We start from the raw sequence: 186,271 nt of genomic DNA, 5'->3' as shown, positions 1-186,271 counted from the left end.
GGGTTAGCTTTAGGTTGTATCGAAAAACAGTGAAAAAGCGAGTATTACGGAGAAATGATTAATTTATTGAGGGAGGTAATACCTATGGGTGCATGCGGGTGCGGCACAGGCGGAGGCTATATTGGAAATAGCATTGTTGCCTTGGCGATCTTGATTATAATTATCGCTATTCTCGGCACCGGGTTCGGAATGGGCTTTGGTGCGTACTAAGTAACAATTTTTATTTAAGCGTGTGGCGGTGGAAACTGCCCACGCTTTATCTCTTTGATGGAGGTTATATTATGGCTAGAATCAAAAGAGGCCGTCGACTTGTGGGAATTGGAAAGTGGCGACTATGGAAATACTTCGCAAAAAACGTAAAAATACGCCCACATCTCCCTGATACCTGCCTTCTATCTGAGAAAACTTTTCTATCATTTCTTTATAAGTATGAGAGCATATTCTTAAAGCCGTGGGATGGATACGGTGGGGAAGGCATCTATAAAGTATGGAGGGAAAATCAAAATTATTTTTTTGTGAAAGAACGAGGAGAACCTGAAATTTTTTCCGAAATCGGACAATTGTACACTAGTTTAAAAAATAAAATTGGTGAAAAACGTCAATATATTATTCAACAAGCTGTTGATCTTGCCGTTATAGCAGATAGGCCATTTGATATTCGAATCATGTTTCTGAGATATAAAGGAAAATGGAAATATGTAGGTATGGTAGCAAAAGTGGCAGGTAAAGACAGTGTTATTACCAACGTTAAAAGAGGTAAAGGATATACCGTTAACGTTGATAGAGCCTTACAGCAATCATTTAACTTGGATGACAATAAAATCAAGAAAAGAAAAAAAGAAATGATACTTCTTGGATACCGTACATGTTACCATTTTGACCAGTATAAACGTTACTTTAGAATGGGACTTGATATCGCCCTCGATAAGGAAGGGAGACTGTGGATGTTTGACCAAAATACAGTCCCAGCCCTATTTCTGTTTAGAAAAGATAAAAGAGCATATAAAAAAATACAGTCTATTTTACGCAATCAAAGAAATAGAAAACAACAAAGAGTTCCAAAGTAGGCCTAACCGTTAAAAATCCATTTAATTAGCCAAAGTTTATGATAATGGGCATATATTTTTACTTCTTCTATCGCTATTTATGGAGCAGTTGGGATATGCTCTCGTACCTCACCCGATCAGAAGTGGGTCCGGACGTTTTCTTGGGTACTTAGGTCCATTATTCAATCCCGTATTCCCCTTCGAGTTCGACCCGTTTTCTTTTTTCGGATATATACAAGTTACCGGAGGTATCAAGACCCGCGTAAAAAACCTCCGACGGGTTGTTTATTCCAAACCTATTTAGTTCACGGTTTAACCAGCCTTTATCTAGATTAGCTTGCTCTAAATTTTCCCACATAACCTCGCCATCAATGATTATATCTTTTGTTAAACCTTGATATTTCGTAGGGATTTGTAAATCTAAAGGTGTAAGTGGTTGTTTTTGAGACTTAAGTTGGACCGAAATCTCACCGTCATTCTCAAGAAGTGCAAACTCAACATCACCGACATTAAATACGTTTTTTTGCCGTAGGATCGAGTTCATCTCATTTAACGTTACTCTTGTCTTGCTTAAATTCTGTTCGATTATTTTTCCGTTTTCGATTAACACTATCGGTTCCGAATCAAATAGTTTTCTTGCGGTAAAGCTCTTAATATGTGTAAAATCAGCTATTATCGCCAAACTACCAAAAACAACTAAGGCTACTAAGGCGGAAACGCTTCGTTGCCCCTCGATGGCCAGAAGAGCAGTCATTTCACCCAGTATTATTGCACTAATGAAGTCGGAAATGGTCATATGGGATAACGCTTTGCGTCCTAAAAGGCGGGTTAATAATAACACGAAGAAATAGGCAAAAATTGTACGTATTAGAGTCATTAAACTCTCTTCCATAAAGAACCCCTCCCGGACTTATGACTATTTTCTCCATAAATTTCTTCATTAATTCCGTTAATTAAAAAGTAAAAAGCGTCCGGCATTGGAGGGACCGGACGCTTTTTGATAACAAAAATTGCAGGAATAAGCTTAAATAAAGCGTGTGGCGATAGAAACTGCCCACGCTTTTTATCTAAACGGTTTACATATTTTCGCATAACCTAATATTGAAAGAGTTTAGAAAGAAGGGATAGTCTTGGGTAAAAAAACATCTTCTTCAGCTTCTTCGGAACTAACAGGATTACGTTTTATGCAAGCACTAGGCCAACTACTCGTTGCTACGGGCGCTAGCCTCGCCTTTTATTCGCTAGTACGGCAAATTCCGTTATTGGAACAACAAGGAGACATAATTAAAAAATTATCTCGGCTGGTAAAATATATAGCCGCTTCCTCCCCCTCAGCTTAACGCTGGTCTTACCCAGAATATCCCGTCCAATTCATTTATTTATTGGAATACAGTAATACCTTTTTTGGCATTTTAAGATAACAAAGGGTATTAGGGGGAACAGATTTTTTGATTATTACAGTATTCGTTCTGCTAGCGTCTGCCCTGCTAATCTTCTTTAGCTGTGAACTTTTCGTAAATAGCGTGGAATGGTTCGGAAAACGGTTTAATGTGGCAAAGAGTGCTGTCGGTTCAATATTAGCTGCGTTTGGGACTGCACTGCCGGAAAGCGTGGTTACTCTTACAGCCGTTGTCTTTGGTACGAATACCGACCAAAAAGACATTGGTGTCGGTGCGGCGATCGGAGGTCCTCTAGTTCTTAGCACAGTTGCTTATGCGGTTGTTGGCTTATCCATTTTCTTCTATCACAAACGACGGGCACAAGGAACAGATCTGCTCATTGATAGTCGAAAACTTACTCGCGATCAGTTGTGGTTCATGTCTATATTCGTATTAAGTTTCCTTTTAGGATATACATCCTACCCGGGAAAACAATGGATTGGATTGCTTTTGTTCGCTTCTTATGGGTTGTATTTCTTTCTGGAAATGAGGGCTACAGATAATGAGCAGCATGAAGATAAAGAGGAACTTGAGCCGTTAAGGTTCCGCCCCAACTCGAGCAACCCAGAGTCTTTATGGATAATAATCCAAACTCTAACCTCGCTTACTCTAATTTTTATTGGGTCTCACTATTTTGTGGGCCGATTGGAAACTATCAGCTTATCTTTAGGACTTTCACCTCATGTGGTTGCACTACTGCTTAGCCCTTTGGCAACAGAACTACCGGAAGTCGTCAATGTACTCATATGGGTTCGCCAAGGGAAAGAAGAATTGTCTTTGGCTAATATTAGCGGGGCCATGATGATTCAGACCACTATCCCTAGTGGTCTAGGTATCCTATTCACTCCTTGGCTTTTTGATAATTATCTGAAACTAGCCGCTGTAATGACGATTTTTTCAATTGGCTTTATATGGTTTATGTTGCGAAACAATCGACTTTCCTCTGGACGGTTAACATTTGCCGTTACCTTTTACCTCATTTTTGCAATCGGTTTCGTTATTGGAAACGGTAGATTAAACTCATAATACTGATACGGCTTGAGAAATAATTTATTAATTTCTAAGTGATAATCAACAAAAGACCTACAGCTTGAACAGGTGTTGCGCTTAGTAAAAACAAGCTTTGACGATAGGCCGCTGAAAGGTTCCCCCGTTTATGGAGACCAAGAGAACATCACTATTAACTTTGTAAAATACGTTATTTTTAAGCCGTTATGATATGTCCAATTGAAAGCAAACATCCGAGCAAAACCATAGAAACGTGGATTCGTCGCGTAATGCCGGGTCTCTGTAACCTGATCATTTGGGCAATACCCCCCAGAGCACCTACGAACATAACAACACTCGCTATAATCCCAAGAATAAATTTATCTTCAAAATGTCCCTCTCCAATATACATAGCTATTCCATGTGATAGGATAGAGGCGATTGCAACGAGTCCAATAACTTTATGGATACGGCCAAGGAATCGGGTAGCTTTCTGAGTCATACCTCTAGAAATGTTAACTTGACTACCTGGAGAGGCTGTTTTTTTAGTGTCTGGGCTATGTGGCTGAAGAGTCGTAGATGTTAAGGAAGTTGACTCCCTTGCTTCATTCGATGTCGCAGCAGAGACAGTTGCATTCAGACGTGTTAATCGTCGCAAGGGATAAAGTACTGCCGCACCTGCTGTTAGCCATGCTGCTAAAACACCTAGCCCTTCGCCGAGTTCCTTTGTCGGATTATCATCTTCACGCTCTCCACCTCTTTCTTTTCGCTCAGTAGTATAGTGATTTTTAGATTTCAAGTCATCCGCAAGAGCATAGTTGGGGATAGCGGAGAAAACGAATAATCCGTAAATCAATAAAAGACCACAGAGTATACTTTTGGCATTTCGCACAAGCTGGACCTCCCGTTGATTTAATATTAACATGTTTTTAATTTAATGGTTGTAAATGAAAATTGGCTGAATAAAAGGAGGGAAAACCTATGGTGCTTTTTGGCAAAAAACTTATACTTTGGTTTACCAACGCACTTCGCTGATACCGCTTAAATACCAGTCTCCCCAGTAGGCAAACAGGTGAATTTGGCTGACAACGCCGGAGGTCAGTTTTCTCTTACGACCAACAGCGAAGTCTGCCCTTCCATCACTGAGGATATGTCCGGCCACTTATCAAGCGAGGGTTCTTCAATCCCACAACTGTCACTTTTTAGCGTGGTTTTATTCATTTTTAAAGTGCGTTTTGGCATTGCCACCGTTCTTGAAAAAACAGAGCAGTCCGGCCACAATGGGCAGAACTGCCTGTCTATTCGATAGGAGGGCTGTGGAGTGAGGGGGACAATGTGTTAATTATGGTGCCCTCTGATATTCGTATTCTTTGGATGGTTGAATACGCAACCCAGGACGACGAATTTTTACGGAAACATGCACATCGACTTGTGCACGAGAAAATTCGTCTCTCCAATTGAGATCCTCTAAATCTTGAATTGTAGCCATATGCATTCGAACAAAACGCGAGAGAAAAAAGGGATCGATCTTCTTCTCTTGAGCTTTAGCAATAAGTCGCCGAACTTCTTTTTCGATTAGAGTTGCTGCGTGATTCTCCAATAGGGCAATTCCTTGGGAATCTACATATGGTTCGAGCGATTGGACGCTGCGTAGATCGCCATCCAACGAAAGCTGTATGGCGATATGGGGGGTGCCGCCCTCCCAGTCAATATTCGCCTCAGGAGATCTCGCTCTCTCGAGTTCCATAGAGTACACAAAGTGGCCACTAGGATCGTCAAAGGTCCACATCGAACGCTGATACGTATCCCGTAGAAGGTTATAGCTATTCGTCTCCCACCCGGACCATTTATCGATCAACTTTCCTTGATGAAAAATTCCGAGTCCAATAAACTCCGATGGATTTCCCCCAGAACGGGGGAGGCTCTCCGTCGTCTTACCACCGGGTTCCGTTTTCCCTGCTTCTCGGCGTTTATATTTCACCTCGGGCATCGGCTTTACTTTAGAGTCCACTTTTTCCGATTGAACCATGGGATTATTCTTGACCATGGGGAGTACCGGATCGAGATGATAGGTCTCCATCGCGGTGACAAATTCATGCAACGTTACCGGAGTTCCAAAACCTTGCTCGCGCATGTTTTGCATAATCCCGTCAATATAGCGGGCAACACTTCGTTCTAACACTGGTCTCGTAGACAAAAAAACTTCTCTCGCAGGCCCCTCTGTTAACAGTAAATAGGTGGTGCGTCGAAATTCAGGGTTTCTCTCTAGGGCATCCAGTTGATGATAAAGCAGCTCATCGCGAGCCAATTCTTCACCGAAAAGAACTGTCCGTAAGTGACGAAAATCTAGTTTCCTCTCTACATTTGTGCTTGCTAGGCTGATGCCTTCTGAAATAGATCGGGCATTGACGGTAATTATTTTTGTTGTTTCTTGTAACGTTGACGTTTCTCCCCCGGCTCGTATATCCATACTTCTTGGAATGGCCACTCGAAATATTAAATCTAGATTCCCATTTACGCCCTTATCGATCCCCATCGTTAATACGAACGCAGTCCGTTCCAACTCCCGCCCGGATGAACAACCGGAAGTTACTAAAATTAGTAACAAACTTATCAAACACAAAGAAATCGTTCTCATTTCAATTCCTCCGAGCTACGATGGAAAATCATAACCCAAATCCAAGTGATTACGGGGAGACCGTAAAAAAGAATGGGTAAAAGCATCATCAAGTACGTATATGTATGAACGGCCTCAATGCTACTTTCCGGGAAAAAAGCCACAACCACCGTAAGAAGGGTAAGCGGAATTAAAAAAGGACGGAAATCCGGTGCTCGACTGCCTTGTGTAGCGGCGATAGCGCTTGCATATAGACCCACAGCTAAACCAACCGCGGTTACCGTAGACCAGGCAAAGACCATAAACGGCTCTACCCGTTGAACGACAAACTGAAGATTGATTAACCTCGCCAGTTGGTACAGCGGGAATCCAATCTCCCGTGCGCCGGGAAAGTCGAAATTAAGATGAAGAACAATTTGAACTAACGTAAAGATAAGCCCTGTAAAGAGCAACGAAGCAACACCGACCTGACGGAAGGTTTTTTGGTTTCGAAACAACGGCGCAATAAGCATCAAAATCATAATCTCTTTAAAAAGACCTACAAAACGGAATCCCGTTTCAATGATGGCGATTCCCCCATATCCCAACCAGGGAGACAAGTAATAGATGTGTCCCTGGGAACCGGCTAAAAAGAGGGAGAGTATAAATACCGTGATGGCTAACGGGAATAGCAACCACGCTGATCTCGATAAATTTTCTAAACCGTTGAACGCGAGAAACAGGCCCAGCAAAGCGATCGAAATAATCACAACCGAAATCGGGGTGTTCGGTAATAGGGTCGTAATCGTGAATTCAGCAAAAATTCGCATCTGATAGGCCGTATGAATGACTAACATAACGGTTAATAACAACCCTAAAAACCATTGCACATAGCGACCCCACAATAAGCCAGCGATACTAAGCAAAGAAGCACGGCCAAAGCGGTTGGCGAGTCGTTCGATGCACAAAAACACAGGTACAACGCCGACGAGGGCAATCAGTGGCACCATCCACGAGGCGGTTCCGGCCGCCCAAGATAGTTCTCGGGGAATATGAAGAAAAAGTTTTACTGCGATAAACATGCTTACGAGAACAAATGCCTCGATGCCACCCAAGTGCCCTTCTTGCGATGATTGTCTCATGCCTGTTTATCCCCTTTGGCGGGTGAACTTACATCTTTAGTGATGAGCAATAGCTCCGGAGGTACCCTCGGGTCCCAAGGGCGATTCAGGGGTCGCTGCTTGAATTTATCGAGAGGACGAGTATAGAAAGGACGCCTTTCCACAGAGAAGGCCGCTGTGCGTACGAAGGTATCCCCGGAAGGGCCGTGAAGCGGGCTAAAGGGAGATAAAAAGGGAACACCTAATGACTTTAATCCACTCAAATGATGGACTAAAACAACAAGCCCGAGGAGAACACCATAAAATCCAAGAACACTTGCTAGGAACAGTAAAATCAACCGAACAATCCGAAGGCTGTTGACCAGTGAATAATGTGGAATCGAAAAACCCGCGATACCCGTTAATGCGGAAACAATGATCACCACAGGAGATACAATACCGGCTTCCACCACAGCTTGTCCGATGATGATTGCACCGACGATACCGACCGTCGGCCCGATGATTTTGGGTACACGAAGGGCGGACTCACGAATAAAATCAAAAGCTACCTCCAGAAACAGTAACGAAAATGCAGTGGAAAAAGGGACATGCTCTCTAGCCGCCGCTAGAGACAGCATCAAGTCGGTCGGTAACATCTCCGGGTGGAATACAACCATCGCCGTGTATAAGGCAGGTAAAAAAATTGTGATTAATGTACCAATGATCCGGATAAACCGTGCAAATGTACTGATCGGCCAGCGATAATAAATATCTTCTGGAGAATGAACTTGGGACCATAACGTTACCGGTGCCACGAGCGCCTGCGGACTTCCGTGGAGTAACACTGCAACCGATCCTTGAAGCAGAAAGGATAGGGTGCGATCCGGTCTTTCTGTCGTAATCATTTGAGAAAAAAGAGAAAAGGGACGATCTTCGATAAACTGTTCAAGCTGTCCTACGTTATATAACATGTCTACATCAACCGATTCGAGACGAAGGCGCATTTCCCGGATCAATTTCGGATTCGTAAGCCCATTGATATATAACAAATAAAACGCTCCCGATGCCCGTAACCCCACCGGAATGTCCTCGGCGATAAAATCAGGGGTAGCGAGACGGGAACGCAGCAGATACAGGTTGGTACTTACGTCCTCCGTAAAACCATCATAGGGGCCTTGAACGACGGTTTCCGTATGGGGTTCGCTAACCTCTCGTCCTCGATCCCCTTGAAAGTCAAGCGCCAACCCCCATTCAAAACCGTCGATATGGACAAATGTCATTCCCCGGATTATGCTTTGAACCGTATCTTCGCATGAAAAAGCAGCATTAACGATATGGCAGTATGTCAAATGGTCTTGCAAGTCATTTAAACATAACGGCCGACCTGTAGGTGGCAAAAACTCTACTAACGGCCCGATGAGAAACTCTTGAATCTTATTTGCGTCTGTAAGACTACGGTAGAAAGCGATAGTAATCTGGCCCCAAGAAGTCTGTAGAGATCGAATAATGAAATCTGGATTTTGCCGGGAACAGAATTTTCGGCCTAAGAATTCTTGGAACTCGTCTCGCGAAATGGGTAGTGGTGATAAGTTTTGCGTTTTTGATGGTTTCGTTCGACGCAAAAGAATGGCATTCTGCCCTTTCGTTCTGGAAGGACTGAGAGAAAAGGTTTTTCTTCGTACTGGTTCATAGGTAAACAATGAAAGAATTTTCTTTATCCAGCGATTTTGCATTCCGTCGGTTCCCCTTAAAACACACTAGCACCACAAAAATCCGCGTATAGTATTCGCCAGAATTACAGTGATTAGTCACAAACATCCCTTGTCCTTACAGGGCCGACGCAAAGAACTCCTCCTGCTCTTTTGGTGGGTCGATCAACTCCCGCCCGGCTAATTTTACAAGTTCAGACCTTGCTTTAATCGTGCTATCAAGGGTATTCTAAAGCTTCGGAAAGTCCCACAGTAGCTCCCCCTAACGTTGCCTCCTTTAACATCTCTAACGATCAAAAAAAGCTCGCCGAAGTCGGCGAGCTTTTTTGATGCACTTAATGGATGTTTGTCTCCTACACAGTAATACCGTTATATTAGCCTAGACGTAATAACTTCCCCCAACCGCTGAATGCCCTGCCGGGTCATATCCTCATTCGTACAAGAGAAGTTCAGCCGTAATGTATTGACTCCCTTTTTGTTGATATAAAAGGGATCGCCGGGAACAAAGGCCACCTTCCTCGCGATGGCTTCGTTAAACACTTGGACCGCCGAGACGCCTTCGGGAAGCGTGACCCAGAGGAACATTCCCCCTTCCGGTTTGGTGTATTGAATATCTTTGGGGAAATATGCTTCGATGGCTTCCACCATGACGTCCCGTTGGCTTCCATAAGCTTTCCGGATCGTTTCGATATGATCATCGATCGAGTAATCTGTTAGCAGTTGATGAATGATCCGCTGACCAAAATAGTTTGTGTGCAAATCAGAAGCCTGCTTCGCGATGATCAGCTTCTCCATGACCTCTTTCCGCGCCACGATCCATCCGATCCGGAAGGAGGGGACTACGATCTTCGAAAAGGATCCGAGCAATACGGTGTTTTCCGGGATGATTTTGTAAAAAGAGGGTTGTTCGCTGCCTAAGAAACGCAATTCGCCATAAGGATCGTCTTCGATGATGATGGTATTCGTACCTCTGACAATGTCGGCGATTGCTTTGCGCTTTTCCAATGTGTAGCTAATGCCGGCAGGGTTATGGAAGTTGGGGACGCAGTAAAACAGTTTTATGTTGTGGTTTCGGACGGCTTTTTCAAACTTTTTAATGTCGACGCCGTCATTCTCTAAAGGGATTGGATGAAATGTTGGCTTATATAAGGAGAAGGCTTGAATCGCCCCTAAGTAACCGGGCTCTTCAATCACCACATCGTCGCCATCATTGAGAATCGTCTTACCTAATAAGTCCAACCCCTGCTGGGACCCGGCTGTGATGAGGATATCATCAGGGTCTACATCGATGTTCTTTTTCGTCTTGTACCGCTTTGCGATCCACTCTCTCAGTCCCAGAAAGCCCTCCGATGAACTGTACTGCAAGACATCAGAGCCGAATAAATCAAGGACTTTGTTGGTAGCAGTTTTGATTTCGTTTACGGGGAAAAGGTCTCGATTAGGCAGACCACCGGCAAATGAAATAATAGATTCATCGACGGTAACCTTTAAGATTTCTCGAATGAAAGATCTTGGTACGTCGGTGATTCTATCAGAGAAAATCCCGTGCACAACTTACACTTCCTTATTCAATGTTTCTTATTAAGTATACGCCTATTCTTCCATCGTTTTCAAATGAATCACGTTTTTTTTGGAATCTTTGCGATAAGATTCAGGAACCTCTATCTGAATTATGTGTAAAAATAATCAATCCAAATACCATAATTCGACAAGATTCACTCGATTCATAGTGCATAATGAAGAAAAAACAGTATGTGCTGGGTGATATTATTGTCACATATCCTTAATAAACCAAAGCTTAAAACAGACTTTAACGTACTTTATCTTTTCCCCATCGTCTTAGCGTCCACTATTTTAACTTCCACTGCCTTCGAACCTTTTTGGAACGTTCATTACCACTTAGCACACAGCTTGGTTGAAGGTATCTGCATCTACCTGGCATTCACTGGTTTTATCATTGCTTTGACTTTATTTAGTCATGTACCCAACGAAATACAGTTGCTCGGTGTCGGTTTTTTATCGGCAGCGGTATTTGATCTCGCTCACATCTTATCTTCCGTTGGAGTTATTACCAGTTCATTGGCTAGCTTTGATTTAGCCGGTCGGTATTGGGTCGCAGGCCGGTTGGTGGAAGCGATCGTACTATTTTTGACGACAAGAGGGGTTTCTTTTCGGTATAATCCATGGTTTTGCTTTACTATCACACTTACTGTGATGTTGCTAGTTTCCTTCGCCTTTTGGCGTTTTCCCAACTTACTTCCTCCTCTATATCAGGTAGGCGTAGGAGCTACCTTGACGAAAGCCTTTATTGAATATATCATTGTGGCCATTTTTTCGTTAAGTTTGCTACATATTTATCGAACCTATTCAGGGGAATGTTTTTTTAATAAACGTCATGTCGTCCTGGCGATTCTCATTGCGATTCCGGCAGAACTCATATTCGCCGTCTTTCCTTCCACGACTTCCTTTCAAAGTGCCTGGGGACATTTGCTGAAAATCTGTTACTATTATTACCTGTTTAAGGGTATCTTCGTAAACACCATTATTTATCCTTATCAGCAGATGGAGCAATCTTTCGAACGATTCATGATATCTTTTCATTCCAGTCCGGTGATGAAGGTGATCATTTCTCTAAATGATTATAGCTATATTGACGTCAATCAAGCCTACTTAAACAATACTGGATTTACGCGAGATGACATCATCGGTAAGTCACAACGAGAAGTTAGTTCTCTTTCCCTTGACACTCACCAATTCATTGCGAACGGCCCTGTGAGTAACCTCCAAATAAAGTACAACACCAAGGAAGGTAATGTAAGAGAGGCTATTTTAAACACGGAAGTCATCATCCTCAACAGCAACCGGTTCCTTTACTATGAGTTTATCGATATCACAGAGAAGAACAGATATGAGAGGGAGTTAACCCGGTTAGACCGTCTAAATATCGTCGGACAAATGGCAGCGGGAATCGGCCATGAGGTGAGAAATCCCCTTACCACCGTTCGGGGATTTCTGCAGATATTCTCCAAAAATGAAGAGTTGAAAAAATATGAAGACTATCTTCATTTGATGATCAGTGAACTTGACCGGGCTAACGCGATCATCACGGAGTTTCTTTCGCTGACCCGGACGAAGTCCGTTCATCAAAGCGAGCATAGTTTGAATGATATCATCAATCATCTTATGCCTTTATTGCAAGCAAAAGCCTGGAAGGAAGATAAATCGATTACCCCGGACTTACATCCCATTCCCAAGATACTTCTTAATGAAGATGAAATCCGTCAATTGTTATTGAACTTGATCAACAACGGTCTGGACGCATCCGAAGCAAAAGGCGCAGTAACGATAAGCACCTATGGAGAAGACGAAGCTATCATCCTTGCGATCAAAGACGAAGGTGCAGGAATTCCAAAAGAAGCACAAGATAAGATTGGACTTCCCTTCTATACAACAAAAGCGAGTGGGACTGGCCTAGGGTTGGCCACTTGTTTCAAAATCGCCGAGCGGCATAACGCAAAAATAGATTTTGTCACAGGCTCGGAAGGCACTACATTCTTTGTAAAATTTCAACCGGTTCGTTACGAAATAGAAAATACAACAAACAGCTTATCCATATCTGCTTAGTAAAAAAGCGTGATCCACTTCGGTCACGCTTTTCTATCCGTCCATATCGTTTATTTTTGGAAGGTGATTATGATGTTGATTCGCCATCGCGGCTATGAGCCGAAGGTGGAACGGACTACCTACATGGCCCCGACGTCAACGTTGGTGGGCAAGGTGACTGTAGGTCCTCATGGGAGGATCATGTTCGGAGCGGTTTTGAACGCTGAGTCCTCGGAGATCACCATCGGCGAGTATGCCATCATCAGTGAAAATGCAGTACTTCGCGGGAACAGGTCATCTACGGCACTGCCCGTACATATTAGAGATCATGTGTTTATCGGTCCCCATGCTACGCTTTTAGGCTGTTCCGTGGATTCTTGCACATACATAGCGACAGGGGCCACCATTCTCCAAGGAGCGAAAATCGGCTCCGGTGCAGTAATTGCTGTCGGTGCCCTGGTCCACGCAATGACGGTTATCCCCGAAGGCTTTTTTGTGCCGCCCTTTTCTATCGCCATCGGCGATCCCGTTACGATCTACAGCCCTGATCAACTAGAAGCCGTTGGTGAGGCAATTCGAAAGGTCGGCTTTGCCAAAGCTGCATTTGGCATCGAAGAAACCTTTGCAGAGCGAAAAGATCTATACAAGATGACGACAACGATCCGCGCCGATGAGTATAGGGCTCACTTTCAGGATGTAGTTTTAGATCCCCTGGATTAACCGTTCCGCTTTACCTGCTCCAGATTAGTTTAATATCTCTTCTATCGGTTCCTACTAAGTACATTTTAGTCACATCGTCTAACCCTTCTGGTATTTTAATTTCGAAATTCCCTGTCGGATGTATGCTACTCACAAGACTATAACGCAATTGCAAATAAAGGCTGTTCTTTTCAACCATGCAGTTATAGCCGCTAAATCCTAAGGAGCTGCTCATTATGTCCCCTTTAATATACAGAGAATTATCACTCTCCCCTTTGACTTGCTCGATGACTACAGAATCGGGATGAACCAATTTACCCTGTATGAAAAGGGAGAAGAATCCATAAATACTCACTACCATGACTAAGACAACCATCATCGCGATCATTCTTTTGGTTGAGAACAACATAGTCACCCCCGTATCCCTCTTCTGTCTAAAAAGCCCCTTGTTTTACGAGACCCAAAAACTTTACTCCGTTCTAGTCGCCCCCTCCGCCGCCGCCATCTCCCCCACTGGTGCCACTGTCGCCGCTACAGTCGCCGCCGCAATCACTACCACCGTTGTCGCAATCTCCACCGCCGTCACTACCCCAGAAATTCCAACCCCCGTCGCTGCTGTTGCAATCATCGTCAGAACCAAAGTCAACATCAACGCCGCCATGATCGTATCTTTGGCCACGGGCGAGTTTCATTACTATCGCTATAACCGCTATGACAGCTACCAACAGAAAAGAATCCATCTTGCCGCCTCCTTAACCGGTAGAATCGCTGATATCCTTCGTGGAAGATATCACAAAATCCTCCTCTTCTTAGGTGGATGACATGCCATTGATTGCAAATAAATCGCAACAAAAAAAACAACCCAGGTATGTTCCCAGGTTGTTAATAGGTCAAATCTTGTCTATCCGTTAAAACACCGACCAGATGACGACTACAGATAAGATGACGGTAACTATCCCTTCGATGCCATTAACAAAACTTTCTTGTTTTTCATGCTCGTAATCTAATGACTGTTTCATTATGACACCTCCGACGCATTTTAAATTTAGCTGTCCAATTGGGTGGACTGTAAAGTTTCTTCGCAACCTCATTATAAAGCAAACTTATTGATAATTACTACTAGTAATGAAAACTTAATAAACGTGCGTAAATGATTTCTTTGCCTTTCGTCGTTGCGAATAAATTAAGGGTTTACATCGTAACATTCTCATCGCCCCCTCTCCGAGCCCGCAACAAAAATAAAAGAGGCCCGATACAAAAAGTACCGAGCCTCCAGTCTTTCTGGTTAACTCTTCCGTAGAGATCATTGTCGTGCTTTAATTATATGCGAGAACTCACCATTTGTTCAACTCCTTAGTATTTATTACCCACGATTTATTTTATTTTCCACGATTCATTTTCCATAAGAGTGCATACTCCTGGAAATAATGGTAATCTTTTGCCGAATCCCGACATCAATTCTGCAGAAACTACATTTTACGAACGACGAAAAGGAGCGGAGATATGTTTCAAAAGATAGACCATGTCGCCATCACCGTAAAAGACCGAGTTGCGTCAATTCGCTTTTACGAAGAGCATCTTGGTTTTCAAAAATACTATGAGCACGATGTTCCCGCCCCGGGGATTGAAAAAATCGCCTATCTTCGTTTGGGAGATACAGTCCTCGAGCTGATTCACATGCCTGAAGGTCCGAAAAACAGCGGCTATCACTTTTGCCTGATCAGTGATGATTTTGACGGAGATTTTAACCGTCTTAAATCTGCTGGCATACCGATAGCCCAACTCCCTCATACTTCGGCGGCACGAACTCCCGAAGAAGAAGGCTGGAGACGAGTGGTCTTTCTCGGTCCTGATGAAGAGATGATCGAGTTTCGAGGATAGGATAGTATCTAGCGTTCTTTCATCGTCTACCACTTGTTTTCTCGATTCGGTGCATTCTCATGGCACAAATATATATCGCTTAAAATGCAAGTGGCTCATCGCTTTACCAAGCTTGAGCCACTTTTTCTTTGCGTTCCTTGGCTTCACCTTTGAAAGGTGGCTTCCTTTAATCGCCTTTCGGGTTTACGGTGTCTTTTTCGACCATAAGAATGACCGTTTTCTCGGGAGCTCTTGTGCGATGGACTACCCCTTTCGGTACTGTATAGCCTTGTTGGGGATATAATTCTATCGACTCATTTTCCAGATCGATGTACAACTTGCCGGACACAACATAAAAGAACTCATCTTCCTGTTCATGCTGGTGCCAGTGAATGAATTACGGTTTAGAATCCGTAGATAAGCGATATAACGATACGGTTCGCCCTTCGATGCTCGAAGGTGATTCACACATATACGTGGCTCCCAGCTTGTCATAGAAACCTCTCGCATAGGGATCGGAGAATATGAATAACTCGGCGATTCCTTTTTCCCGGCAAGTAACTTTGAGGAAAGAGATCAGTTTTGAGCCGATGCCTTTCTTTATGTACACAGGACGAATGAAAATATGCTCCAACCAGAATCCTTTCTGTACAAATACTTTTCCTGCCCAAAAGTCCTCTTTTACTTCCACTACAGACATATACCCGGCAATCTGCCCTTCAACCTCGGCCACGAAGACCAAGTTGTTCTCTATGTAAGCAGGGGTAATGGTCAACTCATTTTTCCAAACGACGAAGTACTCCTTTGGGTAGTTCCAATATTGTTTCGACGAAAAGGAAATCTCCGTTAAGGTATCGGTTTCTGCGACTCGCGCTTCTCTGATTTTCAGTTCCATAATTCCACCTCTTGACGTAAGCTCTTCAAGCTCATTTTCGAGCCAATACATTGATCCGGCGGAAAGTCTCAAAACATGTACCGTCCGGCTGTTCTGTCCTCTCTATCATCCGCTTGATAACCTCATCGACAAAGCCTCTCTTGCCGTCCTCCGGTAAATATTTTAAAAAGGGTACGACAGAGGGCTGTTCTATCCATCGAATCATTTCATCTTTGTTTTTGAAGTATCTGTCGGAGTTCTCCTCCCAAACTAAGACGTCTCGAAAGTTTGACCGTTCGACGAGTTCCCTGTAATCATCAACCTTTGGCATATACCAAGGCCATTCAAAATCATCAAAGAATTCCCTGTAGGATGATTCGGTCATTATCTGTTTAATGACGCTAAAAAAGTTTGAACAATTCCCGTCCCCGGCAAAGTTAAATCGAAGTGTCCCTTGGGGTTTAAGGGCCTGGTAGGTTCTCTGTAAGAGGTTATCGTGGTCTTTCACCCAATGCAAAGCGGCGTTGGAGAAAATCAGGTCGAATTGGTTTTCGAAGCGAATCTCGTTGATATCCATCCGTTGAAAAGACACGTTCCTTTGCTCGAGTTCTCGGGCGGCGTTGATCATCCCTACGGAAGCGTCGATACCTAGTACGGTTCCCTTTGGCGTGCGATCGGCTAACTCTTTCGTTAATACTCCGTCGCCACAACCGAGATCGAGGATATACTCGGTTCCACAGAGGTTTAACTCGGAAATAATTTTATTTCCCCATTCTTTCTGATGCCCGGAAGCCTTTTTGTACTTTTGACCGTCGAATTCATGAGTGTTCAAACTACTCAATTTACAAACCTCCGAATATGAACGCCGCAGTGTTCTGTGGACGTCGTTAAACTTTTTTCATCAGCTTGTTGATCATTGAGATGACTCGCTTCGAGTTGGCTTCTAGTTGTTTGAGCATTCTACGCGCTTCGTCGTGGTTACCTACCTGGTATGCTTGAGCTGCTTTCAAGGCATATTCGTGAACCTTCTGGTGCGGCTCATCGATAGCGATGAAGTCTTTATCGTCTTTGAAGGAGTTATTTCCGTCAAAATACCATTTGCCTAACGCACACTCGCGGTGAGTATTCACGTCCTCGGGACGCACCATCTCTGTTCCGTTGATCATGTTGACGATTCGAACCTTCCAGAGTAAGTGGTCTGATTTCGCTTTGATCAGATGTTCTTCGTTCGACCAATTTTTAGAGGATGAATCGACGTTAAATAACTCCACCAAATTTCTCAATTCTTGCGCCATGGCGCTCGATTCCTCAGCACTGGCGGCAATCGTTTCCACAGAAGCTGTCGTTTCCTCCGTCGATGCTGCCACCTGTTGGACATGAATCGCCAGGGAGTCGATGACGGTCGCGAGCGTGTTGATCAGGCTGACGATGCGGTCGGAACTGGCTACCTCGTCCTCGGTCAGTTTGACGATACCTTGGATGGCTTGCTCTGTTTCTTGAACCGCCAGAAGGATGTTATCCAAGGCTTTGCCAGCTTCCGAAACGACCCGAACGCCTTCCTCCACTTCTTTTCGGCTCTCGTTGGTCGCTTGTACCGTTGCCTGTGTGCTGGCGGAGATTTTTTGGACCAACGCCGACACTTCTGCCGCCCCTTGAGAGGATTGATCGGCTAGTTTGCGTACTTCTTCGGCAACTACGGCAAAGCCACGACCAGCTTCCCCGGCTCTCGCAGCTTCGATCGCTGCATTTAAGGCCAACAGGTTCGTTTGGTTCGCCAGATTGGTGATCGTCTCCGTGATGACCCCGATTTCCTGGGAAAACTGGACCAGTTGGTTCATGAGTTTGCCCGTCTCTTCTGCCTTTTGGTTGATATTTTCCATCCGGCGTACGGTCTGTTTCACCGTTTCTTTACCAATCTCGGCTGTATCCATGGTTGCGTGGGAGGTAGCTGAGGCTTGTTTGGCCTTCTCTTTCGCCATCTGAATGAGCGAGGAAAGCTCCAACAGCACTTCCGATGACTCCAATACAGCCTCAGTGCCTCGCTCCGACTTCTCGGCTACATTTTGCATGTTCTGGGCCACTTCCTGGACAGCCACCGATACTTCTGCTGCCGATGCAGCCGTTTCTTCAGACCCTGCGGCTAGTTCGTCGGCCGCTTTGCGTGCGTGCTCCACCATTGCCGCTTGGCTCTTGACCATTTTATTGAAAGAGGCAGTCAGGTCACCGATTTCATCCATACCCTGAACGTCACCGAAGACGGTCAGATCACCCGACCCAGCCTTGGCCATTAATCGCTCCATATCGACGACAGGTTTGGATATGAGCCGGGCCATCCATGCCCCTAGCCCGAAAGATACCACCGTCGATAATAAAATGGCTCCCAGCATGGTGTAGATCGACCGGGAAAAATCGGCCTCTACTCTTTGCTGGATCTGATTCGCCTGGGCTTCTCTGTATTTGCCCAATTCCCGGCGAAGGAGCGTATTCGTCACGGAGTTGTTTAAATTGGCCCTATAGGCGTCAATAGCACCCTGGCGATTTCCTTCCATCGCCAGCTGGATCGCATGGTCTCGGGCTTCGCGGTTTTTCGGAATAATGTCCACCAGTACCTTGACGATCGCTTGCTCTTGCTCCGATAATGTTTTTTCTTGGTATTGGGCAAACAGTTCGTTTGATTGCTTAACATTTTCATCGAGGCGCTGCTTGATCTCTTTTTGTTTGTTCAGATCCGGTTCGTTGATGATTTCTAGAAGGTATTTATCGTTCATCAAGTTCAGTGCACGCGTTTCGTTCAGCCACTGTATGGGAAGTAACTGATCATGATACAACCGCTGCGATGCCTTATCCATCTCTTTCATGAAATAGAGCCCGATTCCGCCGATAGTCAAACTGAATAAGACACCGACGAGAACGATAAGTATGATCTTTTTAGAGATTTTTATGTCATAAATCCAACTCACGAGTACGATCCCTCCCTTTTTTTAATCCACCGGGTTAGGACATTCGGTAAATGAGTCATCGTCATCTCCCCGATGAATCCGCTCCCGTGATTGCTTTCGAGTTTCCCATCGATGAGAGGTTTTTCTCGGGGTGCATGTACAACTTAAAAGCCTTTTCCTACTGACTTACTCCCGGCAGAACTGGTACAGTCGATCTTGTTCCATTCCCATTAAACGTTCCGGTGTCGCTTCAGAAATGAGAACATCGATTCTTGGTTTGAGCGTAAATTCTTCCGTTCCAACACCTCCACTATACCAATGGTACAATAACCCTATTCGTGACGAATAACCAGAGGTTATAACCTCACGAATGATTTTCATCCATTTTTCCGCTTCCTCAGCTTTTTCAGATGCTTCCTGTTCATCGACATCGGGGCGGCTTTCATTTTTCGGTATGATGCCACCCGCTTCAATAAACGCTTTGATCTCTCTTTCCATCTGTTCGTTTCTCCATATGGCATCTAAAACTGTTCTACAGTCACAATATCTTTTTGTCGCCCGGTATTAGCGATCGCCTTTTACCAACTGGTTGAGGATATATGTATTTTCGACGGTCGAAAAATCCATCTCATATTTGTCAAGTAGGGGTCGCAGCATCTCCATGTCGGCTTCTTCCGGTAATACGGCCGTAATGAATACACACATTAAAAGAGCCTCCTTGCTAGCTTATAAGGTCTTTTGTCTGTGAAGTATTTTGTTCTAACGATCCGATTAGCGATTATTTAAAATAAATAAATTGGTATTCTGGATATATTTATAATACCATGGTCTGATAAAGCGCTTCAATCTTTAGCCGAATATACGAAAAAACACTTTCCGACATTTATCTCTTAGAAAAGTGATCGATTGATAAATGACTCTGTTGACTTTGACGTTACGTCTTGGTTTATTCTAATCCACGAGGTGATGAGATGGTCTATCAAGTGAAAGACGTGGCCGAGACGGCCGGAGTGACCGTGCGCACCCTTCACCACTACGATCAGATCGGCCTGTTAAAGCCCGCATCCACCACTGATTCCGGCTATCGGCTTTATACCGACCAGGACCTCGAACGGTTGCAACAAATCATGTTTCTCAAAGAACTTGACTTCGGTCTGCAAGAAATCAAGGAAATCATGGACACCCCCGGCTTTGACCGAAAGCAAGCGTTATCCTCCCAGAAGAAATTACTGCTCGAAAAACGGAAACGGCTTGACGCGATTATCGACTTAGTGGACAAAACACTCTACACCATCGAAGGAGGAGACCTCATGGGGAAACAGGAAATGTTCGAAGCTTTCGATATGACCGAAATCGAACGGCATCAGCAGCAATAAGCAGAAGAAACACGCCAGAAATATAAGCGATCTTCTGCTTATCAAGAAAGCCAAAAGAAAACGGCTGGCTATTCGCAAGCTGACTGGGCGGTCATTCAGACAAAGGCAAATGAAATCTATCAAAACCTCGCTGATTTGATGGCTCATGAGCCATCTGTGCCTCAGGTACAAGAGGCTATCGGTCAATGGCGACAGCACATTACGGATCACTTTTACAATTGCACCTTAGAAATTTTTCGAGGCCTCGGCGATTTATATGTACAGGATGCGCGCTTTACGGCTAACATTGACGGCATAAAACCAGGTCTTGCCGCCTTTATGCGTGAAGCGATGCATTTCTATTGCGACCGGCACGCAGAATAACCTTCCCGGTTACCAAATGAGTCGATTACGATTACCAAATGGTAATACGTCCATATCTGATTCATCGTGAAAAAGCCGTCTCCGATGTAAAACCACATTGGAGACGGCTTTCTTTAATTCAGAAAGAAGGATACACCGTGAGGCTAGACTCCCATTTAGAGGTCCGGATTTAGGTTAAGCATCTTCGCTACGGCCACTGCCGCATCCGCACGAGTAACCTTTTGGTCAGGTAGAAATCGGCCTTCCTGAGACGGTACGATTCCAAGAGCATCGGCAATGACGACATAGCCGATTCCTTCAACCGGGACTGCATCGGCATCGCTGAAGGGAACTTTATAGATTTGACTTAGCCGGGCAGAACGTTCCAAACCACAATAGCGGACAATAATTTTCGCTAGGTTCAACCGATCTATTTTATCTTCTGCCTTCACATTGGCATCAATCCAATTGTTCTGGCGGGCGTAGCGCATCACATTTTCATCCCTCGAAAGGGGCCCATCCTGTTTTCCAAAATGAGTATCATAGATGGCCCGCAGCAGTGAAACTGTTGTGATTTCTTCATCGGGATGGAAGTCCTCCCCATATTCGCGGAACAGATTCATCTGAGCGAGAAGTTTAATCTCTTTTTCGCCTCGATGTCCACGGGTGTCTTGAAAGATATCCCTTATCGGTAGGGCGATAGCTTGTCCGTTCCAGTCAAGCGGCTGGCCTGTCCTCCCATCGATGCTGTTGTACCCGCTCATTCCTGGCTTTAAAACAGGTTTATAAACCAACTTTGGTGTTTTGGCATCAAGGGGGCTCAGCGCCGTCGTATAACATAAGGTCATTGGACTATAGGCAAGGTATTTATCGGCTGCTTGCTCTGGAGAAAGCACTCCAGCGAGGGTTGGAAAGGAGATCTCTTCACCCCACTCACTAGTAAAGCTGGCAATGCGTTTATTCACTGTATCGACATTGACCTCTAAATAGTTTTGCATAAAGGGCACGCCATTGACCATCTGCCGGTATCTGAACGTTTGATAGGGCATATTCTTTCCATCTGCACGAACGAAATTTCTCATGTCGTAGTTGTCCAGTTTTGTCTGAGAAAATTTCTTCGACTGCACCGTTTTAAGGAACTCCTCAGCGATCGGCTGTGCTTCCTGGCGGTTCATTTGACCCGGCTGATTCTCCGATGCCGTAAATGTTTCGAAGCGATATAGTTCTCCGGTCTTGGCACTGACTGCGGCACTCGCAACCATCTCATGACTTTTATTTGCTACCCAATAAAAAGACCAAACCGGGCCTTGTTTATCGTCGGGATTGTCCAGTAATTGGGCAGAATTTAAGATTGAATCAGGAGGCAGTGCCAACCACTTCATTACCGCTGCGAGAGCCGTCTCTTTTTTCACCAGATTGGTCGAAAGCTTTATGGCTGCTTGTTCCTGCGGTGTCCATTTGGCGTTTTCCGGGACGCCACTTCCCATTCCGCCCATACCGCCACCTACAAAACCATATCCTTCGTAAAACATAGGCGGTGGTGTGATAGGCTTGCCCGTAAACGCGTCAATATTCCCGTCGGCTCGGTTGTACATCCGGTAGACAATTCCGGCCTGCCTCTTCTCTTTGGGATTTGAATGTACGCCTTCCTGAAGTATGTATTGCAGTTCCAACATCGGCGTATTCTTAAACGTTTCTACCGCTTGCTGGACCGAAATCAAGTTTTGCGGAGAAGGCAATGACTCCTTAGTCCATGTAAAACTATAGTTGTTTACATGCCCGTCGCTGCCAGCCACAGAAACGGATACGCCGTCTCCCGGAAAGGGGATCCCGTTGGTTTTACGCCGCCATTCAAAATGGTAGTAGCCCTCCCTCTCCCAGGGAGACCATTGAACACCGTCGACGGAGTTATCGAGTAATTCCATTTCAGCGATCTGTTCGTCCCCGAGAGCTTTTTGCATGATAGCTTTGGCCTTGGCCAGAGCCCCTTGGCGGGAGATGTTTCGTGTTTTATAGGCGTCTGGACGCATACTGCCGCCGCCCCTCGATTCGAACATGTTCAAGATCAATCCTGTGTCGGCATCAATGCGAATATTGATACTTCCCTCTTCTCCTACCTTCTGACAACTCCAATTTAACGACCAGAAGTGATTTTTATCAGAGGTCTCGTAATTGGAGGTAAATTGGTCATAATCTGGAGGGATGTCAAAACAGGATCGGGCCAGTTGAATCGCTTCTGCCAGTGTAGAAGCACTTTTCTTCTTGGCTTGCTCGGAGGAGAGCACCTCCGCATTCGCCGTCGCTGAGATTTCAGCGTATCCCATTGGGACTGCCGAAGTCAGCAACAGGGCCGTCAAACTGGCGGCGAGAAGTTTGGGTACCGGTCTACTCATATGTACATTCTCTTCCTTTCTCCAATAGGATTAGGATGTTATGTATTTATTAGATGCTGTATATATGACGTTTTTTGGAATAGAAAGGTTCCCCTCTCTCAACTGGCAAAAGGTTTGTCCCTTTCCCTTTATTCAATTTTATTCACGCTTCTTTTCACGATTCCAACCAGCGTCGTACCTAAGCAGATGAGCAGGATTATTTCCCCTAAAATCATGACTGGAATGTAATAAACGGCAATAGCTAGATTAGCGGTGATGCATCCACCGATTAGCACGAACCCTAGACATCTTTTTATTTTTTCTGAAAACCAGACCTCATTCCACATTAGCCCTGTGAGAAGTACCAAGATCGAAAAACCAATCCCGTGAGCGTGTTGTGCGTTGATCCTATTCCACCGACTTGTCGCGTCCCAATACAAAGCTAAACTGTTGTCAGCAACAGCTTGCTTGATGAGAGCGTCGAATACTCCATGCTGGTATCCCAGGTAATAGCCATAAATACAGTAAACTAAAACCCCAAAGAGACCGAAGACCAGTAAAATCCGTCGCATGAGACGACCTCCTTTGTTCAAGCGTTACTTTTCATTTTTAATAGTAAATTTATGAGATTCTGCCACTTGTATGTCACCGGAGAGAGTATAATAAAAGACTGCCTTTAGATCGGGCAGTCTTTTTTATCAAGAGTTAATCTTCAATTGTACACTCACTTTACCATCCTATGAGATCGATTAGTAATGTTCCCCGTTCTCATAGTACTTTTCTTCTTTCAGTACGATGAAATAAACTTCCACCTGTTCATACCCGGCGTCACGGACAAACCGATCGATGACCTTCGCCGCCCGATCTTGAATCTCTTGTCCCCTGTCAAACCAGTTCACCTGAATGAAGGGATAGGCCTTGGCGATCTCCCCGTCAGCGATAAACGTCGAGTGGATTTGCTCGATAGTAAAATAATCTTGTGGGCAGCCGATGACCTCGCTGAGTTCATCGACGAGAGGCTTGCTGATCTTTTTGATGTCGTTTAGTTCCATGCCTCGGATCATGATTTGCGGCATACTCCATCTCCTCCACGGTTCACCTTCGTCTATTATGTACTTAGCACTAGAGTAGCGGCTACGAAATTACTTGATTAATGGAGACAGTTCCTTGAATACATCTGTTCCCGCTCGCTTGAGTAGGTCGAAAAATACAGTTTCCGTATTTGTTACGACGGCACCCATAGAGGCCATCAACTCGAGTCCGTTCCGGCGGTTATCATCATCTCTGGAGCAGACTGCGTCAGAGGCGACGAACACACGATATTTATCACGCAGTAAGTCTCGAACGGTTTGAAAGACGCAGACATGGGTCTCCATCCCGGCCACGATGATCTTTCTTCGCTTCAGTTGGATGAGGCAGGACATAACTTCTCCCGAACAGCCGGAAAAGGTGATTTTCTCAAAGTGATGGGCGTCCTTGAGATTGTCCGTTAGGCCGGAGACCGTTCTCCCCAACCCCTTCGGGTACATCTCTACATAAATGATAGGGACGCCGAGACGTTTGGCGGCAGCGATAAGGATGCCCGTCTTACGGACTACCTCATCGCCCCGCTCCATCACCGCACAGAGTCGCTCCTGAATATCGATGATCATCAGGACCGTACTCTTTGCATCGAGGTAATACTTATCCATAGCTTTTCTCCTTAAGAAAGGTTTTTATCCAGCTACAGTGATAAAAGTATGCAATAAAAACTTTTCTTCTTCACAACTCTCCAGCCCCCTCCTGTATTCTGGAAAATATTTTGATGTTAAGTATGTAAAGGCAGTTAAAAAGAGGTGGAATCATCGATAAGCTCATCATCTTCTCAGGTGAGTATTTACTAAAAAAGGGCTTGCCTCCAGTGAAAGGAGACAAACCCGTCTTTATCTTGACTCTTCAATGATTTTTTGTTGTTCCAGATAAGCTTGCAGCAGACGGACGACCTCATCGAGCCGCTCTAAGGCGTTGATCTCGGCTCGCAGTCGCGAGGCGCCTCGTATGCCTTTTAAGTACCAACTCAAGTGCCCCCGCATCTCACGGACGCCACGGTCTTCCCCCTTCATCTCTACCATGCGTTCCAGGTGAATGAGGGCTTGCTGGATCCTTTCTTCTGCAGTGGGAGGAGGAGGTAATTCACCCGTCTCGACCCAGCGGACCAGGCGAGAGAAGATCCAAGGATTCCCCATACTGCCACGGCCGATCATGACACCGGCACAGCCTGTCTCAGCAAGCATCCGCATGGCATCCTCGGGCTCCCAGATGTCTCCGTTGCCGATGACCGGAATCGAGACATTTTCCACTGTCGCACGAATGATAGACCAATCGGCTTTTCCGGAATAAAACATCTCCCGCGTCCGCCCGTGGACGGTGATAGCCTGAACGCCGACACTCTCCAGACGCCGGGCCAGTTCCGGAGCCACGATTTGGCCGACGGACCAGCCGGACCGCATCTTGACGGTGACAGGGACCTTGACGGCGTTGACGACAGCTTCGGCGATTTTTACGGCCAGATCCGGTGTCCTCAGGAGGCAGGAACCTTCCTGATTGCGGACGATTTTTGGTGCCGGGCAGCCCATGTTGATGTCGATGATCGAGGCGCCTTCCGCTTCCACCATCTGCGCCGCCTTAGCCATCACATCCGGTTCAGAACCAAAGATCTGCAGGGCGATAGGCCGCGGCTCCCCGGCGATATCCAACAGTTCTAAGGTGTTGCGATTGCCGTAGGTGAGCGCCTTGTCCGATATCATCTCTGTGTAGACTAAGGGACAGGAATGATCTTTGAGCACCGACCGGAAGGGTTTATCCGTAATTCCCGCCATAGGTGCTGCAAAAAAGGGCAGCGAGATGGTCCAGGGACCGATCCGTACCGGTTTTACCTGCTTCAAGCCCCTTTGGACCAGTTGCTGCCTCTCTTCTCCATGATCGCCTTCCCTATGCTGTTGCTGGGGCATAATTTTTTCGTCTCTATTCATGCTTCCATCCGTTTATCATTCATCACATATGTCAGATTTCAATGCCGCTGTATCACTATTTTACAGGGCTATTGTACCTCGTAAATACTAGATTTCGCAGATTTGAACCTCATAGAAGAATCTGGGGTGTAATGACAGAGTGAGCGTTTTGGGCAAAGTGGCGTTGTGAGCACAGGTTGCATAGCGGATAAGCGCGCCACGGTTCACATGCAGAAAAGCCCAGAGGTTTGGCGCGCCCGCTACGCAACTAAGCGAACAGCCACGGAGCCCTTTAGCGAACGGCGTCATTACACCCCGATTTACCACAATGTAAGAATAAGCTGTTGTCACCTTATCAATTTGCCCGTGATTTTTGATAAATAATCCGCAGCCCTTCCAGCGTAAGCCACTGGTCGACCAGATTGATCGTCTTTGTCTCTGATGCGATGAGCTCGGCCATTTCGCCGGTCGCGATCACCCGGGTTTCCTCGCCGAGTTCCTTCTTCATCTGTGTCACGATTCCGTCCACTTGTCCGGCAAAACCGTAGATAATCCCGGCCTGCATGCCTGTGACAGTGTTTTTTGCGATCACCCGCGGCGGTTTTACGAGTTCGATCCGGGGCAGTTTCGCCGCCCGGGCAAAAAGCGCTTCTGCCGATACGACTACGCCAGGGGCGATGGCGCCGCCGATGTACTCCCCTTTTGCAGAGATGGCCGAACAGGTCGTCGCCGTGCCGAAATCGACGATGATCAGCGGTCCGCCATAGCGTTCAAAAGCAGCGACAGCGTTCACGATCAGGTCGGCACCGATTTCTTTCGGGTTTTCCATGATCACCGGCATCCCCGTTTTCGTCCCGGGACCGATAATCATAGGGGTGAGTCCGAAATAAGCCCGGCTCATCCGCTCCAATGTGGGCATGAGCGGCGGCACGACCGAAGATATGACAATCGCTTTGACAGCCTTCGGATCGACGCCGTCAAAGCGAAAAAGGTTGCGGATCAAGATGGCATATTCGTCGGATGTGCGGTTGCGATCGGTCGATAGTTTCCAGTGAAACTTCAACTCTGGTTGCGGCTCCAGTTGAAAGACTCCCAACACGATGTCACTGTTCCCCACATCAACGGCCAAAATCATAACCGTGACCTCCTTCCGGCCGGAGGCTCACTTCGCCGCTGATCAGGCGTTGCAGTTCCCCATCTTCGTTGCGAACCAGCAGGGCACCGTCCGTGTCGATGCCTTCCGCCTGACCTAACCACTCCTGCTTTCCAGAGATGATCCGTACCGTCGTCCCTATGCCTGCCGCCCGGGCCAGCCACTCTTCCCGTAGCTGGCTGAAGCCCTTTTGCAGCCAGTGATCGTAGTCAGCTTCGAAGAAGCTGAGCAATGTAGTCAGGAATCGAATCCGGTCCACCGGTTCACCACCGGCGATGGCCGCCGATGTGGCGACGTTGGCCACGTCACCGGGGAAGTCGGCCGGCTGTTGGTTTAGGTTGATCCCGATGCCGACGACGAGATAATTGACGGCTTCCATCTCCGCGTTCAGTTCCGTTAAGATCCCGCAGAGTTTTTTTCCGTTCACGAGGATGTCATTGGGCCACTTGATCTGGGGCCGAACCGGTGTGACTGCCTCTAAGGCTTTACAGAGGGCCACCGAAGCGAGCAGCGTCACCTGGGGCGTCTGTCCTAAGGGAATGCGAGGACGCAAGATGAGGGACATGTAGATGCCTAGACCGGGCGGAGAATACCAACCGCGGCCCAAGCGTCCTCGACCAGCCGTCTGTTCCTCCGTCAGCACCACGGTCCCCTCCGGGGCGCCTTGCCGGGCCAGTTCCTTGGCGGTTATATTGCTCGAAGGCAGGCTCGTATGAAAATGATAGTTGCGGCCAAGGCGTTCCGTCTCCAGCCGCGGTTCCACTTCGGCAGGGATGAGAAAGGCGCTGGCCCGCTCCAGTTTGTACCCGAGCCGGGTATGCGCTTGGATCTCGTAGCCTTCCTGACGGAGAGCGACGATATGTTTCCAGACGGCCGATCGGCTCATCCCCAAGGTACGGCTTAAATCTTCTCCGGAGAGATAACCGTCCGCTTCTTTTAAGGCTGCCAATATGGCTTTACGTGGCATCGGCGCTCCCCCGCTTAATCTCTTCCACGTCTAGGCTGATATCCAAAGACTTGATGCTATGGGTCAGCGATCCCATGGAGATCAAGTGCACTCCCGTCTTCGCGATCTCCACCAGGCTTTCTTCCGATACGCCCCCTGAGGCTTCCACCAAGGCATTTCCGCCGATCATGCGTACCGCTTCTTTCATCACATCGGGCACCATGTTATCGAGCATGATGATGTCAGCCTTCGCTTCTAGGGCTTCGGCGACACCGGCTAAGTCTTCCACTTCCACTTCGATCTTGACGGTATGGGGAACGGCCTGCCGGGCTTGGCTGACCGCTTGGGTGATGCTTCCAGCCATCTTGATGTGGTTGTCTTTGATCAGCACGCCGTCAAAGAGGCCGAAGCGGTGATTTTTGCCGCCGCCGATGCGGACAGCATATTTTTCCACGGCGCGAAGGCCCGGTGTGGTTTTGCGAGTATCGACGATGCGAGCTTGATAATAGGCGACTTGCTCGACGCAACGAGCCGTTTTGGTCGCGATTCCGGACAAGCGCTGCAGAAAGTTTAAAGCGACTCGTTCGCCGATCAGCACCGAACGGGCGCTGCCGAAGACTTCGGCGATGACGGTCCCTTTTTCCACCTTGTCTCCCTCTTCGACCATGGCCTCAAAACGCAAGCTCGGATCGACGGTCTCAAAAACCCTTTGGGCTATCGGAAGTCCGGCGATCACACCGGCTTCTTTGGCATGGATGATCCCCCGCGTGTAGGCGTCAGCGGGAACCAGATTCATCGTCGTCAGGTCACCGTTGCCAATATCCTCCCGCAGCGCCCGGGTAACGAGTTCGCGAATTTCCGGATCGAACAGTTCCATCGTACCACCCTCTCTAACTGCGCTTGTTTATACGGACATGATGATGTGCCGCAGCCACTGCAAGCGGCTTTCCGGATAATCGACGCGGTAGTGGCCGCCACGGCTTTCGCTGCGCGTCTGTGCGGCTTTGGCTGTCAGTTGGGCCAGCAAGTGCATATTGGCCGCTTCCACGGCCCGAGTGACTGTGCTTTGCCGGGCAACGGTTCCGTCGATCCCATCGAGGGCTTCCAGGGCGGACCGTAAGCCGTCGGCAGAGCGCCAGAGACCGACTTTTTCCCACATGATCTGCTGAACTTTCGCCGCGACCAGATCGGCCTTTTCCGGTGCTTCCCCATCGGGAAGGCGGTCGTAGAGGTTGTTTTTGCCCCAGGGGCCGTGATAGATCTGCCGGTTTAAACGTTTGCCCAGCCAGTGCAGTCCTCCTTCCACGATGCGGGCACCGAAGACGAGCCCTTCGAGGAGGGAGTTCGAGGCGAGGCGGTTGGCGCCGTGAACACCGTTACAGGCGGCCTCACCGCAAGCATATAAGCGAGGGATATTCGTTTGGCCCCAGAGATCGGTGCGGATCCCGCCCATGAGGTAGTGGGCTGCCGGTGCTACGGGGATGCGTTCCTGAGGAACTTGAATGCCGTAGGAGAGGCAGGTCCTGGAGATCCAAGGAAAACGCTTGGCAAAGCTGTCTTCTTTCATGTGGCTCACGTCGAGAAAGACGGAAGGAGCGCCGGTCTCGGCCATCTCTTTCCAAATCGCCAGGGCGACCACATTCCGCGGGGCCAACTCAGCCAGTTGGTGGTAACGAGGCATGAACCGCTCGCCACGGCTGTTATATAGCTTGGCTCCTTCTCCGCGAACCGCTTCGGAGATGAGAAATGTCGGCCAGCCTGCTTTCGTAAGCGCCGTCGGGTGAAACTGGACAAATTCCAGATCCATGATTTCGGCACCGGCCCGGTAGGCCGCAGCGATGCCGTCGCCAGTCGTCACTTCCGGGTTAGTCGAGTATTTGTACAGTTGGCCGTTTCCACCGGTAGCCAGCACGGTCAACTTGCCCCGATAGATATGTAAGCCTTGGCTGGAGTTCCAGGCCAACAGGCCCATGCAGTGACGGTCTTGGTTCAGCAGGACATCGATGACATGGGTATCTTCATGGATTTCGATTTCCTGGTGTACCTGGCACTGCTCCCAGAGGCTGCGACGGATTTCTTCACCGGTTGCGTCGCCGCTGGCATGGAGGATACGGCGCCGTGAGTGTGCGCCTTCGCGGGTCAGGGCCAATTCCCCTTCGATGGTGTCAAACTGCGTACCCATTCGAATCAGTTCCTCGACCCGTGTCGGGCCTTCGCTGACGAGCACTTCCACGGCCATCACGTCGTTCAGTCCTGCGCCGGCTTCCAAGGTATCTTGCAAATGCAGCGATGGCGAGTCACTGCGGTCAATAGCAGCAGCAATCCCGCCTTGGGCCTGTCCCGTGTTAGAGTCTTCGATTTTACGCTTGGTCAACAAGGTGACCCGGCCGTATTCGACGGCTTTCAGCGCCGTATAGAGGCCGGCTATCCCACTGCCTACAATCAAAAAGTCGGTCTCGATCTCCGGCAGGCGGGTGATGTCGAAGGGGACTAGATAGCGCCGGAACACGGCAAATCCTCCTTAATGCGGAAACAGCCGCCGGCAGTACGCCGGTGGCTGCTCTCACTTCTGCGATTCTATAACGTTTCGTTGCGGAGGGCGCCTAGACGATCGCCAACATTCTCTCTAAGGACGCCAGCGCTTTTTCCCGGATGACCGGATCAACGGTGATGCGGGGGCGCATTTCCTGGAGGGACCAAACCACCTTTTCCAAGCTGGTCGCTTTCATGTTGGGGCAGATCAGTTGGCGCGTCGCCAAGTAGTAATTTTTCTGGGGCGCTTTTTTGCGAAGCGGATGCAGCACGCCTTCTTCCGTGCCGATGATGAAGGAGTCTTTCGGTGAATTGACAGCGTAATTGATGAGGCCCGTCGTCGAAGCGACAAAGTCGGCTTTCGCCACCACTTCCGGTTGACACTCCGGGTGAACGATCACTTCAGCTTCGGGGTGTTCCGCTTTGGCCTTGTCGATGTCGGCCGCGGTGAGACGATCATGGGTGTTGCAATAGCCCTCCCAGAGTATGATATCCTTGCGACCTGTTTGCTGAGCGACCCAGTGTCCCAGGTTCTTATCAGGGATAAAGAGGATGGGTCGGTCTTGCGGGAGCGATTGGACGACCTTGAGGGCATTGGAAGAGGTACAACATATATCGCATTCGGCCTTTACATCGGCCGAGGAGTTGACATAGGCGACGACTTGAACGCCGGGGATCTCCGCTTTGCGTTTGCGCAGCGCTTCTGCCGTCACCATGTCAGCCATGGGACAACCGGCGTTCTCTTCCGGAAGCAGGACGATTTTATCGGGCGATAAAATGGCTGCGCTTTCCGCCATAAAGTGAACACCGCAGAAGACGATCACGTCCGCGTCGGTTTTGGCGGCCTGCTGGGCTAGCTGCAATGAGTCGCCGACATAATCGGCCACTTCTTGAATTTCGGGCCGCTGGTACACGTGTCCTAATATTACTGCATTGCGTTCTTTTTTCAGTTTTGTCAGTGTATCGGATAAGGACGCGAACTTCTCCGGGTCCATCGGTCGAGGACTCAAGTGCCTACCCCTTTCCATTCCCCGGCCTGCCGAAAAAAATTTTGCGAGGCAGGCAAAAATATATGATTATTCTAGCCCAGGGAGCTTTTTATTGTCAAGAAAGGTCGGTCGGCCCCGTGGTCCGGGCTTTTTCTACGGTCGTCTGGTGGATGATCCGGTTGTCATCGCCGACGAAAACGACCGTCGGCTTGTGCCGGCGAGCTTCTTCATCGGTGTACATGCCATAAGTGATCAAGATGACCTTGTCGCCCGGTTGGACGAGCCGGGCCGCCGCACCGTTTAAGCAGATCATGCCGGATCCTCGTTTACCGGTGATGACGTACGTCTCAAAACGGGCGCCATTGTTATTATTCACGACCTGGATCTTTTCATTCTCCAGGATGTCGGCGGCATCCATCAGGTCTTCGTCGATGGTGATGGAACCGACATAATTCAAGTTGGCCTCCGTGACGGTGGCCCGGTGAATTTTCGATTTATGCATCATGCGAATCATTCGGTGACACCTCCATGACCAGGTTGTCGATGAGTCGAGTCTTGCCAAACCGCACGGCTAGGGCGATGAGACATTCGCCTTCGAGGCGCTCCACCGGCTGGATGAAACGGTTGTCCACGATTTGCACATAGTCGATATTGGCGAGCGGTTCCGCTTCGATGACTTTGATGATCTCCTGGCGGATCCGTTCCGCCTCTCCTTCGCCCTCTGCGATGAGCTCTTTCGCCTTTTTCAAGGACTGCGACAAGACGAGGGCGGCTTTGCGTTCCTCTGGGGAGAGGTATACGTTCCGTGAGGAGAGGGCCAGTCCGTCGGCTTCACGGACGATGGGGACGCCGACGATGGCGATGCCCATGTTCAGGTCTTCCACCATCCGCCGGATGATAGCGAGCTGTTGGGCGTCTTTTTGGCCGAAAAAGGCGATGTCAGGCCGAACGATGTTAAAGAGCTTCGAGACGACGGTCGTCACGCCGCGAAAGTGACCGGGACGAGCGGCGCCACAGAGGTGATCGCTGACCTGCTCCACTTCGACAAAGCTGGAGTAGCCTTTGGGGTACATATCTTTCACAGCTGGTGCGAAAATGACGTCCACTCCAGCGGAATCAGCCAATTGGCTGTCCCGGGTGAGATCGCGAGGGTATTCTTCATAGTCTTCCCCGGCACCGAACTGAAGAGGGTTGACAAAGATGCTCACAACGACTTTTTCGCAGTTTTCTTTGGCCCGACGCATGAGGGTCAGGTGCCCTTCATGGAGGTAGCCCATGGTGGGAACGAGACCAATGGTATGACCGACCCGGCGCTGTTCTTTTGCCCAGGCCATCATTTCGTTGACACTGCTGATAAGGCGCATATATGGGAAAACCTCCTTCTTCCGCCGTTTTTCCCTTGAGGAAACGGTGAGGAAGAAGGAGGTCGAGTCTATCGTCATCACAATCGACACTGAACTGCGATGCTGTCCATGCCGAATTTCTTAGACGTTGTTGACCTGCTTCCGATATTCCTTCCGTCTCGGTCCCAGGGGGCTCCAAGCGGTGAAATGGATAGCATTTTTGCTTTGCTGTCTTGAAAGTACCGCTTCCATCGAGATTGGAATACAGCCTTCCTACAAAATTCAGCACTTTATATTGTAACGGAGCTTTTCGGCACATGCAAGATCACATCGCTGGAATCGTTCAGACGGCTCACATGCTGGCGGGTGGTCATACCGTCTAAATGAACGTAGTCGGGAGCGATCTCTGCCAGCGGCAGGAGGACAAAGGCCCGCTCGTACATCCGTTCATGGGGCACGATCAAGTCATCCCTACGAACGACTTGGTCACCGTAAAGGAGCAAATCCAGATCTATCGTCCGCGGGCCCCAGCGCAAGGTCCGCTCCCGGCCCAGTTCCTTTTCCGTCTCCAGTAAAACTCGCAGCAGCTCCTGTGGCGTCAACCAGCTGAGGACACGGGCGACGCCATTCATGAAATCATCTTGATCCGTAAAGCCGACTGGTTTCGATAGGTACCAGGAGGAGTGCTCCACCACGGCGAGGCCGGGCACCTGGGCCAGCATCCGCAACGCCTGTGTGAGGTGATCGGCTTTATTGCCCATATTGCTGCCCAGTCCGATAAAACAAGGCGTCGGTGCCGGTCGAAACATTTCCACAGTCATGGAGCGGAAGATGCCAGGGACCGGGGCTTTCGGCTTTTGGACACGGACTCGGATGCCTTGCACCTTGGAAAAGCGCCCGTAGACGGCTTCGATGATACTGTTCGCCACAGCTTCAATCGAGGCTTTTGGCGGGCCCTCTAGGATTCGCTTGACTTCTTCATAGACCTCACCGTAGTGAACGGACTCCTCCACCTTGTCCCACTTGCCTGCCCGCGTGAGGTCCACATGGAGTTCTAGGTCGACCTGAAAGGGTTGCCCGAGCACCGTTTCCTCCGGCAGGGCGCCATGATAGCCGTAAAAGGTCATGCCTTCGAGCAGGATGCGATCAGCTGTCAACGGCAGTTCTTTGCACTCGTGCTCTTTCATCTTCTTTCGCCCCCTAACGTCTACTCCCTTTTCAAGGGTAAGCGGACCATCGCATCAGTCATCTTGGCTGTCCTCGCATTGGCTAAGACGTCGTGGACGCGGACGATATCGACACCCTTGGCGATGCCTAAGGCAGTCGTGGCGAGGGTGCCTTCAAGGCGCTCATCGACAGGCAGATTGAGCGTTTTAGCGATGATGGATTTTCTCGAAGTGCCCAGCAGGATCGGCTGGCCGAGCACTTTCAGTTCTCCGAGACGGTGCATCACTTCCAGGTTATGGTCGTAGGTCTTGCCAAAGCCAATTCCCGGATCGATGATGATCGCTTCTTGGGGCACACCGGCTTCTCTTGCCCGGTCGATGCTCCCTTGTAAAAAAGTAAGCATGTCCCCCATCAGATCGTTATAATCGGTCCCCTCTTGGTTATGCATCACGATGACAGGCGCACTATAGGCGGCAGCGACGGCAGCCATTTCAGGATCTCGTTGCAATCCCCAGATGTCGTTGAGGATGTGCGCCCCAGCTTCAAGGGCTTGCTTCGCTGTGGCGGCTTTATAGGTATCTACTGAAATGGGCACTGGGCAATGAGGGACGATTTCCCGCAAAAAGGGCAGCAGCCGTTCCATCTCTTCTTCGGCGGTCAGAGCCCTGTGGCCGGGACGAGTCGATTCGGCACCGATATCGATGATGTCGGCTCCTTCTTGGACCATTTCCTCCACTCGACGAAGGGCCTCCCGGACGGTCGGGTAGGAACCGCCGTCGGAAAAACTATCTGGTGTAAGGTTTAAGATACCCATGATCAAGGTACGTTCCCCGATGGGCAGCGATTTACCCCGGCAGTCGAGTCGGTACGATTGTCTTCGTTCTACCTTCTCCAGGGTGGCCAAAATCTCTTGGCCCAATTTTTTCAGGCCAAAGGGTTGGATTTGTAGTTTTCGGCAAAGATCTCCGTATTGGCGATCCGTCCCCATGAGGATCACATCAGTCTTGTCGATATCGAGGACGCAGGTCAAGCGGTGAACGGCGCAGTCTCCCCCCCGGGCGAGCATCTCCTGCTTCAACAGGTTGGCTCCTTTGGCGGATACACCAGTGACCCGCAAGACTCGGTAGGAGCCTTTTGCCGTCATGATCGCCGTTCCGGCCGGATCGCAGCCCGTAGCCGCGATATATGCTGCCAGTTCCTTTTTATCTTGAATCTCCAGCACCTGTACAGGTCCCATCCATGTCACCTACTTAGTAAATCAACGTTTCCTGCTTTTTCTTCCAGTTACATTCGCTCGTTTGTTCACAGCGGCAGCAGAGCCGGGAGTATCCGTCTGCTCGCGCGAGGATTTGTCCCAAAAAGGTGGGGCTCATTTTTCGTTCTTTTTTCCGGTGATGGCGAATGGCCTCGGCGATCAGGTCAATTTCCATGTCGTTGAATCCACAGTCTTTTAGTAGGGGTTTGCAGAGCTCTGCACCGACCTTGGCATGGTCTTCCCCGGTCTCATACTGTTTCCACTTGCCCATGTCATGGAGCAGGGCCGCGCTGTAGATCACTTCTTTGGTCTTTTCCTTGATCTGATCGTCGATCCTTATATTTGTATCTGCCTCTGCCTTTTCGTCGGTCACGGTTTCGCTGACTCCGAGATTCCCAGCATCGGCGGCGGCGTTCCTCCGATGCAAGGCCTGGGCGAACTGCCGATACTCATCAGGAGATTCCAAAGCGAGGATGTAGGCGATTCGGGCCACATCGAGCAGGTGGGTGAGATCGTGGCGGCAAAATAAGCGGTCCTTTTCGCAGGCTGCGTTTTGTTCCAGGCATTTCAGAAAGAGTGGTTGTTCCAAGATGCGTCGAACCCTGTTCAGCGTACACCCTCCCATGGATCTTTTTGTGGGAAAAATCGTTAAGTCCATTAGAAATCCCCGGACAGGGAAATTCCCATCCGGGGATTGTTCTGCCGCTTAAAACAAGCCGACGATTTTTCCGTTTTCGTCGATATCGATGGAACAAGCAGCGGGACGTTTCGGCAATCCCGGCATGGTCATGATGGCCCCGGTGATCGCCACGAGGAATCCGGCACCAGCAGAGAGGCGAACTTCCCTCACGGCTACGGTAAAGCCTGCGGGACGGCCGATTTTCGTCATATCATCGGAGAGGGAATACTGGGTTTTCGCCATACAGATCGGCAGATGTCCATAGCCGAGGTCGGTGAAGGTCTGAATATGTTTTTCTGCTTCCGCAGAAAAGGTGACATCATTGCCGCCATAGACTTCCCTCACGATGGTGGCGATTTTCTCTTTGATGGGGAGCTCCGTGTCGTAGAGGACCTGAAAGCGGGATGGCTTGTTTTCGATGGCGGCGACGACTTTTTCCGCTAGTTCAATACCGCCTTCTCCGCCTTTGGCCCAGACTTCCGATAGGGCCACGTCGACGCCCATTTCCCGACAGCGGGCGTAGACGTAGTCTAATTCCGCTGTCGTATCAGTCGGGAAAGCGTTGATGGCTACGACAGCCGGTACACCGAACTTGGCCACGTTTTCGATATGCTTTTCCAGGTTGCCAAAACCCTTGGCTAGGGCTTCGAGGTTTTCCTGGTTCAGTTCTGTTTTTGGAACGCCGCCATGGGACTTAAGTGCCCGGACGGTGGCGACGATGACCGTACAAGCCGGTTTGAGTCCGGCAAAACGGCATTTGAGGTTATAGAACTTTTCTGCGCCCAGGTCGGCGCCAAATCCGGCTTCGGTGACGCAGTAGTCGCCTAATTTCAAGGCCAATCGAGTGGCGATGACGGAGTTGCAACCATGGGCGATGTTGGCAAAGGGGCCACCGTGGACAAAGGCTGGCGTATGTTCCAGCGTCTGCACCAGGTTCGGCTTGATGGCATCCTTCATGAGGACGGCCATGGAACCTTGGGCTTCCAAGTCTGCCGCTGTGACCGGTCGTCCGTCGTAAGTATAGGCCACAACGATCTTGGCGCAGCGGGCTTTCAAATCCATGAGATTCTTGGATAAGCAGAGGATGGCCATGAGCTCCGAGGCGACGGTGATGTCGAAGCCCGACTGGCGCGGAACCCCGTCGGCCTTACCGCCTAGACCGATGATGGTGTTCCGGAGTGCCCGGTCATTGAGGTCGACGACTCGGCGGAAAACGACTTGACGAGGGTCTATGTTAAGGGGGTTGCCCTGCTGGATGCTGTTATCGAGCATTGCCGCCAGCAGGTTGTGGGCCGATGTGATGGCATGAAAATCACCGGTAAAGTGGAGGTTGATGTCTTCCATGGGAACGATCTGCGCGTATCCACCGCCGGCAGCACCGCCCTTTACGCCAAAGCTGGGACCGAGGGATGGCTCCCGTAAAGCGATGACCACCTTTTTCCCCAGCCGGTGTAAAGCATCGCCGAGACCCACGGTCGTCGTCGTCTTACCTTCCCCCGCCGGGGTGGGATTGATGGCTGTCACCAGAATCAGTTTTCCGTCCGCCTGTGCATCCAAGCGGTCAAAGGCTTTTAAGGAGATTTTAGCTTTGTATCGGCCGTACAATTCAATCTCATCATCAGGAATTCCCAGGGCATGGGCGATATCTGTGATAGGATCCATCGTGGCTTCTTGGGCGATTTGGATGTCCGTTTTCACCGGGTACCCTCCTCAGTATTCGGTCTGTTAGCTCTTCTGTTGGCTATTCTGTTGGCTTACTATTCGACTATCGCCCTTGTTTTCCCTTCCTTGCTAATTCTGCCGTTTTACTTCTTGCTTTTGGCAAAGTTCTTGGCCATAAACCGTTCCACTTGAATGATGTAGCGGTGATGTATGCCTTCGCCAATTTTTTCGACTTCGTCGTAGGCAGCGACTTTAAAGGTCAGTTTTTTTCCGTCCACCTCGATGAGTTCGGCTTCGGCCCTTATTTTCATGCCAACCGGTGTCGCCGCAATATGGCTCGACTGGATGGAAACGCCGACTGTCCCCATGCCTTCTGGCAGCAGGGGGTCGACGGCGGCAACGGCAGCCCCTTCCATGAGACCGATCATGGCTGGAGTCGCATAGACTTGAACTCCCCCAGAACCATACTTGACGGCGGTGTTTTGAACGGTAACCAGTTCTTCTTTGTGACCTTGTAGACCCACTTTCACCTTTTCCATGAGATCCACCTTCCCTTTCGCATTCTTTGGTGTATGTGATTCACCCTCTTTTTTATTCCAAGAAATCGAAGGTGAAACGGACGTGATGAATAATCCGTGCATAAGTTTGTGGATAAGTTGTGGATATGTGTGAGCGCGTCTTCTGTTTCAACCTCTATCCGGCACCGTTTTGTGTATAACTTGTGGGTATCCGTGGTTAGCATGTGCATAAAGGGTGTGCAGATGTGAGTAATCGTGGTTTAGCTGTGATTAAATTTTAGCTGTGACTAAATTCGAGTTACCCACGATTTGCTCACACTTCTCTGTAGGTAATGGTCATAACTCAAGTTACTTCTGAACCGCAACGGTTGAATATATCGCTCTGAGTGCTTCTTCCAGTCTCGCATACTTAAATGCGTAACCTAACTTTTCTAGATTTGCCGGAATCACTCGTTGCCCTTGTAAGAGCATTTCGTCGGCCATCTCGCCAAAGACGAGGCGAGCCGCCCATGACGGCATATTCGTCCAAGCCGGCTTGCGGATGGCTTCGGCTAAGACTCGAGTCATCTCCTGCATAGTTACAGGATTCGGACTGCACAGGTTATAGGGACCTTGCATCCTTTCGTCAGTGATCGCCCGCTCGATCACCTGGATCACATCATCTCGGTGCACCCATGAGATCCACTGGTTTCCTTCACCGACAACACCTCCGACACCCCATTGGAAAGGCTTTCCCATCTTCTGGAGCATCCCGCCGCCGGCAGCGAGCACTACGCCAAAACGCAGAATGACTACTCGGATTCCTTCATGGGTCCCCCTTCTAGCCTCATTCTCCCATTCTTTACATACCTCCGCCAGGAATCCTTCTCCCGGTCCGTCGGCTTCGGTAAATGTAGCTTGTTCATGAACACCGTAAAATCCTACAGCCGAAGCATTAATTAGCACCTTCGGATAGGATCTTTTCGCCTTTCGGTTGTGGCGGCAGCTTTCTATGATTTGTCCGGTTACTTGTAGTCGGCTGTCGATAATTCGCTTTTTTACATCGGCAGTCCATCGGCTTCCGCCGATATTTTCCCCGGCAAGATTTACGACTATATCGATGTTCTCTAAAAAGTCCTCTGGATACCGTTCATGCGAGGGTGGTATAGGGACCGACAAGATCGATTTTTTCGTCATTGCGGCCTCACCCTTATTCCGTGTCGTCACCCAGATCTGATGGCCTGCGTCGGCTAGCGACTCTACGAGAGCCTTGCCGATATATCCGGTTCCTCCGGTTACGAGGATATTCATTTTCATGCCCCCCTCTTATAGCAGTACACATCTCCACTTATTATGTCAAGAAAAATAAAAACGAGGAGTCGACTGCTCCTCGTTTTCGATAAAAAATAATATACAATTCCAATTCCCCGGTTAGCGACGATCTCGATCATATTGAGCGAAGAAGTGTAAAAAGGGAGGATAAAAACCAGCTTTTTTCGCTTTGCTTTGAAACTCCTTAAATGCTTCAATAGCTTCCCGCTTGGCCCGCAATCGCTCTTTGTCACCTTTGATGTTGATGGTAAATCCATCTTCCGTTTCTTTGAAAGAAAACTCCCAGGAACCACAGGATTTTTTGTGTTCCTGATCGCAGGTTTGTCCGTTCTGTTCATGAGCTTCCGTCATTGGCGCTCACCTCCTTTATTGCAAATTTTGATCAAAATGGGCCATTGCGGTGAAAAGGTTGGCTAGAATCCCGGGGGCGTTGGCGAGAATGCCATAAGAGAAGTATGGCCAGCAGTGCTGCGATCGAGGCAGCACCCTTGGCTTCCTGGATAAATTGCTGAGTGTAAAGGATCGTCCCGCAGATGATCGATGTCGCTAATAGGAGAGCTAATACTAAGCGATTCGCCAATCGCGACTGGAACATAATGGCTCGCGTGATGTCTCCTAAATTGTCGACCTTGACGTGCAAATCACCCAGGTCGGCTTTTTTTAGTGTGCGCGCCAGCAGCGTTGGCAATGACAGGACAGTACTGCCGAAGCTTTTCGCTCGTTTGAGCACCATGTTGGCAAGGCCGCCGTCAGTGTCATCCATCAGTTTTTTGATGTACGGCGCAGCCACTTGAGCATCCATTTGCGGGTCGAGTCCGAAGGCCACACCCGTTACTGTTAGTATGGCTCGGCCGAGAAAAATCAGATGGGCTGGAATCTGCATCGGTTGTTGATAGATAAATTCCCGAATCTCCGATCCCAGGGGACCGAGATTCTTCGTTCGCTCCATTTCCTTCATCTGCTCCGATGAGTGATGATCGAGGAAAAATTGCATCGCCCGACGAACGAGGTTGACATTGGCATGTGGACGGAGGAAGCCGAGGTTGCCCATCGCTTCGACCATCTTTTCACTATCCCGTTCTACCAGAGCGAAAAGGAGATTTTTGAGGTTTTCTTTCATCATAGGCCGGATTTCTCCGACCATTCCGAAATCAAGGAAGACCATGGTTCCATCGGCTTTCACATAGATGTTGCCTTGGTGAGGGTCTGCGTGAAAGAATCCGTCGTTTACCACTTGATGAAGATAGGACCGAATGAGCAGATGGCCTAATTCTTTGCGGTCAATGCCGTTTTCCTCGATGAACGCGTAGTCATCGACCTTGCGACCGTCGATAAACTCCATCGTTAAGATGCTTTTCGTGGAGTACTGCCGGTAGATGTTGGGGACATAGATCTTTTCAAATACGGCCAAGCTCTTTTTAAACCTCTCCGAATGGGCTGCCTCAAGACGATAATCCAATTCGTTCGAAAAGGTTTGCTGCATCTCCCGGAAGATCGCATCCATGTCCATTTGTTTCGGCAAATCGGTAAAGATTTTGGCCAAGAGCATGGTCAACTGAATCGCTTCAAAGTCAGCATGAATGATCTCATGGATATGGGGCCGAAGTACTTTGACGGCAACTTTCTCTCCGGTAGGTAAGGTGGCTTGGTGTACCTGTCCCAGCGAAGCCGCTGCCAAAGCCGTCCGTTCAAATGACGTAAATATGGCCTCCAGCGGTTGGGACAGTTCCTCGGCTATCGTTCGCTCGATATGGTCGAACGGTGCCGGGGGCACCGCATCTTGTAGTTGCGCTAGCTCTGAGGTGATTTCCGGCGGGAGGACGTCTACGCGAGTGGCAAAAAATTGCCCCGCTTTAATCAACAATCCACCCAGTTCAGTGGCTGTATTGCAAAAACGAGCGGCCATACGGTGATATAACTTTGACCACCGTTCCGCCATCGCTTCTTCGCCAACTCGCCTTTCCTGTTTTTTGTACCACCAAACTTGAACAAAGAACGCGACGAACATGCTGGTAATCCGCCAGATGCGATAGTATCTATTCATGTATTCGCTCCTTGATTTTCTGCGCATATATCTATGTTGGACGGCGACGACTATAGCCTGATTCGAACAGCGATGAAAAGGTCAATCTCTTGGGCAAACTAGTTAAATAAGTGGCATCTTAACATTAAGTATAGAACTCGTACGCAATTTGTAAAGGTTTTTCTCAGGTTTTTTGAAATAGACAGGCCCTCTATATTCATCATATGCACCGTATCTATTTCTTACGAATCTTTTCTACGTTTTCTCTACCAAATCCTTCTTTTTAATAGATTCCATTTGCTAAGCAAAAAGTCATCTTTAATAAGTTATAGTGTTCACTATTTCTATTCGTCTCGAAAATTTACCTGTATATAAAACGTAGTTATCGCTATATTTGTGCATAATATTATTTTTTCTTGCAAAAACCTGAGCCCATTTAATTATAAATGCTTTCCCCTACAAACTCCTGGCAGGAGAGCCTGCGATAGTCGGACTTCATTAAATCATAATGGAAAAGGACCCACGTAAGTGAGTCCTTTCAATATAGACGGATTGGCTTATTCGACGATCCAGGCTTGGACGCTCCGATCCCATTCTACGAATTCGCAGGAATCGAAATAGATGGCCAATTCCCGTTCAGCCGATTCGGGCGAATCAGAACCATGGATGACGTTCCGTCCAATGTCGACAGCGAAGGTTCCACGGATGGTTCCGGGCGCAGCTTTCGCCGGATTGGTCGCACCCATCATTTCGCGGGAGACAGTGACGACATCTTTCCCTTCCCAGCACATGGCCACAACCGGACCGGAGATGATGTATTCAACAAGGCCGGCAAAGAAGGGTTTTCCTACGTGTTCGGCATAGTGTTTTTCAGCCATTTCTTTGGTCAGTCGGAGGAACTTCATGGCGACCAGTTTGAAGCCTTTTTTCTCAAAACGGCTTACGATTTCGCCGATAAGGCCCCGCTGCACTGCGTCGGGTTTGATCATCAGATAAGTGCGTTCCATTCTGCTTGTTCCCCTTTTTCACAAGATTCTTGGAATTCCCTATTAAAAAACCAGGGGCATGAGCCGTATGGCCCCAGCCCCCGGTTATCGGGCTAGGATACCTTTTTCATGAGTTCCGTAAACTCCGATGCTTCGATGGTTTCTTTGTCCATCAGCGTCTGAGCGATGAGGTGCAGTTTATCTGCATTGGATTCGAGAATCTTTTTGGCTTTGCCGTAGCATTCTTCGATGATCCGGCGAGCTTCTTTGTCGATAGAGAAGGCGACCGCTTCGGAGTAGTTCCGATCACGGGCCAAATCCCGACCTAAGAAGACTTGTTCTTGCTTGTGTCCGAAGGTCAAGGGACCGAGTTCTTCAGACATGCCGTATTCGGTGATCATCTTACGGACCAGATCGGTCGCCCGTTCCAGGTCGTTCGAGGCGCCGGTAGAGATCTCTTTCAGCACAATCGCTTCTGCCACACGGCCGCCTAAAAGCATGGTGACCTGATCGAGCAGGTGGGACTTGGTCATGTAATGACGATCTTCCTCGGGAAGCAACAAGGTATATCCGCCGGCCCGACCTCGAGGAATGATCGAGATTTTGTGAACCGGATCGGTATGTTCCAACAAACCGCCTACCAGAGCGTGGCCAGCTTCGTGATAACTGACCAGTTTTTTCTCGAATTCGCTGATTACCCTTGCCTTTTTCTCAGGTCCGGCGATGACCCGTTCAATGGCATCTTCCATCTCGTGCATGCCTACTTTTTTCGTGCCTCGGCGAGCGGCCAGCAGTGCTGCTTCATTCACCATGTTGGCCAGGTCAGCACCTGTAAAGCCGGGGGTCCGGCGGGCCAATACGTCAAGGTCGATCGTTTCATCGAGGGGCTTGCCTTTGACGTGAACTCCGAGGATCTCTTTCCGTCCACGAATGTCCGGACGATCGACAACGATCTGCCGGTCAAATCGACCGGGACGCAACAGCGCTGGATCGAGGATGTCCGGGCGGTTGGTAGCTGCGATGATGATGATGCCCTCATTGGCGGAGAAGCCATCCATTTCAACGAGCAGTTGGTTTAGGGTCTGTTCGCGTTCATCGTGACCGCCGCCTAAGCCGGCGCCCCGTTGACGACCGACAGCGTCGATTTCATCGATAAAGACGATACAGGGGGAGTTCTTCTTCGCTTGTTCGAAGAGATCGCGAACCCGTGATGCGCCAACACCGACGAACATTTCCACAAAGTCAGAACCGGAGATGCTGAAGAAGGGAACTCCGGCTTCACCAGCGACGGCGCGAGCCAGCAAGGTTTTCCCGGTTCCGGGAGGCCCAAAGAGCAATACCCCTTTGGGGATCTTCGCTCCCAACTCCACAAATTTTTTCGGGTGTTTCAGAAAGTCAACGACTTCCTGAAGCTCTTCCTTCACTTCGTCCGCACCAGCCACGTCTTCGAAGGTGACCTTTTTCTTATCATCCGTATGCAGTTTCGCCCGGCTTTTACCGAACTGCATCACCCGCGAGCCGCCGCCCTGGGTCTGCTGCATCATGAAGAAGAAAAGTCCGACGAGTACCAGGATGGGGAGCAGTGTCGAGAATAATCCGGTCCACCAAGGTGGCTCAGGAGCAGGCTTTTGGGTAAAGGGAATCTGTTTGTCCAGCACAATATCGGTGATGCGTTTGATATCAACAGGTCCAATGGTGGTAAATCGATTTCCGTCTTTTTTCACGCCGGTAATCTCTGTGCGGTCCCGTTCGCTGATTGCGTTCAGTTCTTTAATCTGATCCGTCACCAGCAACTGATAAAACTGAGTGTACGAGATGGGTTCCTGCGCAGGTTCCGGTGTCTTGGTCACCCGTAATACGGAGATGGCCAAGAGAACGATGAGGATATATATTGCCAGGTTTTTGACAATCCGGCTCACGTGTAACCTCCTCCCACTGTTCCGGCACGCTCCGCAAAGTTCTAAGTTTTACGGGCGAACTGGCAGCGAGTTAATGGGAAATTTCAGCCATTCCTAGTCATTTTAGCATAGAATCGTTCAGCATATCAAATAGTTTTGCCATACCATTGAAACGTTATCACGTCTTGTCCCGGTTGATCGATGGTATCGTGACAACCGGTCCAGCAACCGATTACCCAAAGAACCTCCTCTCCTGATGTCAGTAAGGGAATTCGGTCACGGAGTTGCCTTGGGATTTTTTTGTCAATAAAGAACTCTTTGAGCTTCTTCCTTCCGGCTCGACCCGCCAAGGAAAGCCAATCGCCCGGCCTACGGTTGCGAATCGAGAGCGGACCCCGCTGGAGCACCTCCGCTTTTAATTGTAAGGCTGTCTTCATCGGCTTGGACGGCGGCCCCTCGTCATGCATCAGACTTACAGGCTTCTTTGTGCTGAGCGTTACTTCGAGACTGCCTTCCGCTTCCGGTACCTCCAACCGTACCGAATGATTCTTCTCCTTGGGGATAGCAATCGGATAAAAGAAGTCTTGGTTCTCCAGCCAGGGCAATTCTTCGTAACTCCGAAGAATACCGCCCTCATTGATTAAGTACTTTCCCCCAACCTGATCGACGATTTTGCTTCGGCCGAAGTTTTTTTGGAGTTGCTCCAGAATCGCATCGGTCTTTTCCGAACCCGGGTTTTCTGGTTCGAGGAATCGACGGAGGACCCGCCGTCGAAGGGCAAGGGGGAGGTCGACGAGCGCTTGAACTTTCAGGCCTTCCTCCTGCTGTACCTGACCGTAGACGAGTTCACACTCCCTGTCTAGGAATTCTGCATCAGCGCGTAGTAGATCGGCGTTCCGACAGAGTGTCTCTACCAACTTAGGATTAAAAGACAGCAACGCCGGCATGATCTGATGACGTATCCGATTTCGCGTATAGACATCAGAATCGTTGCTGCTGTCATGACGCCAATGTTGCCCTTCCGCCTTTAAGAACTCTTCTAGCTCTTTCCGTCGAAAAGGAAGCAGCGGGCGTACGAAGGGTCCCCGTTTCGCCGGTATTCCACTTAACCCCTTAATTCCACTGCCGCGAAGCATGTGAAATAGCACGGTCTCAGCCATATCGTCGGCATGGTGGGCGAGTGCAATCCACCGGGCTCCTGCCTGCTCGGCCGAGCGAGAGAGGAAGTCATAGCGCAGGCGGCGAGCCGCCTCCATCTTTGTTCCCGGTTCTTGTTGCCACCATTTTAACGGCGCCGTCTCTAAAAACAGCGGCACTTGCAGCCGGTTGGTAAGCTCAGCCACAAAGGCGGCGTCTTCATCAGACTCTTTTCCTCGCATGCCGTGGTTATAGTGGGCTGCAGCCAGTTCAATGCCAAATTGAGGGGATACTTTTTTGAACAACAGGAGCAAGCAGACTGAATCGGCTCCGCCCGATAGGGCGATTACGATTCTTTCTCTAGGCTTATTGATCCCAAGCCGGCAAAGGGATTGAGAAAATCGCTGTAGCAAATGGTTCACCCTGTCTCACCGCGAACTTTACGCTTAGCTTCATCATTTCTACATCAATCTTACCTTTCCCTGCCCGCCTTGGCGAATTTCACCTATCCCGTAGCTTCTCCTGAATTTGCCACCGTCAAACGGTTTTACCGCTTCCTTCGAAGGAGCCTCTTCGGCCCTGTAGGTCGATGACGACAACGGTGGCATCGTCTTTGGCTTTGCCGTCATTGTGCTGCAGGGCTTCTTGCAAAATCCGCTGGGCGAGTTCCTTGGCATCATCTAAGGTCAACTGTTCCAACAGCGGAATCAGCCAATCTTGTGAATTTAGCTCACGGCGAGCGTCAAAGATACCGTCGCTCACTAAAATCAGCCGATCTCCCGGCAACAGCGAAAGGTTGATCGATTCTACTTCTAGGTTCTTCAGTATACCCAGAGGCAACGAGGAGTTTTGTACAATTTGCACTCGCTGTCCTCGCTTTAAGTAACTGGGTGAAGCTCCGAGTTTGAAAATCTCCGCCTCGGCCGTGGATACATCAATGACGGCCATATCCACCGTCGCAAAAGATTCCTCTTCTGTAGCCAGAGCAACGAGCGAGTTTACTGAATGCAACGCTTCCCCCGGGAAGATGCCCACCCTACAGAGATGTTCCAGCATGGAGAGGGTGGAAGCGCTTTCTCTCGCTGCTCGCGGACCTACGCCGGAACCGTCGCTCAAGGCGACTACCTTTCGTCCTCCCGGTCCATCCCAATAGCCAGTGCTATCGCCAGCGACGGCACTGCCGTATCGGGGTGTCTGAGCGACAGCCACGTTTAAACGGTAGGGCTGTGCAGGAAATAAACCAAAATAGCAGGCAGCGGTCGAGTGGCAGTCGGTCTTTCCCACCATGATAGGCTTCCCTAGCATGTCTGCTACTATCGCCGCAGCGTACTCGGCGCAAGGCCAGCTGCCGGAACAGCCAGGACCTTCCACATCAAGTTGCCAATCTTCGTCTTCGTCAAAAATGTTCGCCTTGTTTAAGCGAAACCCGCGTTCCTGTAGCGCCTTGCTCAGATGTTCGATGATCTTTTCTGGTGACCGGGTCGACTCCAGTTCTCTGACTAAAGAAGCCATCCAACCGGCAAGCCCACGGAACTGAGCGCCTACAAGACCTCTTCCCTCCTGCAGGCGACGCCGCCAATACCGATCTATGGCGATGCTCTCCAACAAGCTGGAAATGGCTGCAGCAAGTTCCCCCAGGCGAGCACAGCGGCGAGCCAGTTGCGGCGTCAACTCTTTGGAAGAGACCATTCCTTTTTCCTCGATATGATTAAAGAGTTCCTCCAAGTACTGCCGTGTACGTTCGGCATCGCGCTCCCAACACAAGCCATAACTGGAACAGAGTTTGCATACCCGCTCTTCGATGGCTCCGTATAAGGGTTCTCGCATTTTTTCCGGATTCGGAGAAACCGGCTGCGATACTTCGTCAAAAGTAACCGCCAATTGTCCAAACATGCGGCCCATCTCTTCCAATTTTCCGGCCAACTTTTTTCGATTGTTTTCCAACTCTAACGCAGCGTTCGCCGCGGCGTCTCTCTTCGTTATCCGCCTGCGAAGCACCTGGAGCCATGATACAGGCCAGAAAAAGAGCACTGTTCCTGCTACAGTCGCTTCGAATAAGGCTTGGTGTACTTCCCGGCTGCCACCCATATAGATAGACAACAGCAGATGCCCTAAAAAGAAACCGCCAAGAACGCCCGGCTTGGCCCACGGTCGAAAGACTCCCGCTAACAAACCGGACAACGCAAAGAGCGCCATTGATGACGGAGCCCCGAATGAAGTCAAAGAAGGCAGCAAACCTACGGCAATGCCTCCGACGGCTCCGCCACCTGCTCCAAAGAGGTACGCGCTGAACAACAAAATGATATTCGCTGCAATCGTTTGAAGGGAAAGCCCATATATGGGTTCTAGTGGAATGCCTAAGAGGATCAACAGTCCCATCACGGTGATACAGGTCAGTTCTTCCTGATTTAGCCTATCGCCGGCCTTCCCTTGCATCGCTTTTTCCACCGTAGAGAAGATGATCGTCGCTACTGCCGCAAAGAGGCCTTCAAAGGCAACTAGAATGCCCCCGTAAAGGGACGGTGTCAACCAAGCCATCGTGAAACCTTCCACCGTCCATAGGGATGCTGCCGTCAGTCCCGCTAAGACTACTGGGGGCCACTGACGCTTGCGGATCAAAGCTACCGACCCCATAGCGGCGACCATCCATGCCGTCAGTTGGGCGATCGGATGAAGACCTAACGGATCATCCGGTATTCCTAAGGGATAGGACCAAGATGCCCGCAAACTAAGCCATCCGGCGAAGGCCGCTGACAAACTCCAGTTCAGACGCTCCGGCCTTCGTGCGGCGATCACTGCTAGAGCAGCCGGTGCGGCTACAGCCAATCCCCCAAGCAAGGTCCCTCGTGCCAATAAAAAGAAGACTATCCACCAAACCCACTGTGTCGGCTCTTTTAATTCTGCCAGAACTTTTTGTAATTGTTTATGTACGCCAAGAGTAACCCCTCCGACCCGGTGGTACACTTGTTGTACCGAACGTGCTAGCGACACCATAGCAGCAAAACTTCGGACCGCATTTCCTTGTGTTCTCCCCTTTGAGGAGCCTACCTTTTTCGTTTTGCGCTCTTGCTTACTCGCTTTTTTAGAATCGGGCACCCGTTCCCGGCGAAAGGGATACACAGTCGGCTCTTCCCACAAGCCCCATCCCCCGCTTTACAGCTAATCTACAATGTAATGGTATTTTTTACCATTATACATTTGCAGGGGGGCGAATCTTGTCGGGTATGCAAAGATATATCGCTAAATATTTCGAGAAAATCCTACAAACTGAGCGCATTGACCTGTTGATAATTCCCAAAGGTGATAAATTTTATTTTGCGCAATAAATTGTCGGTAATGTCTCGCTTTTCAAACTGATTTGTAATAATATTGAGGTGTTGTATTAATAATTGTTGCTTTGATTCCGTATGTACATAAAAACCGAAATGTCATTACCTGTTTAGTCTAAAGGCTGTGTTGCAAACTGTTGTTTATAAAAAAACGGTTGTGATGGGCGATCACAACCGTTGACGCGTTAAGTTTTATCTTATGGTTTAGATTTAGCGGGTCTTAGAATCAGTAACTGGCTGACAAGCCTGCCGTCATCATCTTCGGCTGCCAGCTTAAATTATGGTCTGCCAGCACTTGTTCCGAAACTAATTTCCCACAGACGAGAACGACCGGTACTCCTCCGCCGGGATGGACGCTCGCACCAGAGAAATAGAGATTGGGAACTTCTTTCGATTTGATGTGCGGACGAAAATAGCCTGACTGAAAAAGGGAAGGTGCGAGACCAAAAGCGGCTCCCTGGTACGTGTTGAAACGATTCTGGAAAGTTTCCGGCGTGTAAATACGCTCAAACTCGATATGTTTGCTCAGGTCGGTCACGCCTTGACGTTCCAGCTTCTTGATAACCAGTTCGCGATAGCGATGGGTCTCTTTTTTCCAGTCGATGCCGCTGGAGAGATTGGGGACCGGGACCAGTACATAGATGATATCTTTCCCCGGCGGGGCGACAGAATCATCATATTTTGTAGGCCGATAGACATACATGGCCGGATCTTGCGGGAGTTGTTGACGAGTAAACAACTCGTCCATGCTGTACTTGTAGTCCGGTGTGAAATAGATATTGTGTAAATGCAAATTGTCGTAGCGGCGATTTACACCTAAATAGAGCATAAAGGCACCGCAAGTGACTTCCATGCTGTTTAGTTTCTGGGGCGTATATTTCCCTCGATGAGACGCCGGAACGAGATTCTCCATGGTGTAGGGAAAATCGGCGTTCGAGATGACTACATCAGCCTTAAGCACTTCGCCATTCGCCAGACGGACGCCGACAGCACGACCCTGTTCGATGAGGATCTGCTCCACTTCGGCATTCACGCGCAAGGATCCGCCGAACTCACCCAAAAGCTTAACCAGCGCCTGGGTGATCGCGTTCATGCCACCCTTAGGATACCAGACACCACTCAGCCCGTGCTCTACGTAACCGATCAGTGTGTAGATGGAGGGAGCATCAAAGGGCGATACCCCCAGGTAGATCGCTTGAAAGGTCAGGGAGATGCGTAACCGTTCGTCCTTGATGAAGCGAGCGATGTCATCGTACATGTTGTTCAAGGTGCGTAGCTGCATCATGCCGATAAGTGTATCGATGTTGAAGAAATCGCTTGGTTTGGTAAAGGATTTTTCGATGAATTTTTCGCGGGCCACCTGGTAGCGCCGGTGAATCTGGGCTAAGTATCTCAGGTAACCGTCGACATCGTCAGGATTGAAGGACCGGATTTCGTCGAGCAATTCCTTTAGGTCAATGGACGGCTTCATACAGGTTCCGTCAGTAAAATGCAGGTGGTAGCAGGGGTTCACCCGGACGAGGTCCAGGTAGTCCTCAATGTTCCGGCCCAGATCCTTAAAGTATTGATGAAACACATCGTTCATCATCATAATGGTCGGGCCCACATCGATGCTATATCCTTCGGCCTGAATGGCACTCAAACGGCCGCCCGGGGTCGCTTCCTTTTCTAGAACAGTTACGTCCCAGCCTTGGTTTGCTAGGCGCACGGCGGCACTCATGCCGCCGGCACCCGATCCGACCACAATCACTTTACCCAGGTTTTTTGCTGTATGTTTCACGCCAATTACACCCCATATCAGTGCTTTTTTGTCGAAGATCTATGCTGCATTGGGGGCACTAGATTGCGGCTATTGGCAACCGGTCCCTTATGCCGGGACGCTGACCCCTTCGATTTCATCCTCTATATCCTGATAAATCTCCATGAGTTTTTCGAGCTTATCCGGATCGGCATCCCAGAACCCGCGGTTGTTCGCCTCAAGAAGGCGGCGCACAATGCCCCGTAAAGCGTGAGCATTCAGCTCTTTCAACCGGTTTCGCATGTTTTCGTCGGTGATATAAACTTCTGTGATTTCGTCATAGACCCAATTGTCGACGGCTTCGGTCGTGGCGCTCCAACCAAAGGTGTTGTCCACCCGAGACTGGATTTCGCGAACCCCTTCGTAGCCGTGCTTGAGCATACCTTCATACCATTTCGGGTTCAAGGTCTTGGTCCGGGTTTCAAAACGGACCATTTCTTCGATATTGCGAATCTGTACTTTCGGTGTCGTCGTGTCTGCAACGAGGACATTCGGTTTTTCGCCGCGAATGCTCTTGACCGCTGCGGACACACCGCCGAGGTACTCGTAATAATGGTCGATATCGACGATGCCCACTTCTGACGAGTCCACGTTTTGGAAGCTCGTGTCTACATTGGAGAGGGCTGAACGATAGATCTCATCGGCTACTTCTCCGCGAACTTGTTTTCCGTAGGCGAAGCCTTTGCGCTTGATGAAGGTGTCGGCCAACTCACCGGCTTCTTCCCAGGCGCTGTTTTCCACCATCTGGTTCACGTTGCCGCCGTAACTGCCGGGAGCGTTAGAGAAGACCCGCGTTGCCGCCTGCTCGATAGAAATATTCATTTCTTCAGCCTGCGCCAGGGTATGTTTGCGAATATAATTCATCTCTAGCGGTTCTTCGGCACGGGCCGCCATTTTGACGGCTTCGTCGAGAAGTTCCATCTGATTTTGGAACATATCCCGGAAGATACCGGAGACGGTGACGACGACATCAATCCGGGGCCGTCCCAGTTGTTCCAGGGGGATTAGACGGAGCCTTGTCATCCGGCCCAGATCGTCTGGCATCGGTTGTACCCCCATCAAAGCCATGGCCTGGGCAATGCCTTCCCCATAGGTCTTGATGTTGTCGGTACCCCAAAGAACGACGGCGATGGATTCCGGATAGTTGCCGCTGGATTCGTGAAGTTTCTTCAACATCATATCGGCAACCCGTTGACCGGCACGGATGGCCACCGAGGTGGGAATCGCCTGAGGATCGAGCGCGTGGATGTTGTGCCCTGTCGGAAGGGTTTTCGGGTTACGAACGGGATCTCCGCCCGGTCCGGGAATGGCGTAGTGGCCAGATAAGACCTTGCAGATTCCGTTCATCTCTTCCGCCGTGATGATGTCTTTTAACACGTTTTGCAGATATAAGAAGGACTTAGACGCTGAGGCAGTGTCCAGCTCAAAACCTTGATAGACTTTTGCTTTGAGTTGTTCCTGCATAGACTTCGCAGCGATGACTTCCGATTTGGTCCGTAAGAAGCGGAATCCTCCCCGTTCGTCTTTTTCCAGGAACTCGCTGATCATCCTCTGAATACCGAGATGCACCGTTTCCCGGACCAGTTCCAACTGTTCGATAGCGGTCTGATCACCCGATTCGGAGCGCCGTTCGATCTCGGCAAAGGAAGACCCAAGTGCAGTGGACACTAATCCAGCTAAGGATTGAACCCCTAGTTCAGGGCGATCGAAGTAGCTGATGGCCATCAGATAGTCACCCAGCGTCTGGGCGTGAGGCGCTTCGCCTAGGATATGTAAACCAGTCGGGATGAGGCGGTTTTCCAAATCGGTCAGATACACGTAGAGCTTGCCGATGAATTCCTGACCAGGTTCTTTAGGGATGGGCACATCCTTATCGAGATGTAGGGCAAGCACCTTTTCGATGATGGTCTCCAAGATGGACTGACCACGGGCATTGTGACGGTTTTCTCCCCACATGCTGATCAAGTCTTTGAGATCTCTCAAGTCTTTATAGAGACCGGCATTTTCCGCAGGCGGTGTCAGATAGGAGACCAAAGTGGCGGCGCTGCGCCGTTTGGCGATGGTCGCCTCGGAGGGGTTGTTGACGCTGTACAGATAGAAGTTGGGTACGGGGCCAAGGAGTCGATCAGGCCAACAGGCGTCAGTGAGGCCCACTTGATGTCCCGGCATGAACTCTAAGGCGCCGTGGGTACCGAAATGCAACAGCGCATCAGCTTTGTATACTTTATCGAGCCAGCGATAAAAGGCCATGAAACCGTGGTGCGGAGAAGCTGAACGGGTAAAGAGCAGTTTGATGGGATCGCTCTCATAGCCAAAAGAGGGTTGAACGCCGATAAAAACGTTGCCGAAGTGCCGGCCAAAGATGAGCAGATCCTGTCCATCCGTGTTTAGCTCTCCAGGAGGTTGCCCCCAGGTTTCGGCGATTTCCCGCCAATGGGGAGTCAGCTTTTCGTATTGTTCTACGGTGATCCGGTCAGCTACGTGTAGGTTAGCTGAGGGTAACTGTGACTCTTCATCTTCGATGATGGCTTTGATCAGCGCTTCGCGACTTTCTGGAATCTCGACGCTGTAGCCTTCATCTTTCAGCCGATGAAGCAGGTTGTAGATCGAATGAAATACATCCAGATAGGCTGCTGTACCCACGTTACCTTTATCAGGCGGAAAACTGAAGATCACGATGCCTAGTTTTTTATCGGTATTTGACTTATGGCGCAGTTGAACCATACGCCGCATCCGTTCAGTGAGCAATTCGATCCGATCGGGAATGGGAATCGCCTTAGCGCCGCCATGGATAGGGTAGCCGCTGTAGACGGTTGGAGCCACCAAGCCGTCCAGTTCGGGAATAGCTACGTTTAAGGCAACTTGTACCGGGTTTAACCCTGAGAGGTCCCGCTTCCACTCGTCGATCGTTTGGAATTCTAGCGGAATCGCTGAAAGGTACGGTACGTCCAATCCTTTGAGGACTTTGACGGCGCTTTCCGCATCGTTCGAAGCAGGACCACCGACCAAGCTAAAGGATGTCAGCGTGATAACACCGTCAACCTTTTTCTCGGTCCCCTTGCCCATGAAAAACTCTTCCACGACCTTGCGGTAGTCGAGACCCTTGGCGATACCGGGGACGACGCCTAAACCTTTGGCTTCTAAAGCACGAATGACCGCGTCATAATGGTCGTGGTTTTCGGCTAATAAGCTGGTGCGCAACACGATGAGACCGATACGCAGGTCTGAAGGAGCATGTTTTTTATACCAAGCCTCATATTCAGCCCGGGTTGGAAACCAGATATCCGAATCGGGATGGTAGATGCCTTCTTCGGCATACTCCACCGGGGCGTCAAACTGAATGTCTGCCTCCGGCGCAAAGTATTGCTTTGCCAGCATCAGCAGCATGTTGCCTAGGTTTTTGGGAGAACCGTTTAACCAGTAAAGGTAGCAGAGCATGTATGCCCGCAGGTCTTGCATCTTACCGGGTATGTACTTCAGCAGTTTCGGAACCGTCTTGACTAGGGTCATCATCACGTCCGTATTGATCGGCGGACCTGACTTCTTCCCTGTTCCTTCGTCACTATCGGTATTCTTTTTGAAACGCTTCAGGATGTTGGTATATTCTTTCGACTGATCGCTGCCCATTGCAAAGCCGCCCATCCGGGTCAGCTTCATCAGTTCCGGCATCGCGTTGACGCATACGACCGTCGGAACCTGCTTCCCTTCATTCCGAATGACGTCGGCGATAGTTCTAGCGATGTCATCGACAAAGACGTGCGCTACATAGAGTAAATCTGCCTGCAGTACTGCTTGCCGGAACTCATCGATCTTGACCTTTTCTTTCAGTTCATGCACGCAAAAGGAGGTGATTTGAATATCGATGGGTTGAGTTCGGTTGATAGTTTCAGCGGACCGGCTAAAAGCAGTGCAAATTTGCCGTTCCAGATAGACATGTACGAACCGCATGACCTTTTTCGACACCGGTTATCCCCCCTTATTTCCGCAGCGCGTGCACGCCGCTCTTCACGGTTTCGGCCAAGGATGCCGCCGTCATCTTGGGTAGGTAGTAGTACTGGGCAAAAGCAGCGTCGGCAATTTTTTTGGCAAAACCAGTTGATGTAAACTTGTTGGCCGTATCGATGACCAGCATAGAAAAGCCGTTTTCCGGAACCAGCCGGGAAAGGGCGAGAATTTCTTCATTTAACTGTTCTCGGTTCTTAGGACCCGCCTGTGGATCCATCGGCACGTTCCCGCGGCCGTCCGTGATCAGGGTGATGATCACTTGACCGACGTCGCTGCCGATGCTATTGACACCGACTTCGATCGCCTGCGCGATAGCTCCGGCAAGTGGCGAACCGCCGCCGACCGGTACTTGGTCAAAGCGTTTTTTCGCCAGTTCCACACTGCGTGTGGGCGGTACGAGCGTCTCTGCCTGTTGGCCTCGGAAGATGATCAAAGCGACCTTATCGCGGTTAACATAAGCTTCGTTTAACAATACAGAAACGGCGCCTTTGGCGCTGCTCATTCGGTTAAAGGCCATGCTGCCGCTGGCATCGACGACAAAGATAATCAATGCACCTGACTTGCGGACAAATTGCTTCGCCCGGATGTCCGAATTAGTGACAATGACTTGTCGATCGCCATACTGCCCTGATTCGCGGCGCTGCCGTTGATAGGGCGCAGCGGCCCGCAAGGTGGCATCCACAGCGACACGGCTGTTTTTGCCGGGCGGCGGTAACAGGGCACGAGCGTAACGACCCCGTTCAAGGCTTTTTTGCTTTCCGTGGGCTCCCCCGCGGGCTTGCCGCTGTACCTTGTTTTGCAAGGACAGCAACTCATCTTCCATAGGTACTTCTTCGGCATCGAAGAAGAATTCCTCGGGCAGCTGTAAGGTCTGCTCGTCTTTGGGAGCCTCGTCCGGCGGAGTCTCCGGGTCATCCGGCTTATCCGGTTCAGGTGGCGGTGGAGGCGGAGGTGGCGGTGGAGGCGGCTGCATTTGTTCTTCTTCGTCAGGTAAGTCCACTGTCTGACGTGGTTTGATGACGAACTCGACAGCTACGGCCAAATCGATCGGCTCCACGGCCGTTCTACCCTGCCATGCCGCATGGGCCTTCGCTAAGCGCACCGAAAACAGGTCGGCCCGATGACCAGGTACTCCCCGTTTTAAGGACTGTCCGATCAGATAAAGCGTCTGGGCTTCCGAAATGGTCACTTGCGGAAGCACAGTTCTCGCCTTTTCTATCCGTCGTAAGGTTTGTTCCTGTTCATCGTTATAGAGGTCAAAAAAGTCTTCCGGCGCCTCCGAAAAGAGTTCCTGGCGGCGCATGATTTCCAGTCTTTGTTCTAAATCTACGATCACACCGCTGCTGACATGCATAGCGATGCGATCGGCCAAGTGTCCTCTTAGTCCTCCCTCATCGGGATCATAAGTTCCGATGAGGACGAAGTTCGAGGGATATTGAACGGAAATCCCTTCCCGTTCCAATCGGCATGTGCCGCTCATGGCATCGAAGAGAGAATTGACCAACCCGTCATCGAGTAAGTTCAACTGATCGATATACAGGACACCCCGGTTGGCTTCACCGAGCAAACCGGGCTGCCAAGCACGTACACCGCCAGCCAGAGACTGTTCTACATCGATGGCGCCAAGGAGACGATCCTCCGTGGCCCCTAGGGGAACTTCGGAAAAAGGAGCATTCCGCTGAACCACCGGAACTTCTGAATCTGACAGTCCTGATTCTTCTGTAAACCGTTCGCGGCAGCGATTACACCAGCTATGAGGTTCTGCGGGGTTACAGTGACAAGGGCACCCTTCCAACTGGTCGATGGGAGGCAATAGATGTCTAAGTCCACGGGCCAGGACGGTCTTGCCCGTACCCCGTCGGCCCGCGATGGCCACCCCTTTAAGACCGGGGTCCACCGCGGCGAGGGTCAGCGCCAGTTTTACGGCCTCTTGACCGGTGATGGCCGCCAATGGCAGGGTGTTTACTTTCATGCTCCCGCCTTCTCAGCCCCGAGAATCTCCACGACCTTTTCCTGGACGCGACGTCCGTTGTCCATCGTGGCCAGGGGGTCTTTGCGCAGACGGTGCCGCAAGCCCAGTACTGCGATACGGCGAACGTCTTCGTCGATCACTTCCGTCCGTCCTTCAAAGGCCGCGAGCGCTTTAGCTGCTCGAGCCAACACCAGTTCACCGCGGTGACCGTCGATCTCCAGTTCAATGCACAACTGGGCAATCTTTAACAACACATCATCACTGATCGTCACATCGGTCAGTAATTCTTGCGCTTTAATAACTTTAGCCTGCAGTTCTTTCTGAGGCGCCTCAAACTTATCGATAAAAAGTTCTGGACTGTTGTCAAACTCACTGCGGCTGCGAATGATGTCCACTCGCTTTTGTGCGTCCCGAAGGGTGCGAATTTGAGCATGCAGACCAAAACGGTCTAACAACTGCGGACGCAGTTCGCCTTCTTCCGGGTTACCGGATCCGACCAGCACGAATCGAGCTGGGTGGCGGATACTGATCCCTTCCCGTTCCACCACGTTTACACCCGAAGCGGCGCTGTCGAGCAGCACATCGACGAGGTGGTCATCGAGTAAGTTGACTTCGTCCACATACAAAAACCCACGGTTTGCCTGGGCTAGCAAGCCTGGCTCAAAGGCTTTGACCCCTTCGGCCAAGGCCTTTTGGATGTCGATGGTACCACAAACCCGGTCTTCCGTCGCCCCTAGGGGAAGGTCGACCACTTTGGTGTTCCGGTATACCGTGGGCAGGTCTTCTCCAGCAGCCACCCGTTCTCGGCAGCTCGGGCACATTTCCGTTGTCTTATGGGGATTGCAGCCAAATGTACAGTCAGCGACGGAGGGCACTTCCGGAAGCAATTCCGCTAAAGCCCGTACCGTCGTCGATTTTCCGGTTCCACGATCGCCCATGATCATGACCCCGCCGATACGGGGGTCGATCACGTTCAGAATCAGGGCCAACTTCATTTCTTCTTGTCCAATGATGGCCGTAAACGGATAGGTCGGTACCTTAATTTGCTGCCGTTGCCGGTCCCGTTGATTGTTTTGCACTTCCGTCATCGGTTCCTTCCTCCCATTGGCAACTACCGTTCGCCTTGGTTTGACTTACTTTCAAAATAGGCCTTAGCGGCGTAGATCACTTCCAATGTGACTTCGCTGTATCCACGCTCCCGGGCATAGTTCTCTGTATTGCGTTGGACTTTTCCACGTACAAAGAAGGGAACTTGTTTCAATGCTTTTGTGGCCTCAGCGTCCCACTTCAGCTCGCCTTCCCCTGCGGTAGTTTTGTCGGGGGCTTTCGGCATATCGCTGGTGACTGCCACTTGTTCCTGAGCAGTATCTTCTTCGCCCATACCGGGGCTGTCTTCACCGAACATATTTACTAAGTGCTCTTCCAGGCCGAGCTTGATGGTCGAATTGATCGTATCGAGCATGCGCGTCATGCCCTGATAGCCCAACACCGGCGCCGGAAAGAGCGGAAAGTTTAAGATATGGGCTGGGCTGCTGATGACGATACAGGGAAAATTGAACCGGGCCGCGCTGTGCCGCTCCATCTGTGTGCCCAAAACAATATCTGGGTGCGTATCCCGGATTTTGTGGCTGATCTCCTGGAAATCGTCACAGACAAAAACTTCATCGGCCAAGCCGCCGATGGATGCTTGAAAAGCCTTCTCCATCGTCTTCATGTATGTACCTGCCCAGACGACACGGACACCGATCTCGCGGAGCAGATGGGTCATGCCGACGGCATGACTGTAATCTCCGAAAACAACGGCTCGCTTTCCAAAGAGAGCCGACAAGGAGTCAACAGACTTAGTAAACCGGGCAATTGTACCGGATGGAGCCAAGTTCTGGCGTATGTAAGACTCTACGGGAAGACCGGCACGCTCCCCGATGGCTTTGACAAATTGGCTGGTCAAACGAATGCCAATCGGGGTAGCGACGATATAATCGATGCCGAATTTCTCTTTCAGCAGTTCGCAGGCGCTCTGTCCATATTCATGATAAAGACAGATGTTGAGATGGGCTTTTGTCAATTCCTGAAGAGTCTTTATGGAGGCACCATAGGGGATCACAGCATTGACTGCAACGCCTAAGCTCTCGAGCATGCTGCGAATTTCCTGCATATCGTGCAATTGATGAAAGCCCAGATATGAGGGACCAATCAGGTTTACGGAAAATTGCTCCGTCTTCGGTTGTTCCGTCGCAAACTCTGCTACGATCTGAGTCAGAAAATCATCCATCGCCCGATGTTCTAGATCGCGGAAGGCGTTCACGTTCGGAACAATCAGTTTCGCTTTCGTTTGCTTACCTAAGGTACGGGCCACTGCGAGCAGGTCTTCTTGCAGCAGTGTCGATGAGCAGGTCGGTGTGATGACGATGACATCCGGTTGATGCTGGGCATCGACGCGACGAACCGTCTCGACTAGGCGAGCTCTCGATCCCTGTGCCATTTCTCGGCGTCCGATCGTAGACAGTGTGAACGGCGGGATGGTATGAAACCTCTCCAGCATGGAGTACATCACATTGACATACCCGTCGCCTTGAGGTCCGTGAATCACCGTATGTACCTTTTGCATGCTGCCGGCTACACGGGTGATCCCGGACAGCGCGGTGCCTTCATACATCCAGTAGGCTAGTTTCATTCCAGCCACCCCGCTTCCGCCCATCCGTGCTCCATCAGCGCTTGCCGCTTGAGCAACGGTTTGGTAAACAGTTTGATCAAGTCAATCGCATTGACAAAGCCGTGAATCTGCGCAAAGGTGAACTCAATCGACCATGCCGTCGTGAAACCCATCGCTTCGAGGGGGTTACAGATGCCTAGACCGGCAACGACAAGGTCTGGTTTATATTCTTGCATGCGTTGCAGCTGTTTCGTAAAGTCGGGGCTTTCGACGATGCGGACATCTCGTTCCTTCAACAGTTCCAATTCCTGTTGCAGATCTTTAGAGTGGATATAAGGGGTACCCGCCTCTACCACTTGAACATCACAGGATGTTAAAAACCGTGCCAACGGCAGTTCCAGCAGGTTGTCCCCCAGGAACATGATCTTCTTGCCTCTCAAGATTTGCAGTTGAGGCTCCAGATCTCGCCAAGCCTGAGCTTCCTTCTCTTTGATTCGACTCGTATCCAGTCCGAACTCAAGACAGATAGCTTCGAGGAATCGAGCCGTGCCGTCTGGTCCGATCGGAAACACGGTGGAAAGAACTTTGGCACGCCGTTCGCGGCGTATGGTCGCCAAGGTATCATTGAGGTACGGTTGCAAAGGCACCACGACGGTTTGTTCGTTGATGACGGGCATTTTACGAATGTCGCCGTCAGGAAAAACGTCTACCTTCGGCAGTCCGAGTTGTTTCAATTCCCATTGGAGTTGTTGTATCGTTGAATCAGTAACGGCACCGATGAGAACCAGGTTGCGAGCCGGTTCGGCTTTCTCTTTTTCGGACTCTTTGCCAAAGGAAAACCAGCGAGGCTTTTTCTCTTCCACCGGTTCAACTGCAGGCGCCTCTTTGGGAACAAAGGGAAGCAGCGCATGTAAAACTGCGTCTTCCCCTTGGGTAAAGGAGCGATCGATTCCTGATGTAGACGCTGGAAGCACAGGGAATCCGAAGCGAGTGCTCAGATCCTTACAGGAAACTTCCAGATCCATCTTTAAGATGTCCACACTGCAGGTGCTGAGGACGAAAATGACTTTCGGGTGCCATTCGTCGACCACTTGTTGGACCACCTTGCCCAACTCTTCTGTCGGCGAGGCAGAGACAAGGTCAGATTCTTCCAGCACAGCAAATCCGAACCGGGAGTGGGCGTAAACCATGACGTCCAGCGCTGTTTGGATAAAGTGTGCACAGGTATGCGTTCCGACGATTAAGAAAAAGGAGTCTTTAATCTTACGATGCAGCCAAGCGACACTGGCTATTGGGCAGAAGGTGTGGAAGCACCCGTTTTCCCGTTCGACCCTTTCCACGGCATGTCCTCCCCTTTAAAGAGTTCGAACATCTCCCGGGTCCCGACCGCATTCGGGATGACACCGTCCGGTTTGCTGAGAAGATAGCGAGCCATTTTCCGAAATTCGGCGGTCATGTCTTGGACCGGTTCGCCCATCTCTTCCAGTTCAAATAAGGTGTACCCTTTTACGCGGGACTGGCGAATCTCTTCTTTCCGGGGGACGACGCCCATCAAGGGCGTTTCAATACGCCGGGTAAAGGTCTCCAGCAAATCGACCTGATCGCAGCGATTGCCAATGACTCCGGCCATTTTTACATCGTAACCAGACATGTTTTTTTCAACGACGCTTTCGCAAATCCGGTTTGCGGCGAAGAGCGCATCAAAATCGTTCGAAGATACTACACAGGCGAGGTCGGCATATTGCAGCGGTGTAGCAAAGCCGCCGCAAACGACGTCACCGAGCACGTCGAAAAGAATGACATCATACCTAGCCATGACGTCCATCTTCTCTAAGAGTTTCACAGTCTCACCGACTACATAGCCGCCGCAACCGCTTCCGGCAGGAGGACCACCAGTCTCTACCACATCGACGCCGCCATAACCGGTAAAGATCAAGTCTCCCGGCTCAATGGACTCGTAGTGGTAGTTGAATTTATCGAGGATCTCCACCACCGTCGGGATCATTTTCCCGGCGATGGTGAAGGTGGAGTCGCTTTTGGGGTCGCAGCCGATCTGCAGGACCCGTTTGCCTTCTTTAGCAATGGCCACGGCCAAGTTGGATGTCGTTGTGGACTTGCCAACGCCGCCTTTTCCGTAGACCGCGATGATCATATTTTCATCATGCCTCTCGTTGCTGTGTTGTCATCTTGCTGGCTGTCCAGAGACGGTAAGTCCCGTGGGGCGCCGCAAGCGGAGATTTCGAGGTCTTTGGGGGCACCACAGGCAGAGACGTTGTTGAGGCTGACTTGTTTCGGAGCACCACAGGCAGAGATCGTGCCAAAATCCATATCAGCTTTCAAGTCGGGACGTGTCGTTTTGAGCTTTGCGATCTCTTCCTTGCTAACGATCTTGCTTTCGTCGAAGCCAAGGTCAACTTCCGTGCTGAGACCTTTCCGCTTAACCCGGCCGATGTCATAGAAGCGTTTCGAGGCTGTCATCTTCAAGAAGGCTTTTAAGCAGCCCATCATGTATTTCCGCTTCCAAGGATCTTTGATAAAAGGATAGTCGAGGAAGCTCTTGCGCATGTAGAAACGAGCGTAGCTTCTCAAGACACCTTTGAGTACGTCTTCGCGATCCATGTGGTCTGGCTGCATAATGGGTGTGACAAAGTTGTATTTTGAGTAATCGCGTACTTCAACCTTGTCGCCCAGTTCTTCAAAGAGTTCCGAGAAGGGCCAGGGAGTGTACATGTTCCAGTTGACCATGTCGGCATCCCAGTAGCGGGCCAATTGGAACGTTTCTTCAATCGTTTCAACGGTTTCATTCTCTAAGCCCATGATGAACTGGGCTTCGGCGACCATACCGTTGGCCTTGATCATATCGATGGCACGTTTGTTTTCTTCCATCGTCGTCTCTTTACGGAAGCGGTCTAGGTTCATCTGTGTGGCTGCTTCCGTACCGAGGGAGATATGTACGAGACCAGCTTTCCGATAGAAGGGAAGCAGGTGAGCATCGCGCAGGATGTCGGTCACGCGGGTGTTGATACCCCAGTGCACATCCAGTTTCCGGTCGATCAGCTCTTGGCACATGGCGACGAATTTGTCGCGGTTGATGGTCGGTTCTTCGTCGGCCAAAATGAAGAAGCCTACTTTATGATCTTTGACGAGGGTCTCGATTTCATCGACAAACTTTTTCGGGTTCCGTACGCGATAGGTCCGCCAGAACTTCCACTGCGAGCAGAAGCGGCAGGTAAAGGGACATCCACGGGCAAAGTTCGGCACGGCTACGCGCGTGTTAAGAGGAATATATATGTACTTATCCCAATCGAGGATGCTCCAGTCCGGTGTGAGGCTGTCCAAATCTTTAATCGGCGGATGGGCTGGTGTCGCCACCACTTTCCCGTCTTCCAAATAAGCAATCCCCAGGACATCTTTGCGGTCTTTAATGTCTGTTCCTGCGGCGATGACATTCATCAAATTGACGACGATCTCTTCCCCTTCGCCGCGAACAATATAATCAATCCAAGGTGCTTCAGACAGTATTTGACTGTACATAAAGGTCGGGTGAATACCGCCCAAGACGGTCTTACAGTTAGGGTTGCTTTCTTTAGCAACCCGCAATGTATCCTGGGCTTTATATATCATAGGCGTAATTGCACTCGCCAGGACTACATCAGGTTGATTTTTCCTGATGATTTCGGCCAGCACGTCATCTGGAAGATCCTCTGTCATGGCATCGATAAACTTGATGTTGGTGTACCCAGCCGCTTTTAATGTTCCACCAATATACGCTGCCCAGCTCGGCGGCCAATTGCCTGCTATCTCGGCGCCACCACAATGGTAATTCGGTTGGATCATCAGTATGCGCATGTCAAGCCTCCTAGTCATCTCTTCGGCTTAATTTCCAACAGCATCGAGTTATAAATGATGTTGGAAACTAGCTTCTCGCGAGTGATTTCATAGCCCAGTTCATTCAAGATTCTTTCGATATCCGTCATGGGATGTAGATAGGCACTAGTGGTCCGTGAACTTCCGGACATCCGCTCCCCAATCATCTTCAGGAAGCGAAACCACGCTGTCGATGGGGCAAAAGAAATGTAAGCTCTTTCTTTTGTTAAGGACAAAATGTGTCCTAACAGCTTAGGCATGTCCGATAAGGGGTAATGGATTACAACATCCATTGACACGAGTATATCATATTCTCCACAAGCAGAGAGAAGATCGCTCACTTCGAATTCGAGATTATCTCGTCCTTGGTTTCGATTTTGAGCCATTTGAATCATTTTCTGTGATATATCAATCCCTTTGACGATGGCTCCTTGATCGGCAAAGGTTTCAGACAATAATCCAGCGCCGCAACCGGCATCAATCAGTCGTTTTCCTTTGATCGGCCCGATCCAATCCAACAGGCAGCGGTGGATGGCTTGTCTTCCTTCAATCAGCTTTTGTTGTGCGAAGTTCTTGCTTTCACCTTTACTGATGGCTGCCCAACGTTGGAAGGCGTCACCGTCAAAATACTGCCGCACTTGTTCTTTTTGCGTCCCATAGGAATTTACTTCGTTTGCCATTGCCTCCACCTCCCAAAAAATATTCTAGAGGAAATATATGCCACATTGGCCTGGATCAGGCCGATTTTTTTCCCTTATTGAGAATAAAACCCCTGCGCCCCTCTCAGGGCGCAGGGGGTGTGAAGAACTATGCCATTGATGGCATTACACCATCGCGAGGCACCACATGCAGAGGACGGTCATCTTGAAGAACAGGAAGGTACCGATAGCTTTACCTTCTTTGAGGCTCAGCGCACGATTGTACACTTTACCAGCAAAGCCCAGACCAACTTGTTCGTGAGCCCATTTCAGAACCATAGCGCCCTCGTCGCGGGATCCGCGATATTGGAACAGCATGGAGAAAGTGAAGGCCCAGATGAAGTGAGCGCCCAGCAGGGCTTGAACCAGGTGACCATCGTAGTATTTGAACATACGAGTGGTTTGAGAGATGATGTAGCTGAAGTAACCTTCAGAAGTGAAGTTAGAAACAGCATGCAGGGAGAACCATGTGGGGTTAGCTTTGAAGAGCTCAGCAGCTTGTTTGTAGACTTCGCTGGAGGTAGCAACGAAGGAACCCATCCAGCAGCCATCCAGGTAGAACCAAGCCGGAGCGATAACTTGGAGGGAGAAGAAGATGGCCAGATAGAACTGGTCAACGAGGGAGATGGAGCAAGTACCGCCGTAAGCAGGTCCTAAGCAGGGGAACTCGCCGTCCCGCTTAGCTTTCATGCCAACTTTGGTGGTCCAGGGAGATACTTTGCTGAAGAACACCATACGCCACAGGGGAACCATGGTGAAGTGCAAGCCACCGGCGATAGCATGGGCAGCGACGAAGTCACTGACGGTGCCATGGGAGCCGAAGATCGCATCATGCAGCGGGGTTCCGATGTTGATGTAGGTCATGTTGGCAAACATGCCAGCTTTGGCCAGGTGATGGAGGTCAGCAATCGTGTTGTGGGTAGCGATACCGTAGGATACGAAGATGGGGAGGAAAGCGCCGAACATGATCAGAGCCAGGAATTTCTTCTGGAAGTCATGGTCGTAGCAGCGCTTCAGCATTTTGAAGTCTTTCAGAGCTTCAGCCAGCTTGGGATCGTTGGTAGCGCGCAGCATGAAGTGAGCGCCATGGAATACGCCGCCGATCCAGAACATGACACCGAAGACCAGGTGGCCCAGGATGACTTGTTTAATCAGGAAACCAGGGTTTTGAGAAGCGATTTCCCGAATTTCAGGAGCAGCGTAGTTGGACAGAGCATAGTCTTGCATGAAGTAGAAGCTGAGGATAGGCTGATCCGGACGGTTCCAGATGATCATGGCGAACACGACAGTAGCGAAGTGGAACGCCAGGACTTGAGCGGAGACGGACAGAACAGCTTCCCAATCTTTTTCAAAGAAAGCAAAGCGCTTCGTGTTGAAGCCAGCGAAATGGTGGAAAACACCACCGAGGAAGAGCAGCGCACCGAAAGCGACATGGTTGCCAGCCAGGGTAGCGCCGGTGATGGGTCCAAACATATCAAAGCTCAGGCCGGTGGGAACGATGCCGCCGTTAGCGCCACGAACACCGATATAAGCCATATGCATGCCCCAGAGAGTAGCAACGAGAGCGAGGAAGTGGAATTGAGCAACGAGGGTTTTACCGAAAGATACGTTTTTGAGGAATTCATCTTCCCGAGGAGTTTTGATGTGACCAATAATCCAGAAGATAATGGCGGCCAGCAAGTGCAGGCGAGCGACCATCAGAGCGTCGGCGCTACGAGCAGAAGCGTCGAGACCCAGTTGATACAAACGAGCATAAAAAATCGGAGTGGGAGCGAACAGAACTTGGTCGCTTAACCAGCTCAGGTGGTGAACAAGTACGAAGGAAACAAAACCGGCTACCATGCCCAGGTGGTTGATGTGGGCTTTCAGCACGGCGCCACGGGTGGCAGGAACTTTGTCTTTGAACCATTCAAAGACCTGCGCACGCGGGTTGAATGCCGCATCGGCAGTTGCCATAGGTACGACCTCCTTTACCGAATTGTGGTTAGGTTCTTTGCAGCCCCGCGTTATGGTTCCCGGGTCTGGCGTAGTAAAGATTGGTATTATGGCCGTATCCCATGTTTTTGGAACCTTCCGCGGTGCCCGAGTGGACCGCTAAATTGTCCTCCCACCTCCTATCGATTTCCTCAAGGAAACCTTGAGTTATTCCCCCGGCTACGTCCAGTGCTGTGATGTGGACTTCGATGGGTAGAAATTTATCTGAGAATATACGCCGCAACCATCATGGATAGAATAAAAAAACTGTTGGCTGTTGCGTTATACCAGGGGGCGTTGGCTTTGGGGTCTTGCTTCAGTTTCTTTTGAAAAGGTACTTGTGCAAGAAGCAAGCCGACTAACACAATGGAACCTATGTAATCGCCTAGATAAGCGACATAAGCAGCTACCATCAGTTGGGATGCCATGAGCATGCCAAGTGCGATTTTCAAGCCGCCTTGGACACCGTACATGACGACGATGGAACGAAGACCCCATTGCTTGTCGCCTTCGACGCTCTTGAAGTCATTCATGGTCATAAATCCGTGGGATCCGATGGCGTAAACAAAAGCGACTATGGTCTGTTCCGGTGTCAAACTGTGGAAAGCCAAGAGGCCTGCAATCCAAGGAAGGGTGACGTATGTAAGTGCACAGGATGCATTTCCAATCCATCCGTTCTGCTTAAATCGCAGCGGCGGCATGCTGTATCCAACAGCGATGAGTAGACCGGCAACAACCAGATAGAATATCTCAATCCGAAACGCTAGGTAAGCGATAGCCATCGCCGCCAAAGACAGGACAGCCACGTTCGTGAGCGCCAGCTTTTTGAACAGTTTCGGATATTTGGCACAGGGGCGGTCAGGTTCATTGATCGCATCCACATCGGCATCATAGTAATCGTTGATGGATTGTCCCATCCCGAGTACCAGCGGTCCGATAAGGAACATCAATAGGGCGCCGTATAAGATTGTCCAAAGGCTTAAATGGGCTTCAGATGCACCTAAGATACCACACCCGACAGACCATACTGGCCCGATCCAGGTAAGTGGTTTCGTGAGTTTAAGTCGTACCCGCCATATGGTAGCCGAATCAGGAATGGTAGCGTTTGTGTCGAGAGTCGCTGGACTCTCTCGATTGATGTTAACACTCATCTCGGCACCCACTCTTCTGTTATTGCTGAGGGAGCCCCACCGCGTCTCAGCCAATAGTACCGGAGCGGGCAACTGTGATTTCAGGGGCTTCCTGTGGTTCCTTTAATATGTATTTGTCTTAGTCAACGTTTATGCCAATCTTTATTTAGGAAATTGAATTTGATAAGTGCATGTCTTTGCCCCTAAGGCGATGCACTCTATTTCCCGAACTTGCGCTTTGGACACTATCAACGTTTGAATCAGCTTTTCAAAGGTTCCTTCGTAGAAACTGCATATCGGTTGTGACGAGTGCAATCCCCGACAGGACAAGCAATTTTCGATATAAATCTTTTTCTCATTTTCACTATCGTAAGAGAACGTACCAGTACCGACGAAGGTCCAAGCATTCTTACTGATCGCTGAGAGCAAGATTCGTAAGCCCTGTTTCGCCGGCAGAACCTTTAACAGCCATTGGATAGGCCCTGGTATCCGATGTTTTAAGAGGTACTTGGCCGTCAATTCTCCGGATCGGCGAAGTATGACCTTGGTTTCTGTATGTCCTACCGATGAAGCTAACATATGTACGAGTGAAATGAATTCCTTCTCATCGACCATTTCGCTGGGAAGGTTATCTATCAAATACCCTTTGCCGCCTTGACGGAGAATGACGTCCGCTTTTTCGTCTCCGTACTTTTCTTTTAACGCGGCAACTGTCTGAATAATCGAATTAGGTCCAATTTTACCATAATTTACATTGCCGATGTCGCTCACCCTCTGCTGGTGGAGCTGCCCGTTTTCCTCAGTTGGTTGAATTATACTGCATAATCCACCGTCGATCAACTCTTTGCATTGGCAAACTCCCCAAAAATCTTATACTTAGCTTGTTCAAGGAGCCTACGGATTCATTTGCCAAATATAATAGTTCAATATCGCTTCGTAACAAACCCGTAAAAAATAGGGCATCATCAAGACAGCCGCCAATTCGGACTGCTTATAAAAAGCGATTACAGTCGATAAAATTACTATTGCCAGCAAAATAATCTCGAAAAAAGCGTAAAAGGGAGCTTGTAACTCGAAAAAAACCCATGACCATAAGACATTTAGCAATAATTGCGCCGAAAACAAGGATAAGGCGATTTTTACTTCGCCTTGTTCAAGGTTTTTTCGCCACACCAAATACAGGGCGATTCCCATAAGTGTATATAGAACTATCCAAACAGGATAAAAGGCGTCATTCGTCGGGTTGAATGCAGGTTTGGCCAGTTGGGCATACCATATGATATTGGCCGGATGAATGGTGAACTTAGCGCCAATTAAACTCGCTACCTGGCAGATGATGATGCTCGCGATGAGTTTGAGGACATTGATTGCTACGTTCATTTTTGACCCCCATCGCTCCATCCCCGTCCCCGCCCCGCAACTCCGGTAGCGCTCTATGACGAGATAAGAGCTTTATAAAATCTCTACTGCACTATGCATCCCGAATTCGTCCTAACCGAAGATGCTCACATTATTCAAGCCATTTGACGTTCCTTTTGACGCGACCCGTTTTTTTATCATGGCGATAGACGAATCGCAAGAGACCATATCCGCCGATGACCAAGCCTGCAGGACCGATGATAGCCTGGGAGATACCCACAGATTCTCCATCGATCCACTTACGGACAATCGTCATCGTCAAATCCAGAAAAAAAGTCGCCATTAGAGAAAAAAATATGAGGAAGACCAAATGCCGCCATTGCCATAGTAGCGCTACGATCTTCCTCATGATTCATTCCTCCAGTAAGTCTTTCGTTGATGCTGCTTCTGTAGGTATAAGGGGGTTACTTCGCGGCCTTTTCTTCAGCCTTTTTCTTTTCCGCGTTTTCCTGAGCTACGTCTAAAGGAATCTGTTTGCTGCGCAGGAACGAAATCGTATTGCGCAGTTCCTGCGTATCGGGATAGGCCGGCATCGAGGTACCAGGGCGACCTGTCGTCACAGACTTGAGAATAAACTCGTCTGTAGCCGCATTGAGGAAGCCAGGATCGGTGATCGAAGATCCAATACCACCTTCACCGTTAGGTCCGTGACAGGCGGCGCAGACTTGTTTGTAATAAGCCTCACCTTTGACGGGATCGCCGACGATCCGCTCATTTTTCAGATCTTGCGGCTGAATATCTGGACGGAAGCTGCGAATGTTTTTGATGATCAACTGAGCCTTCTCATCAGGAATTTTCGTATGATCGAAGGCAGTCATGTTTTGGTTAAACCGTCCAGCACGCATGCTTTTGAGGATATAGTCGTCGCTGGCAATCTTCAAGAAGCCTTCATTGTTCAATGTGGCTGCCTTTACGCCTTTAACGCCTTTACCGTCCTCACCGTGACAGGAGGCACAGTTTGTCTTATATAATTCGTGGCCGCGAACGAGTTCTCCTTTGGCTTGCAGGCTCGGGGCCAACAAAATTCCAACCAGGAGTACAGCTGTCCCGCCAAACATAATCAGTTTACGGGTTCCCAATTCGTCTCCCCCTTGTCCTCAAAGTCTCGTAAGACTGTCCATCATCGACAGACGCTTAGCCGCCGATTTGGATCGTTGCGCCATAATAGGTCAGGGCGGCGACAACGAGCATCATAGCGGTGAACACGCCTACCGCGATAGGGCGTTTCGCCGGACGACGTTCTTTACTCCGTTCGAGCCAAGGAACGGCGAAAAGGGCGCCAACCATCACACCTGGAATCAGAATCCCCATGAGTTTGTTCGGTACCATTTCCAAAATGACATAGGCCCAGAGGTAATACCATTCCGGCTTTAAGCCGATCGGTGTCACCAGTTTATCGGCAGGTTCCATCATCTCTTTCGGCAAGACGCCGGCGAGGATGAACAAGACGCCGATGAAAATCATCGCAATAGCAGCTTCGGTGGTGATATGCACCGGCATGAAGGGTATTGTGAACCGCTTCTTTTCCACAGGATCAACCTCCTTACATGGGATCGGATATGCCCTGAACCCGAATCATGATAAAGTGAGCAACCAGGAAGCCGATCGTTACGAGCGGCAGAATCATCACGTGCAATACATAGAACCGGCTGAGCATTTCTGCGGTTACCTTGATGCCGCCCTGCATCATAATCTTCATAGTCGCGCCGACAACCGGCAAGGAACCGGCCGTTTCAGCACCGATGACCGATGCCCAGTAGGATAGTTGTTCATAAGGGAGCAGGTATCCGGTGAAGGCCAGACCGAGGCTTAACACGAGCAGGAAGCAACCGGCAAGCCAGTTCAGTTCCCGCGGCTTTTTGAAAGAACCTGTGTAGTAAACGCGCAGCATGTGCAGGAAGACCAGCAGGATCATCAGGTTGGCCGCCCAGTGGTGCAAGGAACGAATGGTGGCGCCGAAACGCACTTCGTTGGTGATCATCTGCACGCTGGCAAAGGCCGCTTCCGGAGTGGGCTTGTAGTATAATGCCAAAAACAAGCCGGTTACACACTGGACGAGAAAAGCGAGTAACGTGAGTCCACCGAGACAATAAAAGATGTTCAGCGTATGAGAGGGGACCGGGTGCTCAGCGATATCTTCCGCCACTTTCCCGATACCGGGCAAGCGTTCTTCCAACCAATTCATCTCTTACGCAACCCCCTCTTTAACGATGACATCGCCGTTTTCTACGGCTACTTGCAGTCGGACGAGCGGTTTCGGCGGCGGTCCGCCTACATTATTGCCTTCGGGATCGAATTGACCACCGTGACAGGGACAAACGAGTTTCTTTCCTTCCAGGCTGCCTTTCGGAACGTCGACAGTACAACCTAAATGAGTGCACTTGAGTTTGTAAGCGATCACTTCACCCTTGCCGGTTTTGATAGCCAAACAAGGAACATCATTGTAATCAAAGTGGAGCGCTTCCATCGGTTTCAAATCGGCCAACTTGGCGATTTTCTTCGGTTGCGGTGGCTGAAGCAGTCTATCGGGAGGATAGACAAATCCGCCAACAGCCGCTAAAGGCGCTGTGAGAACGGCCAACGTCGGAATCGCAATGACACCGCCCAGGAACTTCCTTCTGGATACGTTCTGATCCATTAGTCTTTGACCTCCTTATACCCTGTTCCATCCCATATGGCTACCCGGAAAGAATACAGGGCCACGCCAAAATCGATGAACAGGAACCCTATGTAAATCGCCGCCCCGTTAAAGTCTCCGTCAGCCAACTTTTTGAAGGCTACGGCGACCAACGCCAGGGCAATCAGGGTTAGTACAATTAGGTTGAGCATACCTGCCTTATAGTCCGGCGCTTTCATGACTACCCCCCCTTATAAATTAAAGTGACTCAGGCCATAGCGCTTAGATTAGGAAACGATTCTGAAATCTCACCGTGGCGGCACCCCTATGAATGCTCCTCCGATGTGTCATCTCATCGTTCCCTACCCCCTTCATCGCGCCACGTCGAAGTCACAAAATATACATGCTGTTTCTGGAGCCGGGACAAATTCGCTGTATTATTCCAAAATGGCATAACAGGATGCTTGGCAACCAAAGCATCGTTTTCCTGCTATGGTATAATAACACGTTCTTTTATCCTTGCATAGATCCTATACAAATGTACTACGTATTATGTTCAATTGCATAAAAAAGAGCCCCGTTGGGAGCTCTTTCTCGCTATGTACGTCCTCTGAATCGAGGAAGTCACGCTTACTTCTGGGAAGCCAGGAACTTAGCTACTTCTTTCTTCTCGTCGTCGCTCAGAGCGGCAGCGGGAGGCATGGTAGCTTGCAGACCTTCACCGGTCGGGTTAGCCAGGATCTTAGCGATTTTGTCAGCGTCATACTTGGCGCCAACTTTCTCGAGATCCGGACCGATGGCAGCAGTTCCTTCAGAGCCAATCTTATGGCAGGAATTGCAAGCACCTTTACCGTTGAAGAGTTCTTTGCCTTTGCCAGCGTCGGCAGTTTTGGTTTCGGTTTTAGCTTCGGTTTTAGTTTCAACCTTAGGAGCCGGAGCTGGAGCTTGTTCGGTTTTAACAGCAGGAGTCTCTTTCTTCTCAGCAGGAGCTTGGCTGCCACCGTTGCAAGCGGTCAGCGTCACGAGAGACAGGCCCAGAACCGCAGCAACACCGATGAGTTTGAAGTTTTTCATCTCTTCATGTCACCTCCAAATAAAATAAAGAACCGGACTTAAAGATAAAATGATTATTACATGACCAGTTGCACCGGACACGATGCCTCCAGTCAAAGCTCACTCGTTTTTCAGTTAATTTTCATTCAATCATTGTATACCATTTCATAAAACATTGATCAATAGACTTTTAACATGTATTCAAAAAAAATTTAACATAAGTCCGTTTTTTAGGCCCGGTTTTGCCGTTGCTCCACGGCAGGGTAATGTACAACGACGTGTTTTTGCCGTTGGCCGGGAACATCTAGGCAGAAAAGATTTTGTAGAATCTCCGAGTACAAATGTCCTTCCGGGGAAGCCGCATAGTGGCGCAGTTGCGTGATCGGATCATGCAGCAACTGGTTGACGATGGAGCTCGCCAAGGAACCGACAAGTTTCTTTTCCTTTTCAGACAAATGCTTTAACTTGCACAAAGCCCGGTCAAGCTCTTTTTCTTTGATTTGGTTGCCCTTGTTTTTCAGACCGACGATGGTCGGAATGACAAAAAGCGAGTTCAGCCAGCGCATGAATTGGTTGATCTCATGTTCGATGATGATCTCCGCTTCCGCTGCGCACTTACGCCGTTCCGCCAAATTGCGGTCAATCACGTGTTGCATAGCGTCAATGTCATAGAGGTGCGTACCGGGAACTTGCGCCACTTCCGGATCGATATCACGGGGTACAGCGATATCGAAGAAGAAGACAGGTTTTCCGCCACGCCTGTCCATCACTTGTTCAACCATGGATTTGCGAATGACATAATGAGTCGCCGCTGTACAGGAGATGAGGATGTCGGCTTCCTCCAAGCGATGATTCACATCCGCAAAAGAAATCGCTTCACCACCACAGCTTTTTGCCAGCTCTTCCGCTTTTTCGACGGAGCGGTTGGCGATGATGATCTTATCGACACCTTCTGCTACGAGGTGCTTCAAAGTGAGCACACTCATTTTCCCAGCCCCGAGTACCATGGCCGTTCGGCCTTTTAAGCCACCCAGGACTTGTTCGGCCAGTTCCACTGCCGTATAAGAGATGGATACGGGATGCTGATCAATACCGGTCTCTGTCCGCACCCGTTTACCCACCGTAATCGCTTGTTGAAACCAGGTATTAACGATTCCGTTGCTGCAATCTTCGTTACAGGAGCGCTGATAGGCCGTACGCACCTGCCCGAGAATTTGGGTTTCTCCAAGAACCATCGAGTCCAATCCCGAAGCGACACGAAAGAGATGCCGAATGGCATCGTACAACGTATGTACGTAGAAGTATTTAGAAAAGTCCTGTGGTTGGAGTTGCCCCCATTCAAGTACAAACCGTTTGACAGCGGTCATGCCCTTTTCCATATCGGTTGACGCACCGTATATCTCCGTCCGGTTGCACGTGGAAAGAATACAGCAACCTTCGATCCCAGCCATACCCTGTAGCTTGTGCAATGCCTCACTCAGCTGCGCTTCAGTAAAGGACAGTTTTTCGCGGACTTCCACTGGAGCCGATTTGTGGTTGAGTCCGACGACGAAGATAAACATGGCACCACCCTCTCTATCCTACGGAATTATCCGACCATCGATAAATAAAAGAATGATTCAACCGCGCGAGCACCTTGTCCTTCCCCATTTTACTAGATTCAAACCATTTGTGAAAGTCCCGATAAAAAAATGATGATGTTTTTTCTCGAGTTTGTTCTACCTAAAGGCAATGTTGTAAAAGGTTCATCTTCCCTTATCATATTCAGTTGGACAAAAACAAATAACCCCCACCAGTAAAATTTTGGTGAGGGAATTTTTCATTTTGGTGACCCGTAGGGGATTCGAACCCCTGTAACCGCCGTGAAAGGGCGGTGTCTTAGACCGCTTGACCAACGGGCCATGAATATTTGGTAGCGGTGGTAGGATTTGAACCTACGACACTACGGGTATGAACCGTATGCTCTAGACCAACTGAGCTACACCGCCAAATTTGGTTGCGGGAGCAGGACTCGAACCTGCGACCTTCGGGTTATGAGCCCGACGAGCTACCAACTGCTCCATCCCGCGTCAATCCTCATCGCCTCGGCACCTTCAAGTAAGCGCGCCCAATCGACTTTGATAGTATGCCACAAGAAAAAAGGTTTGTCAAGCTTTTATCAAATTAAAAAAACGCGTAAACTGTTGTGATGGTAATATACAATAGTAAATAGCCGAACTGAATAATCGGTTCGCCAATGCACGACTGCAACGGAGGTGCTCCCTGTTGTTATCGCCTCGTTTATTAGCCGGTTTGTGGATGGGCAAAACGGCGATCTGGCTAAACCGCCGTTTTGGCCACGGAGGAACGTCCTTCCCCGGAGGAATCGGTCGGCGTGTCGCTCCACAGATCCTGACCGCTCTCGCCAGACAATTAAAAAGGGGAGCCATGGTCGTTACAGGTACGAATGGCAAGACGACGACATCGAAAATGCTGGCTGCCATCGTGGAAAAGTCCTCTTTGACTCTGACGCATAACCGGGCCGGCGCTAACCTCGTTGGTGGGATCACGACCGCCTTCATCGACTCGGCCACCATCGGCGGAAGCATCACCAGCGATTTAGGTATCATCGAAGTGGATGAAGCGACGATCCCTCAACTCGTCCGGGAGGTTCAGCCGAAAGGCGTCGTCGTGACAAATTTTTTCCGGGACCAATTGGATCGTTTCGGCGAACTGGACAAAACGGTCAGCTTGGTCGGCGAAGCCCTTCGACTGCTGCCGGTGCAGTCGATCGCCGTGCTCAACGCTGATGACCCCCTAGTCGCTTCGCTCGGCAAAGATTTTCCGGGCCGAGTCCTTTATTTCGGCATCGATGATCGCTCTTACGGTGCCCGGGAGATGCTCCAATCGGCAGAGACCCGTTTCTGTCGCCTCTGCGGTCATCCCTTGACCTATGACTGGTTTTTCTTCGGCCAGCTCGGTCATTATCGGTGTTCTCACTGCGGATTTGAACGGCCCGAACCGAAAATCAAGGTGACCGGCATTCAGCTCAAAGGTGAAGAGGGCTCCGCTTTTACCGTCGAAACACCTCGCGGCACTTGGCAGTTGGAACTGTCGACACCAGGTTTCTACAACATATACAACGCTTTGGCAGCGATCGCTTCCGCTATCCGGCTCGATCTGCCTGAGAAAGCCATCCGTGCCGGATTACAGGGATACCGGACGAACTTCGGACGGATGGAACGGATCGAACTGGAGGACGGCCGCCGGGCCTTTTTGGCGCTGATTAAAAATCCGACCGGCTGCGACGAAGTGATCCGTACACTCGTTCAAAACAGAGGCCCCAAACGGCTGCTCGTCATCATCAATGACAATGCCGCCGACGGCCGGGACATCTCTTGGCTTTGGGATGCTGATTTTGAATCCTTAGAACCTGTCTACCCGGAACTGCGCAGCGTCTTCACGTCCGGATTGCGCGGTGAAGACATGGCCCTGCGGCTGAATTATACCGGCATCCCCGCTGAAAGCATTCGCTACGAAGCGAACGTGGAATCAGCCATCCGTTCCGCTCTTGAGATGACAGAGCCCGGTGAAACCTTGTACATTCTGCCCACCTACACGGCCCTTCTCGAGTCTAAAGCCGCTTTGACCCGGCTGGGGCACTCGCCTCACTATTGGGAGGAATAGCCCATGAGTAAAACATCGAACCGCACCTTGACCCTCATTCACCTCTACCCAGACCTGCTCAATCTCTACGGCGACCGCGGAAATATCATCACCCTCCGTCGCCGCTGTGAATGGCGCGGTATCACCTTACAGGTCCACTCCGCTTCCTTAGGTGAAAAAGCGGCCTTTGACGATGCCGATCTGGTCTTCATGGGCGGTGGTTCAGACCGGGAACAGACCTTGCTCTTTCAAGACTTTCAACAGCATAAAGGCCCGGCCCTCGTAGAAGCTGCCGAAGGTGGTCTCCCCCTCTTATCCGTCTGCGGAGGTTACCAACTGCTCGGCCTTTACTACCGCACCCACACCGGTGAAGAAATGCCCGGCCTCGGCCTTTTTGACGCCTGGACCGAAGCCGGTTCCACACGTCTCATCGGCAACGTGGTCGCCCAAGCCCCTTTGCTCGGCGAGCAGGCCACACTGGTCGGTTTCGAGAACCACTCGGGCCGCACTTTCCTCGGTTCCCGTGGCGGTATCCAGCCGCTCGCCCAGGTCACCGCCGGTTTCGGCAATAACGGCGATGATCAAGGGGAAGGCGCCGTCTACAAAAACGCTGTGGGCACATACCTGCACGGCCCCGTGCTGCCCAAAAACCCCGCTTTAGCAGACTGGCTGCTCAGCAAAGCCTTAGAACGCCGGTACGGCGGTGGAAGCTTGAGCACCCTTCAGGATACTTGGGAAAATCGGGCTCATCTTTCGGTAGCTCAGAGGTTTGGTAAAAAATAGCCGTCACGGCTTTTTAGCACAGTTGATAAAATCTTCTCCATCAAGCACGATTTGGGTGCATTGACGGAGTGAGCGCTTTGGGCGAAGTGGCGTAGCGAGCACAGGTTGCATAGCGGAAAGGCGCGCCACGGTTCACATGCAGAAAAACCCAGAGGTTTGGCGCGCCCGCGGAGCAACCAAGCGAACAGCCACGCAGCCCTTAGCGAACGGCGTCAATGCACCCCGATTTGCCGAAGTGTTCCATCATAAACTTTCCAACAAAGACATGTTGTTAAACCTATTTATCGTGCCAGTACAGCGGCTATTCGCCTCGCGGCGGCCACTCCCCCAAAGCGATTTGCTTCAATGCCGCGTGCAACAGATCGGTCTCACTGACGACGATCTCCTCAAATCCCCCGTCCTCCATAAAGGCCTCTAACACCGATAATCCTGCCGGAATGATGTCAGCCCGCTCAGGCTGCAGCCCGGCCACTTGTTTCCGCTCTTCCAAGTCCATGGCTCGCAACTCCCGGGCGATGGACTTTACTTTTTCCAGTGGAATCTCATAGCCGTGGACCTTGTCGGGAGCATAATCTCGCAACTGCAGCGCAATGGCCGCTACCGTTGTTATCGTCCCGCCGACTCCGATCAGTATCGGCCTGCCCATCCGTTGCAGAGAGCTCACTTTCTCCACCGCCGGTGCCCAGACCGAAGCAATATCCACCCTGCCCAAGGGCGATTCGGTCAGACGGACCGCGCCAAGGGGAAAGCTCTGCCGCCACCACCGGTCCTTATGGTGAAATACCACTTCGGCGCTGCCGCCGCCGATGTCTACGACAACAGGAATTCTCCCTGCTGCGAGTCCTTCCGGAAGCCCCTCCACAGCTCCCTGATAGCTCAAATGCCCCTCCGTCTCTCCGGACAGAAGGGCCACTTCCAACCGGAATCGTTCATATACTCGCCGGCAAAAATCCTGACCATTGAGGGCCTCTCGAACAGCACTTGTCGCGAAGGCGGCCACCTGCTGAACGGAGATACCATACTTTTGCATAGATTCTACGCCGTGGCCCAGGGCGGCCATCGTTCGCTCCACCGCATCGGGGTGGAGCGTCCCGGAACGGGTTACCTCCCGGCCTAACCTCGTCGTATCGAGGTGATGCCATAAGGGAGTCTGTTTCCCTGCTTCCTGACGGGCGGCGAGAAATCGCACCGAGTTGGAGCCGATGTCGATGGCCCCCCATGCTTGCCCTTTATCGATCATCTCTTCATAAACCTCCCGAATATAAAAAGCATTTCCGCCGGCAACAGGCGGAAATGCTTTTATCATCAGTCTCTGATTTGAATATTTCCATTGGCGTCTTTTTTCATGGGAACGCCGTTGCTTTGTTTTGCCCTGACTACGATCACTTCGCCAGGTCGAACAAGCCCCAGTTGTTGACGAGCGACCTGTTCCACGTAAGCGTCGGAGGAAAGCCATTCTTTTTCTTTTTGCATCTGCCCATGTTCCGTTCGCACCTGTTCCAGATCAGCAGACAGCCTGTCCGCCTCCTGGGCCAGTTCCCGGTGCTGAAGATAGGGGGGAACAGCTGCCAACGCCAATAGGCCGATCCCTGCCCCGATGAGCAGCATCTTCTTTTTTCGATTGGATCGCGCCTTGGCTCGTTTCACCGAAACCCCTCATCTCCAAAATACTTAAATTGGTACTTTCTGCAAGGCTCTTTCAAATTCCTGCAACTCAATAAAAAATATATAGATTTATTTAGGTTGTCAATTCTCATTTGGTGGAGGCCCTGGCGGGGGGCGGCGAAAACGCTGTCCGATGCGTCCTTTGATCTTTTTCCACCGGGAACTGAGACTGGATAAACGGACCCGAAGAAACTGTATCGCTCGTCGTAAAGGGATCCTTACCTTCTGGTGGATCCAACGTTTCAACTTGACCATGTTCCGGTAGAGATAGCTCATACAGTCTCGAAGGAGCCGGTAGGCAAAGACAAAAGGAAACGTAGCTAGATAAAGGATCATGCGAAGCACATGCAAGATCAGTTCTAGCATGCCTTCCCAAAAAGCCCGCACTTCCTCCGAAACAAAACGAAAGTAAAGGAAGAGTCCAAATGCAAGCCCCATAAAGACATAGACCCGCACTTCGCCCAGGTTGCCCCAGAGAAGCAGGAGAAAAAAGATGGCAGCGCCAAAAAGCCAAATTAAATAGTCGGCCACCGACGTCCACCATCGCCGGCGGCCCACCCTGACAAGGGTTCGATAGAGATCGAATCCGGCACCTAAAAGCAACCCGCCAATCGCTGATAAGGCAAAACCGTAGATTTGCTGGGCCAGTGGTGTCACCGAAATTCCTCCCCGCCCCTTGCTCCTACCGGAGCAGTCGACTCAATAAGTTCTTTCCCTTTTGCCGTATATTCTGCGGAGAGTTTTCCTCCAGGTACTGTACCGCCGTGATATATCCCTCCACCGACAGCACCTTTTCGTCTAAGTTCAACTGCATGATCTGCAAGCCTTCGCCACGGAGCAACAAGGGCCCCCGCACCGTCACCGTGTAGATTTCGTTTTCGTCAAAAGCGCCGACTTGGGTCACACCGCGAATCATAATGTTCTTACGGTCTTCCACGACAAAGCCGTGGCTTTTATCGTTATGAACATCCACGGAAGTTCCTCCTTTGTCCTCAATATCGACAAAATAAAAACGCCCCCCCATCATGCATATGTGGGCAGGCGTTTTTCCTAGAACAAAGGGGATTCCTCTCGGGCAAGGTTCTCTTCCCGTAGGATCCGGTATAGTTCCCGGGCTTCTTCCACCCGGGCGTTTTCCTTGATTTCCTGAATCTCTACTTCCAACGTTTTTTGAGGGAACTGCAGGATCAACCGATCTCCCGGTTGCACCTCCGTCCCCGCTTTGGCCGGACGTCCGTTTACAGTGACCCGTCCGCCCTCACAAACTTCTTTAGCGACGGTGCGCCGCTTGATGATGCGGGACACCTTCAGGAACTTATCAAGACGCACGATGATCCCCCCGAATGAAAATCAGGTTCCCTGCTGGAAACCTGACTTCAACTCTTTTGTACTTCCGGGATTAAGCTTCGACAGCATCTTTCAGTGCTTTACCTGCTTTGAAGGCCGGCACTTTCGAGGCTTCAATCGTAATCGTTTCCCCGGTCTGCGGATTGCGGCCTGTACGAGCTTTCCGTTCACGGATCTCAAAGGTGCCAAATCCGACGAGTTGAACTTTATCTCCCGCTTTCAGAGCTTCTTCTACAACAGTAAAAAACGCATTAACTGCCTTTTCGGCATCCTTCTTGGTCAGTTCGGCTTTTTCTGCGACGGCACTCACCAAATCTGTTTTGTTCACCCGTTACCCCTCCTAGTATTGGATTGCTGAGAAGGTATTCGCTATATACCCATTTATTCCTTCCGGCTTGTTAATATTTTCGACTTTTTAAGCCAAATTATTCCTATAGACCCTGTGCTTTTGCTTCATCCCAGTACTTGTCCATCTCTTCTAAAGAGCAATCGGTCATATTTTTTTGTTCCCGCCGACAGCATTCTTCTACATATCGAAAACGCCGGATGAACTTATCACTGGTGCGGTGAAGGGCTTCTTCCGGGTTAACCTGGAAAAATCTCGCCAGATTGACGACAGCAAAGAAAAGATCCCCTAGCTCATCGCGGATGTGTTGCTTATCGCCACTATCGATCGCCTCTACCAACTCGGCCAGCTCTTCCCGGACTTTTTCTCTCGGACCATGCCAGTCGACCCAATCAAAACCGATGCGAGCCGCCCGCTTCTGTAGTTTTTCCGCTCGCAACAGCGCAGGCAGAGCCGTCGTGACCTTATCGATGCCGCTGGGACTCTTCACCTTCTCGCCTTTTTCTTGCGCCTTGATCGCTTCCCAGTTGACGAGCACTTCTTTGGAATCGGCCACTTGAATATCGGCAAAAACATGGGGGTGCCGGCGAATCATTTTTTCCGTTATGGTTTGTACAATCTCACCGATCTGAAAGCGCCCCTCTTGCTGGGCGATAGCGCCGTGGAAGACGACCTGCAGGAGCACGTCGCCCAGTTCCTCTCGGATCTTGCTGTCATCTTTCAGATCGATCGCTTCTAAAACCTCATAAGCCTCTTCCAGGAGATAGGGTTTCAGGGATTCATGGGTTTGCTCGCGGTCCCAAGGGCAACCGTCCTCGCCCAACAGGCGAAACATGACGTCGACCAGGGGATCGAGAGGATATTCTCCGGACGAAAACCGGTACCCAGTTGACTGAACCCTTGATTCTTGTTCGAATTCTTCAGCAACCGATTCCTGCTCAGCCCTGTCACCGTCCCCCTTCGGCGGAACATATAGGCTCGTCAGGTGATCCACCCAGGACAGGCGGTCGAGTTGGTAAAGGGGGATCGTCTCCACGCGTTCCTCCCCCGAGACGCCAGCGGCCCGGACGACAGTCACCGGATACTCGTCGGGGTAGCTTTCCATCAGAGTCAGTTTCACTTCCGACGCGACCAGCGGCGAGTACATCTGGGTGATGATGATTCCTTGACGCCCCGCCAGATCATCGGCCCTCAAGTCCAACCCGTCCAACACCGTCAGCCCCCGGGAAGGATCTAACCCGATGGTCGTATAGATGGCTTCCAAAAAGCTGACGCCGGGAATGACATCTACCGTCAATCCCCGTCGTCCCGCCTCGGCTAAGAGGATTTCGACGGTCTTTTCCCCCACACGGGGATGACCGGGTACAGCAAAGGTCAAGGGACCTTTTTCCGACTCCTGAAGAATTTCTTCGGCGATGCGAGGATAGAGTTGATCGAAGGAATCGACCTGATCATAGAGGTAGTCAAAACTGCGATAAGTCAGGCCCGATTTCGTTAAATATTCCACAGTCGGGTGGACAGAGGTGCGAAGAAAAAGCGGACGCTGCGATTGAAGCGCTTGCCAGCCTGCCAGTGTAAGATGTCCTGCATCTCCCGCGCCTAACCCGACGATCGTAATGTTCGGTTCCATGATGCTCCTCCGATTCGTTCACAATGTAGAGAGGGCGCCAAAAACAGTTTTTAAGCGCCCCAAAACTGCCGGTGCCAACTGGCCAGCCGCGGGCCCACCCGGGGGATCATGGCCAAATCGACCGCTTGAATCCCACCGATGGCCAGCAAAGTGAGACCATAGATGATCGACGAAGTGATCATAGACAAGGCCAGCCCGCTCCAAGGTCCTACCATATTCGTCAAATAGGGGACACCGACAAGGGCGTAACCCGCCATCATTGTAGCAGCAACAAAAGGCTTGAGCAAGGCAGCCGACCAGGGAAAGGAAACACCGCTCTGTATTCGAATATACCAGAGAACGAGTATCGCCGCTACCAAAAAGCCCACATTCGAACCGACAGCCGCCCCTAACAGACCCCAGCGGGGCATCAGAACGATGTTGCTGCCCACTTTCAGCACCGTGCCAATGATGAGGGCGACGACGGGAAAGGCCGTCCTCCCCATGCCCTGGAGACCGGATGTGACCACTTGGTAGAGAGCCGAAGAGAGAATGGTTGGCGCCAGCCAGACCATCGGCAGGGCCGAACCAGGAGCATGAAAAAGCAGAGCCCCAATCGGCTCAGCTAATGCAACCAACCCTGCGGCAGCCGGCCAGGACAAAAGCGCCACGATCCGTACCGACGAGAGATACCGCTCCATGGCGAGAGGGCGATCTCCCCGGTTCCACAGGGCCGAAATGACGGGAACTAAACTGGCACCAACAGCTCCCGTCACGATCGACGGCAATCCCACCAGGGATGCGGCCATTCCGGAAAATTCTCCGAACAGCGAAGCTGCTTGTGACGCCGTATAACCGGCTAACTGTAACCCTCGAGGGATGAGAACAGCATCGACTGTTTGCATGATGGGCGTAACGAGTCCGCCTAAGGATATGGGGAGAGATAAGATGAGCAAGTCCTTCCAGAGGCCGAAAATACTCTTGCTGTGAACGACAGGCGGAGCGGCCTCAGCAGCTGCACTCTCGTCATCGAAAAGGTTTTTCCGGGGAATGCCGCCATGGGTTTGACGCTGCCAGTAGTAAAAGAATCCCCCCAAGACGACCAAACCGGCTATCCCGCCGGTCACCGCTCCAAAGGTAGCACCGGCTGCGGCCACATCGACGCCGTATCCCAGTAAGTATAGGCTGAGCCAAAGAATCGTTCCGACGCGGACGAGCTGTTCCGCCACCTGCGACAAGGCCGTCGGGATCATGTGCTGGTACCCTTGAAAATAGCCTCGGAACGCTGCCATCAGCGCCGTCAGCAGCACAGCCGGTGCAATGGCCCATAAAGAGAACATAGTCCGTTCGTCCTGAAGAACTCCTCTGGCCAAAAAGGGAGCATAGTGGACCATCAAATATGTAGCTCCACATCCGAGTCCAAAAAGCAGCCCAAAGGAGGCTAAAAAGACCCGATACGCGCCTCGATGGTCTCCATGGATCGCCCGCTGTGCGACCAGCACGGAGATGGCCACCGGGAGTCCCGCTGTGGCTAGACTTAAGGCCACCGTATAGATGGGGTACACCATCTGGTATAATCCGACACCTTCGGAACCTAAAATGCGAGCCAAAGGGATCCGGTAAAAGGCGCCCAGAAATTTGCTGACGATTCCCGCCCCGGTCAGCCATAGGGCACCCATGAGAAACCGCCGTCCTCCTGTCCCCTGCCAGGCCATCTATGCAATATACCCCCTAAACGCGGCAAAGCATAACCGGTCGGTTATGCTTTGGCACAAGTACTTTGCCCAATCCGGGTAAAGTCATTGTTCCATTTGTTTGGCGAGGAAACCGGCAGCCGTCTCAGCCAGTTTCATCTCCATCTCGCCCATCTTGACGTTCGGATCTTTCGATGCTAAAAGGACTGCGCCAATCGGGTCACCCTCCGCGATAATCGGAGCAATAACTTCAGCAGAAAATTTGCAATCGACCTCTTCTTCGGTAGAAGGGCAACCTTTGCAGTGGGCATGTTCACCTGGCTTCTGAATAAGAACAGCTTTCCGCTCCTCCATCACCCGTTCGACCGCAGGCCCGACCGGCTTGCCTAAAAACTCTTTTTTCGGGGCTCCTGCTACGGCGATGATGTTGTCCCGGTCAGCGATACATGCGATATGGCCCGTGGCCTCGCTCAAGGAGTCCGCATATTCTTTGGCAAAATCGCCTAACTCGCCAATCGGCGAATATTTCTTTAGGATGACCTCCCCTTCGCGATCCACAAAGATCTCCAGAGGGTCTCCTTCTCGGATACGTAAGGTTCTTCGGATCTCCTTGGGTATGACCACACGCCCGAGATCATCGATTCGCCGTACGATGCCCGTTGCTTTCATTCCTTCACCATCCCTCCTTTGTGGGCCGTGACTTGGGGTTCTTGGTTCAGTGATAGTATATATCCGACCCTTTGGGGTTATTCATTTTTTTCCATCCCGAAGGGTTCTGACATTCCCGTAAAAAAGAACCCGATAGCCGCTTTTGGACGGTTATCGGGCTCTTTGTCATTATTTAGACGGTTGTTGTCCTTCCGGGGCTGGTGCTGCGGGGGCTGGCGCTTGTTCAGGCTGCTGTGACGAGTTAGGCGTTCCTGTTCCGGTCTGCGGAGCCGCCGGTTGGGGAAGTTTCCGTTCGATTTTAGCAGCCGCTTTTACATCACCGTACCAGGTCTCGAATTTCTGTTGTTTCTGTTCTGCCGCCAGGTCGACTTTGATCTGATCTTTCACTTCGTCTAAGGTCAGTTGGCGCGCTTCTTTGATATCTTCGACTCGAATCACATGATAGCCGAAATTGGATTTGACAGGGGTTTTGCTGATCTCGCCTTTTTTCATCGAGAAGGCGGCGTCAGAAAACTCCTTGACCATCGCATCGCGGTCGAAGAAACCGAGTTCACCTTTGTTCTGGGCAGCCGTCGGGTCGGTGGACTTTTCCGCAGCCAACTGCTCAAAGTTAGCGCCTTTTTTCAGTTGATCGATCACCGCTTTGGCTTCTTCTTCCGTCTTTAAGAGAATGTGCGAAGCCTTGACTTGCTGGGTTTGCTTAAATTTATCGGGATTTTCTTTATAGTACTTCTGAATATCTTGGTCGCTCACTTGTACGTCCGGGCTGAGTGTATCATAAAGATTCGACATGATCAGGTTCGATCGGATCATCTCTTTCAGTTCCGGTTCTGTCAAGCCGTTCTGTTTCAGTGCGTTCTGATATTCCTCATCAGAGGGAAAATTCTGCTTCCCTTTCGTCAGCTCTTCATCGACCTGAGCATCAGTCACTTGGATATTCCGCTGTTTCGCTTCCTGCATGAGCAGCTTTTCGTCGATCAGCCGTTCCAATTCCTGCTGTTCCAGGCTGGCGAGGACCTCTTTTTGGTTCGGATCTCCCTCTAGGTTCTGTTTATAGCGGTTGACTCGCTTGTCCAGCTCCACTCGGGTAATTTTTTCGCCGTTGACGGTGGCCACCGTACTGCTGCTGCCGCAGCCTACCAGGGACAAGAGAAAAGTCCCTAACAAGGCTACAGCCAGCAATTTCGCTGATTTTCTCAAAATAAATTGTCCTCCTTATTGGTGTAGGAACGACTCGATTATACCACCAAGCTCTACGAAGCGACAAGCTGGTTGGTAAATATTGCTATGAATCTGTGAAACATTGGTCCTTATGGGCTGAAGTTGCGGTTGTTTGCCGAGAGAACTGCGGCCGTTACATCGGACCGAGGGTTCAATGGCGAATACTTGGCGGCCATTGGTTCCCACGGTTTCGACCTGTCGCCGATTCAGGAACCGCCTGAACTGCTCGCGGTTCCGGCTCCGGCATCGCCGAGGTTTTATCGGCTTCCCCATTCGCATCTTTGGCTTTGCTCGCTTTAGCCAGCAGGCCCATCGCTTTATCGACAATCAGCAGCGTCTCCTGCGGTTTTTGGCGGGTCGTTTTGATTCTCACTTCAAAACCACTCGAGGCAGAGAAGTTGACCTTCCGGCCTAAAAACTGCACCAGCGCCGAAATGGCCGACGCGTCCACCTTGGCATGAGGAAAAAAGCGGATACGAACCTCTTCTTTTTCCTGCTGCACCGCCGACACACCGAGAGCCTGTCCGTGAGCTTTGATCCGGCTGAGGCGGACTAAGTTTTGAACGGCTTCCGGCAAATTGCCAAAACGGTCTTCCATCTCCTCTTCCAATGTATCGACTTGATCGATCGTCTTGGCATCGAGGAGGCGCTTGTAAAAATGGACTTTGGAGGCCGAGTCGGCCATGTAGCCGTCCGGAATAAAGGCGTCCACCTTGATTTCCACGAGCACATCGGGCTTCTCTTCCGGTTTTGTTCCGCGCAGTTCTTGGATCGCCTCTTCAAGCAAGCGACAATAGAGGTCAAAACCGACGGAAGCCATCTGTCCATGTTGTTCCGGCCCGAGCAGATTGCCGACACCGCGAATCTCTAAGTCCCGCATGGCGATTTTAAAGCCCGATCCCAGTTCGGTAAACTCCCGGATCGCATGGAGCCGTTTTTCCGCTACTTCGGTGAGCACCTTGTCCTTGCGATAGGTGAAGTAGGCGTAGGCTAACCGGTTGGAGCGGCCCACCCGCCCCCGGAGTTGATACAACTGAGATAAGCCCATCAGGTCGGCCCCGTCGACGATCAACGTATTCACATTAGGAATATCGAGACCCGTCTCGATGATCGTCGTGCAGACGAGAATATCGTACTCGCCTTCTAAAAAGTCGAGCATGATCTGTTCTAGCTGGTCCTCCCGCATTTTACCGTGACCTACGGCGACGCGAACGTCTGGAATCATTGCCATCAAATCACGGGCGATGCGGTCTAGGTCTTCGACCCGGTTGCGAACATAATAGACTTGGCCGCCCCGGTTTAACTCCCGGCGGATGGCCTCCCGGATCAGCTCGGGGTTGTATTCCACCACATAGGTCTGCACGGGGTAGCGATCTTCCGGCGGCGTCTCGATGATCGACATGTCCCGCAAGCCCACCATGGACATGTGCAGGGTACGAGGGATCGGCGTGGCGGACAGGGTCAGCACATCCACGTTCTCCTTAAATTGTTTGATCTTCTCCTTATGGGCCACACCGAAGCGCTGCTCCTCGTCGATGATCAAGAGTCCAAGCTCTTTAAAGCATACATCATTCGAGACGAGCCGGTGAGTACCGATGACGATATCGACTTCGCCTGTCTTCAACCCTTCGATGGTGAGCTTCTGTTCCTTGGCCGTGCGGAAGCGAGAGAGCACCTCGACTCGGACGGGGTAGCCGCTGAAGCGCTCCCGGAAGGTATTATAGTGCTGCTGAGCTAAGATGGTCGTAGGGACCAGGACCGCCACTTGCTTGCTGTCCTGCACCGCTTTGAAGGCAGCCCGGATGGCCACCTCTGTCTTGCCATAGCCCACATCGCCGCAGAGCAAACGGTCCATCGGCTTGGGCCGTTCCATGTCGCTCTTCACTTCGATGATCGAGCGGTACTGATCAGGTGTCTCCTCATACGGAAAGGCCTCTTCAAATTCTTTCTGCCAAGGCGAGTCCGCCTGAAAGGCAAAGCCCGGCTGGCTTTCTCGAGCAGCATACAGTTTAAGCAGTTCACCGGCCATCTCCCGGACCGATTCCTTGACCCGTTGTTTGACCTTTTGCCAATCGTTTCCGCCTAAGCGGTATAGTTTCGGCGCTACCCCTTCGGTGCCGACGTATTTTTGGATCAGGTGAACCTGCTCCGTAGGAACGTAAAGACGGTCTTCCCCGGCGTACTTGATCACCAGGTAATCTTTTTGGATACCGCCTACGTCGAGCTTTTCGACGCCCATATACCGTCCTATCCCATGGTTGACATGGACGACGTAATCGCCGAGGGCTAGGTCGACAAAGGAATCGATCTTCTGCCCTTCCCGGGCTGCCTTTTTCGGTTTGCGGGGCTTTTTCTCCCGGCCAAAGATCTCATAGTCGGTGATGACGACCAACCGGGACGATACCATTTCAAAGCCTGCTTCGAGATGGCCCACGCCGACCGACACGGTTCCGGTGATGATTTCCGACTCGATACCAGCGACAGACCGGGCTTCTACGCCATAGTCGCGCAGCGCCTCCAAGATGCGGTCGCGGCGGGACGGTGTAGCCGCTAGGATCAGTACGGCCGCCTTCCTCTTCCGGTACTGTTTGAGTTCATCGGCCAACATATCTAACTTGCCTAAAAAGGGATGCATGTTCTTGGCCGTAAAATGAACCGTGTTTTCGTGGTTGACCCGATCTAGTTTTTTCGCGAGCAGGGCCAGATAGATGATCGGCTTTGCGCCCAACTCAGCACTCAAGTCGTTATAGTAGGTATAGACGTTCCTCTGCTCCGGCAGTACACCGCCAGACTCAAGCAAGTGCAGGAAGGTTTCGGTGATCTCCTGCTCCTTGGCCTCGGCCGTTTCCTTGATCCGCGTCGGCTCGTCCCAGAACAGGATCGTCTCCGGATGTAGATAGTCTGTAAGCAGCACCTGATCGGGATAGAAAAAGTTCTGAAACTGCTCCAAACCTTCCACCCAGATGCCTTCGGCCAATTGCTCCAGGTAACTGTCCACTTTTTCCTGTAACCGGGCAGCCGTCTCCTGCTGATCCGATTTGAGCAGCCGTTCTCGGGCAGCTTCCGCTTCTCGGGCCAGTCTCTCCCGGCCCTGTTCCATCGTCTCCGCCGTCAAAAGCATCTCCCGGGCAGGGCCGATCTCATAGGCATTTACTTTTTCGAGGGAACGCTGGCTTTCCACATCGATCAGCCGGATCGAGTCCACTTCGTCATCGAAGAACTCGATGCGCGCCGGCTGGGACTGTGTGAGCGGAAAGATATCCAAGATGCCGCCCCGGAGAGAAAATTGGCCGGCCCCTTCGATTTGGTTGGCCCGCTGGTAGCCTAAAAAATGCAGCGACTCGATCAGATGATTCAAGTCGACCCGTTCCCCTACGGAAATAGGAATAGCCCCCTGGGCCATGACGGCAGGGGGTACGATTTTTTTCATCAAAGCGTCGATAGTGGTGACTACGGTGACCGGTTCTTTGCGGGCTAATCGCAGCAGCGTCGTCAACCGGTGGGCCAACTGTTCATGGCTCGAAGACAGTACTTCATAGGGCATCACTTCCGTAGCGGGGAAGAACAAGATATCCTCATTGGGCAGGAGGGATTGCAAGTCCTCGACAATTTTTTTCGCTTGCTGTATCGAATGGGTGACCACCAAGAGGGGTTGCCCCGATCGACTGGCGAAGGTCGCCATCAAGGTTGTTCGCTGGCTCCCGGTCAAGCCAAAGGCAGCCTGGGCGCCGCGGCCTCGTTTCCAGTCGGTCCAGAGATGCTGAAATTCCGTAGTATCCGCTATATGATCAAAAAGATTGTTTGCTATCGCCTTTTCGGCCATACGCTCTCTCCTCTCGTCCTTGGCTCGACACCTTTTCGGGGCAGGAAAAATCGATCCCCCCGCCTCCCGGCACCGGAGTAGGACGGCCGAATTCGTTCTCATTATATTGTTACCCCACTTGTCCGGTCAAGAAAAGGATGTTTTGTTCCCCATGGGAATCGGTTACAATGAAGGAAACCACATTCCATGGAGGTGGCTTCCTGTGCCCGTTCCGGCGGACAAGTATCCTTTGCTTCTCGAAGAGACAGAACGACTTCTGAAGAAGCTGGAAGAACACGATCTTCCCAGTTTGATACATACACAAGACGTAGCGAAGGTGACGAAAGAGTTCATACGCTTTCTTCGCTTACCCCGTGAAACATCCATGCCGATCATCCTAGCCGCCTTGCTGCACGATATCGGCAAGCTGCGTGTGGCTTCCGGTATCCTACAAAAGCCTCATGGCATCGACGCCATCGAGCAGATCTTGATCCAGGTCCACTCCAACCATGGCGCTTCCATCATCCAGGAAGGGGGACTCTTTCCGCCGGAAGTGGCCGAGATGGTCGAGCAGCACCATGAACATTACGACGGTTCCGGCTATCCCGGACAGTTAACAGGCTCGTCCATCACACGAGGCGCCCAGATCATCGGTATCTGTGACGTTTTCGCCATGTTGCGTGAAGACCGGGTGACCCAGAAAGCACGCACATTAGCCGAAGCCAAAGAGTATCTGGCGAAAAACAAAGCCTGGTTTGCCCCCGATATCTACGAATCCTTTTTGCAGTATGTCGCCGAAAATTACGGTTGAAAAACTTCTTCTGCAAGGAATGTAGAGATATGCTGGAAACCATTGAAGGACGAAAGATTCTCCTGTCAGCCAGGGTCGGCTCCCCCAATTACAACCTCCATGACAGCACCTCAGATCAAGATTGGAAGTACCTCTTGTTGCCCACCTTTGACGATCTTTATGGGCAGAAGTTTTTTTCCTCTGCTCAGACTTCGCCGGAAGTGGACTATACCGTCCACGATATACGCCGTTTCGCCGAGTTGATCCTGAAGGGGAATCCCTATTTTCTCGAAATCCTCTTTAGCCAGGAAGTGGTCGTCCATCCCCAGCATGTTGAACTGGGTCAAAAGCTTCTATCTCGAAAAGAAGCACTCGCCCAGTTGAATCGGCCGGGACTTTTCCGCAACTGCATCGGCACGGTGAAGGAGAAACTGAAGAATCTTCGCAAAGGAACATCGACAACGGCCCATCTGGTCAGAGAATTCGGGTACGACACGAAGGAAGCTCTCCACGCCTACCGGCTCTTAGATCTGCTGCGGCGCTTTGTCGCCTACGGCTGGGACTTTCAGAAAGCCCTCTGGTATGAGGGCGAGACCCGCCGCCGGATGTTCGAGATCAAAAAGGGCATGGTTGCCCACGCCGATATCGATCAGGTGCTCCTGGTAAAGCTTCAAGCAGCAGAAGAATTATCATCGGTCTATGCTGCTTATCCGGTCGATCAGGTGACGTCACGCTGGTTGCGCCAGACTGTACGGGAACAAGTCCGCAAAGGGCTGTCCGAAGAGTTATTACCCTCCGCGAAAGATTAGGCTTTTTCCCCGCCGTTAAAGCGGTTCATCACCTCGATCATCCCCCGCTCCAACCAGAGCTCTACGGCGTCGCAAGCCAGATCGATCGCTTTCTGTATATCGGCTAGTTCTTCCGCCCGAAAGCTCTCTAAGACATAGCTGGCCGATGGCTGCCGGCTCGCCGGGCGGCCGATGCCCAGTTTCAAGCGAGGAAAGTTTTCACTGCCCAGACAAGCGATCAGCGATTTGATGCCGTTATGACCACCGCTGCTACCTTTTGTTCGACCCCGCAGTTTTCCTGGCGGAAGATCGAGGTCGTCATAGACGACGAGGATATCTTCTGGGGCCAATTTGTAAAAAGCGGCCATGGCACTGGCAGCCTGCCCGCTCAAATTCATGTAGGTCTGCGGTTTCAGCAAGAAAACCTTCTGCCCGCCAAGGCGAACTTCGCTAAAGCTCCCCTGAAACTTAGCTTTGAAGCCGTCATGGCCCCATCGTTCCGCTAACTGGTCAACGACCATAAAACCAATGTTATGCCTCGTTTTTTCATAATCACGGCCGGGATTGCCAAGACCGACGATCGCTTTCATCTATCTCTCCCCTTTGGGAAATATGTTCTAAAATGAGTCTCGATTATATAGAATACTCTCTTTTTAGGGAAGCGTAAAGCCACCTGTGGCTCACAGGTGGCTTTACGCTTCTTCGGCTTTGGCGCCGTTAGCCTTTTCCGCTTCTTTGGGATCTTCCGCTGTCGCCGGCTCCTCTGTCGTTTCCACCACGGCCCGCGGTACCACGATGGAAGCGATGACTTGATCGGGGTCAGAGACGATATCGATCCCCTTCGGAGGCGTCACATCGGCCACGGTCAGCTTATCGTGCAGGTCCAAGTGGCTCACATCGAGATCGATACGCGGCGGGAGGCCGGCCGGGAGTCCTTCCACTTCCAACGTGCGCAGCCCGTGTTGAATTACACCGCCCGCTTTGACACCGACCGGTGTACCGACGAGATGGATCGTCACTTCCGCCGAAATGACTTCGTTCATGTTGACCAGTTGAAAATCGACGTGGTTGAGCGTCCGGGCCACCGGATCCCGCTGCATCTCTCGGACCATCACTTTTTTCGGCTCTTCGCCGCCCTCAACGGCTACATCCAGGATAGCCGTCGCGCTCCCCTTGGCGTTGAGCAGCTTTTGCAATTCTTTGGCGTTGACCGATACGAGCAGATCAGGCGTATCCTTCCCGTAGATGACGGCCGGCAGCAGACCGCGGCGGCGCAGTTCCTTTACATAGGCTTGCGTCCCCTTTTCCCGTTTTGAAACCCGTAACTGATTCGCTTCCATGTTGAGAACCTCCGGTTCGATTCCTATTGCTTCCATCCCTAGTATGACCAGGAATGGTCAGGCTAAACCGTAGATCCGGTCATGTCCTCGCTCTGACGAGCATATCTTTTCTAAAGAAATCTTTAAAAAAGGGGGCTCCCACCGCATGCTCGGCAGTAAAAGTTTGCTTACCCGACCCATCGTCAGCCTGGACGAAGGGAAAAAGCTCGGTGCCGTTCGCGGGTTGATCGTTGATCCTGAGGCCTTGGAAGTGGTCGCATTGCAGGTGGACCAGAAGGGCCTCTTCCGTGAACAGAAGATCATCCCCTATTCGAAAGTGCACTCCATCGGTGAAGCAGCGATCGTCATTGACCGGGCGAGTCAGGTTCAGCGAGTCACCAACCTTCCTCATCTGTTTCAATTGATGAAAGATAAAATCGCGATCATCGGTTCCAAGGTGCTCACCACGGTTGGGCAAAAAGTCGGTATCGTCGAAGAGTACTATTTCGATGAGAAGACGGGAAAGCTGCTCACCTTGGAAATACGGGGTCATTTCGGTGAAGGCTGGTTCAACGGCAAAGCCGCCTTACCGGCCGCTGCTGTTCGCACTATCAGCCCGGAGATGGTGTTGGTCTATGAAGACGCTATCGAACGCTTGACCCCCATGCCCCACCCGGTGGAAGACTCCTTGAAGCGTTTGACCGAAACGACGATGAAATTCTGGGACTCTACCATCAGCACCAGCAAACAAGTCGGGGAGACGCTCAGCCGTTCCTTCGAAAAAATCAACCTCGGTAAGAATGACCTCTTTTCCGATAAGGAAGATGATGATGTTCGCCCTTGGAAGGCGCCCGATTCTTCCGATCCCTTCCAACAGGACGATGACTTATTTCCACGTCCCAATAAGGCAGCTATCGACACAGAGCCCCCTATTCCCTCGGCGTCAGATAAAGTCAGTAACGCCAACGTCCCATCTTCACCCTCAGCGATAGCCAGTCCAGGAGATACCCTAAAGGCTCCTTCTCCGGCTACGGCCGCTGACGAAGCGGATGGAGGGAAGCCGCAACCTCTATCCGCTTCCATTGCCGACGACGTCGATACGAACTCTACCCTCCTTTCGTCTGAAACGACTGTATCTACTCCCGCTGCCACCCTCTACTCGCCTGATGCTTCATCATCGGGTCTTTCCGTTCCCGAAGGAAACGCAGCAACCCATGCTTCTGCCCTTTCGTCACCCGGTGGTTCAACAGAGCAACCCGATCTGGTTGCAGAAAATAAACCGGATACCGCCGCCGAATCAGTGAATCCGGTCAGATGAACCCGCCTGCGGCTCCGCAGCATCACCGACAAAGGATAGTTGAAACGAATCACCTTATGACAAAGCACACCGCCGTGACGAGCAAAAAATATATCATCCTGCACCAAAAAACGCCTCCAAGGTGTTCTCGACCTCGGGGGCGCTTTTTTGATTTCCGCAATATATTAACAGGAAGCGGTTGAATGATCCTTAATCGAAAAGTTTGCTGACCGATAAATCTTCATGGATTCGGATGATCGCCTCACCGAGCAGCGGCGCTACCGAAAGGCTGCGGATTTTTTCGATCTGCTTTTCCGGTGCCAGCGGGATGGTGTTGGTGACGATCATTTCTTTGAGTTGCGAATTGGCGATGCGCTCAATGGCCGGTCCGGAGAGGACGGCATGGGTGGCACAAGCATACACTTCTTTGGCGCCCCGTTCCAGCAGCGCTTTCACAGCGTTCACTATCGTGCCGGCCGTATCGATAATATCGTCGGTGATCACTACAGTCTTCCCCTCGATATTGCCGATCACATTCATGACTTCTGATACGTTCGGCTCAGGCCGGCGTTTATCGATGATGGCCAAGGAAGCACCGATGCGTTCCGCCAGATCGCGAGCCCGGGTGACCCCGCCCAGATCGGGAGAAACGACGGCGATGTCCTGCAGCCCTTTGTTCAAGAAATACTCGGCCAAGATGGGCACCCCGGGGAGATGATCGACAGGGATATCAAAGAAGCCTTGAATCTGACCGGCATGGAGATCCATCGTAACGACACGGCGAGCACCGGCAGCCGTCAGGATGTTCGCCATCAGTTTTGCCGAAATGGGTGCGCGGGCACGCACCTTCCGGTCTTGCCGCGCGTATCCATAATAAGGAAGAACGGCAGTGATGCGGCGAGCTGAGGCGCGACGAAGTGCGTCGACCATGATGAGCAGTTCCATGATGTGTTCATTCACCGGTTGGCTCGTGGGCTGGACGACAAATACGTCGGCACCGCGCACGCTTTCGTCGATATCCACATGGATTTCGCCGTCGCTAAACCGCTTTACTTTGGCGGCTCCCACCGAAACGCCCAGGTATTCGGCGATCTCCTCCGCCAGGGCTGGGTTAGCGTTACCGGAAAAAATTTTCAACTTTTTATTAAAGAATGACATAGGGCACCTCCTAAACGGTATCGGTTGTTCCAATGTTAGTCCGATGATTTTTTCTGCTTATGCCCGCTGCGGTAACCTTCCTTCACCTTTAGGTGGGCCCGTTCTACGGCCAGCGCACCAGCCGGAACATCCTTGCTGATCGTCGAGCCAGCCCCGACGAGTGCACCGGCACCAACCACGACAGGAGCTACCAAATTGGTGTTTGAGCCGATAAAGGCGCCATCCTGAATCGTGGTGGAATGCTTTTTCTCACCGTCGTAGTTGCAGGTGATCGTTCCTGCACCGATATTTACACCGGTACCGACGGTAGCATCACCGACATAACTGAGGTGAGGCACCTTAGATCCTTGACCAATCACAGACTTTTTAATTTCTACGAAATCGCCCACTTTGACCTCATCGGACAGGACGGTTCCCGGACGCAGGTAAGCGAAAGGACCCACGCTGCAGTCGTTCCCCAGTTCACTCTCCAAGACAATCGAGTTCTGAACGACGCCGTTATTGCCGATGCGGCTGTCTCGCACCCGTGTATCCGGCCCAATGATGCATCCCTCTCCGATGACGGTATCCCCTTCTACGATCGTATTCGGATAGATGATGGTATCGGAGCCAATCTTCACCTCTGCGTTCAGCCAGACACTCGCCGGGTCGATCATCGTGACGCCAGCCTCCATCCACTTCCGCCGCAAACGATTTTGCAGAACCGCCTCGGCCTCAGCGAGCTGTTGACGGGAGTTGATACCGACGATTTCCTGATTGTCGTCAATTCTGTATGCGGAGACGAAGCCGCCTCGTTGACGAAAGATAGCCAGCACGTCCGTCAGATAGTACTCCCCTTGGGCGTTGGCTGGAGTAATTTCATCCAACGCGGAAAACAAAGCCGCACGATCAAAACAGTAGGTTCCTGAGTTGATCTCCCGAATCGCCTTTTGGGGCTCGGAAGCGTCTTTTTCCTCGACGATCGCTGCCACATTTCCGTTCTCATCCCGGATGATCCGGCCGTAGCCGGTCGGCTCATCCAAGAGAGCCGTCAGCACCGTAGCCATCGCACCTTTTTCTTCATGGGTCTGCCAAAGGGCAGCAAGGGTCGAACCGGTCAACAGGGGCGTATCCCCACAGACCACCATGACCGTTTGCACTTGTTCCGAAATCAAAGGCCGGGCCATCATGACCGCATGGCCGGTACCCAATTGTTCCTGCTGCCATGCATAAACCGCTCGATTTCCCAGGCAGGCCTGCACCTGGTCTCCGCCATGGCCGATGACCAATACCGGCTGTGTTACGTCGCAAGCGGCCAAGGCCTCCAGAACATGATGAACCATCGGTCGGCCGGCCACTTCATGAAGCACCTTAGGCCGCCGAGACTTCATCCGGGTCCCTTTTCCCGCGGCCAGGACGACAGCCGTCCGCATATGCATAGATTGCGCCTCCTGTAATGCCGTTGCTTTTATACTCTTTCCATAGTCTCGCAAAATTGCGTACTTTATGCAAGAGCCAAAGTCCTCGTCTACTATTCCACATAACTGTGTGGTTTCCTTTTTTCCGAGAAAATTTTGTCGACGAGGTGAACGCAGTGGAGTTGCTGGTCCTTCACCCCAACCGCCTGTCTGCCCGTCGCTTAGCCGCCGCTCTGGAATGTCCTCATGCTGTCACCAGTCCAGACCAACCTCCTGAAGTGCTCATCCGATTCGGAGCCGCCGGGGGTGAAGAAGGCAGCTTGTTCACGCTCAACCGACGGCAAGCCCAGCTCCGTCTCAAAGAAGCCTCTTTGTCTGCCTTCTATAAACTCCATCGACTCCCCTATAGCCTGACGAAAAAAAGCGGCCGTTCGCTGACGATTCACGTCGTTGACGGTAATGTCGTTGCCATGGAAACTCGGGAACGCCTCACCTCTACGGAACGGCAGAAATGTTTTGGTACGGCCATCCGAGCCCTCTATCTGGCCGGTATCGATTTCGGTTCTGTCCAGTTGTCCATTCATTCCCGAGGTATTCCTTGGGTCAACAAAGTCACCGCCGCCCCGATCCTCACCAAAGAATTGGCGGCAGCTTATGCTTCGGCCCTCGGTAAAACGATCGCTCTAAGAAAGGGGGATTCTGTTCCAACGAACTCTAACCCGATCCAACTTGGAGCCGACCCCGAATTCATGCTGAAAAGCATCCGCACAGGCAAGATGATCCCGGCCAATCGGTTTTTCGCCCCGAAAGGCACCATCGGTTGTGATCAACGCAAGGCGATCGGCGAATTGCGACCTCGCCCCAAATCAACTCCCCGAGAGTTGACGGAAGCCATCGGCTCCCTTTTAACGAAAGCCTCCGAGAAGATTCAGAAAAAACGGGTCGCCTTGATGGCCGGTTCCATGCCTTTTGCACAGTTTCCCATCGGCGGGCACATCCATTTTGGCAGGCTCTCTCTTAATTTTCGGCTACTGCAGGCATTAGACAATTATCTGCTCGTCCCTCTGTTCTGTATCGAACGGAAACGGACAGCGATCCGGCGCCGGAAGTATTACGGTTGTATTGGAGATATACGCCCCAAAGGTCCCGGTCGTTTTGAGTACCGTGCTCCATCGAGTTGGCTCGTCTCTCCGACCATCACCTTGGCCGCTTTAAGCCTGGCAAAGCTGGTCGCCGAACAGGCCCATCGTCTCCAGCGCAACTATTTTGCTGATTTGAACGCCGTTAGAGCATTCTATCAAGGCGATAAGGAGTACTTCCGCCTCCCCGTAAAGGAGCTTCGTCAGGATTTGACCTCTCTACCCGGTTACTCCGATTATGCTGCTGACCTAGAGCCCCTTTGGCAGATGATCGATGAGGAACAGGAATGGGATGAAGAGGCCGATTTATGTAGCACTTGGGAACTAGGGCAATGAAAAAAGAGATGCACTTGGCATCTCTTTTGCTTATGGAGCCATGCGTAATATATCAGTCAAACAATCATTAAGCGATCGCATTGGCAACAGCACTTTGGTAAGCATCTAATACGGCCTCGGAGATGAGCTCACGAGCCGTAGCCGAAATCGGATGCGCGATATCGCGGTACTCTCCCTCCGGAGTCCGTCGGCTGGGCATGGCTACAAACAGTCCTTTTTGCCCTTCAACAACTTTCACGTCATGGATGACAAAAGCATTGTCGATGGTGACCGAAACAATCGCTTTCATTTTTCCTTCCATGTTAACCTTCCTTACGCGGACATCGGTGATATTCACGCTCTCACCACCTTCCCAATGCTTATCCTGCTAGTCCTTTTTGTTATTCGACCAATGGCAGTCAATACCTTCTAACTATAATAACTTTTTTGAAATTTTTGTGACTATTTTGTTTAACATTTATCTTCATAGTATGGACAGAGGCATTTTATGCTTATACATCGATAATTCGGAAGCCTTTTGCTTCGAGCTGACGGCGTATCGTCTGAATATGTTCAGCGTCCCTCGTCTCCAGGGCTACGCTTACTTCTGCCTGGCTCAGGGACAAGCCGGGACGAAGCCGGTCATGGATGACGGAGATAATGTTGGCCCCCCCTAATGCCACTTCGGAGAGCAAGTTCTGAAGTGACCCTGGCTTGTCCGGCAAGATCGTGCGGAATTCCCAACGGCGTCCGCTTTCGACGAGTCCATGTTCGATGATCTGGGCGATAGCAGACACATCGATGTTTCCTCCCGACAGCAGTGCGACCCACCGTTCTCCCCGTTGACCCACTTTTCCTTCTATTAAAGCGGATAGGCCAATGGCACCGGATCCTTCGACGACCAGTTTCGAGCGCTCCAATAGCATCACCATGGTCTTGGCGATCGTTTCATCATCGATGGTGACGATCTGGTCCACAAAATCATTGACTAAGCGAAAAGTGAGGTCGCCTGGACAAGCCACGGCAATGCCGTCGGCGATCGTTGACCGGCAGGCGACTATCCTGTGGCTGTGATGTTCCAGCGATTGAGCCATAGCCGGCGCCGATTCGGCCTGTACACCGACAATGCGCACCTTGGGATAGAGGCTTTTTACGGCCATGGCCAACCCGCCGATCAGTCCCCCGCCGCCAACAGGTACGACGATACCCGCCAACTTGTCCATTTCGGGAAATTGCCGGATAATCTCAATCCCTATGGTTCCCTGTCCGGCGATCACTTTCGGATCATCGAAGGCATGGATAAAGGCAGCTCCGCTTTGTTCTCGCAGCGATTGGGCTTTTTGATAAGCTTCGTCGTAGTTGTTACCACTCAGAACCACATACGCACCGTAGTCCCGCGTGGCTTCTACTTTCGCCATCGGCGCGCCTGTCGGCATGACCACAGTCGATGCAACGCCGATCAAGGATGCGCCCAAGGCGACACCCTGAGCGTGGTTGCCTGCTGAGGCGGCGATGACTCCTCGCCTTTTTTCTTCCTCGGTCAGATGAAACATCCTGTTTAATGCACCTCGGATTTTAAAGGAGCCTGTGCGCTGAAGGTTCTCACACTTCAGCCAAATTTCACAGCCGCTTAGCCGGGAAAAGGTTTGTGAGTGCTCTAGGGGCGTCAGGTGCAGCTTTCCCGCTAACCGCTGAGCAGCCTTTTGAATATCTTCAGAAGAAATCTCCTTAAAATCCGTCACGACCTTGCCCCCTTGATAGTTTCTACGCATATTATCCTTCCAAGTTCCACCATTGGCTTATGCATCGCTCCGTTAAAAAAGACCTCTGCCGCAAGTCCGACTCAGCGGCAGAGGTCTAGCCTACTCTTGTGAACTTCCTAGGGTGTGATTGGTGACTAAGGATAATCGTCGCTTACCGCGCGTTAAGTCGGGGGGAACCAGGTTTTTTAATTGCCCCAACAAGCGGTTTTTGTGTTCCATCTCCTGTGCGGCCAGCTCTAAAAACAAGGCTTCCGCTTCGCTCAAGCCGTCTTTTTTGGCTTCTTCGGCAAACTTGCGGTAATTATAATAGGCTGCTTGTTCGTAGACAAGCGCTTTAAGTATGTTTTCCTTCGTTCTTCCCATGAACCTTTCCTGCCCCCTTTCATGGAATTGCGTCCTGCCTGATCAACATATCCTATTCGACCTCTCTACCTCCGGTTCCTGACAAAACAAAAAGCAGGGAAACTCCCTGCCTTGCAGATGTACAGTTATGAAAAGATGGGTTAAATCTTTTCGAGCATATCCAGTTCGCCGACGACGACCACATCGGTAAAGCGTGTCAGTTTGACGATCAAATCGGCAAAGACGAGAACATCGGCTGGGGTCCCGCGATTTCCTTGCTGACTGGTGCATTCGTCGTTTCTGTGCAGGATGACATCAAAGCGTACATTGCGGACCAGGACTTCGGCGTCTTCCACTTCTTCGGCCAGTTCTGCCGGAGTAAGGGACGGCGAGAATTCATGCAGCTGGATGATCTTGGTGAAGGTCCCGGGGATGACTCGGACGGCGCGATTGCCCGATGCGTCTTTCACGAGGAAGACCAGGTCAAATTTCAAGGTAATGGTCACATTGCCCGTTAGGTTGACGGTGACATCTTCCTTACGGTTAAAGTCGAAGATGATATTTTCGATGGCGACGATGGGGTCACTGTCGACGTTCTCCAGGCAGATCCGAAAGGGGATGACCCGATTCGGATTGACGGGATCGGTACAAAAGAAAATCGGTTCGTCCCGTTGAACGTTTTTCGCCACCACGACTTGAGCGAACAACTCGATGGTGCCGTTTTTGGTATCCATGCACATCCTCCTTTTACGATAGACCTCCAAATTTCGAAGCTTTCAGACCATACTGGCTCGCCACATATTATGATCGGGCCTATGAATCGGTGAACTGTGGCTTCTCTATCTCTCCGCCGGTTATGGTGTGTTGCCTACCCCATTGTATGAAACATGGGTCTATTTGGTGAGGATGGTTAACTCATCAAGCACCGGTACGGCCAAATACGCGGGAAAAGAACCTCTGCCCTCTCATCTGTTGCTCTTCCATCCGGCGTATAATATTCTGGTTCTCCTGTTTAAGCCGCTCTTGTTCGGCTCGCGTTTGTTGCAGTTCTGTCATCAGTTCGGCCACTTTCCGCTCTTTTTCCGCCATCTGTCGCTGTAGTTGGATCAGGCGATGCTCCCACTGCCTTTCGGCGGTAGCTGGCCCAGTCATACCCCAGAGGCTTTTGCCCATCGTTCTGCCGGGAGAATCGGCCGGTCGTCGAAGGCTTCCATCGGCTAGTGAAATTGACGGCACCGGAATCGCTCTCCGTTCGGCTTCCTCGAAGGGTCGCTGGGCTACCTTCATGACATCTGTCGGCAAAGCGGTCGTTGAAGATGCCGTTGCTTCATTTGCCCTTTGTTCGCTCTGTTCCCTTTTCCCTTTCAACAGCCTCTTCGCTACCTTTGTTCCTGGCAATGCTTGCACTTTAGGATTGGCCTTCACCCTTGGCGTTTCCGGCTGTGGTCGGTCCCCTTCTCCATAGCCCTCTGCTGATGATTTTGCCGAAACGTTTACATCTACATCGCACCATTCATAGAGACTGATTTTCATCGGTCCTCGCCCCAGCACCTCTAGGAGCAGTTGGCTCCCTTGCCTATGCCAATGGACGATCTCACAATGAATAGGGCCGACTTCCAGTTGGGCCGTCCAGCGCCCTGGATCGGTGATTTCCCTTCGCTCTGGCAACATTTCACCCCAGGTTCGGTGCCAATTGGCTCGGTAGTTTCTCTGCACCAGGGTAAATGTCCCCCTCGGGGACTTGAGGACGATGGACAGGGCGATCTCCATGTTGATCCGAACTTCTTCATTCCGAAAGGAACAATGAGCACCACGGTATTCGGCTATGACTGAATTGAGATGGACGGCTTCACCGCCTATTTTATCGAGTTCAAGCTGAAACCGTGCCGGCAACGGCGGTTTGTCCTCAGAAAAAGAAAAAACCAGCGGTTCTTCCAGCGTTGCATATTGTCCCATCAGGACTTGAATGCGTACTGGAACCACCCTGGTCTTTACAGAGCCTGTTGTGGGGAAATCGTTCATCAGCCAATTTCACCTCCGGTCCCTTATCCCATACCTATGGACAGGAAGGTGCAATTATGTTTTTGATAACCATCGACCGATCATTTCCAGATCGACAGGCTTATCAACGTCGATGGCCAGCTCGGGACAGGGAGAAACGATGCAGACCGCGCGGAATCCGAACATCGCCGACATGCGCTGTTGAGCCTGTTCAATACTGAGCCGTCGTAGGAGAAAGCGAATGACAAAGGGCCATCCCAGCAAGCGGCTGAGCGCAAGGGGCCGCTTGCGCAGACGGATGAACTGACGGGCTCTCTCCATGGCGCCGGCGATGACTCGACGATGGACGAGAAACAAGTTGCCGCCGGTAAACTCCCCCTCCTGCAGCCGGACGAAAGTGCGGCGAACACCGGGAAAGCGCTCTTCGCATATCTCCCGCCGGACCACGGGGTAGTATACATCCCCCTCGTTCTCCCGGCAACGGCCGAGAAAATCAGCGACCACTTGCCGGTTCAGCAGAGGCAGATCGCCAGTGGCGATTAAGAGATACCCATCGGTAGAAGGCAAGGCCCTTAGCCCTCGCCATAAGCTGTCTAGATGATCGTCGCCGCCAGAGACGACGGTGATACGCTGATCACCGGCATAGCGTGCAGCCAACTCTGTCGGTCCCACCACAACTACCTGCTCGATTTCCTGGCTGTCTACTAAAGCTTGTACCACATAATCTGTCATCGGCCGGCCACAAAGGGGGATCAAGGCTTCCATCGATGGGCCATGACAGGCTTTAAGTGGGCCGTCGTTCCTGCCTGCCGCCAGAATCAGGGCGTCCATCGAAAGCTCCCTCCCCTTCTAGCCTTTTATGACTGTAACTTCTCTTTGACAATTCCCATCGCTTCGAGCATGCTGTTTTCAGCGTTCTCGATATGCTCCCAAGCCAAGGTCTGTGCCAGGGACACATTTCGGTCGGCAATCGCTTCGACCATCTTACTGTGTTCTTCCCAAGCCTCCTTGATACGCCCAGGATGGCTGAGCGAGGTGGTGCGGAATCGGCGGAGCTGCTCCCGCAAGTTTCCGATGATCTGAACCAGCCGCTGGTTGCGGCTCGCCCGGTAGACCATATCGTGAAAATCGATATCCACTTCCACTAACTCATCGATCTTTTCTTCGTCAAAATAGGAGGCGGTCTTCACCAGCAGACGTTCCATCTGTTCGGTCTCTTCTTCAGTGATGCGCTGCGCCGCCAGTCCAGCGGCCAACGCTTCCAGGCTGGCCCGGAGCTCGAAGACATCAGTAATATCTTTAACCGAAATGCCCGCCACATAAGCACCCTTCCGGGGAACCATGACGACAAAACCTTCCAGTTCTAGCTTACGGATGGCTTCTCGCACAGGAGTTCGGCTAACCCCCATCTCCTCAGCCAATTGGATCTCCATGAGACGCTCACCAGGCTTTAATATGCCTGAAATAATCGCCTCCCTCAGGTTTTCGAAAACAATGTCCCGTAATGGCCGATAGTTATCCAGTTTTATCGGCAGCAATCGACGATCCATTCGTCGGCCTCCTCTCGTCCCAACGTCCGGGCTACCATCACCCGGTAATTCAGCGTTTCTGTCTCTTTGGCTATTTTTTCAGCGATCGATCTCGCTTTAGCTTCCTCATCGGTAAAGCCCAAGATGGTAGGACCGCTGCCCGACATCATCGCCCGGTCACAACCGAGGCAAACCAGCTTCTCTTTGAGAACCTTCAACTCAGGGAACCATTCAAGGGTCACTTTTTCTAAGTCATTCCCCATCGCATCCAGAACGGCTTGATAGGAACCGGTACGAAGAGCCTTCAGCATATTCGCTGAATAGCCCTCTTCAGGGATATTTTCCGGGGTCATCTCTTCGGGCCAAGGCAATGGTTCTGGAAGAGACTTCGCCTTTAAGGCCTTGTACACCTGTGGGGTAGAGGCACCAAAGGGTGGTTTAACCAGGATCACCCAAAAGGCGGGCGCAGCCGGAAGACTATGTAGGGCTTCTCCCCTTCCCGTCGCCAGGGCTGTGCCGCCGCGAACTAAAAAGGGGATATCAGACCCCAGCCGGGCCAGCAGGGATTCCATCTTTTTATCGTCCCAGCCCAACGAGAACAGATGGTTCAGCGCTTTCATCGTCGCCGCTGCGTCAGAACTGCCACCGGCGAGTCCCGCAGCCACGGGAATCTGTTTGTCCAATTCGATCTCGACTCCGTAGGGAAGTTGAGCCTGTTCTTGGACGAGCGCTGCCGTTCGGTAGACGAGATTGGTTTGGTCTGGCGGAGCTTCTTCCGATCCGCCCTGGAGAAGTATGGTTTGATGGTTCCGATTGACACTCACCGTCACCACATCAACCAAGTCCACCGTCTGCATAACCATAACGACTTGATGATACCCATCGGCCCGGCGTCCCAGGACATCGAGGGTAAGATTGATCTTGGCTGGCGCCTGCATACGCAGAATGGGGACCAACTCCTTTCCAAGCAATCTTTGCTTGTATATTCCGCAAATAGCCTCTAATTTCCTTTTTATTTGACAAAAACTCCATCCTTCCGTTCACTCCAGAAAAGAGCTCAGAAAAGATGGAGCCTTTTTTCACAAATTTCCGCAAGGCAGCTGACCTACCGGTACTTTCGCTTGGCCTTCGCGAACGGGCAAGGGCCGCCCCGCTTTTCTAATATATTCTCCACCTCATGAAGTATACATAGGAAGTATGATGTGCATCACGTTCTCCCAGCGCCGGCAAGCGTATACTGTAACCAGTATACTCGGCATAAGGATGGTGGACATGACCCATTTACCTCCGTTTACGATCACTGTCTGTCGTGGCGATAGCGGATGCCGCTATAAAGTTTTAGATACAGATCCCTTGGCAACGCCGTTGCAGGACCGATTGCAAAGCCAATGCCTGAACCGTCAGGCCAGCTCAGCCCACTCGGTTCTGCGATTAGCCCTGTCCGGCTGCCCCAATAGTTGCTCCCAACCGCAAATTCGTGACTTTGGGCTGCAGGGCCGCATGGAGCCCTCGATCACCGCTGAACCATGCCTATTCTGCCATGCTTGCGTCCAATCCTGCCCGGAGGGTTTCATCCAGTTGAATGACGAAGGCCCTGTGATCTCCGATGAGTGTCTCGCTTGCGGACGTTGTGTTCGCGCTTGTCCAAGCGGTACTCTCCGGCCTGGGAAAAAAGGCTGGACTTTGCTCGCCGGCGGTAAACTGGGGCGCACTCCCAAACTCGCTGTTCCAATAGGTCACTGGCTTAGCGACGATGAGGTGACCTGGGAAATCGCAACGATTCTGGAACGGTATCTGCAAGAAGCGGCACCGGGTGAGCGTTTGCGATCGTGGCTTGAACGGAGTTTATGGAAAGAAGAATCACCGGAAGCCTTGGGACCATTGCTTTACAAATTAAATCGGCCCGCTGACTAAGTGCAGCGGGCTTTTCTGGTTGTGAATTTCGTTTTGAACTTGAAGAAACCCTTTTAATATACCTGGTTCGCATCTCCCCAGCGAAAACAACCGCGTGTCTTGATGCCTCCAATCCCTTCGGGTCCAGTGATCGTATTGGCGATCGCTTCTTCCAGTTCCACATACTCATGAACGGGAGTATAGGCCAGCTTTTCAACGATCAAGACCGGATCTAAGGCGTGAATCATGACCCGTTCCGGTGAAGAGGCATAGTTGGCCCCTGCCGACAGGATCGCTTCAAAGTTGGATTGACAGGCCCCGGCGAAAATGACCAGTTCATCAGGACTAGGAATCAGCTTCCGTGCCGCCTCAACGGCTTGCACAAAATAGCGTGAGTTGCGGTAAGACTCGATCAGCTCCGGTTTTCCACCGCTCTTAAGCAGGCTGTCATGTCCTGTGATCACCAGGATATCGGCAGAATACTTCTCCAGGTACCGGCAAACCACGTTCGGAAACTCTTTTTCAGAATGATGAAACCCCTGGGCTTTGATGTTTAACTGGCGATAGGTATCCATACAAATTTCCAGATACTCTTCATTGCCATCAATATGCAATACTGAACCAGGTCGTTGACAGGCTAGTTTACGCTGCTGATCCCCGGCAGGATCATCGGCCAGCGGCAGTGTCCTCTTTTGTCGTCGGTCGACCAAGCGGCCAATCCGTTTATAGTTCTGCACCACGACCCGCTGCTTATAGCGAAATACCTCCAACAGGGGCGGTATCTCCAGGTCGCTCACCGGCGCATCTGCCTCCAGCCGCATATCCAGTCCTTGCAACCGAACCTCGGGTTCCTCATCCCCCGGCCATATCTCCATGATTCGAAAAAAAATATCATTGCCGTATGAGTTGCGGGTGACGATGGTCCCGATGCGCAAGTCCTCCATCCGCAGCATCTCCCCTATACGTAGCGCTCAATATACTTCACCTCGCTATTATGAGTATGAGAGCAAGGGGAGGGGGGTGCGTAAAAAGTCCAAGGCGAGGAGTTTAACCCTGCCTTGGACTTCTTGGGCTTGTTTTATTGCTTTAATTTCCTTTAGTGACCGTGCACCATTTCTTTGGCTGGTGATTTTGCAGCTGTAGGGCTTTCTACAAAGCTGAAGCTGGAGATTCCACCGTGGACGACGAAGTCCGGATACCCTTCTTCACCGTGTTGCGAAATGTCCAGACCGGTTTCTTCGTCTTCCGCACTCACACGGGCTTTGAAGATGGCGTTGACAATTTGATAGATGATGAAGGTACCGACAGCGGCAAAGGCGTAGGTCGCACCGGTGGCAATCAATTGCTTGGTGAGCAGGTCGCCGCCGTAGAGCAGGCCGTCAGCTCCAGCTGAGTTGACCGTAGTGGTCGCAAAGATACCGGTGGCGATAGCACCGAAGGTTCCGCCTACACCATGGATGCCAAATGCGTCCAGAGCGTCGTCATAACCCAAGCGGGGTTTCAATACGACAGCGATGTAACAGATGATACCTGCGAGAACACCCATGATGATGGAAGACATGGGAGTCACAAATCCAGCAGCCGGGGTAATCACGACCAGACCGGCAACAGCACCGGAGGCGGCACCGAGGACCGTCGGTTTTCCTTGGCGGATCCATTCGGCGAAGATCCAGGCCATCGCCGCTGCAGCCGCAGCCGTGTTGGTGGTGACAAAAGCGCTACCGGCCAGACCGTTAGCACCTAAGGCGCTGCCGGCGTTGAATCCAAACCAACCGAACCAGAGGAGACCTGCACCAAGAACGGTCATAGGAAGTTGATGCGGCGGCATCGGAGTCGTTCCGAGCCCACGACGTTTACCGAGCATGATGGCGAGGACAAGACCGGAGACACCAGAGCTGATGTGAACGACCGTACCGCCGGCGAAGTCAAGCGCACCCAGTGTACGCAACCAGCCGCCCACACCCCATACCCAGTGAGCTAGCGGGAAATAAATCAACGATACCCACAATGCAGAGAAGAGGAGAAAAGCCGAGAATTTCATCCGTTCCGCGAAGGCTCCGCTGATCAGAGCAACCGTAATAACTGCAAACATTAATTGAAACATAGCGAACACGTTATGAGGAAGAGTGGCCGCATAGTCGGGGTTAGGGTCGGCACCGACCGAGTTGAACCCTGCCCAGGAAAGAGAACCGATCAAACCATTGATGTCAGGGCCAAAAGCCAAGGAGTAACCGTAGAGAACCCAAAGCACAGAGACCAGGCCGATAGCGATGAAGCTATGCATGATGGTGCTGAGCACGTTTTTCTTACGAACCATACCACCGTAGAATAAAGCCAAGCCAGGAGTCATTAACATAACTAGAGCTGCGGACAAGATGATAAAGGCGGTATCACCGGTATCGACTTTCGGAGGTTCCGGAGCGGCAGTTTCGGCAGCCGCGTCTGTGGCAGCCGCTTCCGTAGCGGCTGCGGCTTCTGGGGCTGTTTCTTTGGCAGCCGTGTCAGTGGCTTTTGCATCTGTAGCTTTTGCATCGGATTTCGTTTCCGTAACAGCAGCTTTCGCATCCGCTTTCACCGGTTCATCGGCAAAGGCGGGCAACCCAAATAGGCAGGTAAAGAGCAGCAATAAGGCTGCAAGTAAGGCAAATCTTTTCATCGCCGTTCCTCCTCAACATTCCGTCATTTACTCTCAAAAAATACACAAGGCTCCCGAAGGAAGTTTTACCTCTTCCCTCGGGAGCCTCTATGCTCCCCTAGGTATACACGACATGGACTTTAACCTCTTATAGAGCGACGTCGCCGGTTTCACCGGTACGAATGCGAATCACATCTTCGACGGGGTAGACAAAGATTTTACCATCACCGATTTCACCGGTACGCACCTGTTGGGAAATGACATCTACCAGTTCGGCGACAACGGCATCGGACACGACCACTTCAATTTTCACTTTAGGCAGCAGGTCGATGGCATATTCAGAGCCGCGGTAGAATCCTTTCTTCCCTTTTTGCAGTCCGCAACCGGCCACTTGAGTGACCGTCATTCCGCGAACACCCACTTTGTTCAAGGCTTCTTTGACTTCATCCAACTTGGTTGGACGAATGATCGCTTCAATTTTTTTCATCTACTTCGCTCTCCCCCTACAAAATCCGTTTTGACATGGTGATGAATAAAAAAAAGAGACGGCTGATTAGTTCAATCAGACGTCTCTGTCTTGGTTTTATTGTAGCGGCATCAATTCTTTTTGGCAATCCCCTTTTTTAAGATTTTTCGTTTTTTCCCTCGACTTCTACATAGTTGTCATTAAAAGAGGATCCCTCGGCCAACAAGGTCCCCCGGCTGGTGGTAAGGTGGTTTACGTTCTTGCCGCCGGGCACCCGTGAATGCCACCGAACCCCCTCGACGACAACCACTCCCTTTGGTACCTGTTTTGTCACATGGGCGGCAAAGCAAGCTTCTCCGAGGTGGTTGAATACGTTGACCTGTTGCCCCTGTTCAATCTTCCTCACCGAGGCGTCCTGCTTACTGATTAGGATCCGCTGGGCACCTTCTAATCGCTCCGTATCTTCTCTTCCGCCAAAGGTGCTGTTCAAGAGGTGATGGCCCGGGTTGGCCAGCAGTCGCAGGGGATAGTCCTTCTCGGGCTCACTTTTCTCCCTAGGCCGGTACTCAGGTATGGTGGGATAGCTCTTAGCGGCTAAATCGGGGTTTTCAAAGAGCAATTTGCCTGAGGCCGTTTGGAACCGGCCGAATCGCAGCGGCGGATTATCGCCCACGTTCAGCCGGACTGCCTTCCCAGCCTCGAGATCGGCCCGGTCGATTCCTTCCAGCAGGGGCGTATTTTGTGAGAGCAGTTCCTCGATCAACTCTTCGGCATTCTTCGCAAAATGTTCGTCTTCGAACCCGAAAGCGCGAGCGAGTAGCCCAAAGACCTCCAGGTTGCTCTTCGCTTCACCGGGTGCGTCGACGACAGGTTGCGTCTTTTGAATGTAAAAGTGACCATAGGATCGGTACAGATCGGCATGTTCTGGAAAAGCGGACGCCGGCAGTACAAGATCGGCATAACGAGCCGTATCGGTCATCACCTGTTCATGGACGACGACAAAGAGGTCAGGCCGAGCCAGTCCTTTGAGGACCAGATCTGATTCGGGAGCCACCGCCGCAGGGTTGGCATGATAGACGAAGAGCGACTTCACAGGGCCTCCGTCCGGTTCCGTTAAGGCCTTGCCCAACTGGATCATGTTGATCTCCCGAACGGGCGACGCTAACAGATCTTCGCGGGTAACGACGCCAGTCGGCAGCGCTTGGCCCGTATTGGATGAACAGTGAATCCCGCCGCCTTTTTTCGTAAAGGCTCCGACCAGTCCCGGCAGGCAGGCCAACGTTCGGTAGATCATCGCACCATCCCACTGACGGCAAGGTCCGTTGCCTATACGGATATAGGGCGCCCGAGCCGAACCATAAGCTCGGGCCAGCTTTTCGAGGATTGAGACGGGCAGCCCTGTGATCTGGGCGACTCGCTCCGGCTCATATTCTCGAAGCACCTTCTCGGCGAGGGCTGAAAAACCGCTGGTCTGTTCCTGAATAAAGGCGTGATCCAGCAAGTCCTCCCGAATTAGGACATGCATCATCCCGAGGGCTAAGGCCGTATCTGTCCCCGGTGGAATCAGGATGACCTCATCGGCATACGGCGAAGTGCGGTTTTGATAACAATCGACCTGGATGACCCGGGCGCCGCAGGCCTTGGCTTCCTTAAGGAAAGGCAGAAAATGAACGTGTGTGGATGCCACATTCATCCCCCAAATGATGATCAGGTCGGAATGGATGATGCTTTCTACGTCGCTCCCCATGGTGCTGCCCAACGTCATCGTCCAGCCGAGGTCGGCTGTCGTGGAACAGATGGTCCGCTTCAGCCGGCTGGCACCAAGTCGATGAAAAAAGGCGTGACCGCTATTCCGCTGGACGAGACCCATCGTCCCTGCATAGGAATAAGGAAGGATCGCTTCCGCACCATATTCATCGATGATCCCTTGCCATCGCTTCTGAATGATCTCGATCGCTTCGTCCCAGGAAACCGGTTCAAAAGCGCCCGTTCCTTTCGGGCCGGTCCGGCGAAGGGGGACCTTCAGCCGCTGCGATGAGTTCAGGTATTCGGGATACTTTTTCATCTTGCCGCAGATAAAGCCTCTCGTGAAGGGGTGGTTTGGGTCTCCTTGACAAGAGCGGACTTGTCCCTCTTCGACGCCTAAAAGCAATCCACAGGTGTCGGGGCAGTCTAAGGGACATACGCTGGGGAAGTAATTCATAGGCTCATATCCCCCTTCTGACGAGATAAAAATTGAAGCCGGAATACCTTGCCAATTGACTGCTCCAAGGGATCCCCTAGAACAGTTCCAGCGACGAGGCATCCGGCTACTTGTGTAAGCCGTAACATATAGATTTGACTTCGACTTCGAAAAATCCTGCCGTCAGGCCCTGTCTCTACCGGTACAGCGCGTCAGTCACCCGAGCAAATTCGTCCAGGTTGAGTGTCTCTCCACGCCTTCCCGGATCTATACCAGCCTGTGCAAGCCGTTCCGACATTTCCGTTTTAGTCATCTCCAGGCCGAGCCCGCCCAAGGCGTTCAGCAGTGTTTTGCGGCGCTGGTTAAAGGCGGCCCGGACGACTCGAAAGAAAGCCTTTTCATCAAAGACATGGACAGGTGGTTGACGACGACGGTTCAATCGGACGACGGCGGAGCTCACCTTGGGCGGGGGAATAAAAGCCCCTGGAGGGACTTTGGTGACGAGCTTAACTTCACAATGATATTGCACCGCCACCGACAAGGCGCCGTAGTCTTTCGTTCCGGCTCGGGCGAGCATCCGATCGGCCACTTCTTTTTGCACCATGATGACCATGTGGGATAAGTTGAAGCGACCCTCCAGCAATCCCATCATGATCGGCGTCGTGATGTAATAGGGCAAATTAGCTACCAGGGTAAATGGCTTGTCTCCTCGATAGGGCGCCGTCACCGCATCATAGTCGACTTTCAGTGCATCCTGCCATAGGATCTCTACCTGTGGGTACTCTCGGCAAAGATCCATCAACAGGGGACGCAGGCTTTCGTCGACCTCGATGGCCAGCACCTTGCCTTCTGGACCTACCGCTTCCGCCAGATGGGGTGTCAATGTTGCCGGTCCCGGACCGATTTCTACAACCACATCGCCCGAGGAAAGTTCCGCCGCGTCGACGATGCGGTATACATATTCACTGTCAGAAAGAAAGTTTTGTCCGAGACCTTTCTTGGCCCGGATACCGTATTGGGCTATGCGTTGTCGCAGTTCTTTGGACATGGACCCTCACCTATTTCTTTTAGGGCTGCTTCGATTTCGCCCCGTCCTAATCCGAAGTGATTGATTCGCTGTAGGAACTGTTTGGCATTGACCCGGCCGATGCCCAGTCTTTCCCCGAGAGCTTCTCGCCGTTGACCGGCGCCGGGCACACCGTCGACTTTCCAGATGCGCAGGTCGTCGCGGTTAAAAGTCTCCCGCTTGGTAGCCGGCGAACGGACCTGGTTCAAGGCAACCCGGATATCTTGCGGACGGGCATGCTCGATGCCGACTTTCCCTTCTTTTTTCGCCACTGCTGCCGGCAAAAAGGCATGTTTGACACCAGGTACCGCTTCGGTGACCCACCGGCGGATTCGCTCTCCCGGCCCGTCCGGATCGGTAAACACGATGACACCGCATCGCTGTTGGGCTTCTTTGATGACCTGCAGCGTCTTAGGGCTGAGACCGAGGCCTTGGGTAATGATCACTTCGGCATCGACAGCACGTTTTACAGCGACCAAATCGTCCCGGCCTTCCACAACGATCACTTCGGCGATTCTTTCTTTTTCCAGACTTGTTCACCTCATCATCGAGATAGTTTTCCCGCCGGAAAGAAACCAAACCCGCCCCAAATAGGGCGGGCTCAATGGTTCACCATTGAATTTCTTATTCGTCCAGTACATAGACCTTCGTGTTCTTTTTACCCCATCGTCTCGCATCTTGCTCTGTTTCGACGAACACATCGATGTGGTCGCCGACGATGGACGATCCCCGGTCAGCGGCGCGGGCAAATCCGTATCCTTCCACGTAGAGCTTAGAACCCATGGGGATAGTGGAGGGATCCACGGCGACCATGCCCACTTCCGGGTATGCGCCAGAGGCTGTGTTTCTGCCCGTATGGGTGTAGGCAGTCGCTGTCATGTACAGTGCCTCTTTGATGCGGAAGCGCAGACCGCCCCGAGACACCTGATCAATCGTACCCATAGCCACCACTTGATTGACGGGCGGTTGAACGATTTCCTGCGAAATCAGCTCCCGCTTAACTTCTTGACCGTCTTCAAAGATCACCTTGGTCGCCTGGCGAACGATGCCGTTCTTGCCTCGAGAAACGATCTTTTGAAGGCCTTTTTCCAAGCTGTCGTCCGGTTTCGATTCTGTCCGAAACGGAATGGGTTCGTTTTCAACGATTTCTTTTTCCTGTACACGAACGATGCGAACCTGCCCAGGCTTGTCCACCAATGTTTCCAGAGACGGTTCAACCCGGTCCTTGGGCTGCAATTTTATCGATGTTTGTTCAACCAGATCTTTGACGAAGACAGGTGTTGTGACAATTTCTTTGCGCTGGCCATCTACGACCAGCGATACAGGAAAGGCTCGAATGATATGTACGGTAAGTCCGTCTGTCAGCGCTGTCTCTGGACTCGGTTCGACCTTGTCTTTCTCAGCCAAGGTGATTTCCTTTTCTTGCAACACTTCGGCGACGCTGTGGGAGAAGGTACCCACGACGACCTTTTGTCCATCAATGTCCAATGTGATGTCTTTTTGCAACCAATCGTATAAACCCCAGGTGACAAAGAGCAGACCGACAAGAAGGCCTAAAGCCAACTTCCATTGCCGCCCCGGCGGCTGAGAGCGAAACTGAGTGAGATCTTTGGCCACTGTTTGCAGTCTTTGGAGAAATGATAGCGGCTCGGTCGGGTTAGTGGTGGTGTCATCCGGCATGACGGGGCCCCCTTTCGACCAAGTCTAACCAATTTTAGGTTGTACTCATTTTACTTAAGGAACGGGGGCTTGTCAAAGCTAAGAATGTTGAAAAATGGGAAAAAGAGCCACTGATCCTTCGACGTGGTTTCCTCTTTTTCCCATTTAACTGTGCTTGTGCCGAAAGTTTTAAGCTATTCTTACTATTCCTCGACGATATGTACGGTTACCGGTTGTCTTCCCCAACGAATACATTCCGCTTCCGTGTCGAAAAAAACATCGATTTTATTCCCTTTAATGGCTCCGCCAGTGTCAGCCGCTGTCGCCATACCGTAATTTTCTACAAACAGTTTGGTCCCTAAGGGGATCACCCTTGGGTCCACTGCAACCACACCTACCGACGGCCAACGGCCTGTGGCGGTGCGGCTGCCCGTGTGCGTATAGGCGGTGGCACTCACCGTGAAGGAAGCGGCGATCTTGGATCCCTGGGGAAGACCATCGTCAATTCCTCCAGATTGCCCAAGGCGAGTGGAGCGCCCCCGTGATGCCATGGCCAATCTACTTCCGCCTCTGTCCGATCCCTCGCCGCGGATGACCACCTCATTCCGGGCTGGCTTTTGTACCTCTTCCTTCAGCCTCTCGGCCCCTACTTCGACCCCGTTTTCAAGAGTGACCACTTCGGTGATTTCCTTCAGGCCCTCTTCTCCTTGAACGACGACACGGCTTTGCCCTTTGGGCATCGTCCCGTCGGTCAATTCTTGGCGTTCAAAGGGGATGGGCTCTGTCCGATTCCGGCTCTGCTTTTCTACACGGACGATTCGCCATCGTGATACACCATCTTCCGCCACCGCCTCAAGGCGGTCCTCTTTACCGAAAGATATGCCCATTTCTTGAAGTTTCTCTTTCGAGAGACTGCCGGTAAGCTTAAAGTTCATCTTTCGTCCGTCCAGGGCCAATTCGTGCCATCGAGACTTCTCCATATGGATAACCATACCGTCGGTGACTGGCTCTTCTTCCATCGGAGTCAATCGATCGCCAATCTCATATGGAATCCCTTCGCTGGTGAGCACATCTTTTACGGTCTTCGCGCGGGAACGGACAATCCGCGTCTGCCCTTCCGAATCGATGGAAAGGGTCTTCCAACGAAAGGCATCACTCATCATCACAGTTGAAAGCATGCCGACAAGTGCGAAGAAAGCAGCTGTTCCCACAATCCAAGGAGACTTGAGGCGAGCCTTCCCTTTCGATTCTGTCACCACTGTGCTAGATCTATCCAATTAGAACCCTCCCCTTCTTTTCCCCATAAATCCCCATTACGGGGACAAGAACGGGCATGGTCCAATCTATTAGGAGCCAATAAAAAAAAGAACCCGAAGGGGTTCTTTTTGCTGGTTCCTAATTATGGAATTTAATTCGGTTCTGGAATTCGAAAGAGCCGGCATCCGTTGCGCAGCATCTGTTCGGCCAGTTCTTCGGGATCTTCCTCCCGCAGTTGTGCCACCTTTTGGGCAACCAAAGCTACATTCCCTGAGTGGTTGCGTTTACCGCGAAGGGGGTGCGGCGATAGGTAGGGGGAATCGGTCTCGACGAGCAGCCGATCGGCGGGGACTTTTTTTGCGATGTCCAAAAGCTGCCGGGCATTGGTATAGGTGACTGGGCCGGCTAAGGAAATGTAAAAACCAAGATCGAGGCAGAACTTGGCCATCTCCCAACTGCCGGAAAAGCAATGTAATACTCCCTCGAGCCCTTGAGCCTCGCAGCGCAGCGTATCCATGACGTCCCCGTGGGCATCCCGATCATGGATAATCACCGGTTTGCCAAGTTCCCGGGCGAGATGTAACTGCCGGACAAAGACTTCCTGCTGAACAGGCCGAGGCGACAAATCTCGATAATAATCAAGCCCAATCTCACCGATGGCGACCACCTTTCGTTGGGCCGCCATCGCGCGGAGTTGTTCATAAGTTTCCGTAGTTACACCTTCGGCATCGTGAGGATGGATGCCCACTGCCGCATAGATGAAGGGGTATTGGTCCGCTAAGGCGATCGATCGTTCTGATGAAGGGATATCGTAGCCGACATTGACGATCAATTCCACACCAGCCTCCCGGGCTTGCGCGAAGACCTCTTCCCGGTCGTCTCGAAAGGATTTGTCGTCCATGTGGGCATGGGTGTCGAAGAGGCGCATCTATTTCACCCGACTGCCGGCAGGAATGTCTTTCGTGACGGTCAACGCTTCCAGCACTCCATTGTTGGAGGCCGCCAGGATCATGCCTTGTGAGGTGATTCCCCGCAGTTTAGCCGGCTTTAAGTTGGCCACGAGGACGAGCTTTTTCCCGACGAGTTCTTCCGGCGTATAGTATTGGGCGATCCCAGAGACGACCGTCCGTGTTTCATCGCCTAGTTTGACTTTTAACTGCATCAGTTTCTCTGTCTTGGGGACTCTTTCTGCTTCTACCACCTCGATCACCCGCAGGTCCACTTTCGCAAAGTCATCGATGGTGATCTCCGGTAACAGAGGGTCCATAACTGGAAGATTTTCCGCGACAGCTTCCGTCGTTGGTGGTTGAGTGGCCTCTATGGCTGATTGCGCTGCGCCTTCTGGGACGACAGTTGTCGTTACTGTATCGTTTGCTTTCGTATCGGTCATTTTTTGCTCCGCTGCCTTTCCTTTTTTCTCTGTTTTGGCGACTTTTGGGCTGCTTGACTCGGCCTCGGCGTCTCCCTGCAAGGTCGCCGGATCGATCCGCGGGAACAGGGGTTCCCCTTTTTGCACGGTGACACCGTCAGGGAATTGTCCCCAAAGGGTCCCTTCCCAGCCTTGCAAATCTTCCCGGTCGACTATCCCCAACTGGGCAAAGATCTTTTGCGGGATATTGGGCATGACCGGCTTGAGCAAGATCGCGGCCAAGCGAAGGCTTTCCACCATATGATAGAGGACAGCTTCCAGTTCAGCCCGGGCCTCTGGCTTTTTGTTCAATGCCCAAGGTGCCCGTTCGTCGACATATTTGTTCATGCGTCCGACGAGCTTGAAGATGGCCCCATGGGCGCCGGACAGGTCATATTTATCCATCAGAGTGCTGTACTCATGGACGACTTTTTCCGCCAGCGCTTGGATCTCTTTTTCCAGCGGACCTTCTGCCTCGGGAGAAGCTTTCTTCACGACACCGCCGGAGAAGCGTTCCACCATCGATAAGGAGCGGTGGAGCAGGTTTCCGATATCGTTGGCCAGATCCGTATTGATCCGGCCGATGAGCGATTCCTCCGAGTAGTAGGCATCTTGGCCGGCGGTCATTTCCCGGGCGAAGTAGTACCGCATGGCATCGACACCGTATTTGTTCGCCAACTCTACCGGATCGACCACATTCCCCTTCGATTTGGACATCTTTCCGGAATCGAGCATGAACCAGCCGTGACCATAGACTTGTTTAGGCAAGGGTTCCCCTAAGGCCATGAGGATGATGGGCCAGATGACCGTGTGAAAACGGACGATATCTTTGCCGACGAGATGAACATCGGCCGGCCAGTACCGTTGGTACAATTCCTGGTCATCACTGCCATAGCCTAAGGCGGTGATGTAGTTGGACAAGGCGTCAAACCAGACGTAGATGACATGGTTTTCGTTGATCGGTACGGGGATCCCCCACTTGAAGGTCGTCCGGGAGACACAAAGATCTTCCAACCCCTGTTTGATGAAGCTGATCATCTCATTGCGCCGGCTCGTCGGCTGGATAAAATCGGGGTTTTCCTCGATGTGCTTGAGCAGTCGGTCCTGGTATTTGGACATACGGAAGAAATAGCTCTCTTCCTTCACCAGTTCGACGGGACGGTCGCAGTCCGGACAGAGCCGTTGGTTATCCACTTCTTTGAGCTGCCGTTCCACCCAGAAGGCTTCACAAGGCGTGCAGTACCAGCCTTCATATTCCGATTTATAGATGTCTCCGTTGTCCCAGATCTTTTGGAAGATGGTCTGGACAGCTTTTTTATGGCGTTCTTCGGTCGTGCGAATAAAGTCGTCATATTCAATTTGATACTGCTTCCAGACGGCTAAAAAAGTATCGGCCAGTTGGTTTAAGTACTGAATCGGTTCCATCTCTTTGGCTTTAGCGGAACGCTCTATCTTTTGACCGTGTTCATCAAGCCCGGTGAGGAAGCGTACGTCAAATCCCCGCAGGCGCTTGTAACGGGCGATCGTATCGGCCATGACCGTCGAATAGGCGTGGCCGATGTGCGGTTTTCCGCTGGGGTAATAGATGGGCGTCGTCAAATAAAAGGTGGGGCGGTTTTGATTCAATGCGGTAGCCTCCTGTACATCATCGTCTCTCTCTCGTATTCCCAAAAACCTGGCATTAACCCCAGAAAAGATGATTTTTATGGATTTTTGTCAATTTTTTAAAAGTAGGGGTTGACTGTTCCTGGAACGAATGGTACCATCAGGTTGTAGAACGTTGTCGAATTTTGGGGAACGAAGGGAGGCAATCTTTCATGAAATCTACGGGTATTGTGCGTAAAGTCGACGAACTGGGACGTGTCGTCATCCCCATTGAGCTGCGGCGAACCCTGGGTATCGATGAAAAAGACGCTTTGGAAATTTACGTTGATCACGAGAAGATTATTTTGAGGAAATACGAACCTGCCTGCGTTTTCTGTGGAAGCGCCGTCGATGTTCAAAATTTCCGTGGCAAAGTGGTCTGCCGTGAATGCGCCGTCAGCATGGCTCAAAACGCTGCAGGCTGATTGGCTACATAATACCATTATTTCCAACCGAAAAAAAGAAACGGGTTTTATTATGGCGAACAGGCCATAAAAACGGGACGGGGCAACCCCGTCCCGTTATTTTTCTATTTCATCGGAATCGCTTTTGCCTTCATGGAGAAGCTTCAAGCGGTACGCTTCTCGTCGCGGGAGACCCAATTCCTGGGCGGCTTTTTTCAGGGCGCTTTTGTGGTCGTCCCCTTCTGTTTCTAGAATCCGTATCCGTTCGGTCAGTCGTCGGGCCTTTTCGGTTTCACTTTCCTCATCGCCTTCGGATGGTTCCGTTTCACCGATCCCTTTCATTTGTCCCTGTTCATCATAACCGGCTACGACGAGGGTGCATTCCCCCCGCACTCCTGCTTGCAAAGATAGGGCGAGTTCGTCGAGGGTACCCCGGCGCACTTCTTCGTACTTCTTGGTCAGTTCTCGTATCAAAGCCGCTTTCCGCTCCCCACCGAAGGCGTCCCGGAAGTCTTTTACGGTATCTCTCACCCGGTAGGGCGACTCGTAGATGATCAGGGTGCGCTCCTCCCGGGCGAGCGCGGCGATCCGTTCCCGGTATTCTTTTTTCTGGCGCGGCAAGAAACCTTCGAAGACAAACCGGCCCGTAGGCAGCCCTGAGAGGACGAGTGCCGTCAGGGAGGCCGTCGGACCGGGCAGCACTTCCACCGGCAAGCCCCGTTCGACACACTGCCGCACCAGGTCTTCACCAGGATCAGAGATCCCCGGTAGTCCGGCGTCGGAAACGAGCGCCACCGCAGCGCCTGCGGCCACTTTATCGAGAATCTCCGGCCCTTTGCCAAAGCGGTTATGCTCATGGTACGACGTGAGCGGCACGTGGATATCATAGGCGCTTAAGAGCTTCCGGGTATGACGGGTATCTTCGGCGGCGATGAGATCAGCCGTCTTTAACGCTTGCAGCACCCGCAAGGTGATGTCTTCAAGATTGCCGATCGGTGTGGCGCAGACGATCAGTTTCCCCGTCCCAGAAGGGCTCTCTTCGGCTTGGTTCATGGTTCACCTACTCTTTTTCTAAAAAACTGACACAGAACAGACAATCGTCGCCGCTCCGCGGCTGGCCAAAGTGAACGTGACAGATGTGAAACCCTTCCCGGTAGAGCCGGTTCAGGTTCTCATGGCCTTGCCGTTCCAGAAGGCGCACATTGTCCTCGACCCGATCGACCGTCTCCGGTGTCACATTGGCCCGTTCTGCCCGCAGCCGTGCATTTTCTTCCTCTAACGTATAGACTTCCATTTTCAATGCTTCCACTTCCGACAGGAGTTCCCGCAGTTGCTCTTCCAGAGCGATCAGCTTGGAGGTTACCTTTTTCACCCGCTCCACCTCTCGTGGTTTGCGCTGTCCGCAACATCTCAAGTCAGAATGACATCGTTAGCCCTGTTCTGATTCGGGCATGTCCATGGGTTTTGGGTAAGGCCGGGGAGGTATGTCTTTTCGTTCATAACAGTCGTTTTCGAACTTTAAGCAGCACATGAGGCGGCCGCAGATTCCCGAGATTTTCGTAGGGTTTAAGGAAAGGTTCTGGTCTTTGGCCATACGGATCGAAACCGGTTCAAAATCCCCCAGGAAGGAGGAGCAGCAGAGCACCCTGCCGCAGCAACCGATGCCGCCAATCATCTTGGCCTCGTCACGAACACCGATCTGGCGCAGTTCGATGCGGGTCCGGAAAACGGCAGCTAAGTCCTTCACCAGCTCCCGGAAATCGACCCGTCCATCGGCGGTAAAGTAGAAGATGATCTTAGACGCGTCGAAGGTGTATTCCACATCGACCAATTTCATCGGCAACTGGTGAATGCTGATCTTCTTCTGACAGATCTCATAGGCGGCCGTTTCCTTCGCTCGGTTCTCTTCCACCTGCTGGGTGTCTTCTGCCGTGGCGACTCGCAACACCTTTTTCAATGGGTTGACGAGGCTGTCTTCCGGTACTTCCCGAGGAGGTATGACAATCTCTCCATACTCGATACCGCGGGCCGTCTCGACGATCACTCGATCCTGCCCCTGGATTTCCAGATCGCCGGGATCGAAATAATAAACTTTACCGGTCTTTTTAAACCGGACACCGACTATCTTGACCAACATGTTTCCTCCTGTCTCCCTCGGCCCATGTTTCTCTATGTTATTTCCGGGTCAGGTCCCGAAGCCGCAACAGCAGATCTTCCACCAGCAAGCGAGCGCTGGCGTTTGTCTCCAGCAGGCGTCGTGTTTTCATGACTCGTTCCAGCCCTGCCAGCAAAACCGGCAGTGACCAGTTGGTACTCCCGACAATATCGCGGTTGATGATCAGTTCTTCTGCCAGCTTGTCCCCTTGGTCCGGCGACTGTCCCGCCAGGAGCAGCCAGTCACGCAGCAAAAGGGATCCGTAGTCGACGAACTCCGCAATAGCTTCTTTGTTCTTGTCCCACTCTTCGGCCAATTGAAAGATCTGACTATCGTTCATTCTGGGCAACCGTTCCAAGATCTGTTGGGCCTTCTCCCGTCCCGGCGGCAGTCCTGCTTCGGCCAGTTGACCTGCCCGATCCCAACGTCCGTCAGACAACAGCACCAGTAAGGGGATATGCCGGGGATCAACGCCTTTTTGACGCAAGAAACGGCCGATCGCCTCGCCTGGGATGGGTTGAAAATGAACGGGCAGGCAGCGGGAAAGGATCGTCGGGAGAATTCCATGGCCTCGATCGGTAACGAGGATAAAGACCGTGGGCCCTGGCGGCTCCTCTAAAATCTTCAGCAGGGCATTCGCCGCCGGCCCCTGCATCGTTTCGGCTTGTTCGATGATCACGGCTTGATGGGCCGATACATATGGAAGGTAACGAATCCGCTTTTGCAGATTGCGTATTTGATCGATCTTTACGGAAGCCCCGTCAGGACGGATATGAAAAAAGTCGGGATGGTTCTCACCGGAAAACTGACGGCAAGAGGCACAGCTCTCACAAGCCTCACCCTCTCGAGGCTCCAGACAAAGAACCGCTTGGGCAAAGGCCCGGGCTGTTGTCCTTTTCCCGACACCCTGGGGACCTGAAAAAAGGTAGGCGTGGGCGACTCGTTCCCGAGATAATCCACGAATCAGTTGCTGGACGGCCCGCTCTTGGCCCTCAATCTGGGATAACCGCACGGCCATCTCCCCATACCATATTTTCTATCCCTCCTGAGAGCAGACCAATTCCGGCACTTTCTCACGGACTGCGTTGATAACCTGCCGGTGAACCTCGAAGATATCGCGGCCCGCTGGGATGACCCGGATACGGCTCGTCTCTTTCGCCGCCAGTTCCAGAAAACCATGGCGGACCTTTTGATGGAACGCAGCCGTCTCCATCTCCATGCGGTCAGCACCTTTTCGGCGAGCCCGGCTCAAGCCTTCGTCGCTGTCAATATCGAGAAGCAATGTCAAATCAGGCGCCAGCCCTTCTGTCGCCCAATGGTTGATGCTTTGCAGTCGGTCCATATCCAAACCACGGCCGTACCCTTGATAGGCCAGCGTCGAGTCGGTAAAGCGATCACAGATAACGACTGTACCGGCGGCTAAGGCTGGCAGGATCACTTCACGGATCAGTTGAGCTCGGGCGGCGGCGTACAGGAAGACTTCCGCCATCGGCGCCATCCCCGTCAAGGAGGGATCGAGCAACACCCGGCGGGCTGCCTCGCCCACCGGTGTTCCACCCGGTTCCCGTGTTTCCAGCACGGGGTATTGTAAAGCCCGAAAGGCCTGAGCCAGCAACGCCCCTTGGGTCGTCTTTCCGGCCCCGTCGGCTCCCTCGAGAGTGATAAACAGTCCAGGCATGATGGCACCTCGCCTTACCCTTTGCATAGTTACGCTCATTACTATATCATCGGCCAAAATGCCTGAATACTCAATAGCCCACAAGCTGAATCGGAACGTTTATTTATCGATCACGGTGATAAATGCCAGCCTTGGGTCAGCCGACCCTTGCCAGTGCACTCCGGCTTGTTGGAGTTCTTCGATCAGTTCCACCATTTCCAGCGTTATTTTTTCACCAGGCGCGACGAGGGGAATCCCGGGGGGATAGGGACAGATAAACTCTGCCGCAATTTGGTTACGGGCCTCAGACAGCGAAACGACGCGATGGGATGCGAAAAATGCTTCCCTCGGTGTCAGCACCATCTGGGGCCACTGCCGGTAGCTGTCTTTAAATAAATTTCCTGGTCCGATGCTCCCGGGCTGACGCCGCTCTACGGAGCTGGCGAGATGGCGGAAGGCCGCCAGCAACGCGGCATCGGCATCGGGTGCGTCAAAGGGAGAGATGAGAAACAGGATATGGGCCGAACCGGCCAGTTCGGCTTCAATGCCGTACTTTTCTCGCAGTTGCCGGCGCAGTTCATACCCGGTCATGGGCCAATCCCGGATGACCACGAGCAGCCGCGTCGAATCCCAGTCGGTGACACCGGGATAGGCCTTAATTTCTTCACCCCAACAGGAAATTCCTTTGAGGCGATTCAGTTCTTTTCGCAATCGCTGAGCTCGCTCGACAGCGCGCTCCCACAGAATCGTTCCCTCCTCTTCCATGCGGCTTCGAGCCAGATCAAGAGAAGCCAGCAATAGATAGGAGGGACTTGTCGTTTGCAGCACCGAGAGGGCTCGGCGGACCTTGTCCAACGCAAAGTTCAGTGGCGCAAATTCCCCTGAACCGATATGGAGCATGGCCGCCTGAGTGAGTACGGGAAGCGTTTTATGACTGCCATGGACGACCGCATGAGCTCCCAGTGTCAGCGCCGATTCCGGCAACCGATCGCTGAAGGGATAGGCGGCGCCATGAGCCTCATCGACCCACAGCGGGAGCCCTGCCTGCTGGGAACAATCGAGCCAGGGCGCCAAGTCTTCTGCCGTCCCGAAATAGCTCGGCCGAAGCATAAACAACGCTTTGGCGTCGATGGCACTTTCCTTCAGCCCAGAGGGATCGGAAGCTAACGGCAGCCCTGTCTCTGCCTCGCAAACCGCCGGGACATAGCGGGGCACAGCGCCGCTGAGCACAAGACCGCCGAAGAGCGACCGGTGACAGTGACGGGGAAGTACGACCTCATCGCCAGGCTGCAACCCCGACATGCAGAGAGCATGGATTCCCACCGTAGCCCCTTGAACCAAAAAAAAAGTGGCCTGAGCACCAAAGGCCCGAGCAGCAGCGGCTTGGGCCTCAGCAATGGCTTCCTCGGGAGCGTGGAGGTCATCGAGTCCGGGAACTTCGGTTACATCCAGGTCCGGCGTCAGTCCAAGCCCTTGGAAGGCCTGCCCTTGCCCATGACCGGGCATGTGAAACCCCTTGACGCCCTCCCGGCGGTACGCGAGCAAGGCCTCCCATAAGGGTTGTTCTGTCACCCTGTGACCTCCGATACGTTCATATTCTTAAATAGGCAAAAGCAGCAGCGATGATCGAAGGCCTTCGCCTATTCGTCTATTTGTTTATAATTGTTATTTTATCATGATTTGCCGCCGTACGCCAAATGCTGCCGCCACGCTGGATGGTGCCGCCATAACCCTGCCAAACTTTCCTTCAACAGGAGGTATGGACGCTCATTCTCCTGCCATTCGGAGAGATTTTTCAAGCAGTCCCCACAGAGAAAAAGGCCTTTGAGCCAGATCCCCCCGGTGAGCCCTTCGGGAGGTGTACACCGACATGCAGAACATACGGGCAATACATTACCTAAATTCATCGGATCACCTCATAATAATGCCTATTTCCTAGTATGGACATTGGATCCCGCTCCTGAAACCGCCGGACTGCATTCTATGCACCCCAAGAGGATCCGGCGCCCGTCCAAGAGAGATATATCATGAATCAGCGCGTGTAAAGAATGCCCAATGTGCCGCCGCTGTGAGGACGAACGCCACTTTTACATATTTTTGCATTTTTCCTCAGTTTCCACCCTTTACAGGCTCATCCCAATCGGGGTATAGTGAAACAGGAGGTGGATGACATGGTTGTTTCGGGAATTGAAGCGATTCGCCAGCAGGTGCAAGCGCAGTGTCCCAAAGGGGACTCCTTCGCCGATTTTGCCGCAACCTTGCAGGCCACGATCAAAGCTCAAGCCTTTGGAAGCTTTTCGCCTGCAACCCCGAACCGGCTGGACGTCGCCACGGCCTCGGATCTGCTATTGAACAGGAACATGGTGACTACTTCGTCCACGGCGGCTGTAAATTCCCAACAGGCTGGTAAAGCCTACGCTGCACAGAAAAACATTCCTGCCGGTCAGTACAGCGATTTGATTCGCAAGACCGCCCAAAAATATAATGTGGACCCCACACTGGTCTGGGGTGTGATCAAGGCTGAATCCAGCTTCAATCCGCGCGATGTATCGCCGACCGGCGCGGCAGGGCTCATGCAACTCATGCCCGGTACAGCCCGTTCACTCGGTGTTATCGATGCCTTCGATCCGGCCCAAAATATCGACGGCGGTGTCCGTTACCTGCGACAAATGCTGGATAAGTTTGGGGGCAACGTGGAATTGGCCCTCGCCGCCTACAATGCCGGTCCTGGCAACGTCTCCAAGTATGGAGGAATCCCGCCTTTTTCCGAAACACAAGCCTATGTTCCCCGGGTGTTACGGTATCAGCAAGAGGCCCAAACAGCCTTAGGATAAATATATACGCTCAGAGCCGCTCATTATCTTGAGAATGGGCGGCTCTTTTTATGGATAAAACCACCAAAGGATTATCGACAAGCATTTCGATAACATTTACAATGTTACTATAAAGAATATACAAACCTTTTCGCCGTCAGAATTTGTGTCGCGTAATGAAAGGCGGGAAACGTATGTCACTTGAGGAACGGACTCAGGAACTCGAAGTGCAGAGCGGAGAACTGCATCGACGTATGCAGGATATGGAGAAACGGACGGATGATCTGCAGAAACGAACGCGGGAACTTGTCCAACGCCTCGACGAAGCCATATCGATGAACAACCTTTTTCTGGCCTTCATCGAAAGCAACGGCTTGACCCAGGAATTTAAGACTTTTTCCGAACGGCTCACTTCACCGAACGGGAAATTTAACTAGTCCCTTTTAGGGGAAGGAATGACAGGTATAAAACCAGGAGAGCTGCTCTCCTTTTTTGTATCGCGAATTCAAACGGTCATCGAGCCGGCGTAAGACCACTTCAGCTCCGTCCCGTTGAGTGGCTGGCAGAATGATCACCACCGCTTGTTGGGACACATTGACCACCATATCGTCGGTACGGAGTGCCCCTTGGATCAGTTCCATCACCCGCTCATAGTCGTTCGATTCGTCGATGGCACGGTCTTCCCCGACGACAAAACTAAACATGAGCATGATGACGGAAAAGCTGTGGCTCACCAGCTTCGTTCTGCGGTCTTGGGCAAGGGCTCGCTGGATTTTGGTCAGCATCGTATCGGGGTTGATCGGTTTCGCGATCAGATCAGATACGCCGAGGGCTAAGGCGTTCTCGATGACCTGACGAGTCGCCCGTCCGGTGACAATGACGATAGGAACTGATTTATACATATCGTCAGCTTTCAACTGTCTCGTCAACTGAAAGCCATCCAATCCGGGCAGTATGTAATCCATCAAAATTAGATTCGGTTTTTTGGGAAGAAGATTATCCAGTTTGGCCATCATTTCGTTGCCTTCGGCTGCTTCCAGCAGTTCAAATCCGCTGGAAATCAAAACTTGCCGGATACTAGCTCGGAAAGTGGCGTTGTCATCGACGAGCAAAATCGTCTGTTGCATGCCTACTCCCTCTTCCTATCAAGCACTTTCCTGAAAAACTGCAACTCTATTGTAATGGTATTCTGAATTTAAATGCAATGTATCACTTTTGTTTATTTATTGATAAATCTCCCGCCTATCTAGGCGGGAGATTTTCTCTTTTTTATGGCAGCCTTCGCCGAGACGATACGACCGCCGCAGCGATGGCTGCCCCCACTTCCGACCCCGCCTTCGTTAAACGCACTTTTACTTCAACCGGGTGACTCCCCTGCGCTTCGGTCAAGGCTTCCTGTAAGGCCTTCCTGTAACCCGGCATTCTCTCATAGAGCGAACCGTCTACAGCGATGGTATGACTTGACTTTGCTTCAGGATCCCGATGATTCAGCACAGCGAGATAGGTTGCTGCGACGAGTCGGGCCGATCGCTGAACCACCATCTCGGCCAAAGATCGCAGCGTATAGCGTTCGTCAAACTTCGATGTATTGATCGAAGCCCGAAGGTGCAGCCACCGCTCGATTTCTTCGAGATCTGTGCTCCGGTCTGACAGCCAGAGAGATAAATCCTCCGCGCGAATGGCGAAAGGCCGGGCAAAGATCCCTTGTTCCGGTAAACCCAACCAGCCTTCCTTTTCCATCAGGTCAAGCAGCATACAACGCACCAGTTCGCCCACATAATGACCGCTCACCATCTTTTCCAGTCGCTGTTCCCCTGGCTTGTGACTGTACGAATCTAAAGCGTCGTCATAAGCCGTAAAGGGCAATCGATCAAAGTTCCCTGATTCCATGTTGATAATCATCGGCCCTTTGCCAAAAATAGGGTTTGTTTCCACGTAGCATGTGTTATGGCCGGTGCCGAGAATCGTACCAATATCAGCATCCTCGTCTCCATAGGCCGCCGTTAACAACGTTCCTACCGTGTCGTTGATGATCGCTACCGGTTCGACTCGTCCGTCTAAGCCCTTGCGAGCTAAGGCCTCGGTGAGGAGTTGCCCTACATCTTGTCCCTCTACACCGCTGGTGCAAAACTCTTTCGCCCAGTGAATCAGTTCCGCATGGCCGATGTCTTTCTGGCGGCTCGGAAACGAAAAGGTATGGCCCAATCGAATCGGCTCTCCGGTGTGCCCCTCGACGGCTTCGGCGATCAAGGAGGCTAAAAAGTTGAAGAGCTCTTCCGCCGTCACTTGTTTTTGCGTATAGTCATAATCGCCCTTCGGCCCTTTAATAGGTTTAGCGACGCGCCGCAAGACTCGGATTCGTCCATTTCCCCCCAGTTCCACTTGGGACACTCGAACATTCGTCCCGCCAAAGTCGAGGGCCAAGAACAGCCCCTGCTCCTGCCCTGTCGGTCGCGCCAGGTAGGAGGGAAGCATTTTCAGCGAACTCTTTTGGCTGGCTAGACCCGCTCCGATGGCGTTTTGAAATTTTTGAGCGACCTCTTGCATCATCTCAGGCGAAATGCAGAATTGCTCTTCCAATCGTTGCAGCACTGGTTTCCATCGATCCATCAACGGGTCCTCCCATTTCAATCATTGCAAAACCCGACATTTCAATATAATCCCAAATTCAGTGTAATATAGCCCCTTTTGCATTCACAAGCAAAAGATTCGCATCCGAGAAATTCCGATACACAAAAAAACCGGGAAGAACGCTTTTCCCGGCTCTCGATCAGTTCCCTATTCCCTCTAGGTCAAGTGAATGTCCCGATCTTTTTCAAAGTACTCGATCAAGGGATGCATGACTACACTCCATGTAAAGGCACAAAAGGCAACGATAAAACCAAACTGAATAAACTCCGCGAAGGAATAGAAGGGATAGTGGTTCCAAAGGTATACAAAGAGACCACACCAAAAGCCCTGGCAAAAAGGACAGCTGAGCAACTTTTTCAAGAGATAATGCAGGCTTTTCAGGCGTTCCCGGACCGGCTTGAATAAAATGAAATCAAACACAAAAAAACGGATGGCCAAAGCAAAAAGCAGATCGACCAGCATTAGAACATCCCCTCAATCTGCGGGAAGCGGTCGACTAAGATTTTCACCTGCTCCCGGGTCAGCGACACTTTTCCGCCATGGTCATCTTGGATTACGACCATCCCCTCGACGATTTCCACTGTCGGGCAGCAGCCGCTTGTGCACAGAGACAGCACGATCATATTTAATTCCTCCTTTCTAACCTCACCTCGTCAGTTTTTTCCCTTAAGCGCAATCATCCCCATTACCCCAGTAAAAAGACTTATTTATAGTCTATTCTATATGTTATGACCTTCCTTTCCGAGTCGTGTATGACCTTGAGAACAATCTCTCATTTATCAAGTCACCTATGGAGCTGCTCTGCGTACACACCCCGTTGGACGATCCACAAATGTGATTTAATCCTTTTTTTACATTCCCATAATTGCCTTTTAGTCTTGTGACAAGATACACTACTCATATGCCAAGCTATCGTTACCGACATGTTCAAACAGGAGGGAATGATGCATGAGCCACCGGAGTTATGACGATAGAGACCCGCTGCGAGTACGCTTGGCGGAGCAACTCGGCACCTTGTATAACGTCATCATCGAACAAGCTCAACAAGGTTGTTCCCGATTTCCGTATCATGCTCTAGATGCACAATACAGCTGTGACAACCTCCTCGCCTATTTATCTCTACGACGCCATGATATCTTTGATCTGCAACTTGCCCTCGCCGAGTATGGGCTTTCCTCACTCGGACGGCTAGAGGGAAGTGTGTTAGCCGCTTTAAACGGAGTTCTCCGCCACCTTGGATTGATCCCTTCGGAGGACAGATTGCTAAAACCAGACTCGATCAAAGCCCGCCAACTGCTTGCGGCGAGAAGCCAGCGACTCTTGGGACGACCGCGGGGCCACCGGGCCACCCGGATCATGGTCACCTTGGATTCCTCTTGCCTGCGGGTTCACGAACTCTTAGAAGAATTGCTCCTCAACGGCATGGATATGGCCCGGATTAATTGCGCCCATGAAAGCCCTTACGAATGGAAGCAGATCATCCAGGCCATTCGTAAGGCTGAAGAGCACCTCGAACAACGGGGCGAAGGAACCGGACGGAACTGCCGCATCATGATGGATTTAGGAGGGCCCAAGATTCGTACCGGTCCCCTTGAGAAGGAGATCTGTCCCCTAAAACTTGCTGTCCCTCGAGATCTCATGGGATTTCCGCACCGGTTATTGGAAGGTTATCTGGATGCTGAAGCTGCCCAAAGCCATTTGATCGACGACCGCGGAGACAACATCCGCTTTGTGATAGCCCTTCCGAATCAACCGGGGATAGACCGTCTACGGATTGGGAACAAACTGTCCTTTATGGATACTCGGGAACGGAAAAGAGTATTGCATGTTATCGAACGGATCAGTCCTTCACGGGTCAGGGTTGGTTTGGAACGAACTGCCTACGTACAGGAAGGGATCCTGCTCAACGGGGACAACGGCTTGACCTTTGTGATGGGGCCGGTTGTTCCTCAGCCTGTTCGAGTCGAAGTCACGGCTGGCGATATACTGCGCTTGTACAGCGACCCCAACCGGTGCGGTCATCCAGCTTCCACGGAAAAGCCGGCCGGGATCAGTTGCACACTACCTGAAGCGCTTCTCTATGTAGAACCAGATCAGCGGGTATTTATCGATGATGGGAAAATTGGAGCCATCGTCCAACGTACATTCGATGACCATCTGGAACTGAAGATTTTTTCACCGGAACATCGAAGAGGCCGCATCAAATCGGAGAAAGGTCTCAACTTCCCCGACTCGCTCCTCGAACTTCCCGCTTTGACCGAGCAGGATCGGCAGGATTTAAACTTTGTCATCGAACATGCCGACGCTGTGGGCCTTTCCTTTGTCCACCGACCGAAAGATCTGCTGGATTTGAAAACGGCCCTCACTGAACTCGGTCGACCTGATATCGGCGTCATCGCCAAAATCGAAACGAGCGAAGCGATCCACCGCCTTGCCCAACTTCTTTTGGCAGGTTTAGACTTTCCCAGTTTTGGCATCATGATCGCCCGAGGAGACCTCGCGGTTGAAGTAGGCTTTGAAAACCTCGCCCTCGTGCAGGAGGATATTTTGTGCCTTTGTGAAGCCGCCCATATTCCCGTCATCTGGGCAACGCAGGTTCTAGAAACCTTGGCGAAGACAGGTTTACCGGCGAGGGCGGAAATTACGGACGCCGCCATGTCGCACCGAGCCGACTGCGTCATGTTGAACAAAGGTCCTCATATTCTTGATGCGGTAAAAACTTTATCGACCCTACTCTGTGCAGAAGAACGACACCAGATCAAAAAGCGGCAGATCTTCAGGGAGTTCACCGAACAGCACGGGATTTTTGAAGAGGCCTAGCATCTCTGGACTTTTATTCGGATTTCAAAAGGAAACAAGGGCTGGGAATGGAATACTATCCATCGGAGGTGATTTGACGAATGATCCCTGTTACGTTCGTAACCCACGATGGAGAAATTTCTGTGCAAGCTGCTGAAGGAACCACTCTCCTGGAAGCAGGCCTGAAAAACGGCGTTGATATCGAATACAGTTGTAAAGACGGTCGCTGCGGCGTTTGCCAAGTCACCGTGTTAGAAGGCGAAGAGAACCTGAGTGAACCTGACATCGACGAGGTGGACGAGCTTTTTGACCGCATTGATGACGGTGTCCGGTTAGCCTGCAAGGCAGTCATTCTCGGCCCGGTGAAAATACGAGTTCGCTAAAAAAGAATACTGTCCTTAGACCATCCTCCGGAAATAACTAAGCCGATGAAGCAACCACACTTGTGCCTCTTCTCGGCTTTTTCTTTTTTGTTTTAATGGCCGAAAGCGTATTCGTAAGCTAAATGTTGAATATATGAGGAATATGAACTACATGCTCAAACTAGAGGATTGTATTTGGCAGGTAAACCTGGTATCTTATAGTTATTAGTAATTGTTACTATGTTTAATTAAAGGATGATGAGTTTTGTCAAATAAACAAAAAGCCATTATCGTCGGTGCAGGTGCAGGCGGTTTAAGTGCAGCCGTACGCCTCGCTCATCAAGGTTGGGACGTCACCGTATTGGAAAAAGAACCGGCTCCCGGCGGCCGGTTAGGCGCGATTGAAGAGCAGGGGTATACGATCGATATTGGACCTACCATTATGATGATGGATGATGTATTCCGCCAGTTTTTTCAAGAGATCGGTCGAAATATTGAAGATTATCTGGAACTGATCCGGCTAAACCCCTTATACCGGCTCAATTATCACGATGGTACGGTTCTCGCCCTCCCCAGCGATATGAAAGCACTGCTTGATGAGATTAAACGAGTCAACCCCGATGACGTGGACGGCTACTTGAAGTTTCTCTCTCAAATACATACCCGTTACGTAGCCGCCCGGGAAAAGTTCATTGAAAAACCGCTTAATAAGCTGGAAGAGTTTTTAACGATCGATACGCTGACGGGAATGTACCAACTAAAAACGCTGAACAATATGTATTCTGACATCAGCCGGTTCATCAAGGACGAACGACTGCGTATCGCGCTCACCTTCCAATCGATTTACCTGGGCATCTCCCCTTTTGACGCTCCCTCTATTTACACGATCATCGCCTATGTGGAGCACGGCGTCAGCGGTGTCTGGTATCCTAAAGGCGGCATGAATGCCATCGGCAAAGCGCTGGTCAAACTGCTCAGAGAATTCGGCGGTTCTTTACGGGTAAATAGTGAAGTCAAGGAAATCCTGATTGAATCCGGCATGGCTCGAGGGGTTCGATTGACCACCGGGGAAGAGCTTTATGCCGATGTGGTCATTTCCAATGTGGACTTCCCCACCTCTATGGAGAAGCTAATCCCTGCCGCTTCTCGCGGCAAATATACTCCGCAAAAGTTAGAAAGCATGACGAATTCCTGCGGTGCACTCATGTTCTATTTGGGCACCAATCGCCGGTACGATCATCTTGATGTCCATAACATTTACTTTACTCGCGACTACAAAGAAACCTTAGATCAGATCTTTGAACAGGGCCAATTGCCGGATGATCCCGCCATCTATCTCTACGCACCGACTCGGATCGACCCGTCTGTAGCCCCGGAAGATAAAGAAGTCGTCTATGTGCTTGTCCCCGTACCCAACCTCAGCAGCGACATCGACTGGAAAACCGCCTTGCCTCAGTTTCGTGAAAAAGTCATGGAGAAATTAGAAAAGGCCGGGCTGACCGACCTTCGCCAACATATCGAATTTGAACGCATCTACACGCCCCATACGTTCCAAGAGCGCTTCCATCTCTATCAGGGGGCTGCCTTCGGCTTGGCGCCGACGCTGCTTCAATCAGGCTATTTCCGTCCCCATATCTCATCGGAAAATGTGAAGAACCTCTACTTCGTCGGGGCCAGCGTACATCCCGGTGGAGGGGTTCCCGTCGTCATCACCTGCGGTAAATTGGCCGCCAACCTCATCCTCAAAGACCATCACTCCGATACGATCTCTTGGCCGAATCCAGAGATGGCGGGGTAAAAAAGGAGATGCCTTGTAGGCATCTCCTTTTTTTATCGATTACCGTAAGTCTATCCCATTTCGAGCCGCCAGCGCCTGCAAGGCGTATTCGCCGGTCGCCATCATCCCTTGTTGCATCATCCGGCCCAGTTCCGGCTTGGTGCAAGGAACGACCCGGCCTTGCGAGGCGAGCGGCTCGACGACGGCCGCCCGGCCTTGGTCGAGGCTGATACCTGCCGTCAAGCCGATAGTATAGTCCGACTTGTCCAGGAACAAGTCATAGCCCTTGATATTCCCTTCCAGCCCGGACAGCACGTCCTGGTTGATGCCCAGTTCTTTCGCAAGGCAGCGAGTGAGCCAGTTGGCAAAGCTGAATTTCAGCGTCCCTTCGATCCGGTCCGCATCAGACAACTCGTCACAGAGGGTTACGTCCAATTTGCCTCGTTGACCGAAAACAAGCTGTTCCCCTTGGGCCGATGGAACGGTAACCCAGGTATGCATCTTGATGTCCGTTAAGAAGGCGTTATAGCGGTTTACTTCGGTAGCCGTCTTCATCTTCAGCATATCGGGATCGCCCGCTTGCAGTTCCCGGAAGATCGACCGAAACACACGGTGGGTAAACTCGTCCGTCTCATACATCTGCAGTTCCAGGGCGTTGTGACCGGCTCTTCCCTTGGTCCCGTAAGGATTGATGTGCAGCACACCCCAGCGGCGGCGGTTTATGTACTCTCCATTCGCTTCTTCCAACCACTCCTGTGCCGCGAGGACCCGGTGTTTGTCAATCCGTTCCACCAAGTCATAAATACCCGAACGCATGGGGATGTCAGAGTAATAGTGAAAACCGTCAAAAGACTTGTCATGATGAAAGACAAAGTTGGGGTTTTTCGCCAACACAGCCGGTTTTAAGTCTTCTGGGAAGTCCACATAAAAATCCCGGTCCGAATGGGCGATCAGGATATCTCCCAATTCATAATGGGGGTCCGCATTGGTCAAGGTCGTCACATTCCATCGCTGTTCGTCCGCCTTTATCTTTCCCAGAAGGGAACCAGGCGCTGCCGACTTTCCTTCCGATTCGGCCTGTGCCGGTTTGGCACTGGCGCCGCCAAAGAGTTTATTAAAAAAACCCATATTGTTCGCCTCACCTCATCATTCATTATACTAAAGCCATACCGAATTTCCACTGGTATTCAACAAACCTCAAAGATATGGAAAATCACAGGGTTTCGCCTCGGCTCCAATGGCCTAAGGCTCGGCGCAGCTCTTCCAGTTTGACGGGTTTGCTGATGTAGTCATCCATACCGGCTTGCAAGCAGCGCTCCCGGTCCCCTTCCATAGCATGGGCTGTCAAAGCGATGATCGGTGTATATCGCCCCATGACGCCTTCGATTCGACGTATGGCTTTGGTCGCTTCAAATCCATCCATCACCGGCATCTGGCAATCCATCAAGATAACCCCATAAGGTTTTGCCGATGCCGCCTTGACTGCTTCCCGGCCATTGACACAGACATCCACATCGCCGAAGCCGATTTTATTCAACTGCATCACCGTCAGCTTGCGGTTGACAGGGCTATCCTCCACAAGCAGTATGGGGACCTTCATTGACTCGCTGACTTCGTCAGCAGCTATGCTATCAGATGCATCCTGAAGCTTAACTTTCGCTTTGATGTCGTCCCTTTCAACTTGCGATTCCTTTGTTGGCACCAAGGGAAGCGCTTCCTCCATCGTCTCGAAGGGAATTAAAAACCAAAATGTCGATCCTTTCCCGACTTCGCTCTGTACACCGACCGTTCCATTCATCAACTCGACAAGCCGCTTCGCAATAGACAACCCCAGCCCGGTTCCACCATAGCGACGGTTCATCGAACTGTCTGCCTGCTGAAACGGTTGAAAAAGATGCTTAATGACCTCTTTAGACATGCCGATTCCCGTATCAGATACTTGAAAGCGCACATAGACCTTCTCCGATTGGACGGCCATCCGTTGCGCTTGTAGCTCCACTTTTCCCTGCTCCGTAAACTTGATGGCATTGTCTAATAGGTTAAAGAGGATCTGCCGTAAACGGACAGGGTCGCCTCGCAGGATACGAGGGATTTGAGGCTCAAAGGATGTATGAAGCTGCAACCCCTTTTCACGGGCCTTGCCCGCTAATGTGGTGGAAGTATTCTGAATGACCCATTCCGCATCGAATTCAACCGTCTCAATAGGCATCTTGCCTGCTTCGATTTTGGAAAAATCCAAAATATCGTTGATGATGGTGAGCAGCAAATGGGCTGAGCTCTGAATCGTCAACGCAAATTCCTTCTGTTCGTCCGTTAACGATGTGTCGAGCATCAGATCGACCATGCCCAAGACACCGTTCATCGGCGTCCGGATTTCATGACTCATGACTGCCAAAAAGTTGCTCTTCGCCCGGTTCGCTTCCTCTGCCGATTCCTTGGCCTTTTTGAGCTCAATCCCGGCATAGACCCGATCCGTCACATCTTCATGGGCCACCACGACTCGCAAAGGTCCGTCCCAGGAAAGACGAGTCACTCGACCGACGAACCACCGCTGCTCCACTGGGGAGTGACAGGGGTATTCTTGGGCGTACTCCTCCAATTGACCTTTCATCACCGCTCGGATACCGGCTCCAAACCGTGCCGCGTCAGAAGCATCGTCCCCATCGGTGGCCTCGCAAACGGCTAAATAATTTAATCCAACACCACTGTCGTCGGGGTCAAATCCATTTTTGAGCGCGAAGTCTCGCCATGCCTGGTTGACAGCGATCACGACGCCAGTCTCGTCAAGGATAGCGATTTGGGTGGTCAGACTGTCTACAACCGAACGGGCGATTTTATCCAGTTCCGATTTCATATTCCCGTCCACGTTGTCAAAGCGTCTCCCCTGCATGGCGGACCCTCCCGTCCCTTTCCCATTTCGGTATTTCGTTAGATTCGACTTAAATCTTCCAAAATCCTCTGATAATGTTCACAAAGAAAAAGCGGCCGAAAAAAACGACCACTTTCCTTAGATACTTATTTGCTTGGTGAGCTATACAAATCCTTGTTGACCAGATTGGGGGGGCGCCGCCCTTCCAACACCGCCTTGATGTTCTCCGCCGCCATCATCCCCATCTTGGTACGCGTCTCAATCGTAGCACTTCCAATATGAGGAGCCACCACCACGTTGGACAACTCCAACAGCGGATCATCCGGTGAAATAGGTTCCTCTTTGAAGACGTCCAGCCCGGCTCCACCAATCGTTCCGTCCTGCAGCGCTGCTGTCAGCGCTTCCTGATCGACGACATTCCCTCGAGACGTGTTGATCAAGATGGCCGTCGGTTTCATCAATTGCAGTTCCTTCGCCCCAATCAGATGATGCGTCTCTGGCATCAGCGGGGTATGCAGGGAGACATAATCAGACTGCTGCAAAAGTTCTTCTAACGAGCAGTATTCCACGCCAAGTTCCGCTTCTGCGGCGGGATTGCGGTGCCTCGACGTATAGAGAATACGCATCCCAAAACCTCGTGCCCGTCGAGCCACAGCTTGTCCGATTCGACCTAAGCCCACGATGCCTAAGGTAGCTCCGCTAACATCATGACCTAGCAGCACCAGCGGATGCCAGGCAATCCAGAAACCATCCCGCGTAAAACGGTCGGCAGCGATCAGATTTCGTGCGGCCGCCATCAACAAGGTAAAAGCCATATCGGCCGTCGTCTCTGTCAGTACATCGGGGGTATTTGTCACAGCAATATTTCTTCTTGTCGCAGCTGCCACATCAATATTGTCGTAACCGACGGCATAGTTGGCGATGACGCGCAGTTTTTTCCCAGCCGCCATCACCTCTTCGTCGATAGGGTCACTGAGCATGCACAATAAGGCATCAGCCTGAGATACATGGTAGAGGAGCTCATGCTTTTCCGGCGCGGGAAAGGCCGGCCACAGATCGACATAAGCGAATTCCTTTAAGCGATCTATTGCCGGTTGGGGCATATCGCGAGTGACAAAGACTCTCGGGCGAACACTGTTGTTCATGAAAAAGCTCCTTTCATCATGGAGGAAAAAGCTAACAATATAGAGATCTTACTGTGAAGTACCGGCGATGTCCAGCCTTTAGAACTGATCCTTCATGAATTTCAAAATAGTAAAGCGGCCAATCCCCTTCGAAGTTTCATCTTCTACAGGGATTGGCCGCGGCTTTAGATATCCACTTGTCTCGATTCTTCAGGATTCACGCCGAATGTTTCTGTCGCGATACCTGCCGCATCATGAGCGTCTTTGATCCGTTTCTCTTGATGGCCCAAGACCACTTCTTTGTCGGCGGCGGAACGTCCAGGCCCCTTTGGCAAGCCTATCACCTCCGCCATTAGGATGCCCGAATTTATATCTATGGTTACAGAGCCGCCTGAGCCATTTCATTCAATTTCACAATGGTCTGTTCGATCCGATTGGCTGCATACTGAATTTCCTGTGACGCTCCTGCAAACTCCTGAGACACGGCCGTCAATTCAGACATCTGTTGTTGGATGGTTAGTACAGATACTTGTAAACTGCTTAGGACCGCTTTGACTTTATCTGTCGAGGACGTGCTAAAATCAGCCAAACGACCGATTTCTTTTGCCACTACGGCAAATCCCCGTCCTGCTTCCCCGGCCCGAGCCGCTTCAATCGATGCGTTGAAACCCAATAATTTTGTTTGACCGCCCACTTTGTTGACGTACTCGATTACTTCATCGGTCTGTTTGCACTGGTGTAAGGCTTGACAAGCCTGTTCGGATGCTCCCCCAACCGAGGCGGCCAATTCTTGCGAACTAGCGGACATGTTCTCCAACGAATCGGTAATGTGCTTCATTTGGACGACCAAGTTACGTGCAATCTCTTCGATCATCTTTTCCGTCTCGACAGGAATACTGACGCCGATAACACCAACCGTTTGACCGTCTGCATGCAACGGTATGGCATAAGCCAAATAAGGCACTCCGTATATTTCGGGGCCTACTTCAGTAACCTGTTCTATCCCCTCCTGGACAGCCCGGTAGGTCGCTGTGCCAGGACGCAACGGCACACCTATACTTACCGCTTTTATATCAATCTTCTTTCCAGGTATCTTGAGGATAAACTTTTCTTCGTCAGCTACAGTGATACATGCTTTACCAAAGGAGATCTTGTGCAGATACGGAGCCATTTGTAGCGCATACTGAACAATGCTATGCATCCGCATTCCTCCTGTAGGATAAATGATTAATATAATAATACATCACCCACTCGGTAAATGCGATGATTTTCACAAGCATATTTGGTACCTAGCTAGTCTTTTTTCATTTTGGAATTATCGTTCAAACCTAAAAAAAGATAAAAACGCCACTCTCGAAAATTGTGGCGTTTTTATGATCCTACTTTCCTTATTTTACCCTCCGCCGACCGGGGGGAAGAGTGAGACTGTATCCCCATCAGCCAATTCATGACCAATCTCTTTCGAATGGCCGTTGACCATGCAGATGGCCACCTCTTCTTCCGGAATGTGGATTGCCTGAAGGACTTCCCGAACAGTGCTTCTCACCGGGAACTCCATATGCCGAGTCATAAAGCGCTTGTCTCGAAAAGTGGCAAACAATTTGACGAAGACGGTAATATTCTGTTTCAGGGCCGCCTCATTCAACACAAACTGCTCCGATGTTCCATAGCCGTTCAGATGATCTCCCATAGGGTTTCCCCTCCTTTAGCAAAAGGGGAGGCTCTCATGCCTCCCCCGTGATCTTATTCCAATCCAAGTTCTTTTCGTTTTTCTGCCGTCGGCACTCCATCGGCATCCCAACCGCGGACTTCATAATACTTGGGAAGCAGTTCATCGAGCTTGTGGACCCATCCTTTCGAGGGGCCTTCCGGCAGGGGCTCTTCAAGCAAGCGCTTCGGCAAAGTGTCATCCGCTTTGGTCAGACCGGCCTTCAAGTTGAAGATGCGCTCCAAGTTATAAATGCGATCCCCAGCGGTCAGCACATCTTCCGCCGTCACTTCCACGCCCCAAGCTGCGCTCAGCAGGTCTGCATAGTCACCGGCCCCTAGCGCGAAGGAGGTGAAGAGACACATACCTGATGCATCGATGGAGGCGGTTAGATCTTGGAAGATCTTCGCCCAGAGCGGTTTGCCTTCCAGGGAGAACCGGTCCAGTTTTTCCGGCAGGCCTAAGATTTCCGGTGAAATCAGATAGCCGCGAACATGGCAACCGCCCCGGTTGGATGTGGCGTATTGGACGCCGTGTCCTTGAATGCCCCGTGGATCATAGGCAGGCAGTTCCTGCTTTTTCACGGTCATCGAATACTCGGGGACACCGTACGATTCAGCCAACCGGTAGGAACCTTGGGCTAGTTTGGCCCCGAAGCCTTCGCTGGTACCCATCCTTTTCGTCCACTCGATAATCGCTTCCGCATTGCCCCAAGTCAGTTCCGGACCATCGACTTCTTCTGGTTTGATATACCCCTTTTCAAAGAGCTCCATGGCGCAGGCAATGGTGGCGCCAGCGGTGATCGTATCCAGACCGTATTCGTTGCAGAGATGGTTCGCTTTGATGATCGCTTTCATGTCATTGATGCCGCAGTCGGAACCGTAGCACCAGATCGTTTCATACTCCGGCCCGCCGCCTTCCATCTCATCGGCCTTCGTGTAGCGACCGCAAGCGATGGGACAGCGGTAGCAGGGATCCTTCTTCACTAAGTACTCGGCAGACAAGGTCTCACCGGAAATCGCTTCGGCGTCGGCGAAGACACCTGTTTGGAAGTTGCGGGTAGGCAGCACTCCGCTTTCATTGATGATGTTGACGAGTACGGCCGTGCCATAGGTCGGCAGACCTTGACCGGTGACGCCGTTTTCACGAATCTTCTTCATGGCGTCTTTGACGAAAGCTTTCATCTTTTCTTCGTCGGCGATCTTCACCTTGCCAGAGCCACGAACGACGATAGCTTTCACATTTTTGGAACCGACAACGGCACCTACGCCGGATCGACCAGCGGCACGGTAGCGCTCATTCATGATTGCGGCCATGGGGGAGAGGTTTTCCCCGGCTGGACCGATACAGAGGACCCGAGCTTTGGGATCGCCAAATTCTTCAAGCAGGGTGTCTGTCGTCTCGTTGACTTTCATCCCCCAGAGATGAGCCGCATCCTTAATCTCCACTTGATCGTCTTTGATGCTGATATAGACCGGTTTTTCCGCCTTACCTTCCAGGACGACGATGTCATAGCCGGCGTTTTTCAGTTCCGGTCCCCAGAATCCGCCGGAGTTGGAGGAAGCGATCGTGCCGGTTAAAGGCGATTTGGTAATCACCATATAGCGGCCACCGGTAGGAACCGTTGTCCCGGTCAACGGACCTGTGGTGATGAAGACCTTGTTTTCCGGGCTTAAGGCATCGATTTCAGGGTCAATCTCTTGAGACAGCAGGTAACTGCCCAGCCCACGGCCGCCGATGTACTTTTTCGCCGTTTCTACATCCAGGGGCTCACATTTGACCGTGTTTTCCGTCAGATTGATCCGAAGGACTGTACCTACGTAGGCATTCATGAGAACTCCTCCTTAGAAATATGTACTAGGATGACGTCTTCAGCTTGTTGTTTGAAATCATTCTCACAAATAAGGCTATAGGGGCATGATTCTTAAAACGTTATTGATGGAAAAAGAAAATTCAATCCATTGGATCTTCCATTTAGAATGAGAGTGGATGAAGTTCATCAAGACGATTCCCTTTTGACCTTGAGAAGCAATAATTGAGATTGCACCTTCATTCACCCATATATGTAATTAGGCAAAAACATTAAAATCCCTGCTTCAATACACAAAAGATTATAAATTATCTTAATATATGTTTTTGTATTCATATTATCACTTTGCCTTTTAAACAGAAATAAGTCTTTTTCAGACTAAATATAATCTGAAAAAGACTTTTCTACTGCATGATGATGTTTATGTATATTTAAGAAAAGGCGGTTCGGAAACGATCGGCTGCCGACGCTTTTTTACAGCGCTCACAGCGGACAGTTCCATCGCCAGAGTACTCGATTGGATTCCCTTGCATCTGCTTGCGCAGGTATTCTGCCTGTTCCCGGGTTACGACTGGTTTCCCGCAATCGGGACAGATCAACAACTCGAAAGTCTTGTTCCAGATCTGCCGCGTCCCTGATTTATCCTGAACCTTGATGGCCCCGGTCGGGCAGATGGAGGCACAGGCAGCGCAACCGATACAGTCGGCGGCTGGATCGTCAAACGGTGTGGCAATCTTTTTGGTAACACCTCGGTGAACCGTCGAGATGGCTCCGGCGCCGATCTTCTCACAGGCACTGGCACATAAGCCGCAGAGAATACAGTCAGAGGAGTTTTCTTTTTTAAACCGGTCAGGCTTTTCGAGGCCGTACTCTTGCATCAGCTTTCCGATGGTCTCGTTTTCCGGCGCCCGAGCGGCCAACAGCATGATCAGGGTCTTGCGCATGCGGAGGATTTTCTCGGAAGCTGTGAACACCTCAATCTCGGCGGAGACCGGGTATACGCAGGAGGTGACAACCTTGTGCCAGCCTTTCTCCACCACTTCGACGATACAGAGACGGCAGCTGGCCAGCCCCGGCAGCGCATCATTGTGGCAGAGCGTGGGAATATGGATTCCTTCTCGCCGGGCCACCGTCAATAGATACTCGCCCCGTTCCGCCTCGCAAACTTTTCCGTCGATGACGATTTTCATGATACCACCTCCTAACGAACCTTGACGGCATTACGCTTGCAGCTATCGACACAGTTACCGCAGCGGATGCACTTCTCCTGGTCGATGACATGTCGTTGTTTCGTCGAGCCTGTGATGGCATCGGTGGGACAGTCCCGTCGACAAAGGCCGCAACCGTTACAGAGAGCACCGTCGATCTCAAAGGTGGTCAGTTCCCGGCATACGCCGGCTGGACAGCGCCGTTCCTGGATATGAGCCAAGTATTCCTCCCTAAAGTACCGGATGGTGGTACTCACCGGGTTGGGAGCACTCTTACCTAAGCCACATAAGGCTGCTTCTGCCATCGTCTCCCCGATGTTGAGTAGAAGGTCCAGATCCGATTCTTGCCCCCGTCCTTCACAGATGTCTTCTAGGATCTCTGCCATGCGGCGGATCCCTTCGCGGCAAGGCACACATTTTCCGCACGACTCGTCCGCTAGGAACTGAACGTAGTAGCGGGCGACGTCGACCATACAAGTGCGGTCATCCATGACAATCATCCCGCCCGATCCCATCATGGAACCGGCCTCAGTGAGGCTGTCAAAATCGACGGGCAAATCGAGCAACTCTTCAGGGATACACCCGCCGGAGGGGCCGCCTGTTTGGACAGCTTTGAATTTCCGCCCGCCTAAGATGCCGCCGCCGATATCAAAGATCAGCTCCCGCAAGCGGATGCCCATGGGTACTTCGACGAGTCCCGTATTTTTCACCTTGCCCACTAGAGAGAAGACCTTCGTCCCGGTGCTCTTCTCCGTCCCAATCTGGCGAAACTGGTCCCCGCCCTGTGTAAGGATCACAGGGATGTTGGCCCAGGTCTCGACGTTGTTGAGGACCGTCGGTTGACCCCAGAGGCCTTTTTCCACGGATCGTATGTACTTGGCCCGCGGTTCACCCACTTTTCCTTCGATCGAAGCCATGAGTGCCGTCGATTCGCCGCATACGAAGGCGCCGCCGCCTCGGACGATAGATAAGTCGAAAGAAAAGCTGCTGCCTAAAATATTGCGGCCGAGATAGCCCCGCTCCCGGGCTTGTTCTATCGCCTTCCGGATCGTCTCTACGGCCAGCGCATACTCATCGCGGATGTAGATAAACCCTTCGTTCGCACCGACGGCATAGGCGCCGATGATCATCCCTTCAATGACGCTGTGCGGATCCCCTTCCATGATGCTCCGGTCCATGAAAGCGCCCGGATCACCTTCATCGCCGTTACAGACGACATATTTCGGAGAGTTCTCATAGCTGGCGCATTGTTTCCACTTTCGCCCCGTGGGAAAGCCGGCGCCGCCGCGTCCACGCAGGCCGGAACGGTGCACTTCTTCGATGACAACATCAGGTGTCATTTCTTTTACGGTTTTTTCTAAAGCGCCGTAGCCGCCATGGTCGATATAGTCGTCGATCTGATGGGGATCAATCTCGCCGACATGGCGCAGTGCGATTTTGACTTGCGGGGTGTAGAATTCATTTTCCCGCAGCGTTAGGACCGGCTTGCCTGTTTTTGCGCTGATATGGAGCAGCTTCGGAATCACCTCTCCGCTGCGCAGCGTTTTCTCGACGATGGCTTCCACATCATTTAGGGATACCTTGTAATAGGCGATATCATCGGGAACGATGCGGATCATCGGTCCCTTTTCACAGAGTCCCTGACAGCCTGTCTCTTTGATGAGGGGATGGACCTTAACGTCGAGACCGGCCTCGTCAATTTTCGACCGCAATGCCTTGGCAATCGCCGGACTGTCGTTGGCCAAACAGCCGGGGCCGCAACAGACGAGCACCGTCCGGCAGTCTCTGCGAAGAGTTCCTTCGGACAAATGTGCCTCTCTCATCCTGATGTCTGCCTGGTTAGGGTTACTCATGGGCTACACCTCCTGAACGGTCGCTCTGACCAAAGGCATCGCCGTACTGAGCGATGATCTCCTGCAGTTTGGCCGGGGTGACCTTGCCATAAAAGGTCTCATCGATGACAATGACCGGTGCGATGGCGCAGGCACCGAGGCAGTTGACCATCTCGATGGAAAATTGCCCATCTTCCGTTGTTTCACCAGGCCGAATCTTCAGCAATGTGTATAATTCGTTCGCGAGCATCTGAGAAGAACGGATGTGGCAGGCCGTACCATCACAGATTTTGATGACATGCTTCCCTTTTGGTCGTAAGCTGAGGGCCTTATAAAAAGTGGCTAAGCTGTAGATTTTGCTCAAGGGGAGTTCTAAATAGTCGGCGATCAACTCCATCGACTCCCGAGGGATGAATTGAAATTCCTTTTGAATATCCTGCAGCATAGCCAAAGTGTAACGCTGTTCTTTAGGATAGCCTTCCAAAATCCTGCCGGTGACGGCCACCCGATCCGGTGACCTGTGCTGCATACCGGATGAAAGAGTCACAATGTTCACCTTCTGCTCTGAATTACTCCGTGAATGACCGTTAGCCTCCGGCCACTAACGGGAAGATGGAGATCTCGTCGTCGGGCTGCAGTCGCGCTTGCGGACCGCCCAGATGAGCGATATGGCGCCCATTGACGAGGATGATGACTTGATCGCTCACCGTCCCCTCTTTCAGCAGTTCTTTCTGCATCCGGCGGCCGCAGCGCTGACCGAGGAACAGGATCAGATCTTCCACAGTGGCACAATGATCGACCGTGAGTTCCTTCGCGTTGGCGTACTCACGAAAATAGGCGTAGAAGTTCACCTTCAATAGACTTCACCTTCATCTGATACATCCTGTCTAGCGCCCATAATGAAGAATCTGCAATCGGCCCGCTGGATACGAGCTGGCCGATTGCAGATCGATAGTTCCGACGTGATCCAAAGAGAGCGAGCCTACTCTGCCTTACCCTTCAATGGTGAGCGCCTTTGTTTTTTCCGCGGTCGGAATCCCATCGGCATTCCAACCGCGAAGGGCGTAGTATTCCTCCAGCATCGGTTCCAGTTCTACGACTTTTCCTTTCGCCGGACCATCGGGCAGGGGCTCTTCGAGGAGCCGTTTGGGCAGTGTGTCATCAGCTTTGCTGAATCCGGCTTTCAGGTTGAAGAGCTTTTCCAGGTTCCAGATACGTTCCCCCAATTCCAAAATCGCTTCATCGCTGCAATCCCAGCCTAAGGCGGTGCGAATCTGCGCGGCGATTTCAGGAAGCCCGATTCCTAAGGACGTGAAGAGACAGATACCTGCCGAGTCGATGACTGCCGTCAGGTCTTGAAAAATCTTCAACCAGAAGGCTTTGCCTTCCGTCGTCAGCGGATCGAGCTTTTCGGGGACACCAAGGATCTCCGGCGCGGTCAGATAGCCGCGAACATGGCATCCACCCCGGTTGGAAGTGGCATATTCGAGGCCCATACCTTGAACGCCACGAGGATCGTAGGCAGGGAGCTCCTGCTTTTTCACGGTCATCGATAACTCGGGGCAACCGTAGCTTTCGGCCAGGCGGTAGGAACCTTCGGCCAACTGATCGCCAAAGCCTACCCGCAGGCCCGTCTGACGGGTCAGCTCGACGATCGCGTCCGCGTCACCGAAGACTAGGTCCCGGCCAACCTGCTCCCGGCTCAAGATGCCTTTTTTTATCATCTCCATGGCACAGGCGATCGTCGCACCCATGGTGATCGGATCGAGCCCGAGTTCATTACAGATAAAGTTGGCCTTCGTGATGGCGGCCAAATCGTGGATACCGCAGTTGGCCCCGTAAGACCAGCCTGCTTCGTATTCGGGACCTTCGCCGAATCCTTGGTAAGGGCCGTCGCTGATGCGGGTGACCCGGGCACAGCCGATGGAACAGCCGAAACAGCCCTTGTTGCGGACCAGGTATTTTTCCCGCAGCGTTTCGCCGCCAGTCTCGTCAGCACGATCGAATTTGCCTGAGGCAAAGTTCTTCGTCGGCAGTGCGCCCGATTGGTTGAGCACGTTGACCAAGACTTCTGTGCCATATGTGGGCAGACCCACACCGGTGACTGGATGTGCTTTTAACTTGGTCCGTGCATCCATAGATGCCGCCAAAAAGGCGTCAGGCTGAGCAACAGCGACGGCGCCCGTTCCTCGGACGACGACAGCTTTTAAGTTTTTCGAACCCATGACGGCGCCTAAGCCGGAACGTCCGGCAGCCCGGTGCTTATCGTTCATGATGGTGGCGAACTTGACGAGCCGTTCCCCGGCAGGTCCGATGCAGGCCACCCGGGCGTCCTCTTCGGTTTCTGTGACGAGGAGGTCTGTCGTTTCGTGGACATCTTTTCCCCAGAGGTGAGCTGCGCTGCGTATTTCTACTTGATCGTCATTTATGTAAAGATATACGGGGCCGTCGGCCTTGCCTTCAAAAATGATCCCATCATAGCCAGCGAATTTGAGCTCAGGGCCGAAATGTCCCCCTGAGTTGGATGCACCGATCGTGCCTGTCAACGGGGCTTTCGTGACGACGACATACCGTCCGGAACAAGCGGCAAAGGTGCCTGTCAGCGGACCGGTCATGAAGATGACCTTGTTTTCGGGACTGAAGGGTTCCACCTTCGGGTCTACTTCGTCGATCACATACTTGGTTCCGAGCCCGCGAGCGCCGAGGTACAATTCGGCATCCTTCATGTTGAGTGGCTCTTTCTGAATCGTCTTTTCCGTCAGATTTACCCGCAACAGCGTGCCTTTCCAGCCAAACATTATACGCTCGCCTCCCCGAAGACTTCCTTGAATTTGTCGGCCACAGCCTTCTTCTTGCGCAGGTTGGCCACATTCGCCTCTTTAAACTCAATGGCCCCGGTAGGGCAGACCTTGGCGCAGTTGGAATCGCCGCCGCAAAGATCACACTTGATGATTTTTCGTTCCACAGGATGATAGTTGACATTGCCGAAGGGACAGGCGCTGATACAAAATTTGCAGCCGATACACTTGTTTTCGTCGACGACGACCGTACCTGATGCGTTTTTCGACAAGGCTTCGGACGGGCAGACTTTGCTGCATGCAGCCTCTTCACATTGCATGCACATGACCGGCACAGAAATGGCGGCTTCTTCAAAGGTCAGCACTGACAGGGCCGCTTGTTTGGGGTTAAAGGCACCTTCCCGGTGGAAGGAGCAGATGAGTTCACAGCTTCTGCAGCCCAAACATTTTTCCGGCGAAATCATTAGTACCTTGCTCATGGTAACCTCCTCAGGATTCATGGTTTTGGCACTTCCTGGTGTCCTAAACGCCGAGATTTGTGTATCTGTTTTCTATGTATATTATTTGAAATATTTATGCACAAAATAGAAAAACCCTTCTGTTGAGTTAAACATATTTATTGAATATTTGGCGTGTACGATGATTTGTTTCACCCCTTTTTCTTTCTTTATTTCACAAATAATATGTTTGTTTAAGCATATTTAATCCTGCTCAGATTGTGTTATATGCTTTTTTATGCATATTTATATGAATATAATGTGAGTTTAGTACCAGTTCGACAAAGCGAACAACGAGCACTCCAAACTTTTAACCCCCTACCCTCTGTGCGACACGTTTAAACATGAAGAAGCCCTGAACCTATGTCGATTCAGGACTTCTCAGTCTTACTCCCGTACATTCGGCATATTTCCTCGTGCACGGTAATGGGTATGCAACAATTTCTGAGCGACTTCACTGCCCGGATGTCCCAAGAATTCCTCATACATCCGCTGGATCGTCGGATTTTCATAGCTGTTGCGAAGGTGCTTATTATAGTCGATCTCATACAGGGCATCAGCCCGGTTGTGGCGGTAATCTAAGGAAAGCTTTTTATGATCCCTTCCGGACAGGATCGGTTGGCCACCACCGCCGACACAGCCGCCAGGGCAAGCCATGATTTCCACATAGTCAATCTTTTCGCCGCCCAAGATGGCGTCGAGAATGCGCCGGGCATTGCCGGTCCCATGGGCCACAGCCACATGGATATCCCGCCCGCCGAGCATCACATGGGTCAGCTTTAGGCCCGACTGTCCGCGAATCTCACGAAACTCGACGGTTTGCTCCCGAGTCCGCTTTTCCGGTGCATCGGCCATCTCTTTCCCGCCGTTCATCACCCACCAGGCGGTCCGCAGCGCCGCCTCCATCACACCGCCGGTGGCACCGAAGATCGTGCCTGCCCCTGTATAAGTACCGAGGGGTGCATCGAATTCGTCGTCGGGCAGGTTCGCAAAGTCGATTCCGGCCTGGCGGATCATCCGGGCCAATTCCCGGGTCGTAAGCACATAGTCTATGTCCGGCCGTTCCCCGTCGCCATGCTCGGGACGGGCCGCCTCATACTTCTTGGCAGTACAAGGCATGATGGCTACCGAGATCATCCGCTCCCTGGGAATGCCCCGCTCTTGATAGTGATAATGGCGGCAGAGGGCACCGAACATGGCCATGGGTGACTTACATGTGGATACATAGGGGATAAGTTGTGGATAAAAGTGCTCGCAGAACTTAATCCAGCCGGGGCAGCAGGACGTAAGAAAAGGAAGTTTGTTTTGTTCCAGACGCTCGACAAACTCGTAGGCCTCTTCCATGATGGTCAGGTCAGCCGCAAAGTCGGTGGCAAAGACCTGATCAAAGCCGAGCCGCCGCAAGGCCGTCACCATCTTTCCGGTTACTTTCGTCCCCACGGGCAGGCCAAACTCTTCCCCTAAGGTCACTTGAATGGTCGGAGCTGTCTGGACAACCACATGGTTTTGAGGATCCTCTAAGGCCATCCAAACGGGGTTGATGTTCTCTTTATCGGCGAGGGATGCCGTAGGGCAGGCGATGACACACTGTCCGCACATGATGCATGCCACATCACCCAGATCGCGCATGAACGGCGGCGCGATGACGGTGTCGAAGCCCCGTTTCTGGGCCGAGTAGACGTAACACTCTTGAATCTTGGAACAAATGCTTTCGCAACGGCGGCAGTGGATGCACTTGTTGTAGTCTCGCTGGATGGCTGGATTGTTGTGGTGGATCTCATAGCGCATCGTTTCACCGGTCGGTTCGATATTGCGGATGCCCAGATTGTCGGCCACGTTCTGAAGCTCACAGTTTAAGTTGCGGATGCAGGCGGTGCACTCCCGGTGATGGTTGGAAAGGAGCATCTCGACGATCTTTTTCCGGGCTTTTCGTACTCGTGACGTGTTCGTACGGACTTTCATGCCCTCTTCGACCGGATAGATACAGGCCGCAGGCAGTGACTTTCTCCCCTCCACCTCCACTAAGCAGACCCGACAGGCACCAATCTCATTGATATCTTTGAGATAACAGAGGGTGGGGATGTTGACGCCGATATTGCGGGCTGCCTCCAAAATAGTCGTCCCCTTCTCGATTTCTACCGGCTGCCCGTCGATTTCCAACTTGACTCGCTCGATCTGCTTTTCTGTGTGCTCCTGATCATTCATGGCGAGAATTGGATTTTTCTCATGGTTCTGCAATGTTCATCACCCCCTGGAAAGGGCCTTGTTTTTTCGAGCCATCTTCGGGCGGTGCATGACCTTGCAAACGCCTGCAGGGCAGCGTTTATCTTGAATATGGGCGAGAACCTCGTCCCGGAAATAGTTTAGCGTGCTGATGACCGGATTGGGCGCCGTCTGCCCTAGACCGCAGATGGCACCTTCTTTGATGTCCCGGCTCAATTCTTCGATAATCTCTAGATCCTCCATCTCGCCGCGCCCTTCGGTGATCGCGATGACCTTCTCCAAAAGCCGTTTCGTGCCGATCCGGCAGGGCACACACTTTCCGCAGGATTCATCGACAGAAAACTGCAGGTAAAACCGAGCCATATCGACCATGCAATCCTGCTCATCCATCACGATGATGCCGCCAGAGCCCATCATGGAACCGATTTCGTGGAGGCTGTCAAAATCGATGGGGGTGTCAAGATGCGCTTCTGGCAGAATGCCCCCGGTTGGCCCTCCCATTTGTACCGCCTTAAACTTGCGCCCCTGTGGAATGCCCCCGCCGATGTCATAGATGATCCTTCTCAAGGTAGTCCCCATGGGCACCTCAATCAGTCCTGTATTGTTCACCTTGCCGGCAATGGAAAAGACCTTCGTCCCTTTGCTGCGTTCCGTCCCCATGGTGGCAAACCACTCCGGTCCCCGCAAGATAATCTGGGGAATGTTGGCGTAGGTCTCCACGTTATTCAGAAGGGTCGGTCGATCCCACAGTCCTGACACGGCCGGGTAGGGCGGACGAGGACGAGGTTCGCCCCTCCGGCCTGTCACTGACCGAAGCAGGGCCGTTTCTTCGCCGCAGACGAAAGCACCAGCACCAAGGCGAAGTTCCAGATCAAAATCAAAGCCGCTGCCGAGGATGTTTTTGCCAAGCAACCCGGCAGCTTTGGCCTGGCCGATGGCGGTCTCGAGCCGGTGGACGGCCAGCGTATAATCGGCCCGCACATACAGATATCCTAAATGAGCAGCGACGGCATACCCGGCGATGACCATCGCCTCGATGATCCCGTGAGGATCCCCTTCCATGAGGCTTCGATCCATAAAGGCCCCCGGATCACCTTCATCGCCATTGCAGACGATATACTTTTTTTCGTCCTTCACTCCTGCCGTGAAGGACCACTTCTTTCCCGAGGGAAAGCCGGCGCCGCCTCGTCCTCGGATCTGAGAGGCCTCTACCGTCTCAACGACCTGCTGCGGGGACATGCTCATCAACGCTTTCGCCAAGGCAAAATACCCGTCATGAGCGATGTATTCATGGATATCTTCCGGGTCGATGAGGCCGCAATTGCGAAGAGCTACCCGAACCTGACCACGAAAAAAATCGTTTTCGTCCAACCTCTTAATGGGCTGTCCCGTAGAGGAGCTACGGTACAAAAGACGTTCGACCAGATTCCCTTGCTCGAGATGGTCGTCGCAAATCTCCGGGAGGTCCTCTGGCTTGACGCGGCAGTATAAGATCCCTTCGGGGTGAATGATGACGACGGGACCTAAATCGCAAAAGCCAAAACACCCTGTCATCCCCACATGGACCTGATCGCTCCAGCCTCGCCGTTCAATCTCTTTTTCGAACGCGGCTTGCAGTGTCTCACTGTGACCGGTCATACAGCTTGTCCCTCGGCAGAAGAGAATTTGGCGAGGGAACGATATGTTTTCGTCTGCCTTTTTGTCCGGAGTTTCATTTGTAAGGCGATGCGCGAGTACCGGGCGGTAGCGTTCTTTAATTTTCTCTAGGTCTTCGACGGACCGAATCGGCCCGATAGCGTTACGATTTACCATTAAGATTTTCCTCTTCTGCAGCCCTGTTTCTGTATTTCGCCAGGATAAAGGGGACATCTTCCGCTTTGACACGGCTGTATATTTCATCGTTTATCGCCATGACCGGCGCCATCCCGCAAGCACCGACACAGCGACTGCTCGTCAAAGAAAAAAGACCGTCTTTCGTCGTCTCCGTCACGTCGATGGACAGTTCTTTTTTCAGGGCCTTGACAATATCCTGTGCTCCTTTGACATAGCAGGTCGTACCTAAACAAACTCCGATGGTATACTTCCCTTTCGGACGGGTGGAGAAAGTACTGTAAAAACTGACCACCCCGGCAACCTCACTGATCGGGATGGACATGCGATCGGCCACGTAAACTTGAACTCCTTCCGGAATGTAATCGAAAATCTCCTGGGCTTTCTGCAGCACACGAACAAGTTGACCAGGCTTGTCCCGGAATTCTTCCAATGCCTGATCGAGCCTTGCTTTTTTGTCTTTGTCCTTGATGAGTTCTGCCGTATCGATATGGGGGGCGTCCCAACGGTCAGCGGCCATATATCGTTTTACCTTATCCATAGGGCCTCCCGGTATAGCAAGGTTCTTACACTGACAGATTCCAGCTTTTTTACCGCTAAACTTCTCATGGTAGGATACCCAAGATCTGTTTTTCTATGTCCCTACACCCTCTACGGTGACGGCTCATATGCAATAGAGTTGGATGAATTTCATGAGGGGGCCTGGGAAGATGAAGAGATGGACCCTGCCATTGGCTGCGCTGCTGACCGCTGCGATGCTTCTGTTCCTCGTCTCGCCTGTTTTCGCCAATACCATCAAGCTCATCGTTGACGGTACCTATGTTCAAAGCGATGTAGCACCGTTGTTGGTCAACAACCGTGCACTCGTCCCTATCCGGGTTGTCAGCGAGCGTCTAGGTGCCCATGTGGATTGGGACCCGAACACGTCTACAGCGACCATACAATCGGGCAACCGGGTCATCTACCTCACAGCCGGGAGCTCCACTGCCGACATTGATGGAAAAACAGTCTATCTCGATCCACCGCCGCAGCTCATGGAGGGACGCCTGATGGTTCCGCTCCGCTTTATTTCAGAATCTCTGGGCAAGAACGTCTACTATGATGCGACTTTTCTCGATGAACCGACCGTTTGGGTCTCTACAGAAAATCTATTATCTCTAGATGATGTGAACGTGAACGATGGCAATTACATCGAATACACGGAAGAGGCCAGCGGACTCCCCTATTATGTTATGAAATCAGAGGGCATGACGAAGCGCGGTATCCGCATCGGCGATCCGATTTCGACCGTCAAAGAACGCTACGGCATTCCCCAGCGTGATACTTTTGACTCCTCGACAAAAAAGAATATTGTCGAGTACACCACCTTGTTCTTGCCGCAATCCGGTTATAGCTACTGGTTAGTATTTGAGCATCAGAACGGTACCGTAGAGCGAGTCGTCGTCTATCCACCAAACTAATAAGTTGATGCAAAAGGGACATCACTGCGGCGATGTCCCTTTTGCTTGTTTTCGCTTAACAGTCTCCATAAAATGAGATACACTTATCCTGATAAATCGCCCCAACCGAAAACCGATGTACGATTTCGTCATAAAAAAGGAGTTTATCGCGTTTATGGACAATCAATCGCAACCGAACTGCCCTTCCTGGCACGATGATGTCCGCCGGGTGGCGCAAGGCATCCGCCGGCGCGTGCTGGAACACACCGTCAAAAACAACGGCGGCTATCTCAGCCAAGCCTGCTCGTCTGCTGAGATGCTCGCCACACTATATCTGAAAGTGATGAACGTAGGACCTGTCGAGCGTCCTCTTGTTCCACCGCCCTTTCCGGGCGTGCCCGGTCCGAACAACCCGAACAGTTTTACTGGTGCTATCTTCAACGGACCGAAAGCACCTCACTTGGATCGCTTCATCCTTTCACCGGCCCAGTATGCGCTCGTCGTTTATGCAGCCTTGATCGAACTGGGCCGCATGGATCCGGAAGGATTGAACCAGTTCAACAAAGATGGCAGCACCGTTGAGATGATCGGTGCCGAACACTCTCCGGGCATGGAAGTGATGACCGGTTCCCTCGGGCAAGGCTTAAGTCAAGCGGCAGGCATCGCCATGGCCCGCAAACTGCGCGGGGAAACCGGCCGGGTTTGGGTATTCATGTCGGATGGCGAACTCCAGTCGGGCCAAAACTGGGAAGCCCTGCAAGCCATGTCCCACCATAAACTCGACAACATGGGCATCTATGTCGATGTGAATAAGCAACAATGCGACGGACCTATCTGTTCCGTCATGAATATGGACCCCCTGGCTGAACGGCTAGCCTCTTTCGGGGCACGGGTGATTGAGGTCAACGGACACGACCTTGACGCTTTGGCAGCACCGGCCGAACTGGAGCGGGACGGCCGGCCCCTCGTCGTTCTCGCCGATACGGATCCCTGTGCCGGAATGCCGATTCTCCAATCGCGAATCCCGAAGCTCCATTATGTTCGTTTTGTCAACGAGGACGAACGAAACCGCTATCAAGCCTTCTTAGCGGATTTTTGCGGATAATCGCGTCGATATGTGAAGTTGATTTGTAAAGTACACGATGAGGAGTACCGAAATGGAGATATTGTCAAAAGTACACGCCAAAAACCTCGTCCAGTGGGCGAAAGATAAGCCGGAGGTGCTCGTCCTTTCGGCCGATCTGACGAGCTCCACCGAAATCGACCTGTTCCGGGATACCTACCCCGACCGGTTTCTCTCGATGGGCATCGCTGAACAGAACATGCTGAGCTTTGCCGGCGGCCTCGCTCGGGAGGGCTTTTTTCCCTTCATCCATACCTTTGCCGTCTTTATCTACCGGCGCGCCTTCGATCAGATCGCTATGTCTGTGGCCTACCCGAACGTACCTGTTCGGATGTTCGGCTTTCTGCCAGGCATCATGACTCCCGGCGGCGCCACCCATCAGGCGATTGAAGACATCGCCGTCATGCGCGCCCTGCCCAACATGACGATCTTTGAATGCGGTGATGCCACCGATGTGGAATCGGTACTTGACGTGGCCCATGCTGTCAACGGCCCCGTCTATGTGCGCATGCTCCGTGGAGAGATTCCCCGTCTGTTCCACCCTTCCGACAAAATGCAGTTCGGCAAGGCCCGGGTCATCCAAGAAGGCACCGATATCACCTTGCTCACGACAGGCATCTGTACCGAAGAAGCCATGCGGGCGGTGCAGGTCCTGCAAAAGCGAGGGCTCTCGATCCAGCATATGCATGTGACGACCTTAAAACCCTTCGATGACCCCTCGGTGCTGGAAGCAGCGGCAAAGGCAAAGTACGGTGTCATCACGATGGAAAACCACTCCATCATCGGTGGTCTCGGAACCATCGTCGCCGAGGTGATGGCCGAAGCCGGGTTAGGCAAAAAACTCGTCCGCATCGGCCTAAAAGACACCTTCGTCCACGGCGCCAGCAAGCCTTATCTGATGCGTGAATACGGCATCGACGCCATGGCGCTCATCGCTGAAGTGGAGCGCCTCGTCGATGACCGCTTTGGCATCGTAGAAAGCGAACTGGCCCAAACCTACCTCGCCCCGGTGCACAGCCTGGCCAAAGCGGAGGCGTTGTAATGATTTCTGGAGAACGTTTTTCCGTCATTTACCGCCTGGTAGGATCAGAAAAAGAGGCCATCAAAAAGGCACTCGATATTTGCCTCGAGCAGACTGTCGAATTCCCGGAAGAACTGGTGCCTCGCGGCATGATCCGGGACCATGTGGTGGGGCGTATTGAGTCGGTAACGCCTATTAGCCAAGCCTCCTGTCGGGTCACTATCAGTTATGCCGTGGAAACAGCCTCTGGAGAATTGACGCAGCTGCTTAACGTGATTTTCGGGAACATCAGTATTAAACCGGGTATTGTCGTCGAAGAGATTTACCTTCCCGAATCACTGCTGAAATCCTTTCGCGGCCCTCGCTTTGGACGGCAAGGCCTGCGAAAGTTGCTCGGTGTTCCTCACCGTCCACTCTTGTTTACGGCGCTGAAACCGATGGGTCTTTCCACCGCCGAGTTGGCTAAAATGGCATACGAGTGTGCCCTTGGTGGCATCGACATCATCAAAGATGATCACGGCCTGACGAACCAGGTCTTCGCCCCTTACGAAGAGCGGGTGCGCCTTTGTACCCAAGCGGTAGCCAAAGCCAATCAGGAGACTGGCTTTAAGGCCATCTACGTTCCCAACGTGACGGCTCCCTATAATCAGTTGTTCCAGCGAGCCCGCTTTGCCAAAGAGGTGGGCGCTCAAGGGCTCATGATCTCGCCGGCCTTGGCTGGCCTGGACACCATGCGGGAACTGGCCGATGATGACAGCTTAGCGCTGCCCATCTTCAGCCATCCGGCCTTCCAAGGCAGCTATGTTACCTCTGCCGAAAACGGCATTTCCCACTTCGCCCTCTTCGGTCAAATCACTCGCCTCGCCGGAGCCGATGGCGTCGTTTATCCCAACTTTGGCGGCCGCTTCTCCTTTAGCCGGGAGGAATGCCGGCGGATCGCCGAAGGAACCGAAACACCGATGGGACATATCCAACCGATCTTCCCCTGCCCTGGCGGCGGGATGAGCCTCGAAGCCATCCCGGACATGCTCCAAGTGTACGGACGAGATGTCACTTTCCTCATCGGCGGCGGCCTCTTCCGCCATGGTCCAGACCTGGTTGAGAACTGCCGTTATTTCCGAGAGATGGTTGAAAAGATGGTTTAATTGGAATGCCCCTGCAGTCTCCGAATAATTCGGTTACGTGCAGGGGCATTTTTTGTCATTAATTCTTACTCGCTGATCAGGTGTTTTGAATCAGGTGTGCTGTTGAGGCTCTAAATAATCGGATGAACTGAAAAGCTATGTAAGGACGATCGTTTTCCACTAGCCATGCGTCGAAGCGTATCCCCGAGCCGTCTCGCCCCCTCTTGAAGTACCTCCTCCGGGTGGGTCGTGAAACAAAGACGAAATTCCTTTTCTCCGACCGGGGTCGTATAAAAGACACCACCGGGGACGAAAGAAACGCCCGATTTGATCGCCTCGTGCAATAGATCCCGGGAATGGACGTCCCCTTCGATTTGACACCAGAGATAAAACCCGCCGTCAGGTACGTGGAAGGTCAACTGCTCCCCTGCATATCGCCGCAACGCTTTAGCCATCACGTCGCGGCGATGTTTATATTCTTTTCGCACCTTCACCAGATGACTCGGCAGTTCGTCGCTTTCTAAGTACAGATGCAACAGCCACTGGCTCACATTGCTCGTGTGCAGATCGATATACTGCTTTTCCAAAGCGAGCCGGCTGATCAGTGTCGGTGCAGCCGCTACATAACCCATACGGAGGCCCGGAAAGAGAATCTTCGAAAAGGTATTGAGATAGATTACCCCGCCGTAGCCGTCCCTCGCTTTCATCGATAAGGGCGGCTTTTCTCCAAAATGCAACTCGCCGTAGGCGTCGTCTTCCACGATCACCAGGCGATAGCGTGCCGCTAGTTCCAACAGGTCCACCCGTTCCTGTTCCGTCATGACCCGGCCGGTAGGGTTATGGAAGGTGGGATTGATATACAGAAACTTCGGTCGGTAGCGAATGAGGTAGTCCTCTAGCAGTGGCAGGGACATGACTTCACCAACGGGCAACGTCAAGATGCGAGCTCCGGCCCCTTGAAAGACCTGAATCGCACCGATAAAGGTGGGCGCTTCCACAACGACATAATCTCCCGGTTCCAGCATCACCCGGGCCAGCAGATAGAGCCCGTTTTGAGAACCGGCAAAGGTCATCACCTGATCGGCTGTCGCCTTAATCCCCTTTTCGGCCAGGTGTTTAACCAGGGAATGACGCAGGGGTTCGTATCCTTCCGTCGGGATGTGACCGAAATCGGACCTTTCCATCTGATCCATATGCTGTTCCATCAAAGACTTCATGCTCTCGATGGGAAACGTCGCCGGATCGGCCATACCGGCAGCCAACGAGATATTGTCCCGGTCCATTCGTGCCGACACTAAATCGCGTAAGATCGTGGACATGGCCGACGGCGGCGCGGCGGCAAAAAGTTCTGTCCAGGGTATATCGCTGGTCGCTCCTGAATTCGCCACGGCGTGTCGCTCCACATAGGTACCGCTCCCCACCCGGGTTTTTATCCATCCCTCTTGCTCTAGGCAGCGGTAGGCATTGATAGCGGTCGTGCGACTCACATCGAAAATATCGGCCAGTTCTCGCTCCGGCGGCAGTTTGGCACCGGGCGGCAGAACGTGATGGAGAATTTTCTGAATCACCATATCGGCAATCTGCCGGTACAGTGGCTTCCTCGAACAAGGATCCAATTTCACGTCAGCAAAACAATTGGATGCATCCATTTGCTCCGTTTACTCCTTTTAATATCCAATTTACTCGCTTCATCAGTGAATTGGATATTTACGATGATTTTCCTGCCCTCTACAATAAGGACCAATCAGAAATTTTCCAAGGAGGGGCAGCGCTAATGGAAGCGGGAAAAAGTTCAGCCGCAATCATTCCTACGCCATCAACGGAGGATTTTCGCATCGCTCTTCGAGACACTTCACCCATCCTATTAGGCATTGTCCCCTTCGGCATCACCTGCGGGGTCATGGGACTTACGGCCGGACTGACACCCTTAGAGACGATCATGATGTCGATCATGGTCTTCGCCGGTGCCTCTCAGTTCGTGGCCATATCCATGTTAGGTGCCGGAATTACCAGTTGGAGCGTTATCGTCTTTACCACGCTGCTGGTCAACTTACGCCATCTGCTGATGGGCGCTTCCCTGGCGCCATACATGTCGCAGCTGCCCAAACCGCTACAAGCGCTCTTAGCTTTCGTTCTTACGGACGAATCCTACGCCATCACGATCAGCCGGACCCACAATGGCCATTACAGCGGCGCCTATCAACTGGGTACCAGCGTACTTTTATACACGACTTGGGCCGTATCGACGGCAGTTGGCGCTTATTTGGGCAGCTATTTCCCGGATCCGCTGGCTTGGGGCCTCGATTTCGCCATGCCGGCCACCTTCATGGTCCTCTTGATCCCCCGTTTGATGGAGGACCGCATCCAACAAATCGTCTGCGCCATCGCCGCCGTGCTAGCCGTTGCAGGAGCGCTCCTGTTGCCGGGGAAATGGTACATCATCATCGCCTGTTTAGCGGCCAGCGCCGTCGGCGCCTATCTGGAAGGGGGAAAAGGCGGTGCGCAGTGACATTCTCTGGCTCATTCTCGGCATGACTGCCGTCACCTACATGACCCGAATCAGTTCTTTGGGGCTGATTCGCTTCATGCCTCCCTGGATGGAAAAATGGCTCAAATATGTACCTACATCCGTCTTGACCATCCTCATCGTGCCGGCCTTGCTGCTCCCCCAGAGCAGGCTGGACATTTCTCTACAAAATCACTATCTCTTGGCGGGGCTCGTCGCTGCCCTCGTCGCTTATAAAACACGCAATGTGACCGCCACTTTGGGGCTGGGCATGGCGGTGATGTTTTCACTTCGCTGGCTATCCATTTGAGAACGGAAGAACTGTCGTTGCTTTACATTCCCAACGTCGACGATTATTTGTCACCTTCCATATCGTCTTGCGAAAATACCCATTGTCTCATTTCAACTAGTATGGTATAGTAACAGCAATCATCCTCCTTGAAGGATGCGGAGACGGGCTGACAGAGGTCAGTTCGAGATGAGCAGAGTAGAGTATGAGTGAAAACTACATAAGAGAGGAGTTGAGCCGAGTTGAGCTGAGCCGAGAAGTTTCCGGCATTCTTCGGATTTTCGGATCTATATTTTATGTTGCCCACTCAAACCAGGCCAATTTCGGTCTGGTTTTTTAATTTTGCTGGGCAAATACATTTTTTGAACAGAGAAAACCTATGGAGGAGAAATTGAACATGAATAAAGATCATCAACCGATTTTGCTTCAAGAAGAGGCCCTCACTGCTGGACATCGTACCGCCGGCCGCAGCAAGCAGTTAGCTGTCGTAGCGATGTTGATCGCCATCGGCGCCGTGTTGCGCATGGTTTCACCGGCCATCTTCGGGATCACCCCGAACTTTGTGATCGCCATGTACTGCCTCGCCATCGTCCTGATTCGGCCGAAACTCGGTGAAGCCCTGGCTATCGGTATCGTCGGCGGCGCTGTCAGCATGGTCTCTTCGAAATCCCCCATTCCCTACATAAACCTGATCACGGAACCTGCCGGCGCCATGGCTTGCGCGTTTATCGTCGCTACACTGTCCGACTTGGCCCTAGGCCGCTTCTCCCTCAAACCGCTCGTCGCCACCGTCATCGGTACACTCGTCAGCGGCGGCCTCTATGTACTGATCAACAAATTCGCCTTGAATCTTCCCGTGGCGGTAGCTCAAGGAGCCTTGGTCGGCGTCGTACTTCCGGTCACCCTGTTCAACGCTGTCATCGCCCAAGCGATTTACCTGCCGGCGAAAAAGCTGCTTCGCCTGTAGACCATCATAAACAATTCCTTACCTGATCACTTGTACGACAGCCTACAGGACTTGGGCTTCTCTGTAGAAACCTAAGCGTGTCTCCCTATCTGATGAACTCCCGAATAGGGAAAAGTGAATAATCTACGCCTGACAGGCCTGGGAGGTATCCCCGTTGCCATCGATAACGATAGAAAATCTGACCTTCTCCTACCCCGATTGTTCGTCCCCAGCCCTGTATGAAGTCAATCTCACCATTGAAGCGGGTGAGTTTATCGTCATCACTGGAGCTACAGGTGCCGGGAAAAGCACTTTGCTGCGCTGCATCAATGGCGTCATCCCTCACTTCCAACCGGGGACCTTACAGGGGAATGTCTGGCTAGATAGGGCCACTCCCTCCGGACGAGTCCCAGTGGCCCGTGTAAGCGCCCCGCAACTGGCTCGTTTTATCGGCAGCGTCTTCGATGATCCCGAAGGGCAGATTGTTTCCCCTATAGTAGAGGAAGAGATCGCTTTCGGCTTAGAAAATACGGGCGTTGACCCCGCCCAAATGGATGACCGTATCGCCAAAGCTTTGGCTGATTGCGGCATCTCCCATTTGCGTCACCGCGCCACCAGCAGCTTATCGGGTGGGCAAAAGCAACGGGTGGCTATCGCAGCGGTCTTGGCCCTGGCTCCAAAGATTCTGGTCCTGGACGAGCCCACCTCAGAACTGGACCCCGACGGAACCGAAGCTGTCCTGAAGGTGCTGTTCGAACTAAACAAAAATCACGGAATTACGATCATTATCGCCGAACAGAAAGTGACCCTCCTGGCCCCCCTCTGTGACCGGCTCGTCCTGCTGGAAAAGGGCCGCATCGCCCTGCAGGGTCCGCCCCGTAAAGTGTTTATGCACCCCTATATCTTTGCAAAACTCGGTGTGGAACTGCCTGCTCCGGCCCGACTGGCCCATGCGCTTGTTCAAGCTGGAGTGCTTCCGCCGCTCGATTCACCGGACGCACCCCCGATTCCGTTAACGGTTGAAGAGGCCTTTACGCTGAGCCGCCAGTTGCTGTAACCGCAAGTTGCTCTATCCACCAGGGAGGACAAACAATGCCAGCAAAGTTGACAGGCCGGCCCTTGATTGAGGTTCGGCAGTTAAAACATATATACCGCTCCGGCGGAGAAGCCCTCAAAGGAATCGCTCTCACTATCGATGCCGGTGAGATGATCGCCGTCGTCGGTCGTAACGGTGCCGGCAAGACCACCTTGACAAAGCATTTTAACGGCCTCTTGCGGCCGACAACCGGTACGGTTCTTCTCGATGGCCAAGACACAGCGAAACTTCCCGTAGCCCAATTGGCTCGTACCGTAGGCTACGTTTTTCAAAACCCCGATCATCAGATCTTCCATGAACGCCTTTTTGACGAGATCGCTTTCGGGCCCCGTAACCTCGGTTTGCGGGGCGATGAACTAACCACCCGGGTGGACAGTGCTCTCAAGGCCGTCGATCTGACTGACTATCGGGATCGAGACCCTGGAGAACTCAGCCGTGGGCAGCGTAAACGAGCCGCCCTAGCATCGGTGCTCGCCATGGAAACAGCCGTGATCATCCTTGATGAGCCGACAAGCGGCCAAGACTACCAAGAATCTGAACAGATCATGGCGATCTTGCAGGAATTAAACCGCCGTGGCCACACGATTATTTTCATCACTCATGATATGGAACTGGTGCAGGAACATGCTTGCCGCGTTTTACTGATCGATGACGGAAAACTAGTCATCGACTCTCCACCGCGAGAACTCTTTCGACAAGAGCAGGCCCTTACGAGTGCCGGACTGCGTCTGCCGCCGACGGCTGAGTTAGAACAGCGTTTGGCCGCCTTCGGCATCCACAGCGACGCAGGAACGGTGGAGGCACTTGCCGCATCCATCGCCCGGCGTTCGTCTCAGATTACTGCCAGAGATTCATTTAAGGAGAACTGCTCGGGGGGTGCAGCCGCATGTCAGTGAGTATCGAATATATTCCCACCGGCTCACCCGTTCACCGGCTCCATGCCTTGACCAAGCTCATCTTTGCCTTAGCCGTGCTGACCATCAGCATGTTACTCTCCCAGCCTCTGCCTCTGCTTTTGCTCTTTTTCAGCCTGCTCGGTATTGCCGCCTTGGCCTCGGTAAGCCAGGAAATCCTCTCCGCTGTGAAAGGGCTTCTCAAGGTGGCTTTTTTCCTGGCGCTTTTGCAGGTGTTCTTCTATCCCGAGGGAACTGTTCTATTCGCGCCCATCCCCTCTCTTCCGGGGTTGTCCGTGACCGACCAGGGAATTATCTTCGGCATTTCCATGGCCCTGCGGATGATGGTGATCGTCACCAGCTTTTTGCTCTTTCTAACGACAACACCAGCCCGCAGCACCGTCCTGTCGCTGGTGGAATACCTAAAAGTCCCCTATGATTACGCTTTCCTCTTTATCACAGCACTTCGTTTCATCCCCACTTTTCTGGAAGAAGTTCGACTGATTGGTCAAGCCCAGGAAGCGCGAGCTCATGACTTTTCTGGCGGCGGACCGCTGGCTCGATTAAAGACCATCTTTCCGTTGGCTCTTCCCCTAGTCATGATCTCGCTGCAGCGGGCCGAACGGATGGCGATGGCCATGGAAACGCGAGGTTTCGGCCTTCCCGGTCGGACCTATTACCGTACGGAAAAGCCAGGGGCTGTCGATATCATGGTCATCGTCGCATTGTTGAGTGCTGTCGCCGCGGCAGTCCTTCTGCGATTCTAACCAATGATTCTAACCAACGTCACCAATGCCAACTTTAGAGATTAAAAAAAGCTCTGCAGAGCCTCGGCCTTGCAGAGCTTTTTTCATTTCTTTCTAACCTACGATTCTATTAATCAAACAATGTTTTTGGTAAAATATAGTATATGCATCTCTAAAGTTCGTTACCAAATGGGTATCTTATAAGATAATTGGAGGAGTAAATGTGAATGAGGAACGAGTACAGGAAAAGTTACACAATTATCAAAAAGCATTGGAACGACTGCAAGGTGCCTTAAACGTAGAGAATCCCCCTGAATATCTCTATGACGCAGTAATAAAACGGTTTGAGTTTACCTACGAAATGGCTTGGAAATTGATGAAGTCATTCATGGAATACAAAGGAGGCGCTGACTTACGCTTCCCCAGAGACATTTTTAAAGAAGCTTACGCTACAGGAATCATTGAAGATGGCGAGGTTTGGATATCTATGTTAAAAGACAGAAACCTAACCAGCCACACCTACGATGAGTCTAGCGCACGTTCCATTTATTACCGTGTTAAAGCGATTTATTTTGTGCATCTAACAACCTTGAAAACAACGCTCGAGAGGAAACTGTGAACGCCATGTTTGGATTGAATGAATCTGTCACTCTCGCCTTGACTGATATCTTTTCCCAGTATCCAGAGGTGGAGCAAGTCATTATTTTTGGCTCGCGAGCAAGAGGAGATTACAAAAAGCAATCCGATATTGATTTCGCCATTTATCACCGTGGTGATTTATCACCGAGTCTATATTTAGACCTTGATGAAGCTGCCGGAATTTATAAAATCGATGTCATTGATATGAAGACTATTCATAATGAAGACCTCCGGTCAAAAATCGAACGTGATGGCATCGAGTTCTATCGGAAGAAAAGTGGTGGTTAAGGTTTGGAAGAGGCCTAGATATCCAAAAACTCTATGCACTCTTCTCCAAGTTCACCGGCGACCAGTTCCAAAATATTCGGCGGAACCTGGTCAGAATCGGACATTTCATCGAAGGTCGGGAAAACGAGATAATCACCTTCATTTGTCTCTCTGTTGACGATGAGTACAAACAACTGCTCTTTAGTCGTAAGGGCTACTGAGTAGAGCGTATTTACATCCCCTTCTCCTTCGACGTCCCGAATCAACCAGCGGCCGTTGAAAATGACCTTGCGTTTATAGCCCCCGCAAAGGTATCTAACCACGATGCGGTTGTTCTCTTCCTTTTCTAGCCTTTCCGCCTGTTCTCTTTCAAGTTCCATAAGCTTTTCTACATCCTCCCTCATTCGAATCAACTTGTCCTTTCTCGGAACATAGAATAGTGAGTGAATCTGCATGATAGTTAGTCGCTCTAGAAAGAAGCCCTGATGCTAACACGATATCTCCATCTATTGATTTATGCCTATAGATAAAACTTTAGGCTATCTTTTTTGCTGATTGTTCAGGCATAGCTAAACCCCTTGTCCTATCTTTGTTTATAGGCCTTACGCTGATATACTGAGACAAAAGCCCTTGGAGGGGTATTCGGTGAATCCAGAAACTAAGCTGCCTCATCGCTGGATGGTAGTCCTCTTTACCTTGTTCATTTCCATTTCCCTAAACGTGTACCACTTCTCTCAACCTGCTTCCACAGTGAAAACAGACAGTACAGATCACAGCGGTCAAACCTTGCGTGACCTGTACATGCTTGATGTGCTGCTCGAGCACCTTCAAGAAACGCTGCAAGGCTATGGGCAGCCAGAAGCCGCTTTAACCTCAGAAGCCTGCGTTAGAGCCTACAGTCTGGGAGCTGCCCGTTCGTTTCCGTCACCGGTACTCAACAGTCTGCTCGCCCAAGACGATGAGATGATCCGGGACGACTTATGCCAAGTGCGCAACCGGTTCAGTCAAAGCATCAGCCATTTGCTCGATCATCTTTGCTCGTCCCCTGCTTCCTACAGGATACAATCGGCTCAAGCACTGGCCCAGTCCGTAGAAACACAAAAAAAGCAGCTTGAAGACTACATATTCGGAGCTAATTCACCGAAGGACGCACGTTCGGCACGGGAAGTGGCGAAAAACGTTATGCTCGCTCTGTCGGCAGATTTTGAATCGGTCGTCCTATCGGCTCAACGGTAGCCCCGCTTAGAGAACGACTACTATCCGCAAAAAGAAAGAAGGGAACACGGATGTTATCGCTAACAGGGAACCAAAAAAAATGGTTCGACGGTTGGCTCTGGTCGATCGCGGCTGGTTTGATTTTCGGCTATTATAAGGCACCTTGGTTACAGGGTGTGCCCATGATCTTTTTCTTTGTCACCTTCTTCTGGCTTACACTTTTCCTGGATTGGCGCAAGGGGCGGCTCAGTGGCAACATGTCAGAAATCGCGATGATCGGAGCTATGATTCTTGGGATAAACCTGCTTGTTTATTCGGCCGCTTTCGGGGTCCTCATCGCGTTGATCTAAAATTGACTTTCGATAATTTCACAAAAAAGAAGTCGTCCCGGTTTCAATCCCGGTACGACTTCTTTTTTGCGACTTTTTATTCGTGAATGGTTACAATCTAAACTGCTCCAAGGTATGCTTCAACCTATCGGCAACTTCACTGAGCTGCTGCGCCGATTTGGCGATCTCATCGACAACATTAGCCTGTTGTTGTAGCGATGCGGAGATCTCCTCTGTTGATGCTGACGATTCCTCGGCGATGGCGGAGATGCTTTCAACAGAACTAACTACGATATCTTTTTCGGCATTGACGACCATTATACTGCTGGATAGACTGCCTATTTTACCGACGATGCGATTGATCGATGCATTGATTTTGTCGAACTTCCCTTCTGTAACCTCTGAGGCCAAAGACGTCCTGAGAATGACGCCTTTCGTCGATTCCATGATCTCTTTGGTTTTCGTGATTTCTTCGTGAATATCGCTCGTGGTGTTTTCAATTTCTTCAGCATGGTTCGATACCTGTTCCGCCAGTTTCTTGATCTCTTTAGCGACAACCGCAAAGCCCCTGCCCGCTTCACCAGCACGGGCGGATTCGATCATCGCATTTAAGGCCAACAGATTCGTCTGGCTGGCAATGGATTTGATCATATCGGTTATGGCCGTAATTGACTTCGATTTTTTATCCAGCACATCGACCTGGAGCCCCACATTTGATGTGGCGTCAACATTTTCTTTGACTGCCTGCTTTAGATCGCTGATGGCACTGATCCCCTCCTCGTTGGCTTTTCCCACCCCCTCGATCTCGCTCTGAATGGTGTCGGAGTTTTCCACCGATAGGCGTATTTTCTCAGATAGGTCACTCAGCTTATGGACGGCTTGCTCCGAGTCCTTGGCTTGTTCCGAAGCGCCCTTCGCCAGGTCGTCTGTTGCATGAGCAATATCATCGACAGAGATGGCCGTGTCACCGATCAGCTTCGATAAGTTTCGAGAGTGGTTATCGACGACATTTGCCGTCGTTGTTATTTCGCTCAATAGATCTCTTAGCAACTGCCTTGTCTTGATCAGCGAATCCGCCATGCTTCTGAATTCATACGAAAACGAGTTCAGTTCCCGGTCCGTCGATGGATCGTAAGTCAAGTCGAGATTTCGAGTTTGGCTCAGGAGGTGGTTGATTTTCTCTATCGGTCTCGTAAAACCCCTAGCCGCAAACACAGCAACGATAACGATGATGATGATGGTAACCGCAACGAGTTCCGCCGTCGTGATCACCGAAGCTTCAATCCCTCCAAAGAGCTCATTTTTCTTGCCAGTGACGACTAGTTTCCAATTGGTTAAGGGCACTTTTTGATAAAAACCGATCCTCTCTGTTTGATCTGAAGCTACATATTCTACTTCCCCGTTATCTTTTTTGAACACCGTCTCTTGAAAAAGACTTAACTGACTGGGGTTGAGTTCTTCAAACATTTTCCCAACCTTCTCAGCATCCGGGTGAACTAAGAATACTCTGTCCTTAGAAACTAAATAACCGTACCCCGTTTCTCCTACCCTGATGTCCTTAACGATCGTTTCAATCCCCGACGCGTTATACATCAGCCCAAAGATACCAATAAACTGCCCTGCTTCATTTTTTAACGGTAGGACAAAGGCCACATTTTTGTTTCCTGTTGTCTTGCTGGTGATAATGTCACTGACTACAATTGAATCCGATTGCTGTGCTTGCTTAAAATAGGTTCTATCAGTTAAGTTGATTTTTTGTTGCTGGTCATTGATGGAATTACCCGTTTTATCTGCGAATACGACCCTTTCGATACCATCATATTGGCGTTGAATCTTCTGTAAAATTGGAACAACATCATTGATAGTGGCGCTCTTTAACTCAGGGTAGACGTTAGATATTTTGGCCAATTCATCGACTCTGTGTCTAAGCCATAGATCTAACTCTTCCGCTTTGTCTTCAGCAACTTCTTTTTGGCGATTTATAATCAGTGATGTTACTTCATCTCGGTAACTGTTGATCTGATATATACTGCTGACGAACAGGGGGATTAAAGCGATAGCCAAGGATATTAGCAATACTCTTATCCGCAATGTCTTTACGTTACCAATCCTTTTAAGACTAAAATGCACCGCATACACCCTTTCTATTGGCGAATTAGAACTTTTTTATACCATGTTATGAAAAATAGATCGGTTTTGTTTGTACATTAATAGATATAAAACAATTTGTTGTATGCAAAATTGTTTTTAAGTTCACATTCTTGTGCATGCTGGCGATATGTATAGATAACAAGTTTGGAATAAAACAGGATAAAAAATAGACGACAACTCGATCCCGGTCATTGGGAAAAGAGTTGTCGTCTTTTTTCTTTGTTATCAAATCAATTCGTTTTTAGAAACTTTACAATACCCTTCGCCAAGCTATCGGCCATTCTTTCTTGCCCTTCCGGACTACCGATAAACTGTGCATCCCTTTGATTGCTCAGAAAAACCATCTCCACCAAGGCTACAGGCACTTGACTGTAGATGGATCCCGTCAGCGCCCCTTGCTTACCCCCGATATAGGTCTGGGCATCCGTACGAACCCCGTTGTCTTTTAACTGTTCACCCATCCCCTCGGCGAGTTCTTGGTGAATCGCTTCGGCAGCTACACGGCTCTTTTCTATTACAACTGTTGACGGGCCGGTCACACCGTCGACCGTCCCTTGACGATCCGGATAATACACCGCAAAGCCTGTTCTTTTCTCGGAGGGCTCGGAGTCACAATGGAGCCGGAAAAATAGTGCGGCTTGAGCTTCATTGGCTTTCCTCGCTCTGGCTTGATTCGATACGATCGTCTCCTTATCTTGGCGGGTCAAGATCACCTGGAAACCGTATTTCTTTTCTAGAATCGATGCCAGTCGTTGGCCCACTTGGAGGGTAACATCTGCCTCGCGAAGTCCATGTTGCACCGTCAACCCGTCGTCCCCATCGGAAGGATGACCGGGATCGATGCACAGGACCGTCTTTGCTTGTTCTCTAACCGCACTTTCACTTTTTGATGAGGATAGATTGGCTTCATCATGCAGGGCTTTTTCATTTTTAACATTTTTATCGTCTTTTTCATTACAGCCGCTGATCCCAACAGCTCCGCAAATGAGCACTGCCATCAGAAGAGCAAGGAGTCTTCTTCCCTTTGCCATCACCATTGTCCCTTCGCTTTCTGGTACTCCAGAATCTTTTCGGCATTTGCTTTTTCCAAGGGCGTCAAGGAATTTGACACCGCTTCATTCACTTGCTGCCGCTGGCTAAACCTTCCCCCTGGCTGATACCATGGCTGCTGGCCGAAATAATTTCGAAATTTAGCCAGTTCAAAAATCCAGCCATGGCGGGCGTAGATTTCGTTGCGCATGATGTCCAGTTCCTCTTTGGACATCCCATTGAGGTCGTCGTAGGTCACGGCGCGGTAGACGGTCCAAGGATAGCGGCCCGGCATGCTCGATGGATTGCCGTATTGATGGATGATGGTTACTGACTGCCGATCATTTGATTCCTCACTCGAATTAAGATTTTCCTGTTTTCCCGGATTTTTTGGCTCTACTCGTTTTGGGGCTAGCACCTGAACATTCTTCTGTAATTCTTCCCTTAACCGGGATATACCCGCCTCTCTGTCAAAAGAATAGGACTGATTCAAGATCCCCGCTTGCGTCTTAACTTCGTCTATCAACCTCAGGGCTTCTCCATTGGACGATAAGGCGTCATCATAGTCGGTCGCCTGCAGCACTTTTTCTGTTTCTTCAATCAGTCTTTTTTCCTTTTGTATATAAAGCTCAAACTGACGAAAATCTTCGGACTCGTTCTTGGCATCAAAGAATAGTTTTCCTTGTCCTAAAAAGTTATCCATACTCGTGTGAAGGCTTGTCAAGCGTTCATGAATCAAAGCTTTTTTCGCCGGGACTACATTATCTTCCGCAATTTGGGCCAACGTTTCGTTCTGTAAACTGACTTGCTGAAGAACGTTACCTCTCTTGACCATCATCTCTTTGTCTTGTTGTAAGAGCTTCCAAGTGTAATAGCCTGCCGCCGACACCAGAAGGACTACGACCATGACAGCGCCTACAATTGCGAGTATACCTGCCTTGCTGTCCAGCTTTATCGCTGCCTGTTGTCCGAAAGACGTTATTCCTCCTTGAGCCTGCGTCTGTGTCTGTTCCGTTTCCAAAGCAACGGTCTGTTTTGAGCCACAGTTACCACAAAAAAGATCGCTCTGTAAAAGGGGCTCCCCACATTTGGGACAGATTCGCCGTTCTACCAACGTCATCCCTCCATTTTACAAGTTTATTGCATCACTTCAGTCTACGTATGGTTATATGGCTTATTACGAGTTGTACGATTACAATATTGGAGGTAATTAGTTCCACTTGGCTCTATTTAAATAGGAGTCATCTGGAAAGAAACTATAACGGTTATCAAAAAGCAAAACTAGGCACTTTGTTGTTGGGCTCTTCTATAAGCTCTCACTCTGCAGAAGCTTATGAAAAAGGTCGTACCGGTTTAATTTCCGGTACGACCTTTTTCGGTGTTTTCATAACCGTTCAATCATAAGCGGTACAGGCATGAAATAAGAATGGAACTACCACTTACTTCCGGAATCTATGCACAGAAGGTGAGGGGCACTTCATGTTAAACGTGGACACTCTGCGTCATGATAAAGAAAAGACCTACCTATATCTCGGTTATGGGATCAGCGGACTGCTCTGGTTAATACTGATTTGGTTTGCCTGGGCGGTACTCATCCCTATGATGCTAGTTTCCTGGATCGTTGGCCTGTACTTAAAGGCTCAACTGTTCGGCAATGCCGTAAAAGTCGGCCGCGATCAGTTTCCTGAAATCCATCGTATTATTGAGGAAACGGCTAAAGCGCTCGGTCTTACGTCCGTTCCTGACGTGTTTATCGTAAACGGCCAAGGTGCTCTAAACGCTCTGGCGATCCGAGTTTTGTCCGGACGTTACGTACTTCTCTATGGCGATCTGGTCGATCTCTGCCTCGACCGAAACGCCTGGGGAGAGCTAACGATGATCATCGGTCATGAACTGGCACATCATCGATTGGGCCATATCAGCATCTGGCGAACGCTCTTTTTATCTCCAGCCATGGCAGTTCCTTTTTTAGGTGGCGCCTATTCCCGGGCTTGTGAACTGAGTGCTGACCGAGTCGGAATGGTGTTAACCAAGAATACGGGGGATGCATGCAACGCTCTCATCAGTCTCTGTTTAGGCAGTCGCGTTTTGGCCCGCGATACAAATATCAGCGCTTTTGAAAAGCAAGAACTCCAGGTCCCGCCTTTTTTCGGATTCTTAAATGAAATTTACTCTACCCATCCTCGCATGACCAAACGGATTCTTGAATTGAAGCAATACGCGAAATATATGCAATACCAGCATCCTCAGCAACAGACTTCAGGAAACGGAATATCCTTATTACCCCCAACCCAGGCATCCTATCCTTTGATGGAGACGACCTCACTATTGCTGGAATCTGCTGCAACCTCAACAGAAGCGCTCTGTCCAAAGTGCCATCAACGCTGTACCTTGCTTGCCCGGTTCTGTACTTCCTGCGGCAGTCCACTGGGTTCCTAATGGTCTACAAATACACTCCATGTTCTAAAAAAACTCAGCCCACTAAAGAGCCGAGTTTTTTTAGCCGTAAAAATTTACTTTTGTTGATAATGTCCGTTAAATGCACGGAAAGGTCAGCCGCCTGTTGTGATGCCGAACGGTAGCCCTTCAGCTTTTACTACTATTTCCTTACTAAGTCGTCGTTCTCCCAATTAAAACCGACGATCCGTTCTTCTAGAATTTCTAGTAAATGGCTGAGCCTCTGTATATCCGTAGCTTTTGCGGCCTCCTCTGCCTTTACGGAGTGTTTGGCGATCTCTTTCGCCCCTACGCTGGCTGAGGAGCCTTTCAATTGATGCAAAAGAACTTTTACTTCTGCTAGATCATTTCTAGATAGCTGCTCCTTGATCACTGCAATTAGCTTCAGTGACTGTTGCTGAAAGTCACGCAGCAGTTCTTCGCCATCCTCCTTATCGATGCCGGATTCTTCCTCCAGAAAACGTAAAGCTTCGGCATAATCATTACGAAGTGTCTTTTCTTTACTTTGTTCCCCTAGGTTCCTACCGTATTTGTTCAACATTTTCAGAACTTGGTCCAGATTTACCGGTTTACTTAGATAATCATCCATGCCCGCTTCGAGACATTTTTCTCTATCATCTTTCATCGCATAGGCGGTCAACGCGATAATCGTCGTATGTCTTTGTCCACCGTCGGCAGCTCGTATCCGGCGCGTCGCTTCATACCCATCCATGACCGGCATCTGGCAGTCCATGAACAGGATATCATACTCCTTATCTGCACAAGCCTTGACCGCTTCAGCACCATCGACCGCAACGTCACAGCTAAGTCCATTCAGCTTCAACAGCTTAATAAAAAATTTCTGATTCACTTCGTTATCTTCCACTAGCAAGATTTTAAGCTTACGGTTATACTTCGCTTCCTGGGCCGTATGTCTAGTGACGAAAATATCCTCTTTTGGTTTACTTCCTCGCTTCCCTTCGATCACCATCGCCACACAGTCAAGCAATTCCGTTCTTTTATAGGGCTTGGAAATGTAACCGGTAAAACCTTTGGTTTTGGCTTGCTTCGCCTCCGCATTTGTCGTAACCGATGTGACAAGTATCAACGGGATCTCCCGTGCAGAAGGAACAGTCTGAAGCGCTTCAGAAAAATCAAACCCTGACATTCCAGTCATTTTGTAATCGACAAGGATCGTATGATAGTTCTGCCCGTTGTCCCCGTTGATAAGCGTGCTCAGCCCCTCGGAACAACTCGGAGCTTCGATAACGGTACAACCGACTTCCTCTAGGTATAATCTGGCGATAAAGCGGTTTATCGTCAGGTCATCTAATATCAATACTCGTTTGCCTTTGAGGATTGAATAATCGGGCAGGGCCGGAATCAATGAATCTTCCGCTTTGTCCATCTGTACGGTGAAATAAAAAGTCGTCCCTTTCCCTTTTTCACTGGTAACAGAGATCTCTCCCCCCATCATTTCCACAAGTCTCTTGCAAATGGCGAGACCAAGTCCCGTACCGCCATATTTTCGTGTAGATGATGAATCGGCCTGGGTGAATGGGGCAAAGATCTTGTTCATTTCCTGCTCGGACATCCCGATACCGGTATCCGACACGGAAAATGCGATCTCCACGGTCTTTTCTGTTTGTCGACGTAACAACACCTCAACAAAGGCTTCGCCCCGTTCCGTAAATTTCAAGGCATTGCTAACCATATTGCCGATGACTTGGCGTAATTTCGTCGGATCGCCGACCACATAGTGAGGAATGGCCGAACTGATCATCACGTTAAGGTCGAGGCCTTTTTCTTTCGCTTTCGGTTCAAAGAGAACGACGGCCGCTTCCACCATGGCACGAATGTCAAAGGGGATATGTTCGATCTCCATCTTACCTGATTCGATCTTAGAAATATCTAATATATCGTTGATCACGTTCAGCAAATTATCTGTAGATGTCTTCATCAACTGGATAAATTCTGCTTGTTCTCCATTTAACTCTGTCGTCTCAAGAAGTTGCAGAAAGCCGACTACTCCATTCATGGGCGTTCTGATCTCGTGGCTCATGCTGGCAAGAAACTGGCTCTTGGCCAGGTTTGCCGCTTCTGCCTGTTCCTTGGCGAATATCAGTTGTTCTTGGGCTCTCTCTAACTCCAGAGTTCTCTCTTTGACTTTGTCCTCAAGATTGTTGAACAGGGTGTCTAATTCTTCCGCCATATGATTGAATGCCTTCGCCAATTTTCCGATTTCATCATTGCGAAAAATCGTCGCCCGCTGTGATAAATTCCCTTCGGAAAACTTATCGGCCGCATGGATCAATTCGTTAATGGGCTTAAGAATGAAATCGGTGCTTTTTCTATGGATGAGGATGGATAGTATAACCCCAAGTATCGATAAGCATAGGGCCGTGTAAATGTTTTTATTGATTTCTGCGGTATAAAAGCTTTCAGGGATCGCGGTGATGATCAGCCAATCTAAACCATCTTTTTTATATTCAGCAAAATTTACGCGAAAGACATCACTTTCTTTAGCAACGATAATTTCTTGGTTAAAGCTATTTTTGTACTCTTCGTAAGCCTCGATGATCGGCTTGTTTTCAATCTCCTTGATGGTCTTTCTATGGATCTTTCCACCGGGGAGAACATCATAATTCCGTTCCTCTACGGAGTTGGCTACCAGCTCTCCCGAGCCTTTTTCTACAATATAAGCGACGGCACCTTGATCGTGTACAATCTCTTTGAGGCTGCTGTTCAGCTTCGACAAGGTAATGTGTGTCCCTAAGACGCCTTGAAGGACATGGGCTTTGTTATAGATCGGATAGGCGGCTGAAAGGGCTAAATCGTCTTTTATAAAGTGTTTATAGATCGGAGAAAAGACCGGCTTCCCTTGTTCTTTGGCGATGATGTACCAATCCCTCGTCCTTGGATCAAATTTTCCGAAATCTCCGATAAATCCCCCCTCGGTAAAGTCCTCGGTGAGACGATAATAGCGTGAGATTCCCTTGGTTTCTGCATCGCTTCGGTAGATTTCTATTTCATTGTCTTTATTTCTGCGAGCTCCATAATATTCGCCCTTTTCCGTACCATAACTGAAACTATAAATCTCCTCAGGGTTGGATTGAATTACCCTGGCAAAAAAGGCATTCCGTTTTGGCTTATTATCGATATCGACGATTCCATCGCGAATCAAGTCATCGTTCATTGCATTTATATATAAGGGAAGCGAGACCACGGTTTCAATTTTATCGCAAATCGCCCGATTCGCTTCCGTTTCCATCTTCGTAATATGGTTGACCATGGAAGAGTTCCAGTTTGAAAAGACTACAAAAGCGATGACGCCGATCGTCGCAATCATCAGCACAATAAAGGAAGTGCTGATGAGCAGTCTCAAGGAGCTTCCTTGACCTGCCCGATTGTTTACGTCAGATTTTACGTTTACGTTCATATAATCACATCCGTTACTTCGATCTTTGTTCATTTTATCTTATATAAATGCTAAGTAGACATCCATGCCGCTAGAGCGGCACCATCAGGGGAATGAAAATGGTTAATTTTCAGGATAGTTAACCCATTGTCATCGAGCTTTTTATATCGATTATATCAGTACGATGGCGCCCATAAAAGTGATTGTCGTCTCTTTTTCAATAATCACCCAAGAACTGCTTTGTCTAAAAGAAATCTTAAAATCTTGCTGATACCATATTAAGATTTGCTTAGGATAATAAAAGTTGGATCATCGAGCTCAAGTGTCGAGTGAACAACACCAACGAAATGAGGGGAAACAATGATCATTTATCAAAAGATGAGCGGCATGAAGAAAAGTCTTTCCGTAGCAGCGCTTCTCGTCGCCTTGACCGTTGTTGCCGGCTGCAACAGCAACGGAGCTTCCACTTCCAATCCGACGGCACAGAGCCAATCAGGCAAAGAGGGTACGACGAACGGTGCCGCCATCACGCTTCCTGACCGTCAGCCGGAACTGGTTGGCAAAGTCAAAGATATCGTAGGCAATGAAGTCACTCTGTACAAAGGAAAAATCGAGCAAAATCAGGATGGTGCTTCATCGAACAACAACGGCAGCGATGGCACTGCGAATGGAAACGGGCAAAACCAGAATAATCAAAACAGACGGAACAGGCAGAACAACCTAAATGGCCAAAACGACCAAACCGGTCAGAATAGCCAAAACGGTCAAAACGGGGAGAATCGCAACCAAAGAGATAATGGACAGAGACCGGCAGGCATGGGACGGATGACCTTTACCGATGAGACTGAAACCATCCTCATTCCGGTGGGCACACCGCTTGCGACGATGCAACGGGGCAGTCGAGATGCGGTGTCCGCCCAACTGACCGATATTAAAAAGGACCAGATCATCCGTATCTGGAAAAAAGGCGATACGATTGAGTTTGTGCAACTCCTTGGTGGAGTGAGCGGCTCTCAACGTCCAGACCGTCAGCAAGGGAGTGGCCAAGCAGGTTCTGGCAGTCAAAGACCCGGGGGACCTGGTGGACCTACTGGGAACAACCCTCAATAGATAACCTAGCTACGTGAGAAGCACATGATAGATGTATGGATCGCACAAAGGGATCTACATACTCAAGGGGGAAGGCGGCCTTCGATACGCAGAAGGCCGCCCTCCCCCTTTACTGTGAAAAATGAATTTTATCAGCCCGTGACCAGTTACACCTCATGGCTCAACAGGAATCATGATCGTTTTGTTTAATTCACCACGATTCCTGCTTGCAAAAGGGTCAGTGCTTGTTGCGTCAGGAAGATATCTCGTTCATTATTAAACAGTTTTTGCTTTGCCTCGAATAGCTCAAGCTCGCTTTTCGTGACTTGCAGGGATGCGGCATACCCCAGTTCATAGCGCTTTTTATCTGCGTCATATTGGCGCTGGGCCGTCTCCACTTGGTCCTGTAATTGGGTCTCCGACTCTTGTTTCGAAGCTAGATCGGAAAGCAATTTGCGAATATTCTGCTCGGTCTGGTAATTTTGTTCTTTTAAGTCCACCTGTAACACCTTTTTATCGAGATGAAGGAGGTCTTCTTGGTAGTCCAGATCGTCAGCGCTTTTCGATGTATTCCAACGATCCGATTCGATATCACTTACGGCATGTTCTTTCTTCTGGATATCGCGCTCCAACTGGGATAGTTTTACGGTATTCTTTTTTACGATAGGAGCCAGTTCGTCAAAGGTCGGAATCGAGTCTAATCGTTTCACCTCAAGAGGTTTCAGATTCAGTTGCGCCTTATAGTCCCGGCCCAACTGTTCATTAAAATCCCCTTTCAGTGTGGTCAGGCTGCGCTGCGCTTCTGCAAGGGAACTTTCAGCAGCAGATTCCGATTGTTCCAACTGGGCTACCGTATCCTTGCTGCTTCCACCTAGTGCGAGGCGTTTCTTTTCAATATCGAGCAAACTCTTTTGGTAATATCGTTTTCGCTGGAGCACGAGTATGTTCTGTTCTTGTTGTAAGATGGCCGCATATTGCTTTTGGACATCGTACTTCAATGCTTCCTCTTGTTGTTCTTTGGCTATGGACGCATCGTCGTAATTATCCTTCGCGTCATTCATCTTATCTCGCAGTGACTCTTTATCCTGCAGATCATTATGGTAGGCTGTCTCCGCCGAATCTACTTTCCGTTCTTGAATATCGATTTCATTCTGCACTGCGTCAATGGCGTTGGTATCGGGATTCTGGGCTTGCTCAAGGAGTTGCTTTTTCTGATAGAGTAAATCTAGATCCACCATTGCGTCCGCATAGGAATCAAAAGAAGATGGCGAGTCCGCGTTATCGTACTTCTTTTCGGCTTGATCATAGGTGACTTGTGCCCGAGCAATATTGATCTGTGATTTTTCCAAATCACGGCTATGGCTGATGGCTAAGACGATCGCCTCTTCCATGTTGAATGTATTTTCCTCCGCATATGCTGGCATCGAATGGAAGGCCAAAAAGGTAGCTATGGCAAAGATGGTGAGCCGTTGTTTTTTCATAGTGTCTTCCCCTCGCTTATTCATAGCGCAATGCCTCAATCGGATTCAGATCGGCCGCTTTCCAAGCGGGATAGAATCCAAAAAACACACCGGTAACCACGGAGAACAAAAGACCTAGCATCAAGCCGTTTAAGGTTGGCAGCGCCGCCAGTTCAAAGTAACTGAGCACAGGGACCATGCCGTAGCCGATGATACTGCCCAAGATGCCGCCGACAAAACTGATGACGACGGCCTCACCTAAAAACTGACTGAGAATCTCGGAGCGTGTGGCCCCAATCGCTTTGAGCGTTCCGATCTCTTTGGTCCGTTCTTTGACGGTCACAAACATGACGTTCATGATGCCGATCCCGCTGACGATGAGGACGACAACAGCAACGGACAGCAAGAGCATCGACATCGTTTTGGCCGTCGATTGGGCTGACGCCAACCGGCTCCCGGCATCGACGATGCGAAATTGATCGGAGCCGCCCAAGCGGTGGGTTTCATCGAGGATCGATTTGATATCTTCAATAGCGGAAGAAACGGAGTTTAAGTCTTTAGCGACAACGGTAATGTTGGGATTCGATCGGTTCCCCAGCAGGTATTTCTCGGCCACGCTCATAGGTAAAAATACAGAGTCATCATAACTCATGAAGGAACCCGAATCGCCGACGCGATTCAAGAGGCCGACGACCTCGAAGGTTCGACTGTTGATCTCAATGCTTTTGCCCACGATTTCATCGGGATTGCCATCCGTATAGGTATTGGCAAAGTCAGAGCCGAGGACGGCAAAACGATTATGCTTGCTCTCATCGTCATCTTCCAGCAATCGACCAATTTGAACGCTCAGGTGGTTGGCCTCCTGATACTCTGGAACAATCCCGAAGAAGGAGCCTTTGTTGCCATAGTTCCCGTACTTCATCGTTCCGGATCCATTGACCACCGGAAAGGCCGAGGCCACATGGGCGCTTTCGGTAAACCGTTCAGCATCTTTTTTGGTGAGTGGGTCTTTCACCTTTCCTCGTGTGGCCGAAGTGACCATAATCGTGCCCACATTGAGCTTGGAGTATTGTTGATTCACTTGGGCTTCCCCGCCGGCACCGATAGCGACGACGAGGAAGATCGTCGCCGTGCCGACAATCACCCCGAGGGTGGTGAGCAGACTGCGAAATTTATTGTGGTAGATATTGATGAAGACCAGCTTGATCAGTTGCCGAGCTTTCATCGGAAACCACCTGCACTGTTGCCTGCGCTATTTCCCGCGCCGCTCCGGTTGTTCCCTTGGGTAGTGTTTTTGGTGGTACTTTGGGTGCTATTCTTCGCATCTGTCACGGCAGCTTTCTGCTTTTTGGGGATGACGACCGTTTCATTCCCTTTCAGACCTTCCAGTACCTCAACAGTCGTCCCGTCGGAGAAGCCTGTTTTGATCGGTATTTCCACCATCCCACCTTGATCATTGAGCACAGTCACGACCTGCTTACCGTCAACCATTTTGACGGCACTAGAGGGGATATTCAGGCATTGATCGACCTCTTTGATTACAAAGGTGAAACTGGCGGTCATACCGTCGCGCAGATCGTCATCAGCATTCGTAATCCGAACAGTTACAGGATAGCTTACAAGCCCCGACGAGTCTGTCGAGGGGAGGTGGTCGATCTTGGTGACTTCCCCTACATACTTTTTGTCAGGAACGGCGTCGACGGCGACGTTTACCTTCTGCCCAATTTTTACTTTGCCGATGTCGTATTCGATCACTTTAGTCGTCCCATCGATCTCGTTGTTTTCGTGGATTACAGCGAAGTCCTGATCCTCCGCCACATTCTCGCCTGCCTTTTTGACCAGCTTTAAGACTTTACCCGATACCGGTGCATACAGCACGGTATCTTCTAAGTTTTCCTTGGCCATTTTTACAGACATTTCGCTTTGGGCGAAGGAATCGCTCCGTTCATATTCCGCCTTGGACAGTTCGTACTTTTTTTGCTGGTTCTTGTACTCGATTTCGCTACTTTCCAGATCGGCTTTTTTGGATTTTATATCATTGGCACTGTAGGCATCAGGCAACTGTTGCATCATGGCATAGTCATCTCGTAACTTTTGCAGGTTCGTTGCCATCTGTTTCAGCTTTAATTCCGCATCCATCAGGCTGGTGTACTGCGAGTTTTTGCTTGTGCGGCTCTGCTCTTGGGTATCATTGAGTTTCGCGATGGCGAGGTCGTACTGGTCTTGGTAGTCTTTATCGTCAAGGCGGGCAATGACAGCCCCGGCCTCCACCATGTCGCCCTCGTTGACAAGGACGCTATTCACCCTGCCCTTGACATTGAACTGCAAGGTCACTTCAGAGAATTTGATCGTTCCATCCGATTGAAGGCCAACGACAATATCTCCCCGTTTCACTTTTGCCTGTTCGTACTGAATCTCTGTCTTGGGGCCGCTTTTCTGGTAGTTCCATGCGGCATAACTGCCTGCAACGACGAGAGAAGCAACAACAGCAAAAGCGACCCATTTTTTCGCTTTGATCGCTTGGGCAATGTGTTGAAGTTTAGTTTTCATAGAGTCTTCCATCTCGGATAAACACAACCTTTTGCAATTTCTCGGCGACATCCCTGTCATGGGTGATCACGAGGATGGTATTCCCCTGATGATGCAGATCTTGAAATATCTTAATGGCATCCAAACTGGATTTGCTGTCCAAGTTTCCGGTCGGTTCATCGGCCAAAAGCAGGGGTGGGTCTCCTACGATGGCACGAGCAATCGCTACCCGTTGTTGCTGCCCCCCTGACAATTCGTTGGGGCGGTGTTTTAGCCGGTTTTCCAATCCCAACAGGACAAGCTTCTCTTTCGCCCGCTCAAAGGCATCTGCTTCGTCGATTCCCCGGTAGAGAAGGGGCAGCATCACGTTCTGAATCGCCGTCAAACGAGGAAGCAGGTTGAATTTCTGAAAGACGAAACCGATTTTTTGGTTCCGCATATGGGCCAACTGTTTCTCATTCGCTTGAAGTACGTCCACACCGTCCAAAAAATATGTACCGGAAGTGGGCCGATCGAGGCAACCGAGGACGTTCATCAGCGTGGATTTGCCGGAACCGGAGGGGCCTAAGATCGCCGTGAATTCGTTTTCCATTACCGTAATAGTCACGTCGTCGAGGACGCGCAAAAGCTCTGTACCCGTTTGATATTCCTTGATGATGTTGTGGGCATCGATGATGCGTTTTTTGTTTTCCAGGCTAAACACTCCAGTTTCAGGTTTTCGCAGTGTGCTTAATTCCTTACCAGTGTATCAAAGAGATTATTATAAATTGTGGAGATTTCATTTTGGTTTTACTTTTTTAAAAATAAAGCGGTCATTCGTAATTCTCTACGAACGACCGCTTTATTTTTGCCCAGTAGTTATATTCACGGTCCTTTCGACCAGAGCGCAACAATAAAATAATGTCGGCTTATGCCACCTTTTTCGAGATTACATTTATTAACTTTAGTCACCGACAGCGGGGATGCTCTATTCTCAGGATTTTTGAAAAGGTCAGTGACATTCGAAAGCAGCACTAGGCGCTAATTTATTGACTGACGTGAGCTCGACATCTCCATACAAGATTAAATAGTAACAGTGATTTAGGCAGCAACATCGATTGACATTGATTCTCATTATCTGCTAAAATTTATTTTGTGAACCTGGAGCAACGTTGACTCTTTAATCATTCTAAGCTTCCCGCGCTAACATGAGGATATTTCAAAGGTAGTGAGCATGATGAATTCATTGAATCAAGTGACCCGCGGTCAAAGGGTCTTTATCCAAAGAATAGAAGGCTCTTCCGAAACAAAGCGACAATTAGAGGAAATGGGCTTGCTCCCCGGTACCCCCGTTATGGTCTGCCAGAGCAGCGGCGGGCCGATGCTGGTAGAAGTTCGCGGCAGTAAGCTCATGCTGGGAAAGGCACTGACCGAGCAGATTCAGGTCAGCCGAGGTTTGCCCAGGGAGGTCGAATGATAACCCTCTCCCTGGATAGCCCAAAGAGACTTCATAAGCCAAAAGGCCCGGCTGAATCCATTCAGCCAGGCTTTTTTATCTGTATCAGGCACCCTGCCCTTTGTTCGAAGACTTACGCGGTTGCCAGTTCCGTAACCAGCGCCTCCCGAAACGACTTTACCGTATTGGGTGAGCCTTGGCGTGCTAATAAAGCAACGCCACACACAAAAAACCCTCCTCTCTTGAAGTGAGCTGAGGGTTCTTGGATAGGTCATGGAAGGGTCCTATCTATTTTGCTGTTATTTTGGAATTGAAGGATTGCTTACCGTCTTTGAATTCAATACTCACGATTTCTTTTGAAGGGTTATGGTATTCATTAAATGATAGCTTCCCCGTGATTCCTCGGAAGTCTCTCGTGGAGGCGATTGCGTCCTTAATGGTAATAGGATCATCAGAATTAGCTCGCTTTATCGCATCAGCGATGATTTTCAGACTATCATAACCTAAAGCGGCTAAGGTATCCGGAGTCTGATTGTATCTTGCACGATAGGCATTGACAAAGGATTGAACTGCCGGGTCAGGGTCATCGGGGATAAAATGATTTGTAAAAAAGCAATTGTTTACGTTTTCTTTACCCGCCAATTCGACCAATCTGGGAGAATCCCATCCATTGGATCCGATAAAAGGAGTAGTCATCTTTAAGAGGCGAGCTTGCTTTACTATTTCGGCAACTGGCTCGTAGTAAGCCGGAAGGTAGATGATATCTGGTTTGCTCTCTTGTATCTTAGCTAAAACAACGCTGAAGTCTTGGTCCGCACTAATGAATTTTTCATCTGCAACGATGACACCACCGCCAGCGGTATAGTTTTCTCTAAAGAACATTCCCAGTAGTTTAGAATATTCATCATTGGCAGAAGTTAGGATTGCTGCTTTTTGTCCATATCTTAAGGAAAACTGTGCCGCCGCTTTCGCTTGTAAAGCATCTAGGAAACAAGCACGAAATACATACTCTTTACCTTCTTGGTGACGGGATTAACAGTTACATCAGGATTCGTAGCACTTGGAGTCAAGACAGGGACTTTCTTGGATTCAACGATAGGTACCACCGGTAAGGTATTCCCTGACGTAAGCGGACCAATGATTGCGTCCACTCTGTCTTGCGTAATCAGTTGATTAACAACGTTTAATGACGTATCCTTGTCGGATTTATTGTCGTATTCAACCAACTTGATCTGTTTCCCCGAGATCCCACCACTTTTATTGATCTCATCTGCCGCAATTTTTATGGCATTCGAAACCGACTGTCCATATGGAGCAACATCACCGGAGAGTTCCATGTTGATTCCAATTACATACTCATGTACCGGTACTTTTTGACTTGCTATCGCCGGCATGACAATGGTAAAGACAATAATAGCGGCTGATAACAGATGGCGTACATACCCCATATGCACATCTCTCCTTGTAATCAGGCATCTAGCAATTCGCTATTGTCTTGGCTAAAAACAATTCTTTATATATTTGTCACTCAGGTAACCAAAGTATAAAACCCATCCCTACCTTTTAGACGCATTAATCTATCCTTCTATCTCTTTCAGTACGAGTGAAAAAAATCCTTTGATCCCATACATATATTTTCATGTATTTTATTGTGCGATCAATCCGGTAACAGGGCTCATGGGAGAACAAATGGCAAAGGGGCAATTAAAGACGTGCTAACTAAGAATATAACTTATACGTATCAAGCATACCGCTTGTGTCATCCTACTTTCTTCATAAAATCTTAATAACTGATAAAAACGATTCGTAAAAGATCGCGTTACAATTACATTAGGGTTCTCTGCGATTATTTAGATATATGGACTACCTAATCCTGTTTATCGGTATATTATATTACATATCTGCATGGGTTAACCCTTTCGCAAACACGTAGGGTTTGTAGACTATATCTTCGGAGGCTATTCATGAACGCTTTATTTCGCAGCATTGTTTTCGCCTTTATGATTTCTATTTTTACATTATCGACACCGATGCTTGTTGCCGCCCAGCCTAACTTGAGTGTCGTGGTAAACGGAAATCCCATTAATTCGGATGTGCAACCAGTTATACGTAATGACCGTGTTCTTGTCCCCATCCGAGCCGTCTCCGAATCACTCGGCGGAACCGTGAATTGGTATAGCGAAACGAAAACGGCCGTGGTCACAAAGGGTTCTACGGTGATTCAAATGACCGTCGATTCCAAGGAGATCGTCGGAACCTTTGGCCGAAAGGAAATCGATGTTCCGGCCAAGCTGATGAATGACCGGGTGTTTCTTCCCGTCCGGGCTGTGGCCGAACTCTTTGGATGTACGGTGAACTTTGATGATGCGACGAGACAGGTCCAAATTTCGATGCCTGATAATCCCGGGACACCCGCGCCAAGTCCCGTAAATCCACCGGATTCACCCTCGCGCGGAACAACCTCCAGCCCGGAGGGTTTGACACCCCGCCTCAGTCGTGTATATAAATCGGGAGCCGGTATTTTCTCATTGGACATAACTGGTGCGGCCAATGTTACATATAAAGCCTTTGAATTATCGAACCCACATCGGCTTGTGGTTGATTTGTCGAATGTAGCCACCGATATCTCCAAAGGAAACCTCCCTGTAACCGGTGGCCCCGTGAACGGTGTCCGCCTGGGAATTCGAGACGATGGAGGCATTCGCATCGTCTATGATCTCGCAGAATCGGATACTGGGACCCGAATCAAATATACGATCTCGCAGACAGCCACCGGCATCTCCGTCGATTTCGACCGCAAAGCACTGCGAATCATTATCGATCCGGGGCATGGTGGAAAAGACACAGGGGCCATCGGGAATGCGGGCGTTCAGGAAAAAGACGTCGTGCTGAGTGTCAGCTTGAAATTAGCAAGTGCACTTAAGGCAATGGGGATTGAAACCATATTAATTCGTTCCGATGATACCTTTGTCGAGTTGGAAGACCGGGCCGAACTAAGTCATGATAAAGCCCCAGATCTGTTTTTGAGTATCCATGTGAATTCCGCAGACTCCCCAGAGGCCCATGGAACGGAAACATGGTACCGGTACGATGAATATGCGGATCTAGCTTCAGTGTTTGAAAAAGATCTAGCGGTAGGACTAGGACGAACCGATCGCGGTATTAAAAAGGGCAACCTTTGGGTGTTAAAACCAGAAGAAGTCCCCAGTATTCTGGTGGAGTTAGCTTTTGTCTCCAATGGCGAAGAAGAAGCTTTATTGAAATCGCAGGATTTTCAAAACAAAGCGGTGTCGGGGATTGTCAAAGGTATCCGGGATTACTTTAAGCTACGGTGAACGGGGGTAAAATAGCTTTTATCTTCCTAATCACGGCAAAACGAAACAGGAAATCAAAAAAGGGCCGTACAAAGATAAACACTCTTTGTTAATGGCCCTTTTTGCTGTCATTGTCCACCGTCCTTGAAAAAAATAAAGCAGCCAACCACGATGGGTTGAACTGCCTGTCTATTCAATTAGGTAGGCTGTAAGCAATGGGTACAATTTACTTATTTAGTATAATAATATTTTAAATTCAATCCATGGTTAAATACTAGCCCTTATACCATGAAAAATAATCTTCGTATGATATAAAGCCATAAAATCCGAATTCTTCTTCTTGGTCAGAGTCTAAATCAAGTATTTTCTCAACCTTTAGACCCTCAATATTGACGATCCAGAGAGCTTTATTTTTTACAAATAAAATGTGTCGCCCATCTTTGGACCAAGTAGGTTGATAAATCCCTTGTCCTGCCACTGGCAATGCACGGGCATTAGAACCGTCGGCACTGGCTATATATAGTGTCCGGGAATTTATCCAATCTTTAAGAGCATCCTTTTTGCCAAATCCCCAAACATCACTGCCCAGGTTCCTGGCAGCAACGTAAGCTATATTTTTGCCGTCGGGCGAAAAGTGAGGGTCAATCGCAACATAGCCGTTAGGGTTTGCTATATGTTGCTGTTGTCCAGAATTCGGATTAACCACAGTAAGACTTTTGTTAGCCCAAACGACACGATCGACACCTTCCACCGTCAAAAGTTGCCCTTCAGGTGAAAAAGAATGCCACTCTTTGTAGGTTAAACCTGTAGTTAGTAGCTTAGGTTGACTATTATCTAGTTGAAGACAATATAGACTAACACCATCCGCTGTGATCGACGCGCTGTGTAGCGGTATCTGCCAAAAGATTAGTCCTTTGCCATCAGGTTGCCATTCTGCCAATTTAATGCCTGTATCGGGAGTTTGCAGGCGCTTAACTGGTTTGCCCGCGTCAATTTCTACGGTAAAAAGATGATCATCCCTAGTGTCTGTTTTCTCGTTGGGAAGGCTAATGTTATAGGCTAAGGATTTTCCATCAGGAGACCAGCAGAAGCTGGGAAATGGGTTCGGTGTTTTGACCAACTGAACTGGTGTGCCTTCTGTTGATACCAACCAAAGACCGTCTTCGCTACTTACTGTAAGCGTGTTACTAGTAGGAGACCAAGAAAACTGAGTCATAACCGCTCCGGGTAATCCTTGAACCTGATGAGCCTGGGTACCGTCTTTACGAATCAGCCAAAGGGGTCCAGTCTTGGAATTTTTATCGGTTACTAGTTTAAATGCTAACCACTCACCGTCATGAGACCAGACGGGTTTCAGAGCACTACCAAATTCGGTAAGTTGCTTTACCTCCTTTGTATTTCCATCAAGGACGTAAAGCAGTCCTTTTGATATAAATGCAAGCTTTCCCTGCCCTTTGAAGTCAATGGCATTTACCCCCGGCAGTTCGCTTAAAGATGGGGCTTGCTCGGTATCGACTGACTGTGCATGGGCCGTTGCGTCTAGTTGATTAAAAAAGGGCAGTTGTAATGGTTGGTTTAACCAAATCACCGCGGTAATGATTCCGCTCATTGCCGCTCCTCGCATAGCAGGGCGAATAAATCTACTGTTTTTCATGTTTCTCAACCTCCTTATCTCAGTTATAACACTTTAATTTTGCATTTTTGTTTCGAGATGTTACAAAGTTGTGACAGAATTTGAGACTTCTGAGGATATTACTGGGATAATCATTCGAACAATAAGACCTCCATCTGGAGATGATAAAAATTCCAACTGCCCTTTATGTATGTTTAGTATTTCCTTGACAATGGACAGGCCAAGGCCGGTTCCACCGGAACTTCTCTCTCTGGCAGCAGTTGGGCGGTAGAACCTAGTCCCTAATTGGGCTAACACTTCTGGTGATACTCCTGGTCCCGAATCTTTTATGATGATGTAAGCCAAGCTATGCTTTAACTCTGCTTTCAGGTGAATTAGACCCCCGACTGGGGTGTAGTAAACCGCATTGCTAAGGACATTAATCAAAGCCCGATGTAACCAGTCAGGGTCACCCACAATCAAAATTTCCCCTGAAGATTCAATGTTTAATTTGATTTGCCGTTCTGCTGCCAGTGGTTTTATTACCCAGATGGCTTCCTCTATCAGATTGGTAACCAAAAGTGGTACTTTTGTTATGTGAAATTCCGGATTATCTAGTCTTGCTAGAAGCAGCAGACTATTAACTAAACGGCTAAGTCGATCAGTTTGCCGAACAAAGGCATTAAGTTCCTTTGGATTGGCTCCTGCATTCTGATTAATTCCTTCCGCCAATACCTGTAGAGAGGCCAGCGGAGTACGCAATTCATGAGCGGCGTCAGCGATAAAAGCACGTCTTTGTTCGTCCAAACTAGCAACCCGGGCAGCCATTTTATTAAAAGCTTCTGCTAAAGCTACAGTTTCCAAACTCCCAGTTACGGGAACTGATTGTTTTAATTTCCCTGCCTGGACCCGTTCTATTGCACCGGTAAGTTCTTCAAGCGGCCTCGACATAGAGTCAGCCAAAAGTATACCTAACGCTGCAATTATAATTGAAACCATTCCGCCAAGTAACCAGAGTCGTTGCCTTAGCTCGTCATACTCATGTCGAAGTGAAGAAAGATCTTGTATAAGTAACAGGCGGCCTGATGATTTTTCCTTAATTCTTAAAGGTGTTGTTGTGTATGCTATCCAACTCTCTCCTGAATCAAAAATATCAGTATTTGTAGCGGTAGGGTTCTGTAGTTGCGATGGTAGGGGGAGGAGTCGACCACTTAAGCTGGTGTCACCATAGCCATCCACTCGAACTCGATCGTCTGGCCCTAGCCAGAAAATCCTTCCACCGGCAGATAACCCAAGCTGTTTGGCCGATTTAGCAGGATCTAATGAAGATATCAGAGAGTTAGAAAAAGCAGCTTCTATCCCTGCTATTGAAGAGAGAGATTTCTCCTTTTGTGAGGCCATTGATTTGTTCATAGAAGTCTGCACCGCCATGCCCGTCAGAAGTGCAGTAACAACCATGGACACTGCAGCATAGCTAAAGGCCAGACGCCAGCGCAGACTATACTTGCTACTTGGCCAACACATAGCCTACACCAAACCTTGTCAAAATGAGTGTTGGATTTGCTGGGTCTGACTCTAACTTTTGGCGTAATCTTCTCACATGCACATCTACCGTTCGCAAATCACCGGGAAAATCGTAACCCCAGACAATTTCTAGCAAACTAGTACGTGAGAAAACCTGTCCAGGGTGACGAGCTAAGTGAGTTATTAAATCAAACTCTTTGGGAGTTAAGGTAATCTGTTCGCCAGCTACAACAACGGTTTGTTCGTTAAGATTAATGCGAACCCTTCCGTTACCCACCGTTATGGTTGAACCATAATTTTGTCTGTTAGTACGACGTAGTATTGACCTGATGCGTGCCACCAACTCCCTGCTATTAAAGGGCTTTGTTATATAGTCATCGGCGCCAAATTCCAGTCCTAAAATTTTGTCAAGGCTATCGTCTCGAGCAGTTAGCATAATAATAGGCACATCGAAATTCTTTCGTAATTCCCGACAAACCTCTAAGCCATCCATAACAGGAAGCATGAGATCCAGAACAACAAGATCAGGCATTTCTGTTCTGAAAACACTCAGTGCTTCTCCGCCGTCCTTTGCGCTGACTACTCTAAATTTAGCTGCGGTAAGGAGGATGTTTAGGCCACTAACCAGATCTGTCTCATCGTCTACTATAAGTATTAGGGGACTTGTATTTTCCTGCTTTAAACTATGCATTAGTATTACTTACTCCTTATATTAACCTGAAATTCCTGTGTATTTTACTATCAAACTTTCATTCTTGTTGACCCCCAAAAAATCCTCGTTGTAACATTATTTTTGTTTCTTTTTTACACTTCTCCCTCGTCTAGTCGGCACTCTTCTTCATCAATTTACGTTACCATAACCTATCCCTTGCAAATGCCCTGTACACCCTTAAAAGTAACCGCTCAATCTTAGGGTGCATTTACAACTGAAACCCCGGTATGACTTTACTTGTCGTACCGGGGTTTCGCACAATAATTGCTATTTTGTTTTTCGACAGTTGTCCGGCAGTTTTACTCACCAAGGCACGAAATCCTCAAGCAGCGATGCCGTTGGCCCTACATTCAGCCACGATAGCCTGTTGTTCTTGCCGGGTCACGGCGATACCTCCATTCACTGCTTATGATAAAGATATTCTCTCATGGTTTCGGCTAACTGACCATGCAGCACCAGTAGATTAAGCGCTTATATTCCAGGAGCATTCCTGTAATGAATAAATTGGCGCTTTGAAAATGAAAGCACCCCCTGATAACATACGAGGTGTTCCAAAG

General features: G+C 50.8%; 172 protein-coding genes, 3 tRNA genes and 2 pseudogenes. 42 read left to right on the top strand and 135 right to left on the bottom strand.

All coding sequences use genetic code 11. The features are described from left to right. Positions 1-84: 84 nt before the first annotated feature. Complete coding sequence (locus GJ688_RS20970) at positions 85-210, top strand: hypothetical protein (RefSeq protein ID WP_268892031.1); 126 nt, start codon at positions 85-87, stop codon at positions 208-210. Positions 211-281: 71 nt separating this feature from the next. After that, positions 282-1,067, top strand: coding sequence for a YheC/YheD family protein (locus GJ688_RS06025; RefSeq protein WP_155475632.1), 786 nt, complete (start codon positions 282-284; stop codon positions 1,065-1,067). 157 nt (positions 1,068-1,224) lie between these two features. Here the strand turns inward: GJ688_RS06025 and GJ688_RS06020 are convergent, their stop codons facing one another. After that, positions 1,225-1,938, bottom strand: coding sequence for a DUF421 domain-containing protein (locus tag GJ688_RS06020; RefSeq protein WP_207708766.1), 714 nt, complete (start codon positions 1,936-1,938; stop codon positions 1,225-1,227). Positions 1,939-2,176: 238 nt separating this feature from the next. Here GJ688_RS06020 and GJ688_RS06015 point away from each other — a divergent pair, with 238 nt between their 5' ends. Together GJ688_RS06015 and GJ688_RS06010 are read left to right on the top strand one after the other, a co-directional pair. Next, positions 2,177-2,386: a hypothetical protein gene (locus GJ688_RS06015; protein WP_155475631.1), complete on the top strand. Its 210-nt coding sequence runs from the start codon at positions 2,177-2,179 to the stop codon at positions 2,384-2,386. Positions 2,387-2,494: 108 nt separating this feature from the next. After that, positions 2,495-3,511, top strand: a complete 1,017-nt coding sequence (locus GJ688_RS06010; RefSeq protein ID WP_155475630.1) for a sodium:calcium antiporter — start codon at positions 2,495-2,497, stop codon at positions 3,509-3,511. Between the two features lie 178 nt (positions 3,512-3,689). Here the strand turns inward: GJ688_RS06010 and GJ688_RS06005 are convergent, their stop codons facing one another. Beyond that, on the bottom strand, positions 3,690-4,364 hold the full coding sequence (locus tag GJ688_RS06005) for a hypothetical protein (RefSeq protein WP_155475629.1): 675 nt from the start codon (positions 4,362-4,364) through the stop codon (positions 3,690-3,692). Positions 4,365-4,544: 180 nt separating this feature from the next. Between GJ688_RS06005 and GJ688_RS06000 the strand changes: the two genes are divergently transcribed. Further along, a complete protein-coding gene (locus tag GJ688_RS06000; RefSeq protein ID WP_155475628.1) occupies positions 4,545-4,781 on the top strand; it encodes a hypothetical protein in 237 nt (78 codons plus the stop codon). A 33-nt stretch (positions 4,782-4,814) separates the two neighbouring features. Here GJ688_RS06000 and GJ688_RS05995 read toward each other — a convergent pair whose 3' ends face one another. The 4 genes from GJ688_RS05995 to GJ688_RS05980 form a co-directional block, all read right to left on the bottom strand. After that, positions 4,815-6,110, bottom strand: coding sequence for a Ger(x)C family spore germination protein (locus tag GJ688_RS05995; protein WP_155475627.1), 1,296 nt, complete (start codon positions 6,108-6,110; stop codon positions 4,815-4,817). Further along, positions 6,107-7,210: a GerAB/ArcD/ProY family transporter gene (locus GJ688_RS05990; RefSeq protein WP_155475626.1), complete on the bottom strand. Its 1,104-nt coding sequence runs from the start codon at positions 7,208-7,210 to the stop codon at positions 6,107-6,109. Before GJ688_RS05990 ends, GJ688_RS05995 begins: the two co-directional genes overlap by 4 nt. Next, positions 7,207-8,901 (bottom strand): spore germination protein, encoded by a 1,695-nt coding sequence (locus GJ688_RS05985; protein WP_155475625.1) that lies wholly within the window; start codon positions 8,899-8,901, stop codon positions 7,207-7,209. The genes GJ688_RS05990 and GJ688_RS05985 overlap by 4 nt, the downstream gene beginning before the upstream one ends. Before the next feature lie 345 nt (positions 8,902-9,246). Continuing rightward, positions 9,247-10,428 carry an aminotransferase-like domain-containing protein gene (locus GJ688_RS05980; RefSeq protein ID WP_170291717.1) on the bottom strand — a complete coding sequence of 394 codons (1,182 nt, stop codon included), beginning with the start codon at positions 10,426-10,428 and terminating at the stop codon, positions 9,247-9,249. A 201-nt stretch (positions 10,429-10,629) separates the two neighbouring features. Between GJ688_RS05980 and GJ688_RS05975 the strand changes: the two genes are divergently transcribed. From GJ688_RS05975 to GJ688_RS05960, 4 genes are all read left to right on the top strand, one after another. After that, positions 10,630-12,501, top strand: a complete 1,872-nt coding sequence (locus GJ688_RS05975; RefSeq protein WP_155475624.1) for an MASE3 domain-containing protein — start codon at positions 10,630-10,632, stop codon at positions 12,499-12,501. Between the two features lie 72 nt (positions 12,502-12,573). After that, the gene (locus GJ688_RS05970) at positions 12,574-13,200 is read left to right on the top strand and encodes a gamma carbonic anhydrase family protein (RefSeq protein WP_207708765.1); all 627 of its coding nucleotides are present in this window, start codon (positions 12,574-12,576) and stop codon (positions 13,198-13,200) included. Between the two features lie 338 nt (positions 13,201-13,538). Continuing rightward, on the top strand, positions 13,539-14,000 hold the full coding sequence (locus GJ688_RS05965) for a hypothetical protein (RefSeq protein WP_155475623.1): 462 nt from the start codon (positions 13,539-13,541) through the stop codon (positions 13,998-14,000). 682 nt (positions 14,001-14,682) lie between these two features. After that, the gene (locus tag GJ688_RS05960) at positions 14,683-15,060 is read left to right on the top strand and encodes a VOC family protein (RefSeq protein WP_155475622.1); all 378 of its coding nucleotides are present in this window, start codon (positions 14,683-14,685) and stop codon (positions 15,058-15,060) included. 166 nt (positions 15,061-15,226) lie between these two features. Here GJ688_RS05960 and GJ688_RS05955 read toward each other — a convergent pair whose 3' ends face one another. The 6 genes from GJ688_RS05955 to GJ688_RS05930 form a co-directional block, all read right to left on the bottom strand. Continuing rightward, complete coding sequence (locus GJ688_RS05955) at positions 15,227-15,433, bottom strand: cupin domain-containing protein (protein ID WP_170291722.1); 207 nt, start codon at positions 15,431-15,433, stop codon at positions 15,227-15,229. Positions 15,434-15,436: 3 nt separating this feature from the next. After that, entirely contained in the window at positions 15,437-15,934 is a 498-nt protein-coding gene (locus GJ688_RS05950; protein ID WP_155475621.1) for a GNAT family N-acetyltransferase, read from the bottom strand. Positions 15,935-15,965: 31 nt separating this feature from the next. After that, positions 15,966-16,754: a methyltransferase domain-containing protein gene (locus GJ688_RS05945; RefSeq protein ID WP_235910800.1), complete on the bottom strand. Its 789-nt coding sequence runs from the start codon at positions 16,752-16,754 to the stop codon at positions 15,966-15,968. 46 nt (positions 16,755-16,800) lie between these two features. Continuing rightward, on the bottom strand, positions 16,801-18,873 hold the full coding sequence (locus GJ688_RS05940) for a methyl-accepting chemotaxis protein (RefSeq protein WP_155475620.1): 2,073 nt from the start codon (positions 18,871-18,873) through the stop codon (positions 16,801-16,803). Positions 18,874-19,038: 165 nt separating this feature from the next. Then, the gene (locus tag GJ688_RS05935; RefSeq protein ID WP_155475619.1) at positions 19,039-19,350 is read right to left on the bottom strand and encodes a hypothetical protein; all 312 of its coding nucleotides are present in this window, start codon (positions 19,348-19,350) and stop codon (positions 19,039-19,041) included. 66 nt (positions 19,351-19,416) lie between these two features. After that, positions 19,417-19,557, bottom strand: a complete 141-nt coding sequence (locus GJ688_RS05930; RefSeq protein WP_155475618.1) for a hypothetical protein — start codon at positions 19,555-19,557, stop codon at positions 19,417-19,419. 266 nt (positions 19,558-19,823) lie between these two features. Between GJ688_RS05930 and GJ688_RS21285 the strand changes: the two genes are divergently transcribed. Both GJ688_RS21285 and GJ688_RS21280 read left to right on the top strand, forming a co-directional pair. Next, the gene (locus tag GJ688_RS21285; protein ID WP_328597322.1) at positions 19,824-20,228 is read left to right on the top strand and encodes a MerR family transcriptional regulator; all 405 of its coding nucleotides are present in this window, start codon (positions 19,824-19,826) and stop codon (positions 20,226-20,228) included. A 12-nt stretch (positions 20,229-20,240) separates the two neighbouring features. Then, positions 20,241-20,591 (top strand): annotated as a pseudogene (locus tag GJ688_RS21280) (TipAS antibiotic-recognition domain-containing protein); the annotation flags it as partial. A 155-nt stretch (positions 20,592-20,746) separates the two neighbouring features. Here GJ688_RS21280 and GJ688_RS05920 read toward each other — a convergent pair. The 48 genes from GJ688_RS05920 to GJ688_RS05685 form a co-directional block, all read right to left on the bottom strand. Then, the gene (locus tag GJ688_RS05920; protein WP_155475617.1) at positions 20,747-22,963 is read right to left on the bottom strand and encodes a YcdB/YcdC domain-containing protein; all 2,217 of its coding nucleotides are present in this window, start codon (positions 22,961-22,963) and stop codon (positions 20,747-20,749) included. 128 nt (positions 22,964-23,091) lie between these two features. Further along, complete coding sequence (locus GJ688_RS05915) at positions 23,092-23,514, bottom strand: hypothetical protein (protein ID WP_155475616.1); 423 nt, start codon at positions 23,512-23,514, stop codon at positions 23,092-23,094. A 177-nt stretch (positions 23,515-23,691) separates the two neighbouring features. Beyond that, positions 23,692-24,018 carry a DUF1904 family protein gene (locus GJ688_RS05910; RefSeq protein ID WP_155475615.1) on the bottom strand — a complete coding sequence of 109 codons (327 nt, stop codon included), beginning with the start codon at positions 24,016-24,018 and terminating at the stop codon, positions 23,692-23,694. A gap of 66 nt (positions 24,019-24,084) precedes the next feature. Beyond that, complete coding sequence (locus tag GJ688_RS05905) at positions 24,085-24,633, bottom strand: isochorismatase family protein (protein ID WP_155475614.1); 549 nt, start codon at positions 24,631-24,633, stop codon at positions 24,085-24,087. Between the two features lie 231 nt (positions 24,634-24,864). Beyond that, the gene (gene dusB, locus GJ688_RS05900; RefSeq protein ID WP_235910799.1) at positions 24,865-25,953 is read right to left on the bottom strand and encodes a tRNA dihydrouridine synthase DusB; all 1,089 of its coding nucleotides are present in this window, start codon (positions 25,951-25,953) and stop codon (positions 24,865-24,867) included. A 334-nt stretch (positions 25,954-26,287) separates the two neighbouring features. Continuing rightward, positions 26,288-27,067 (bottom strand): type III pantothenate kinase, encoded by a 780-nt coding sequence (locus GJ688_RS05895; protein WP_155475613.1) that lies wholly within the window; start codon positions 27,065-27,067, stop codon positions 26,288-26,290. Beyond that, positions 27,051-28,052, bottom strand: a complete 1,002-nt coding sequence (locus GJ688_RS05890) for a biotin--[acetyl-CoA-carboxylase] ligase (protein ID WP_155475612.1) — start codon at positions 28,050-28,052, stop codon at positions 27,051-27,053. Before GJ688_RS05890 ends, GJ688_RS05895 begins: the two co-directional genes overlap by 17 nt. Then, positions 28,042-28,908 (bottom strand): carboxylating nicotinate-nucleotide diphosphorylase, encoded by an 867-nt coding sequence (nadC, locus tag GJ688_RS05885; RefSeq protein ID WP_155475611.1) that lies wholly within the window; start codon positions 28,906-28,908, stop codon positions 28,042-28,044. The genes GJ688_RS05890 and nadC overlap by 11 nt, the downstream gene beginning before the upstream one ends. Positions 28,909-28,935: 27 nt before the next feature. After that, complete coding sequence (gene nadB, locus GJ688_RS05880) at positions 28,936-30,540, bottom strand: L-aspartate oxidase (RefSeq protein ID WP_170291715.1); 1,605 nt, start codon at positions 30,538-30,540, stop codon at positions 28,936-28,938. Between the two features lie 94 nt (positions 30,541-30,634). Then, positions 30,635-31,558: a quinolinate synthase NadA gene (gene nadA, locus GJ688_RS05875; protein ID WP_155475650.1), complete on the bottom strand. Its 924-nt coding sequence runs from the start codon at positions 31,556-31,558 to the stop codon at positions 30,635-30,637. A 109-nt stretch (positions 31,559-31,667) separates the two neighbouring features. Continuing rightward, positions 31,668-32,066, bottom strand: a complete 399-nt coding sequence (gene panD / locus GJ688_RS05870) for an aspartate 1-decarboxylase (RefSeq protein WP_155475610.1) — start codon at positions 32,064-32,066, stop codon at positions 31,668-31,670. Then, positions 32,047-32,916 (bottom strand): pantoate--beta-alanine ligase, encoded by an 870-nt coding sequence (panC, locus tag GJ688_RS05865; RefSeq protein WP_155475609.1) that lies wholly within the window; start codon positions 32,914-32,916, stop codon positions 32,047-32,049. Before panC ends, panD begins: the two co-directional genes overlap by 20 nt. A gap of 269 nt (positions 32,917-33,185) precedes the next feature. Further along, positions 33,186-34,082, bottom strand: coding sequence for a 2-amino-4-hydroxy-6-hydroxymethyldihydropteridine diphosphokinase (gene folK / locus GJ688_RS05860; protein WP_155475608.1), 897 nt, complete (start codon positions 34,080-34,082; stop codon positions 33,186-33,188). Positions 34,083-34,102: 20 nt separating this feature from the next. Beyond that, a complete protein-coding gene (folP, locus tag GJ688_RS05855; protein WP_155475649.1) occupies positions 34,103-35,299 on the bottom strand; it encodes a dihydropteroate synthase in 1,197 nt (398 codons plus the stop codon). A gap of 13 nt (positions 35,300-35,312) precedes the next feature. After that, on the bottom strand, positions 35,313-35,975 hold the full coding sequence (locus GJ688_RS05850; protein ID WP_155475607.1) for an HD domain-containing protein: 663 nt from the start codon (positions 35,973-35,975) through the stop codon (positions 35,313-35,315). A 48-nt stretch (positions 35,976-36,023) separates the two neighbouring features. After that, positions 36,024-37,694 carry a formate--tetrahydrofolate ligase gene (locus GJ688_RS05845; RefSeq protein WP_170291714.1) on the bottom strand — a complete coding sequence of 557 codons (1,671 nt, stop codon included), beginning with the start codon at positions 37,692-37,694 and terminating at the stop codon, positions 36,024-36,026. A gap of 107 nt (positions 37,695-37,801) precedes the next feature. Then, positions 37,802-38,197: a thioesterase family protein gene (locus GJ688_RS05840; RefSeq protein WP_155475606.1), complete on the bottom strand. Its 396-nt coding sequence runs from the start codon at positions 38,195-38,197 to the stop codon at positions 37,802-37,804. Positions 38,198-38,524: 327 nt separating this feature from the next. Beyond that, a complete protein-coding gene (locus GJ688_RS05835) occupies positions 38,525-39,466 on the bottom strand; it encodes a TIGR01777 family oxidoreductase (RefSeq protein WP_170291713.1) in 942 nt (313 codons plus the stop codon). 120 nt (positions 39,467-39,586) lie between these two features. Further along, positions 39,587-39,838, bottom strand: coding sequence for a hypothetical protein (locus GJ688_RS05830; RefSeq protein WP_155475604.1), 252 nt, complete (start codon positions 39,836-39,838; stop codon positions 39,587-39,589). 31 nt (positions 39,839-39,869) lie between these two features. Then, positions 39,870-41,531: an ABC1 kinase family protein gene (locus GJ688_RS05825; protein ID WP_170291712.1), complete on the bottom strand. Its 1,662-nt coding sequence runs from the start codon at positions 41,529-41,531 to the stop codon at positions 39,870-39,872. Positions 41,532-42,067: 536 nt separating this feature from the next. Then, a complete protein-coding gene (ndk, locus tag GJ688_RS05820) occupies positions 42,068-42,517 on the bottom strand; it encodes a nucleoside-diphosphate kinase (RefSeq protein WP_155475602.1) in 450 nt (149 codons plus the stop codon). Between the two features lie 92 nt (positions 42,518-42,609). After that, positions 42,610-44,415, bottom strand: coding sequence for an ATP-dependent zinc metalloprotease FtsH (gene ftsH / locus GJ688_RS05815; protein ID WP_170291711.1), 1,806 nt, complete (start codon positions 44,413-44,415; stop codon positions 42,610-42,612). A 125-nt stretch (positions 44,416-44,540) separates the two neighbouring features. Next, positions 44,541-45,953, bottom strand: a complete 1,413-nt coding sequence (gene tilS, locus GJ688_RS05810) for a tRNA lysidine(34) synthetase TilS (RefSeq protein ID WP_155475601.1) — start codon at positions 45,951-45,953, stop codon at positions 44,541-44,543. 115 nt (positions 45,954-46,068) lie between these two features. After that, complete coding sequence (locus GJ688_RS05805; protein ID WP_155475600.1) at positions 46,069-48,669, bottom strand: SpoIIE family protein phosphatase; 2,601 nt, start codon at positions 48,667-48,669, stop codon at positions 46,069-46,071. A gap of 417 nt (positions 48,670-49,086) precedes the next feature. Beyond that, on the bottom strand, positions 49,087-50,640 hold the full coding sequence (locus tag GJ688_RS05800) for a phytoene desaturase family protein (protein WP_155475599.1): 1,554 nt from the start codon (positions 50,638-50,640) through the stop codon (positions 49,087-49,089). A gap of 87 nt (positions 50,641-50,727) precedes the next feature. Then, positions 50,728-54,621 (bottom strand): magnesium chelatase subunit H, encoded by a 3,894-nt coding sequence (gene bchH / locus GJ688_RS05795; RefSeq protein ID WP_155475598.1) that lies wholly within the window; start codon positions 54,619-54,621, stop codon positions 50,728-50,730. A gap of 13 nt (positions 54,622-54,634) precedes the next feature. Next, entirely contained in the window at positions 54,635-56,635 is a 2,001-nt protein-coding gene (bchD, locus tag GJ688_RS05790) for a magnesium chelatase ATPase subunit D (protein ID WP_155475597.1), read from the bottom strand. After that, on the bottom strand, positions 56,632-57,723 hold the full coding sequence (gene bchI, locus GJ688_RS05785; RefSeq protein WP_155475596.1) for a magnesium chelatase ATPase subunit I: 1,092 nt from the start codon (positions 57,721-57,723) through the stop codon (positions 56,632-56,634). The genes bchD and bchI overlap by 4 nt, the downstream gene beginning before the upstream one ends. Before the next feature lie 23 nt (positions 57,724-57,746). After that, a complete protein-coding gene (gene bchB / locus GJ688_RS05780; RefSeq protein WP_235910810.1) occupies positions 57,747-59,309 on the bottom strand; it encodes a ferredoxin:protochlorophyllide reductase (ATP-dependent) subunit B in 1,563 nt (520 codons plus the stop codon). Then, positions 59,306-60,628: a ferredoxin:protochlorophyllide reductase (ATP-dependent) subunit N gene (bchN, locus tag GJ688_RS05775; protein ID WP_155475594.1), complete on the bottom strand. Its 1,323-nt coding sequence runs from the start codon at positions 60,626-60,628 to the stop codon at positions 59,306-59,308. The genes bchB and bchN overlap by 4 nt, the downstream gene beginning before the upstream one ends. Beyond that, positions 60,577-61,440: a ferredoxin:protochlorophyllide reductase (ATP-dependent) iron-sulfur ATP-binding protein gene (gene bchL / locus GJ688_RS05770; protein ID WP_155475593.1), complete on the bottom strand. Its 864-nt coding sequence runs from the start codon at positions 61,438-61,440 to the stop codon at positions 60,577-60,579. Before bchL ends, bchN begins: the two co-directional genes overlap by 52 nt. Further along, positions 61,437-63,137: a magnesium-protoporphyrin IX monomethyl ester anaerobic oxidative cyclase gene (bchE, locus tag GJ688_RS05765; protein ID WP_155475592.1), complete on the bottom strand. Its 1,701-nt coding sequence runs from the start codon at positions 63,135-63,137 to the stop codon at positions 61,437-61,439. Before bchE ends, bchL begins: the two co-directional genes overlap by 4 nt. Before the next feature lie 14 nt (positions 63,138-63,151). Beyond that, a complete protein-coding gene (gene bchM / locus GJ688_RS05760) occupies positions 63,152-63,835 on the bottom strand; it encodes a magnesium protoporphyrin IX methyltransferase (RefSeq protein WP_155475591.1) in 684 nt (227 codons plus the stop codon). 144 nt (positions 63,836-63,979) lie between these two features. Continuing rightward, positions 63,980-65,809: a photosystem I psaA/psaB family protein gene (locus tag GJ688_RS05755; RefSeq protein ID WP_155475590.1), complete on the bottom strand. Its 1,830-nt coding sequence runs from the start codon at positions 65,807-65,809 to the stop codon at positions 63,980-63,982. A 239-nt stretch (positions 65,810-66,048) separates the two neighbouring features. Continuing rightward, positions 66,049-66,978, bottom strand: a complete 930-nt coding sequence (bchG, locus tag GJ688_RS05750) for a (bacterio)chlorophyll synthase (RefSeq protein WP_155475589.1) — start codon at positions 66,976-66,978, stop codon at positions 66,049-66,051. 141 nt (positions 66,979-67,119) lie between these two features. Further along, the gene (gene bchJ / locus GJ688_RS05745) at positions 67,120-67,728 is read right to left on the bottom strand and encodes a bacteriochlorophyll 4-vinyl reductase (protein WP_207708764.1); all 609 of its coding nucleotides are present in this window, start codon (positions 67,726-67,728) and stop codon (positions 67,120-67,122) included. A gap of 123 nt (positions 67,729-67,851) precedes the next feature. Next, complete coding sequence (locus GJ688_RS05740; RefSeq protein ID WP_155475587.1) at positions 67,852-68,337, bottom strand: TspO/MBR family protein; 486 nt, start codon at positions 68,335-68,337, stop codon at positions 67,852-67,854. Positions 68,338-68,467: 130 nt separating this feature from the next. Further along, the gene (locus GJ688_RS05735) at positions 68,468-68,725 is read right to left on the bottom strand and encodes a hypothetical protein (protein ID WP_155475586.1); all 258 of its coding nucleotides are present in this window, start codon (positions 68,723-68,725) and stop codon (positions 68,468-68,470) included. 55 nt (positions 68,726-68,780) lie between these two features. Then, positions 68,781-69,455: a c-type cytochrome gene (locus GJ688_RS05730; RefSeq protein ID WP_155475585.1), complete on the bottom strand. Its 675-nt coding sequence runs from the start codon at positions 69,453-69,455 to the stop codon at positions 68,781-68,783. Positions 69,456-69,510: 55 nt separating this feature from the next. Continuing rightward, a complete protein-coding gene (locus GJ688_RS05725; RefSeq protein WP_155475584.1) occupies positions 69,511-69,906 on the bottom strand; it encodes a cytochrome b family protein in 396 nt (131 codons plus the stop codon). A gap of 13 nt (positions 69,907-69,919) precedes the next feature. Continuing rightward, complete coding sequence (locus GJ688_RS05720; RefSeq protein WP_155475583.1) at positions 69,920-70,561, bottom strand: cytochrome b N-terminal domain-containing protein; 642 nt, start codon at positions 70,559-70,561, stop codon at positions 69,920-69,922. 3 nt (positions 70,562-70,564) lie between these two features. Next, positions 70,565-71,014 carry a QcrA and Rieske domain-containing protein gene (locus tag GJ688_RS05715; protein WP_155475582.1) on the bottom strand — a complete coding sequence of 150 codons (450 nt, stop codon included), beginning with the start codon at positions 71,012-71,014 and terminating at the stop codon, positions 70,565-70,567. Next, the gene (locus GJ688_RS05710; RefSeq protein ID WP_155475581.1) at positions 71,014-71,232 is read right to left on the bottom strand and encodes a hypothetical protein; all 219 of its coding nucleotides are present in this window, start codon (positions 71,230-71,232) and stop codon (positions 71,014-71,016) included. The genes GJ688_RS05715 and GJ688_RS05710 overlap by 1 nt, the downstream gene beginning before the upstream one ends. Positions 71,233-71,623: 391 nt before the next feature. Next, positions 71,624-72,067, bottom strand: a complete 444-nt coding sequence (locus GJ688_RS05705) for a c-type cytochrome (protein WP_155475580.1) — start codon at positions 72,065-72,067, stop codon at positions 71,624-71,626. 209 nt (positions 72,068-72,276) lie between these two features. After that, entirely contained in the window at positions 72,277-73,608 is a 1,332-nt protein-coding gene (hemA, locus tag GJ688_RS05700; protein ID WP_155475579.1) for a glutamyl-tRNA reductase, read from the bottom strand. Between the two features lie 263 nt (positions 73,609-73,871). After that, positions 73,872-73,947 (bottom strand) — tRNA-Glu (locus GJ688_RS05695). A 9-nt stretch (positions 73,948-73,956) separates the two neighbouring features. Beyond that, positions 73,957-74,034, bottom strand: a tRNA-Met gene (locus GJ688_RS05690). Positions 74,035-74,039: 5 nt separating this feature from the next. After that, positions 74,040-74,115, bottom strand: a tRNA-Met gene (locus GJ688_RS05685). 196 nt (positions 74,116-74,311) lie between these two features. Here GJ688_RS05685 and GJ688_RS05680 point away from each other — a divergent pair. After that, complete coding sequence (locus tag GJ688_RS05680) at positions 74,312-75,712, top strand: Mur ligase family protein (RefSeq protein WP_155475578.1); 1,401 nt, start codon at positions 74,312-74,314, stop codon at positions 75,710-75,712. 3 nt (positions 75,713-75,715) lie between these two features. Next, positions 75,716-76,474 (top strand): type 1 glutamine amidotransferase, encoded by a 759-nt coding sequence (locus GJ688_RS05675; RefSeq protein WP_155475577.1) that lies wholly within the window; start codon positions 75,716-75,718, stop codon positions 76,472-76,474. A 301-nt stretch (positions 76,475-76,775) separates the two neighbouring features. Here GJ688_RS05675 and GJ688_RS05670 read toward each other — a convergent pair whose 3' ends face one another. From GJ688_RS05670 to mfd, 11 genes are all read right to left on the bottom strand, one after another. Continuing rightward, positions 76,776-77,714, bottom strand: a complete 939-nt coding sequence (locus GJ688_RS05670) for a Ppx/GppA phosphatase family protein (protein WP_170291709.1) — start codon at positions 77,712-77,714, stop codon at positions 76,776-76,778. 65 nt (positions 77,715-77,779) lie between these two features. After that, positions 77,780-78,121 carry an FtsB family cell division protein gene (locus tag GJ688_RS05665; protein WP_155475575.1) on the bottom strand — a complete coding sequence of 114 codons (342 nt, stop codon included), beginning with the start codon at positions 78,119-78,121 and terminating at the stop codon, positions 77,780-77,782. Positions 78,122-78,220: 99 nt separating this feature from the next. After that, positions 78,221-78,796: a spore cortex biosynthesis protein YabQ gene (gene yabQ, locus GJ688_RS05660; RefSeq protein ID WP_155475574.1), complete on the bottom strand. Its 576-nt coding sequence runs from the start codon at positions 78,794-78,796 to the stop codon at positions 78,221-78,223. 25 nt (positions 78,797-78,821) lie between these two features. Continuing rightward, positions 78,822-79,112 (bottom strand): YabP/YqfC family sporulation protein, encoded by a 291-nt coding sequence (locus GJ688_RS05655; RefSeq protein ID WP_170291708.1) that lies wholly within the window; start codon positions 79,110-79,112, stop codon positions 78,822-78,824. Positions 79,113-79,189: 77 nt separating this feature from the next. Beyond that, positions 79,190-79,468 (bottom strand): RNA-binding S4 domain-containing protein, encoded by a 279-nt coding sequence (locus GJ688_RS05650; RefSeq protein WP_170291707.1) that lies wholly within the window; start codon positions 79,466-79,468, stop codon positions 79,190-79,192. A gap of 70 nt (positions 79,469-79,538) precedes the next feature. Next, positions 79,539-79,814 carry an HU family DNA-binding protein gene (locus GJ688_RS05645; RefSeq protein WP_170291706.1) on the bottom strand — a complete coding sequence of 92 codons (276 nt, stop codon included), beginning with the start codon at positions 79,812-79,814 and terminating at the stop codon, positions 79,539-79,541. A gap of 103 nt (positions 79,815-79,917) precedes the next feature. Further along, entirely contained in the window at positions 79,918-81,462 is a 1,545-nt protein-coding gene (gene yabN / locus GJ688_RS05640; protein WP_155475572.1) for a bifunctional methyltransferase/pyrophosphohydrolase YabN, read from the bottom strand. Between the two features lie 50 nt (positions 81,463-81,512). Then, positions 81,513-83,156: a putative polysaccharide biosynthesis protein gene (locus GJ688_RS05635; RefSeq protein ID WP_155475571.1), complete on the bottom strand. Its 1,644-nt coding sequence runs from the start codon at positions 83,154-83,156 to the stop codon at positions 81,513-81,515. Between the two features lie 84 nt (positions 83,157-83,240). Further along, a complete protein-coding gene (gene spoVT, locus GJ688_RS05630; protein ID WP_155475570.1) occupies positions 83,241-83,804 on the bottom strand; it encodes a stage V sporulation protein T in 564 nt (187 codons plus the stop codon). A gap of 168 nt (positions 83,805-83,972) precedes the next feature. Next, positions 83,973-85,004, bottom strand: coding sequence for a peptidylprolyl isomerase (locus GJ688_RS05625; RefSeq protein ID WP_155475569.1), 1,032 nt, complete (start codon positions 85,002-85,004; stop codon positions 83,973-83,975). A 172-nt stretch (positions 85,005-85,176) separates the two neighbouring features. Continuing rightward, the gene (mfd, locus tag GJ688_RS05620) at positions 85,177-88,848 is read right to left on the bottom strand and encodes a transcription-repair coupling factor (RefSeq protein WP_155475568.1); all 3,672 of its coding nucleotides are present in this window, start codon (positions 88,846-88,848) and stop codon (positions 85,177-85,179) included. Positions 88,849-89,050: 202 nt separating this feature from the next. On the opposite strand from mfd, the gene GJ688_RS05615 reads away from it, so the two are divergent. Beyond that, the gene (locus GJ688_RS05615) at positions 89,051-89,638 is read left to right on the top strand and encodes an HD-GYP domain-containing protein (protein ID WP_170291705.1); all 588 of its coding nucleotides are present in this window, start codon (positions 89,051-89,053) and stop codon (positions 89,636-89,638) included. 29 nt (positions 89,639-89,667) lie between these two features. Next, complete coding sequence (locus GJ688_RS05610; protein ID WP_155475566.1) at positions 89,668-90,426, top strand: DNA polymerase beta superfamily protein; 759 nt, start codon at positions 89,668-89,670, stop codon at positions 90,424-90,426. On the opposite strand, the gene pth is transcribed toward GJ688_RS05610, so the two are convergent. Next, the gene (gene pth, locus GJ688_RS05605; RefSeq protein WP_155475565.1) at positions 90,423-90,995 is read right to left on the bottom strand and encodes an aminoacyl-tRNA hydrolase; all 573 of its coding nucleotides are present in this window, start codon (positions 90,993-90,995) and stop codon (positions 90,423-90,425) included. The two genes, GJ688_RS05610 and pth, sit on opposite strands and share 4 nt — an antisense overlap. 102 nt (positions 90,996-91,097) lie before the next feature. Further along, entirely contained in the window at positions 91,098-91,745 is a 648-nt protein-coding gene (locus tag GJ688_RS05600; protein WP_170291704.1) for a 50S ribosomal protein L25/general stress protein Ctc, read from the bottom strand. Between the two features lie 145 nt (positions 91,746-91,890). On the opposite strand from GJ688_RS05600, the gene GJ688_RS05595 reads away from it, so the two are divergent. Continuing rightward, positions 91,891-93,042: a PRC-barrel domain-containing protein gene (locus GJ688_RS05595; RefSeq protein ID WP_155475563.1), complete on the top strand. Its 1,152-nt coding sequence runs from the start codon at positions 91,891-91,893 to the stop codon at positions 93,040-93,042. Between the two features lie 189 nt (positions 93,043-93,231). On the opposite strand, the gene GJ688_RS05590 is transcribed toward GJ688_RS05595, so the two are convergent. Together GJ688_RS05590 and glmU are read right to left on the bottom strand one after the other, a co-directional pair. After that, positions 93,232-94,179 carry a ribose-phosphate diphosphokinase gene (locus tag GJ688_RS05590; protein ID WP_155475562.1) on the bottom strand — a complete coding sequence of 316 codons (948 nt, stop codon included), beginning with the start codon at positions 94,177-94,179 and terminating at the stop codon, positions 93,232-93,234. A gap of 35 nt (positions 94,180-94,214) precedes the next feature. Beyond that, entirely contained in the window at positions 94,215-95,597 is a 1,383-nt protein-coding gene (gene glmU / locus GJ688_RS05585) for a bifunctional UDP-N-acetylglucosamine diphosphorylase/glucosamine-1-phosphate N-acetyltransferase GlmU (RefSeq protein WP_155475561.1), read from the bottom strand. A 155-nt stretch (positions 95,598-95,752) separates the two neighbouring features. On the opposite strand from glmU, the gene GJ688_RS05580 reads away from it, so the two are divergent. Beyond that, the gene (locus GJ688_RS05580) at positions 95,753-97,051 is read left to right on the top strand and encodes a putative amidoligase domain-containing protein (RefSeq protein WP_170291703.1); all 1,299 of its coding nucleotides are present in this window, start codon (positions 95,753-95,755) and stop codon (positions 97,049-97,051) included. A gap of 67 nt (positions 97,052-97,118) precedes the next feature. Here the strand turns inward: GJ688_RS05580 and spoVG are convergent, their stop codons facing one another. The 8 genes from spoVG to ispE all read right to left on the bottom strand — a co-directional run bounded on the left by spoVG (position 97,119) and on the right by ispE (position 103,636). Continuing rightward, positions 97,119-97,388 carry a septation regulator SpoVG gene (spoVG, locus tag GJ688_RS05575; protein ID WP_170291702.1) on the bottom strand — a complete coding sequence of 90 codons (270 nt, stop codon included), beginning with the start codon at positions 97,386-97,388 and terminating at the stop codon, positions 97,119-97,121. A 154-nt stretch (positions 97,389-97,542) separates the two neighbouring features. Then, positions 97,543-98,772, bottom strand: a complete 1,230-nt coding sequence (ilvA, locus tag GJ688_RS05570) for a threonine ammonia-lyase (RefSeq protein WP_328597321.1) — start codon at positions 98,770-98,772, stop codon at positions 97,543-97,545. 120 nt (positions 98,773-98,892) lie between these two features. Beyond that, positions 98,893-99,156 carry a ferritin family protein gene (locus GJ688_RS05565; RefSeq protein ID WP_155475558.1) on the bottom strand — a complete coding sequence of 88 codons (264 nt, stop codon included), beginning with the start codon at positions 99,154-99,156 and terminating at the stop codon, positions 98,893-98,895. 140 nt (positions 99,157-99,296) lie between these two features. Beyond that, complete coding sequence (locus GJ688_RS05560; RefSeq protein WP_155475557.1) at positions 99,297-99,869, bottom strand: hypothetical protein; 573 nt, start codon at positions 99,867-99,869, stop codon at positions 99,297-99,299. 184 nt (positions 99,870-100,053) lie between these two features. Continuing rightward, positions 100,054-101,157, bottom strand: a complete 1,104-nt coding sequence (locus GJ688_RS05555; protein ID WP_170291701.1) for a hypothetical protein — start codon at positions 101,155-101,157, stop codon at positions 100,054-100,056. Between the two features lie 54 nt (positions 101,158-101,211). Then, complete coding sequence (locus tag GJ688_RS05550; protein ID WP_155475555.1) at positions 101,212-101,967, bottom strand: nucleotidyltransferase family protein; 756 nt, start codon at positions 101,965-101,967, stop codon at positions 101,212-101,214. A gap of 26 nt (positions 101,968-101,993) precedes the next feature. After that, a complete protein-coding gene (locus GJ688_RS05545) occupies positions 101,994-102,686 on the bottom strand; it encodes a GntR family transcriptional regulator (RefSeq protein WP_155475554.1) in 693 nt (230 codons plus the stop codon). Continuing rightward, on the bottom strand, positions 102,662-103,636 hold the full coding sequence (gene ispE, locus GJ688_RS05540; RefSeq protein WP_170291700.1) for a 4-(cytidine 5'-diphospho)-2-C-methyl-D-erythritol kinase: 975 nt from the start codon (positions 103,634-103,636) through the stop codon (positions 102,662-102,664). The genes GJ688_RS05545 and ispE overlap by 25 nt, the downstream gene beginning before the upstream one ends. A gap of 301 nt (positions 103,637-103,937) precedes the next feature. Here ispE and GJ688_RS05535 point away from each other — a divergent pair, with 301 nt between their 5' ends. Next, positions 103,938-104,579, top strand: a complete 642-nt coding sequence (locus tag GJ688_RS05535) for a 4Fe-4S binding protein (RefSeq protein WP_170291699.1) — start codon at positions 103,938-103,940, stop codon at positions 104,577-104,579. Positions 104,580-104,632: 53 nt separating this feature from the next. On the opposite strand, the gene yabG is transcribed toward GJ688_RS05535, so the two are convergent. The 10 genes from yabG to metG all read right to left on the bottom strand — a co-directional run bounded on the left by yabG (position 104,633) and on the right by metG (position 116,896). Continuing rightward, entirely contained in the window at positions 104,633-105,502 is an 870-nt protein-coding gene (gene yabG / locus GJ688_RS05530; protein ID WP_155475551.1) for a sporulation peptidase YabG, read from the bottom strand. A gap of 152 nt (positions 105,503-105,654) precedes the next feature. Beyond that, complete coding sequence (locus GJ688_RS05525) at positions 105,655-107,214, bottom strand: ammonium transporter (RefSeq protein WP_155475550.1); 1,560 nt, start codon at positions 107,212-107,214, stop codon at positions 105,655-105,657. Between the two features lie 127 nt (positions 107,215-107,341). Next, the gene (locus GJ688_RS05520; RefSeq protein WP_155475549.1) at positions 107,342-107,680 is read right to left on the bottom strand and encodes a P-II family nitrogen regulator; all 339 of its coding nucleotides are present in this window, start codon (positions 107,678-107,680) and stop codon (positions 107,342-107,344) included. Positions 107,681-107,816: 136 nt separating this feature from the next. After that, positions 107,817-109,862 carry a molybdopterin-dependent oxidoreductase gene (locus GJ688_RS05515; RefSeq protein ID WP_155475548.1) on the bottom strand — a complete coding sequence of 682 codons (2,046 nt, stop codon included), beginning with the start codon at positions 109,860-109,862 and terminating at the stop codon, positions 107,817-107,819. Between the two features lie 175 nt (positions 109,863-110,037). Then, a complete protein-coding gene (gene rsmA, locus GJ688_RS05510; RefSeq protein ID WP_155475547.1) occupies positions 110,038-110,889 on the bottom strand; it encodes a 16S rRNA (adenine(1518)-N(6)/adenine(1519)-N(6))-dimethyltransferase RsmA in 852 nt (283 codons plus the stop codon). After that, the gene (gene rnmV, locus GJ688_RS05505) at positions 110,862-111,413 is read right to left on the bottom strand and encodes a ribonuclease M5 (protein ID WP_328597320.1); all 552 of its coding nucleotides are present in this window, start codon (positions 111,411-111,413) and stop codon (positions 110,862-110,864) included. Before rnmV ends, rsmA begins: the two co-directional genes overlap by 28 nt. A gap of 118 nt (positions 111,414-111,531) precedes the next feature. Further along, complete coding sequence (locus GJ688_RS05500; RefSeq protein ID WP_155475545.1) at positions 111,532-112,587, bottom strand: 3D domain-containing protein; 1,056 nt, start codon at positions 112,585-112,587, stop codon at positions 111,532-111,534. A 182-nt stretch (positions 112,588-112,769) separates the two neighbouring features. Beyond that, positions 112,770-113,843 carry a 3D domain-containing protein gene (locus GJ688_RS05495; RefSeq protein WP_155475544.1) on the bottom strand — a complete coding sequence of 358 codons (1,074 nt, stop codon included), beginning with the start codon at positions 113,841-113,843 and terminating at the stop codon, positions 112,770-112,772. Positions 113,844-113,974: 131 nt separating this feature from the next. Next, a complete protein-coding gene (locus GJ688_RS05490) occupies positions 113,975-114,751 on the bottom strand; it encodes a TatD family hydrolase (RefSeq protein WP_155475543.1) in 777 nt (258 codons plus the stop codon). Beyond that, positions 114,752-116,896 carry a methionine--tRNA ligase gene (gene metG, locus GJ688_RS05485; protein WP_328597324.1) on the bottom strand — a complete coding sequence of 715 codons (2,145 nt, stop codon included), beginning with the start codon at positions 116,894-116,896 and terminating at the stop codon, positions 114,752-114,754. It lies immediately after the preceding gene. Between the two features lie 152 nt (positions 116,897-117,048). On the opposite strand from metG, the gene GJ688_RS05480 reads away from it, so the two are divergent. Then, positions 117,049-117,300 carry an AbrB/MazE/SpoVT family DNA-binding domain-containing protein gene (locus GJ688_RS05480; protein WP_155475541.1) on the top strand — a complete coding sequence of 84 codons (252 nt, stop codon included), beginning with the start codon at positions 117,049-117,051 and terminating at the stop codon, positions 117,298-117,300. Between the two features lie 96 nt (positions 117,301-117,396). Here the strand turns inward: GJ688_RS05480 and rsmI are convergent, their stop codons facing one another. The 7 genes from rsmI to GJ688_RS21525 form a co-directional block, all read right to left on the bottom strand. Beyond that, a complete protein-coding gene (gene rsmI, locus GJ688_RS05475; protein WP_155475540.1) occupies positions 117,397-118,332 on the bottom strand; it encodes a 16S rRNA (cytidine(1402)-2'-O)-methyltransferase in 936 nt (311 codons plus the stop codon). A gap of 7 nt (positions 118,333-118,339) precedes the next feature. Then, complete coding sequence (locus GJ688_RS05470) at positions 118,340-118,651, bottom strand: initiation control protein YabA (protein ID WP_170291698.1); 312 nt, start codon at positions 118,649-118,651, stop codon at positions 118,340-118,342. Positions 118,652-118,708: 57 nt separating this feature from the next. Then, positions 118,709-119,413 (bottom strand): PSP1 domain-containing protein, encoded by a 705-nt coding sequence (locus tag GJ688_RS05465; protein WP_155475538.1) that lies wholly within the window; start codon positions 119,411-119,413, stop codon positions 118,709-118,711. Positions 119,414-119,453: 40 nt separating this feature from the next. Next, positions 119,454-120,446 carry a DNA polymerase III subunit delta' gene (gene holB, locus GJ688_RS05460; protein WP_170291697.1) on the bottom strand — a complete coding sequence of 331 codons (993 nt, stop codon included), beginning with the start codon at positions 120,444-120,446 and terminating at the stop codon, positions 119,454-119,456. Between the two features lie 24 nt (positions 120,447-120,470). Continuing rightward, on the bottom strand, positions 120,471-121,112 hold the full coding sequence (gene tmk / locus GJ688_RS05455) for a dTMP kinase (protein ID WP_155475536.1): 642 nt from the start codon (positions 121,110-121,112) through the stop codon (positions 120,471-120,473). A 99-nt stretch (positions 121,113-121,211) separates the two neighbouring features. Beyond that, on the bottom strand, positions 121,212-122,663 hold the full coding sequence (locus GJ688_RS21275) for an aminotransferase class I/II-fold pyridoxal phosphate-dependent enzyme (protein ID WP_155475535.1): 1,452 nt from the start codon (positions 122,661-122,663) through the stop codon (positions 121,212-121,214). A gap of 101 nt (positions 122,664-122,764) precedes the next feature. After that, entirely contained in the window at positions 122,765-122,998 is a 234-nt protein-coding gene (locus tag GJ688_RS21525) for a sigma factor G inhibitor Gin (RefSeq protein ID WP_155475534.1), read from the bottom strand. A gap of 264 nt (positions 122,999-123,262) precedes the next feature. Here GJ688_RS21525 and GJ688_RS20950 point away from each other — a divergent pair, with 264 nt between their 5' ends. Both GJ688_RS20950 and GJ688_RS05435 read left to right on the top strand, forming a co-directional pair. After that, positions 123,263-123,925 carry a lytic transglycosylase domain-containing protein gene (locus tag GJ688_RS20950; RefSeq protein ID WP_207708763.1) on the top strand — a complete coding sequence of 221 codons (663 nt, stop codon included), beginning with the start codon at positions 123,263-123,265 and terminating at the stop codon, positions 123,923-123,925. A 173-nt stretch (positions 123,926-124,098) separates the two neighbouring features. Continuing rightward, a complete protein-coding gene (locus GJ688_RS05435; RefSeq protein ID WP_155475533.1) occupies positions 124,099-124,341 on the top strand; it encodes a hypothetical protein in 243 nt (80 codons plus the stop codon). Between the two features lie 6 nt (positions 124,342-124,347). Here GJ688_RS05435 and GJ688_RS05430 read toward each other — a convergent pair whose 3' ends face one another. The 4 genes from GJ688_RS05430 to GJ688_RS05415 form a co-directional block, all read right to left on the bottom strand. Further along, positions 124,348-125,031 (bottom strand): response regulator, encoded by a 684-nt coding sequence (locus tag GJ688_RS05430; RefSeq protein ID WP_155475532.1) that lies wholly within the window; start codon positions 125,029-125,031, stop codon positions 124,348-124,350. Positions 125,032-125,173: 142 nt separating this feature from the next. Next, complete coding sequence (locus GJ688_RS05425) at positions 125,174-126,514, bottom strand: hexokinase family protein (RefSeq protein ID WP_155475531.1); 1,341 nt, start codon at positions 126,512-126,514, stop codon at positions 125,174-125,176. Between the two features lie 177 nt (positions 126,515-126,691). After that, entirely contained in the window at positions 126,692-126,997 is a 306-nt protein-coding gene (locus GJ688_RS05420; RefSeq protein ID WP_155475530.1) for a hypothetical protein, read from the bottom strand. After that, positions 126,997-127,158: a globin family protein gene (locus GJ688_RS05415; RefSeq protein WP_155475529.1), complete on the bottom strand. Its 162-nt coding sequence runs from the start codon at positions 127,156-127,158 to the stop codon at positions 126,997-126,999. The genes GJ688_RS05420 and GJ688_RS05415 overlap by 1 nt, the downstream gene beginning before the upstream one ends. A gap of 325 nt (positions 127,159-127,483) precedes the next feature. On the opposite strand from GJ688_RS05415, the gene GJ688_RS05410 reads away from it, so the two are divergent. The 3 genes from GJ688_RS05410 (at position 127,484) to GJ688_RS05400 (ending at position 131,494) form a co-directional block, all read left to right on the top strand. After that, a complete protein-coding gene (locus tag GJ688_RS05410) occupies positions 127,484-129,355 on the top strand; it encodes a pyruvate kinase (RefSeq protein WP_155475528.1) in 1,872 nt (623 codons plus the stop codon). Between the two features lie 80 nt (positions 129,356-129,435). Next, on the top strand, positions 129,436-129,717 hold the full coding sequence (locus GJ688_RS05405) for a 2Fe-2S iron-sulfur cluster-binding protein (RefSeq protein WP_155475527.1): 282 nt from the start codon (positions 129,436-129,438) through the stop codon (positions 129,715-129,717). Between the two features lie 244 nt (positions 129,718-129,961). Then, positions 129,962-131,494 (top strand): phytoene desaturase family protein, encoded by a 1,533-nt coding sequence (locus tag GJ688_RS05400; RefSeq protein WP_155475526.1) that lies wholly within the window; start codon positions 129,962-129,964, stop codon positions 131,492-131,494. A gap of 39 nt (positions 131,495-131,533) precedes the next feature. Here GJ688_RS05400 and GJ688_RS05395 read toward each other — a convergent pair whose 3' ends face one another. The 16 genes from GJ688_RS05395 to GJ688_RS05320 all read right to left on the bottom strand — a co-directional run bounded on the left by GJ688_RS05395 (position 131,534) and on the right by GJ688_RS05320 (position 149,913). Beyond that, complete coding sequence (locus GJ688_RS05395; RefSeq protein WP_155475525.1) at positions 131,534-132,601, bottom strand: hypothetical protein; 1,068 nt, start codon at positions 132,599-132,601, stop codon at positions 131,534-131,536. Between the two features lie 85 nt (positions 132,602-132,686). Then, positions 132,687-134,363: an ATP-binding protein gene (locus tag GJ688_RS05390; protein ID WP_155475524.1), complete on the bottom strand. Its 1,677-nt coding sequence runs from the start codon at positions 134,361-134,363 to the stop codon at positions 132,687-132,689. Positions 134,364-134,488: 125 nt separating this feature from the next. Then, the gene (gene gyaR / locus GJ688_RS05385; RefSeq protein ID WP_155475523.1) at positions 134,489-135,487 is read right to left on the bottom strand and encodes a glyoxylate reductase; all 999 of its coding nucleotides are present in this window, start codon (positions 135,485-135,487) and stop codon (positions 134,489-134,491) included. Positions 135,488-135,651: 164 nt separating this feature from the next. Next, positions 135,652-135,801 (bottom strand): hypothetical protein, encoded by a 150-nt coding sequence (locus tag GJ688_RS05380; protein ID WP_155475522.1) that lies wholly within the window; start codon positions 135,799-135,801, stop codon positions 135,652-135,654. Positions 135,802-135,845: 44 nt separating this feature from the next. Continuing rightward, the gene (locus GJ688_RS05375; protein WP_170291696.1) at positions 135,846-136,667 is read right to left on the bottom strand and encodes a methyl-accepting chemotaxis protein; all 822 of its coding nucleotides are present in this window, start codon (positions 136,665-136,667) and stop codon (positions 135,846-135,848) included. 192 nt (positions 136,668-136,859) lie between these two features. Next, a complete protein-coding gene (locus GJ688_RS05370; RefSeq protein WP_155475520.1) occupies positions 136,860-137,156 on the bottom strand; it encodes a MoaD/ThiS family protein in 297 nt (98 codons plus the stop codon). A gap of 53 nt (positions 137,157-137,209) precedes the next feature. Beyond that, positions 137,210-139,006 (bottom strand): aldehyde ferredoxin oxidoreductase family protein, encoded by a 1,797-nt coding sequence (locus GJ688_RS05365; RefSeq protein ID WP_155475519.1) that lies wholly within the window; start codon positions 139,004-139,006, stop codon positions 137,210-137,212. A gap of 409 nt (positions 139,007-139,415) precedes the next feature. After that, positions 139,416-140,174, bottom strand: coding sequence for a 2Fe-2S iron-sulfur cluster-binding protein (locus tag GJ688_RS05360; RefSeq protein WP_155475518.1), 759 nt, complete (start codon positions 140,172-140,174; stop codon positions 139,416-139,418). An 11-nt stretch (positions 140,175-140,185) separates the two neighbouring features. Next, positions 140,186-142,015, bottom strand: a complete 1,830-nt coding sequence (locus tag GJ688_RS05355; RefSeq protein WP_155475642.1) for an NADH-quinone oxidoreductase subunit NuoF — start codon at positions 142,013-142,015, stop codon at positions 140,186-140,188. Between the two features lie 22 nt (positions 142,016-142,037). Beyond that, positions 142,038-142,571, bottom strand: coding sequence for an NADH-quinone oxidoreductase subunit NuoE (gene nuoE, locus GJ688_RS05350; RefSeq protein ID WP_328597319.1), 534 nt, complete (start codon positions 142,569-142,571; stop codon positions 142,038-142,040). Between the two features lie 40 nt (positions 142,572-142,611). Beyond that, on the bottom strand, positions 142,612-142,875 hold the full coding sequence (locus GJ688_RS05345) for a MoaD/ThiS family protein (RefSeq protein WP_328597323.1): 264 nt from the start codon (positions 142,873-142,875) through the stop codon (positions 142,612-142,614). A 141-nt stretch (positions 142,876-143,016) separates the two neighbouring features. Then, complete coding sequence (locus GJ688_RS05340; protein ID WP_155475516.1) at positions 143,017-144,822, bottom strand: aldehyde ferredoxin oxidoreductase family protein; 1,806 nt, start codon at positions 144,820-144,822, stop codon at positions 143,017-143,019. After that, a complete protein-coding gene (locus GJ688_RS05335) occupies positions 144,822-145,301 on the bottom strand; it encodes a 4Fe-4S dicluster domain-containing protein (protein ID WP_155475515.1) in 480 nt (159 codons plus the stop codon). The genes GJ688_RS05340 and GJ688_RS05335 overlap by 1 nt, the downstream gene beginning before the upstream one ends. Before the next feature lie 405 nt (positions 145,302-145,706). Beyond that, entirely contained in the window at positions 145,707-147,557 is a 1,851-nt protein-coding gene (locus GJ688_RS05330) for an NADH-dependent [FeFe] hydrogenase, group A6 (RefSeq protein ID WP_328597318.1), read from the bottom strand. A gap of 6 nt (positions 147,558-147,563) precedes the next feature. Continuing rightward, positions 147,564-149,354 (bottom strand): NuoF family protein, encoded by a 1,791-nt coding sequence (locus GJ688_RS05325; RefSeq protein ID WP_155475514.1) that lies wholly within the window; start codon positions 149,352-149,354, stop codon positions 147,564-147,566. Continuing rightward, positions 149,341-149,913: an NADH-quinone oxidoreductase subunit NuoE family protein gene (locus GJ688_RS05320; protein WP_235910798.1), complete on the bottom strand. Its 573-nt coding sequence runs from the start codon at positions 149,911-149,913 to the stop codon at positions 149,341-149,343. The genes GJ688_RS05325 and GJ688_RS05320 overlap by 14 nt, the downstream gene beginning before the upstream one ends. Positions 149,914-150,082: 169 nt before the next feature. On the opposite strand from GJ688_RS05320, the gene GJ688_RS05315 reads away from it, so the two are divergent. From GJ688_RS05315 to GJ688_RS05300, 4 genes are all read left to right on the top strand, one after another. Beyond that, positions 150,083-150,832 carry a copper amine oxidase N-terminal domain-containing protein gene (locus GJ688_RS05315; protein ID WP_170291694.1) on the top strand — a complete coding sequence of 250 codons (750 nt, stop codon included), beginning with the start codon at positions 150,083-150,085 and terminating at the stop codon, positions 150,830-150,832. A 154-nt stretch (positions 150,833-150,986) separates the two neighbouring features. Further along, positions 150,987-151,916 (top strand): transketolase, encoded by a 930-nt coding sequence (locus GJ688_RS05310; protein ID WP_155475512.1) that lies wholly within the window; start codon positions 150,987-150,989, stop codon positions 151,914-151,916. Between the two features lie 52 nt (positions 151,917-151,968). Beyond that, positions 151,969-152,976 carry a transketolase family protein gene (locus GJ688_RS05305; RefSeq protein WP_155475511.1) on the top strand — a complete coding sequence of 336 codons (1,008 nt, stop codon included), beginning with the start codon at positions 151,969-151,971 and terminating at the stop codon, positions 152,974-152,976. Next, the gene (locus GJ688_RS05300; RefSeq protein WP_155475510.1) at positions 152,976-154,100 is read left to right on the top strand and encodes a RuBisCO large subunit C-terminal-like domain-containing protein; all 1,125 of its coding nucleotides are present in this window, start codon (positions 152,976-152,978) and stop codon (positions 154,098-154,100) included. The genes GJ688_RS05305 and GJ688_RS05300 overlap by 1 nt, the downstream gene beginning before the upstream one ends. A gap of 110 nt (positions 154,101-154,210) precedes the next feature. Here GJ688_RS05300 and pdxR read toward each other — a convergent pair whose 3' ends face one another. Continuing rightward, positions 154,211-155,728: a MocR-like pyridoxine biosynthesis transcription factor PdxR gene (gene pdxR, locus GJ688_RS05295; protein ID WP_155475509.1), complete on the bottom strand. Its 1,518-nt coding sequence runs from the start codon at positions 155,726-155,728 to the stop codon at positions 154,211-154,213. A 125-nt stretch (positions 155,729-155,853) separates the two neighbouring features. On the opposite strand from pdxR, the gene GJ688_RS05290 reads away from it, so the two are divergent. The 8 genes from GJ688_RS05290 (at position 155,854) to GJ688_RS05255 (ending at position 161,482) form a co-directional block, all read left to right on the top strand. After that, entirely contained in the window at positions 155,854-156,588 is a 735-nt protein-coding gene (locus GJ688_RS05290) for an AzlC family ABC transporter permease (RefSeq protein ID WP_155475508.1), read from the top strand. Continuing rightward, entirely contained in the window at positions 156,578-156,895 is a 318-nt protein-coding gene (locus GJ688_RS05285; RefSeq protein ID WP_170291693.1) for an AzlD domain-containing protein, read from the top strand. Before GJ688_RS05290 ends, GJ688_RS05285 begins: the two co-directional genes overlap by 11 nt. Before the next feature lie 376 nt (positions 156,896-157,271). Then, on the top strand, positions 157,272-157,841 hold the full coding sequence (locus GJ688_RS05280; RefSeq protein WP_155475507.1) for a tryptophan transporter: 570 nt from the start codon (positions 157,272-157,274) through the stop codon (positions 157,839-157,841). A gap of 154 nt (positions 157,842-157,995) precedes the next feature. Then, positions 157,996-158,877, top strand: coding sequence for an energy-coupling factor ABC transporter ATP-binding protein (locus GJ688_RS05275; protein WP_155475506.1), 882 nt, complete (start codon positions 157,996-157,998; stop codon positions 158,875-158,877). Between the two features lie 35 nt (positions 158,878-158,912). After that, complete coding sequence (locus tag GJ688_RS05270; protein ID WP_155475505.1) at positions 158,913-159,812, top strand: energy-coupling factor ABC transporter ATP-binding protein; 900 nt, start codon at positions 158,913-158,915, stop codon at positions 159,810-159,812. Then, positions 159,803-160,576: an energy-coupling factor transporter transmembrane component T family protein gene (locus GJ688_RS05265; protein ID WP_155475504.1), complete on the top strand. Its 774-nt coding sequence runs from the start codon at positions 159,803-159,805 to the stop codon at positions 160,574-160,576. The genes GJ688_RS05270 and GJ688_RS05265 overlap by 10 nt, the downstream gene beginning before the upstream one ends. Before the next feature lie 202 nt (positions 160,577-160,778). Continuing rightward, positions 160,779-161,174, top strand: coding sequence for a nucleotidyltransferase substrate binding protein (locus GJ688_RS05260; protein WP_170291692.1), 396 nt, complete (start codon positions 160,779-160,781; stop codon positions 161,172-161,174). A gap of 5 nt (positions 161,175-161,179) precedes the next feature. Beyond that, positions 161,180-161,482: a nucleotidyltransferase domain-containing protein gene (locus GJ688_RS05255; RefSeq protein ID WP_155475636.1), complete on the top strand. Its 303-nt coding sequence runs from the start codon at positions 161,180-161,182 to the stop codon at positions 161,480-161,482. 14 nt (positions 161,483-161,496) lie between these two features. Here the strand turns inward: GJ688_RS05255 and GJ688_RS05250 are convergent, their stop codons facing one another. Beyond that, positions 161,497-161,841, bottom strand: a complete 345-nt coding sequence (locus GJ688_RS05250; RefSeq protein WP_155475503.1) for a hypothetical protein — start codon at positions 161,839-161,841, stop codon at positions 161,497-161,499. A 265-nt stretch (positions 161,842-162,106) separates the two neighbouring features. Here GJ688_RS05250 and GJ688_RS05245 point away from each other — a divergent pair, with 265 nt between their 5' ends. Then, the gene (locus GJ688_RS05245) at positions 162,107-162,697 is read left to right on the top strand and encodes a hypothetical protein (RefSeq protein ID WP_155475502.1); all 591 of its coding nucleotides are present in this window, start codon (positions 162,107-162,109) and stop codon (positions 162,695-162,697) included. A gap of 50 nt (positions 162,698-162,747) precedes the next feature. Beyond that, positions 162,748-163,026, top strand: coding sequence for a hypothetical protein (locus GJ688_RS05240; protein WP_155475501.1), 279 nt, complete (start codon positions 162,748-162,750; stop codon positions 163,024-163,026). Between the two features lie 90 nt (positions 163,027-163,116). Here GJ688_RS05240 and GJ688_RS05235 read toward each other — a convergent pair whose 3' ends face one another. The 3 genes from GJ688_RS05235 to GJ688_RS20565 all read right to left on the bottom strand — a co-directional run bounded on the left by GJ688_RS05235 (position 163,117) and on the right by GJ688_RS20565 (position 167,299). Next, the gene (locus tag GJ688_RS05235; RefSeq protein WP_170291691.1) at positions 163,117-165,069 is read right to left on the bottom strand and encodes a methyl-accepting chemotaxis protein; all 1,953 of its coding nucleotides are present in this window, start codon (positions 165,067-165,069) and stop codon (positions 163,117-163,119) included. 317 nt (positions 165,070-165,386) lie between these two features. After that, positions 165,387-166,187, bottom strand: coding sequence for an N-acetylmuramoyl-L-alanine amidase family protein (locus GJ688_RS05230; protein WP_170291690.1), 801 nt, complete (start codon positions 166,185-166,187; stop codon positions 165,387-165,389). Continuing rightward, a complete protein-coding gene (locus GJ688_RS20565) occupies positions 166,187-167,299 on the bottom strand; it encodes a YARHG domain-containing protein (protein ID WP_235910797.1) in 1,113 nt (370 codons plus the stop codon). The genes GJ688_RS05230 and GJ688_RS20565 overlap by 1 nt, the downstream gene beginning before the upstream one ends. 365 nt (positions 167,300-167,664) lie before the next feature. Here GJ688_RS20565 and GJ688_RS05220 point away from each other — a divergent pair, with 365 nt between their 5' ends. Next, the gene (locus GJ688_RS05220) at positions 167,665-168,624 is read left to right on the top strand and encodes a M48 family metalloprotease (protein WP_155475498.1); all 960 of its coding nucleotides are present in this window, start codon (positions 167,665-167,667) and stop codon (positions 168,622-168,624) included. Between the two features lie 160 nt (positions 168,625-168,784). Here GJ688_RS05220 and GJ688_RS05215 read toward each other — a convergent pair whose 3' ends face one another. Next, on the bottom strand, positions 168,785-172,060 hold the full coding sequence (locus tag GJ688_RS05215; protein WP_170291689.1) for a response regulator: 3,276 nt from the start codon (positions 172,058-172,060) through the stop codon (positions 168,785-168,787). A gap of 339 nt (positions 172,061-172,399) precedes the next feature. On the opposite strand from GJ688_RS05215, the gene GJ688_RS05210 reads away from it, so the two are divergent. Continuing rightward, positions 172,400-173,149, top strand: coding sequence for a hypothetical protein (locus GJ688_RS05210; protein WP_155475496.1), 750 nt, complete (start codon positions 172,400-172,402; stop codon positions 173,147-173,149). Positions 173,150-173,334: 185 nt separating this feature from the next. Here GJ688_RS05210 and GJ688_RS05205 read toward each other — a convergent pair whose 3' ends face one another. The 4 genes from GJ688_RS05205 to GJ688_RS05190 are packed head-to-tail and all read right to left on the bottom strand — an operon-like array spanning position 173,335 to position 177,793. Beyond that, a complete protein-coding gene (locus tag GJ688_RS05205; protein ID WP_170291688.1) occupies positions 173,335-174,609 on the bottom strand; it encodes a TolC family protein in 1,275 nt (424 codons plus the stop codon). A 16-nt stretch (positions 174,610-174,625) separates the two neighbouring features. Beyond that, positions 174,626-175,813 (bottom strand): ABC transporter permease, encoded by a 1,188-nt coding sequence (locus GJ688_RS05200; RefSeq protein WP_155475494.1) that lies wholly within the window; start codon positions 175,811-175,813, stop codon positions 174,626-174,628. Continuing rightward, positions 175,810-177,138, bottom strand: coding sequence for an efflux RND transporter periplasmic adaptor subunit (locus GJ688_RS05195; protein ID WP_155475493.1), 1,329 nt, complete (start codon positions 177,136-177,138; stop codon positions 175,810-175,812). Before GJ688_RS05195 ends, GJ688_RS05200 begins: the two co-directional genes overlap by 4 nt. Continuing rightward, complete coding sequence (locus GJ688_RS05190) at positions 177,128-177,793, bottom strand: ABC transporter ATP-binding protein (protein ID WP_170291718.1); 666 nt, start codon at positions 177,791-177,793, stop codon at positions 177,128-177,130. The genes GJ688_RS05195 and GJ688_RS05190 overlap by 11 nt, the downstream gene beginning before the upstream one ends. 540 nt (positions 177,794-178,333) lie before the next feature. Here GJ688_RS05190 and GJ688_RS05185 point away from each other — a divergent pair. Beyond that, complete coding sequence (locus GJ688_RS05185; RefSeq protein WP_235910796.1) at positions 178,334-178,573, top strand: FeoA family protein; 240 nt, start codon at positions 178,334-178,336, stop codon at positions 178,571-178,573. A gap of 267 nt (positions 178,574-178,840) precedes the next feature. Here GJ688_RS05185 and GJ688_RS20945 read toward each other — a convergent pair. Both GJ688_RS20945 and GJ688_RS20940 read right to left on the bottom strand, forming a co-directional pair. Beyond that, positions 178,841-179,512 (bottom strand): annotated as a pseudogene (locus tag GJ688_RS20945) (ABC transporter substrate-binding protein); the annotation flags it as partial. Between the two features lie 23 nt (positions 179,513-179,535). After that, a complete protein-coding gene (locus GJ688_RS20940) occupies positions 179,536-180,000 on the bottom strand; it encodes an ABC transporter substrate-binding protein (protein WP_155475491.1) in 465 nt (154 codons plus the stop codon). Positions 180,001-180,516: 516 nt separating this feature from the next. On the opposite strand from GJ688_RS20940, the gene GJ688_RS05170 reads away from it, so the two are divergent. Then, positions 180,517-181,887, top strand: a complete 1,371-nt coding sequence (locus GJ688_RS05170) for an N-acetylmuramoyl-L-alanine amidase family protein (protein ID WP_155475490.1) — start codon at positions 180,517-180,519, stop codon at positions 181,885-181,887. A gap of 253 nt (positions 181,888-182,140) precedes the next feature. Here the strand turns inward: GJ688_RS05170 and GJ688_RS05165 are convergent, their stop codons facing one another. The 3 genes from GJ688_RS05165 to GJ688_RS05155 all read right to left on the bottom strand — a co-directional run bounded on the left by GJ688_RS05165 (position 182,141) and on the right by GJ688_RS05155 (position 185,693). After that, positions 182,141-183,520, bottom strand: a complete 1,380-nt coding sequence (locus GJ688_RS05165; RefSeq protein WP_155475489.1) for a PD40 domain-containing protein — start codon at positions 183,518-183,520, stop codon at positions 182,141-182,143. Between the two features lie 60 nt (positions 183,521-183,580). Continuing rightward, positions 183,581-184,891: a sensor histidine kinase gene (locus tag GJ688_RS05160; RefSeq protein WP_170291687.1), complete on the bottom strand. Its 1,311-nt coding sequence runs from the start codon at positions 184,889-184,891 to the stop codon at positions 183,581-183,583. 94 nt (positions 184,892-184,985) lie between these two features. Then, a complete protein-coding gene (locus tag GJ688_RS05155) occupies positions 184,986-185,693 on the bottom strand; it encodes a response regulator transcription factor (protein WP_155475487.1) in 708 nt (235 codons plus the stop codon). Positions 185,694-186,271 lie beyond the last annotated feature (578 nt).

This window comes from Heliobacterium mobile, assembly GCF_009720735.1.
Taxonomy (GTDB): domain Bacteria; phylum Bacillota; class Desulfitobacteriia; order Heliobacteriales; family Heliobacteriaceae; genus Heliobacterium; species Heliobacterium mobile.
The sequence above is the reverse complement of the archived record's forward strand: the minus strand, read 5'-3'. Positions and strand labels throughout refer to the sequence as shown.

What these genes read in the sequence shown, in the direction of transcription:
- GJ688_RS20970 (WP_268892031.1), top strand. Translation starts at nt 85, where the DNA reads ATGGGTGCATGCGGGTGCGGCACAGGCGGAGGCTATATTGGAAATAGC.
- GJ688_RS06025 (WP_155475632.1), top strand. Translation starts at nt 282, where the DNA reads ATGGCTAGAATCAAAAGAGGCCGTCGACTTGTGGGAATTGGAAAGTGG.
- GJ688_RS06020 (WP_207708766.1), bottom strand. Translation starts at nt 1,938, where the DNA reads ATGGAAGAGAGTTTAATGACTCTAATACGTACAATTTTTGCCTATTTC.
- GJ688_RS05995 (WP_155475627.1), bottom strand. Translation starts at nt 6,110, where the DNA reads ATGAGAACGATTTCTTTGTGTTTGATAAGTTTGTTACTAATTTTAGTA.
- GJ688_RS05990 (WP_155475626.1), bottom strand. Translation starts at nt 7,210, where the DNA reads ATGAGACAATCATCGCAAGAAGGGCACTTGGGTGGCATCGAGGCATTT.
- GJ688_RS05985 (WP_155475625.1), bottom strand. Translation starts at nt 8,901, where the DNA reads ATGCAAAATCGCTGGATAAAGAAAATTCTTTCATTGTTTACCTATGAA.
- GJ688_RS05975 (WP_155475624.1), top strand. Translation starts at nt 10,630, where the DNA reads ATGTGCTGGGTGATATTATTGTCACATATCCTTAATAAACCAAAGCTT.
- GJ688_RS05970 (WP_207708765.1), top strand. Translation starts at nt 12,574, where the DNA reads ATGTTGATTCGCCATCGCGGCTATGAGCCGAAGGTGGAACGGACTACC.
- GJ688_RS05965 (WP_155475623.1), top strand. Translation starts at nt 13,539, where the DNA reads ATGACTAAGACAACCATCATCGCGATCATTCTTTTGGTTGAGAACAAC.
- GJ688_RS05960 (WP_155475622.1), top strand. Translation starts at nt 14,683, where the DNA reads ATGTTTCAAAAGATAGACCATGTCGCCATCACCGTAAAAGACCGAGTT.
- GJ688_RS05950 (WP_155475621.1), bottom strand. Translation starts at nt 15,934, where the DNA reads ATGGAACTGAAAATCAGAGAAGCGCGAGTCGCAGAAACCGATACCTTA.
- GJ688_RS05935 (WP_155475619.1), bottom strand. Translation starts at nt 19,350, where the DNA reads ATGGAAAGAGAGATCAAAGCGTTTATTGAAGCGGGTGGCATCATACCG.
- GJ688_RS05930 (WP_155475618.1), bottom strand. Translation starts at nt 19,557, where the DNA reads ATGTGTGTATTCATTACGGCCGTATTACCGGAAGAAGCCGACATGGAG.
- GJ688_RS21285 (WP_328597322.1), top strand. Translation starts at nt 19,824, where the DNA reads ATGGTCTATCAAGTGAAAGACGTGGCCGAGACGGCCGGAGTGACCGTG.
- GJ688_RS05920 (WP_155475617.1), bottom strand. Translation starts at nt 22,963, where the DNA reads ATGAGTAGACCGGTACCCAAACTTCTCGCCGCCAGTTTGACGGCCCTG.
- GJ688_RS05915 (WP_155475616.1), bottom strand. Translation starts at nt 23,514, where the DNA reads ATGCGACGGATTTTACTGGTCTTCGGTCTCTTTGGGGTTTTAGTTTAC.
- GJ688_RS05910 (WP_155475615.1), bottom strand. Translation starts at nt 24,018, where the DNA reads ATGCCGCAAATCATGATCCGAGGCATGGAACTAAACGACATCAAAAAG.
- GJ688_RS05905 (WP_155475614.1), bottom strand. Translation starts at nt 24,633, where the DNA reads ATGGATAAGTATTACCTCGATGCAAAGAGTACGGTCCTGATGATCATC.
- dusB (WP_235910799.1), bottom strand. Translation starts at nt 25,953, where the DNA reads ATGAATAGAGACGAAAAAATTATGCCCCAGCAACAGCATAGGGAAGGC.
- GJ688_RS05895 (WP_155475613.1), bottom strand. Translation starts at nt 27,067, where the DNA reads ATGATTTTGGCCGTTGATGTGGGGAACAGTGACATCGTGTTGGGAGTC.
- GJ688_RS05890 (WP_155475612.1), bottom strand. Translation starts at nt 28,052, where the DNA reads ATGCCACGTAAAGCCATATTGGCAGCCTTAAAAGAAGCGGACGGTTAT.
- nadC (WP_155475611.1), bottom strand. Translation starts at nt 28,908, where the DNA reads ATGGAACTGTTCGATCCGGAAATTCGCGAACTCGTTACCCGGGCGCTG.
- nadA (WP_155475650.1), bottom strand. Translation starts at nt 31,558, where the DNA reads ATGGACCCGGAGAAGTTCGCGTCCTTATCCGATACACTGACAAAACTG.
- panD (WP_155475610.1), bottom strand. Translation starts at nt 32,066, where the DNA reads ATGATTCGCATGATGCATAAATCGAAAATTCACCGGGCCACCGTCACG.
- panC (WP_155475609.1), bottom strand. Translation starts at nt 32,916, where the DNA reads ATGCGCCTTATCAGCAGTGTCAACGAAATGATGGCCTGGGCAAAAGAA.
- folK (WP_155475608.1), bottom strand. Translation starts at nt 34,082, where the DNA reads ATGAAAGAGCACGAGTGCAAAGAACTGCCGTTGACAGCTGATCGCATC.
- folP (WP_155475649.1), bottom strand. Translation starts at nt 35,299, where the DNA reads ATGGGACCTGTACAGGTGCTGGAGATTCAAGATAAAAAGGAACTGGCA.
- GJ688_RS05850 (WP_155475607.1), bottom strand. Translation starts at nt 35,975, where the DNA reads ATGGACTTAACGATTTTTCCCACAAAAAGATCCATGGGAGGGTGTACG.
- GJ688_RS05840 (WP_155475606.1), bottom strand. Translation starts at nt 38,197, where the DNA reads ATGGAAAAGGTGAAAGTGGGTCTACAAGGTCACAAAGAAGAACTGGTT.
- GJ688_RS05835 (WP_170291713.1), bottom strand. Translation starts at nt 39,466, where the DNA reads ATGAATATCCTCGTAACCGGAGGAACCGGATATATCGGCAAGGCTCTC.
- GJ688_RS05830 (WP_155475604.1), bottom strand. Translation starts at nt 39,838, where the DNA reads ATGACGGAAGCTCATGAACAGAACGGACAAACCTGCGATCAGGAACAC.
- GJ688_RS05825 (WP_170291712.1), bottom strand. Translation starts at nt 41,531, where the DNA reads ATGAATAGATACTATCGCATCTGGCGGATTACCAGCATGTTCGTCGCG.
- ndk (WP_155475602.1), bottom strand. Translation starts at nt 42,517, where the DNA reads ATGGAACGCACTTATCTGATGATCAAACCCGACGCAGTGCAGCGGGGC.
- bchD (WP_155475597.1), bottom strand. Translation starts at nt 56,635, where the DNA reads ATGAAAGTAAACACCCTGCCATTGGCGGCCATCACCGGTCAAGAGGCC.
- bchI (WP_155475596.1), bottom strand. Translation starts at nt 57,723, where the DNA reads ATGACGGAAGTGCAAAACAATCAACGGGACCGGCAACGGCAGCAAATT.
- bchB (WP_235910810.1), bottom strand. Translation starts at nt 59,309, where the DNA reads ATGAAACTAGCCTACTGGATGTATGAAGGCACCGCGCTGTCCGGGATC.
- bchL (WP_155475593.1), bottom strand. Translation starts at nt 61,440, where the DNA reads ATGATCATCGCGGTCTACGGAAAAGGCGGCGTTGGCAAGTCCACAACG.
- bchE (WP_155475592.1), bottom strand. Translation starts at nt 63,137, where the DNA reads ATGCGCATACTGATGATCCAACCGAATTACCATTGTGGTGGCGCCGAG.
- bchM (WP_155475591.1), bottom strand. Translation starts at nt 63,835, where the DNA reads ATGGCAAACGAAGTAAATTCCTATGGGACGCAAAAAGAACAAGTGCGG.
- GJ688_RS05755 (WP_155475590.1), bottom strand. Translation starts at nt 65,809, where the DNA reads ATGGCAACTGCCGATGCGGCATTCAACCCGCGTGCGCAGGTCTTTGAA.
- bchG (WP_155475589.1), bottom strand. Translation starts at nt 66,978, where the DNA reads ATGAGTGTTAACATCAATCGAGAGAGTCCAGCGACTCTCGACACAAAC.
- GJ688_RS05740 (WP_155475587.1), bottom strand. Translation starts at nt 68,337, where the DNA reads ATGAACGTAGCAATCAATGTCCTCAAACTCATCGCGAGCATCATCATC.
- GJ688_RS05735 (WP_155475586.1), bottom strand. Translation starts at nt 68,725, where the DNA reads ATGAGGAAGATCGTAGCGCTACTATGGCAATGGCGGCATTTGGTCTTC.
- GJ688_RS05720 (WP_155475583.1), bottom strand. Translation starts at nt 70,561, where the DNA reads ATGAATTGGTTGGAAGAACGCTTGCCCGGTATCGGGAAAGTGGCGGAA.
- GJ688_RS05715 (WP_155475582.1), bottom strand. Translation starts at nt 71,014, where the DNA reads ATGGATCAGAACGTATCCAGAAGGAAGTTCCTGGGCGGTGTCATTGCG.
- GJ688_RS05710 (WP_155475581.1), bottom strand. Translation starts at nt 71,232, where the DNA reads ATGAAAGCGCCGGACTATAAGGCAGGTATGCTCAACCTAATTGTACTA.
- GJ688_RS05705 (WP_155475580.1), bottom strand. Translation starts at nt 72,067, where the DNA reads ATGAAAAACTTCAAACTCATCGGTGTTGCTGCGGTTCTGGGCCTGTCT.
- hemA (WP_155475579.1), bottom strand. Translation starts at nt 73,608, where the DNA reads ATGTTTATCTTCGTCGTCGGACTCAACCACAAATCGGCTCCAGTGGAA.
- GJ688_RS05675 (WP_155475577.1), top strand. Translation starts at nt 75,716, where the DNA reads ATGAGTAAAACATCGAACCGCACCTTGACCCTCATTCACCTCTACCCA.
- GJ688_RS05670 (WP_170291709.1), bottom strand. Translation starts at nt 77,714, where the DNA reads ATGATCGATAAAGGGCAAGCATGGGGGGCCATCGACATCGGCTCCAAC.
- yabN (WP_155475572.1), bottom strand. Translation starts at nt 81,462, where the DNA reads ATGGAACCGAACATTACGATCGTCGGGTTAGGCGCGGGAGATGCAGGA.
- GJ688_RS05635 (WP_155475571.1), bottom strand. Translation starts at nt 83,156, where the DNA reads ATGGCCTGGCAGGGGACAGGAGGACGGCGGTTTCTCATGGGTGCCCTA.
- spoVT (WP_155475570.1), bottom strand. Translation starts at nt 83,804, where the DNA reads ATGAAAGCAACGGGCATCGTACGGCGAATCGATGATCTCGGGCGTGTG.
- mfd (WP_155475568.1), bottom strand. Translation starts at nt 88,848, where the DNA reads ATGGCCGAAAAGGCGATAGCAAACAATCTTTTTGATCATATAGCGGAT.
- GJ688_RS05610 (WP_155475566.1), top strand. Translation starts at nt 89,668, where the DNA reads ATGCTGGAAACCATTGAAGGACGAAAGATTCTCCTGTCAGCCAGGGTC.
- pth (WP_155475565.1), bottom strand. Translation starts at nt 90,995, where the DNA reads ATGAAAGCGATCGTCGGTCTTGGCAATCCCGGCCGTGATTATGAAAAA.
- GJ688_RS05600 (WP_170291704.1), bottom strand. Translation starts at nt 91,745, where the DNA reads ATGGAAGCGAATCAGTTACGGGTTTCAAAACGGGAAAAGGGGACGCAA.
- GJ688_RS05595 (WP_155475563.1), top strand. Translation starts at nt 91,891, where the DNA reads ATGCTCGGCAGTAAAAGTTTGCTTACCCGACCCATCGTCAGCCTGGAC.
- GJ688_RS05590 (WP_155475562.1), bottom strand. Translation starts at nt 94,179, where the DNA reads ATGTCATTCTTTAATAAAAAGTTGAAAATTTTTTCCGGTAACGCTAAC.
- glmU (WP_155475561.1), bottom strand. Translation starts at nt 95,597, where the DNA reads ATGCATATGCGGACGGCTGTCGTCCTGGCCGCGGGAAAAGGGACCCGG.
- GJ688_RS05565 (WP_155475558.1), bottom strand. Translation starts at nt 99,156, where the DNA reads ATGGGAAGAACGAAGGAAAACATACTTAAAGCGCTTGTCTACGAACAA.
- GJ688_RS05560 (WP_155475557.1), bottom strand. Translation starts at nt 99,869, where the DNA reads ATGGATACCAAAAACGGCACCATCGAGTTGTTCGCTCAAGTCGTGGTG.
- GJ688_RS05555 (WP_170291701.1), bottom strand. Translation starts at nt 101,157, where the DNA reads ATGAACGATTTCCCCACAACAGGCTCTGTAAAGACCAGGGTGGTTCCA.
- GJ688_RS05550 (WP_155475555.1), bottom strand. Translation starts at nt 101,967, where the DNA reads ATGGACGCCCTGATTCTGGCGGCAGGCAGGAACGACGGCCCACTTAAA.
- GJ688_RS05545 (WP_155475554.1), bottom strand. Translation starts at nt 102,686, where the DNA reads ATGGATCGTCGATTGCTGCCGATAAAACTGGATAACTATCGGCCATTA.
- GJ688_RS05535 (WP_170291699.1), top strand. Translation starts at nt 103,938, where the DNA reads ATGACCCATTTACCTCCGTTTACGATCACTGTCTGTCGTGGCGATAGC.
- yabG (WP_155475551.1), bottom strand. Translation starts at nt 105,502, where the DNA reads ATGGAGGACTTGCGCATCGGGACCATCGTCACCCGCAACTCATACGGC.
- GJ688_RS05525 (WP_155475550.1), bottom strand. Translation starts at nt 107,214, where the DNA reads ATGAAAAGATTTGCCTTACTTGCAGCCTTATTGCTGCTCTTTACCTGC.
- GJ688_RS05520 (WP_155475549.1), bottom strand. Translation starts at nt 107,680, where the DNA reads ATGAAAAAAATTGAAGCGATCATTCGTCCAACCAAGTTGGATGAAGTC.
- GJ688_RS05515 (WP_155475548.1), bottom strand. Translation starts at nt 109,862, where the DNA reads ATGAATTACTTCCCCAGCGTATGTCCCTTAGACTGCCCCGACACCTGT.
- rsmA (WP_155475547.1), bottom strand. Translation starts at nt 110,889, where the DNA reads ATGTCCAAAGAACTGCGACAACGCATAGCCCAATACGGTATCCGGGCC.
- GJ688_RS05500 (WP_155475545.1), bottom strand. Translation starts at nt 112,587, where the DNA reads ATGCCGGATGACACCACCACTAACCCGACCGAGCCGCTATCATTTCTC.
- GJ688_RS05490 (WP_155475543.1), bottom strand. Translation starts at nt 114,751, where the DNA reads ATGCGCCTCTTCGACACCCATGCCCACATGGACGACAAATCCTTTCGA.
- GJ688_RS05480 (WP_155475541.1), top strand. Translation starts at nt 117,049, where the DNA reads ATGAAATCTACGGGTATTGTGCGTAAAGTCGACGAACTGGGACGTGTC.
- rsmI (WP_155475540.1), bottom strand. Translation starts at nt 118,332, where the DNA reads ATGAACCAAGCCGAAGAGAGCCCTTCTGGGACGGGGAAACTGATCGTC.
- tmk (WP_155475536.1), bottom strand. Translation starts at nt 121,112, where the DNA reads ATGCCTGGACTGTTTATCACTCTCGAGGGAGCCGACGGGGCCGGAAAG.
- GJ688_RS21525 (WP_155475534.1), bottom strand. Translation starts at nt 122,998, where the DNA reads ATGAATTTAGGTAATGTATTGCCCGTATGTTCTGCATGTCGGTGTACA.
- GJ688_RS20950 (WP_207708763.1), top strand. Translation starts at nt 123,263, where the DNA reads ATGGTTGTTTCGGGAATTGAAGCGATTCGCCAGCAGGTGCAAGCGCAG.
- GJ688_RS05435 (WP_155475533.1), top strand. Translation starts at nt 124,099, where the DNA reads ATGTCACTTGAGGAACGGACTCAGGAACTCGAAGTGCAGAGCGGAGAA.
- GJ688_RS05430 (WP_155475532.1), bottom strand. Translation starts at nt 125,031, where the DNA reads ATGCAACAGACGATTTTGCTCGTCGATGACAACGCCACTTTCCGAGCT.
- GJ688_RS05425 (WP_155475531.1), bottom strand. Translation starts at nt 126,514, where the DNA reads ATGGATCGATGGAAACCAGTGCTGCAACGATTGGAAGAGCAATTCTGC.
- GJ688_RS05420 (WP_155475530.1), bottom strand. Translation starts at nt 126,997, where the DNA reads ATGCTGGTCGATCTGCTTTTTGCTTTGGCCATCCGTTTTTTTGTGTTT.
- GJ688_RS05415 (WP_155475529.1), bottom strand. Translation starts at nt 127,158, where the DNA reads ATGATCGTGCTGTCTCTGTGCACAAGCGGCTGCTGCCCGACAGTGGAA.
- GJ688_RS05410 (WP_155475528.1), top strand. Translation starts at nt 127,484, where the DNA reads ATGAGCCACCGGAGTTATGACGATAGAGACCCGCTGCGAGTACGCTTG.
- GJ688_RS05405 (WP_155475527.1), top strand. Translation starts at nt 129,436, where the DNA reads ATGATCCCTGTTACGTTCGTAACCCACGATGGAGAAATTTCTGTGCAA.
- GJ688_RS05395 (WP_155475525.1), bottom strand. Translation starts at nt 132,601, where the DNA reads ATGGGTTTTTTTAATAAACTCTTTGGCGGCGCCAGTGCCAAACCGGCA.
- GJ688_RS05390 (WP_155475524.1), bottom strand. Translation starts at nt 134,363, where the DNA reads ATGCAGGGGAGACGCTTTGACAACGTGGACGGGAATATGAAATCGGAA.
- gyaR (WP_155475523.1), bottom strand. Translation starts at nt 135,487, where the DNA reads ATGAACAACAGTGTTCGCCCGAGAGTCTTTGTCACTCGCGATATGCCC.
- GJ688_RS05375 (WP_170291696.1), bottom strand. Translation starts at nt 136,667, where the DNA reads ATGCATAGCATTGTTCAGTATGCGCTACAAATGGCTCCGTATCTGCAC.
- GJ688_RS05370 (WP_155475520.1), bottom strand. Translation starts at nt 137,156, where the DNA reads ATGGGAGATCATCTGAACGGCTATGGAACATCGGAGCAGTTTGTGTTG.
- GJ688_RS05365 (WP_155475519.1), bottom strand. Translation starts at nt 139,006, where the DNA reads ATGAATGCCTACGTAGGTACAGTCCTTCGGATCAATCTGACGGAAAAC.
- GJ688_RS05360 (WP_155475518.1), bottom strand. Translation starts at nt 140,174, where the DNA reads ATGAAAATCGTCATCGACGGAAAAGTTTGCGAGGCGGAACGGGGCGAG.
- GJ688_RS05355 (WP_155475642.1), bottom strand. Translation starts at nt 142,015, where the DNA reads ATGAGAGAGGCACATTTGTCCGAAGGAACTCTTCGCAGAGACTGCCGG.
- GJ688_RS05340 (WP_155475516.1), bottom strand. Translation starts at nt 144,822, where the DNA reads ATGTTTGGCTGGAAAGGCACGCTGTTGCGGGTAAATCTGACGGAAAAG.
- GJ688_RS05335 (WP_155475515.1), bottom strand. Translation starts at nt 145,301, where the DNA reads ATGAGCAAGGTACTAATGATTTCGCCGGAAAAATGTTTGGGCTGCAGA.
- GJ688_RS05325 (WP_155475514.1), bottom strand. Translation starts at nt 149,354, where the DNA reads ATGGTAAATCGTAACGCTATCGGGCCGATTCGGTCCGTCGAAGACCTA.
- GJ688_RS05320 (WP_235910798.1), bottom strand. Translation starts at nt 149,913, where the DNA reads ATGGATAAGGTAAAACGATATATGGCCGCTGACCGTTGGGACGCCCCC.
- GJ688_RS05315 (WP_170291694.1), top strand. Translation starts at nt 150,083, where the DNA reads ATGAAGAGATGGACCCTGCCATTGGCTGCGCTGCTGACCGCTGCGATG.
- GJ688_RS05310 (WP_155475512.1), top strand. Translation starts at nt 150,987, where the DNA reads ATGGACAATCAATCGCAACCGAACTGCCCTTCCTGGCACGATGATGTC.
- GJ688_RS05305 (WP_155475511.1), top strand. Translation starts at nt 151,969, where the DNA reads ATGGAGATATTGTCAAAAGTACACGCCAAAAACCTCGTCCAGTGGGCG.
- GJ688_RS05300 (WP_155475510.1), top strand. Translation starts at nt 152,976, where the DNA reads ATGATTTCTGGAGAACGTTTTTCCGTCATTTACCGCCTGGTAGGATCA.
- pdxR (WP_155475509.1), bottom strand. Translation starts at nt 155,728, where the DNA reads ATGGATGCATCCAATTGTTTTGCTGACGTGAAATTGGATCCTTGTTCG.
- GJ688_RS05290 (WP_155475508.1), top strand. Translation starts at nt 155,854, where the DNA reads ATGGAAGCGGGAAAAAGTTCAGCCGCAATCATTCCTACGCCATCAACG.
- GJ688_RS05280 (WP_155475507.1), top strand. Translation starts at nt 157,272, where the DNA reads ATGAATAAAGATCATCAACCGATTTTGCTTCAAGAAGAGGCCCTCACT.
- GJ688_RS05270 (WP_155475505.1), top strand. Translation starts at nt 158,913, where the DNA reads ATGCCAGCAAAGTTGACAGGCCGGCCCTTGATTGAGGTTCGGCAGTTA.
- GJ688_RS05265 (WP_155475504.1), top strand. Translation starts at nt 159,803, where the DNA reads ATGTCAGTGAGTATCGAATATATTCCCACCGGCTCACCCGTTCACCGG.
- GJ688_RS05255 (WP_155475636.1), top strand. Translation starts at nt 161,180, where the DNA reads ATGTTTGGATTGAATGAATCTGTCACTCTCGCCTTGACTGATATCTTT.
- GJ688_RS05250 (WP_155475503.1), bottom strand. Translation starts at nt 161,841, where the DNA reads ATGGAACTTGAAAGAGAACAGGCGGAAAGGCTAGAAAAGGAAGAGAAC.
- GJ688_RS05240 (WP_155475501.1), top strand. Translation starts at nt 162,748, where the DNA reads ATGTTATCGCTAACAGGGAACCAAAAAAAATGGTTCGACGGTTGGCTC.
- GJ688_RS05230 (WP_170291690.1), bottom strand. Translation starts at nt 166,187, where the DNA reads ATGGCAAAGGGAAGAAGACTCCTTGCTCTTCTGATGGCAGTGCTCATT.
- GJ688_RS05220 (WP_155475498.1), top strand. Translation starts at nt 167,665, where the DNA reads ATGTTAAACGTGGACACTCTGCGTCATGATAAAGAAAAGACCTACCTA.
- GJ688_RS05215 (WP_170291689.1), bottom strand. Translation starts at nt 172,060, where the DNA reads ATGAACGTAAACGTAAAATCTGACGTAAACAATCGGGCAGGTCAAGGA.
- GJ688_RS05210 (WP_155475496.1), top strand. Translation starts at nt 172,400, where the DNA reads ATGATCATTTATCAAAAGATGAGCGGCATGAAGAAAAGTCTTTCCGTA.
- GJ688_RS05205 (WP_170291688.1), bottom strand. Translation starts at nt 174,609, where the DNA reads ATGAAAAAACAACGGCTCACCATCTTTGCCATAGCTACCTTTTTGGCC.
- GJ688_RS05200 (WP_155475494.1), bottom strand. Translation starts at nt 175,813, where the DNA reads ATGAAAGCTCGGCAACTGATCAAGCTGGTCTTCATCAATATCTACCAC.
- GJ688_RS05195 (WP_155475493.1), bottom strand. Translation starts at nt 177,138, where the DNA reads ATGAAAACTAAACTTCAACACATTGCCCAAGCGATCAAAGCGAAAAAA.
- GJ688_RS05185 (WP_235910796.1), top strand. Translation starts at nt 178,334, where the DNA reads ATGAATTCATTGAATCAAGTGACCCGCGGTCAAAGGGTCTTTATCCAA.
- GJ688_RS20940 (WP_155475491.1), bottom strand. Translation starts at nt 180,000, where the DNA reads ATGGGGTATGTACGCCATCTGTTATCAGCCGCTATTATTGTCTTTACC.
- GJ688_RS05170 (WP_155475490.1), top strand. Translation starts at nt 180,517, where the DNA reads ATGAACGCTTTATTTCGCAGCATTGTTTTCGCCTTTATGATTTCTATT.
- GJ688_RS05165 (WP_155475489.1), bottom strand. Translation starts at nt 183,520, where the DNA reads ATGAAAAACAGTAGATTTATTCGCCCTGCTATGCGAGGAGCGGCAATG.
- GJ688_RS05160 (WP_170291687.1), bottom strand. Translation starts at nt 184,891, where the DNA reads ATGAACAAATCAATGGCCTCACAAAAGGAGAAATCTCTCTCTTCAATA.
- GJ688_RS05155 (WP_155475487.1), bottom strand. Translation starts at nt 185,693, where the DNA reads ATGCATAGTTTAAAGCAGGAAAATACAAGTCCCCTAATACTTATAGTA.